The sequence below is a fragment of the Nocardioides sp. S5 genome (assembly GCF_017310035.1).
Taxonomy (GTDB): Bacteria; Actinomycetota; Actinomycetes; order Propionibacteriales; family Nocardioidaceae; genus Nocardioides.
Genome location: NZ_CP022296.1, coordinates 3,963,583 through 4,187,033, shown reverse-complemented (window position 1 = coordinate 4,187,033; position 223,451 = coordinate 3,963,583). Strand labels below are relative to the sequence as shown.

At 71.6% G+C, this 223,451-nt stretch carries 221 protein-coding genes, 2 tRNA genes and 3 pseudogenes (2 of these 226 only partly in view); 126 read left to right on the top strand and 100 right to left on the bottom strand.

The genetic code is table 11. From position 1 onward, the window contains the following. Both CFI00_RS20690 and CFI00_RS20685 read right to left on the bottom strand, forming a co-directional pair. Window positions 1-382 carry the 5' portion of a DUF4012 domain-containing protein gene (locus tag CFI00_RS20690; RefSeq protein WP_207082844.1) on the bottom strand. It extends 1,502 nt beyond the left edge of the window, so the window shows 382 of its 1,884 coding nt (coding positions 1-382); it begins with the start codon at window positions 380-382; its stop codon lies beyond the left edge, outside the window. A 69-nt stretch (window positions 383-451) separates the two neighbouring features. Continuing rightward, window positions 452-2,344 carry a DUF4012 domain-containing protein gene (locus tag CFI00_RS20685; protein ID WP_207082843.1) on the bottom strand — a complete coding sequence of 631 codons (1,893 nt, stop codon included), beginning with the start codon at window positions 2,342-2,344 and terminating at the stop codon, window positions 452-454. A gap of 54 nt (window positions 2,345-2,398) precedes the next feature. On the opposite strand from CFI00_RS20685, the gene rfbA reads away from it, so the two are divergent. Beyond that, window positions 2,399-3,265 (top strand): glucose-1-phosphate thymidylyltransferase RfbA, encoded by an 867-nt coding sequence (rfbA, locus tag CFI00_RS20680; protein WP_207082842.1) that lies wholly within the window; start codon window positions 2,399-2,401, stop codon window positions 3,263-3,265. A 174-nt stretch (window positions 3,266-3,439) separates the two neighbouring features. Here rfbA and CFI00_RS20675 read toward each other — a convergent pair whose 3' ends face one another. Beyond that, the gene (locus CFI00_RS20675; RefSeq protein ID WP_242532536.1) at window positions 3,440-4,375 is read right to left on the bottom strand and encodes a GDP-mannose 4,6-dehydratase; all 936 of its coding nucleotides are present in this window, start codon (window positions 4,373-4,375) and stop codon (window positions 3,440-3,442) included. Beyond that, window positions 4,372-5,352 carry a GDP-mannose 4,6-dehydratase gene (gene gmd, locus CFI00_RS20670; RefSeq protein WP_207082841.1) on the bottom strand — a complete coding sequence of 327 codons (981 nt, stop codon included), beginning with the start codon at window positions 5,350-5,352 and terminating at the stop codon, window positions 4,372-4,374. Before gmd ends, CFI00_RS20675 begins: the two co-directional genes overlap by 4 nt. A gap of 41 nt (window positions 5,353-5,393) precedes the next feature. On the opposite strand from gmd, the gene galE reads away from it, so the two are divergent. Continuing rightward, on the top strand, window positions 5,394-6,407 hold the full coding sequence (galE, locus tag CFI00_RS20665; protein WP_207082840.1) for a UDP-glucose 4-epimerase GalE: 1,014 nt from the start codon (window positions 5,394-5,396) through the stop codon (window positions 6,405-6,407). A 6-nt stretch (window positions 6,408-6,413) separates the two neighbouring features. On the opposite strand, the gene CFI00_RS20660 is transcribed toward galE, so the two are convergent. Beyond that, window positions 6,414-7,316 (bottom strand): dihydropteroate synthase, encoded by a 903-nt coding sequence (locus CFI00_RS20660; protein WP_207082839.1) that lies wholly within the window; start codon window positions 7,314-7,316, stop codon window positions 6,414-6,416. 30 nt (window positions 7,317-7,346) lie between these two features. On the opposite strand from CFI00_RS20660, the gene CFI00_RS20655 reads away from it, so the two are divergent. Beyond that, window positions 7,347-8,024, top strand: coding sequence for a dihydrofolate reductase family protein (locus tag CFI00_RS20655; RefSeq protein WP_242532535.1), 678 nt, complete (start codon window positions 7,347-7,349; stop codon window positions 8,022-8,024). Window positions 8,025-8,031: 7 nt separating this feature from the next. Here CFI00_RS20655 and CFI00_RS20650 read toward each other — a convergent pair whose 3' ends face one another. From CFI00_RS20650 to CFI00_RS20630, 5 genes are all read right to left on the bottom strand, one after another. Beyond that, a complete protein-coding gene (locus CFI00_RS20650; RefSeq protein WP_207082838.1) occupies window positions 8,032-9,954 on the bottom strand; it encodes a glycosyl hydrolase family 28-related protein in 1,923 nt (640 codons plus the stop codon). A gap of 89 nt (window positions 9,955-10,043) precedes the next feature. Next, the gene (locus tag CFI00_RS20645; RefSeq protein ID WP_207082837.1) at window positions 10,044-10,571 is read right to left on the bottom strand and encodes a type 1 glutamine amidotransferase domain-containing protein; all 528 of its coding nucleotides are present in this window, start codon (window positions 10,569-10,571) and stop codon (window positions 10,044-10,046) included. A 167-nt stretch (window positions 10,572-10,738) separates the two neighbouring features. Further along, window positions 10,739-11,689: a type IV toxin-antitoxin system AbiEi family antitoxin domain-containing protein gene (locus CFI00_RS20640; RefSeq protein ID WP_207082836.1), complete on the bottom strand. Its 951-nt coding sequence runs from the start codon at window positions 11,687-11,689 to the stop codon at window positions 10,739-10,741. Window positions 11,690-11,885: 196 nt separating this feature from the next. Continuing rightward, window positions 11,886-13,046, bottom strand: a complete 1,161-nt coding sequence (locus CFI00_RS20635; protein ID WP_207082835.1) for an acyl-CoA dehydrogenase family protein — start codon at window positions 13,044-13,046, stop codon at window positions 11,886-11,888. A 210-nt stretch (window positions 13,047-13,256) separates the two neighbouring features. Then, window positions 13,257-14,339 (bottom strand): hypothetical protein, encoded by a 1,083-nt coding sequence (locus CFI00_RS20630; protein ID WP_207082834.1) that lies wholly within the window; start codon window positions 14,337-14,339, stop codon window positions 13,257-13,259. Between the two features lie 32 nt (window positions 14,340-14,371). On the opposite strand from CFI00_RS20630, the gene CFI00_RS20625 reads away from it, so the two are divergent. Continuing rightward, the gene (locus CFI00_RS20625) at window positions 14,372-14,824 is read left to right on the top strand and encodes a VanZ family protein (protein ID WP_242532917.1); all 453 of its coding nucleotides are present in this window, start codon (window positions 14,372-14,374) and stop codon (window positions 14,822-14,824) included. On the opposite strand, the gene CFI00_RS20620 is transcribed toward CFI00_RS20625, so the two are convergent. Then, on the bottom strand, window positions 14,760-15,050 hold the full coding sequence (locus CFI00_RS20620; protein ID WP_207082832.1) for a PqqD family peptide modification chaperone: 291 nt from the start codon (window positions 15,048-15,050) through the stop codon (window positions 14,760-14,762). The genes CFI00_RS20625 and CFI00_RS20620 overlap by 65 nt on opposite strands. Beyond that, window positions 15,047-15,904: a nucleotidyltransferase family protein gene (locus CFI00_RS20615; RefSeq protein WP_207082831.1), complete on the bottom strand. Its 858-nt coding sequence runs from the start codon at window positions 15,902-15,904 to the stop codon at window positions 15,047-15,049. Before CFI00_RS20615 ends, CFI00_RS20620 begins: the two co-directional genes overlap by 4 nt. Window positions 15,905-15,985: 81 nt before the next feature. Here CFI00_RS20615 and CFI00_RS20610 point away from each other — a divergent pair, with 81 nt between their 5' ends. Beyond that, window positions 15,986-17,524, top strand: coding sequence for a polysaccharide biosynthesis tyrosine autokinase (locus CFI00_RS20610; protein WP_207082830.1), 1,539 nt, complete (start codon window positions 15,986-15,988; stop codon window positions 17,522-17,524). Between the two features lie 18 nt (window positions 17,525-17,542). Here the strand turns inward: CFI00_RS20610 and CFI00_RS20605 are convergent, their stop codons facing one another. From CFI00_RS20605 to CFI00_RS23925, 11 genes are all read right to left on the bottom strand, one after another. Then, the gene (locus CFI00_RS20605; RefSeq protein WP_207082829.1) at window positions 17,543-18,958 is read right to left on the bottom strand and encodes a sugar transferase; all 1,416 of its coding nucleotides are present in this window, start codon (window positions 18,956-18,958) and stop codon (window positions 17,543-17,545) included. A gap of 1 nt (window position 18,959) precedes the next feature. Further along, a complete protein-coding gene (locus CFI00_RS20600) occupies window positions 18,960-20,072 on the bottom strand; it encodes a glycosyltransferase (protein ID WP_207082828.1) in 1,113 nt (370 codons plus the stop codon). Beyond that, window positions 20,069-20,980 (bottom strand): glycosyltransferase family 4 protein, encoded by a 912-nt coding sequence (locus CFI00_RS20595; RefSeq protein ID WP_207082827.1) that lies wholly within the window; start codon window positions 20,978-20,980, stop codon window positions 20,069-20,071. The genes CFI00_RS20600 and CFI00_RS20595 overlap by 4 nt, the downstream gene beginning before the upstream one ends. 103 nt (window positions 20,981-21,083) lie before the next feature. Further along, the gene (locus tag CFI00_RS20590; protein WP_207082826.1) at window positions 21,084-22,235 is read right to left on the bottom strand and encodes a hypothetical protein; all 1,152 of its coding nucleotides are present in this window, start codon (window positions 22,233-22,235) and stop codon (window positions 21,084-21,086) included. Next, complete coding sequence (locus CFI00_RS20585) at window positions 22,232-23,302, bottom strand: glycosyltransferase family 4 protein (RefSeq protein WP_207082825.1); 1,071 nt, start codon at window positions 23,300-23,302, stop codon at window positions 22,232-22,234. Before CFI00_RS20585 ends, CFI00_RS20590 begins: the two co-directional genes overlap by 4 nt. Further along, window positions 23,293-25,566, bottom strand: a complete 2,274-nt coding sequence (locus CFI00_RS20580; RefSeq protein ID WP_207082824.1) for an N-acetylneuraminate synthase family protein — start codon at window positions 25,564-25,566, stop codon at window positions 23,293-23,295. Before CFI00_RS20580 ends, CFI00_RS20585 begins: the two co-directional genes overlap by 10 nt. Before the next feature lie 89 nt (window positions 25,567-25,655). Continuing rightward, the gene (locus CFI00_RS20575; RefSeq protein ID WP_242532915.1) at window positions 25,656-26,399 is read right to left on the bottom strand and encodes a methyltransferase domain-containing protein; all 744 of its coding nucleotides are present in this window, start codon (window positions 26,397-26,399) and stop codon (window positions 25,656-25,658) included. Window positions 26,400-26,439: 40 nt separating this feature from the next. Continuing rightward, complete coding sequence (locus tag CFI00_RS20570; protein ID WP_242532534.1) at window positions 26,440-27,111, bottom strand: acylneuraminate cytidylyltransferase family protein; 672 nt, start codon at window positions 27,109-27,111, stop codon at window positions 26,440-26,442. An 8-nt stretch (window positions 27,112-27,119) separates the two neighbouring features. Then, on the bottom strand, window positions 27,120-28,178 hold the full coding sequence (locus tag CFI00_RS23750) for a hypothetical protein (protein WP_242532533.1): 1,059 nt from the start codon (window positions 28,176-28,178) through the stop codon (window positions 27,120-27,122). After that, window positions 28,163-29,167: a glycosyltransferase gene (locus CFI00_RS20565; RefSeq protein WP_207082821.1), complete on the bottom strand. Its 1,005-nt coding sequence runs from the start codon at window positions 29,165-29,167 to the stop codon at window positions 28,163-28,165. Before CFI00_RS20565 ends, CFI00_RS23750 begins: the two co-directional genes overlap by 16 nt. Window positions 29,168-29,170: 3 nt before the next feature. After that, window positions 29,171-29,776: an acyltransferase gene (locus CFI00_RS23925; protein WP_277988325.1), complete on the bottom strand. Its 606-nt coding sequence runs from the start codon at window positions 29,774-29,776 to the stop codon at window positions 29,171-29,173. A 63-nt stretch (window positions 29,777-29,839) separates the two neighbouring features. Here CFI00_RS23925 and CFI00_RS20555 point away from each other — a divergent pair, with 63 nt between their 5' ends. Further along, window positions 29,840-31,492 carry a rhamnan synthesis F family protein gene (locus CFI00_RS20555; RefSeq protein WP_207082820.1) on the top strand — a complete coding sequence of 551 codons (1,653 nt, stop codon included), beginning with the start codon at window positions 29,840-29,842 and terminating at the stop codon, window positions 31,490-31,492. 28 nt (window positions 31,493-31,520) lie between these two features. Here CFI00_RS20555 and CFI00_RS20550 read toward each other — a convergent pair whose 3' ends face one another. Continuing rightward, window positions 31,521-32,390 (bottom strand): glycosyltransferase, encoded by an 870-nt coding sequence (locus tag CFI00_RS20550; protein WP_207082819.1) that lies wholly within the window; start codon window positions 32,388-32,390, stop codon window positions 31,521-31,523. Between the two features lie 206 nt (window positions 32,391-32,596). On the opposite strand from CFI00_RS20550, the gene CFI00_RS20545 reads away from it, so the two are divergent. After that, window positions 32,597-33,322 (top strand): alpha-1,2-fucosyltransferase, encoded by a 726-nt coding sequence (locus CFI00_RS20545; RefSeq protein WP_207082818.1) that lies wholly within the window; start codon window positions 32,597-32,599, stop codon window positions 33,320-33,322. 24 nt (window positions 33,323-33,346) lie between these two features. Here CFI00_RS20545 and CFI00_RS20540 read toward each other — a convergent pair whose 3' ends face one another. Further along, window positions 33,347-35,182 (bottom strand): ABC transporter ATP-binding protein, encoded by a 1,836-nt coding sequence (locus tag CFI00_RS20540; RefSeq protein ID WP_207082817.1) that lies wholly within the window; start codon window positions 35,180-35,182, stop codon window positions 33,347-33,349. Between the two features lie 82 nt (window positions 35,183-35,264). On the opposite strand from CFI00_RS20540, the gene CFI00_RS20535 reads away from it, so the two are divergent. Then, the gene (locus CFI00_RS20535; RefSeq protein WP_207082816.1) at window positions 35,265-36,347 is read left to right on the top strand and encodes a glycosyltransferase; all 1,083 of its coding nucleotides are present in this window, start codon (window positions 35,265-35,267) and stop codon (window positions 36,345-36,347) included. On the opposite strand, the gene CFI00_RS20530 is transcribed toward CFI00_RS20535, so the two are convergent. Next, window positions 36,331-37,656: a glycosyltransferase family 87 protein gene (locus CFI00_RS20530; RefSeq protein ID WP_207082815.1), complete on the bottom strand. Its 1,326-nt coding sequence runs from the start codon at window positions 37,654-37,656 to the stop codon at window positions 36,331-36,333. The genes CFI00_RS20535 and CFI00_RS20530 overlap by 17 nt on opposite strands. A 58-nt stretch (window positions 37,657-37,714) precedes the next feature. Here CFI00_RS20530 and CFI00_RS20525 point away from each other — a divergent pair, with 58 nt between their 5' ends. Together CFI00_RS20525 and CFI00_RS20520 are read left to right on the top strand one after the other, a co-directional pair. Continuing rightward, a complete protein-coding gene (locus CFI00_RS20525) occupies window positions 37,715-38,665 on the top strand; it encodes a beta-1,6-N-acetylglucosaminyltransferase (protein ID WP_207082814.1) in 951 nt (316 codons plus the stop codon). Further along, window positions 38,662-39,888 (top strand): glycosyltransferase 87 family protein, encoded by a 1,227-nt coding sequence (locus CFI00_RS20520; protein WP_207082813.1) that lies wholly within the window; start codon window positions 38,662-38,664, stop codon window positions 39,886-39,888. Before CFI00_RS20525 ends, CFI00_RS20520 begins: the two co-directional genes overlap by 4 nt. Here CFI00_RS20520 and CFI00_RS20515 read toward each other — a convergent pair. Both CFI00_RS20515 and CFI00_RS20510 read right to left on the bottom strand, forming a co-directional pair. Then, window positions 39,824-40,471, bottom strand: coding sequence for a WbqC family protein (locus tag CFI00_RS20515; RefSeq protein WP_207082812.1), 648 nt, complete (start codon window positions 40,469-40,471; stop codon window positions 39,824-39,826). The genes CFI00_RS20520 and CFI00_RS20515 overlap by 65 nt on opposite strands. Further along, complete coding sequence (locus CFI00_RS20510) at window positions 40,468-41,088, bottom strand: PIG-L deacetylase family protein (protein WP_207082811.1); 621 nt, start codon at window positions 41,086-41,088, stop codon at window positions 40,468-40,470. Before CFI00_RS20510 ends, CFI00_RS20515 begins: the two co-directional genes overlap by 4 nt. 62 nt (window positions 41,089-41,150) lie before the next feature. On the opposite strand from CFI00_RS20510, the gene CFI00_RS20505 reads away from it, so the two are divergent. Next, a complete protein-coding gene (locus tag CFI00_RS20505) occupies window positions 41,151-42,359 on the top strand; it encodes a glycosyltransferase (protein WP_207082810.1) in 1,209 nt (402 codons plus the stop codon). A gap of 3 nt (window positions 42,360-42,362) precedes the next feature. Here CFI00_RS20505 and CFI00_RS20500 read toward each other — a convergent pair whose 3' ends face one another. Genes CFI00_RS20500 through CFI00_RS20490 form a run of 3 tightly spaced genes read right to left on the bottom strand, consistent with a single transcriptional unit; the run spans window position 42,363 to window position 46,291 of the window. Beyond that, complete coding sequence (locus CFI00_RS20500; RefSeq protein ID WP_207082809.1) at window positions 42,363-43,427, bottom strand: glycosyltransferase; 1,065 nt, start codon at window positions 43,425-43,427, stop codon at window positions 42,363-42,365. Next, window positions 43,424-45,271 (bottom strand): glycosyltransferase, encoded by a 1,848-nt coding sequence (locus CFI00_RS20495; protein ID WP_207082808.1) that lies wholly within the window; start codon window positions 45,269-45,271, stop codon window positions 43,424-43,426. Before CFI00_RS20495 ends, CFI00_RS20500 begins: the two co-directional genes overlap by 4 nt. A 27-nt stretch (window positions 45,272-45,298) precedes the next feature. Then, entirely contained in the window at window positions 45,299-46,291 is a 993-nt protein-coding gene (locus CFI00_RS20490; protein ID WP_207082807.1) for a MauE/DoxX family redox-associated membrane protein, read from the bottom strand. 359 nt (window positions 46,292-46,650) lie between these two features. Between CFI00_RS20490 and CFI00_RS20485 the strand changes: the two genes are divergently transcribed. The 3 genes from CFI00_RS20485 to CFI00_RS20475 all read left to right on the top strand — a co-directional run bounded on the left by CFI00_RS20485 (window position 46,651) and on the right by CFI00_RS20475 (window position 51,850). Further along, window positions 46,651-47,142, top strand: coding sequence for a hypothetical protein (locus CFI00_RS20485; RefSeq protein WP_207082806.1), 492 nt, complete (start codon window positions 46,651-46,653; stop codon window positions 47,140-47,142). Window positions 47,143-47,196: 54 nt separating this feature from the next. Continuing rightward, a complete protein-coding gene (locus tag CFI00_RS20480) occupies window positions 47,197-48,555 on the top strand; it encodes an MFS transporter (protein ID WP_207082805.1) in 1,359 nt (452 codons plus the stop codon). Window positions 48,556-48,670: 115 nt separating this feature from the next. Next, window positions 48,671-51,850 carry a reprolysin-like metallopeptidase gene (locus CFI00_RS20475; RefSeq protein WP_242532532.1) on the top strand — a complete coding sequence of 1,060 codons (3,180 nt, stop codon included), beginning with the start codon at window positions 48,671-48,673 and terminating at the stop codon, window positions 51,848-51,850. A gap of 66 nt (window positions 51,851-51,916) precedes the next feature. Here CFI00_RS20475 and CFI00_RS20470 read toward each other — a convergent pair whose 3' ends face one another. Further along, window positions 51,917-52,579, bottom strand: coding sequence for a hypothetical protein (locus tag CFI00_RS20470; protein WP_207082804.1), 663 nt, complete (start codon window positions 52,577-52,579; stop codon window positions 51,917-51,919). Between the two features lie 8 nt (window positions 52,580-52,587). After that, on the bottom strand, window positions 52,588-54,480 hold the full coding sequence (gene typA, locus CFI00_RS20465) for a translational GTPase TypA (RefSeq protein WP_207082803.1): 1,893 nt from the start codon (window positions 54,478-54,480) through the stop codon (window positions 52,588-52,590). 189 nt (window positions 54,481-54,669) lie between these two features. Here typA and CFI00_RS20460 point away from each other — a divergent pair, with 189 nt between their 5' ends. Both CFI00_RS20460 and CFI00_RS20455 read left to right on the top strand, forming a co-directional pair. Further along, entirely contained in the window at window positions 54,670-55,980 is a 1,311-nt protein-coding gene (locus CFI00_RS20460; RefSeq protein ID WP_207082802.1) for a protealysin inhibitor emfourin, read from the top strand. Between the two features lie 70 nt (window positions 55,981-56,050). After that, window positions 56,051-57,046: a DNA topoisomerase IB gene (locus tag CFI00_RS20455; protein WP_207082801.1), complete on the top strand. Its 996-nt coding sequence runs from the start codon at window positions 56,051-56,053 to the stop codon at window positions 57,044-57,046. A 150-nt stretch (window positions 57,047-57,196) separates the two neighbouring features. On the opposite strand, the gene serC is transcribed toward CFI00_RS20455, so the two are convergent. Continuing rightward, window positions 57,197-58,318, bottom strand: a complete 1,122-nt coding sequence (gene serC, locus CFI00_RS20450; protein WP_207082800.1) for a phosphoserine transaminase — start codon at window positions 58,316-58,318, stop codon at window positions 57,197-57,199. A 112-nt stretch (window positions 58,319-58,430) separates the two neighbouring features. Here serC and CFI00_RS20445 point away from each other — a divergent pair, with 112 nt between their 5' ends. Next, window positions 58,431-58,913, top strand: coding sequence for a GNAT family N-acetyltransferase (locus tag CFI00_RS20445; RefSeq protein WP_207082799.1), 483 nt, complete (start codon window positions 58,431-58,433; stop codon window positions 58,911-58,913). 21 nt (window positions 58,914-58,934) lie between these two features. Here CFI00_RS20445 and CFI00_RS20440 read toward each other — a convergent pair whose 3' ends face one another. Continuing rightward, window positions 58,935-59,240, bottom strand: a complete 306-nt coding sequence (locus CFI00_RS20440; RefSeq protein WP_207082798.1) for a transcriptional regulator — start codon at window positions 59,238-59,240, stop codon at window positions 58,935-58,937. Further along, window positions 59,237-59,686 (bottom strand): hypothetical protein, encoded by a 450-nt coding sequence (locus CFI00_RS20435; protein WP_207082797.1) that lies wholly within the window; start codon window positions 59,684-59,686, stop codon window positions 59,237-59,239. Before CFI00_RS20435 ends, CFI00_RS20440 begins: the two co-directional genes overlap by 4 nt. Window positions 59,687-59,859: 173 nt before the next feature. Here CFI00_RS20435 and CFI00_RS20430 point away from each other — a divergent pair, with 173 nt between their 5' ends. Next, a complete protein-coding gene (locus tag CFI00_RS20430) occupies window positions 59,860-60,492 on the top strand; it encodes a hypothetical protein (protein ID WP_207082796.1) in 633 nt (210 codons plus the stop codon). Window positions 60,493-60,905: 413 nt separating this feature from the next. On the opposite strand, the gene CFI00_RS20420 is transcribed toward CFI00_RS20430, so the two are convergent. Next, entirely contained in the window at window positions 60,906-62,012 is a 1,107-nt protein-coding gene (locus CFI00_RS20420; protein WP_207082795.1) for a citrate synthase 2, read from the bottom strand. Between the two features lie 98 nt (window positions 62,013-62,110). Here CFI00_RS20420 and pdxH point away from each other — a divergent pair, with 98 nt between their 5' ends. Beyond that, on the top strand, window positions 62,111-62,758 hold the full coding sequence (gene pdxH / locus CFI00_RS20415) for a pyridoxamine 5'-phosphate oxidase (protein ID WP_207082794.1): 648 nt from the start codon (window positions 62,111-62,113) through the stop codon (window positions 62,756-62,758). 23 nt (window positions 62,759-62,781) lie between these two features. Here pdxH and CFI00_RS20410 read toward each other — a convergent pair whose 3' ends face one another. Further along, window positions 62,782-63,180, bottom strand: coding sequence for a hypothetical protein (locus CFI00_RS20410; RefSeq protein ID WP_207082793.1), 399 nt, complete (start codon window positions 63,178-63,180; stop codon window positions 62,782-62,784). 109 nt (window positions 63,181-63,289) lie between these two features. Here CFI00_RS20410 and CFI00_RS20405 point away from each other — a divergent pair, with 109 nt between their 5' ends. The 5 genes from CFI00_RS20405 to CFI00_RS20385 all read left to right on the top strand — a co-directional run bounded on the left by CFI00_RS20405 (window position 63,290) and on the right by CFI00_RS20385 (window position 70,145). Further along, window positions 63,290-63,868, top strand: a complete 579-nt coding sequence (locus CFI00_RS20405) for a TetR/AcrR family transcriptional regulator (RefSeq protein ID WP_207082792.1) — start codon at window positions 63,290-63,292, stop codon at window positions 63,866-63,868. Next, the gene (locus CFI00_RS20400) at window positions 63,868-65,601 is read left to right on the top strand and encodes an ABC transporter ATP-binding protein (protein ID WP_207082791.1); all 1,734 of its coding nucleotides are present in this window, start codon (window positions 63,868-63,870) and stop codon (window positions 65,599-65,601) included. The genes CFI00_RS20405 and CFI00_RS20400 overlap by 1 nt, the downstream gene beginning before the upstream one ends. Window positions 65,602-65,750: 149 nt before the next feature. Beyond that, entirely contained in the window at window positions 65,751-67,673 is a 1,923-nt protein-coding gene (locus tag CFI00_RS20395; protein ID WP_207085645.1) for an ABC transporter ATP-binding protein, read from the top strand. A 445-nt stretch (window positions 67,674-68,118) separates the two neighbouring features. Further along, entirely contained in the window at window positions 68,119-69,705 is a 1,587-nt protein-coding gene (locus tag CFI00_RS20390) for an MDR family MFS transporter (protein ID WP_347401887.1), read from the top strand. Next, window positions 69,702-70,145, top strand: coding sequence for a MarR family transcriptional regulator (locus CFI00_RS20385; protein WP_207082790.1), 444 nt, complete (start codon window positions 69,702-69,704; stop codon window positions 70,143-70,145). The genes CFI00_RS20390 and CFI00_RS20385 overlap by 4 nt, the downstream gene beginning before the upstream one ends. A gap of 15 nt (window positions 70,146-70,160) precedes the next feature. On the opposite strand, the gene CFI00_RS20380 is transcribed toward CFI00_RS20385, so the two are convergent. Both CFI00_RS20380 and CFI00_RS20375 read right to left on the bottom strand, forming a co-directional pair. Next, the gene (locus CFI00_RS20380) at window positions 70,161-71,759 is read right to left on the bottom strand and encodes a glycoside hydrolase family 13 protein (protein ID WP_207082789.1); all 1,599 of its coding nucleotides are present in this window, start codon (window positions 71,757-71,759) and stop codon (window positions 70,161-70,163) included. Window positions 71,760-71,793: 34 nt separating this feature from the next. Further along, the gene (locus CFI00_RS20375) at window positions 71,794-72,579 is read right to left on the bottom strand and encodes a hypothetical protein (RefSeq protein WP_207082788.1); all 786 of its coding nucleotides are present in this window, start codon (window positions 72,577-72,579) and stop codon (window positions 71,794-71,796) included. A 63-nt stretch (window positions 72,580-72,642) separates the two neighbouring features. Here CFI00_RS20375 and CFI00_RS20370 point away from each other — a divergent pair, with 63 nt between their 5' ends. Beyond that, on the top strand, window positions 72,643-73,323 hold the full coding sequence (locus CFI00_RS20370; protein WP_207082787.1) for a metal-dependent transcriptional regulator: 681 nt from the start codon (window positions 72,643-72,645) through the stop codon (window positions 73,321-73,323). Here the strand turns inward: CFI00_RS20370 and CFI00_RS20365 are convergent. From CFI00_RS20365 to CFI00_RS20355, 3 genes are read right to left on the bottom strand one after another with little or no spacing between them, the layout of a single operon-like run. After that, complete coding sequence (locus CFI00_RS20365; protein WP_207082786.1) at window positions 73,320-74,213, bottom strand: Sir2 family NAD-dependent protein deacetylase; 894 nt, start codon at window positions 74,211-74,213, stop codon at window positions 73,320-73,322. The two genes, CFI00_RS20370 and CFI00_RS20365, sit on opposite strands and share 4 nt — an antisense overlap. Next, window positions 74,210-74,479: a DUF2277 domain-containing protein gene (locus CFI00_RS20360; RefSeq protein ID WP_207082785.1), complete on the bottom strand. Its 270-nt coding sequence runs from the start codon at window positions 74,477-74,479 to the stop codon at window positions 74,210-74,212. The genes CFI00_RS20365 and CFI00_RS20360 overlap by 4 nt, the downstream gene beginning before the upstream one ends. A gap of 30 nt (window positions 74,480-74,509) precedes the next feature. Then, window positions 74,510-76,354, bottom strand: a complete 1,845-nt coding sequence (locus tag CFI00_RS20355) for a beta-propeller domain-containing protein (RefSeq protein ID WP_207082784.1) — start codon at window positions 76,352-76,354, stop codon at window positions 74,510-74,512. A gap of 52 nt (window positions 76,355-76,406) precedes the next feature. On the opposite strand from CFI00_RS20355, the gene CFI00_RS20350 reads away from it, so the two are divergent. Further along, window positions 76,407-77,579: a saccharopine dehydrogenase NADP-binding domain-containing protein gene (locus CFI00_RS20350; RefSeq protein ID WP_207082783.1), complete on the top strand. Its 1,173-nt coding sequence runs from the start codon at window positions 76,407-76,409 to the stop codon at window positions 77,577-77,579. 19 nt (window positions 77,580-77,598) lie between these two features. Here CFI00_RS20350 and CFI00_RS20345 read toward each other — a convergent pair whose 3' ends face one another. Next, window positions 77,599-78,489, bottom strand: coding sequence for an SMP-30/gluconolactonase/LRE family protein (locus CFI00_RS20345; RefSeq protein ID WP_207082782.1), 891 nt, complete (start codon window positions 78,487-78,489; stop codon window positions 77,599-77,601). 176 nt (window positions 78,490-78,665) lie between these two features. Between CFI00_RS20345 and CFI00_RS20340 the strand changes: the two genes are divergently transcribed. From CFI00_RS20340 to CFI00_RS20310, 7 genes are all read left to right on the top strand, one after another. Further along, on the top strand, window positions 78,666-79,949 hold the full coding sequence (locus CFI00_RS20340) for an extracellular solute-binding protein (RefSeq protein ID WP_207082781.1): 1,284 nt from the start codon (window positions 78,666-78,668) through the stop codon (window positions 79,947-79,949). Between the two features lie 8 nt (window positions 79,950-79,957). After that, window positions 79,958-80,956: a sugar ABC transporter permease gene (locus tag CFI00_RS20335; RefSeq protein ID WP_242532531.1), complete on the top strand. Its 999-nt coding sequence runs from the start codon at window positions 79,958-79,960 to the stop codon at window positions 80,954-80,956. Next, window positions 80,953-81,783 (top strand): carbohydrate ABC transporter permease, encoded by an 831-nt coding sequence (locus tag CFI00_RS20330; RefSeq protein ID WP_242532530.1) that lies wholly within the window; start codon window positions 80,953-80,955, stop codon window positions 81,781-81,783. The genes CFI00_RS20335 and CFI00_RS20330 overlap by 4 nt, the downstream gene beginning before the upstream one ends. Next, window positions 81,780-83,222: a GH1 family beta-glucosidase gene (locus tag CFI00_RS20325; protein ID WP_207082779.1), complete on the top strand. Its 1,443-nt coding sequence runs from the start codon at window positions 81,780-81,782 to the stop codon at window positions 83,220-83,222. The genes CFI00_RS20330 and CFI00_RS20325 overlap by 4 nt, the downstream gene beginning before the upstream one ends. A 5-nt stretch (window positions 83,223-83,227) precedes the next feature. Next, complete coding sequence (locus CFI00_RS20320; RefSeq protein ID WP_242532529.1) at window positions 83,228-84,244, top strand: LacI family DNA-binding transcriptional regulator; 1,017 nt, start codon at window positions 83,228-83,230, stop codon at window positions 84,242-84,244. Beyond that, complete coding sequence (locus CFI00_RS20315; protein ID WP_207082778.1) at window positions 84,231-84,983, top strand: SDR family oxidoreductase; 753 nt, start codon at window positions 84,231-84,233, stop codon at window positions 84,981-84,983. Before CFI00_RS20320 ends, CFI00_RS20315 begins: the two co-directional genes overlap by 14 nt. A gap of 191 nt (window positions 84,984-85,174) precedes the next feature. After that, window positions 85,175-85,843, top strand: coding sequence for a hypothetical protein (locus CFI00_RS20310; protein ID WP_207082777.1), 669 nt, complete (start codon window positions 85,175-85,177; stop codon window positions 85,841-85,843). Window positions 85,844-85,953: 110 nt separating this feature from the next. On the opposite strand, the gene CFI00_RS20305 is transcribed toward CFI00_RS20310, so the two are convergent. Next, window positions 85,954-86,029, bottom strand: a tRNA-Arg gene (locus CFI00_RS20305). Between the two features lie 79 nt (window positions 86,030-86,108). After that, entirely contained in the window at window positions 86,109-87,626 is a 1,518-nt protein-coding gene (locus CFI00_RS20300; protein ID WP_242532528.1) for a SulP family inorganic anion transporter, read from the bottom strand. 61 nt (window positions 87,627-87,687) lie between these two features. Here CFI00_RS20300 and CFI00_RS20295 point away from each other — a divergent pair, with 61 nt between their 5' ends. From CFI00_RS20295 to CFI00_RS20285, 3 genes are all read left to right on the top strand, one after another. Next, complete coding sequence (locus tag CFI00_RS20295) at window positions 87,688-88,095, top strand: MerR family transcriptional regulator (protein ID WP_207082776.1); 408 nt, start codon at window positions 87,688-87,690, stop codon at window positions 88,093-88,095. 91 nt (window positions 88,096-88,186) lie between these two features. After that, entirely contained in the window at window positions 88,187-89,449 is a 1,263-nt protein-coding gene (locus tag CFI00_RS20290; protein ID WP_207082775.1) for an LCP family protein, read from the top strand. After that, complete coding sequence (locus CFI00_RS20285) at window positions 89,446-89,637, top strand: hypothetical protein (RefSeq protein WP_242532527.1); 192 nt, start codon at window positions 89,446-89,448, stop codon at window positions 89,635-89,637. Before CFI00_RS20290 ends, CFI00_RS20285 begins: the two co-directional genes overlap by 4 nt. Before the next feature lie 70 nt (window positions 89,638-89,707). Here the strand turns inward: CFI00_RS20285 and CFI00_RS20280 are convergent, their stop codons facing one another. From CFI00_RS20280 to CFI00_RS20270, 3 genes are read right to left on the bottom strand one after another with little or no spacing between them, the layout of a single operon-like run. Next, on the bottom strand, window positions 89,708-90,058 hold the full coding sequence (locus tag CFI00_RS20280; RefSeq protein WP_207082774.1) for an MscL family protein: 351 nt from the start codon (window positions 90,056-90,058) through the stop codon (window positions 89,708-89,710). Between the two features lie 48 nt (window positions 90,059-90,106). Further along, on the bottom strand, window positions 90,107-90,739 hold the full coding sequence (locus CFI00_RS20275) for an SAF domain-containing protein (protein ID WP_207082773.1): 633 nt from the start codon (window positions 90,737-90,739) through the stop codon (window positions 90,107-90,109). Between the two features lie 52 nt (window positions 90,740-90,791). Continuing rightward, the gene (locus tag CFI00_RS20270; RefSeq protein WP_207082772.1) at window positions 90,792-91,100 is read right to left on the bottom strand and encodes an FmdB family zinc ribbon protein; all 309 of its coding nucleotides are present in this window, start codon (window positions 91,098-91,100) and stop codon (window positions 90,792-90,794) included. 119 nt (window positions 91,101-91,219) lie between these two features. Between CFI00_RS20270 and CFI00_RS20265 the strand changes: the two genes are divergently transcribed. Then, on the top strand, window positions 91,220-93,874 hold the full coding sequence (locus CFI00_RS20265) for a penicillin acylase family protein (protein WP_207082771.1): 2,655 nt from the start codon (window positions 91,220-91,222) through the stop codon (window positions 93,872-93,874). A 74-nt stretch (window positions 93,875-93,948) separates the two neighbouring features. Here CFI00_RS20265 and CFI00_RS20260 read toward each other — a convergent pair whose 3' ends face one another. Next, window positions 93,949-94,566, bottom strand: a complete 618-nt coding sequence (locus tag CFI00_RS20260; RefSeq protein WP_242532526.1) for a 5-formyltetrahydrofolate cyclo-ligase — start codon at window positions 94,564-94,566, stop codon at window positions 93,949-93,951. A 22-nt stretch (window positions 94,567-94,588) separates the two neighbouring features. Between CFI00_RS20260 and CFI00_RS20255 the strand changes: the two genes are divergently transcribed. The 9 genes from CFI00_RS20255 to CFI00_RS20215 all read left to right on the top strand — a co-directional run bounded on the left by CFI00_RS20255 (window position 94,589) and on the right by CFI00_RS20215 (window position 101,812). After that, window positions 94,589-95,992 carry a UTP--glucose-1-phosphate uridylyltransferase gene (locus CFI00_RS20255; RefSeq protein WP_207082770.1) on the top strand — a complete coding sequence of 468 codons (1,404 nt, stop codon included), beginning with the start codon at window positions 94,589-94,591 and terminating at the stop codon, window positions 95,990-95,992. Then, a complete protein-coding gene (glp, locus tag CFI00_RS20250) occupies window positions 95,985-97,214 on the top strand; it encodes a gephyrin-like molybdotransferase Glp (protein ID WP_207082769.1) in 1,230 nt (409 codons plus the stop codon). Before CFI00_RS20255 ends, glp begins: the two co-directional genes overlap by 8 nt. Continuing rightward, window positions 97,214-97,696, top strand: coding sequence for a cyclic pyranopterin monophosphate synthase MoaC (gene moaC, locus CFI00_RS20245; RefSeq protein WP_207082768.1), 483 nt, complete (start codon window positions 97,214-97,216; stop codon window positions 97,694-97,696). The genes glp and moaC overlap by 1 nt, the downstream gene beginning before the upstream one ends. Further along, window positions 97,693-98,169 (top strand): MogA/MoaB family molybdenum cofactor biosynthesis protein, encoded by a 477-nt coding sequence (locus tag CFI00_RS20240; protein WP_207082767.1) that lies wholly within the window; start codon window positions 97,693-97,695, stop codon window positions 98,167-98,169. The genes moaC and CFI00_RS20240 overlap by 4 nt, the downstream gene beginning before the upstream one ends. Before the next feature lie 44 nt (window positions 98,170-98,213). Then, a complete protein-coding gene (locus CFI00_RS20235) occupies window positions 98,214-98,774 on the top strand; it encodes a GNAT family protein (protein WP_347401886.1) in 561 nt (186 codons plus the stop codon). Between the two features lie 60 nt (window positions 98,775-98,834). Continuing rightward, window positions 98,835-99,725 (top strand): hypothetical protein, encoded by an 891-nt coding sequence (locus CFI00_RS20230; protein ID WP_207082766.1) that lies wholly within the window; start codon window positions 98,835-98,837, stop codon window positions 99,723-99,725. 81 nt (window positions 99,726-99,806) lie between these two features. Continuing rightward, a tRNA-Ala gene (locus CFI00_RS20225) sits at window positions 99,807-99,882 on the top strand. A gap of 273 nt (window positions 99,883-100,155) precedes the next feature. Next, window positions 100,156-100,899 carry a GAF and ANTAR domain-containing protein gene (locus CFI00_RS20220; RefSeq protein ID WP_207082765.1) on the top strand — a complete coding sequence of 248 codons (744 nt, stop codon included), beginning with the start codon at window positions 100,156-100,158 and terminating at the stop codon, window positions 100,897-100,899. Between the two features lie 301 nt (window positions 100,900-101,200). Further along, window positions 101,201-101,812, top strand: a complete 612-nt coding sequence (locus CFI00_RS20215) for a hypothetical protein (RefSeq protein WP_207082764.1) — start codon at window positions 101,201-101,203, stop codon at window positions 101,810-101,812. A gap of 42 nt (window positions 101,813-101,854) precedes the next feature. Here CFI00_RS20215 and CFI00_RS20210 read toward each other — a convergent pair whose 3' ends face one another. After that, the gene (locus CFI00_RS20210) at window positions 101,855-102,091 is read right to left on the bottom strand and encodes a hypothetical protein (RefSeq protein ID WP_207082763.1); all 237 of its coding nucleotides are present in this window, start codon (window positions 102,089-102,091) and stop codon (window positions 101,855-101,857) included. 167 nt (window positions 102,092-102,258) lie between these two features. After that, window positions 102,259-103,839, bottom strand: coding sequence for a phospholipid carrier-dependent glycosyltransferase (locus tag CFI00_RS20205; protein ID WP_207082762.1), 1,581 nt, complete (start codon window positions 103,837-103,839; stop codon window positions 102,259-102,261). Window positions 103,840-103,927: 88 nt separating this feature from the next. On the opposite strand from CFI00_RS20205, the gene rsmI reads away from it, so the two are divergent. From rsmI to CFI00_RS20165, 8 genes are all read left to right on the top strand, one after another. Further along, on the top strand, window positions 103,928-104,758 hold the full coding sequence (gene rsmI / locus CFI00_RS20200; RefSeq protein WP_242532525.1) for a 16S rRNA (cytidine(1402)-2'-O)-methyltransferase: 831 nt from the start codon (window positions 103,928-103,930) through the stop codon (window positions 104,756-104,758). Next, a complete protein-coding gene (locus tag CFI00_RS20195; protein ID WP_207082760.1) occupies window positions 104,745-105,659 on the top strand; it encodes a TatD family hydrolase in 915 nt (304 codons plus the stop codon). Before rsmI ends, CFI00_RS20195 begins: the two co-directional genes overlap by 14 nt. 279 nt (window positions 105,660-105,938) lie before the next feature. Then, window positions 105,939-107,090: a resuscitation-promoting factor gene (locus CFI00_RS23920; RefSeq protein ID WP_277988324.1), complete on the top strand. Its 1,152-nt coding sequence runs from the start codon at window positions 105,939-105,941 to the stop codon at window positions 107,088-107,090. Between the two features lie 39 nt (window positions 107,091-107,129). Continuing rightward, on the top strand, window positions 107,130-108,029 hold the full coding sequence (gene rsmA, locus CFI00_RS20185) for a 16S rRNA (adenine(1518)-N(6)/adenine(1519)-N(6))-dimethyltransferase RsmA (protein ID WP_207082759.1): 900 nt from the start codon (window positions 107,130-107,132) through the stop codon (window positions 108,027-108,029). Then, on the top strand, window positions 108,026-108,925 hold the full coding sequence (locus CFI00_RS20180) for a 4-(cytidine 5'-diphospho)-2-C-methyl-D-erythritol kinase (RefSeq protein ID WP_207082758.1): 900 nt from the start codon (window positions 108,026-108,028) through the stop codon (window positions 108,923-108,925). Before rsmA ends, CFI00_RS20180 begins: the two co-directional genes overlap by 4 nt. A gap of 65 nt (window positions 108,926-108,990) precedes the next feature. Next, a complete protein-coding gene (locus tag CFI00_RS20175) occupies window positions 108,991-109,530 on the top strand; it encodes a hypothetical protein (protein WP_207082757.1) in 540 nt (179 codons plus the stop codon). A gap of 45 nt (window positions 109,531-109,575) precedes the next feature. After that, entirely contained in the window at window positions 109,576-111,114 is a 1,539-nt protein-coding gene (locus CFI00_RS20170; RefSeq protein ID WP_207082756.1) for a flotillin family protein, read from the top strand. Between the two features lie 196 nt (window positions 111,115-111,310). Beyond that, window positions 111,311-113,128, top strand: a complete 1,818-nt coding sequence (locus CFI00_RS20165) for an ABC-F family ATP-binding cassette domain-containing protein (RefSeq protein ID WP_207082755.1) — start codon at window positions 111,311-111,313, stop codon at window positions 113,126-113,128. Between the two features lie 7 nt (window positions 113,129-113,135). Here CFI00_RS20165 and CFI00_RS20160 read toward each other — a convergent pair whose 3' ends face one another. Further along, window positions 113,136-113,621 carry a MarR family transcriptional regulator gene (locus CFI00_RS20160; RefSeq protein ID WP_207082754.1) on the bottom strand — a complete coding sequence of 162 codons (486 nt, stop codon included), beginning with the start codon at window positions 113,619-113,621 and terminating at the stop codon, window positions 113,136-113,138. Window positions 113,622-113,842: 221 nt separating this feature from the next. On the opposite strand from CFI00_RS20160, the gene CFI00_RS20155 reads away from it, so the two are divergent. From CFI00_RS20155 to CFI00_RS20125, 7 genes are all read left to right on the top strand, one after another. After that, on the top strand, window positions 113,843-114,643 hold the full coding sequence (locus tag CFI00_RS20155; RefSeq protein ID WP_207082753.1) for a trans-aconitate 2-methyltransferase: 801 nt from the start codon (window positions 113,843-113,845) through the stop codon (window positions 114,641-114,643). Further along, window positions 114,643-115,044 carry a VOC family protein gene (locus CFI00_RS20150; RefSeq protein WP_207082752.1) on the top strand — a complete coding sequence of 134 codons (402 nt, stop codon included), beginning with the start codon at window positions 114,643-114,645 and terminating at the stop codon, window positions 115,042-115,044. Before CFI00_RS20155 ends, CFI00_RS20150 begins: the two co-directional genes overlap by 1 nt. 41 nt (window positions 115,045-115,085) lie before the next feature. Then, the gene (locus CFI00_RS20145; RefSeq protein WP_207082751.1) at window positions 115,086-116,381 is read left to right on the top strand and encodes an FAD/NAD(P)-binding oxidoreductase; all 1,296 of its coding nucleotides are present in this window, start codon (window positions 115,086-115,088) and stop codon (window positions 116,379-116,381) included. 2 nt (window positions 116,382-116,383) lie between these two features. Further along, window positions 116,384-116,695: a TusE/DsrC/DsvC family sulfur relay protein gene (locus CFI00_RS20140; protein ID WP_207082750.1), complete on the top strand. Its 312-nt coding sequence runs from the start codon at window positions 116,384-116,386 to the stop codon at window positions 116,693-116,695. Between the two features lies 1 nt (window position 116,696). Then, window positions 116,697-117,251: a DsrE/DsrF/DrsH-like family protein gene (locus CFI00_RS20135; protein ID WP_242532524.1), complete on the top strand. Its 555-nt coding sequence runs from the start codon at window positions 116,697-116,699 to the stop codon at window positions 117,249-117,251. 69 nt (window positions 117,252-117,320) lie between these two features. Continuing rightward, the gene (locus tag CFI00_RS20130; protein WP_207082749.1) at window positions 117,321-117,896 is read left to right on the top strand and encodes an AAA family ATPase; all 576 of its coding nucleotides are present in this window, start codon (window positions 117,321-117,323) and stop codon (window positions 117,894-117,896) included. 9 nt (window positions 117,897-117,905) lie between these two features. Further along, entirely contained in the window at window positions 117,906-118,376 is a 471-nt protein-coding gene (locus tag CFI00_RS20125; protein ID WP_207082748.1) for a hotdog fold domain-containing protein, read from the top strand. Between the two features lie 209 nt (window positions 118,377-118,585). On the opposite strand, the gene CFI00_RS20120 is transcribed toward CFI00_RS20125, so the two are convergent. The 6 genes from CFI00_RS20120 to CFI00_RS20095 all read right to left on the bottom strand — a co-directional run bounded on the left by CFI00_RS20120 (window position 118,586) and on the right by CFI00_RS20095 (window position 123,854). Continuing rightward, a complete protein-coding gene (locus CFI00_RS20120) occupies window positions 118,586-119,452 on the bottom strand; it encodes an amino acid ABC transporter permease (protein ID WP_207082747.1) in 867 nt (288 codons plus the stop codon). Continuing rightward, the gene (locus tag CFI00_RS20115) at window positions 119,452-120,135 is read right to left on the bottom strand and encodes an amino acid ABC transporter permease (protein WP_207082746.1); all 684 of its coding nucleotides are present in this window, start codon (window positions 120,133-120,135) and stop codon (window positions 119,452-119,454) included. The genes CFI00_RS20120 and CFI00_RS20115 overlap by 1 nt, the downstream gene beginning before the upstream one ends. Window positions 120,136-120,233: 98 nt before the next feature. Beyond that, a complete protein-coding gene (locus CFI00_RS20110; protein ID WP_207082745.1) occupies window positions 120,234-121,121 on the bottom strand; it encodes a glutamate ABC transporter substrate-binding protein in 888 nt (295 codons plus the stop codon). Window positions 121,122-121,181: 60 nt separating this feature from the next. Beyond that, the gene (locus tag CFI00_RS20105; protein WP_207082744.1) at window positions 121,182-121,958 is read right to left on the bottom strand and encodes an amino acid ABC transporter ATP-binding protein; all 777 of its coding nucleotides are present in this window, start codon (window positions 121,956-121,958) and stop codon (window positions 121,182-121,184) included. Between the two features lie 59 nt (window positions 121,959-122,017). Next, window positions 122,018-122,515: a 2'-5' RNA ligase family protein gene (locus tag CFI00_RS20100; RefSeq protein WP_207082743.1), complete on the bottom strand. Its 498-nt coding sequence runs from the start codon at window positions 122,513-122,515 to the stop codon at window positions 122,018-122,020. Window positions 122,516-122,546: 31 nt separating this feature from the next. After that, window positions 122,547-123,854: a glycoside hydrolase family 16 protein gene (locus CFI00_RS20095; RefSeq protein WP_207082742.1), complete on the bottom strand. Its 1,308-nt coding sequence runs from the start codon at window positions 123,852-123,854 to the stop codon at window positions 122,547-122,549. A gap of 256 nt (window positions 123,855-124,110) precedes the next feature. Here CFI00_RS20095 and miaB point away from each other — a divergent pair, with 256 nt between their 5' ends. Further along, the gene (gene miaB / locus CFI00_RS20090; protein ID WP_207082741.1) at window positions 124,111-125,610 is read left to right on the top strand and encodes a tRNA (N6-isopentenyl adenosine(37)-C2)-methylthiotransferase MiaB; all 1,500 of its coding nucleotides are present in this window, start codon (window positions 124,111-124,113) and stop codon (window positions 125,608-125,610) included. A 107-nt stretch (window positions 125,611-125,717) separates the two neighbouring features. Here miaB and CFI00_RS20085 read toward each other — a convergent pair whose 3' ends face one another. From CFI00_RS20085 to CFI00_RS20070, 4 genes and pseudogenes are all read right to left on the bottom strand, one after another. Then, window positions 125,718-126,683, bottom strand: a complete 966-nt coding sequence (locus tag CFI00_RS20085) for a type IV toxin-antitoxin system AbiEi family antitoxin domain-containing protein (RefSeq protein WP_207082740.1) — start codon at window positions 126,681-126,683, stop codon at window positions 125,718-125,720. Between the two features lie 193 nt (window positions 126,684-126,876). Further along, the gene (locus CFI00_RS20080; protein WP_207082739.1) at window positions 126,877-127,203 is read right to left on the bottom strand and encodes a hypothetical protein; all 327 of its coding nucleotides are present in this window, start codon (window positions 127,201-127,203) and stop codon (window positions 126,877-126,879) included. A 61-nt stretch (window positions 127,204-127,264) separates the two neighbouring features. Next, window positions 127,265-127,732 carry an NUDIX domain-containing protein gene (locus CFI00_RS20075; RefSeq protein ID WP_207082738.1) on the bottom strand — a complete coding sequence of 156 codons (468 nt, stop codon included), beginning with the start codon at window positions 127,730-127,732 and terminating at the stop codon, window positions 127,265-127,267. An 89-nt stretch (window positions 127,733-127,821) separates the two neighbouring features. Further along, window positions 127,822-127,998 (bottom strand): annotated as a pseudogene (locus tag CFI00_RS20070) (antitoxin); the annotation flags it as partial. Between the two features lie 77 nt (window positions 127,999-128,075). On the opposite strand from CFI00_RS20070, the gene miaA reads away from it, so the two are divergent. Further along, window positions 128,076-128,987, top strand: a complete 912-nt coding sequence (gene miaA / locus CFI00_RS20065; protein WP_207082736.1) for a tRNA (adenosine(37)-N6)-dimethylallyltransferase MiaA — start codon at window positions 128,076-128,078, stop codon at window positions 128,985-128,987. Here the strand turns inward: miaA and CFI00_RS20060 are convergent. Further along, window positions 128,980-129,585, bottom strand: coding sequence for an NAD(P)H-dependent oxidoreductase (locus CFI00_RS20060; protein WP_207082735.1), 606 nt, complete (start codon window positions 129,583-129,585; stop codon window positions 128,980-128,982). The genes miaA and CFI00_RS20060 overlap by 8 nt on opposite strands. 65 nt (window positions 129,586-129,650) lie before the next feature. Here CFI00_RS20060 and CFI00_RS20055 point away from each other — a divergent pair, with 65 nt between their 5' ends. The 3 genes from CFI00_RS20055 to ggt all read left to right on the top strand — a co-directional run bounded on the left by CFI00_RS20055 (window position 129,651) and on the right by ggt (window position 132,738). After that, window positions 129,651-130,238, top strand: a complete 588-nt coding sequence (locus CFI00_RS20055; RefSeq protein WP_207082734.1) for a TetR/AcrR family transcriptional regulator — start codon at window positions 129,651-129,653, stop codon at window positions 130,236-130,238. Between the two features lie 57 nt (window positions 130,239-130,295). Then, on the top strand, window positions 130,296-130,814 hold the full coding sequence (locus CFI00_RS20050; RefSeq protein ID WP_207082733.1) for a dihydrofolate reductase family protein: 519 nt from the start codon (window positions 130,296-130,298) through the stop codon (window positions 130,812-130,814). 73 nt (window positions 130,815-130,887) lie between these two features. Further along, on the top strand, window positions 130,888-132,738 hold the full coding sequence (gene ggt, locus CFI00_RS20045) for a gamma-glutamyltransferase (RefSeq protein ID WP_207082732.1): 1,851 nt from the start codon (window positions 130,888-130,890) through the stop codon (window positions 132,736-132,738). Between the two features lie 21 nt (window positions 132,739-132,759). Here the strand turns inward: ggt and CFI00_RS20040 are convergent, their stop codons facing one another. Continuing rightward, window positions 132,760-133,428, bottom strand: a complete 669-nt coding sequence (locus CFI00_RS20040; protein WP_207082731.1) for a response regulator transcription factor — start codon at window positions 133,426-133,428, stop codon at window positions 132,760-132,762. A gap of 129 nt (window positions 133,429-133,557) precedes the next feature. On the opposite strand from CFI00_RS20040, the gene CFI00_RS20035 reads away from it, so the two are divergent. From CFI00_RS20035 to CFI00_RS19960, 17 genes are all read left to right on the top strand, one after another. Further along, complete coding sequence (locus CFI00_RS20035) at window positions 133,558-133,710, top strand: hypothetical protein (protein WP_207082730.1); 153 nt, start codon at window positions 133,558-133,560, stop codon at window positions 133,708-133,710. Between the two features lie 121 nt (window positions 133,711-133,831). After that, a complete protein-coding gene (locus tag CFI00_RS20030) occupies window positions 133,832-135,766 on the top strand; it encodes a histidine kinase (RefSeq protein ID WP_207082729.1) in 1,935 nt (644 codons plus the stop codon). A gap of 229 nt (window positions 135,767-135,995) precedes the next feature. After that, window positions 135,996-136,268, top strand: a complete 273-nt coding sequence (locus tag CFI00_RS20025; protein WP_207082728.1) for a hypothetical protein — start codon at window positions 135,996-135,998, stop codon at window positions 136,266-136,268. Window positions 136,269-136,314: 46 nt separating this feature from the next. Next, window positions 136,315-137,643 carry a hypothetical protein gene (locus CFI00_RS20020; RefSeq protein ID WP_207082727.1) on the top strand — a complete coding sequence of 443 codons (1,329 nt, stop codon included), beginning with the start codon at window positions 136,315-136,317 and terminating at the stop codon, window positions 137,641-137,643. Further along, on the top strand, window positions 137,640-138,311 hold the full coding sequence (locus CFI00_RS20015) for an ATP-binding cassette domain-containing protein (RefSeq protein WP_207082726.1): 672 nt from the start codon (window positions 137,640-137,642) through the stop codon (window positions 138,309-138,311). The genes CFI00_RS20020 and CFI00_RS20015 overlap by 4 nt, the downstream gene beginning before the upstream one ends. Then, window positions 138,299-138,847, top strand: coding sequence for a stage II sporulation protein M (locus CFI00_RS20010; RefSeq protein ID WP_207082725.1), 549 nt, complete (start codon window positions 138,299-138,301; stop codon window positions 138,845-138,847). Before CFI00_RS20015 ends, CFI00_RS20010 begins: the two co-directional genes overlap by 13 nt. Then, window positions 138,844-139,416 (top strand): hypothetical protein, encoded by a 573-nt coding sequence (locus CFI00_RS20005; RefSeq protein ID WP_207082724.1) that lies wholly within the window; start codon window positions 138,844-138,846, stop codon window positions 139,414-139,416. The genes CFI00_RS20010 and CFI00_RS20005 overlap by 4 nt, the downstream gene beginning before the upstream one ends. A gap of 4 nt (window positions 139,417-139,420) precedes the next feature. Beyond that, window positions 139,421-140,353 (top strand): ABC transporter ATP-binding protein, encoded by a 933-nt coding sequence (locus CFI00_RS20000; RefSeq protein ID WP_207082723.1) that lies wholly within the window; start codon window positions 139,421-139,423, stop codon window positions 140,351-140,353. Further along, window positions 140,350-141,150 (top strand): hypothetical protein, encoded by an 801-nt coding sequence (locus tag CFI00_RS19995; protein ID WP_207082722.1) that lies wholly within the window; start codon window positions 140,350-140,352, stop codon window positions 141,148-141,150. The genes CFI00_RS20000 and CFI00_RS19995 overlap by 4 nt, the downstream gene beginning before the upstream one ends. Before the next feature lie 21 nt (window positions 141,151-141,171). Beyond that, window positions 141,172-141,957, top strand: coding sequence for a diaminopimelate epimerase (gene dapF / locus CFI00_RS19990; protein WP_207082721.1), 786 nt, complete (start codon window positions 141,172-141,174; stop codon window positions 141,955-141,957). A 23-nt stretch (window positions 141,958-141,980) separates the two neighbouring features. Beyond that, the gene (locus tag CFI00_RS19985; RefSeq protein ID WP_207082720.1) at window positions 141,981-142,757 is read left to right on the top strand and encodes an SDR family oxidoreductase; all 777 of its coding nucleotides are present in this window, start codon (window positions 141,981-141,983) and stop codon (window positions 142,755-142,757) included. Between the two features lie 54 nt (window positions 142,758-142,811). After that, a complete protein-coding gene (locus CFI00_RS23725; RefSeq protein WP_242532523.1) occupies window positions 142,812-143,930 on the top strand; it encodes a thrombospondin type 3 repeat-containing protein in 1,119 nt (372 codons plus the stop codon). A 59-nt stretch (window positions 143,931-143,989) separates the two neighbouring features. Beyond that, window positions 143,990-145,120 carry a thrombospondin type 3 repeat-containing protein gene (locus tag CFI00_RS19975; protein WP_207082719.1) on the top strand — a complete coding sequence of 377 codons (1,131 nt, stop codon included), beginning with the start codon at window positions 143,990-143,992 and terminating at the stop codon, window positions 145,118-145,120. Window positions 145,121-145,193: 73 nt separating this feature from the next. Then, window positions 145,194-146,774 (top strand): GTPase HflX, encoded by a 1,581-nt coding sequence (gene hflX, locus CFI00_RS19970; protein ID WP_242532522.1) that lies wholly within the window; start codon window positions 145,194-145,196, stop codon window positions 146,772-146,774. A gap of 95 nt (window positions 146,775-146,869) precedes the next feature. Then, a complete protein-coding gene (gene secD, locus CFI00_RS19965; protein WP_207082718.1) occupies window positions 146,870-149,155 on the top strand; it encodes a protein translocase subunit SecD in 2,286 nt (761 codons plus the stop codon). Window positions 149,156-149,208: 53 nt separating this feature from the next. Further along, window positions 149,209-149,340, top strand: a complete 132-nt coding sequence (locus CFI00_RS23915; protein WP_277988323.1) for a hypothetical protein — start codon at window positions 149,209-149,211, stop codon at window positions 149,338-149,340. A gap of 78 nt (window positions 149,341-149,418) precedes the next feature. Continuing rightward, window positions 149,419-151,428 carry an ATP-dependent DNA helicase gene (locus tag CFI00_RS19960; RefSeq protein WP_242532521.1) on the top strand — a complete coding sequence of 670 codons (2,010 nt, stop codon included), beginning with the start codon at window positions 149,419-149,421 and terminating at the stop codon, window positions 151,426-151,428. Here the strand turns inward: CFI00_RS19960 and CFI00_RS19955 are convergent. From CFI00_RS19955 to lexA, 6 genes are all read right to left on the bottom strand, one after another. Then, on the bottom strand, window positions 151,419-151,835 hold the full coding sequence (locus CFI00_RS19955) for a DivIVA domain-containing protein (protein ID WP_242532520.1): 417 nt from the start codon (window positions 151,833-151,835) through the stop codon (window positions 151,419-151,421). The genes CFI00_RS19960 and CFI00_RS19955 overlap by 10 nt on opposite strands. A 3-nt stretch (window positions 151,836-151,838) precedes the next feature. Then, a complete protein-coding gene (locus tag CFI00_RS19950; protein ID WP_207082717.1) occupies window positions 151,839-152,570 on the bottom strand; it encodes a sulfotransferase family protein in 732 nt (243 codons plus the stop codon). A gap of 127 nt (window positions 152,571-152,697) precedes the next feature. After that, window positions 152,698-153,915, bottom strand: coding sequence for an FAD-dependent oxidoreductase (locus tag CFI00_RS19945; protein WP_207082716.1), 1,218 nt, complete (start codon window positions 153,913-153,915; stop codon window positions 152,698-152,700). A 214-nt stretch (window positions 153,916-154,129) separates the two neighbouring features. Continuing rightward, window positions 154,130-155,497, bottom strand: coding sequence for an IS607 family element RNA-guided endonuclease TnpB (tnpB, locus tag CFI00_RS19940; RefSeq protein ID WP_207082715.1), 1,368 nt, complete (start codon window positions 155,495-155,497; stop codon window positions 154,130-154,132). 80 nt (window positions 155,498-155,577) lie between these two features. Continuing rightward, window positions 155,578-156,198, bottom strand: coding sequence for a hypothetical protein (locus tag CFI00_RS19935; RefSeq protein ID WP_207082714.1), 621 nt, complete (start codon window positions 156,196-156,198; stop codon window positions 155,578-155,580). 201 nt (window positions 156,199-156,399) lie between these two features. Continuing rightward, on the bottom strand, window positions 156,400-157,122 hold the full coding sequence (gene lexA, locus CFI00_RS19930; protein ID WP_207082713.1) for a transcriptional repressor LexA: 723 nt from the start codon (window positions 157,120-157,122) through the stop codon (window positions 156,400-156,402). 127 nt (window positions 157,123-157,249) lie between these two features. Here lexA and CFI00_RS19925 point away from each other — a divergent pair, with 127 nt between their 5' ends. From CFI00_RS19925 to CFI00_RS19910, 4 genes are all read left to right on the top strand, one after another. Next, window positions 157,250-158,032: an SDR family oxidoreductase gene (locus tag CFI00_RS19925; protein WP_207082712.1), complete on the top strand. Its 783-nt coding sequence runs from the start codon at window positions 157,250-157,252 to the stop codon at window positions 158,030-158,032. Between the two features lie 203 nt (window positions 158,033-158,235). Further along, window positions 158,236-158,586 carry a LysM peptidoglycan-binding domain-containing protein gene (locus CFI00_RS19920; protein WP_207082711.1) on the top strand — a complete coding sequence of 117 codons (351 nt, stop codon included), beginning with the start codon at window positions 158,236-158,238 and terminating at the stop codon, window positions 158,584-158,586. A 306-nt stretch (window positions 158,587-158,892) separates the two neighbouring features. Beyond that, the gene (locus CFI00_RS19915; protein WP_207082710.1) at window positions 158,893-159,411 is read left to right on the top strand and encodes a hypothetical protein; all 519 of its coding nucleotides are present in this window, start codon (window positions 158,893-158,895) and stop codon (window positions 159,409-159,411) included. Then, entirely contained in the window at window positions 159,408-160,211 is an 804-nt protein-coding gene (locus CFI00_RS19910) for a hypothetical protein (RefSeq protein WP_207082709.1), read from the top strand. Before CFI00_RS19915 ends, CFI00_RS19910 begins: the two co-directional genes overlap by 4 nt. 46 nt (window positions 160,212-160,257) lie before the next feature. Here CFI00_RS19910 and CFI00_RS19905 read toward each other — a convergent pair whose 3' ends face one another. Continuing rightward, window positions 160,258-160,593, bottom strand: coding sequence for a hypothetical protein (locus CFI00_RS19905; RefSeq protein WP_207082708.1), 336 nt, complete (start codon window positions 160,591-160,593; stop codon window positions 160,258-160,260). 335 nt (window positions 160,594-160,928) lie between these two features. Between CFI00_RS19905 and nrdR the strand changes: the two genes are divergently transcribed. The 5 genes from nrdR (at window position 160,929) to CFI00_RS19880 (ending at window position 165,862) form a co-directional block, all read left to right on the top strand. Beyond that, window positions 160,929-161,405, top strand: coding sequence for a transcriptional regulator NrdR (gene nrdR / locus CFI00_RS19900; protein WP_207082707.1), 477 nt, complete (start codon window positions 160,929-160,931; stop codon window positions 161,403-161,405). A gap of 109 nt (window positions 161,406-161,514) precedes the next feature. Continuing rightward, entirely contained in the window at window positions 161,515-164,430 is a 2,916-nt protein-coding gene (locus tag CFI00_RS19895) for a vitamin B12-dependent ribonucleotide reductase (RefSeq protein ID WP_207082706.1), read from the top strand. 4 nt (window positions 164,431-164,434) lie between these two features. Continuing rightward, window positions 164,435-164,977 carry an ATP-binding domain-containing protein gene (locus CFI00_RS19890; protein WP_207082705.1) on the top strand — a complete coding sequence of 181 codons (543 nt, stop codon included), beginning with the start codon at window positions 164,435-164,437 and terminating at the stop codon, window positions 164,975-164,977. 64 nt (window positions 164,978-165,041) lie between these two features. Next, on the top strand, window positions 165,042-165,581 hold the full coding sequence (locus CFI00_RS19885) for a DUF488 domain-containing protein (protein WP_207082704.1): 540 nt from the start codon (window positions 165,042-165,044) through the stop codon (window positions 165,579-165,581). Next, entirely contained in the window at window positions 165,581-165,862 is a 282-nt protein-coding gene (locus tag CFI00_RS19880) for an MGMT family protein (protein ID WP_207082703.1), read from the top strand. The genes CFI00_RS19885 and CFI00_RS19880 overlap by 1 nt, the downstream gene beginning before the upstream one ends. On the opposite strand, the gene CFI00_RS19875 is transcribed toward CFI00_RS19880, so the two are convergent. The 3 genes and pseudogenes from CFI00_RS19875 to CFI00_RS23985 all read right to left on the bottom strand — a co-directional run. Further along, window positions 165,846-166,235 carry a DUF2237 domain-containing protein gene (locus CFI00_RS19875; RefSeq protein ID WP_207082702.1) on the bottom strand — a complete coding sequence of 130 codons (390 nt, stop codon included), beginning with the start codon at window positions 166,233-166,235 and terminating at the stop codon, window positions 165,846-165,848. The two genes, CFI00_RS19880 and CFI00_RS19875, sit on opposite strands and share 17 nt — an antisense overlap. A gap of 36 nt (window positions 166,236-166,271) precedes the next feature. After that, window positions 166,272-166,532, bottom strand: a pseudogene (locus tag CFI00_RS23990) (DUF2249 domain-containing protein); the annotation flags it as partial. Window positions 166,533-166,649: 117 nt separating this feature from the next. Then, window positions 166,650-167,051, bottom strand: a pseudogene (locus tag CFI00_RS23985) (hemerythrin domain-containing protein); the annotation flags it as partial. Between the two features lie 65 nt (window positions 167,052-167,116). Between CFI00_RS23985 and CFI00_RS19865 the strand changes: the two are divergent. Genes CFI00_RS19865 through CFI00_RS19855 form a run of 3 tightly spaced genes read left to right on the top strand, consistent with a single transcriptional unit; the run spans window position 167,117 to window position 171,482 of the window. Next, window positions 167,117-167,704: a helix-turn-helix domain-containing protein gene (locus CFI00_RS19865; protein WP_207082700.1), complete on the top strand. Its 588-nt coding sequence runs from the start codon at window positions 167,117-167,119 to the stop codon at window positions 167,702-167,704. After that, window positions 167,701-168,822, top strand: a complete 1,122-nt coding sequence (locus CFI00_RS19860) for a hypothetical protein (protein ID WP_207082699.1) — start codon at window positions 167,701-167,703, stop codon at window positions 168,820-168,822. The genes CFI00_RS19865 and CFI00_RS19860 overlap by 4 nt, the downstream gene beginning before the upstream one ends. Then, window positions 168,819-171,482, top strand: coding sequence for a multicopper oxidase domain-containing protein (locus tag CFI00_RS19855; RefSeq protein ID WP_207082698.1), 2,664 nt, complete (start codon window positions 168,819-168,821; stop codon window positions 171,480-171,482). Before CFI00_RS19860 ends, CFI00_RS19855 begins: the two co-directional genes overlap by 4 nt. Window positions 171,483-171,500: 18 nt before the next feature. Here the strand turns inward: CFI00_RS19855 and CFI00_RS19850 are convergent, their stop codons facing one another. Further along, the gene (locus CFI00_RS19850) at window positions 171,501-172,433 is read right to left on the bottom strand and encodes an acyl-ACP desaturase (RefSeq protein WP_207082697.1); all 933 of its coding nucleotides are present in this window, start codon (window positions 172,431-172,433) and stop codon (window positions 171,501-171,503) included. 86 nt (window positions 172,434-172,519) lie between these two features. Beyond that, entirely contained in the window at window positions 172,520-173,530 is a 1,011-nt protein-coding gene (locus CFI00_RS19845) for a zinc-dependent alcohol dehydrogenase (RefSeq protein WP_207082696.1), read from the bottom strand. A gap of 195 nt (window positions 173,531-173,725) precedes the next feature. Here CFI00_RS19845 and CFI00_RS19840 point away from each other — a divergent pair, with 195 nt between their 5' ends. Continuing rightward, window positions 173,726-175,240, top strand: coding sequence for a PQQ-binding-like beta-propeller repeat protein (locus CFI00_RS19840; RefSeq protein WP_207082695.1), 1,515 nt, complete (start codon window positions 173,726-173,728; stop codon window positions 175,238-175,240). Between the two features lie 323 nt (window positions 175,241-175,563). Next, window positions 175,564-176,712: an HNH endonuclease signature motif containing protein gene (locus CFI00_RS19835; protein ID WP_207082694.1), complete on the top strand. Its 1,149-nt coding sequence runs from the start codon at window positions 175,564-175,566 to the stop codon at window positions 176,710-176,712. 20 nt (window positions 176,713-176,732) lie between these two features. Here the strand turns inward: CFI00_RS19835 and CFI00_RS19830 are convergent, their stop codons facing one another. The 6 genes from CFI00_RS19830 to CFI00_RS19805 form a co-directional block, all read right to left on the bottom strand. Next, entirely contained in the window at window positions 176,733-177,398 is a 666-nt protein-coding gene (locus CFI00_RS19830; RefSeq protein WP_207082693.1) for an endonuclease/exonuclease/phosphatase family protein, read from the bottom strand. 30 nt (window positions 177,399-177,428) lie between these two features. Next, window positions 177,429-177,764 carry a hypothetical protein gene (locus CFI00_RS19825; RefSeq protein ID WP_207082692.1) on the bottom strand — a complete coding sequence of 112 codons (336 nt, stop codon included), beginning with the start codon at window positions 177,762-177,764 and terminating at the stop codon, window positions 177,429-177,431. After that, entirely contained in the window at window positions 177,761-179,077 is a 1,317-nt protein-coding gene (locus CFI00_RS19820; protein WP_207082691.1) for a hypothetical protein, read from the bottom strand. Before CFI00_RS19820 ends, CFI00_RS19825 begins: the two co-directional genes overlap by 4 nt. A 152-nt stretch (window positions 179,078-179,229) precedes the next feature. After that, on the bottom strand, window positions 179,230-179,877 hold the full coding sequence (locus CFI00_RS19815; protein ID WP_207082690.1) for a nucleoside/nucleotide kinase family protein: 648 nt from the start codon (window positions 179,875-179,877) through the stop codon (window positions 179,230-179,232). Then, entirely contained in the window at window positions 179,874-180,440 is a 567-nt protein-coding gene (locus CFI00_RS19810; protein ID WP_207082689.1) for a hypothetical protein, read from the bottom strand. The genes CFI00_RS19815 and CFI00_RS19810 overlap by 4 nt, the downstream gene beginning before the upstream one ends. 30 nt (window positions 180,441-180,470) lie before the next feature. Beyond that, window positions 180,471-180,878, bottom strand: a complete 408-nt coding sequence (locus CFI00_RS19805) for a hypothetical protein (protein ID WP_207082688.1) — start codon at window positions 180,876-180,878, stop codon at window positions 180,471-180,473. 120 nt (window positions 180,879-180,998) lie between these two features. Between CFI00_RS19805 and CFI00_RS19800 the strand changes: the two genes are divergently transcribed. From CFI00_RS19800 to CFI00_RS19785, 4 genes are read left to right on the top strand one after another with little or no spacing between them, the layout of a single operon-like run. Next, window positions 180,999-182,165 carry a hypothetical protein gene (locus tag CFI00_RS19800; protein WP_207082687.1) on the top strand — a complete coding sequence of 389 codons (1,167 nt, stop codon included), beginning with the start codon at window positions 180,999-181,001 and terminating at the stop codon, window positions 182,163-182,165. Window positions 182,166-182,205: 40 nt separating this feature from the next. Further along, on the top strand, window positions 182,206-182,451 hold the full coding sequence (locus CFI00_RS19795; protein ID WP_207082686.1) for a type II toxin-antitoxin system prevent-host-death family antitoxin: 246 nt from the start codon (window positions 182,206-182,208) through the stop codon (window positions 182,449-182,451). Beyond that, window positions 182,448-182,837, top strand: a complete 390-nt coding sequence (locus CFI00_RS19790; protein ID WP_277988322.1) for a type II toxin-antitoxin system VapC family toxin — start codon at window positions 182,448-182,450, stop codon at window positions 182,835-182,837. Before CFI00_RS19795 ends, CFI00_RS19790 begins: the two co-directional genes overlap by 4 nt. 22 nt (window positions 182,838-182,859) lie before the next feature. Further along, on the top strand, window positions 182,860-183,984 hold the full coding sequence (locus CFI00_RS19785) for a serine hydrolase domain-containing protein (RefSeq protein ID WP_207082684.1): 1,125 nt from the start codon (window positions 182,860-182,862) through the stop codon (window positions 183,982-183,984). Between the two features lie 36 nt (window positions 183,985-184,020). Here CFI00_RS19785 and CFI00_RS19780 read toward each other — a convergent pair whose 3' ends face one another. After that, window positions 184,021-185,208 carry a zinc-dependent alcohol dehydrogenase gene (locus tag CFI00_RS19780; protein ID WP_207082683.1) on the bottom strand — a complete coding sequence of 396 codons (1,188 nt, stop codon included), beginning with the start codon at window positions 185,206-185,208 and terminating at the stop codon, window positions 184,021-184,023. A gap of 111 nt (window positions 185,209-185,319) precedes the next feature. Next, on the bottom strand, window positions 185,320-185,508 hold the full coding sequence (locus CFI00_RS19775) for a hypothetical protein (protein ID WP_207082682.1): 189 nt from the start codon (window positions 185,506-185,508) through the stop codon (window positions 185,320-185,322). 157 nt (window positions 185,509-185,665) lie between these two features. Here CFI00_RS19775 and CFI00_RS19770 point away from each other — a divergent pair, with 157 nt between their 5' ends. From CFI00_RS19770 to CFI00_RS19740, 7 genes are all read left to right on the top strand, one after another. Further along, the gene (locus CFI00_RS19770; RefSeq protein ID WP_207082681.1) at window positions 185,666-186,607 is read left to right on the top strand and encodes an ABC transporter ATP-binding protein; all 942 of its coding nucleotides are present in this window, start codon (window positions 185,666-185,668) and stop codon (window positions 186,605-186,607) included. A 9-nt stretch (window positions 186,608-186,616) separates the two neighbouring features. Next, the gene (locus CFI00_RS19765; protein ID WP_207082680.1) at window positions 186,617-187,792 is read left to right on the top strand and encodes an ABC transporter permease; all 1,176 of its coding nucleotides are present in this window, start codon (window positions 186,617-186,619) and stop codon (window positions 187,790-187,792) included. After that, window positions 187,789-188,952 (top strand): ABC transporter permease, encoded by a 1,164-nt coding sequence (locus CFI00_RS19760; RefSeq protein WP_207082679.1) that lies wholly within the window; start codon window positions 187,789-187,791, stop codon window positions 188,950-188,952. The genes CFI00_RS19765 and CFI00_RS19760 overlap by 4 nt, the downstream gene beginning before the upstream one ends. A gap of 68 nt (window positions 188,953-189,020) precedes the next feature. Then, complete coding sequence (locus CFI00_RS19755) at window positions 189,021-189,260, top strand: hypothetical protein (RefSeq protein ID WP_207082678.1); 240 nt, start codon at window positions 189,021-189,023, stop codon at window positions 189,258-189,260. 4 nt (window positions 189,261-189,264) lie between these two features. Beyond that, a complete protein-coding gene (locus tag CFI00_RS19750; protein ID WP_207082677.1) occupies window positions 189,265-189,774 on the top strand; it encodes a DinB family protein in 510 nt (169 codons plus the stop codon). Window positions 189,775-189,796: 22 nt separating this feature from the next. After that, window positions 189,797-190,543 carry an MOSC N-terminal beta barrel domain-containing protein gene (locus CFI00_RS19745; RefSeq protein ID WP_207082676.1) on the top strand — a complete coding sequence of 249 codons (747 nt, stop codon included), beginning with the start codon at window positions 189,797-189,799 and terminating at the stop codon, window positions 190,541-190,543. Between the two features lie 79 nt (window positions 190,544-190,622). Continuing rightward, window positions 190,623-190,844: a hypothetical protein gene (locus tag CFI00_RS19740; RefSeq protein ID WP_207082675.1), complete on the top strand. Its 222-nt coding sequence runs from the start codon at window positions 190,623-190,625 to the stop codon at window positions 190,842-190,844. Between the two features lie 33 nt (window positions 190,845-190,877). On the opposite strand, the gene CFI00_RS19735 is transcribed toward CFI00_RS19740, so the two are convergent. The 4 genes from CFI00_RS19735 to CFI00_RS19720 form a co-directional block, all read right to left on the bottom strand. Then, window positions 190,878-191,615, bottom strand: coding sequence for a matrixin family metalloprotease (locus tag CFI00_RS19735; RefSeq protein WP_207082674.1), 738 nt, complete (start codon window positions 191,613-191,615; stop codon window positions 190,878-190,880). A gap of 47 nt (window positions 191,616-191,662) precedes the next feature. Further along, window positions 191,663-191,944, bottom strand: a complete 282-nt coding sequence (locus CFI00_RS19730; protein WP_207082673.1) for a hypothetical protein — start codon at window positions 191,942-191,944, stop codon at window positions 191,663-191,665. 89 nt (window positions 191,945-192,033) lie between these two features. Next, complete coding sequence (locus tag CFI00_RS19725) at window positions 192,034-192,333, bottom strand: WXG100 family type VII secretion target (protein WP_207082672.1); 300 nt, start codon at window positions 192,331-192,333, stop codon at window positions 192,034-192,036. After that, a complete protein-coding gene (locus CFI00_RS19720) occupies window positions 192,330-192,647 on the bottom strand; it encodes a WXG100 family type VII secretion target (RefSeq protein ID WP_207082671.1) in 318 nt (105 codons plus the stop codon). The genes CFI00_RS19725 and CFI00_RS19720 overlap by 4 nt, the downstream gene beginning before the upstream one ends. 143 nt (window positions 192,648-192,790) lie before the next feature. Between CFI00_RS19720 and CFI00_RS19715 the strand changes: the two genes are divergently transcribed. Together CFI00_RS19715 and CFI00_RS19710 are read left to right on the top strand one after the other, a co-directional pair. After that, complete coding sequence (locus CFI00_RS19715; protein ID WP_242532914.1) at window positions 192,791-194,158, top strand: GntP family permease; 1,368 nt, start codon at window positions 192,791-192,793, stop codon at window positions 194,156-194,158. Further along, window positions 194,155-194,691, top strand: coding sequence for a gluconokinase (locus CFI00_RS19710; protein WP_207082669.1), 537 nt, complete (start codon window positions 194,155-194,157; stop codon window positions 194,689-194,691). The genes CFI00_RS19715 and CFI00_RS19710 overlap by 4 nt, the downstream gene beginning before the upstream one ends. A 41-nt stretch (window positions 194,692-194,732) precedes the next feature. Here the strand turns inward: CFI00_RS19710 and CFI00_RS19705 are convergent, their stop codons facing one another. Both CFI00_RS19705 and CFI00_RS19700 read right to left on the bottom strand, forming a co-directional pair. After that, window positions 194,733-195,221 (bottom strand): TspO/MBR family protein, encoded by a 489-nt coding sequence (locus CFI00_RS19705; protein WP_207082668.1) that lies wholly within the window; start codon window positions 195,219-195,221, stop codon window positions 194,733-194,735. A 34-nt stretch (window positions 195,222-195,255) separates the two neighbouring features. Then, a complete protein-coding gene (locus CFI00_RS19700) occupies window positions 195,256-196,830 on the bottom strand; it encodes a bifunctional NAD(P)/FAD-dependent oxidoreductase/class I SAM-dependent methyltransferase (protein WP_207082667.1) in 1,575 nt (524 codons plus the stop codon). Between the two features lie 67 nt (window positions 196,831-196,897). Between CFI00_RS19700 and CFI00_RS19695 the strand changes: the two genes are divergently transcribed. The 4 genes from CFI00_RS19695 (at window position 196,898) to CFI00_RS19680 (ending at window position 199,985) form a co-directional block, all read left to right on the top strand. Further along, window positions 196,898-197,461: an XRE family transcriptional regulator gene (locus tag CFI00_RS19695; protein WP_207082666.1), complete on the top strand. Its 564-nt coding sequence runs from the start codon at window positions 196,898-196,900 to the stop codon at window positions 197,459-197,461. A gap of 53 nt (window positions 197,462-197,514) precedes the next feature. Next, window positions 197,515-197,727 (top strand): DUF2945 domain-containing protein, encoded by a 213-nt coding sequence (locus tag CFI00_RS19690; protein ID WP_207082665.1) that lies wholly within the window; start codon window positions 197,515-197,517, stop codon window positions 197,725-197,727. Between the two features lie 25 nt (window positions 197,728-197,752). Next, a complete protein-coding gene (locus CFI00_RS19685; protein ID WP_207082664.1) occupies window positions 197,753-199,234 on the top strand; it encodes a cryptochrome/photolyase family protein in 1,482 nt (493 codons plus the stop codon). 67 nt (window positions 199,235-199,301) lie between these two features. Continuing rightward, window positions 199,302-199,985 carry an AIM24 family protein gene (locus CFI00_RS19680; RefSeq protein WP_207082663.1) on the top strand — a complete coding sequence of 228 codons (684 nt, stop codon included), beginning with the start codon at window positions 199,302-199,304 and terminating at the stop codon, window positions 199,983-199,985. A 2-nt stretch (window positions 199,986-199,987) separates the two neighbouring features. On the opposite strand, the gene CFI00_RS19675 is transcribed toward CFI00_RS19680, so the two are convergent. Then, on the bottom strand, window positions 199,988-201,190 hold the full coding sequence (locus tag CFI00_RS19675; protein WP_207082662.1) for an endonuclease: 1,203 nt from the start codon (window positions 201,188-201,190) through the stop codon (window positions 199,988-199,990). 332 nt (window positions 201,191-201,522) lie between these two features. On the opposite strand from CFI00_RS19675, the gene CFI00_RS23910 reads away from it, so the two are divergent. Genes CFI00_RS23910 through CFI00_RS19650 form a run of 5 tightly spaced genes read left to right on the top strand, consistent with a single transcriptional unit; the run spans window position 201,523 to window position 207,111 of the window. Then, complete coding sequence (locus CFI00_RS23910; protein ID WP_207082661.1) at window positions 201,523-204,870, top strand: sensor histidine kinase; 3,348 nt, start codon at window positions 201,523-201,525, stop codon at window positions 204,868-204,870. A gap of 29 nt (window positions 204,871-204,899) precedes the next feature. Further along, a complete protein-coding gene (locus CFI00_RS19665) occupies window positions 204,900-205,307 on the top strand; it encodes a roadblock/LC7 domain-containing protein (RefSeq protein ID WP_207085631.1) in 408 nt (135 codons plus the stop codon). A 14-nt stretch (window positions 205,308-205,321) separates the two neighbouring features. Continuing rightward, window positions 205,322-205,693: a DUF742 domain-containing protein gene (locus CFI00_RS19660; protein WP_207082660.1), complete on the top strand. Its 372-nt coding sequence runs from the start codon at window positions 205,322-205,324 to the stop codon at window positions 205,691-205,693. After that, window positions 205,674-206,270 (top strand): ATP/GTP-binding protein, encoded by a 597-nt coding sequence (locus CFI00_RS19655; protein ID WP_056599054.1) that lies wholly within the window; start codon window positions 205,674-205,676, stop codon window positions 206,268-206,270. The genes CFI00_RS19660 and CFI00_RS19655 overlap by 20 nt, the downstream gene beginning before the upstream one ends. Window positions 206,271-206,274: 4 nt before the next feature. Beyond that, window positions 206,275-207,111, top strand: a complete 837-nt coding sequence (locus tag CFI00_RS19650; RefSeq protein ID WP_207082659.1) for an ABC transporter substrate-binding protein — start codon at window positions 206,275-206,277, stop codon at window positions 207,109-207,111. 45 nt (window positions 207,112-207,156) lie between these two features. Here CFI00_RS19650 and CFI00_RS19645 read toward each other — a convergent pair whose 3' ends face one another. Next, a complete protein-coding gene (locus tag CFI00_RS19645; protein WP_207082658.1) occupies window positions 207,157-208,350 on the bottom strand; it encodes an ionic transporter y4hA in 1,194 nt (397 codons plus the stop codon). Window positions 208,351-208,385: 35 nt separating this feature from the next. Beyond that, window positions 208,386-209,372 (bottom strand): (p)ppGpp synthetase, encoded by a 987-nt coding sequence (locus tag CFI00_RS19640; protein ID WP_207082657.1) that lies wholly within the window; start codon window positions 209,370-209,372, stop codon window positions 208,386-208,388. A gap of 118 nt (window positions 209,373-209,490) precedes the next feature. Between CFI00_RS19640 and CFI00_RS19635 the strand changes: the two genes are divergently transcribed. Next, on the top strand, window positions 209,491-210,096 hold the full coding sequence (locus CFI00_RS19635; RefSeq protein ID WP_207082656.1) for a hypothetical protein: 606 nt from the start codon (window positions 209,491-209,493) through the stop codon (window positions 210,094-210,096). A 7-nt stretch (window positions 210,097-210,103) separates the two neighbouring features. On the opposite strand, the gene CFI00_RS19630 is transcribed toward CFI00_RS19635, so the two are convergent. Further along, entirely contained in the window at window positions 210,104-211,549 is a 1,446-nt protein-coding gene (locus CFI00_RS19630) for a phosphodiester glycosidase family protein (RefSeq protein WP_207082655.1), read from the bottom strand. A gap of 91 nt (window positions 211,550-211,640) precedes the next feature. Here CFI00_RS19630 and CFI00_RS19625 point away from each other — a divergent pair, with 91 nt between their 5' ends. After that, window positions 211,641-212,846: a site-specific DNA-methyltransferase gene (locus tag CFI00_RS19625; RefSeq protein WP_242532518.1), complete on the top strand. Its 1,206-nt coding sequence runs from the start codon at window positions 211,641-211,643 to the stop codon at window positions 212,844-212,846. A 10-nt stretch (window positions 212,847-212,856) separates the two neighbouring features. Here the strand turns inward: CFI00_RS19625 and CFI00_RS19620 are convergent, their stop codons facing one another. Together CFI00_RS19620 and CFI00_RS19615 are read right to left on the bottom strand one after the other, a co-directional pair. Continuing rightward, on the bottom strand, window positions 212,857-214,266 hold the full coding sequence (locus tag CFI00_RS19620) for a wax ester/triacylglycerol synthase family O-acyltransferase (protein ID WP_207082654.1): 1,410 nt from the start codon (window positions 214,264-214,266) through the stop codon (window positions 212,857-212,859). Window positions 214,267-214,385: 119 nt separating this feature from the next. Beyond that, a complete protein-coding gene (locus CFI00_RS19615) occupies window positions 214,386-215,519 on the bottom strand; it encodes a glutamate--cysteine ligase (protein WP_207082653.1) in 1,134 nt (377 codons plus the stop codon). Between the two features lie 79 nt (window positions 215,520-215,598). Here CFI00_RS19615 and CFI00_RS19610 point away from each other — a divergent pair, with 79 nt between their 5' ends. Further along, window positions 215,599-217,014 carry a threonine/serine exporter family protein gene (locus tag CFI00_RS19610; RefSeq protein ID WP_242532517.1) on the top strand — a complete coding sequence of 472 codons (1,416 nt, stop codon included), beginning with the start codon at window positions 215,599-215,601 and terminating at the stop codon, window positions 217,012-217,014. Here CFI00_RS19610 and CFI00_RS19605 read toward each other — a convergent pair. From CFI00_RS19605 to CFI00_RS19595, 3 genes are all read right to left on the bottom strand, one after another. Next, window positions 216,992-217,561: a DUF402 domain-containing protein gene (locus CFI00_RS19605; protein ID WP_207082652.1), complete on the bottom strand. Its 570-nt coding sequence runs from the start codon at window positions 217,559-217,561 to the stop codon at window positions 216,992-216,994. The genes CFI00_RS19610 and CFI00_RS19605 overlap by 23 nt on opposite strands. 216 nt (window positions 217,562-217,777) lie before the next feature. Next, window positions 217,778-218,932: a DUF6596 domain-containing protein gene (locus CFI00_RS19600; protein WP_207082651.1), complete on the bottom strand. Its 1,155-nt coding sequence runs from the start codon at window positions 218,930-218,932 to the stop codon at window positions 217,778-217,780. A gap of 12 nt (window positions 218,933-218,944) precedes the next feature. Then, window positions 218,945-219,352 (bottom strand): YciI family protein, encoded by a 408-nt coding sequence (locus CFI00_RS19595; protein ID WP_207082650.1) that lies wholly within the window; start codon window positions 219,350-219,352, stop codon window positions 218,945-218,947. 156 nt (window positions 219,353-219,508) lie between these two features. On the opposite strand from CFI00_RS19595, the gene CFI00_RS19590 reads away from it, so the two are divergent. The 4 genes from CFI00_RS19590 to hrpA form a co-directional block, all read left to right on the top strand. Further along, window positions 219,509-220,015 (top strand): SigE family RNA polymerase sigma factor, encoded by a 507-nt coding sequence (locus CFI00_RS19590; protein WP_207082649.1) that lies wholly within the window; start codon window positions 219,509-219,511, stop codon window positions 220,013-220,015. Then, entirely contained in the window at window positions 220,012-221,145 is a 1,134-nt protein-coding gene (locus tag CFI00_RS19585) for a hypothetical protein (protein ID WP_207082648.1), read from the top strand. The genes CFI00_RS19590 and CFI00_RS19585 overlap by 4 nt, the downstream gene beginning before the upstream one ends. A gap of 68 nt (window positions 221,146-221,213) precedes the next feature. Next, window positions 221,214-221,561: a hypothetical protein gene (locus tag CFI00_RS19580; RefSeq protein ID WP_207082647.1), complete on the top strand. Its 348-nt coding sequence runs from the start codon at window positions 221,214-221,216 to the stop codon at window positions 221,559-221,561. 159 nt (window positions 221,562-221,720) lie between these two features. Then, window positions 221,721-223,451, top strand: the 5' end (the start) of a protein-coding gene (gene hrpA, locus CFI00_RS19575; protein WP_207082646.1) for an ATP-dependent RNA helicase HrpA. 2,169 nt of this gene lie beyond the right edge of the window; only the first 1,731 of its 3,900 coding nucleotides appear in the window; its start codon is at window positions 221,721-221,723; the stop codon falls past the right edge of the window.

The following is a 223,451-nucleotide window of genomic DNA, read 5'->3' as shown; positions in this document are numbered from 1 at the left end:
GCGAAACCAGGCCGACGCCGACCTCCGCCACGGACGTCAGGTCGTCGAGGGCGTTGCCCAGGCGCCGTACGTCGCGCACCGGTCCACCAGCGACCGGGACCCAGCTCCACACGTGGCCGCCCACACCCTGCACGGCGCCCTGCACCTCGTCAGCGTGGGAGCGGGCACTCGTGATCGCCTGCTCAGCACCTTCCACGTCGCCGGCCTCGAGGGCGGCCTTCGCGGTCTGCAGGTCCGCCCGGGCGGCCTCGGCCGCGGCAGGGGCGTGGCGGAACGGGAGGGCCAGCAGCGCGAGCGCGACGACGACGAGCAGCAGCCCCCCGCCGACCAGCAGGAGACGACCCCGCGTCGAGGACGGAGTGGCACGGCGCAACAGACCCATGTGCGCCATGGTCGCAAAGCCCCCCTCATGCTCCCAAAAGCCCGCCCTCGGCCCGGACGCTCGGGTGGACTACTGCGCCCTGACGCCCGTGATGCTGAAGCTGGGCTGGGTGACCAGTTCGGGGGCGTCGTACGTCGCCCGGCCGGGTCCGGAGCGGGTCCAGCCCTCCGGGAGGTCGGAGACGTCGTAGCCCTCGGGCCACTGCACGCTGACCGACAGCGCCTGCGGATTGACCATGCCCTGCGGCGTGGCGTCCAGGCGGTAGGTGAGCGTGCCGTCGTCGCGCGCGACCGCGGCGGCAGGGACGACGTACTCCAGGACGGCCTCGCGGGTCGCGCGCGGCGGGAGCGTGATGCCGAGCAGCTTGTAGGGGCGTCCGTAGTAGTCGAAGACCTTGGTGCCGACCTCGCGACCGGCGACCACGGCGCGGTCGACCTCGACGCCCTCGGGCAGGAAGACGCCCAGGCGCATGCCGTTCCAGCGGGTGCGGGCCGCGCCGCCGCGCGGGTCGCCGTAGAGCTGGTTGGCGTAGGGCGGGGAGTCGTTGAAGACCGAGATGGTGAGCGTCACTGCCGCCGACCCGTCCTCGCGCAGGCGGACGTCGCTCGTCACCGTGCGGCGCTGCCAGTAGTCGGACTTGCTGCGGTTGGTGTTCTGGTTGAAGACGGCGATGTAGTCGTGGTCGGTGGCGGACAGCTCGCCGGAGAGCCCGACGTCGGTCACCGCCGCCTGCACGTCGGGATCGCGCATCCACATCGCGAAGTGGCGCCCGCGGGCGGAGTCGCGCAGGGACTCGATCTTCTCCAGGCCCTGGCCGGCGCCGAGGATCTGGTCGGCGAAGAGCGGGACCAGCGCGAGGTTCAGCTCGTGGCGGGCCTCGTTGTCGGGGAAGGCGTCGTAGTCGCCGACCATCTTCTGGGTGAAGTTGGAGGAGTCGATGCGCCCGTAGATCGGGACGTCGACAGGTCCGGTGACCCGCAGCAGGTCGGCGAGCGCGACCACGTCGACGGCGATCAGGCCGTCGGTCTCCTCGCCCACGATCCGCTCCCAGCCGCGCAGCAGTTCCTCGCCCGAGACAGACCAGTCGGGGGCGTACGTCGAGGTCGACAGGCGCAGCTTGCCGTTGTGGAACAGGTTGTCCTCCACGCGCTCCCAGCGGCCCACGCGGTAGAGCTCCTCGTCGGTGGTGTCACGCGCCTCGCCGATGGTCAACCGGCCGTCGCTGACGGTCATCGGGGCGAGCGTCAGCGGCGCGCCACCGGAGAAGCGCTGCTCGCTCGGGTTGAGCAGGGCCAGCAGGTAGGTGCGGTCGTCGTCGGCGCCGAACAGGTCGGGTAGCGCCGCAGCGAGCGGCTTGGCCTGTCGGGCGCTGGCGGCCAGGGGGGCCACCACGTCGGCGGCCTCGTCGCGGGCCTCGGACAGCCGGGTGCCGACGCCCAGGGCGGAGTCGTTGACCTCGCGCAGCTCGAGCTGGGCGGTGTCGAGGTGGACGCTCGCCTCGTCGACCGCACCCACCAGCGTCCTGAGGGTCGGCACGTCGACGGAGCGGTCGCCGAAGAGCGTCGCCTGCTCGCCGTTGACGGCCGGCCACGCCTCGACCGCGAGCTCCGCGGCGGCGGTGAGGTGGTCGAGCGCGTTGCCGAGGTGGCGTACGTCCGAGACCGGCTCGCCGACCACGGGCACGAGGCTCCAGACGTCGCCACCGATGCCCTGCATCGCGTCCTGCACCTCGTCGGCGTGGCGCCGAGCGCTGTCGATGCTGGCCTCGGCGGACTCCACGTCGCCGTCGGCGAGCGAGGTGCGCGCGGCCTCGAGGTCGGCGCGGGCGCCCTCGGCGTTGCCGGGCGCCTTCAGGAACGGAATCGCCAGCAGCACCAGGACGACGACGAGCAGGAAGAGGCCGCCGATGACGGTGGCGGGCCGCACCAGCCGTCGGGTGGAGGACGAACGCGGGGACGGCACGCTTCACATGGTGCCGTACGGCAGCGAGCGCCGCGGCCACAATAGGGTGGGCGCATGCGTGGAATCATCCTGGCCGGTGGCACCGGCTCGCGACTGCACCCCATCACCCAGGGCATCAGCAAGCAGCTGGTCCCGGTCTACGACAAGCCGATGATCTACTACCCGCTGTCCACGCTGATGCTCGCCGGCATCCGGGACGTGCTGATCATCACGACCCCCCACGAGGCCGACGGCTTCCACCGCCTGCTCGGGGACGGGTCGCAGTTCGGGATCAACCTGACCTTCGCGGTCCAGCCCTCGCCCGACGGGCTGGCGCAGGCGTTCATCATCGGCGCCGACCACATCGGCGACCAGCGCTCCGCGCTCGTCCTGGGCGACAACATCTTCTACGGCTCCGGTCTCGGTCACCAGCTGCTGCGCTTCTCCGAGCTCGACGGCGCCGCCGTCTTCGGCTACCACGTCGCCGACCCCCGTGCGTACGGCGTGGTGGAGTTCGACGACGAGGGCCGTGCGCTGTCGCTGGAGGAGAAGCCCGAGCACCCCAAGAGCGACTTCGCCGTCCCGGGGCTCTACTTCTACGACAACGACGTGGTGCAGTACGCCGCCGAGCTCGAGCCGTCGGCGCGCGGCGAGCTCGAGATCACCGACCTCAACCGCCGCTACCTCGAGGAGGGGCGCCTCCACGTCGAGGTGCTGCCGCGCGGCACCGCCTGGCTCGACACCGGCACCTTCGACTCGCTCAACGACGCCTCCAACTTCGTGCGCACCATCGAGGGCCGCCAGGGCTTCAAGGTCGGCGCGCCCGAGGAGGTCGCCTGGCGGATGGGCTGGCTCTCCGACGACGAGCTCGTCGAGCGGGCGCAGCCGCTGCGCAAGAGCGGCTACGGGGAGTACTTGCTCGGGTTGCTGCAGCACGGGTGAGGGGGCTCGTCGGTCCCGGGGTCGCGTTCCCCGGGGTCGCGTTCCCCGGGTACCCGGGGAAACTGGAGCCTCCACCCCGAAGTTTCGGGGGCGAAGCTCCAGGTTGGGACGTGAACCTCGGACGTGGCAGGTGTCGAGGCTCGTCGCTGGCGCTCCTCGCACCTCGACCAGCGACTACGTGAGGTCGGCGGCGACCATCCGCGCCACGATCTCCTCGAAGCCGACCGTCGGCGCCCAGCCGAGGACCTCGCGGGCCTTCGACGCATCGCCCACCAGCTCGGTCGGGTCGGCGGGTCGGAAGAACGCCTGGTCCTGGCGCACGAGGTGCTCCCACTCCGCGACGCCGGCTGCCGCGAAGGCGGCGGCGACGAACTCGCGCACGGAGTGGGCGCGCCCGGTCGCGACGACGTAGTCGGACGGTTCGTCGGCCCGCGCGGCGCGCACCATCGCGTCGACGTAGTCGGGCGCCCAGCCCCAGTCGCGACGCGCGTCGAGGTTGCCGAGCACCAGCTCGTCGGCGTCGCCGCGGGCGATCGCGGCCACCGTCGAGGTGATCTTGCGCGTCACGAAGCGCTCGTGGCGGCGCGGTGACTCGTGGTTGTAGAGGATCGCGCTCGACACGTGGAGGCCGCGCTGGCGGAAGACGCGGGCGGAGAGGTGCGCGAAGGCCTTCGCGGCGCCGTACGGGTTGAGCGGCGCGACCGGCGTCGACTCGGTCTGCGGCGACTCGGCCGGCTCGCCGAAGATCTCGGCGCTGGAGGCCTGCACGAGGCGTACGTCGCCCACGAGCCGCGCCGACTCCATCAGCGCGACGGCCGCCTGGCCGTTGACGTGGGCGGTGAGGTCCGGCTCGTCCCACGACTGCGCGACCGAGCTGATCGCGGCGAGGTTGTAGACCTCGGTCGGCGCGACGTCGCGCACCAGCTCGCGGGTCGCCACCAGGTCGCCGAGGTCACCGGTGTGGAGGACGACGTCGTCCGGGCAGTGCGCCGGGGGGCCGTCGGCGGACAGCACGAGGGCGTGCACCTCCATGCCCTCGCCGACGAGGCGCTCCGCGAGGTAGGTGCCGTCCTGGCCGCCGATGCCGGTGATGAGCGCCCGAGCGGTCACCAGCCCGCCTTGACCGCCGCGATGTCGCTGTCGACCATCATCGCGACGAGCTCGGGGAACGACACCGTGGGCGTCCAGCCGAGCTTGTCCTTGGCCTTCGAGGCGTCGCCGATGAGCAGCTCGACCTCGGCGGGACGCATGAAGCGCGGGTCCTGCGTGACGTGCTTGGTCCAGTCGTCGATGCCGACGTGGGCGAAGGCGAGGTCGAGGAAGTCGCGGATCGAGTGCGTCTCGCCGGTGGCGATGACGTAGTCGTCGGCCTCGTCCTGCTGGAGCATGCGCCACATCGCCTCGACGTAGTCGCCGGCGTAGCCCCAGTCGCGCTGCGCGTCGAGGTTGCCCAGCGCCATCGAGTCCTGCTGTCCGAGGTGGATCCGCGCGACGGCCTGGCTGATCTTGCGGGTCACGAACTCGGGCCCGCGGCGCGGCGACTCGTGGTTGAACAGGATGCCCGAGGAGGCGTGCATGCCGTAGGACTCGCGGTAGTTGATGGTCATGTAGTGGCCGTAGACCTTGCTCACGCCGTAGGGCGAGCGGGGCCAGAGCAGGGTGCTCTCCGACTGGGGCACCTCCTGCACCTTGCCGAACATCTCCGAGCTCGAGGCCTGGTAGAAGCGGATCGACGACGGGTCGTCGCCGGCGTGGAGGCGTACGGCCTCGAGCATGTTGAGCACGCCCATGCCGGTCACGTCGCTGGTGACGAACGCGTTCTCCCACGAGTAGGCGACGAAGGAGATCGCGCCGAGGTTGTAGACCTCGTCGGGCTGGGAGTCGCGCATCGCGCGCATCAGGCTGGACAGGTCGGTCAGGTCACCGTTGTGGAGCCGGACGTCGGGGACGACCTTCTCGACCAGCTCGCGACGGGGGTTGTTCTGGCCGCGGATCAGGCCGTGGACCTCGTACCCCTTCTCGAGGAGGAGCTCGGCGAGGTAGAGGCCGTCCTGGCCGGTGATTCCGGTGATGAGAGCGCTGGGCATGCGCACAGTCTGTCAAAGCCTGCTGTCGTTAGGGTGAGCGCATGAAGATCCTCGTCAGCGGAGGCGCCGGCTACATCGGCTCGCACACCGTCATCCAGCTCGTCGCCGCCGGTCACGACGTCGTCATCGTCGACAACTTCAGCAACTCGCACCCGGTGGTGCTGGGTCGGATGGAGTCCCTCACCGGCACCAGCCTGCCGACGCACTCCTTCGACCTGTGCGACCACGACAAGACCGAGCACCTCTTCGCCGCCGAGGACTTCGACGCCGTCATCCACTTCGCCGGCTACAAGGCCGTCGGCGAGAGCGTGGAGAAGCCGCTCGACTACTACGAGAACAACCTCGGCTCGACCTTCTCGCTGGTGCGGGCGATGCAGAAGCACGGCGTGCACAAGCTCGTCTTCTCCTCCAGCGCCACCGTCTACGGCACCGACCAGGCCGGCGCGACCGAGGACCAGCCGACCTTCGCGACCAACCCCTACGGCTGGACCAAGGTGATGCAGGAGCAGATCCTGCGCGACGTCGCCGCTGCGGACCCGGACATGCGCGTCGCGCTGCTGCGCTACTTCAACCCCGTCGGCGCGCACGAGTCCGGCACGATCGGCGAGGACCCCACGGGCAAGCCCAACAACCTGATGCCCTTCATCGCGCAGGTCGCGGTGGGCAAGCGCGAGAAGCTGTCGGTCTTCGGCGACGACTACGACACCGTCGACGGCACCGGCGTGCGCGACTACATCCACGTCGAGGACCTCGCGGCCGGCCACGTGGCCGCGCTCGAGGCGCTCACCACCACGACCGAGAGCGTCAACACCTGGAACCTCGGCTCCGGCCACGGCACCAGCGTGCTCGAGCTGCTGCACGCCTTCGAGCGGGCCGTGGGCCGCGAGCTGCCCTACGAGGTCGTGGCCCGTCGTCCCGGTGACGTGGCGACGTCGTACGCCGACCCGTCCAGGGCCAACGCCGAGCTGGGCTGGCGCACGAAGAAGACGATCGACGAGATGGCCGCCGACGCGTGGCGCTGGCAGGAGCAGAACCCGCGCGGGTTCGCCGGGTGAGGCTGGTCAGCGCACCGCGAGCTCGGTGACGCCCCGGAGCACCGAGCGCAGGTGCGGCACCTCGTGCGTGCGCAGCAGGTGCGTCCCGCCGAGCGCGGCGAAGACGCCGTAGAAGCCCTCGGCCTTGCGGAACTCGTCGCCGAAGATGTCGTAGGAGTGCGGCACCGCGTTGCAGACGGGTACGCCGAGGGGGCGCAGGCGGAAGACCTGGGCGAGCACCCGGGCCTGGTGGCGGGCGCGGGTGGGCGGGTCGACGAGGTTGCCGTAGTAGAAGCCCATGCCGGGGTCGACGACGACCTTGTCGACGCCGAGCGAGCGGGCGTGCGCGATCCGCGGCGCGAAGTGGTCGAGCAGCACCGGCATCGGGTCGGCGTCGGGCGGGACGTCGGCGATCTCGCGGACGTTGGCGGTCTCGCCGAAGCACATGACGACAGCGGCGTCGTACTCCGCGGCGAGCGCGAGCATCTCGTCCTCGTGCTGGCGGCCGGTCATGTTGAGGATGCGGGCCCCGGCGTCGAGGCAGGCGCGCACGACCTCGGGCTCGTAGGTCTCGACCGACACGACCGCCTCGTCGGCCAGGCCCTTCACCGCCGGCACCAGGCTGGCGACCTGGTCGTCGGCGGAGACCCGCGCAGCCGTGGCGTTGCTGGACTCGGCGCCAAGGTCGATGACCCCCGCGCCCTGCGCGACCTGGATCCGGCCCATCCGGACCGCGTCGGCCGGGCTGGTGGCCACGCTCTCGCGGTAGGTCGAGTCGCGCGAGAGGTTCACGCAGCCCATCAGGGTCAGCGGACCGTCACCGATGACGACGCGGCCACGCGGACCGTCGAGGACGACCGGTGCCACCGGGAGGTCCCAGGCCGCGCCGTGGTCGTTCTGGAGCGCTGCCAGGTCCGCCAGGGTGATCACGCCTGAAAGGGTAGGGGGCAGGATGAAGCGGTGAGCGAATCCCTCGAGCTGCAGCGGCTGTCCGACCTGTCCGACGACGAGCTGGCGGCGGCGTACACGCCGTCACGGGAGCCGTGGCTCCGGGTCAACTTCGTGAGCACCGTCGACGGTGCCGCGCAGGGCTCGGACGGGGTCAGCAAGAGCATCAACAACGACGCCGACAAGCGGGTCTTCGACGCGCTGCGCAGGCGGGCCGACTGCCTGGTGGTCGGCGCCGGCACGCTGCGCGACGAGGGGTACGACGTCCCGTCGATCCCGCTGGTGGTCGTGAGCCGCTCGGCCGACCTGCCGCCGACGCTGGCCGACGCCCCGCGCGGGCGGATCCTGATGGCGACGGTGGCCTCGGCCGGCGGGCTGGAGAAGGTCCGCGAGGAGCTGGGGGAGGAGCACGTGCTCGTGCTGGGCGAGGACGAGATCGACCTGCCCCTGCTGAAGGCCACGCTCGCCGAGCGGGGCTGGACCGAGCAGCTGTGCGAGGGCGGGCCGTCGTTGTTCGCCGACCTGCTCGCCGCCGAGGTCGTCGACGAGCTGTGCTGGACGATCGTGCCCGCCCTCACCGGCGGCGACGCCGTACGCATCGCCACCGGCGCGGAGGTGGAGGTCGCGCTGCGTCCCGCCCTGTTGCTGGAGCAGGACGGGACGCTGCTGGGACGCTGGCTGGTGGAGTGATCCCTGCTCAGGGAGCGGGGAAGTCCACGACGTAGCTCGGCGAGCTCGTGTTGGTGCTGTCCACCTGCGTCCCGGTGTCGTTGACGACGTGCCTGACGATGCCCGGCCCGCTCAGGTTGACCGTGAGGAGGTGGTGCAGTCGCACCCCGGCCCGCTCGGGCACCTCGAACCCGCTCTCGGTGATGATGTCCTCGTTGTTGCGGTTGAAGGCGTAGACCCCGCCGCCGAACAGCTGGTGGCGCTGCACGTCGTCGCCGACCTTGAAGCCCGCCCAGCCGAGCGTGCCGTCGGGTCGGGTCCAGTCGGCCTGCGTGGGCGGGTCGTAGGGGAGCTCGTTCTGGTAGAGCACGACGTGGCCGTCCTCGCCGTTCCAGATGGTGTTGTGCTCCTGGTAGTGCTCGACGAAGAGCCCGGTGGCGCTCACGCGGTCACCGTCCACGACGACCCCGACGCGACCGATGTTGGTGTTCCAGCGGTCGGTGTCACCGCTCTCGCCGGCCGTGAAGCCCTCGATGCCGTGGTCGGCGCGCCACACCCACGCGTGGTCGATGAGCACGTCGTCGGCGTCGACGCGCAGCGACACGTCGGCCTTGCCGACGTAAGGGCCGCCGACCCGGATGTAGACGTCGTTGAGCGTGGTGCTGGGAGTGGCGCTCGCGGTGTCGGTCGACGAGCCGTCGCCCTGGATGTGGACGAGGCTGTCGGAGAGCTGGGAGCCCGCGTCGACGGTGATGCCCGCGAGCACGACGCCCTCCACTCCCGGGCGTACGACGACCGGGGTGGAGCCACCGACCGCCTTCAGGGTCGCCTGGCCCATGCCGAGGACCACCGCGTCGTCGTGGTCGACGACCAGGCTGCGGTCGATTGCGTAGACCCCTGGGGTGAGCAGCAGGTTGCGGCCGCGCTCGAGGGCGCGCGCCAGGACGTGCGCCGGCTGGTTGGGGTTGGCGATGTGGAAGGAGGACAGCGGGAGGTTGCGGCCCGCGGTCGCGCCGTCGGCCCACGAGATGCCGCGGGAGTCGGTGCGTGCGTCCGGCACTCGCACCTGCCAGGCGCCGTCGTCACCGATGTGGAGGAAGGGCTTCTCACGGCTGAGCGGGGTGCGGTCGAGCGTGGTGTAGGGCGGAGTCGGGAACCCGGCTTCGGACGGGGCGCCGATCGTGCCGGCGAAGACCTGATTCCAGACGGCGTTCGACCACTCGCCGACCTCGCTGTTGCGGGTGAGCCACTGCTGCTGGGAGCCGTTGACGACGGTGCCCGCTCGGGAGTCCGCGAGGTAGCCGCCGCTGGCGTACTGCGGGCCCTGGCCGCAGTAGTCCATCAGCGACAGGGTGCCGCCGCGGACGTCGACGCGGCGCAGGGAGGAGGCCTGCGAGGTCCCCCAGAAGTTCGCCGTCGCGCGGCAGCCGTCCTGGCCCCTGCCGTTGACGTCGATCGTCAGGTTGGACAGCGAGCGCCAGAAGTTGTTGAGCGCCACGCAGTAGGGCTGGAACGGGCCGTCGGTGAGACAGCGGTTGTAGACCTCGACCTTGCCGTTGATGACCACGTCGGACGGGCTCGCGCCGAGACCGGCGACCTCGGTGTAGTAGCCGACCTTGATCTGCAGCGGCTCGGTCGCGGTGCCATAGGTGCCGGGCTTGAACAGCAAGCTCCAGCGCTGGCCGGACATCTCGGCGTCGACCTGCTGCTGCCAGATCGCGTCGGCCCGCTTGCGGATCTGCGCGACCGGCATCGACGGGTCGAAGACCAGGACGCGCTTGCCGAGGTCAGGCTCGGTGTCGTCGGAAGCGGCCGGCGCGGGTGCCGGCGCGGCCGTGCTCGGGGCGATGGTCGGGGCCGTCAGCCCGACCACGGTCAGGGCGAGGGCCGTCAGGGCCGCGCGCAGCGGCGTACGACGAGGTCGGCGGGGGTGCGGAAGCGGATGGGACATGGGGGGACCTTCCGGGTGTGAGAGCGCTTCCATTCAGGATGCACAATCGCTGTGACCGCCGCCACACCCGGGGTCCGCCCTGAGACGGATCAGCCGTCGAGCGCGTCCAGCAGGGCCTTCGAAAAGGCCGGGATGTCGTCGGGGTTGCGGCTGGTGATGAGGTTGCCGTCGACGACGACCTCCTCGTCCACCCACTCGCCGCCACCGTTGCGGATGTCGGTCTGCAGGCTCGGCCAGCTCGCGACCCGCTTGCCCTGCACGCGGTCGGCCTCGACGAGGGTCCAGGCCGCGTGGCAGATCGCCGCGACCGGCTTGCCCGAGTCGACGAAGTCACGGATGAAGGCCACGGCCTCCTCGTCCATGCGCAGGGCGTCGGGGTTGGCGACGCCGCCGGGCAGGACGAGCGCGTCGTAGTCGGCGACGGCCACGTCGGCCACGCGCCGGTCGACGCGCTGGGTGCTCGACTTGTCGAGGTGCTGGAAGAGCTGGACCTCGTCCTCGTCGAGCGAGAGGAGCTCGGCGGTGTGGCCGGCGTCGACGGCGGCCTGCCACGGCTTCGTGAGCTCGACCTCCTCGACGCCCTCGGATGCGGTCAGGAATGCGATTCGCTTGGACATGGCTCCACGCTTGCTCGCCGGGTGGAGGGCGACAACCGCCTTCGGGGTGGGGGCTTGCGTCGCGTTCGCGTCGCGTTCCCCGGGTACCCGGGGAAACTGGAGGTTCGCCTCCGAAACTTCGGGGTGGAGGCTCCAGTTTGGGGCAATGAGCCCGTACGCGCGAGCGCTCAGGCGGCCCTGCTCCGTGACTCGAGGATCTTGCGGATCCGCGCCCCGAGCTGTTGGGGCGCCCCGAGCTGGGCCCACGTGATGCGGATGCAGACCCAGCCGGTGAGCTGGCAGATGCGCTCCTCGCGTTCTTTCTCCCGCAGCAGGAACTCCTCGAGCGTCTCGCCGGGCCGCCGATGGAGCTCGTACTTGATCCTGCCGTCGAACTCCAGGAACACCCCGAGCTCGACCCACGCGAAGTCCACCCGCGCGAACCGCGCGCCGCGCTCGTCGAGAATCCAGACCTGTGGCTCGGGCCTGAGCAGCCCCTGGCTGTAGAAGAAGTACGCCGTACGCGACTCACCCGCCGACTCCCGCCGCCCGTCCGCCAGGCGCAGCACGACGTTGGTGCGCAGGCTGTTGGGCCACCATCGGGTGCGGTGGGCGAACTGGCGTACGCCGCTCGTCGTCGTCAGCCCGGCATGGAGCAGGCCGTCGACGGTGATCAGCGCAGACTCCACGGTGGAGACGGTCGTCATCTCAACGGCGCAACGCGTGGCGAGGGAGACAGGCACACCGTTGATCACCTTGACGTGGTACTTCGGCATCGAGCCGGCGTGCTGCACCCGGTCGCACTCCTTGCGCCCGGCGCGGCCATCGGTGCGGGTGGTGTGGACCTTCGTGAGGTCGTGACCCCACACCGGTGCCCCCTGCTCGATCGCCGACGACACGTGGGTGAGCACGGTGGTGGGATGGGCTCGTGCGAGGACGGCACGCGCGAGGACGCGGTGACGGTCGGCGGGGCCGAGGGAGTCCCACAGCGTCGCGTCGCAGTAGCTGCCGTGCCGCACTCGGTGCAGCTCGCCGCTCTTGACCATCGTGCGGATCTGGCGGTCCGTGTAGCCGGAGTCGAGGAGCTCGCGCCGGAGCACGACGACGCCAGTGAGGTCGATGAGGTCGGAGGTGGACATGTACGCCAACTGCCCGGCGGCCAGGGTCCCGAACCCCGCGATCTGGCGCCTGTGGACAAACGGGTGGCGTGGGGGCGGCTCGACGACGCCCTGTGGCCGAGCTTCTGGGCCCAAACTGGAGCCTTGCCCGCGAAGTTTCGAGGTGGAGGCTCCAGTTTCCCCGGGTACCCGGGGATCGCGACCCCCCAGCCCCGCCTCAGCCGATGGCGCCGGCGTTGTCCTTCGCCAGCGAGCGGGAGATGACCATCCGCTGGATCTGGTTGGTCCCCTCGAAGATCTGCATCACCTTCGCCTCGCGCATGTAGCGCTCGACGGGGAAGTCGCGGGTGTAGCCGTAGCCCCCGAGGACCTGCACGGCGTCGGTGGTGACCTTCATGGCGTTGTCGGTGGCGACGAGCTTGGCGACCGACGCCTCGCGGGAGAAGGGCAGCCCTGCGTCCTTGAGGCGCGCGGTGTGCAGCATCGTCGCGCGGGCGGAGACGATCGCGGCCTCCATGTCCGCGAGCACGAAGGCCAGGCCCTGGTGGTCGATGATCCGAGAGCCGAACGTCTCGCGCTCCCGGGCGTACGCCACCGCGGAGTCGAGGGCGCCCTGGGCGAGCCCGACGGCCACGGCGGCGATGCCGAGGCGGCCGGAGTCGAGACCGGCGAGCGCGATCCGCAGGCCGTCACCCTCGTTGCCGAGGAGGCGGTCGGCGTCGATGCGTACGTCGTCGAAGCGCATGGTCGCGGTGGCCGAGCCGGTCAGGCCCATCTTCCGCTCCGGCGGGTCGGCGGACAGACCCTCGGCGTCGGCCGGCACCAGGAAGCAGGAGATGCCGTTGCGGTCGTCGGAGGTCCGCGCCATCACCTTGTAGAAGTCGGCGTGGCCGCCGTGGGTCGTCCAGGCCTTCGCGCCGTTCAGGACGTAGGAGTCGCCGTCGCGACGTGCGGTCGTACGCATCGCCGCGGGGTCGGAGCCCGCGTGCGGCTCGGAGAGACAGTAGGCGCCGAGCAGGTCGCCGCCGAGCATGTCGGGCAGCCACCGCGCCTTCTGCTCCTCGGTGCCGAACTCGGCGAGGCCGAAGCACGAGAGCGCGTGGACGGACACGCCGACGCCGACCGAGGACCACACGGATCCGATCTCCTCGAGCACCTGGAGGTAGACCTCGTAGGGCTGGTCGCCGCCACCGACCTCCTCGGGGTAGGGCAGTGACAGCAGGCCGGCCTGGCCGAGCATGCGGAAGACCTCGCGCGGGAACGTCTCGGTGGCCTCCGCCTCCGCGGACCGCGGCGCGAGCTCCTTGGTCGCGATCTCGCGCGTGAGGGCGAGCAGGTCGCGGGCCTCGTCGGTGGGCAGCTGGCGGCGTGCGGTCATGTGACGCACGTTACCGGCGGCGCCCGCGGGCCCGAAGTCGGCGACCTGCGCCCAAGGTTCCGGTGCCAAGCTGGAGCCTCACCCCCGAAGTTTCGGGGTGGAGGCTCCACTTTCCCCGGGTACCCGGGGATCGCGACCCGACCAGGGAGCCCGGGGATCGCGACCCGACCCAGGGAGCCCGGGGAACGCGACGGCCAAGGACCCCCGACCTCACACCACCGGCCACGAGAGCGGCGGGGCGATCATCCCCTCCTCGGTCATGAGAGCGAGCGCGTCGGAGACCAGCCCGGGGGCGTCGGGGTGCTCGCCCCAGAGCTCCCGGGCGCGGGCGACGAGCTCGCCGGCCGAGCAGGGCACCTCGAGCGCCAGCCAGATCAGCACCCCGAGCCCGGCGAGCACGTGGACCCGGTCGTCGACCATCAGCACCAGCTCGTCGTCGTACTCCACCGCGTCGCGCCACGGGGCGCGGGTCCAGCTGTCGCCCGGCGGGGCGGGTACGTCGGCGACGCCGGGGTGGTGCAGCCGCGGGGCGGGCGGCTGGCCCTCGACGTCGAGCAGGTGGACGAGGTCGTCGATCCAGTCGGCGAACTCGCGGTAGTGCAGCGCCCAGGCGCCGCCGCAGGCGTCGAGCGTGTCGGCCAGGCGCAGGATCGGGTGCTCGAGGAGGGCCAGCGAGGAGCTCTGGGTCACCATCTCGGCGATGGCGTGGGCGGGCGCGAGCGGCACCAGGCCGTCGTCGTCCTCACCGCGGTGCAGCAGCACGATGCGGTGCAGCCGGGCCTGCGCGGGCGGCTGCACGAGGCCGAGCTCGTCGGGCGACAGCGACTGCTTGAGGTGCGGCGAGCCGCCGTCGGGGATGACGGACAGCGGCTTGGGGTGGGAGTGCACGGCCAGGGTGTCGTCGACGGAGGTGGTCTCGTCGGTGAGGTAGCCCAGGCGCCCGGCCAGCTGGCGTACGGCGGTGGTCTTGCCGGTCCCCGACGCCCCGACCAGCGCGAGGGCGCGGCCCTCGGGGTCGGCGACGGCGCCGGCGTGGAGGTTGATGCGTCGCCCGGCGGTGGCCTCGAGCGCGGCCATCGTGACGCGCGAGGTGATGGCGTAGTCGTGGGCGACGTCGTCGGTCCCGTTGTCGGTCAGGTCCGTGAGGTCGACCACCGTCACGGGCGCGGCGTCGGTGAGCGCGCGGCTCCACTGCCCGCGGAGGCGATCGGCGGCGGCGCCGGTGACGGGGATCCCGATCGGCACACCGAGGGCCGCCACCACCACGGCCGGCGGACCTGCCTGTGTGCTCACGGCGCCCACTCTAGGGTGGCGGCGTGGGCTGGATGCGCGATCACCGGATGCTGGTGGTCGCGTCGGTGGCGTACGCCGTCGGGCTCGGGGTGCTGGTGGCGGGGCCCTGGGGCGAGGACCTCAACGACCTGACCGTGCGGTGCTACACGTTCTTCCGCTACGACTGGCCGATCGCGCCGGGATGGGCGCTGCCGCACCACTACGGCGTGCTGCTCAACATGGTGCTCTTCGTGCCGGTGGGCGCGCTGCTGGTGACGCTGCTGCGGTGGAAGTGGTGGGCCGCGGTGCTGGTGGCGGGGCTGTGCTCGGCGGCCATCGAGGTCGTGCAGGCGCAGTGGCTGCTCGAGCGGATCGGCAGTGTGGACGACGTCGTCGCCAACACCGTCGGCGCGGCGCTCGGCGCGTTCGGCGCCCTCGCGCTCACTCTTCGCAGACGACACCGATCACGACGAGCTGGTCGACCAGGGTGGCCACGTCCTCGCTGATCTCCTCCGGCGCGGCCTCGGTCATCGAAGCGGCGGCGGCGGTGATCTCGGCCAGCGTGCCGCCCTCGGCGAGCGCCAGCCACACGACGCACCCCGATCCCTCGAGCAGGATCGGCGGGCCCTTGGGCAGGCGGGTGAGGTAGGCCGTCGGCACCTCGCCCCCGTCGAGGTCCTCCTCGCTCACCCACGCGATGTCGTCGGCGATGCGGTAGTGGTGCTCGCTCACGTGCGCCTCATCCGGCTCGACAGCTCGGTGACCGCGCGCCGCACCCTCAGCCGCTGCCGGGCGCGGACCTCCGTGCGCGTCGGGGCGCGACCGAGCTCCATGCGCAGGTGGTCGCGATTGACCCGCATCGCCGCGGTCAGCAGCTCGGCCTTGGCCCGCACCGTGGTCGCCGCGGCCAGGCGGGCGCGCCACTCGTCGAGCCGGCTCCCGCCCTGCGTGACGTGGCGCCAGAGCAGGTAGGTCGGGTCGTCGCGGTGCAGCTCCAGCTCGCCGATGCCGGCGGCGAGCGCGACCTCGGCGTGCAGCTCGGCGGCGAGGGCGCGTACGGCGTCCTGCTCGTGGGGCTCCGCGCCGCTCCACGCGTGGTCGAGGTCGGCGGTGCCGCCCGAGCGGGCGGAGTGCAGCACGAGGATCAGCCGCTGTGCGGTGCGGTCAGGCACGTGGCAGTCGCGGTGGGCGATGGGGCGTACGACGCGGTCGCGGGCGAGGACGTCGAAAGCCTGCTCGGCGTCGACGGTGACCCCGGGCCAGCTCACGTGCACGTCCACCCAGCCCCAGTCGTCGTGCCACCAGTTGGCGGCGTGGGCGAAGACGGACCCGGTGGCGAAGCCGGTGCGCTGCTCGAAGCCGACCGACTCCACCGCGGCGACCAGCCTGGAGAGGTGGCTGGGGCGCACCAGGACGTCGACGTCGCTGGAGTGGCGTCCCTCGGCGCGCAGTCCCGGCAGGACGGCCGGTCCCTTGAGGTGGAGCAGGTCGATGCCGGCGTCGTCGGCGAGCTTCTGCACGACGGCGTGCGCGAGGTGGACGCGAGCGGCGATAGGCGCGGCCCGCACGTCCGACTCCTCGCTCATGCGGCCATCGTGCCAGCCCCGGCGCGGCGAGTGTCGCTGAATCGACCGGGCGGCGACGGCCCGCGGCCTACACTCGCGAGCATGACGTTCGGGGACTTCGTTCGGCTGAGCCGCGCCTACGTGTGGGTGCTGGTCGGCTGCACGATCCTCGGCGCCCTCCTGATGATCGGCAAGACGACGCGGGACCCGGTGCTCTACTCCGCCACGTCGTCCGGCCTGGTGCGTGTCGGCCAGGCCACCACGGCCGGTGAGGAGCAGGGCAACGCCCAGCTCGCCGAGGACAAGGCGAACCTCTACGCCTTCCTCGTCTCCAAGACCCCGGTGGCCGAGCAGGTCGTGGAGGACCTCGACCTGGCCATCCCGCCCAGCGCGATCGCGGGCCGCTTCTCGGCCTCGGTCGACGCCGACGTCAACTCCCTCACCGTCTCGGCCATCGGCAGCACGCCCGAGGAGGCGCGCGACCTCGCCAACGCCGTCGTCGACGCGGTCGTCGTGGTCGCGCAGCAGATCGAGACCGGCGAGGAGAACCCCCGTGAGCCCCCGCTCACGCGGATCATCCCGCTCGAGGAGGCGCAGCTGCCGGGCGCGCCGTTCACCCCCGACTACCGCGGCGCCGCGATGAAGGGCGCCATCGGCGGCCTCGCGCTCGCCTACGCCTTCCTCGTCGGTCGCCGCCTGATCGACCGCCGCGTCCGCTCGGCCAAGCACGTCGAGGACGCCACCGGCGCCTCCGTGCTGGGGGTCATCCCGAAGGATGACGCGTTGGGCCGCGTCCACCGCGGGGTGCGCGGCGACCTGGGCCGGGCGGCCGAGGCGTTCCGCCAGCTGCGCACCAACCTGCGCTTCGTCGACGTCGACAACGAGCCCCGGCGCATCGTGGTCACCTCCGCGCTGGCCGGCGAGGGCAAGTCGACGGTCTCCTCCAACATCGCCCGCCTGGTCGCCCAGGCCGGCACCCCGGTGCTGCTGATCGACGCCGACCTGCGTCGCCCGATGATCGCGACCACCTTCGAGGTCGACGGTGCCGTCGGCCTGACCCAGGCGCTGGCCGGCGACGTCGACGTGCGCGACGTCATCGTCGAGTCCGGCATGGCCAACCTGAGCCTGCTGCCGGCCGGCCGCATCCCGCCCAACCCGAGCGAGCTGCTCGGCTCGCTGCGGATGAAGCAGTTCGTCGACGAGCTCTCCGTCGACTACCTCGTGATCCTCGACGCCCCGCCGCTGCTGCCGGTCACCGACGCGGGCCTGCTGTCGGCCTTCTGCGACGGCGCCCTGCTGGTGCAGGCGGCCGGCAAGACGCAGATCGAGCAGAGCCAGCAGTGCCGCCGCATCCTGGACCAGGTCGGCAGCCGCCTGCTCGGCGTCGTGCTCAACAAGGCGCCGGTCAAGGGTGCCGCGGCGATCGCCTACGGCGGTGGCTATGGCAGCTACGGGGGCTACGGCGGCTACAAGGCGGAGTACGCCTCCCGCGAGGCCTACTCCACCGCTGGCAAGGGCCGACGGCGCAAGCAGGCCAAGGCCGAGGCGAAGGCCGAGTCGAAGGCCGAGTCGAAGGCGGAGGCGAAGGCAGAGTCGAAGACCGCGAAGGCGGCCGCGCAGGAGAAGGCCGCGAAGTCCTGATCTCCACCGGGGACAGGGTCAGTACGCCCCGCGGCTGGCCAGCACGGCGGTGACGGTGCGCGCCAGGATCAGCAGGTCCTGGACCATCGACCAGTTGTCGACGTAGTAGAGGTCGAGGCGCACGGTGTCCTCCCACGAGAGGTCCGAGCGCCCGGAGACCTGCCAGAGGCCGGTCATGCCCGGGAGCACGTTGAGCCGGCGCAGCATGTCGTCCTCGTACCTCTCCACCTCCGAGGGCAGCGGCGGGCGCGGGCCGACGAGGCTCATCTCGCCGCGTACGACGTTCCAGAGCTGGGGCAGCTCGTCGAGCGAGAAGCGGCGGATGAAGCGCCCGGGCCGCGTGACGCGCGGGTCGGTGGTCGACTTGAAGAGGACGTGGTCGGCGCGCGGGTCGAGGTCGGCGAGGCGCTGCTCGGCGTCGATGGACATGGAGCGCAGCTTGAGGCAGGTGAACTCCGCTCCCTCGCGCCCGACGCGGGTCTGGCGGAAGAGCGCCGGGCCGCCGTCGTGGCGCTTCACCCAGATCATCAGGAAGGCCAGCAGCGGCCAGACGAGGGCGAGGATGACGATCGCTCCCACGACGTCGAAGGCCCGCTTGGCGTCGTTGGTGGCCAGCTGCGAGCGCGAGCGGCCCAGGTGCATGAGCGGCAAGCCGGCCACCGGTCGGATCCGGACCCGTTCGCTGGAGACGTCGGTGACGTTGGGAGCGACGATGATCTGCACATTGGCGTGGTCCTCGAGGTCCCAGGCCAGGCGGCGCAGGGCGGTGGAGCTGCTGACCGCGCCGGCGGTGAAGAAGACGATGTCGGGCGACAGCTCGTCGACGACCGCCCGCACGTCCTCGCTGTGACCGAGGACGGGGATGCCGCTCGAGGTGCGCTCGAGCCCGGCGTAGTCGCTGGGCACGAGGCAGCCCATGACCCGGTAGCCGAGCCACGACTCGCGGGTGAGGACGGTGTTGATCTCGCCGATGTAGCCCGGCGTGCCGACGAGCAGGACCGTCTCGTTGAAGTGCCCGGCGCTGCGCAGGCGCTGGATGATCCGTCGCGAGATGAGGCGCCCGACGAGCAGCAGCAGCACGCCGATCGGGAAGAGGAGGACGAAGAACCCGCGGGAGAGGGGGTACTGCATGAGGAAGGCCATCGTCGCGACCAGCGCCGCGGTGAAGAAGGAGGCGTTGACGACGAGCTTGAACTCCTCGGTGCCTGCGCCGAAGACGTGGCGCTCGTAGGTCCCGAAGATCGACAGCATCACCAGCCAGGTGGCGACGAAGAACCCGCTCGCCAGGACCGTGTTCTCCAGGACGTCACCGGCGGTGTCGAAGATGGGCAGCGTCAGTCGGAACCGGATCGCCATGGCCGTGGCCGTGGTGATCATCACCAGGTCGATGGCGCCGATCAGCCAGGGGAGCAGGCGGATGCCTTCGGGGCGCACGTCACTTCCCCCTGTCCTGCCGCAGTGCGATCGAGCGGATCCGGTCGATGAAGCGGGCCTCGCCGAACTCCTCGGCCCGCTTCGTGAGTCTGTCAGGGTCCCAGCCGTGGTGCTCGGACTTCTCGAGCGCGGCAGTGATGAGCTCGGGCTCGGGGCTGTCGAAGAAGAGCCCCGTCTCGCCCTCGACGACGGTCTCCAGGAAGCCGCCGCCACGCAGCGCGACCGACGGGACGCCGAAGGCCGCCGCCTCGAGCGGCGTCAGGCCGAAGTCCTCGTGGCTGGCCGCGACGAGCACGTCCGCGTCGGCGTACACCGCACGGAGCTGGGCGTCGCTGAGCCCGCCGAGCAGGCGCACGTTCGCCGGCAGCGTGGCACGCAGCCGTGCCTCCTCGGGGCCGCGCCCGACGACGACGAGGCGCCGGCCGGTGCCGCGTACGGCCTCGATCACCGCGTCGACGTTCTTGTAGGGCAGCAGCCGCGAGACCACGAGCGCGTAGCCGGGGTCCCAGCCCGCGAGCTCGGGCACCGGCTCGCGGGACGCGGAGGCGTCCATGCCGTGGGGCGGCGGCAGCAGCTCGGCGTCGCGACCGTACGTCATCGCGATCCGCTGCTGCACCACGCGGCTGTTGGCGAGGTAGACGTCCACCTGCGCGGCCCGGTCGCGGTCCCAGCGCTTGAGGATCGGCCGCATCGCGAGCAGGGGCGGGCCGAGCGGGGAGCGCCACGCGGTGCCGCCGAGGTACTCGTCGGTCTGGTAGAGCCAGCGGGCCGGGTTGTGGCAGTAGACGACCGTCCGTCCGGGGGCGTCGAAGCCGTGCGCCCAACCGCTGCTGGAGGCGACGACGACGTCGGCGTCGACCCGCATCCGGGAGGCCGCAGGGGCGAGGAGCGGCAGCGCGAGGCGGTGGTCGCGCCGGAAGGCGCCGATGCGGTTGAGGGGCGAGGTGCGGATGTCGGCGCCGGCGAAGTCGGGGTAGGTGCCGTCGGGGTCGTAGAGGGTGGTGTGCACCGGTGCCTCGGGGAAGGCGCGCATCAGGCTCAGCACCACGCGCTCGGCTCCGCCGCGTTGGGTGAGGTAGTCGTGGGCGATCGCCACGTGCGCGCGCGTGCTCATCCGACCCCCAGGTCCGTCAGCAACCGCTCCACCCGCATCCGGCCGGCCCGGGGGGAGAACTCGTCCTCCCACCGCTGCCGCGCCCGGTCGGTCACGAGGCGCACCTCCTCCGGGGTGGCGGCGAGCGCGCGCGTGACGACGGCGGCGAGGTCGTCAACGTCACCGGCCCGGGCGACCCAAGGGTGCTCGGGGCCCGCGACCTCGGGCAGCGCGCCCGCGTCGGAGACGACGTAGGGGACGCCGGCGGCCATCGCCTCGGCGGCGACGAGGCCGAACGGCTCTGGCCAGACGCTGGGAAACACGACGACGCCGACCTGGGCGAAGAGATCAGCCGGCGTGACGTGTCCGAGCCGAACCACTCGAGGACCGAGACGTGTGAGGTCTTCCTCGACGGCGCGTAGGTCTTCGTCGCTGACGTAGCGCGAGTCGCCGCCGAGGACCAGGCGAGCTGTCGGTTCCAGGTGCTTCATGGCGCGGGCGAGGACATCGACGCCCTTGTCCGTGGAGATCCGGCCGAGGTAGCCCACATCCTGGGATCGAGCGCCGTCGCCGACCAGCACGGGAAGCTCCGCGGTCCAGTTGGCGTGGCTGCGGCTGCCTCGGATCCGCCTCGACATGTCGGACGAAGGAACGAGGGTGGCAAGTGCCCCTCGCCGGGCGACGGCTGCTGCGAGGCGCTGGGCTCGGCCGCGCGGATCCTGGTGGAGGTGCACGATCCGGTCGGGATGGCCGGACGTGGCCAACGACGGCACCAGCCCGTGGCACCAGAGGATCCCGCGACGGGCATCCCGGTCCCATGCTCGCAATGCGCGGAGGTAGTCGCGGCGACCGTCGGACCGGATCGCCACGGCGTCGGCACCAGCGGCCGCCGCAGAGTCGAGGACCTCGCTGGGTTGGTCGGCAGACACCACAGTCACTCGATGGCCCAGGTCCACCAACACCTCTGCATGTCTGAGGAGCATGAGCTCACCACCGCCGAGGTCCGGATTGTTGGCAGCAAGGACGACATGTTCAGCCATCTACTGGTACCTCGGACTGCGACTTCAGCTGATGGCCCAAGGCAAGTGCGACAGCAATGGCCATGGGTGTGTCGAGGAGCACCTCTCCCAGGGTGATCGCCATCACAACGACACCGATGATCGATCCCTGGATTCCCGCCGCCACGAGATCCCCCTCTCGTGACTGACGCGAGAGCTGGAGGAACGCGAAGGCGAGGAGCGCCAGCACGAGGAGGAGCGCCCCCCAGCCGCCCTCCTGCCGTGTCGCGAGGTAGCTGTTGTGGAAGAAGAACTCGAGGTCGCGGACCTTGACCGTTGCGGTGCCGGGGCCGTTGCCAAACCACGGAGCCGCCGCCAGCTCGACCTGCTCCTGGTTGATGATCCGCTGGCGCAGCTTGTCGCTGCCGGAGCGGTCGGAGAAGGGCCCGACGGTGGTGAGGCTTTCCGGGATGTTGTCGACCACCCAGACCAGGCCGGCGGCCATGGCGGCTCCGCCGAAGGTGCCGAGCCGCCGACCGAGCAGCAGCCAGACCGCGACGAAGGCGCCCGCCAGGAGCCCTGTGCGCGAGAAGCACAGGGCCAGGCCGACCATGATCGGCACAGCCACGGCCATGCGCACCTTCGCCCGATCGTCGCACAAGAAGATGGCCAGTGTGCCGAGGACAGCGATGAAGAAGGCGCCGGCGTTGGGGTCGCCGAGGTACCCGGTGAGCCGGCCGGCATAGGTGTTGCCGCCGACACCGACGATCGCCAGGGCGATCACTGCGATGAGTCCGGTGGCCAGCCCGGCGCCCACCGACCGCAGGGACAGCCGTCCCGTGCCCCCCGCCCAGATGAGGCCGGCGAGGATCCCGACGTGACCGATGCGACGGGTCCACTCCACCTGGTTGGTCACGCCGGAGAAGAGCAGCAGGGCGAGAAGCGCTCCGAGGACGATCACCACGAGCGCCGGCAGCCGCGCCCCGCCGCGGGCGGGCCTGAAGAGGCACAGACCGACCAGACCGGCCATCGCGAACTCGTTGATCGGGTAGCCCGAGACCTCGAGCGTGCGGAGCGGCAGCAGCGCCATGAGCGTGAAGTCCGACATCCGGATCTCGCGGTCGGCCTGCTCGGCCTTCGCGAGGGTGCGGTCGGGGAGCTCCCACGGGGAGTCGGTGCGACTCATCGCCCGCCCCCGGCGTCGGCGTACGTCGTCGCGATCTGCGCACACATGTCGTCCACGCCCGGCCAGCCGTCGAGGCCGGGCCTCGTCGTCAGGTCGAGGCCCTGGCGCTCGAGGGCAGCGGCCACCGCGACGGCGTCGTCGGCACTGACCAGCGAGGTGGGCGGGAGGATCTCGGGGTTGCCGCCGACGTCGCTGGCCACGACGCCCATGCCGCGCGCGGCGGCGTCGAGCAGGGCGTAGGAGCAGTTCTCCCAGACCGACAGCATGGCGAGCACGTCGTGCTCGGCCATCGCGGCCTCCGGGTCGACGAAGCCGGGCATCGCGACGACGTCGCCCAGCCCGAGCCGCGCCACCTGCGCGGCGAGCGCGTCCTGCTCGGGACCGGTCCCGGCCAGCGTGAGCCGGGCCCCGGGACGTGACCGGTGCAGCTCGGCGAAGCCGTCGACCAGCGCGGGCAGCCGCTTCTCGGGCGACAGCCGGGCCAGCGACAGGATGCGCAGCCCCGGCGCCCTCGATGGTCGAGGTGCCACGGCGTCCACCCCGTTGGGGACCACCGTGACCGGCACCCGCGGGTGCCACTTCGCGCGCATCGCGTCGGCGGTGGCGCGGCTGACCGCGATCGCCGACGCGAAGCGCCGCAGCCGCAAGGTGTGGACCCCCGCCATCGCCCGCGCCTTGGCCCCGGAGCGGTGGTAGACCACGTCGTCACGGGCGATGCCGTGCTCGGTGGTGACGAGTCGCGGCCCCCGACCAGCGGCGAGGGCGACGACGATGTCGGCGTAGGACAGGTGGCTGTGCACGACGGCGGGCCGCTCGCGGCGTACGACCTCGCGCAGCGAGACCACGGACGCACGCAGCCCGTGGTCGGGGCCGAAGGGCGCCTCGACGACCGTCGCGCCGAGGTCACGCAGTCGTTCGGGCAGCGCCCCCGGCGGGGCGAGCACGACGAGACGCCAGCCCGGGATGCCCGCGCGGGCCACGTCGAGGACGTGGCGGGCCACCCCGGCCAGGTCGCTGACCGGGACCACCCAGAGCGCCGTCGGCGCGGGGGTTGCCCTCAGAACCATTGCTCCAACCGCTCCAGGGCGATCCAGAAGCCCTCGCCGTCGTTGACGTGGCCCTGCCAGATCTCGGGGATGAAGCTCACCCCGGGCGCCATCTCGTCGAGCTGCTGGGCCAGCACGGCCCAGTCGACCTCGCCGTCGCCGACCTGCACGCCCTCGCCGTCGACGCCCGTGGCGTCGACGAGGTGGAGGTGCTCGGTGTGGGGCGCGAGCAGGTCGGTGGCCTCCGCGAACGACATGCCGAGGTAGTTGGCCGACAGCTTGGAGTGCGACACGTCGAAGCACAGCCGGCGGTCGTGCTCCTCGGCGAAGGCAGCAGTGTCACGGGGGTCCACGAAGAGGTTGCAGTAGAGCTGGCCACCCATGTACCACGGGTAGGGCGGCAGCGTCTGCGCGCAGAGGCGTACGCCGGAGTCGTCGACGCGGGCGAGGCCCGCAGCCACCCGGGCGTACATCTGCGCGCGCTCCGCCGGCGCGACGAAGGCGTCGGTCGTGAACCCGCCGAGGCTGGCCACGATGACCGGTCCGGCGCTGTCGGCCCTCGCGTCGGCGCCCCTGGTGAAGTGCTGCTGCATCTCTCGGGTGGTGTCGACGACGCGCTGGAGCTCGCGGATCGAGCGCTCCCAGTGGGCGTCGTCCTCGGAAGCGAGGTTGAGCAGGAAGTCGCCGGCGAAGAGGTCGGGGGAGTGGGTGGTGAAGCCCATCGGCAGCCCGCCGGCGTACGTCGAGAACACGTCGGCGACGGGGAGGTCGAGGTCCTTGTAGGAGAAGTGGAACTCGAGGAAGTCGGGGGTGGTGTCCTTCGTCATCGCGTCGATGTCGTGGTAGCGCACGGCCAGTCCCCACGGGCGGCGGAAGGAGTAGTCGCGCCCGCGCGGGGCGGCGTCTCCGAGGTCGGTGGCGTAGAAGAAGTCACCCGGGTCGAGGGTGCGGGCGGTGGTGCGGCCCACCAGCTTGTCGTAGGCGTTGGGCTGGAGGCCGCGGCCGGGGCTCTTGATGTCGATGTCGGCCGGCGCGAGCGTCTCGCCGACCTCGATCCGGCGCGTCGCGACGAGCGACTTGGCGAGATTGACACGGTTCATCATCTCGCCGGTTGAGACCGCACGGGGAGCGTTGGTGCCCAGCGCCTCCTCGACCTCGCGGACCCGCTGCACCATCTCCTTGAACTCGTCCGGCAGCAGGCTGACCTTGTGGTCGTTGCCCTCGAGCCCGCGGTCGACGGTGAAGTGCTTCTCGATGATGCGCGCGCCGAGTGCCACGGCTGCGACCGGCACGTGGAAGCCGCGCTCGTGCCCGGAGTAGCCGACCGGCGCCTGGGTGAGCTCGGCGAGTCGCGTCAGGTAGGCGAGGTTGATGTCCTTGAAGGGCGCCGGGTAGGTCGACTGGCAGTGCAGGAAGGCGTGGGCGACCCCGGTGCTGCGGACGACGTCGACGGTCTCGCGGATCTCGCCCTCGGTGGACATGCCGGTGGAGATCACCATCGGCGTGCCGCTGGCGGCCATGTGGCGCAGCAGCGCGTGGTTGGTCATGTCGGCCGAGGCGACCTTGAGCGAGGGGATGCCGTAGTCGACGAGGCGGTCCACGCTGACCGGGTCCCAGGCGGTGCACATGACGTCGATGCCGACCTCGCGGCAGTGGTCGAAGACCTCGAAGAGGCCGTCGGCGCCGAGGTCGTACTTCGCGAGGAGGTCGAGGGTGTACTGCGGACCGAGGTCCTCCCCGCCCGAGCCGGACGTGCCCTGGCGGTAGACCGACTCCATGTCGCGCAGCTGGAACTTCACGATGTCGGCACCCGCCCCGACCGACAGGTCGACGAGCTGCTTGGCCAGCGACACGTCGCCCTGGTGGTTGATGCCGATCTCGGAGATCAGCAGTGCCGGGGCATCGGGGGCGACGACGTGGCGCCCGATGCGCAGCTCGTCGGCGCGGTTGATCGCGATCGCGACCAGGTGGCCGCGGTCGTCGACGAGCGCGACGTGGTCGATGCCGGAACCGAAGGCGTGGCTGATCTCGGCGGGGGTGCTGCCGATCGGCAGGCTGCGCGGCGAGGTGTTGGCTGCCTCGAGCGCCGGGACGTCGACCGTCAGGCTCGCGGCACCGCTGACCCACCGGCGGAAGTCGCCGTCGGACAGCACGCCGTCGAGGTGGCCGTGGGAGTCGACGAGGAAGATCACCCGTGCCTTGTTGGCGGTGATCTTCTCCAGGGCCCGCAGCACCGGGTCGCCTGAGTAGACGACGTAGGGCGTGAGGTCACGCTCGATGATCACGCGGGGGCCTTCCGTCGGACTGCGGGTCCCACAACCGTAGCCAGCGTGCGTGTTTCGCGGGGGCGCATTCGCGAACCGCGGAGCTGGCCTCAGGCACGAACTTCGACGTAGACCGTCTCGGCCCAGCGCTCAGGCATGTCGGGGACAGACTCGAGGAGCAGCGAGGTCCCCGGCTCGGTGACCTCTGCGCCAGGGAATCCGCCTGCCTCGAGGACGAGGATGAGCGTCTCCGCGTCGTACGCCGCGACGTGTGCGTGCTCCTGGAACACCTCCCGCAGCGCGAACATGGCGGTAGGGCGGCCCCAGCGTGTCGTGCGCAGGCTGTCGGGATCAGTGGCGTACCACTTTGCGTACATGCCTGCGTCCGGCACCCCGACTCGCAGGACGCCGCCGGGTTTCAGTGTGGTCCTGAGGTGCCCGAGAACGGTGAGCGTCTCCGAGTAACGCATGTGCTCGAAGACGTGCTCGAGGAAGATCACGTCGACGCTTCTCGGCGCGAACGGCAGAGGCCGGCGCAGGTCCCAGACCAGATCAGTCTTGCCCCCGACGAGGTCGACGTTGATCCAGTCGGCGAGCTTGTTCCAGCCACATCCGAGATGGAGGCGCACCTGATCCAGTCCATGCACCATCTCAGACGCCCGTCGACGCATGAGTCGAGCCTGGGCGTTGGTGGCGACCTGCTTGGCCCGGAGTCGCGCAGCTGGCGACATCACCCTGCGGATCTGGTCAGCGCCCGGAAGGGTGGACTGACCGTAGCTGCTCTCGTACTTGTTGATGTACCAGTGCAAGTCGTCGATGGCGCTGCGCTCGGTGGACGTTTCCTCGACGGTCATGCGCACACTGTAGGAGCCGTCGGGTGACGCCGCTGGCATATCATCGCGAGGAAGCGATCGCAATCAACTGCTGCGCTGCGAGTGCCACGTCGAGCTCGGTGTCGATGTCGATGCCTTCATCCTCGGCCATCACGAAGAGGCCGATGCGGCCGCCGAGGCGGTTGTCGTGGTGCTCGTAGACCTCGGTGCGCGTGACGTAGAGCGAGCCGGTCTCGCGGTAGCGCCGGGTCTCGTCCGTCAGGTCCTGCCGACGCGGCCGGGCCGCGACGTCGTACGCCGCAGTGGGCGGGTCACCGGCCTGCCAGACGAAAGGCGGCTGCTCGACGACGCCGACCATCGAGTCCACCCCGGTGGCGGCGAACTCGGCCAGCGCCCGGGCGAGAGTGTCGTCGTGACGGACCGGGGACGTCGCCTGGAGCAGCATCACCGCGTCCGGACGACCGCGCTCAGCAGTGACCTGGTCGATGGCGTGGCGCACGACCGGTTCCGTCGGGGTGGTGTCCTGCGCGAGGTCGGCGGGGCGCAGCCACGGCACGCGCGCCCCGGCGGCGCGGGAGACCTCGGCGATCTCCTCGTCGTCGGTGGAGACCAGCACGTCGAGGTCCGGCACGTCGAGGGCCTGCTCGATCGTCCAGACGATGAGCGGCTTGCCGCCGACGTCGAGGAGGTTCTTGCGCGGCACGCCCTTGGAGCCGCCGCGGGCGGGGATCACGCAGAGCCTCACGACGCCGCCCCGGTCACGATCTCCGCGATCCGCGCAGCCGGCTCCTGGTCCGGGAGGTGTGGGGCGGGCGTCGGGGAGGAGCCGAGGCGGTGCATGGCGTAACGCTCCCAGAACTCGCCCAGCCAGGCGGGCGGACGCGGAAACTCGACCCAGGCCTCCCATCCGCGGGCGGCCGCTTCGAGCACCCCGGTGGAGAAGACGCTGACGATCGGCGCCTCGAGGTCGACGAGCGGCACCCCGCTGGTGTCGACGGTGATCCCGGCGCGGCGGTAGCCCGCCAGGACGGCGCGCGAGGTGACGTCGCGCTCCGAGGGGTGCGGCCGGTAGGTCGCGCCGTGCGCGCGACAGGTGCTCAGGGCAGCCTGGGCGAGCCTGGCCCGCGAGATCTCAGCGGCGTGCCCCTGGCCGAGGTAGGTCAGCGGGGCAGCATCTCCACCGGTGGTCGAGGAGGGCGCCCTGGCGCCCGTCACGAGACCCGCGGCCGCCCACAGCAGCTGGCTGCCGACGACCTCGACCTCGACGTCGCGTCGACCGGTCGTCCAGAAGGCGCCGTCGGCCTCGCTCCAGGCGAGGAGCCGGGCCGCGTGCGGCAGCGGAGGCGCGTAGGGAGTGAGCGCGCCGTGCTGGGAGACGAAGAACGTCGCACCGAGCGCTTCAGCGAGCGCGTAGGCGGTCGACCCGATCTCGGACCGGTGCCCGGCCGCCAGCACCGCCCGCACCGCTGGGAGGGTGAGGTCGCCGAGCGGGACGGTGCGTCGCGCGTGTCCGGAGTAGGCGGCTGGCGGTTGCCAGCCGACGGGGGCGACCACAGTCGTCCGGGCAGCGTCGAGGTGCCCCAGGGGGACGACCACGGCGCGGTCGACACTGGCGTGCATCGCCTCGACAGCGACGAGCAGGTCCGCACCCTCATCGGCGACGAGCAGATCGACCCGAGTCTCGACCGGAGGACTCAGGCGCGCTCGGGCGGTTCGGACCACGTGGCGCACGGGATGGCGCGACTCCTGCCAGCGTCGCCAGGCGACGAGGTCGGCGGGGTGCCTCAGGCCGTGTCCCATGAGTCCTCCAGGACTGCGATCCGGTGGTCGAAGGTGTGCTCGGCGAGGGTGCGCCGTCGGGCTGCCACTCTGATCGCGCTGGACCAGGCGGAGTCGCTGGCGGCCCGGTGGCACAGGCCGGCGAGCTCGTCGTGGGTCGTCCAGGGCAGCACCTCGACGCCCGGCTCGTAGAGGCCGGCGACGTCGTCGCGGTCGATCAGCTCAACAGCGCCGACGCCGGCGGCCTCGAAGGTGCGCATGGTGAAGCCGTCCTGGTCGCCGTGGAGGTTGAGCGTCGCGACCGACGCGGCCATGACGTCGTAGGCGGCGGCGCGCGACAGGTCGCGGCCGGCGGCCACGGCAGGCGTGGAGACGCGCCAGGTCCGGAGGCGGTCCACCGGGTGCCCGGACCAGTCGCGGCCATGGGCGCGCACGCCCACGCCACGCTCCTGCAACGCGAGCAGCACCTGCTCGCGTGCGGGGTAGCGCGCGCCCACGAAGGTGACGTCGGCGATGCGTCGTGCTCTCGGCGACGGCACCAGCCGGTGGTCGTAGGCGAGCGGGAGGTGGCGCGAGTCGATTCCCGCGGCACCGAACGCCACGTCGTCGTGCGACGAGTACGTCGCGATCGGGCCGACCGTCGACAGGTGGCCGAGCGACCACCGCGTACGGCGCACCTCGTCGTAGAGCCAGGTGACCCGGGGGAGTCCGGCGATGCTGTTCCAGAAGTCAGCGCCCAGCGTGTCGCCCTTGATCACGACCACGGCCTCCGGACGCGCCTGTCGGACCGCTGCGACGGCGGCGAGCGACTCCTCGCGCGCCAGTCGGCGCAGGTCCCCGGCGCCGAGGCGGCGCGGAAGCTGGTGGCGCAGCTGGTGCCAGGTGCGGCCGACGAGGCCGCCGTGGTCGTCGTAGACCACCGCCGAGACGGCGTGCCCGCGTGCGGCGAACGCCGCGGCGATGGCCGAATGGTAGCCGTGGAAGCCCGGGCTCACCAGCAGGACGCGCACGCCTCAGCTTCCGAGAGGTCGCGCGGGGATGCCGACCACGGTCTGGCCGGGAGCGACGTCGCGGGTCACGATGGCGTGCGCGCCCACCGTGGCGCCGTCACCGATGGTCACTCCTCCCATGACGATGGCGCCCTGACCGATGAAGACCGAGCTCCCGATGGTGATCGGGCCCGTGGGACGCGTCAGGCGTCGGTCCACGCGCTGGTGATCACCGGACGTGATCAGGGATCCGAACCCGATGACACAGTCGTCCCCGAGCGTGATCGGATCGATCGAGGCGATCTCGACACAGCGGCTGATGGTGACGCGGTCGCCGATCGTGATGCGGCTGTGATCGCGCTCGCACTGGAGCCACACGTCTTCACGGATCGCACCACCGGCCCCGATGAACATCTGACCGGGTCGACGGATGATGTGCGGCCTGACGATCACGGTGCCGTGCCCAAGTGCGCCGAAGGCGCGGGTATAGAGCAACCGCGACGCGAGGCCGCCGCGGTGCCAGCGAAGCGAGGGGGGAGCCTCGACCACGCGCTGCAAGAAGGTCACAGCGGTCACTCTAGTGAGCGGTCGTTGGATGATGGGTCGCACAGCCTTAATGCGCAGGGACACGCGGGCATCGCACCCGCCACTAGGGTCGGGGCCTCAAGCGGTTACGAAGGGGTGACGAGGGTCATGGTCGATCTCGAGCAGCAAGGCGTGTACCTCGATGATCCTCGTGAGGAGTTCGCGGACTTCATCCCGCACGGTGCGCGCCGAGTGGCAGACGTGGGCTGTGGCAAGGGCGGTTTCGGTCGGACGTTGCGCGCGCGATTGGGGGCCGGCGCTTGGATCGTCGGGATCGAGTCGGTCGCGGAACAAGCCGCCGTTGCTCGCGAATCCCACGGCTTCGACAAGGTCGAGCAGGGGTTCTTCCCCGACGCCATGCCCGAGGGGTGGACCGGTCTCGACCTGATCTGCTTCATGGATGTGCTCGAGCACCTCTACGACCCGTGGAAGGTTCTCTACGAGTCTCACCGGTTCCTCAGAGACGACGGTCGGGTGCTCGCCTCGATTCCGAACGTCCAGTACGTGCCGGTCATGGCCGATCTGGTCCGTGGCCGCTGGGACTACCAGGACACCGGACCCCTGGACCGCACCCACGTCCGCTTCTTCACGCGCCGATCCATCATCGAGATGTTCCACCGCGCGGGATACGAGGTCGAGCGGATCGAAGGGGTGAACGACGCCCTGATGCAGTTCCGTTACAGGTGGCTGCGCCCAGCCGGCCGGATTCTCGGCGACGCCCGCTACATGCACATGGCGGTCGTGGCGAGGCGGGTGGAGCAGCCGTCCTCGCCCGTGACCTTGCTGGATCCGCCCGCCGTCGATCGTGGCGTGATGGAAGGGGTGGATGCGCTGTCGGAGACGACAGCAGCCGCGCAGCAGCGCAGGGACGATCCGCTCGCGGCCCTGCGGAGGAGGGGAAGGCACTTGGCGGCCATCGAGGCCAAGTTCCGGCTCGGGCTGCCCACCGACCTGGCCTGCGACTACGGAACATGGCGTCGCCGTCCCCACCCGACGGTGCCGACCGTCTCTGGGTGGCGTCCTGGTGACGTGTCTCGTGGCCCACTGGCGGTGGTGATGCACGTCTTCTACCCGGAGCTTCTTCCTCAGTTGCTGGAGCAACTCCGGGTGATCGACGTGCCGTTCGACCTCATCGTCACCAACGCGTCGGGGACGGCACTCGACCTGTCCGGGTCGACTGCCCGGTCGACGCGAGTGCTGGATGTCGAGAACCGCGGTCGTGACATCTGGCCCTTCCTGCAGGTGGTCCAATCGGGGCTCCTGGACGGGTACGACGCGGTCGTGAAGCTGCACACCAAGAAGAGCCCTCAGGGGGTGGCCACGTCTCTCGGAGCGTCGACGGGACACGAGTGGCGCGACCAGCTCGTCGGGAGCCTCCTCGGATCGGCGCAGGCTTTCCGGCACGCGTACGACACGGTGACCAGGGGGGCTGGAGGTCTGGCGTGCCACGACGCGAGCGTGGCCGGACCTGAGGCGTGGAGCACGGACCGGCGAGCGGTGCGGCACCTCGCGCGGCGCATCGGCGTTCGGTGCCCCGCCGGGGCGTTGCGGTTTCCTGCCGGGTCGATCTACATCATGCGGGGGGCCCTTGTCCCGGTCCTCAAGGGGTTACGCATGAGCGCGGACGACTTCGAAGGCGAGCACATCGCCGCCTACACCACCACGGCGCATGCGGTGGAGCGCCTCATGGGCTACGTCGCGAGGAGCGAAGGCCTCGATGTCGTCGGACTCCCCGGGCACGCAGCCGGAGCTCAGCAGTAGAGATCTGCGAGCTGGTGGGCAGTCACTTCTAGGGAGCTGGGGACCCGAGGCGGCGCGCCTCGATCAGCTTGCCGGCTTCGAAGGCCATCAGGGCAAGCCACGAGCGCCGCGCGTCCTGACCGCCACGCCACGGGAACTGCGTGACGAGGAGCAGTTCGTGGCGCAGCCGTCGCACGGCAGTCTTCGGCTCGACCTCCCGCGGGCGGAACTTCCCGTAGAGGGTGCTGGTGCCTCGCCCTGAGTTGTACTGCTGTCGAAGCACTCCTCGTAGGTCGGTGCGAATGCGGTAGTGCAGGAGAGCCTCTTCGACGTAGCCGAATCGGTAGCCCAGCTCCCCGGCGCGCCAGGCGAAGTCGATCTCTTCTGCTCCGGCCGGGTAGGACTCGTCGAAACCCCCGACCTGCTCCCACACCTCGCGACGAAGTCCAAGATTGCAGCCGATCCCGTAGGTCCGACCGCCCCAGGTCTCGAAGAGCGCACTCGTGCGTCGGTCGATGGGGACCCAGTCTGCCGAACGCCCCGACAGGAGCCTCGTCTCCACCGGACCGCTCACCAACGGATGATCCGAGAGGCCTGTTGCGATCGCGGCGACCCATCCGGCGGAAACGCGGTCGTCCGCGTCGCACACGAGGATGCGATCGGTGTGCGCGAGCGAGATTCCGACGTTGCGTGCGACCGACACGCCCCGGCCGCGCGACGCGTCCACCAGGCGGAGCCCGGGAAGACGGTCCCGCCAGGACAGGACCTCGCTCTCCAGACGGTCGGTCGAGCCGTTGTCGGCGACGACCACTTCGAATGCCGGCGCGCCCACCTGGGCGGCGAGGGCTCCGAGCTGACCGCCGATGAGATGAGCGGCGTTGAAGGCCGGGATCACTACGGAGCAGGTAGGTCTCGACACGTGGCCAGCCTACGGGCGCAGCGCGGACCTGGTGGTGCCTGCTGACTTCCTAGACTGATGCGAAGGCTGGTCGGCGGGCACGCTGCTCGAGCACGACCCGATGACGAGGCAGGGGAGGACAGATGCGAAGACGGCCGCTCGACTCGATCCGTCCGGTGCTGGCCAGGCAGCTGCGCCGAGGCTCGCGAACCGTTCTCCTCACACCGATGACGGCGCGGGTGGGGAACCTTCTCTACTTCTGGTTGCGCGCCCACCGCGAACGAGGACACGGGCGCGACCTGAAGGTCCGTGAGAGCGAGCACTTCGGCGAATGGCCCGCGGTCTGGCCCAGCGTGACGACTCTGAGCGTTCCGAGGTTGGACATCGGCCGTACCAACCGCCTGCTGCCCGTTCCTCCGATGCACTTCCAGCGCTTTGGCACCGACTTCACCCAGTCGGAGCTCGAGCGCTTCATCCTGGACTGCCTGCTGTCCGACGCCTTCGCCGCTGGGATGCGGGAGCGGGATCCCACGACCTTGACGATCAATGTCCGGCGGGGGGACTACTACTCCGATCCCCACCTGCGCTCGGTCTACGGCATCAACGTCGATGCCTACCTGCGACGTGCCGTGGACGTGCTGGGATCGCGGGACCTGCGTCGGGTGGTGGTGGTGTCCGACGATCCGGGCTGGTGCGCGGAGCACCTCGACTGGCTACGGGACGTTGGTCCGGTGGAGGTGGCCCCAGCTGGCCCGCTGCACCACCTCGCGACGCTTGCGTCGGCGAGCAACCTGGTCTTGAGCAACTCGACCTTCTCGTACTGGGGCGGGTACCTGGCCAGCACGCTGGACGACGGGTGCCAGGTGGTCGCGCCCCGGTTCCACGTGCGGGACATCGACGAGGGAAGGCCATGGCAGCACCATCCGTCGTGGAGCACCGCTGATCCCTGGTGACCCGTCGGCGGTTCCGTCCAGCGCCTACACGGGGCTGGACAGCGAACCGAGCTCCACGAGGTGGGCGAACTCCTTGTTGCGCGAAGCCACCTCTTCGAAGGTGCCAGTCGTCGCTGCACGACCTTGCGACATGAAGATCAGCTGGTCGCAGTGCCGGACCGTCGAGAGGCGGTGCGCCACGATGACGATCGTCATTGTGCCCTTGAGGCCTTCGATGGTCTCGGTGAGGCGGCGCTCCGTCTCGTTGTCGAGCGCCGAGGTCGCTTCGTCGAGGACGAGCAGGCTCGGTCGGCGATAGAGAGCGCGGGCGATGCCGATGCGCTGACGCTGACCGCCGGAGAGGCGCACTCCGCGTTCGCCGATCTCGGTGTCCAGACCCTCCGGGAGTGCTCGGACTAGATCGGCGAGCTGTGCCCGCTCGACCGCTTCGGCCATGCGACCGGCGTCCACGTCTTCGTCGAAGGCGATGTTGGCCCGGAGCGTCTCGTCGAGCAGCGTGACGTCCTGCGGCACAACGGCAAGCTGGCGCTGCCAGGCCGGGAGGTTGTCGAAGATGGTGACGCCACCGGCTGTCACCGTTCCGCTCTTGGGGCGGTGGAGGCCGAGGAGAATGTCTACGAAGGTCGACTTGCCGGCACCGCTGGAGCCCACCATCGCCACGGTGGTGCCTGCTCGGATGTCGAGGTCGACCCCGCGCAGCACCAGCTCGTCGGGCTGATCGTCGTAGGCGAAGGCGAGGTCCCTGACGTGGACGTTGCCTCGGGGGACCTCGTCCGTCACCCGCGCTGCGAGGTCTGCCCTGCGCGCGCTCTCCTGCATCCGGTTCTCGCTGACGAGATGCTCCAACGTGGCGCGGGCGAAGCGAATGCCGGCGATCGCGTTGATGAGGCGCACTGCGGCGGGCAGGATGCGCGTGCCCGCGGCGGCAAAGATGCCGAGGAGGAGGAGACTCTCCTGCGAGGTGTTGCCGGCTGCCGCTCCGACGGCCAGCAGTCCGACCCCGGTGATGAACACGATCTCGAGGAAGTACTTCGGGATCTCCGCGAGAAGCGCTGCCGTCACGCCGGCGCGCGCGCCCTCGACGCTGGCGGAGGTGAAGGTGTCGACGAAGGGCTGCTCGGCGTGGCGCAGCTTGATCTCCTTGACGGCGGTCAGTGACTGCAGGGAGGCCTTGGACACTGCTTGGGAAGACTCGAGGCTGCGTTGGCTGGCTCGGAGGATGCGAGGCCGGATCACCCTTTGCACGATCAGGCCGGCGACCCCGAAGTAGGCGATCGCGGCGATGGTCGTCGCGGGGGATATGAAGAGCAGGGAGACGAAGATGAAGGTGATCGTCAACGTCTCGGTGATCACCGACAGCACGGACGACAGCCCGCCGGTGTAGCCCATCCCGACGGCACCCTGCACCGTCCAGAGCTTGTCGGAGGTGTTCTTCGCAAGGTGCCAGGCGTAGGGGCCCACCAGGTAGCCCTCCAGGATGCGCGCCTGGATCTCCACCTGGTTCCTGGCCATGAAGTTGAGCTGCCATCGGCGGAAGAGGATCGAGCCGACGTTCTTCAGGACGAACGCGCCCACGATCATCACCGCGAGCGACACGACGAGCACGTCCTCGCTCGGCTGACCGAGGATGCGGTTGACCATCCCGAGGGCGCCGACGTCGGGGTCCTGCGCGGTGATGTACTGCATCATCGGAAGCATCGCGAGGACACCGAGCATGTCGAGCACTGACAGCACGACGGACCCGCAGACCGAGAGCAGCAGCCTGCGCCGAGTGCTGTCGTTGACGAGCTCGCCGGTCCCAGGTGGCACGCCGAGGAGGTTGGCGGCTCGGCCGACGATCCCGCCCTGGAGGCTCAGCACTGGGCCCGATTCCCGTCGCACGACATGCGGTCATCCTGTCATCCGGGGGGTGGCGGCCGAGGCATCCTGCTTGAATCGACGCGTGATCCGCTTCATGGCGCCCGACCTCTCGACCCCGAGCGGTGGCATCAAGGTGATCTACCGCTACGTCGAGCACCTTCGCGCCCTCGGCCACGACGCGCGCGTCTGGCACGGCACCCCTGGGTTCGCCTACGACTCGTGGGGATCGACCGCTCCGGTGGACACCGGACACCACCTCGAGTTCGCTGCCGGCGACGTGCTCGTCATGCCCGAGACGGGTGGTTCGAAGTGGAGCTTCCTCTCCGAGTGCCAGCCGGTGGTGATGCTGTGCCAGGGCATGGACTTCGTCTTCGCCGGCTCCGACTTCCTCACCGACGAGCCCGGCGCCTATCCCGGGTGGCCGCAGGCGACGGCAGTCATCGCGGTGTCGGACGCGATCCACACCTTCCTCGACCGCGCCTGCACGCCGGGGTTCCCGATCCACAACGTGCCGGTGCAGATCGAGGACTGGTTCCAGCCGGCCGAGAAGGAACGCCGCATCGCACTGATGCCGAGGCGCCGTCGCGAGGACCTGCTCGGCGCCGTCCAGCTCGTACGCCGCTCCGGCCGGCTCGACGGCTGGGAGATCGTGCTGATCGACGGCATGACGCAGCAGCAGGTGGCCGAGGAGCTGGGCCGGGCAGCGATCTTCCTGTTCGGTGCCGAGCGCGAGGGCGTGGGACTGCCGGGCGCTGAGGCGATGGCGTCGGGTTGTTACGTCGTCGGCTTCACGGGCGACGGCGCCAAGGAGTACATGCTCCCCGAACACTCCTCCGTCATCGCCGACTCGGACGTCGTCGACATGTGCGACCGCACGCTCGAGGCGATGGGGTGGTTCGACCGGGATCGGGCGACGTACGAGGCCCGCGCCGCTGCCGGCCGCGAGTGGGTGCGTTCGCGCCACAGCGGCGATCTCGTGCGGGAGCGGCTCGGAGCAGCCTTCGATCAAATCACCGCGCCCGGGTCGTCGTCGCTGCTGCCTGCGGCCGCGACGCTCGCGCACTACCAGTCGCACGCACCGGCGACGGACCCGTGGAACCGGGCCCGGATCGCGGCACGACGTACGGGCCGCCGTGTGGTCGGCGAGGTCAGGGCACGGCTGTGACTGTGCCGGGTGCGGGATTCTCGGCGTGGACTGCGCGGCGCCGCGCACGCCCCAGCACGGTGAGCACCAGCAGCAGCTCGGCGGCCAGCCTGAGCACCACCGAGAACCAGTAGGTCCTGTCGACGCCCACGTCCGGCGTGGTGAAGCCGCGGATGTAGAGCCAGGTCGCGACGTAGTGGAACGTCTCCGCCGCAGCGGCGACCGCGACCAGCCAACGCGAGCGGGTGACGAGCAGCAGGCCGAGGACGACCCACAGCGAGTACTGGGGCGAGTACACCTTGCCGAGGGCGAAGAACACGACCAGGAAGACCAACGACAGCTCGGCGAGCGTGGGGTCGAGGCGTCCGGTCCAGGTCGCCGCGGCGCAGACGAGCCACGCGACCAGCATCCCGACCGCGAGCACCAGGCTCAGCTGGTCGGCGCTCGTGGGCAGCCCGACCATCCGCGCAGCCATCCAGGCCGACCCGAACGACGCCGGGCGCTCGGTGTTCGTGGTCCAGAACTCGCCCCACGCGTCGGCGTCGGAGAGGTAGAGCGGGGCGTTGGCCGCGAGCACGACGACGGCGAAGGACGTCGTCATCGCCACGACCGCCCGGCTGGACCGCGTCCTGATCGCCAGGATCAGCCCCGCTGCCACCAGCACGAGCGGGAACAGCTTGGCAGCCGTCCCTAGCGCCACGAACGCCCCGAACCACACCATCCGATGTCGCTGCCACGCGGCGAGCGCCGCCGCAGCGGCCAGCAGCGCGAGCGCGTCCCAGTTGAGGGTGAAGGTCAGCACCACGATGGGTGCGACGACCAGCCAGGAGATCCGGTCGCCCAGCACCCAGCCGGCGCGCCAGGCGACCCAGACCGCAGCCAACGACGCGACGAGCAGACCCACGCACGACACGAGGAAGAAGACCAGCTCCTCGGTCGCCATGCCGGGCAGGTCGTAGATCTGTGCCTCGTCCAGCTGGGCTCGACGCGCGAGCTCGTCTGGCGGCGTGCCGAGCACGACGTGCGTCAGCTTCGCGCTCGCCTCGATGAAGAGGTTGATCAGGGGTGGGTACTCCAGGTCGCGGAAGCCCGGCGGCAGACCGCCGAGCCAACCGATGTCCGCGGCGAGTCCACGTCCGACGTAGAAGAGCGGGATGTCGCTGTAGCACTGGGCGGTGGCCAGGGCGTCGGTGTCGGCGCCTCCGCGCAGGCACGGCAGCTTCTGGATCGCGGACACCCCTGCGAGGACGACCGTGACCAGCGCCCAGACGTACGGGACGCCCGTCCGGCGCGCGGCGCGTGACGAATTTCGGTCAACCTCGGGCCGCATGCCCCGACAGTAGTGAAGGATGTTGGCGAACGAGCAGCGTTCGGGGGTGGAGGTCCGCGTGAGGAAGCACTACCTGCTGCTCGCCCACGACCAGCCCCAGCACGTCGGTCGGCTCGTCGAGCGCCTCGACGACGGGGAGTCCTCCTTCTGGCTGCACCTCGACCGGCGGGCCAAAGACGAGGCGTGGCGGTCGGTGCTCGCGCGCCCCTGCGTGGTGTCCGTCGAGCCCCGTGTCGCCTGCTTGTGGGGGACGTGGTCGATGGTCGAGGCAACTCTCGCGATGCTCCGAACGTGCCTCGACTCAGGCACGCCCGGACACCTGGTCATGCTGAGCGGGCAGAGCTATCCGGTGAAGAGCAACCAGCACATCGACGCCTACCTCGCCGCCCATGCCGACCTCGTCCACATGGACCTCTGGGCGCTGGAGGAGCGCTGGCCGGACAACTACCGCGGCCGGCTGGACTACTTCTGCCTGCCGAGGTCGCAGGCGAAGGGCGACCTGCGGCTGCTGCGTCGTCGTCAGGAGATGAACCTGCGTGAGCTGACGGGCTGGACCCGCCGCCTGGTGCGGGAGTCTGGCCCGCGAGAGGCACTCGACGTGCTCCGCACGATCGGGCAGGAGCGCCCGGACGTCGCGCACCTCGTCGTCGGAGGTTCCCAGTGGTGGGCGGTGCCGTCCGACGTGGCCCAGCAGATGCTGGAGTTCCACGAGCGGAACCCGTCCTACGCCGACTTCATGCGTTGGAGCCAGTTCCCCGACGAGTCGTTCTTCCAGACGCTGCTCGTCAACATGGACCCCTCGATCCGCGACCGCATCGCGCCCAGCCTGACCTTCGTCGACTGGACCGAAGGCGACTGGGACCTGCCGCGGGCCTTCGGTGTCGACGACCTGCCATCGCTCCTCGCACTGCCGGACCACGTGCTGCTCGCCCGCAAGTTCCTCCACCCAGCCGCCACCGAGGTGCTGGACGCCCTCGACGCGACGGCAGACCATGAAGGCGCGCGATGAGCCACGACGACCGCCGGACGACGGCCACCCCGTTCTGGATGTGGGGCGTGCTGCTCGTGGCGGGTCTCTTCGCCCTGCGACAGGCGATCAGCGGATGGCGCCTGGCCGCGAGCGGCGACCTCGGTCCCGACGGCGACATCTCCGTCTACATCGGGGCGATCAACTTCCTGAAGGACGGCGGAGCGCTCTACGACTACCCGCTCGAGGGTGGCTACGGATTCACCTACCCGCCCTTCGCCGCGATCGTGCTGCGCCCGCTGACGTGGCTGGACCCCCGGACCACCGGCCTGACCTGGCTCACTCTCTGCATCCTCGTCGCCTTCGTGGTCGTCGCGCTGGTCGTCGCCACGCGTCGCTGGCCCGTGTCGGTGGTCGCGCGCGTGGCGGCGTACGGTCTGGCCGCAGGGGCGTTCCTCGGCTCAGCGAAGGTGCAGAGCGACCTGATCACCGGTCAGGTCAACCTCGTCCTGGCCCTGCTCGTGATCCTGGACGTGGGCCGCTTCGTGCCCGATCGCTTTCGCGGCGTGCTGGTCGGCCTCGCAGCGGCGATCAAGCTGACGCCGATGATCATCTGGGGCTGGTTCCTGCTGACCCGCCAGTGGCGCGCGCTGGCGAAATCGGTGGGCGTGTTCGCCGCTGCCGTCGCTCTTGCCTGGGTCGTGCTGCCGAGTGACTCGGTGCGCTACTGGACCGACGCCCTGCTCGACACCGGTCGCGTCGGCGACGTCGAGCTGCGCTTCAACACATCGGTGATGGGCGTGCTAGCGCGTGCCGGTGTCGACGGCTCGGCCCGGACGATCCTGTGGCTGTTGCTGGGCGGGGTCCTCGTGCTGGCGGCCTACTGGAACGCGCACCGCGCCCGGGCGGCCGGTGACCACGTCGCCGCGGCGATCCTGCTCGGCTGCGCCGCGGTCATCGCGACGCCCATCGCGTGGCCGCACCACCAGATCTGGCTTCCACTGGCCGGCATTGTCCTCGCGCTGCGGCAGGACTGGGTGCCGCGTGTCGCAGGCCTCGCCATCCTCGCCTTCGCCTACCTGCGCGTCCCGATCACCAGGTGGTCGGACGCGCGCAACCTCGGCTGGTTCTTCGACAACGTCGACTTCGCGATGTTCGTCGGCGTGTGCGTGCTGGGCCTGGCTTTCAGGACGCACACGGCTAGTGCGGAGCCGCAGCCTTCGCCACGATCTCCAGCGGCTCGTCATAGTCCATCAGCACGGTGACGATCGAGTCGCCGGTCGTCTTGTGGTGGTCGGAGAACTCCAGCCCGATGCCGAGCTCGCGGAACTTCGCCTGCGCCTCCTCGCCGAGGTAGTCCTTCGCGCCCGTGCCCGACAGGTACGACGTCGCTCCGACCATTTGGAGCTGCTCGAGCACCCGGTCGGCCCCCTTGGCCTTTGGCGGGTCGGTCACCACGACCTCGGTCGTGATGCCGAGGTAGTCGCGCATCGCGAGGATCAGCTGGTGGTTGATGTCGGCGAGGTTGTGGGAGTCGACGGCGTGGACCATGTCGAAGACGTCACCGCTGCGGTCCTTCCAGTGGCGGGCACCTCGGTAGCGACCGGTGATCGAGCTCTCCAGGTGGTCCTGCCAGCCGGGTTTCACGATCGTCTCGTTGATGGGGATCAGGTGCGGCTTGGTCTCCAGCGGCAGGGTCACCCACGAGTCGCGCATCGTGACGCGACGCTGCACCCAGTGCTTCTGGAGCTGGTCGTGCACGGCCAGCACGAAGCGATCGCTGTTCAGCATCTTGAACCAGAAACCGGGCCACGGCAGCAGGTCGGGCTGGTGGATGGCAACCCTCACCGGCGGACCGTCCGCACCAGCGCGAACTGCTCGGCGTACGGCACGAGTCGCACCTGCCCGAGCGCGCCGGCGATCTGGCGCACGCTATTGATCGGGTGGACCTCGGTCGGGATCTCGGACTGGTAGGCCTGGCAGGCCGCCTCCTTGGCGGTGATCTGCTCCTCGGTCAGCGCCTCGAAGACGTTCCACCGCAGGTCGGTGGGGTAGAGGTTCACGTCGTAGACCGCGATGTCGTAGACGTAGACGCTCGGCGGGAACCAGTGGTCGAGCGACATCGACACCCGGCACGACCGCATGCCGGCCTCGTAGACCGCGATGTGGTCCTGGTGCAGCGAGGGGTAGGGGAGGTAGAGCTCATCAGGCTTGAGCTCGGCCATGATCGCGTCGATCGCGCCGACCATCTCGGTCATGTGCTGCGGGGTCTGGCCGTCGGGGAAGCCGAGCTGGCGCGACCCATCGACGCCGAGGATCTTCATCGCTTCCGCGTGCTCCCGAGCCCGCGTCTCGCCGCTGTCGGTCATGACCACGACGACGCACTCGTCGGGGTGCTTGGCCATCAAGCCACCGCACCCCATGGCCTCGTCGTCCATGTGGGGGGCCAGGATCAGCCGCTTCATCGCACTCCTTCGTCGTCGACGGTCGTGAGTCTAGGTGCGCGCAGGTCTGGGAGGATGCGAACGTGACCCGACCTCGCACGGTGCTGATCAGCATGTACGTCGGACACGAGGGTGTACCTCACGCAGGCGGGCGCTACCTGCTGGAGCTCCAGCGCCTGCTGGAGGCCGACTCGGAGCTCACGATGCTGACCGTGGGCAACCGCCTCAACCACGCGGCAGCGACGAAGCCGGGCGTGCCGGAACGCCTGCTGCTCCTCGGCCACGAACCCGACCGGCGGCTGTTCGGCAGGGCACTCAACCGCGCCATGCTGCTGACCGACTCACGCTGGCGTCGCCGGGACCCGGGGGCGCCCTCCCTTCCCTTCGTGCTGGGGCTCATGCGGTCGGTTGAAGCGCGGCGAGCAGTCCGGGCAGCCGACGTGATCGACCTTCAGTACAGCGAGTCCATCCGGCTGGTGCGCCTGCTGCGCAGGATGAACCGCGGCGCGCGGATCACGGGGACCTTCCACGACGTGATGAGCCAGTCCTTCTCCCGCGAGCCGCAGGACGAGCCGAGGGCCCGCCGCTACTGGCAGGCAGTCGCGCGGCGTTCACGACGACACGAGCGGCGGATGGTGGGTGCCCTCGACGAGGTGTTGGTCTTCAGTGCCAAGGACGCGCTCCTGCTGGGAGATCCTCCGCACACCGTGGTCCATCCACCGTTGTCGGCAGGCGTCGAACCTCCCCACCGTCCCGCGGGTGGGCAGGTCGTGATCGTCGTGTCCTACCTCGCCCGAGACGAGAACAACAAGGCCGCGCTCTGGACGATCGAGCACGTGTGGCCCCTCGTTCGAGCCGAACGCCCCGATGCCGTGCTGAGGCTCGTCGGGGGCGGCGCCAGTGATGAGCTGCGAGAACGCGTGGCAGGTCTGCCGGCGGGCTCGGGTGTGGAGCTGGCGGGCTTCGTCGACAACCTCGACGAGGAGTACGCGGCTGCGACGGTGGCCCTCGTGCCGGTGCTCCAGGGGGCTGGCGTGAAGTTCAAGACCGTCGAGGCGCTCTGCCACGGGGTGCCGGTCGTGACGACGACGGTCGGTGCCGAGGGGATCGACGGCAGCGATCTCTATGCGTGTCTGGACGACGACCCGGCAGGACTGGCGCGTGGGCTCTGCGCCGTGCTCGGCGATCACGGTGCCTGGCAGTCGCGATCGGATCGCGCCCAGAAGTGGGCGCAGGAGACCTATGGGCGCGACCACTTCAGGGCGACGGTGCGGAGCACCTGGGGCGCGTGACTGTCAGACGAGCCCTCGGTCCCTGATGGCGCCGGCGAGCTCGATCCACATGTGCCGGGCGTTGAACCGCGCTTCCACGCTCGCTCTCGCTGCTGCTCCGAGGCGCGCCCGTTGAGCCGGGTCGTCGCGCAGCTCCGTGAGCACCGCACGCCAACCCTCCACGTCACCCTCGTTGACCAGCCGTGCGTCTTCGTCGTCGGTGAAGTAGTCGCGCATCGCGCGCGTACCGGTCACCGCGACGCAGGCACCTGAGGACGCGGACTCCAGCGCCACGCTCGAGCCCGTCGGGTAGGCGAGGTCGCGAGTGGGCACGACGACGACCTGGGCGCGTTGAAGCAACCTGCGGTACACCGGCAACGGCACCACGCCATGGACCCGCACGTTGTCAGGGACGTCGAGGTCGGCGAGGTTCTCGGGCTTGCACACCACGTCGAGGCGGAGGTTGGTCCCTCGCACGGCGTCGAAGAGAATGCGGTAGTCGCGACCCCGATCCTGGCCGACAGCGAGCAGCTCGATGTCCCGGTTGCTGTCGCCCGGGGTGTAGTAGTCGTGGCTCACGCCGTAGGTCACGGGGAAGAGTCGGTCCTCGCTGATCCCGACATCGGTGAAGATCTCCGTCTCGTGACGCGACAGGTGCGTTATCAGGTCGGCGCCGTCGAAGCGCCGCGTGATCCGACGCCGATGCTCTGGAGTGGCGGAGCGGATGTCGTCGGCGAGCCAGCAGGACCACACGACCAGCGGGGTCGAGCGGAAGGGCGGGACGTTGGCGCGACGCAACGTGGAGGCAGCGGCGCCCTGCCTCTCCAGAAGGGCGAGCACCACGTCGCTGCGGCGGACCTCGTTCACGCCGCGGAGGGTCTGCTCGACCGGGAAACCGGCGCGATGCTCGACGAGGTCCCGCCAACGCCCCCAATGCGGATCGGCGGCCCGGCGGGAGCCCGACAAGCTCCAGCCGATCTCAGCCAGGGCATCGACGCCGTAGGGCAGCCGGGCGGGAACGTCGCCGGCTTCGTAGCGGCGGACCCACGAGTCGAGGGGGTGCTCGGACAGCACCAGTGCGTTCGTCATCGTGGGCCTCGGATCATCAGCAGCTCGTGGCGCGCCGTCTCGAGCGGTCGTACGTCGCTGCCCGCCGCGCGTCGCACCGCGTTGACCACCAGGTTGACGCCGGTCGTGGCACCGAGGGCGGCCTGCAGCGCGCGCCGCGAGCCCCACTTGTCGGCGTAGAGCAGCTGACCCTCGACCAGCCAGCGCCGCCGCGACTCCGACGGCGACGACCCGCCCCCGGCGTGCACGACCGTCGGCGAGCGCAGAGCAACGACGGAGAGGCCGCGCTCGCGCAGCCGCCGCTGGAGGTCGACCTCCTCGGAGTTCATGAAGAAGCGCTCGTCGAAGCCGCCGACGGCGCGGAAGTCCTCGACCGGGATCCACATCGCGGCACCCACGACCCAGTCGACCTCGCCCTCGGCGCGGTGAGCGCGTACGTCGTGGCCGACCGCCCGGTGCCAGGCCGTCGTCCCGCGGAAGCGTGCCAGCGGCGTCAGCCACGCGGCGACCTGGTGCCGCACGCGCGGGAAGTCGCGGCCCACCCACGCCTCGGTGCCGTGCTCGTCGACCATGCGCGGCGCCAGCACCGCGCGCGGATGGGTGCGGGCCGCGGCGACCATGTCGGCGACGAAGGTCGGCTCGAGGTCGAGGTCGCTGTTGAGCACCAGCATCGCCTCGTCGGTGACGGCGGCGGCGCCGGCGTTGACGTTGGCGCCGAAGCCGCCGTTGGTGTCGCGACGGACGACCTCGACGCCATCGAGGTCCGGGAAGGGCACGGGCGAGGCGTCGTCGGCGACGACGACCTGCACGGCGTGGGTCTGCGCGAGCAGCTGCTCGACCAGCGCGAGGGTGGGTGCGGGGTCGCCGTGGTGCGGCACCACGACGCTCACCGTGTCGAGCACTGCGTCCGAGGCCTCGCGGACCCACGCGGTGTCACCCACCCGCCGACCCGCGACGGCGGCCGCCTCGACGGCCCAGGCGATCGCCTTGCCGCGCGCTGCCGCGGGGAGGCGGGGGAGGACATGGTCGACGTGGCGGCCCAGCGCGGCGGCACGCTCGCGCGACCCGATCCGGGCCGCCGCTGCGGCGACCGCGCGGCTCCAGGCGTCACGGGGCGCCTCGCCGTCGGCGGCGTGCGTGCCGGGGTGCCGCTCGTCGAAGGCGACGGTCGACGCACCGGAGGTGAAGGCGCGCGCGGCGCGGGTCGCGGTGTCGGGGGCGGGAGCGCGGTGCTCGACCTCCAGGTCGGGGTCGATGACGATCTCCACACCTGACTGCGCGAGCCGCAGGCCGAGCTCGGAGTCCTCGCGGTAGCCCAGCGTCGGGTCGAAGCCGCCGACCGCCTCGTAGGCCGCGCGCGGCACGGAGTTGCACGCCGCCCAGTGCTGCCAGCGCTCATCGACCGGGCGGGCGTAGGCCTGCGCCAGCAGGCGCTGGTTGGCCGGTCGGCCGTACGCCGTTGCGTACGCCGTGTCGTCGAAGACGTCGCGCGTCATCGAGACGACGCCCAGCGGGGCCGCTCCTTCCGGGCGGGTGCGGTGCCGCGCGAGGTGGGCGGCGAGGAAGCCGGGCCGGGGGGTCAGGTCGTCGTCGCAGCGCAGGACGATCTCGCCGCGGGCCGCCTCGTAGCCCGCGGCCAGCGCCGCGCCGACGCCGGTCCCTCCGGTGTGCTCGACGATGCGCAGCGGGACGCGGTCGGCGTACGACTCGAGGAGCGTGCGGCTGCCGTCGACGTCACCGTCGAGGACGACCACGACCTCCCAGGGCTCGTCGAGCGACTGGGCGGCGAGGGCGTCGAGCAGCACGGGGAGCCGGCGTGCGCCGCCCCGGGTGGGGACGACGACGGACAGGGCAGGCTCGGGCACGCGACGATCCTAGGGAGCCGCGGCCGGCTACTCGGCCGGACTGGGCTGGTCGGCCAGGACGGACAGCACGTCCTCGACGAACTCCGCCACCACGTCCTCACCTGCGACGGGTCCGCCGGCGAGGTAGCCGTCGGCACCGAGCAGCACCGCGGACGGGGTGCTGCTGATCGAGAAGACGCGCCGGAGGTTGAGGTCGGGCTCCGAGGCCGCGAGCTGGGGCGCGTGCTGCGGGGCCGCCGCGGCGGAGGCGACGTCGGGGTAGACCGCCAGCACCCCGACCGCAGGTGCGAGGCGCGCGGCCCAGTCGTCGAGGCGCTCGGCGGTCCGGACGCAGGGGCCGCAGGCGGGGCTGAGCACGACGAGCAGGCGTGCCTGCGTCGAGGCCAGCTCGACCAGCGACGACGTGCGGCCGTCGGGCAGGGCAAGCACGCCGTAGGGGATGGCCTGGCGCTCGTAGTCGAGCAGCTCGCCGTCCGGCCCGTCGCCGGAGGTGGACGGGGTGCCGACCACCAGCACGGCGACCGCTGCGGCGGCTGCGGCGGCGACCAGCGCCCACCAGCCGTCGGCGTCGAGGTCCGCCACGGCTGCGGGGACCGAGCCGCTCGCGAGGGCGAACCAGACGAGGCCTGCGGCAAGGACGGTCAGCAGCAGGTTGCGGGAGAGGGTCGTGCGATCCACGTCGTGACGACCGATGCTGCCGAAGCACGAGCACGTGACCGGCTCGTCGAATCCGAGCGCGCGGGCGATGAGGGCGGTGTAGGCCAGCATCAGGACGAGCACGGCGACCGCGACCGGCGTGAGCAGGGGAGCGGGAGTCACGAGCAGCAGCGCGGCGAGGGCGAGCTCCACCCACGGGAGCGACGCGGCCGCGGCATCCTTGGGTACGACGTCCGGCACCCGCAGCGCGTCGAAGGCGTCGCGCGTGGCGACCCGGTCACGCAGCTTCGCGACGCCGCTCGTCGCCAGCACCGCCGCGAGGGTCAGCGCGACCAGGACCGCGGCGACCGGAGCAGACGACATGGGCGTGATCGTAGGTGGTGCCGCCCACCGGCGCGGGCGAACCGGCTCGGGAGGGCGAGGTCGGGCGCTCGACAACCGTGTGCGGCACAGATCTGAGCAGGAGCAGTCGTGCACGAGCCCATACCAGAAGGTGTAGGCGACTTTTGTCAAGGTTCACCGCAGATGTGACTCAGGTCGCATTCGATGAAACCAGATTGTTACTGTCCCGTAGGCGGTCCATCCCTACCGTAGTTGACGAAGTGACCACCTGGGGGGTCGCTCGTGATGACGGGGAACGACCGATGGAGCTCGGGACTGAAGCACAAGGTTTGCGCGCGTCGCGGCGCAACGTGGTCAGGGGCGCTGCGTGGAGCGTGCCCGTGATCGCGGTTGCGACGGCAGCGCCGGCCTACGCTGCCTCGGGCGCCACCAGCACGTTGACGGGCGGGCAGCCCGTCAAGTGGAGCAACGGCAACGAGAAGCACGTCTCGTGGGACCTGATCCTGACCAACGGTCCCGTCCCGATCGAGAGCATCTCCCTCACCTTCTCCTACGCGCCGACGAGCGCCGGTCCGTTCACCTCGTTCGAGATCTACGGCTACTCCTCGACGACCGGTCCGCGCGACCTGACGTGGACGCCCCAGCGCTTCACGCCGCCGACCTCCACCGTCACGGCGACGCACTCCACGATCCCCGCGAGCACCACCACCAACATCCACACCGACTTCGCGGGCGGTGACAACGCCGCGGGCACGGTCCGGGTGTCGGCCACGATCACCTACGGTGGGACCGGTGGGACCGGTGGCTCGGTGGTGCAGACGATCGGACCCGTGTCGTGGAGCTCGGGCAGCGTCCACGTCCACCCTGCCTGACCGGGAGCCGAGCACCGGGAACAACCCGCCCCCCCGTGCGGTTGTCACCCCTCGATGACCTCCCCCGTCCCGACCGACCCCGCGACCCACCAGCCTGACGACTCCCGACGGGTGTCGCTGCTGCTGGGCCTGCTCTTCGGGCTGGCCGGGATGGGTTCCTCGAGCGCGGCCGTGACGCTGTCGCTGATGGGCGACGACCTCGGCGTCGGCCCCGGCCTCGCCGCCTGGACGATCAGCCTCTACGTCCTGATGCTGGCGGTCACCACCGCCCTCTACGGCCGGATCTCCGACCTGGTCGGCGTGCGTGGGCCGCTGCTGGCCGGCCTGGTCCTGATGTCGGTCGGGGCCCTCGTGGCCGCGCTCGCCCCGACCTTCCCCGTCCTCCTGGGCGCCCGCATGGTGCAGGGCGCGGGCGCTGCCGCCGTACCGACGCTGGGCGTCGCCATGCTGTCGGCGCGCTACAGCGGGGAGGTCCGCGGGCTCGCCCTCGGCCGTCTCGCCGGCGTGGCCGCCGCCGTCAGCTGCCTCGGCCCGCTCATCGGCGGAGTCGTGGAGGCCGCCTTCGGCTGGCGTGCGGTGATGGCCCTGCCGATCCTCGGCGCCCTCGTCGTCCCGTCGCTCTGGCGCGCGCTCTCGACCGACGGCAGCGGTGCCCGCCTCGACGTGGTCGGCGCGATCCTCGTCGCGCTCACCGCCGCCGGCATGGTGCTGCTCGTGCAGTCGCCGTCGGCGGGGCTGCTGGTCGCGGCCATCGGCGCCGGACTGCTCATCCTGGGCGTGCCGGCCGTGCGCGCGACCGTACGTCGACGCCCTGACGGTTTCCTCCCGGTCGAGGTGATCCGCAACTCCACCGTCGTGCGCAGCGCGGTCGCGGCGTCGTCGGTGCCGGCGACGTGGTTCGCCATGCTGATCGCGCTGCCCGCGGTGCTGCTGTCGGCCGGGTGGGAGGCATGGGAGGTCGGCCTGGCGATGGTGCCGAGCGCCGTCGTCGCGCTCGTCGTCCCGCAGGTCACCGGCCCGATGCTCAACCGGGTCGGCCCGGCCCGGGCGCTGGCCGTCTCGGCGGTCGTCGCCTCGGCCGCCCTCCTCGTCGCGACGGCGGGCGCCCACTGGACCAGCGCGCCGATCCTCGTGGTCGCCATCATCCTGGTGACCTTCGCCTTCGGGCTGGGGCAACCGGCGCTGAGCGCCGTGGTGGGCGACGCGGTGCAGCAGGAGGTGCGAGGGGTGGCCCTCGGCGTCTCGACGCTGCTCTTCCTCATCGGCGGCAGCGTCGGCTCGGCCGTCGTCGCCGGGATCAGCGGCCTGCTCGGGATGCCGGCGGCGCTGCTGGTGCTGGCCGTCCTGCCGCTGCTGGGGCTCCTCGTCCTCGCGCCGACGTTGCGCGCGGACCGGGTCGCCACGGCTGCCTGAGGCGAGCTCGCAGAACTGACGGAACCGCCGCACCACCTACCCCCCTACCAAGGAGGTGTGGTGCAGACCACCACGTCGACCTTAGGCTGCGACCTCCACCTTCGAAGGAGCATGTGTGTCAGCTCGGTTCCGCACCCTGTCCGTCAGTCTCGCCCTCGTCATGGGAGCAGGTGCGCTGAGCTCGATCGCTCCCGCCACCGCCGCACCCGACGACACGGCGTTCGCCCCGCTCCGCGGATTCTCGCTCTCGGGCGACAAGATCCGTGTGGAGCCCAAGGAGTACGCCGCCACGCGCGTCGACCTCGCCACCCTCCGCGCTGACCTCCCGAGCGGCGACGCCACCGCAGTCGTCGAGATCCCGGGACCGGACGGCTCGCTGGAGTCCTTCCGCGTCCAGCGGTCCCAGACCATGGAGTCGGAGCTCGCCGCGGCGCACCCCGAGATCCAGACCTGGTCCGGCGTCGGCGTCGACGACCCGAAGTCCTCGATCGCGCTCGACATCACGCCGATGGGCTTCCACGCCTTCGTGCGCGAGCCCGGCGCCCAGGCCGACTGGTACGTCGACCCGGCGTTCAACCGCCGTGGCACCACCACCCACCTCAGCTACCGCTCGTCCGCCCTCCCCGAGCCGGCCCAGCGCCGTGCCGAGGGTGAGGTCGAGGCGCTGCGCGAGACGGTCACCGAGGCCGGGACCGCCGACCGTGTCGCCGACGCGGCGGTGAACCGGCGCTACTACCGCCTCGCCCTGACCTCCGACCCGTCCTACGCCGCCTACTTCGGCACCGAGAACGTGCTGGCCGAGAAGGTCACGCTGATCAACCGGGTCAACGAGATCTACAACGACGACCTCGCCGTCGAGCTGCGCCTGGTCAACGACACCGACAAGCTCAACCTCGACACCGACGCCGAGGCGACCGGCCCCGACGGCCCGTGCGGCAGCGCGCCCTGCTTCGCGCCGTACGACGACAACGGGACGCCCGACGACGGCGACGACACCTTCGGTGACCTCGACTTCTGCAGCGGCAACACCCTCGGCAAGAACCGCACCGTGCTCGGCCAGCTGGTCGGCGCCTCCAACTACGACGTCGGCCACATCGCCCTCGGTGTGAACGGCGGCGGCGTCGCCTACCTCGGCGTCATCGGCGGCGACTACAAGGGCGGCGGCTGCACCGGCCTCCCCGAGCCCAAGGGCGACTTCTTCGCAGTCGACTACGTCGCACACGAGATCGGCCACCAGTTCGGCGGCAACCACACCTTCAACGGCGCCCTCGGCGCCTGTGGCGGCAACATCTCCGACGCCTCGGTCGAGCCCGGCTCGGGCTCCTCGGTGATGGCGTACGCCGGCATCTGCGGCCAGGACGACCTCCAGCCGCACACCGACCCCTACTTCTCGTTCCTCACCGTGGACGAGGCCTACGCGACGATGGACCAGGACCCGTACGGCAACGTCGAGGTCCAGACGGTCTCCCTGCGCGGCTTCGGCGACGCGGGTGACTCGTTCACGCTCGAGATCGGTGGCGCGACCACCGACCCGATCGTGCTCGGCACCAACTACACCGCGGCCGGCATCAAGGCGGCCATCGAGGAGATCGTCGACCAGCCGGTGTCCATCGCCCAGTGGGGCTTCGACGAGTTCAGCCTTCCGCTGACCCCGGTCGACGAGACCGGCTTCCAGGTGATCTTCAACTCCACCCCGAGCATCCTGGCCGCCGGCTACGCCGTCGAGGACCAGCTGGCCGTCACCAACGGTTCGACCGGTGTCAGCGGCTTCGTGGGCGAGACCGCCCGCGGCGGCCCGTCGCAGGCGCAGGGCTTCCCGCTGGAGGGCGACAACACCAACCCGTCGGTCTCCGCCGGTGAGGACAAGGTCGTCCCGATCCGTACGCCGTTCGCGCTGAGCGGTTCGGGCAGCGACGACGACGGTGACGCCCTGGTCTACCTCTGGGAGCAGACCAACTTCGGCGAGGGCACCCGGCTCTCCGCCAACACCAAGGTCTACGGCCCGCTCTTCCGCGTCTTCGGTGACGACGCCGTCGTCTCCGACGAGGACACCCTCAAGAGCCCCTCACCGGGCATCAACCTCGCCGACGGGAGCCCGAACCGGGTCTTCCCCGACATGGCGCAGGTGCTCGCCGGCAACACCAACGCGACCACGGGTGACTGCCCGGCAGCTGTCGATGCTGCTGGTGCGCCGCTGCCCAACAACCGGCAGCTCCCGGACACGCTGCTCGACTGCTACTCCGAGTACCTGCCCGACGTCGACTACCTCGGCAGCCTGGACGCGGACGACCGGAAGATGAACTTCCGGCTCACCGCCCGCGACCTCGCCGTCCGCGGTGGCGGCCTCGCCGTCGACGACGTCACCCTGACCGTCGACCCGTCGGCCGGTCCGTTCCTGGTCACCTCGCAGTCCGCTCCCGGCGCCACCGTGGCCGGCGGCTCGTCCGTCCCGGTCACCTGGGCGGTCAACGGCACGCGGAAGCTGGCCGAGAACGTGCGGATCACCGTGTCGACCGACGGCGGGGCCACCTTCGGCACCGTGCTCGCCGCGTCGACGCCGAACGACGGGTCGGAGACCTTCGCGATGCCCAACGTCACCGCAGGCGACGTACGCATCCGGATCGAGGCAGTGGGCAACTACTTCTTCGACGTCAACGACGCGTCCTTCGCGCTGAAGGCGACGCCCGCGCCGGAGACGACACTCACCTCGGGGCCGGCCAACGGCGCGATCGTGCTCGAGCGCAGGCAGACGTTCACCTACGCCTCGTCGATCTCCCCGGCGACCTTCGTGTGCATCGTCGACGCGGAGGCCGTGCCGTGTGACGCCGCAGGGCTCACCGATCGGTTCCGTGCCGGCACCCACGTGGTCAGCGTCGCTGCGGTCAACGCCGCCGGTGTCGCCGACCCGACGCCTGCCACGGTGACGTTCACCGTGCCGCGTGATGAGAGCACCTTCGCGAGGAAGGGCTCGTGGAACCGCAAGAAGGACAAGCGGGCGATGTTCGGCGACTACATCACCTCGCGCCGCAAGGGCTCCGAGCTGGTCACCCGCGTGCCGGCCACCGAGCGCATCGTGCTCGTCATCGGCAAGTCGAAGAACGGCGGCAAGGCACGCGTGTTCCTCGGCAAGCGCAAGCTCGGCGTGGTGAAGTTCGCCGGCAAGCGGTCCTTCAGCTCGCTGCGCACCTTCGACCTCCCGAAGGCACGCAAGGGCAAGCTGCGGATCGTCGTGGCGAAGAACAAGCCGATCCGGATCGAGGGCGTCGCCGTCGTGACCGAGACGCCGACCGACTGATCGCACGACCGTACGACGACCGAGGGCCGTCCCGCCACGTGCGGGGCGGCCCTCGTCGCGTCCGGGTCAGCCGCGTGTCGAGCGTGCGCGCTCGGCCAGCGCGACCGCGGCGTGCTGCACGACCGGCAGCTCCTCGGGATCGCGGGCGGCCTCGTGCGGCACCGCACCGCCGAGCAGTGCGGCGGGACTGGTGAGCCAGATCCAGGTGCGCCACGGGTCGGACCCGGAGGCGAGCAGCGGCTCGAGCACGGCCAGCAGCTCGCTGCGGACCTCACCGGCGCCGTCGAGCTGGAAGGACGGCACCAGCGTCCTGCCCTCGTACTGCACCAGCAGCACCGCGCGGCGCTCGGCCGCCTTGTGCAGGGCGAAGCGGGCTGCGTTCTCCGAGGTGCCACGCAGGCGCGCCACACCGGCGTAGTCGAGCCAGCCGCCGTCGAGCAGCGCAGCCCGCAGCCGCGTCTCGCGCCGGAGCCGGACCAGCCCCACCGGCACTGCGTGGGCGGGGTCGTCGCCCTGCGCGCGCAGCACCCGGTCGAGCTCGACCAGCCGCTCGTGCGTCAGCGGCTCACCGGTCGCGGGCTCGCGCCAGTGGGCTTTGCCGTCGGCACCGCGCACGTAGGACGGAAGGGCCGCAGCCTCCAGCTGCTCGGCCAGGCCGAGGCCCTCCAGCCACGACGCGAGGTCCTCGGCGAGCTGGTCGTCGTGGGGCGCGGTGGGGCTGCATGGCATCGCGGGACCTACTTGTTGGCCTTGCGCGCCCGGCTCGCGGTCTTGGCGCGCGCGTTGGCGTCGAGCACGACCTTGCGGATCCGGACCTGCTCCGGGGTGACCTCGACGCACTCGTCCTCGCGGCAGAACTCCAGGCACTGCTCGAGGGAGAGGCGCTTCGGCGGGATCAGCTTCTCGAAGTTGTCCGAGGTGGCGGACCGGATGTTGGTCTGCTGCTTCTCCTTGGTGATGTTGACGTCCATGTCGTCGGCGCGCGAGTTCTCGCCGACGATCATCCCCTCGTAGACCTCGGTGGTCGGCTCCACGAAGAGCACGCCGCGCTCCTGGAGCGACGTCATGGCGTACGCCGTCGCCGCACCGCTGCGGTCGGCCACCAGCGAGCCGTTGTTGCGCGAGCGGATCTCGCCGGCCCAGGGGTGGTAGCCCTCGGAGATGTGGTGGGCGATGCCGGTGCCGCGGGTCTCGGTGAGGAACTCGGTGCGGAAGCCGATCAGGCCGCGCGAGGGGACGACGAAGTCCATCCGCACCCAGCCGGTGCCGTGGTTGGTCATGCCCTCCATGCGGCCCTTGCGGCTCGCGAGGAGCTCGGTGATCGTGCCGAGGTACTCCTCCGGGGCGTCGATCGTGAGGCGCTCGAAGGGCTCGTGGATCTTGCCGTCGACCTCGCGGGTGACCACCTGCGGCTTGCCGACGGTGAGCTCGAAGCCCTCGCGGCGCATCTGCTCCACGAGGATCGCCAGCGCCAGCTCGCCGCGGCCCTGGACCTCCCACGCGTCGGGGCGCTCGGTCGGCAGGACCCGCAGCGACACGTTGCCGATGAGCTCGGCGTCGAGGCGGTCCTTGACCAGGCGGGCGGTGACCTTCGCTCCCTTGACCTTGCCGACCATCGGCGAGGTGTTGGTGCCGATGGTCATCGAGATGGCCGGCTCGTCGACGTGGATGAGCGGCAGCGCGACCGGGTTCTCGGCGTCGGCGAGGGTCTCGCCGATCGTGATGTCGGGGATGCCGGCGATGGCGACGATGTCACCGGGGCCCGCGGACTCGCCGGGGACGCGCTCGAGGCCCTCGGTGACGAGGAGCTCGGTGATCCGGACGTTCTTCACCGCGCCGTCGCGCTTGATCCACGCGACGGTCTGGCCCTTCTTGAGGTGGCCCTGGTGGATGCGCAGCAGCGCGAGGCGACCGAGGAACGGCGAGGAGTCGAGGTTGGTGACGTGGGCCTGGAGCGGCGCGCCCTCGTCGTACTGCGGGGCGGGGATGGTCTCGAGGATCGTCTTGAAGAGCGGCTCGAGGTCGGTGCCCTCGGGCATCGTGCCGTCCTCGGGCTTCTCCAGCGACGCGATGCCGGCCTTGCCGGATGCGTAGACGACCGGGAAGTCGAGGGCGTCCTGGCTGTGGGTGTCGTCGAGGAGGTCCATGAAGAGCTCGTAGCTCTCGTCGACGACCTCGCTGATCCGCGCATCGCTGCGGTCGGTCTTGTTGACGACCAGGATGACCGGCATGTCGGCGTTGAGCGCCTTGCGCAGCACGAAGCGGGTCTGGGGGAGCGGGCCCTCGGAGGCGTCGACGAGGAGCACGATGCCGTCGACCATCGACAGGCCGCGCTCGACCTCGCCACCGAAGTCGGCGTGGCCGGGGGTGTCGATGATGTTGATGACCATCGGCTGGCCGCCACCGGCGGGGCCGGCGTAGTGGACGGCGGTGTTCTTCGCGAGGATCGTGATGCCCTTCTCGCGCTCGAGGTCGCCGGAGTCCATGACGCGGTCGGCGACGCTCTCGGCCTGGTGCGCGGTGAAGGCGCCTGCCTGGCGGAGCATCGCGTCGACCAGCGTGGTCTTGCCGTGGTCGACGTGGGCGACGATCGCGACGTTGCGCAGGTCGGAGCGGGACTGGGTGGACATGCAGGAGCCTTCCGGGGCGGAAACGAGCGAGTGGCCGTGCGGCCGGGCGCGGCCGACACGGCCGCAGCGTGGAAAGTCTAGTGCGGGGGACGCGATTTCGAGACTTCGCGACGCCTCGCGCAGCGCGGGGGACCCGGTCCCGCACGCGGGGGCCTACCGGGTGTCGGAGCCGCGGGGTAGAGATGTCCCATGACCTCTCGGGACACCCACCTCGCCCACGACCGCTGCACGTTCATCCCGCCCTGGCTCGCCGAGCGCGTCGACGGCCCCGAGCGGGCGGCCTACGACGACGAGCTCAGGCTGCGCCGCGGCGCCATCGCCCGTGGTCCGGCCGCGGCCGTGGCGGAGGAGGCGGCCTGGACGGTGCACGACGCCGGCTCGCGCACGTCCCTGCCCGGCACGCCGGCCCGGCGCGCGGGCGAGCCGGCCACGGACGACGTGGCGGTCGACGAGGCCGCGGACGGGATCGCGGCCACGCTCGCGATGTTCGCCGAGGAGCTCGGTCGCGACTCCCACGACGCCGCCGGCGCTCCCGTGAGCCTCACCGTCCACTACGGCACCGACTACAACAACGCCTTCTGGGACGGCACCCAGCTGGTCTTCGGCGATGGGGACGGCCGGATCTTCGAGCGCTTCACCAAGCCGGTGGACGTGCTGGCCCACGAGTTCGCGCACGCCGTCATCGAGCACACCGCCGACCTGACCTACCGCGGCCAGTCCGGCGCGCTCAACGAGTCCGTCGCCGACGTGTTCGCCTCCTGCCTCAAGCAGCGCCTGCTCGGGCAGGACGCCGGCGAGGGAGACTGGCTGATCGGCGAGGGCATCTTCATGCCGACCGTGCAGGCCCGCGCGCTGCGCGACATGGCCGCGCCCGGCACCGCCTACGACGACCCCGAGGTGGGCGCGGACCCGCAGGTCGGGCACATGGACGACTACGTCGTCACCGCGGCCGACAACGGCGGTGTCCACCTCAACTCCGGCATCCCCAACAAGGCCTTCCAGCTCGCGGCGGTGGCGATGGGCGGTCGTGCGGTCGAGGGGGCCGGCCGGATCTGGTACGCCGCCCTCGCCGGCGGTGACGTCCCGCCCGGGGCGGACTTCGCAACCTTCGCCGCAGCGACGGTCGCGGCGGCCGGCGAGCACGGCGACGTCGTGCGCGAGGCGTGGGGCCAGGTCGGGGTGGAGCCGGGCGGGACCGGGGCCGCGACGCCGGTGGCCGCTGCGGCTGGCAGGCTCCGGGTGGAGCGCAGCGGAGGCTTCGTCGGACGGACCCAGGCGGCCGAGGTCGACCTGGACGACCCCACCGAGCCCGACCTGCCGGCGCTGGTGGCCGACGCGCTGTCCCACCCCGTCGTCAAGGCCTCCCCGCCCCGCCCCGACATGTACCTCTACACGTTCACCGTCGCCGGCAACGACCCCGTGAGCATCCCCGAGGACCTGCTGAGCGACGCCCAGCGAGAGCTGGCGCGACGCCTGCTCGAGGGCGGCCACGACGTCTGAGGGGTCTCCGGCCGGACTGACCTCCCTCGGGGTGTCCGCACGTCGGGGTCGCGGTGAGTAGGTTCACCGCATGCCCCGACTGCGGCGTACGTTCCCCGACCAGCCGGGCTGGACCCGACGCCGTTCCGGCAAGGGCTTCACCTACCTCGACCAGGACGGCAACAAGCTCGACGCCGAGCAGGTCCAGCGGTGCAAGGACCTCGTCATCCCGCCGGCCTGGAAGGACGTCTGGATCACCCCCTACGCCAACGGCCACCTCCAGGCCGTCGGCACCGACGACGCCGGTCGCCGCCAGTACCTCTACCACCCGCAGTGGCGCACCAGCCGTGACGCGGCGAAGTTCGACCGCATCCTCGGCTTCGGCAAGGCGCTGTCGAGGGCCCGCGAGCGCGTGCTCACCGACATGGGCTCCGAGGGCATGTCGCTCGAGCGTGCGTGCGCGGTCGCCGTACGCCTGCTGGACCTGGGCTACTTCCGCATCGGCAACGACGTCTACACCGACACCAACGGCTCGTTTGGGCTCACCACCCTGCGCAAGGAGCACGTCTCGCGGCACGCCGGCGGCCTGCGCTTCTGCTTCGTCGGCAAGTCCGGGGTCGAGCACTGCATCGACATCGACGACGAACCGGCCATCGAGTCGATCGACGTGATGCGGCGCCGTCGCGGCGGCGGCGACGAGCTGCTGGCCTGGAAGGACGGTCGCACCTGGCGCGGGCTGAGCTCGGCCGAGGTCAACGACTACATCCGCACCTGCATGGGGATCGACGCCTCCGCCAAGGACTTCCGCACCTGGCACGCGACCGTCATCGCCGCCGCCGCGCTCGCCGAGACCGACGAGCCGGGGAAGACCAAGACCTCGCGCAAGCGTGCGGTATCGAGCGCGATGAAGGAGGTCTCGGACTTCCTCGGCAACACCCCGACGCTGGCCCGCTCGTCCTACGTCGACCCGCGGGTCGTCGAGGCCTACGAGCGCGGCCGCACGATCAAGGTGCGTGGCCGCTACGACACCGACGACGCCCGTCAGGCCGCCCTCGAGCGCGCGGTGCTCAAGCTCCTCGCAGACTGACCGGGCACTGACCGGGCGCTTCCTCGCGCTGAAATGCACCGACCGGGCACTTCCTTGCGCTGGAACGCGCCGACCGGGCACTTCCTTCGAAAGGAAGTGCCCGGTCGGCGTGGTCTGCCGCGAGGAAGCGCCCGCTCGGCAGGAGGAGCCTCAGCTGTGGGCGACGACGTGGTCGATCGCGGCGGTGAGCTTCTCGACGTCGGAGGGGTCGATCGCGGGGTACATCGCGATCCGCAGCTGGTTGCGCCCGAGCTTGCGGTAGGGCTCGGTGTCGACGATGCCGTTGGCGCGCAGGGTCGCGGCGATCGAGGCGGCGTCGATGGAGTCGTCGAAGTCGATCGTGCCGATCACCAGCGAGCGGTCGGCGGCCTCGGTGACGTACGGCGTGGTGTAGGCGGTGCGCTCGGCCCATCCGTAGAGCGCGTCCGAGGACGCCGTGGTGCGGTCGACCATCGCCGACAGCCCACCTTGGGCGTTCATCCAGTCGAGCTGCTCGGCCATCAGGAAGAGCGTGGCGACCGACGGGGTGTTGTAGGTCTGGTTCTTCGACGAGTTGTCGATCGCGGTCGGCAGGTCGAAGAAGGGCGGGACGTAGCGGTCGCTGGCAGCGATCTCCTCGGCGCGGGCCAGGGCGCGCGGTGACATCAGTGCGATCCACAGGCCGCCGTCGGAGGCGAAGCACTTCTGCGGCGCGAAGTAGTAGGTGTCGACCTGGTGCAGGTCGACCGGCAGGCCGCCGGCGCCGGAGGTCGCGTCGACCAGCACCAGCGCGTCGTCGGCCACGTCCGCCGGGCGGCGTACGGGCGCCATGACCGCGGTGGACGTCTCGTTGTGCGCCCAGGCGTAGGCGTCGACGCCCTCCTCCGCGACCGCGTCGGGCCGCGAGCCGGGCTCGCTGGCGATGACGCTCGGGTCGGCGAGCCACGGCGCCTTCCTGGCCGACGTGGCGAACTTCGAGGAGAACTCGCCGAACGACAGGTGCTGGCTCTTCTCACGGATCAGGCCGAAGCAGGCGATGTCCCAGAAGGCGGTGGCGCCGCCGTTGCCGAGCACCACCTCGTAGGCCTCGGGCAGGTCGAACAGCGCGGCCAGCCCCTCGCGCACGCGGCCGACGGTCTTCTTGACCGGCGCCTGCCGGTGCGAGGTGCCCATCAACGTGTCGCCGGTGGCGGCGAGGGCGTCGAGGTGGCTGGTCTGGATCTTGGACGGACCCGCGCCGAAGCGGCCATCGGCCGGGAGGAGCTCGGCGGGGATCTTCAGGGCGTCGGTCATGGAGGAACCTCACGTGGGATCACGGTGGAACACGGAACGGCGGTCCTGACGACGCTGTCAGCGCCACCTATTGTGGCACCCGCTCACACAGGATCACGACAGGGGACCACGGATGGAGACCGACCTGCAGGTGGTGCGGGTCCCGATCACCCACCCCGACGCGCAGGCCCTCATCGAGGCGGTGCAGGCGGAGTACGTCGCGCGCTACGGCGGCCAGGACGAGTCGCCGATCGACCCGGCCGACTTCGAGGACCCGCAGGGCAGGTTCTACGTCGCCTACGTCGAGGGCACCCCCGTCGCGACCGGTGCCTGGCGTCGCAGCTCGGTGCGCGCGCTCGGGGCGGAGGTCACCGCCGAGGTGAAGCGGATGTACGTCGTCCCGGCCGCCCAGCGTCGGGGCGTCGCGCGCCGGATGCTCGCCCACCTCGAGGCCACGGCCGCGGAGGCCGGCATCGAGGCGATGGTGCTCGAGACGGGGATGAAGCAGCCCGAGGCCATCGCGCTCTACACGTCCTCGGGCTACGAGCCGATCCCCGGTTTCGGCCACTACTGCGGCTCCGAGCTCAGCCGCTGCTTCGGCAGGCGGATCGCGTAGGAACTGAGGGACAGGTCGGCGTCAGCCCAGCATGGCGCGGAGCGCGTCCCGGTGTCGGCGGTAGGCCGCCGTGCCGGCGGCCGTCGCCTGGTAGGAGGTCAGCCCGCCTCGGCCTCGGCCGGACTTGCGGATGGTGAGATAGCCGGCCGCTTCCAGGGTGGCGGCCTGCTTGGACAGGTCCGAGTCGCTGACCGCGAGGTGATCGCGCAGGAAGCCGAACTCTGCGAACTGCGAGCCTTCGAGGACGGCCATGATCGCCAACCGCTTCGGGGCGTTGAGGATCGGGTCGAGCCCGTCGAGGGCGGAGCCGGTGGCCGCGCGGCTCATGCGAGCCGCCGGCGGACCCGCTCCGCGTCTGCGGCGTAGACGCAGCCGTACAGCTCCACCGCCCCCGCTGTGGCGATCCCTGCGGCGAGTGCGGCGGCCCATGCGCCGGCTGCGAAGTAGACGGAGGACGACAGGATTGCGACGGCGATCGAGAGGGCCACGAGCGCCCAGGTGGAACGTCGCAGCTCAGGAGGCATCGGACCGCTGGGGTAGACCGCGCGACGCTGCCGGTCCCACGCGACGTAGCCCCACGGCGCCGCGATGAGCGCAAGGGTCGCCAGGCTGCGCGAAGACCCGTCGAGCAGTCCGAGCGACAGCACGAAGGCGCCGGCCCAGATACCGAAGCCCAGGGGCTGCCACCTGTCGTGAACGGCGAAGTGCAACCAGCTCGCGGCCTCGCCGCGCTCGATCTCGCGCAGCTGTCTCCTGGCTTCATCGCTTTCCATTCTGGAAACCATACTGGTCACTTTCCATTGCTGCAAGTGATCGGTCAGGCGCGGATCGGAACCCACGTGACGCCCCGGGAACTACACGAGTGATCTTCTGGCGATCGCCTGACGGTGATCGAGGGGGCGCCTACCTTCGCGTGAAAGATGCGATCTCGAGGGAAAGGTGGGGCGTGACGATGCGAGCGTTCGTGCGCGTGGCAGCGTGCCTGCTGCTGGTCGTGACGGGCGTCGCGGCCGGCATGGTCGGTGCCGCCGCCGCGGACGGGACGACCGCCTCCGCCCGCGGCACCGTCACGTCATCGGCGCCGTACCTCATGCCGATCGAGCCCTACGCCGGCTACCAGCCGCAGACCAGGTGCCTGCAGACGCCGAGGCCCGGCGTGCTGATGCTCGCCGACTGGCTCGTCGCCCGTGGTGGTGGCTACGGCCCGATCAGCCGCGCGTGCTCCCGCTCGAGCACCAGCGAGCACCAGGAGTCACGCGCCTTCGACTGGCTGCTCGACGCCGAGGACCCGGTCGACCTGGCGCTGGCGCAGGCACTGCTCGACGAGGTCCTCGCCCCCGACGACCTCGGTGAGCCGCACGCGCTCGCCCGCCGCATGGGCATCATGTACATCATCTGGAACGACAGGATGTACGCCTCCTACGACGACTTCGAGCCGAAGCGCTACCTCAGCTCGAGCTGCCGTACGAAACGGTCCTGCTCGCCGACGCTGCGGCACCGCGACCACCTGCACGTCTCGCTCACGCGCAAGGGCGCGCGGGGCAGGACGTCCTGGTACTACGCCCAGCAGACCGACTGAACCGAGGACCTACGTCGTAGGCTCGCAGAATGGAGCGCGGACTGATGCTCAACGACGGTGACTGTGGCTTCTGCATGCGCACCGCCGCCCTGGTCCCGCGGCTCGGGGTCGACATCGACGCCTCGACCATCCAGGAGGTCGACCTCGCACGGCTGGGGGTGGACGCTGACCGAGCGGTCGTCGAGATGCCGTACGTCCACTCCGACGGTCGCGTCGACTACGGGCACCGGGCGTTCGCCGCCATCCTGGCCACCGGACCGCTGCCGTGGCGCGTCGTCTCCCGCGTCATGACGAGCCGTCCGGTCGACCCGGTCGCCCGCCGTGCCTACCACTGGATCGCGGCCAACCGGTCCCGCCTGCCCGGCGGGACCCCGTCGTGCTCGCTGGAGGACCGCCCCGCCGGGGGAGCCTGCTCAGGCTCCCCAGGCCTCGTCCCAGCCCTGAACCTCGCTGGCCGGCCGCGTGCTCGGGCCGGCGTAGACCGCGGACGGGCGGATCAGCCGACCGGTGGTCTTCTGCTCGAGGATGTGCGCCGACCAGCCGCCGGTGCGCGCGCAGGTGAACATCGAGGTGAACATGTGCGACGGCACCTCGGCGAAGTCGAGGACGATGGCTGCCCAGAACTCGACGTTGGTCTCCAGCACGCGGTCCGGACGCCGCTCGCGCAGCTCGGCGAGGGCCGCCTTCTCCAGTGCCTCCGCCACCTCGTAGCGGGGGGCGTCGAGCTCCTTGGCGGTGCGGCGCAGCACCCGGGCGCGGGGGTCCTCGGCGCGGTAGACGCGGTGGCCGAAGCCCATCAGGCGCTCGCCGTTGTCGAGCAGCTCCTTGACGTAGGACGCGGCGTCGCCGTCGCGCTTCTCGACCTCCTCGATCATGCCGAGGACGCGCGAGGGAGCGCCACCGTGGAGCGGGCCGCTCATCGCGCCGATGGCGCCCGAGAAGGCCGCCGCGACGTCGGCGCCGGTCGAGGTGATCACGCGCGCGGTGAAGGTCGAGGCGTTCATGCCGTGCTCGGCCGCCGACGACCAGTAGGCATCGATGGCGTGGGCGTGCTTCGGGTCGGCCTCGCCGTGCCAGCGGATGAGGAACTTCTCCGCGAGCGTCGTGCCCTGGTCGACCTCGGCCTGCGGGACGATCGGCTTGCCGAGGCCGCGCGCGGACTGGGCGGCGTACGACAGCACCATCACCGCGACGCGGGAGAGGTCGAGGCGGGCCTGCTCGTCGGAGATGTCGTAGGTCTGGCCCATGCCGAGCATCGGGGCGAGCATGGCGACGCTGGCCTGCACGTCGGCCCGCACGTCGCCGGTGTGGATGGCGATGTTGTAGGGCTCGGCCGGCGGGAGGCCGGGGGTGTAGGAGCCGTCGACCAGGAGGCCCCAGACGTTCTCGAAGGGCACGCGGCCGACGAGGTCCTCGATGTCCACGCCGCGGTAGCGCAGCGCCGAGCCCTCCTTGTCGGGCTCCGCGATCTGGGTCTCGAACGCGACCACGCCTTCGAGGCCGTGCTGGATCTCGGTCATGGGTGCTCCTTCAGGATGCGGGAGTCCCGGGAGGACCGCACGGGACGGCTCATTGTGCACCCCGGCGCTCGTTCCTCGCTCCCGGCTAGGGTCGGGACATGGACCTCTCCGGACTGCGCGAGGAGTACGGCCGCGGGGGTCTCGACCTCCCCGACCTGGCCGGCGACCCGGTCGAGATGTTCGAGAGGTGGCTCGAGCAGGCGGTCGCGGCCGGGGTGCACGAGCCCAACGCGATGGTGATCGCCACTGCCGACGCCGACGGCCGGCCCTCGAGCCGGATGGTGCTGCTCAAGGGCGTGGGGGCGGACGGGTTCGTGTTCTTCACCAATCACTCCTCGCGCAAGGGCGGCGAGCTCGCGGCCAACCCGCACTGCGCGCTCCTCTTCCCCTGGCACCCGCTCGAGCGCCAGGTGCGCGTCGAGGGCGTCGCGACACGGCTCTCGGACGAGGACGTGGAGGCCTACTTCCACTCCCGCCCGCGCGGTGCGCAGCTCGGGGCCTGGGCCTCGGACCAGTCGCGCCCGGTCGCCTCGCGCGCCGAGCTCGCAGCGGCGTACGCCCGGGTGCAGGAGCGCTTCGGCGCCGACGAGTCCGCCGGCGAGGTACCGGTGCCGCCGGAGTGGGGCGGCTACCGCGTCGCGCCGGACGTGGTGGAGTTCTGGCAGGGACGACCGGGGCGGATGCACGACAGGCTGGTGTACCGCCGCGACGGCGAGCGCTGGGACGTCGTACGCCTGGCGCCGTAGGCGCACCCCACATCGGACGGCCGTCAGACGGCGGTCCTGATCTGCTCGGCGAGCTTCTGCGCTGCCTTCTTGTTCTTCTTGCCGTCGAGCAGTGCCTTGGGGCGCCCAGGCATGTTCTGCATGAAGACCGAGACGTGCGAGCCCTGTGACGTCGGGGTGATCTCGATCCCGGTGGCGAGCTCCCAGCTGAGCATCGTCTTCTTGGTGATGACGGCCAGCTCGAGCTGGTCCTCGCTCGCCCCGACCACGGTGTGGCCCTGGTCGGTGACGAGCTTCTGGATCGCGGTGCTCACCGCCGCCGGCGCACCCGGCACGTCGATCTCCGCGCCGGCGCTGGTGTCAAGGAAGTCGAAGGACGGCGCCATGGCGGCGCTGTACTTGTCGACGAAGGCGGAGTTCAGGATCTTGTCGATGGCAGTCATGCCCCGACGGATACCCATCGGTGCGCGTCCCAACCCTCGTCCTCGGTCCGCGGTGAAGTGACCGATGGCGCCCATTGTGAGTGAGTGCTCACTCATCTAGCCTCTGGGGGTGACTCCCCGCGCCAGGCCGATGACTCCTGACGACCGGCGCGAGGCGCTGGTCGAGGCCACCCTCCCGCTGCTGCTCGCGCACGGACGCGCGGTGACGACCAAGCAGATCGCCGATGCCGCCGGGGTCGCCGAGGGCACGATCTTCCGGGTCTTCGACTCCAAGGACGACCTCGTCATGGCAGCGGTCGAGAAGGCCCTCGACATGAAGCCCTTCCTCGCCGACCTGGCGTCGGTCGACGTCGAGCAGCCGTTCCGTGAGCGGCTCACCGCGCTCTGCGCGCTGCTCCAGGAGCGCTTCCGCGACATCTTCGCGCTGATGACCGCGATGGGGATGGTCGGCCCGCCGAAGGACCACCGGCACGTGGAGGAGGGTCGTCGCCGGGCCGAGAAGGTCATGGTCGCGGTCGTCGATCCCGACGCGGACCGCCTCACCTGCACGTCGGCGCAGCTGGTGCACATGTTGCGGATGCTGACCTTCTCCGCTACCCACCCCCACATCAGCGACGGGCACCTGCTCACCCCCGACCAGATCGTCGGCACCCTGCTCGACGGCGTGCTGAGGACGAAGGACGCCTGATGCTGCTGCGCCTGGTCCGCACCTACCTCCGGCCGTACGCCGCACCGCTGGGGGCCGTCGTGGCGCTCCAGTTCGTCGGCACGATGGCCGCGCTCTACCTGCCGAGCCTCAACGCCGACATCATCGACCGCGGTGTCGTCACCGGTGACACCGCCTACATCGTGAGCCACGGCGGGCTGATGCTCGCGGTGTCGCTCGTGCAGGTCGTCTGCTCGATCGCCGCGGTGTGGTTCTCCGCCCGCAACGCGATGGGCTTCGGCCGCGACCTGCGTGCCGCGATCTTCCGCCGGGTCGGGTCCTTCTCCGCGCGCGAGGTGCAGCACTTCGGTGCCCCGTCGCTCATCACCCGCGAGACCAACGACGTGCAGCAGGTGCAGATGCTCGTCCTCATGGGCGGCACCCTGATGGTCGCGGCGCCGATCATGATGGTGGGCGGCATCATCATGGCCGCCCGCGAGGACATCGGCCTGTCGTGGCTGGTGCTGGCGGTGGTGCCGGTGCTCGGGGTCTCGATCGGCCTGATCGTGCGGCAGATGGTGCCGAGCTTCCGGCTCATGCAGGAGCGCATCGACGAGGTGAACCGGCTGCTGCGCGAGCAGATCACCGGCGTACGCGTGGTGCGGGCGTTCGTGCGCGAGGAGCACGAGACCGCCCGGTTCGCCGACGCCAACGCCGAGCTGACCGACGTGGCGGTCCGTGCCGGCCGGTGGCAGGCGGCGATGTTCCCGACGGTCATGATCGTGGCCAACCTCGCGACCGTCGGCGTGCTGTGGTTCGGCGGCCACCGGGTCGAGGACGGACAGATGCAGGTCGGCGCCCTGACGGCCTACATCTCCTACCTGATGCAGATCGTCATGTCGGTGATGATGGCGATGTTCATGCTGATGATGGTGCCGCGCGCTGCCGTCTGTGCCGAGCGCATCACCGAGGTGCTCGACACCGAGTCGTCGGTCGTGCCGCCCGTCGACCCCGTCACCGACCTGCCCGACAGGCTGGCCCTCGAGCTCGACGCGGTGACCTTCGCCTACCCCGGCGCGGACGAGCCGGTGCTGCGCGGAGTGTCGCTGCGCGCCTCGCCCGGCGAGACCGTGGCGATCGTCGGCTCGACCGGTGCAGGGAAGTCGACCCTCGTGAACCTCGTCCCGCGCCTGTTCGACGCGACCGGGGGAGCGGTGCGCCTCGGCGGCGTCGACGTACGCCACCTGGAGATGGAGACGCTCTGGTCACGGCTGGGGCTGGTGCCCCAGAAGGCCTTCCTCTTCCGCGGGACCATCGCGGACAACCTGCGCTACGGCAAGCCCGACGCCACCGAGGACGAGATGTGGGAGGCCCTCGAGATCGCCCAGGCCCGCGAGTTCGTCGAGGCGATGCCCGAGCGGCTCGACGCCGAGGTGGCCCAGGGCGGGTCGAGCCTCAGCGGCGGCCAGCGCCAGCGGATGGCGATCGCCCGCGCGGTGATCCGCCGGCCCGACATCTACCTCTTCGACGACTCCTTCTCCGCCCTCGACCTCACCACCGACGCCCGGCTGCGGGCCGCGCTGCGACCGGTGACCCGTGACGCGACGGTCGTGATCGTGGCGCAGCGGGTCGCGACCATCCGGCACGCCGACCGGATCGTGGTGATGGAGGACGGCGCCGTCGTCGGCACCGGCACCCACGACGAGCTCCTCGAGACGTGCGCGACCTACCGCGAGATCGTCGAGTCGCAGCTCACGGCCGAGGAGGTCGCGTGAATCTCACCCCACGACGTTCTTCTCCTCCGCTTCGCTCCTCCGAACAACGCCGCGGGGACCCCGAGACCGTGGAGGAGCCTGTCCTTCACGGCCAGATGAAGGAGACCGAGCGGGTCCAGGCCGGACCCGGCGGTCCCGGCCGCGGTCCGATGGGCGGGGGGATGATCGGGCAGAAGGCCGACACGTTCTGGCCCTCGCTGAAGCGGCTGCTCGCCCGGCTGCACCCGGAGCGCCGCAAGGCGTACGCCGTGCTCGTGCTGACGGTCGTCAGCGTCGTCGCCACGGCCGTCGGGCCGTGGATCCTGGGCCGCGCCACCGACCTGATCTTCGCCGGACTGCTCGGCAGGGACGTGCTGAGCGGTGACACCACCCAGGAGCAGGCGGTCGAGGCGCTGCGGGAGCAGGGCGAGGACGACCGGGCCGACATGCTCGCGTCGATGACGCTCACCGACGGCGTCGACTTCTCGGCCGTGGCCGACGTGCTGCTGCTCGTCGTCGCGGTCTACGTCGCCGCCTCCCTGCTGGCCTGGCTGGGCGGCTACCTCCTCAACGACGTCGTGCAGGGCACCGTGCTGCGGATGCGCTCGGAGGTCGAGGACAAGGTCCACCGGCTGCCGCTGGGCTACTTCGACAAGCAGCCGCGCGGTGAGCTGCTGAGCCGCGTCACCAACGACATCGACAACATCAGCCAGACGCTGCAGCAGACGCTGAGCCAGATGCTCACCTCGCTGCTCACCGTGGTCGCGGTGCTCGGGATGATGTTCTGGATCTCGCCGCTGCTGGCGACGGTCGCGCTGGTGTCGGTGCCGATCTCGATGTGGGTCACCGGTGCGGTGATGAAGCGCTCGCAGGGAATGTTCATCCAGCAGTGGCGCCGCACGGGCACGCTCAACGCGCACATCGAGGAGACCTTCTCCGGCCACGCGATCGTCAAGGTCTTCGGGCGCCAGGGCGAGGCCGAGCGGGTCTTCGCGGAGCAGAACGACGAGCTCTACCAGGCCTCCTACGGCGCCCAGTTCGTCAGCGGGCTGATCATGCCGATCATGATGTTCGTCGGGAACCTCAACTACGTCGTCATCGCGGTCCTCGGCGGGCTGCGCGTCGCGAGCGGCACCATGTCGCTCGGCGACGTGCAGGCCTTCATCCAGTACTCCCGCCAGTTCACCCAGCCGCTGACGCAGGTCGCCTCCATGCTCAACCTGCTGCAGTCCGGCGTCGCATCGGCCGAGCGGGTCTTCGAGCTGCTCGACGCACCCGAGGAGTCCGTCGAGGAGCAGGGTCGTCCGGCGCTCGCCGCCGACGCGCACGGCGAGGTCCGCTTCGAGGACGTGTCGTTCTCCTACGACCCCCACCGGCCGCTCATCGAGGGCCTGTCGCTCGTGGCCCGGCCCGGCAGCACCGTCGCGATCGTCGGTCCCACCGGCGCCGGCAAGACGACCATGGTCAACCTGGTCATGCGCTTCTACGACCCGCAGTCGGGGCGGATCCTCATCGACGGCGTGGACATCGCATCGGTGCCGCGGGGGGTCCTCCGAGGGAGGATCGGCATGGTGCTGCAGGACACCTGGCTCTTCGCCGGCACCATCCGCGACAACATCGCCTACGGCCGCCCCGACGCCAGCGAGGAGCAGGTCCTCGAGGCCGCGCGCGCGACCTTCGTCGACCGCTTCGTGCACTCGCTGCCCGACGGCTACGACACGGTCATCGACGAGGACGGCTCCAACCTGTCGGCCGGTGAGCGCCAGCTGGTCACCATCGCGCGGGCCTTCCTCTCCGACCCGGCGCTGCTGATCCTCGACGAGGCCACCTCCTCGGTCGACACCCGCACCGAGCTGCTGCTGCAGCACGCGATGGCGGCGCTGCGCTCGGACCGTACGTCCTTCGTGATCGCGCACCGGCTCTCCACGATCCGCGACGCCGACCTGATCCTGGTGATGGAGGCCGGCTCGATCGTCGAGCAGGGCTCGCACGAGGAGCTGCTCGCGGCCGGCGGAGCCTACGCCCGCCTCTACCGCTCGCAGTTCGAGGCACCGGCCGAGGAGTCGGTGCAGGACCCCGGCTTAACCCGTTGAGCGACCCCGCGCGCCGACGTACGCTCGAGTCACACAGAAGGGAGGTGGTCCGAGGAATGAGTTCTTTTCGGATGAGTGAGGTGGCTGCCCGCTAAGGCAGCCCGGTCCGCCGACAGCTGCCGGCGAATCCACTGCAGCCACCCGACCCGCAGGCTCCCGGTGTCATCCGCCGGGGCTCCTCACGGAGCAGCAGGCCTGCGGGTCGCTGCACTTCCGGGGGCCCCTCGCCCGCCGTTGCGATCCCCGGGTACCCGGGGAATCTCGAGCCTCCACCCCGAAGCTTCGCGGGTGAGGCTCCAGCTTCGATATGGAGGCTTGCGTCCGCAGCGGTACGACGACGGTGTGGCCCACGTCTCGGCCCGCCCGGGTTGGCGACGTACGCCTCCGCGCATACGGTTGTGGTCAACAACTATTGCGATCGGCAACCACGAATCGAAGGCGTGCAGTGACCCAGGCTCCCACCGTCCCCGCCGAGCAGAGCGGGGAGATGACGCACCGGCAGGTGCTCGAGGCCCTGAGCGGGCTCCTCCTCGCGATGTTCGTCGCGATGCTCTCCAGCACGATCGTCAGCAACGCGCTGCCGACCATCGTCGACGACCTGCAGGGCAGCCAGACCGGCTACACCTGGGTGGTCGTGGCGACCATGCTCGCGATGACCGCCACGACGCCGATCTGGGGCAAGTTCGCCGACCTGTTCGACAAGAAGCTGCTGGTGCAGTCGGCGCTGGTGATCTTCTCGATCGGCTCGCTGATCGCCGGCTTCGCGCCGTCGATGGAGGTGCTGATCGGTGCCCGCGTGGTGCAGGGCCTCGGCGTCGGCGGCCTCACCGCGCTCGTGCAGGTCGTCATCGCAACGATGGTCTCGCCGCGCGAGCGTGGTCGCTACAGCGGCTACATCGGTGCGGTCTTCGCCCTTGCCACGGTCTCCGGCCCGCTAGTCGGTGGCGTCTTGGTCGACACCGTCGGCTGGCGCTGGTGCTTCTTCGCCGGCCTACCGGTCGCGGCGCTCGCCTTCGTCGTGCTGCAGAAGACGCTGCGCCTCCCGGTGGTCAAGCGCGAGGTGTCCATCGACTACCTGGGCGCCTTCCTGCTGGTCGGCGGCGTCTCGGTCCTGCTCGTCTGGGTCTCCCTCGGCGGCCAGAACTTCGACTGGGTGTCGTGGACCAGCGGAGTCCTGGTGGTCGGCTCCGTCGCCGTCATCGCCGCGGCCATCCACGTCGAGGCCAACGTCGCCAAGGACCCGGTCATCCCGCTGCGGCTCTTCCAGGACCGTACGCTCACGCTGGCCACGATCGCGTCGGTGCTGATCGGCCTCGCCATGTTCGGCTCGACGGTCTACCTCAGCCTCTACTTCCAGCGCGCCAAGGACATGAGCCCGACCGGAGCCGGCTTGATGTCGATCTGCATGGTCGGCGGGCTGCTGGTCTCGAGCATCCTCAGCGGACGCATCATCACCGCCACCGGCCTGTGGAAGCGCTGGCTGGTCGGCGGCATGGTCGCCGTGATCGCCGGCATCGGCCTGCTCGCCACCATCGACGCCGGCACCCCGCTGTGGCAGACGGGCGTCTACATGGCCGTCCTCGGCCTCGGCCTGGGCGCCACCATGCAGAACCTCGTCCTCGCGGTGCAGAACACCATCGCGCTCTCCGACATGGGCGCCGGCTCCTCGGTCGTCGCGTTCTTCCGCTCCCTCGGCGGCTCGGTCGGCATCGCCGCGCTCGGCGCGGTCCTCGCCCACCAGGTGGCCGACGCGGTGGAGGCCGGCCTCGCCGCGCTCGTCGCCGACCGCCCCGAGCTCGCCTCGCAGGTCGGCCACGACACCGGCGGCATCCCCGACGTGTCGGACCTGCCCGCGCCGGTCCAAGCGATCTTCGAGAGCGCCTTCGGCGACGCGACCGGACACATCTTCCTCGTCGCGCTGCCCTTCGCGGTCGGCGCGCTGTTCGCGGTGCTCTTCATCCGCGAAGTCCCCCTGCGCACCTCGGTGAAGCGCGAGGATGAGCTCGTGGCCGACGCATCGCTCGACGCATGAGCACCCGCAACGACGACCTCCGCAGCATCGAGGCCGAGGTCGGCACGCTGATCCGCCGCGTGAAGCGGGTGATGGGGGAGCGCGCCCGTGAGGTGCACCCCGAGCTCCACCCGATGACCTACTTCATGCTCACCCACCTCGCGACCCACGGGCCGCTGCGGGGCGCGGACCTCGCCGACGCCTTCGGCATGGACAAGGGCGGCGTCAGCCGCCAGGTGCAGTCGCTGGTCGACCTCGGGCTCGTCGAGCGCAAGCCGGCGCCCGAGGACCGCCGGGCGATCCTGCTCGACGCCACCGACGACGGCCGCGAGCGGCTCGACGCGATGAGCCGGAGCCGCCGCGACCGCTTCGACGGGCGCCTGGCCGAGTGGACCGACGAGGAGCTGTCGTCCTTCGCGGCCCAGCTCTCGGCGTACAACCAGTCCCTGTCCGACGACTGACGCGGGCCCGGGCGGTCAGCGCAACCAGGCAGCCGTGTCCGGCGGCAGCTTGTCGTCGACCGGACCGCTGGCCAGCAGCACCTCGCCCTCGGGGAGCTCGACTGCGGTGTCGCCACAGTTGAGCACCACCGTCAGCGGGCCGCGGCGGAACGCCAGCACCTCGGCGCCGAGGTCGACCAGCTCGACGTCGTCGCCGGCCGTCCAGGCGAACTCGCGGCGCGCCCGGAGCGCGTCGCGGTAGAACGCCAGAGTCGAGTCGGGGTCGGAGGCCTGGGCCTCGACGGTGAGCTCCGCCCACTCCGCCGGCTGCGGGATCCACGGCTGCGCGGAGCCCGGGCCGAAGGCGTACGGCGCCTCGGTGCCGCCCCACGGGATCGGCACCCGGCAGCCGTCGCGACCGACCTCGCCGGTGCGCAGGTAGGACGGGTCCTGCCGGTGCTCGGGGGCGACGTCGACCTGCTCGAGGCCGAGCTCCTCGCCCTGGTAGAGGTAGCTGGAGCCGGGCAGCGCGAGCATCGTCATCGTGGCCGCGCGACCGCGGGCCAGCCCCTGCTCGCCACCGCCGTAGCGGGTGACGTGGCGTACGACGTCGTGGTTGCTGAGCACCCACGTCGGCGAGGCGCCGACCGGCTCGACCGCCGCGAGCGTGCTGGTGATGACCTCGGCGAAGCCCTCCGCCGACCAGTCCGCCAGCAGCCACGCGAAGTTGAAGGCCTGGTCGAGCTCGTCAGGGCGCACGAAGGCCGCCATGGACTCCGGCGTCTGGGTCCAGGCCTCGGCGACGGCCATCCGGTCCGGGCCGGCCTCGTCGAGCACCCGGTGCCAGGCGCGGTAGACGTCGTGGACCTCGGGCTGGTCCCACATCGGCTCGTCCTTGAGCTCGCGCGAGACCATCGAGTGGTCGGTGTTGACCTGGCCGGAGCTCGCCCTGCCGCCCTCGCCGACGACCTGGTCGCGCAGGCTGGCCTCCTTGAAGAGGCCGTGGGCGACGTCCACGCGGAAGCCGTCGACACCGCGGTCGAGCCAGAACCGCAGCACGTCCTCGAACATCGCGGGGACCTCGGGGTTGCGCCAGTCGAGGTCGGGCTGGGTGGAGTCGAAGAGGTGGAGGTACCACTGGCCGTCGTCGACCTGGGTCCATGCCGGGCCGCCGAAGACGGACTGCCAGTTGTTGGGCGGGCCGTCGGGACTGTCGCGGAACATGTAGCGGGCGCGCCCCGGGCTGCCGGGCCCGGCGGCGAGTGCCGCCCGGAACCACTCGTGCTCGTCTGAGGTGTGGTTGGGCACGAGGTCGACCACGACCCGCAGGCCGAGCTCGTGGGCGCGCGCGATCAGGGCGTCGGCGTCGGAGAGCTGGCCGAACAGCGGGTCGACGTCGCGGTAGTCGGCGACGTCGTAGCCGTGGTCGTGCTGCGGGGAGGTGTAGAACGGCGTGATCCAGAGGGCGTCCACGCCCAGCTCGGCCAGGTGCGGCAGGCGCGAGGTGATGCCGGGCAGGTCGCCGACGCCATCGCCGTCGCTGTCGGCGAAGCTGCGCACGTAGACCTGGTAGATGACGGCGTGACGCCACCAGTCATCGCGCCCGGCGGGGATTGGATCGTTCAAAGCGGCCATGCGCACCATCCTCTCAGCACGGGGGGAGGGCCGGTCAAGCCGGCGTGCGGCCGCCGAACATCGCCGGGTCGACCGCGATCCACGTGTGCTCGGCGCTCGCCACCACCCGGCCGTCGGCGTCGTACAGGGTCGCGGCGGTGAAGGTCTTGCGACCGTCCTGCCCCCGTCCCTCGCCGACCACCACGTGCGCCTCGCCGATCACCGGCAGCGCGTCGACCCGTGCGGTCATCCGCCCGAGCACCATCAGCCGCTCGGTGAGGTCGCCGGCCCAGCCGCCGATGCAGTCGAGCGCGGCCCACGTGGCGGCGACCGAGGCGCGCGGCACCTCGTCGGCGTACGCGTGCCAATCCTCGTGGAGGCTCGGGTGCGGGGTCCACGTCGCGGCGGTCAGGTCGCCGTCGGGGCCCGCTCCGACGCGGCCGGGGAAGATCCGCAGGCCGTCGCCCTCCTCGCGGGCGGTGCCGCACACGAAACAGGTGGGGAAAGGGTGGAAGGCCAGCCCGGGGTACGTCGACTCCGCGGCCGCGGCGACGTCCGGCGCGACCGGCCCGACCTCGGTGAGCGCGCGGTCCACGCGGCTCGCCGTGGCGACCGGGGCTCCGTCGACCGACGCGGTGGTCACGGCACCCTCGACCGCGACGTGCAGCGGGGTGTCGAGGGGCGGCGGGCGCCGCAGGGACACCTCGATCACCGGCCAGGGCCCGGCGTGGTCGTCGGGTGCGTCGGTGTCGTCCAGCGCGGCCAGTGCGCCGGCGGTCCAGCCACCGTTGCCGGAGTCGGGCGGGCCGCAGAAGCGTCGCGGCACGATCAGTTCGCTCACCGGCCTCACTGTGCCACGACCGGGTGGGACGTGGGAGTTGCCGGATGGGACACAATGACCTGCGTGAGTGACCTGATCGACACCACCGAGATGTACCTCCGCACGATCTACGAGCTCGTGGAGGAGGACATCGTGCCGCTGCGCGCGCGCATCGCCGAGCGGCTGCACCAGTCCGGGCCGACGGTGTCGCAGACGGTGGCGCGGATGGAGCGCGACGGCCTGCTCACCGTGCAGGGCGACCGCCACCTCGAGCTCACCGAGGAGGGTCAGCTCCTCGCGACCCGCGTGATGCGCAAGCACCGGCTCGCCGAGCGCCTGCTCACCGACGTCATCGGCCTCGACTGGGAGCTGGTGCACGCCGAGGCGTGCCGCTGGGAGCACGTGATGTCGGAGACCGTCGAGCGGCGCCTGCTCGAGCTGCTCGACCACCCGACCGAGTCGCCCTACGGCAACCCGATCCCCGGCCTCGACGAGCTGGGCGACGTCAGCGGCGAGCACTTCATGGACAACGTCGAGCCGCTCTCGGCCGCCGCGCTGCCGGAGGACCAGATGGTCCACGTCAAGCGGATCTCCGAGGAGATGCAGAAGGACGAGGAGCTGATGGGGCTGCTGCGCCGCGTCGGCGCCCTGCCCGGCAAGACCGTCACCATCGCCCGCACCGAGGAGGGCATCCTCATCGGGTCAGGCGGCGAGACCGCCGAGCTGGTGGTCGAGGCGGCCGAGCACATCTTCGTGCGCCGCTAGGGTCTGGCCGAGGTTTCGGGATCCCCGGTCGGCCGGGGATCCCCCAGGTTGTCGGCCTCTGCAAGGCCTGACAACCTCTGGGAGCGCCTGACAAGCTCGGTCAGGAACTCGCTGCACCCCACCTCGAGCTTGTACGTCGCCAGCTCGTCGCCGCGGGTCAGTCCGCGGTTGACGATCACGATCGGCGTACCCCCGGCAGCCGCGCGCTTGACGAACCGCAGGCCGCTCATCACCGTCAGGGACGAGCCCGCGACCAGGAGCGCCCCGTCGGTGCCGAGCGACTCGACGGCGGCGTAGCAGCGGGCCACCCGCTCGGCCGGGACGTTCTCGCCGAAGAACACCACGTGCGGCTTGAGCGGGCCGCCGCACGCGCACGCCGGCACCACGAAGTCGTCGGTGTCGTCGAGGTCGACGTCGCCGTCGGGGCGCGACTCGACCCAGCCGTGCCGCTCGAGCCAGCCGGGGTTGAGCTCGTCGAGGCGCTGCGCCATCTCTGCGCGCGACGACGTCGTACGGCAGTCGAGGCACACGACGTCGGCGACGCGGCCGTGCAGCGCCACCACCTGTCGGGTGCCGGCGGCCTCGTGCAGGCCGTCGACGTTCTGGGTGATGAGGAGTGAAGGATCGAGAGCAGCGACCGCGAGGTGGCCGTCGTTGGGCAGCGCGCGTCCCATCCGCTGCCAGCCGAGGTGGCTGCGCGCCCAGTAGCGCTGCCGCGCCTCGGGCGCGGCCACGAACTCCTGGTAGGTCATCGGTGCCCGCGCCGTCGAGCCGGGACCGCGGTAGTCGGGGATGCCTGAGTCGGTGGACAGTCCGGCGCCGGTGAGCACGACCAGCGGTCGGGTCGCGAGCAGGTCGAGCGCGGACTGCTCGGTGGCCACCAGGCTCACGCGCCGTACCTCACCCGGGCCCGGGCGCGGGCCTTCTCGGCCTCGGCCTCGCGGTTCTTCGGCGGCGCGGTGGTGACCAGGTCGTCGAGCAGGTGCTCGGTGATGTGCGCGATCTCCTTCACCGCGGCGTAGAACGCCTCCTCGTTGGCCTGCGACGGCTTCGTCGTGCCGGCCACCTTGCGGACGTACTGCAGCGCGGCGGCGGTGACCTCGTCGCGCGTGGCGGGCGGCTCGAAGTTGTTGAGGGGGCGGATGTTGCGGCACATGCGACCGAGCGTACGTCGCCGACTGCGGTCTCAGACCTCGAAGAAGCTCACGTCCTCGCCCGTCACCAGCACCACCCGGCCCGACTCCAGCGGCACCAGGCGTACGTCGGCCACGTCGCTGCCGTGCTCGACCTCGACCATCCGGTTGCTCATCGACCCGCCGTCGAGCGACAGCACCGAGACCCAGCCGGTGGTGCCGGTCCAGCCCTGCGAGACGACGGTCAGCGCGATGCGCTGCTCGGGCAGCCAGGTGAACTGGCGCGGGTCGAGGCCGGCACCGGCCTGGCTCTGCTTCGGGTAGCGGACCACGTCGAGCTGGCGCGGCGCGGTCAGGTCGGTGACGTCGAAGAGCGCCGCCTGCGCGCCGCGGGTCACGCCGTCGAGCGAGGCGTCCTGCCCGACGCCGATGAGCCGCTGCTCGCCGAGCGGGTGGAGGTACTCGCTGAAGCCGGGGATCTTCAGCTCGCCGAGCAGCCGCGGTGCGGTCGGGTCGCTGAGGTCGATGGCGTAGAGCGGGTCGGTCTGGCGGAAGGTCACCACGATCGCGAGGTCGTCGAACCACCGCACCGACTTGATCTCCTCGTCGATGCCGAGGCCGTCGACGCGGCCCTCCTCGACGAGGTCTGAGCCGTCCTCGCGCAGCGTGATGACGGAGCTGAAGTTGCCGGTCTCGCTGCTCGCGCCGACCGCGACCCGCAGCGACCCGCCCACGGCGTCCATCGACCAGCGGTCCGCGATGGTGCCCTCGACCTCTCCGGAGGCGACGTACGTCGTGTCCGCCCCGTCGAGCGCGAAGGCGTAGATCGGCGTGGTGCCGTCGGACCCCGGACCCGGGCGGCAGTCGAAGCAGTCGCCCCAGCCCCACGCCGGCGAGCCGGCGGCGAGGTAGAAGCGGTCGGTGGAGAAGTAGGAGGTGTCGGAGTCCGTGGCGACCGCCGTCGACGCGCGGTCGGTCGGGGAGGCGGGGTCGAGGGCGATGACGGTCGTGGTGCCGAGCGGCACGTCGTCGTCGGGGACCGCGACGTCCTCGCAGGCGACGACGGGCTCGCCGTCGACCGTCGGCAGCCAGTCGGCGAGCGTCGTGTCGCGGACCAGCGCCCGGTTGCGCAGCCGTGCGCGGATCTGGCCGAAGGTGCCGTCGGGGGAGGAGAAGTCGAGCTCGGGCAGGCCGTTGACCAGCACGACGCGCACCACGTCGCCGTGCAGCCGGACCGCGGACACCCGGCCGCGGACCGTGGTGGCGTCGACGACCGAGGGGGAGGTCGGATCGGCGAGATCCACCGTGGTGATCGTCGTCTCGAAGCCGTCGGGCGAGGAGCCCAGCACGACGGCGCGGCCGTCGACCAGGAGGAGCTCCCCGCCGGGGCCTCCGGGCCAGTCGGTGCCGCGCGCGTCGTCCAGCGCGGTGGTGGACAGCAGGGTCGGCTCGTCGCCGGAGACGTCGTAGGCCAGCAGCTCCCCGTCGCGCAGGCGCAGGAGCAGGGACCCGGCGACCTTCACGACGTCGGACTCGTCGACGCCGACCTCCTGGACGTTGGTGCCCGACTCGTTGCTCGTGCTGCGCGACGTGCTCACGCCGGCCGCCCGCTCGATGCCCGCGGACTCGCTGCCTGTGCTCGCGTCGGACCCGCCGAGGGAGTCGAAGGCGATGATGCCGGACCCCCAGCCGTAGGGGCCGACCTGCTCGAGAGCGCGCTCGACGTAGGAGTCGAGCAGCTCCTCGCAGCTCCCGGCCGCGGTCAGGTCGGCGTTGGCGAGCGCGATCGGCGGGGCGGTGGTGGGCGCGGGGGCGTCGCCGACGACGTAGCCCACGCCGGCCGCGACGCCGAGGCAGGTGACGGCGGCGATGCTGGTGGTGATCCGGCGCAGGCTCATGGTCGTGGGACGGGCCCGCGGGGGCCACGGTTCCGCGTGGCACGATGGCGCGATGAGCGACCGCCACCTCGACCGGCCCTTCGACATCGTGCTCTTCGGGGCCACCGGCTTCACCGGCGGGCTCACCGCCGACTACCTCGCCGCGCACGCCCCGGCCGGACTGCGCTGGGCGATCGCCGGGCGCAACGCCGAGAAGCTCGAGGCCGTACGCCAGCGGCTCAGCGGGCCGGGGGCGGCAGACGTGCAGGTGCTGGTCGCCGACTCGAACGACCCCGCCGCGCTGGCCGACGTCGCCCGCCGGGCCCGCGTCGTCGCGACCACCATCGGCCCCTACCTCCAGCACGGCGGTCCGCTCGTCGCGGCGTGCGCCGAGGCCGGCACCGACTACCTCGACCTCACCGGCGAGCCCGAGTTCGTCGACCAGTCCTTCCTCGCCCACCACCAGACCGCGGTGCGCACCGGCGCCCGGCTGGTGCACGCGTGCGGCTTCGACTCGATCCCGCACGACCTCGGTGCCTACTACACCGTGCAGCAGCTGCCGTCCGACCAGCCGATCACGCTGCGCGGCGTGGTCCGCTCGGCGGGCACCTTCTCCGGCGGCACCTTCCACTCCGCGCTCGACCAGTTCGCCCGGGCCGCCCAGATGAAGAAGACGTACGCCGCCCGCCGCCGCGCCGAGGTCCGTCCCGAGGGCCGGTCGTCACGGTCGGTCAGCGGCAAGCCGCACCGCGACCCGGTGCTCGGCTACTGGCTGCTCCCGCTGCCGACCATCGACCCGATCGTCGTCGCGCGCAGCGGCGCCGCGCTGGCGGCGTACGGTCCGAAGTTCCGCTACTCCCACTGGGCCGGCACGAAGACGCTGCGCTACGCCGCCGGCGGCGCGGCCGGCGTCGGGCTGCTCACGGTGGCCGCGCAGCTGAAGCCGGTGCGCGACTTCCTCAAGGGCAAGGTGCCGCAGGGCTCCGGCCCCGACGCCTCGAAGCGCGAGAAGTCGTGGTTCACCGTCGACTTCGTCGGCGAGGCCGGTGGGCAGACCGTCCGCACCCGCGTCTCCGGCGGCGACCCGGGCTACACCGAGACGGCCAAGATGCTGTCCGAGGCGGCGCTGTGCCTGGCCCTCGACGACAATCCCGAGACCTCGGGCCAGGTGACGCCGGCACAGGCGATGGGCGACGCACTGCTCGCGCGGCTGCAGGCGGCCGGGATCCGGTTCGAGACCGTCTGACGCGCGCTGCGACGTCTGCTCACGCGCCGTACGTCGCGACCGGCGCTCCCTCCACGTCCACGTCGACGCAGAAGACCGCACCGGCCGTGGGGTCCTCGGAGTCGCCGAGGCCCTGTCGGGACGTCGTGATGTAGAGGTGGGTGTCGCCCGGGCCGCCGAAGGCGCAGGACGACACCTGGGCCGCGCCCACCTCGACCACGGCCGTGAGGTGGCCGTCTAGGGAGTAGCGGTGCACGGCGGAGCCGCCCCACATCGCGACCCAGAGACCCTCGTGAGCATCCAGCGCCATCCCGTCGGGGTGTCCACCGGACACCCGCGCCACCGGACTCCGGTGCGCCAGCCTGCCTGTTTCGCCGTCGTGCTCCAGCACGTCGACCGTGCCCCGCGGCGTGTCCACGTGGAAGGCCCGGGTCCCGTCCTCGGACCAGACGAGCCCGTTGGGGATCGTCAGGTCCGTCATCGCCGGGGAGACCGTGCGGTCCGGGTCCAGGCGCCAGAGGGTTCCCTGACCGGGGAGGGCGTCCACGCTCATCGACCCGCAGTAGAACCGGCCCTGCCGGTCGCACCCGCCGTCGTTCATCCGGCGACCCGGCCCGAAGAGCGAGGGCGAGGTCCACTCGACCGCGCCCGCACGGTCGAGCAGGACGAACCGGTCGTCCGTCGCGACCACCACGCCTCCCGCGTCGCGGGGACGCCAGGCGCCGACGACGGCACCCACGTCGAGGCGTGAGGCGAGGCGGTCGCCGTCGAGGGTGAGCAGGTCGCCCTCGAAGACGTCGACGAGGCGGAGCCGGGACATGTCGGGGTCCCAGCAGATGCCTTCCCCGTGGTGCGTGACGACGTCGGTCAGCTGCTGGGCTCGGATGGCTTTCCTCCGGGACTGGGATGGACGGGTGGGGCCCGCGGGCATGGAGCGATGGTAGGCGGAGACGTGGATTAATGGAACCGTTTGCACCGCATTCTGGGCGCGGTGGCGATCGAATTCACGGACACCGCTTGACGTATCCTGTGACGCCGGTCATAGTTCCGGGACAGAAGCGGTGGAATCGATTCCACCATCGGTTCGATCGCGAGGAGCACCAGACCATGCGCCACTCCACCACTCGACGAAAGGCCGCCGTCGGTGCCGCCCTGGCACTCGTGGCCGGCACGACCGCCGCCTGCGGCGGCGACTCCGAGGCCAGCCAGGCCTCGCTCGGCAAGGACGACGTCCTCACCATCACCACGTTCAGCGACTTCGGCTACGACGCGCTGATCGAGGAGTGGAACGCCGACCCCGACCGGCCCTTCTCGGTCGAGATGACCAAGATCGCCGACTGGGACCCGTGGAAGCAGACGCTGACCCAGAAGCTGCAGGCCGGTGACGGCCTCACCGACATCGTCGCCGTCGAGGGCGACGCGATGCCGCAGTTCCTCTCCGAGGGCGCCTCCGACCAGTTCGCCGACATCTCGGACCCCTCGCTCGACGACCGCTGGGTCGAGTACGCCTACCAGGCCGGACAGACCGCGGACGGCAAGCAGGTCGGCTATCCGACCGACGCCGGCCCGGAGGCCTTCTGCTACCGCGCCGACCTGTTCGAGAAGGCCGGGCTGCCCTCGGACCGCGAGGAGGTCGAGGCGATCTTCGAGACGTGGGACTCCTACTTCGCCGCCGGCGAGGAGCTCACTGCAGCGCTGCCCGAGACCAAGTGGTACGACTCCAGCGGCTCGATCGCCCAGGCGATGTTGAACCAGGCCGAGTTCCCGTTCCAGACGGCCGACAACACGATCGACGTGGAGAACGCCGAGCTCGAGCTGGTCTGGGACACCGTCACCGGCTACTCCACGACGCTCTCGCCGCGGGTCGTGCAGTGGAAGGAGGACTGGACCGCCAACTTCACCAACGACGGCTTCGCCACGATGCCGTGCCCGGGCTGGATGTTCTCCAACATCAAGTCCAACGCGCCCGAGGTGAAGGGTTGGGACATCGCCAACGCGTTCCCGGGCGGCGGCGGCAACTGGGGAGGCTCCTACCTCGCCGTGCCTGCCATGTCGGAGCACCAGGAGGAGGCCCAGGAGTTCGCCAGCTGGCTCACCGACGCCGACCAGGAGCTCGCGGCCTTCGAGGCCGCCGGCAACTACCCCGCCAACGTCGAGGCGCAGGAGAGCCTCGCCGCCGAGAACGCCACCGACCCCTACTTCAACGACGCTCCGACCGCGGTGATCCTCGCCGACCGCGCCGCCGCGGTGGAGCCGGGCCGTCCCTACAAGGGCGACATGTACTCCGACATCCTCGGCCTCTTCCAGACCGCGATCCAGCGCGTCGACGAGGGCGCCTCGCCGGACGAGTCCTGGGAGACCTTCACCCAGGCCGTCGACGGCCTGTCCTGACCATGTCCGTGACCCGCACCGACGCCCCCGCCGGGGAGGTCCTCGAGACCTCCCCGGCGACGGGCTCGCCGGTCCCACCTCCCGGGCTGACGTGGCGGCAGAAGCTCTCCCACTGGGACTTCCGCTTCTCGCCCTACCTCTACGTCGTGCCGTTCTTCGCGCTCTTCCTCGTCATCGGCGTCTACCCGATGGTCTACTCGGGCTACCTCTCCTTCTTCTCCTGGCCCCGCTACGGGCTGACCCACGGCGAGGGCGTCGGGTTCGCCAACTACGGCCACGTGCTGGCCGACCCGGTGTTCCACAAGGCCTTCTGGAACACCATCGGCATCTTCGTGCTCTCCGCGGTGCCGCAGGTGGTCGTCGCCACGGTCGTGGCCGCCATGCTCGACACCCCGTTGCGCGGGCGCACCTGGTGGCGGATGAGCGTGCTGCTCCCGTTCGTCGTCGCGCCGGCCGCGGCCGCGCTCATCTTCGGCAGCATCTTCGCCGACAAGACCGGCCTGGCCAACGAGGTGCTGCGCGCCGTCGGACTGTCGGGCGTGGCCTGGCACTCCGACCGGTTCGCCAGCTGGACGGCCATCGCGACGATGGTCAACTACCGCTGGACCGGCTACAACACCCTGATCATCCTCGCCGCGCTCCAGGCGATCCCGCGCCAGCTCTACGAGGCAGCGGCGATCGACGGCGCCGGTCGCGTGCAGCAGTTCTTCCACGTCACCCTGCCGTCGATCCGGCCGACGATGCTCTTCGTCATCATCACCGCCACCATCGGGGGGATGCAGATCTTCACCGAGCCGCGGCTCTTCGACACCAACCTGCAGTTCCAGGGCGGGGCGAACTACCAGTACCAGACGCTGACGATGTACGTCTTCAACACCTCCAACAGCGGCACGGATCCCTACCCGCGCGCGGCTGCGGCGACCTGGATCATCGTCCTCATCATCATCGGCATCGCGCTGCTCAACTACGCCATCACCCGTCAGGTGCAGAGGAGGGGGGAGCGGTGAGCCGACGTCCCGGGTTCCTCGTCTACGGCCTGCTGTCGGCCTTCGTGCTGGGCTCGACGTTCCCGCTCTACTGGTCCTTCGTCATCGGCTCGGTGACCAAGGAGCGCGCGATCCAGAGCCCGTTGCCGCTCTACCCCGGCGGCTACTTCCTCGACAACGCCCGTCGCGTCTTCGACCAGATCGACTTCTGGTCGGCGCTCGCGAACTCGGTGCTGATCTCGGGGATCTCGGCGGCGTCCGTCGTGTTCTTCTCCACGCTCGCGGGCTACTCCTTCGCCAAGCTCCGGTTCCGCGGGAGCAACCTGGCCATGGCGTTCGTCGTCGCCACGATGGCGGTGCCCACCCAGCTGGCGTTCGTGCCCCTGCTCAAGACCTTCAGCAACCTCGAGCTCACGGGGACCCGCACCGCCGTGGTCCTGCCCTTCCTCGTCACGGCGTTCGGGGTCTTCTTCATGCGCCAGTACCTCCTCGACGCGATCCCCGACGAGCTCATCGAGGCGGCCCGCGTCGACGGCTGCTCGCAGCTGCGCACGTTCTGGACGGTCGCGGTGCCCGCTGCGCGACCGGCCATGGCGATCCTCGCGCTGTTCACCTTCATGCAGACCTGGACCGAGTTCATGTGGCCGCTGCTGATCCTGCAGGGCTCCGACGTCCAGACCCTCCAGACCGCGCTCGACCAGCTCAAGATCGCGCCAGCGGGCGGCATCGCCGACATCGCGCTGCTGCAGGCCGGCACCCTGCTCGCGACGATCCCGCTGCTACTTCTGTTCATCGCGACCGGCCGCCAGCTCGTGGCCGGCATCATGCAAGGAGCCGTCAAGGGATGACGACCATCCGATCCTTTCCGTCCGACTTCCTCTGGGGGGCCGCTGCGGCGAGCTACCAGATCGAGGGTGCGGTGACGGTTGACGGGCGTGCGCCGTCCATCTGGGACACCTTCTCGCGGGTGCCCGGCGCGATCCTCGGTGGCGACACCGGCGACGTCGCGTGCGAGCACTACGACCGGATGCCGCAGGACGTCGCCATGATGAAGGAGCTCGGCCTCGGCTCGTACCGCTTCTCCGTCGCCTGGCCGCGCGTGTGCCCTGACGGTGGGCCGGTGAACGCCGCCGGGCTGGACTTCTACAGCAGGCTCACCGACGAGCTGCTCGAGGCCGGCATCACGCCGTGGCTGACCCTCTACCACTGGGACCTCCCACAAGCGCTGGAGGACGAGGGCGGCTGGACCAACCGCGACACCGCCCACCGGTTCCTCGACTACGCGATGGCCGTGCACGACGTGCTCGGCGACCGTGTCGACAGCTGGACGACCCACAACGAGCCGTGGTGCTCGGCGTTCATGGGCTACACCAGCGGGGGCCACGCCCCCGGACGCAGCGAGGGCGTCGCCGGGGTCGTCGCTGCTCATCACCTGCTCCTCGGCCACGGACTGTTCGTCGACGAGTTCCGTCGTCGCGGTGGCACCCCCGAGAACGGGAAGGCCGTGGGCATCACGCTCAACCCGACCGTGGCCGACCCCTTCGACCCGACCCGCGAGGACGACGTCGAGGCGGCGCGGCGGCTCGACGGCTTCCACAACCGGGTTTTCCTCGACCCGCTGTTCCTCGGGAAGTACGCCGACGACCTGTCCCGCGACACCGTGGGCATGCTCTTCGAGGGCAAGCGCTGGGAGGACTTCGTCCTCGACGGCGACCTCGAGCTGATCAGTGCGCCGACCGACTTCCTCGGCGTGAACTTCTACCACCCCGACCTCCCCGCGGCGCTGCCGTACGACGCCGAGCCGGGCGAGCTCCTCGGGAGCCGGATCCAGCACTCAACGCGCCCGCGCGAGTCGCCGTACCCCGGGGGTGGCTTCGTGTTCCCGCGGACCGGCCGGCCGACCACCGACCGCGACTGGGAGATCGACGCGGACGCACTGACGCGCCTGCTCGTCCGGCTCAGGGACGCCTACGGCGCGCCGCCGATCTACATCACCGAGAACGGCGCGATGGCCGACGACGTGGTGGAGGACGGCGCGATCCACGACACCGGCCGCCAGCAGTTCATCGAGCAGCACCTGCACGCGGTGCGGGACGCGATGGACGCCGGCGTCGACGTGCGCGGCTACTTCGTGTGGTCGCTGATGGACAACTTCGAGTGGAGCTACGGCTACGCCCACCGCTTCGGCATCGTCCACGTCGACTACGACACCCAGGTGCGCACGCCCAAGGACAGCGCGCGGTGGTTTGCGGAGGTGGCCGTGGCGAACGGCCTGCCAGTAGCGTGACCCAGGTGGTGGTGAACGGGCACGCGTCCACGCTGGACGAGGTGGCCAGGCTGGCAGGGGTCAGCAAGGCGACGGCGTCGCGTGCGCTCAACGGCAGGTCCAAGGTGAGCGCCAAGGCGCAGGCCGCGGTCGTCGACGCCGCACGAGAGCTCGGCTACACGCCGAACGGTGCCGCCCGCTCCCTCGTCATGCAGCGGACCGGCTCCGTCGCGGTGATCCTGCCCGAGTCGGACGAGCGCGTCTTCTCCGACCCGTTCTTCGCGCGGATGCTGCACGCCGTGGCCCGTTCGCTGCGCGAGCGCGACCTGCAGCTCGTGCTCCTGCTCGCCCAGCCGGGCGACGAGGACCGCATGCTGCTCTACCTGCGCGGGCGCTACGTCGACGGCGCCATCGTCGCCTCGCACCACCGCGACGACCGCCTCGCCGAGCACCTCTCCGACCTCGGGCTGCCGTGCGTGTTCATCGGCGCCCCGTGGATCGGCGCCGAGCGGGTCCCCGTCGTCGACAGCGACAACGCCGGTGCCGCGGCCCAGGCCGTGAGGGTCCTGGTCGAGAGCGGTCGGCGCAGGATCGCCACGATCGCCGGACCGCGCGACATGCGCGCCGGTCACGACCGGCTCGTGGGCTGGCGCCAGGAGCTGGAGGCGGCGGGGCTGGACAGCAGCCTGGTCGCCCACGGCGACTTCACCGAGCACAGCGGGACCAGGGCCTGCGCCGAGCTGCTCGACGCCGACGGCGACATCGACGGGATCTTCGCCGCGTCCGACCTGATGGCACTCGGTGCGATGCGCGAGCTCGGGGCTCGCGGCATCCGGGTCCCCGACGACGTCGCGATCGTCGGCTACGACGACCTCGGCGTCGCCGAGCGCACCGAGCCGCCCCTCACCACGCTGCGCAACCCGATCGGCCAGATGGTCACCGAGGCGGTCCGGCTCCTGGTCGAGGCGATCGACCAGGGCGGACGTGGCGCCCCGCGTCGCGTCGTCTTCGTGCCGGAGCTGGTGCGTCGTGACACCGTCTGAGCCGGGTGCCGCCGCGGGGGTCGCGGTCGTCACCGGCGCGTCGCGCGGGCTCGGCGCGGCCATCGCCGTCCGGCTCGCGGCCGCCGGTCGGCCCGTCGCGGTCAACTACCTGCGCGGCCGCGATGGTGCCGAGGCCGTCGTCGAGCGGATCAGGAGTGCCGGCGGCGTCGCCGAGGCGTTCGGGGCCGACGTCGTCGACGAGGACGGGGTCGCCGACCTCTTCGCCCAGGTCTCCACGACTCTCGGCCCGGTGACCGCGGTCGTCGCCAACGCCACCGGTCCCCAGCCGGAGGTCGGCGTGGACGAGCTGTCCTGGCGCGCGCACCTCGACCAGCTGGAGTTCTTCGTCAAGAGCCCCACCCTGCTCGTGCAGGCCGCGCTGCCGACCATGCGGTCGGCCGGCGGCGGGCGGGTCGTCCTGATCGGCTCCGACATGGCGGACCGGGCCACGCCCGGCATGTCGGCGTACGTCGCTGCCAAGAACGCCCAGGTCGGGCTCACCCGGGTGTGGGCGAAGGAGCTGGGGCCTGAGGGCGTCACCGTCAACCTCGTCCAGCCCGGGTGGATCCCGGTCGAGCGCCACGCCGGCATCAGCACGGACTCCTACGTCGCCGACGTGCCGCTGCGGCGGATGGGCACGCCCGACGACGTCGCCGCGACGGTGGCCCACCTGGCCTCCGACGCGGGCGGCTTCATCACCGGGCAGCGCATCTCGGTCAACGGCGGCCACACGATCTAGTCCGGACCGTCGTCAACCGGCGCAGGACCCGTTCGCCTCAACCAGTGCTGGAGGGGCTACTGAACAGGGTGGGACCCATGCGGCGCCCATGGACGAGCGACCAGCTGTGCGAGATCATCGCGCAGCGAGCCGACGCCGTCGTCGCCTCACGGGGCGGAAGGGCAACTGATGGGTCTGAAGAGAGCGGCTGCGTGGGGCTCGATCGCGGCGCTGCTGGCGGGCTCTCTCGGCGCGCCGCCTGCCGCGATACCCGGAGCGACCCGGACGCCGACACGGTCGAAGTGCTGGAAGGGGATGTGTCGGCGGCGCCAGCCCACCGCGAAGCAGACATCCACCGCGTGGTCGTTCGGCACACGAATCGCGTGCTGATGATCCGGACGTGGGTTCGAGAGCTCACGCTACCGAGTCACGACAGCTCGGTTGCCGTAGGTGGGTACATCAAGGTGGACCGGTCATCTCGACCCGGGAAGGGTGCAGGCTGGTACTGGAACGCCAGCCCACTGCAACGGAGGGATGGTTCACCGACCGTGGCAGGCAAGGTCCACGTCTACGAAGCCGTCCACGGACGCATAGGCGGCTGCTCCTCAAATGAGGACGAGCGGGCGAAAGTGCGCTTCGACTACGCCCGCGACCGTGTCACCGTCATCCTTCCGAGAGACTGTCTGAGCAGCGCAAGCATGGATGCCCGGCCCCGGTGGGTGCGGGTTTCGGTCTTCACCAGGCACAGCCTCGTGCCGTACGTCCTCGACGGTGCGTACGACCCGTCCCGGCCCGACTACTACGACAGCGCATGGGGCCCACACAGCGGGCACATGGACATGGAAAGCGCGCACTTCACCCCTCGACTCCACCCAGGCTGAGGCCGGTGGCGACGTCGTCGCTCCATGCGACCCTGCGTCCAGGCGCGTAGCGGCGCGCGACGTTGTCTTCCCTGCGCCGCCGCGTCGAGGGTGGGACCAAGGCGGTGTGGTGGTGCCCCAGGCGCGAGTCGAACGCGCGACCTTTCGCTTAGGAGGCGGCTGCTCTATCCACTGAGCTACTGGGGCGTTGCCACGGTTCCCGGAGGTTCCGCAGCGGGCAGCATCCTGCCACGACGGAGTACGACGTCGCTCACCCGAGGGCGGGTCAGTGCGACGGCAGCGACCCGCTGAGCCGCTCGTGGCGCTCGGCGCTCGCGGGGTTGAGCCCGATGATCTCCACGGTCTTGCCCTTGCGCGCGTACTTGGTGGTGATGGCGTCGAGCGAGGCGACGGTCGAGGCGTCCCAGACGTGGGAGTCGGTGAGGTCGATGACCACGGCGTCGGGGTCCTCGGCGTAGTCGAACTGGGTGTAGAGGTCGTTGCTCGAGGCGAAGAACAGCTGGCCGGTGACCCGGTAGACCGCCGTCGGCACGCCGTCGCGGTCCTCGACGACCTCGCGCTGCACCTCGGTGAGGTGGGCGACGCGACGGGCGAAGAGCGTCATCGCGACGAGCACACCGACCACGACGCCGATGGCGAGGTTGTGCGTGGCGACGGTGACCGCGACGGTCGCGACCATGACGGTGGTCTCCGACTTCGGCATCCGGCGCAGGGTGGCCGGCTGGATCGAGTGCCAGTCGAAGGTGCCGACCGACACCAGGATCATCACCGCCACCAGCGCGGCCATCGGGATGATGGCGACGACGTCGCCGAGGCCGACGACGAGGATCAGCAGGAAGACGCCCGCCAGGAACGTCGAGATCCGGGTGCGGGCGCGGGAGACGTTCACGTTGATGAGGGTCTGGCCGATCATCGCGCAGCCGCCCATGCCGCCGAAGAAGCCGGTGATGACGTTGGCGGCGCCCTGGCCCCACGACTCCCGGGTCTTGCTGGAGCGCGTGTCGGTGATGTCGTCGACGAGCTTGGCGGTCAGCAGCGACTCGAGCAGGCCGACGACCGCCATGGCCATCGCGTAGGGAGCGATGATCTTGAGCGTCTCGAGCGTCCACGGGACGTCGGGGAAGAACAGCTCCGGCAGGCTGTCGGGCAGCTCACCCTCGTCGCCGACGTCGGGCACCGAGAGCGAGGCCAGCACGGTGAAGCCGGTGAGGGCGACGATCGCGACGAGGGGCGCGGGCACGACGGTCGTGACGCGCGGCAGCGCGACCATGATCGCCAGGCCCACGGCGATCATCGGGTAGACCAGCCACGGCACGTCGACCAGGTAGGGGACCTGCGCCAGGAAGATGAGGATCGCGAGGGCGTTGACGAACCCGACCATCACCGAGCGGGGGATGAAGCGCATCAGCCTGCCGAATCCGCCGAGGCCGAGAGCGATCTGGATCAGGCCGCCGAGCAGCACCGTGGCGACGAGGTAGTCGTAGCCGTGGTCACGCATCACCGGGGCGATGACCAGCGCGATCGCGCCGGTCGCGGCCGAGATCATCGCCGGCCGTCCGCCGAGGAAGGCGATGGAGACAGCCATGGTGAAGGAGGCGAACAGGCCGATGCGGGGGTCGACGCCGGCGATGATCGAGAACGAGATCGCCTCGGGGATCAGCGCGAGCGCGACGACGAGGCCGGCCAGCACCTCGGTGCGCAGCATCGTCGGCGAGCGCAGGGCCGCGCGCACGCTGGGTTCGACGGTGGCGGGAGGGGCCATAGGCTCGGTGGCAGCAGACACGAGGGGAAAACCTACCCTTACGTGAGGGTAGGGTTCGAATCTCGAGCGACAGGAGACCGCGATGGCCCAGGGGGCAGGCGAGACGACGGACGTCGTCATGCACATCGGCGAGGTCGCGGCCCGCACCGAGCTGTCGCTGCGCAGCCTGCGCCACTGGGAGGAGGTCGGCCTGCTCCAGCCGTCGGGTCGCACCGACGGCGGCTTCCGCCTCTACACCGAGTCCGACGTCGACAAGATCCTCGTCATCCGGCGCATGAAGCCGCTCGGCTTCAGCCTCGACGAGATGAAGGCCGTGATGTCCGACCTGGAGGTCCTCGGCGACCCGGAGGCCGACGAGAGCGACCGGGCTGCGGCGCAGCAGCGGATCGCCGACGTGCGCACGGACGCCACCGAGCGTCGTGCGCGCCTGGTCCGCCAGCTCGAGATGGCCGACGAGTTCATCGGCCTGCTCGGTGCGCGCCACGGCTGACGCCGCTCGCTCGCGGGAGCGGGAAATCTTGCCGGGGTGAAGTAGGTTCAGACCCGGTCAGTCCATCTTCTCGAACCACAAGGGGAGCCCCGTGTCGGATGAGTCACGTCCGGAGGCTCCTGTCGGCGCGCCCAAGCGCAAGGGCAAGGTCGCGCGCAAGCACACCGTCGGACGAGTGATCCTCGTCAGTGCCCTGGTCCTGGCGCTCATCACCGGGCTCGGCACGATCTACTTCGTTCGACACCTCAACGGCAACATCGAGGGCGTCTCACTGGACGCGCTCGGTGGGGATCGCCCCGAGAAGGTCTACCGGGGCAACGGCGAGCCGCTCAACATCCTGGTGATGGGCGACGACACCCGCGAGGGCGCCGGCAACGCCATCGACGGTGAGGGCGGCGGCGGCTCCGACACGACCATCCTCGTGCACCTGTCTGCCGACCGCGAGCGCGCCTACGCCGTCTCCATCCCGCGCGACTCCATCGTCGACCGCCCCGAGTGCAACGACGGCGAGTCCGCTGCGGCGACCGAGGTGATGTGGAACGCCGCCTATGGCATCGGCGGTCCGGTGTGCACCGTCGACCAGCTCGAGACCGAGACCGACGTCTTCGTCGACCACTTCGTGGTCGTCGACTTCAACGGGTTCGGCGACATGGTCGACGCCGTCGGCGGAGTGCCGGTCTGTGTGCCCGAGGACCTCGTTGACCGCAAGCACGGGATCTTCGTCCCGGCGGGCGACCCGTCGGTGCTGACCGGGGACGAGGCGCTCGACTACGTCCGGGCCCGTTCGGTCGGCGAGCTGGCTCAACGCAACGACATCTCCCGCATCAGGCGCCAGCAGACCTTCATCGCCGCACTGGTGCGCAAGGTGAAGTCGGCCGGCACCCTCACGCGTCTCGACAAGGTCGTCGGATTCCTCGACGCTGCCACCAAGTCGCTGACGACCGACACCGAGCTCGACTCGGTGACCCGGATCGGCAAGATCGCCATGCAGCTGCAGAGCATCGGCCTCGACAAGGTGCAGTTCGTGACGCTGCCGACGGAGTACTACCCCACGGACTCCGAATTCAGTGGGCGGGTCTTCTGGACCGAGCAGGCCACCGAGATCTGGGAGCTCATCAACGAGGACAAGGAGATCCCGGCGCGCCTGCTGTCCGGGAACGCTGTCACCGCTGAGCCGCCCAGCACGTCCTCGGAGACGCCAGCCGGCACCGCGGCGCCCACGGAGAGCGGGACCGAGACGCCTTCCGCCACGCCGACCTACACCCCGACGGAGACGGCGTCGCCCAGCGAGACCGCGACCCCTTCGGCCCCGGCGACCACGGAGCCGGAGCCCGTCCCGGGAGTCTGCGCGTGAGGGATTCCGACGGCACCGACCGCCCCGCTCCCGAGCAGGAGCCGGACTGGCAGCGTCGCCGCCGCCTGGCTGCGGTCTTCGGCGACGGCGTACCCGAACAGACCAGCGACGACCGCGACGCCCGCGAGGACACTGCAGGCAAGGGTGACGACTGGTACCGCAGCCAGGTGCCGCCGCACCACGGCTGAGCATCCGACCACGACGAACGGCCCGCCCCCATTGGGGACGGGCCGTTCGGCCGTACGCGGGTGGTGCGGGTCAGACGTTGCCGCCGCGGGCCTTGAGCAGGTCGCGGATCTCCTCGAGCACCGCGACGTCGGCGGGGGTGCCGGGCTCCTCGCTCGGGAAGAAGCGCTCCTTCGCCCTGGTGTAGGGCACCACCACGAAGAAGTAGACGACCGCTGCGAGGATCAGGAAGGCGATGACGGCGTTCAGGAACGCACCGAAGGAGCCGACCTCGCCGCTGAAGATGTCATCGGACACCGGCAGCAGGCCGGTGAGCCACTCGGTGAACGTGGTCGTCACCGCTGCGAACGACAGGGCCATGATGAGACCGACGGCGATCTCGATCAGGTTGCCCTTGAGGATGAAAGCCTTGAAACCACTCATGTGTGTCTCCCTCGTAGATGGCCCCGAGAGGCCGGGACGCGGGTCACGCTAGCGGGTCCAGGAGACCGTCACGAAATGCGACAGCGCCGCGCTGCTGATGTCGATCGCCTCGGTCGCGGACGTGCCGACCACCACGAGCGCGCCGCCTGCGCCGCCCGCAGGTCCGTCGGGCACGCCGCGGGGCGTGGCGAGGACGGTCACCTCCCGCGCCACGATGCTCGAGGCGCCGGTGCCGGGGTCCGTGGCCACCAGGTCGACCTCGTCACCCGGCTGGAGCAGGGTCGCCATCCCCGCGTCGGGCAACCGCACCGGCAGGATCGTCTGCCCCGGCTCGGCCAGCGCGAGCCCCGGCCCGACGACGCGGGCGTCCGTGAGCACCTCACCCCGGCCGAGCGGCGCGGCCAGCACGCGGCCCAGCGCGCTCGTCGCGGCGTCGGGCGGCGCGAGGTCCTGCGGCCAGTCGTGCGCGACGAGGTCACCGTCGTCGAGCCGGGTGCCCGAGGGCAGGTCGCGCGCGGCCACCAGCACCTCGAGGGTGTCGGGCTCGGGCGGCGCGAGCGCGCGCAGCACGCCGAGGACCGCGACGGCGGTCAGCGCGGCGGCGAGCAGCCGGCGGCGACGCCTCAGCTGATGGCGTACCGCGCGCAGCCGACGCCTGGTCGGCGGGAGTCCCGGGAGCATCCCCCGACGCTAGGCCGGAGCGGGCGGTGCCCGCTCGGCCTCTCCACAGGGGTCAGTCCGAGGACGACGAGCTGGAGGACGACGACGAGGTGGACGAGGTCGACGACGAGCTGCTCGAGGTGGACGAGGAGTCCGAGGCCGACGACGAGGAGGTCGTCGACGCCGGCGTCGACGACGCGGAGGTGCTGCGGCTGTCGGTGCGGTAGAACCCGGAGCCCTTGAAGACCACGCCGACGGCGTTGAAGAGCTTGCGCAGCTTGCCGTCGCACTCGGGGCAGACGGTCAGCGCGTCCTCGCTGAAGCTCTGGAACTGCTCGAAGGAGTGCCCGCACTCGGTGCAGGCGTACTGATAGGTGGGCATGTGGCAATCCTCTAGGGAATCTGGCCTCGTGGAGCTGGAACGGCGATCGGTCGGGGCCGCGCGACGCGCTGGCACTCTGACTCTTCGACTGCCAATGGTACGGCACAATGGGCAGCGCGATGAGCGACCCGTCACCCACCCCTGCGCCCCAGTCCGCCAACCAGTCCGCCGACCAGTCCGCCGACCGGCCCCGGTCCCACCGGTGGCAGGCGTTCCGGCGCGCGCCGCGGGCGGTCCGCTGGACGGCCTGGACCGCGGTCGGCCTGGTCCTGGTGCTGCTCGTGCTGGCCGCGGCGGTCGTCGGGGTCGTACGCCGTCCGCTGCCGCAGACCGAGGGCGAGCTCGAGGTCCCCGGGCTGTCGGCGTCGGTCGAGGTCGTGCGCGACGCGCACGGCATCGCGCAGGTCTATGCCGACACCGACGACGACCTGATGCGCGCGCAGGGCTTCGTCCACGCGCAGGAGCGCTTCTTCGAGATGGACTTCCGCCGCCACGTCACGGCCGGCCGGCTCTCGGAGATCTTCGGCGAGGACAGCCTCGAGACCGACCGCTTCATCCGCACCATGGGCTGGCGCCGGGTCGCGGAGCAGGAGTGGCCGTTGCTGGAACCCGCGACGCGCGCCGCGCTGACGGCGTACGCCGAGGGGGTGAACGCCTACATCGAGGACCGCTCGCCCTCCGAGCTCGCGGCGGAGTACAGCATCCTGGGCCTGACCGGCCTCGACTACACGCCCGAGGAGTGGCAGCCGGTCGACTCGCTGGCCTGGCTCAAGGCGATGGCGTGGGACCTGCGCGGCAACATGGAGGCCGAGGTCGACCGGGTGCTGCTGTCCCTCGACCACAGCGAGGCGGAGGTCGCCCAGCTGTGGCCGGCCTACGACGCCGAGGCGCACCCGCCGATCGTCTCCGGAGGCGGTGTCGTCGACGGCGTCTTCGAGCAGAACGCCACCGCCAACGCGACCCGCAACCCCCGCCGCCCGGCGTACCCCCGTGGTGTGGTCGAGGCACTCGAGCGCGTGCAGGACCGGGTGGCCGCGATGCCCGAGCTGGTCGGCAAGGGTCGCGGCATCGGCAGCAACTCGTGGGTCGTCGACGGCGAGCACAGCGCCACCGGCCAGCCACTGCTCGCCAACGACCCGCACCTGGGCATCAGCCAGCCCGGCATCTGGATGCAGATGGGCCTGCACTGCCGCGAGGCCTCGCCCGACTGCACCCTCGACACCTCGGGCTTCACCTTCTCCGGCGTGCCCGGCGTGATCATCGGTCACAACGCCGACATCGCGTGGGGCTTCACCAACCTCGGGCCCGACGTCACCGACCTGTTCCTCGAGCAGACCGAGGGCGACGACCTCTACGTCCGCGACGGCGCCACCGAGCCGCTGCGGGTGCGCACCGAGACCATCGAGGTCCGCGGCGCCGACGACGTCGAGCTGCGGGTGCGCGAGACCGTCCACGGCCCGCTCATCAGCGACGTGTCCACGGAGTTCGCCACCGTCGGCGCCAACGCCCCGACCGACGAGCCGGGCGAGCGCGGCAGCGGGTACGCCGTCGCGCTCGCGTGGACCGCGCTCGACCCCGCACCCACCGCCGACGCGATCCTCGCGCTCAACCGTGCGTCGGACTGGGACGAGTTCCGCGCGGCGGCCGCCGACTTCGCGGTGCCCGCGCAGAACCTCGTCTACGCCGACCGCGAGGGCCACATCGGCTACCAGGCGCCCGGCCGGATCCCGATCCGTCGCGGCGGCAACGACGGCACGATGCCGGTCGAGGGGTGGATCAGCGCCAACGACTGGACCGGCGACTACATCCCCTTCGACGGCCTGCCGAGCGTGCTGGACCCCGAGGAGGGCTTCATCGTCACCGCCAACCAGGCGGTCGTCGACGAGGACTACCCCTACCTGCTGACCCGCGACTGGGACTACGGCTACCGCTCGACCCGCATCCGCGAGGTGCTCGAGGACGAGGGCGAGCTGTCGGTGGAGGAGATGGTGGACCTCCAGCTCGACACGGCCAACCCGATGGCCGAGACGCTGGTGCCCTACCTGCTCGACATCCAGGACCTGCCGAACCCCTACTACCGCAACGCCCAGCGGCTGCTGCGCGACTGGGACGGCTCGTCGCCGGCCGACAGCGCGCCGGCGGCGTACTTCAACGTCGTGTGGGCCAACCTGCTCGAGCTCACCTTCCACGACGAGCTGCGCGTGCGGACCTGGCCCGACGGCGGCGACCGGTGGTTCACCGTGGTCGGCCGGATGCTGACCGAGCCCGCCGGACCGTGGTGGGACGACGCCGGCACCGATGACGAGGTGGAGACGCGCGACGACATCCTCCGCGCCGCGATGATCGCTGCCCGCGACGAGATGACGCGGCGCCAGGCGCGCGACCCGCGGCTGTGGACGTGGGGCCGGCTGCACCGCATGAACCTGCGCCACGCGACCCTCGGCGAGTCCGGCATCGCGCCGGTCGAGCGCCTCTTCAACCGCGACGGCTGGCAGGTCGGCGGCGGCTCCTCGATCGTCGACGCCACGTCGTGGAACGCCGCCGAGGGCTACGAGGTGACCGCCGCGCCGTCGATGCGCATGGTGGTCTCGCTCGCGGACTTCGACGACTCGCGCTGGATCAACCTCACCGGCGTCTCCGGACACCCGGCGTCGTCGCACTACACCGACCAGACCGAGCTCTACGTCGACGGCGAGACCCTGCCCTGGGCCTACAGCCGCGAGGCCGTAGACGAGGCGGCCGAGGACCGGTTGGTGCTGACGCCGGCGGGCTGACCGCTTGAGGGATCCCCGGCTACCCGGGGAATCTCGAGGTTCCGGTGCGAAGTTTCGGGGGTGAGGCTCCAGTTTCACCGGGTGGCCGGGGATCCCGAACCCAGGACCACGACCCCCGCCCCCGTCAGCGCGAACCCCACCGCCACGTCGTGGGGGTCGGTCGGGACGGAGAGCCCGACCTCGTCGTCGTGGAGCACGACGGCCACCGGCGTCCCGGCGGGCACCCGCGCCAGCGCCCGGTCGTACGACCCGCCGCCGCGCCCGAGCCGGTCGCCGGCGGGGGAGACGGCCAGGCCGGGCACGAGGACGACGTCGGCGGTGCGGACCGCATCGACGCCGAGCCGCGGTCCCGAGGGCTCGAGGAGCCCGCGCGTCGCCGCGGCGAGCGACCCCGGTCCGGCGTACGCCGCCCAGTCGAGGTCGTTGTCGGGCAGGAGCACCGGGACGATCACCCGCTTGCCGGCGCCCACGAGCGCGTCGAGCAGGAGGCCGGTGCCGGGCTCGCTGCCGACCGAGACGTACGCCGCCACCGTGGCCGCCGAACGCACCGCGTCCCAGCCCAGCGCGACCTGCGCGAGGGCGGCCGCGTGCTCCGCGCCGGCGTCGAGCGGGCGGCGTCGCCGGGCCGCCAGCACCTGGTCGCGCAGCGCGCCCTTGGCGATCGTCGCGTCGCCCCAGTCGTGCCCGTCCACGTGAGCAGCCTACGATCGAAGCATGGCAAGCAAGGGCAACGGCCGCGGCCTCGACCTGGCGCGCGAGAAGATGCGCAACGCAGGCGTCGACGAGGTCGCGATCGACACGTTCGCGCACTACTACCGTCTCCTCGAGCACGGCGAGACCGGCATGATCGCCGAGGACTCGATCGAGCCGCTCGACATGGAGGCGCTCGACGACGTCGAGGTCGCCGACGACGTGGCTGCGGAGGCGATCCGCAAGACGGCCGTCATCAAGCTCAACGGCGGGCTCGGCACGTCGATGGGCATGGACCGCGCCAAGTCGCTGCTGTGCGTGAGGCGCGGCCTGAGCTTCCTCGACATCATCGCCCGCCAGGTGCTGCACCTGCGCCAGCAGTACGACGCGACGCTGCCGCTGATGTTCATGAACTCCTTCCGCACCTCGGACGACACGATGGCCGCGCTCGCTCGCTACGACGGGCTCCCGGTCGAAGGCCTGCCCCTGGAGTTCCTGCAGAACAAGGAGCCCAAGCTCCTCGAGGCCGACCTGATGCCGGCCGCCTATCCCAAGGCGCCCGACCTCGAGTGGTGCCCGCCGGGCCACGGCGACATCTACACCGCGCTGCGCGGCACCGGCCTGCTCGCGCAGCTGCTCGACGCCGGCTACCGCTACGCCTTCGTCTCCAACTCCGACAACCTCGGTGCGGTGCCGGACGCGCGCGTCGCCGGCTGGTTCGCCGAGAGCGGCGCGCCGTTCGCGATCGAAGCGGTGCGGCGTACGCCCTCGGACCGCAAGGGCGGCCACTTCGCCCGCCGCAAGGAGGACGGTCGCATCGTGCTGCGCGAGTCGGCGCAGACGCTGGACGCCGACAAGGAGGCGCTGGCCGACCTTGGGCGCCACCGCTTCTCCTCCACCAACAACCTGTGGTTCGACCTCCGGGCGATGACCGAGGCGCTCGACGCGCGCGGCGGGATCCTGGGCCTGCCGCTGATCCGCAACGTGAAGAACCTCGACCCGGCCGACCCCACCACCCCGAAGGTGATCCAGGTCGAGACGGCGATGGGTGCCGCGATCGAGGTCTTCGAGGGGGCCCGCACCATCGAGGTGGGACGCGACCGCTTCGTGCCGGTGAAGACGACCGACGACCTGCTGGTGCTGCGCTCGGACGTCTACGAACTCGGCAAGGACTTCGTGCTGGCCCAGGGAGGAGACGAGGTGCCCTACGTCGCGCTCGACGGCGACTTCTACAAGCTCGTCGGCGACTTCGACAAGCGGTTCCCCGAGGGAGCCCCGTCGTTGCGCGAGGCCGACTCGTTCACCGTCGAGGGCGACTGGACCTTCGGCCGCGGCGTGAAGGTCGTGGGCGAGGTGGCGCTCAACGCGACGTCGGCCAAGCGTGTCGAGGGCGGCACCGTCCTCGACGAGCAGGAGCAGCATGGCTGACCTGCTGCCCGTGGCGGACTACGTCGAGCGCATCCTCGCCACGGTCTCCCCGCTGCAGGCGTTCCCGCAGCCGCTGATGGAGGCGCTCGGCCTCGCGCTGGCCGAGGACGTCGTCGCCCCGATCTCGCTGCCGAGCTTCGACAACTCCGCGATGGACGGCTACGCCGTGGTCGCAGACGACGTCGCCGGCGCGAGCGAGGACGCCCCCGTCACGCTGCCCGTCGTCGGCGAGATCGGCGCCGGGCAGTCCTCGATCCTCGCGATGTCGCCGGGCACCGCGGTCAAGATCATGACCGGCGCCCCGGTCCCGGCCGGCGCGACCACGGTCGTGCCCTACGAGTGGACCGACCGCGGCGTCGCGAGCGTCCGCATCAGCCAGGCCGCCCGGCCCGGCCAGCACATCCGTCCCACCGGCGACGACATCTCCGAGGGCGACATGCTGCTCGAGGAGGGCACGGTCCTCGGCCCGCGCCACCTCGGCATGCTCGCTGCCGTCGGTCGCGCCACCGTGCGCACCCGCCCGCGCCCGCGGGTCGTGGTGATCTCCACCGGCTCCGAGCTGCGCGACCCCGGCACGCCGCTGGGACACGACTCGATCTACGACGGCAACTCCTACCTCCTCGCCGCCGCCGCCCGCGCGGCCGGCGCGATCGCCTACCGCGTCGGCATCGTCCCCGACGAGTCGCACGCCTTCACCGAGGCGCTCAGCGACCAGCTGGTGCGCGCCGACATCGTGGTGACCAGCGGTGGTGTCAGCGAGGGTGACTTCGACGTCGTCAAGGAGTCGCTGTCCCAGCACGGCACGATGTGGTTCGGCGGTGTCGGCATGCAGCCCGGCAAGCCGCAGGGCTTCGGCACGATCGGCGAGGACGACACCCCGGTCTTCACCCTGCCGGGCAACCCGGTCTCGTCCTACGTCTCCTTCGAGATGTTCGTGCTGCCCGCGATCCGGCGGATGATGGGAAAGCTGCCCTACGTCCGACCGACCGCCCGCGCGCGCCTGACGCACGGCCTGTCCTCCCCGGACGGCAAGGTGCAGCTGGTCCGCGGCCTCTACGAGACCGACCGCGGCGGCAGCTTCGTCTCCCCGGTCGGAGGCCACGGCTCGCACCTGCTCGGCGACCTCGCCACCGCCAACTGCCTCATCGAGGTCCCGGCCGACGTCACGTCGGTCACGGCCGGCGAGATGGTGGCCATCCGCAAGCTCGACGAGGAGTTCTGATGGCAGCCCCCGGCAACGACCGGCTCACCCACGTCGACGAGACGGGTGCCGCGCGGATGGTCGACGTGGGCGACAAGCCCGTCACGGCGCGTACGGCGTCCGCGACCGGCCGTGTCCTGGTCAGCGCGACGGTCGTCGACCTGCTCCGCGGCGAGGGCGTGCCGAAGGGCGACGCGCTCGCTGTGGCCCGCATCGCCGGGATCATGGGTGCGAAGAAGGCGCCCGAGCTGATCCCGCTGTGCCACCCGCTGGCGATCTCCGGGGTCACCGTCGACCTGGCGGTCGGCGACGACTCGGTGGACATCACCGCGACCGTCCGCACCACCGACCGCACCGGCGTCGAGATGGAGGCGCTGACGGCCGTGTCGGTCGCGGCCCTCACCGTCGTCGACATGGTGAAGGCGGTCGACAAGGCCGCGGTCATCACCGACATCCGCGTCGAGACCAAGTCCGGCGGCCGGTCCGGGGACTGGTCGCGATGAGCCTGCGCGCGGGCGTCGTCGTGGCGTCGAACCGGGCAGCGGCCGGCGTCTACGCCGACGAGACCGGGCCCCTGATCGCCGACTGGCTGCGCGCGCAGGGCTTCGACTGCGCCGACCCCGCCGTGGTCCCCGACGGCGAGCCGGTGCGTGAGGCGATCTCCGCCGCCGTCGCGGCCGGCGCCCGCGTCGTGCTCACCACCGGCGGCACCGGGCTGACGCCCACCGACCGCACCCCGGAGGCGACCGCGCCGCTGCTCGAGCGCGAGGTTCCCGGCATCGCCGAGGCGATCCGCGCCGCCGGCGTCGCGAAAGGAGTGCCGACCGCGATGCTCTCGCGCGGCCTTGCCGGGATCGTCGGCGACTGCCTGGTCATCAACCTGCCCGGGTCGCGCGGGGGAGTGAAGGACGGCCTCGGCGTCCTCGAGCCCGTCCTGCGCCACGCGGTCGAGCAAGTAGTCGGGAGCGACCACTGACCACCTCACCAGGCTGGCCCGCCCGGCTCGAGTCCGCGGGGGTCGTGGTCCGCTCGCTGCGTCGCTCGGACGCCGACGAGTGGCAGGCCGTGCGCGCCCGCAACCACGACTGGTTGCGCCCGTGGGACGCGACGGTCCCGCCCGGAGCGGCGCCGCGCCCGTCGTCGTACAAGCTCGTCACCCGCTCGCTGCTGCGCCAGGCCAAGGACGGGCTGTGCCTGCCCTTCGTCGTGGAGGTGGACGGCCGCTTCGTCGGGCAGGTCACCGTGAGCAACGTGGCGCGCGGGTCGGCCCAGTGGGGCTCGATCGGCTACTGGGTCGCTGCCGACGTCGCCGGTCGCGGCGTCGCGCCCCGCGCGGTGGCGATGGTGATCGACCACTGCCTCGGCCCGGTGGGCCTGCACCGCCTCGAGATCTGCGTGCGTCCGGAGAACACCAACTCGCTGCGGGTGGTCGAGAAGCTCGGCCTCGAGCAGGTCGGCTACGCGCCCCGCTTCCTCCACATCGACGGCGCCTGGCGCGACCACCGGATCTTCGCGATCACCGCGGAGGAGACGCCGGAGGGCGTCGTGGCGCGGCTTTCGGCACACCAGTCACATCAGTAGTTCTGCGACACACCACTTGACATCCGCCCCGCTCGGGTCCCGCGCTCCTACGCTCGGGCCGTGGACCTGAGCGCTCTTATCTTCGTCGCCCTTGCCGTGGCGTGGGCCGTCTACCTGATCCCCAAGGCCCTCAAGCACCACGACGAGGTCGTGCGCAGCAGGTCGGTCGAGAAGTTCTCCCACACGATGCGCGTCCTCGCGCGCCGCGAGCCGGTCGACCGACGCAACGCACGCCTCGTGGTCTCACCGATCCGGGCCGCCCTGCGTCCCCCCGTCGAGACCAAGGCCCGGGTGTCGTCACCCACGGTTCCGCCCCCGGGCGCACCTCCGGCAGCCTCCACCGCCCGGCGTACGCCGCCGCAGGCCGAGCGCGCCTCCGCGCGTCGCGCCGCTCGCCGTCGCCGCAACGTCCTGGCGCTCCTCGTGCTCGCCAACGCCGTCGTCATCGGCCTCGGTGCCACGTCGGTCATCACGTGGTGGTGGGTCGCCGCCCCGGTCACCCTGCTCCTCGCCTGGCTGGTAGCCTGCCGCGTCTCGGTGCGCGCCGAGCGCCGCCAGCGCACCCCCCGCTCGGCCATCGAGATCGGCCTGCCGCCGCAGGTCGACGACGACGACCTCGACCTCACCGGCGAGATGCCGATGACGCCACCGCTGCCCCGCACGCCCGCCGCCCCCTCGCGCGTCGACGAGACCCCGGCCCACGAGGTCCCCGCCGTGGTCACCGAGCCCGCGTCGGTCCTCGGCGGGTGGGACATGGTGCCCACCACGCTCCCGACCTACGTCGGCAAGCCGGCCGCCCAGCGGCGTACGGTCTCCACGATCGACCTCGACTCCACCGGCGTGTGGTCGAGCGGCCACTCCGACTCCGACTCGGCCATCGCGCGCTCCGCAGAGGAGTCAGCCCGGACCGCGCGCGAGGCCGACGAGGCCCGCCGCGCCAGCGGCGCCTGAGCCCGGATCCGCGGCACGCGCGGGGCGATTCGGTCGGCCCCGCAGCGCTCGTGTATCTTTGCGACGCGCCGTGAGGCGCATGGGGCTGTGGCGCAGTTGGTAGCGCGTCTCGTTCGCAATGAGAAGGTCAGGGGTTCGAATCCCCTCAGCTCCACCACCAACAGAACGCCCCTCACCTGCCACAACAGGTGAGGGGCGTTCTTCGTTCTCCGGGCCGAGCGGCGAGGGTGCGCACGTGCCCACGCATCCGGCGCGAACGGGTGCGCTGACTGCTCGCCGATGGCCACGTCGTCATCAAGACGCCCCAAGTGCCCAGAGGCTTCGCTCCGACGCCGGAGGATCCGCCGCGGGCGCTGAGGACGTCCACTACAGTCCTCGCCAACCGGGCCTAGACCTGTGCCCGGGATCATCCACTGCATCTGGAGGTCGGATGCAAGGCCCCCACGCGAGCCATCTCATCCACGAGTTCGCTCAGCTCTCCCGCACCCTGGCCGAAGCACCCGATGAGGACACCCGGTTGCAGATAGCCGTCAGCAGCGCTGTGTCCCTCATGGACGGCTGCGACCACGCCGGGTTCACCGTCAATCTCCGGAGCGGGCTCATCACCCGGGCCGCCAGCCCCGGGAACGTGGTCTCCCGAGCCAACGAGCTGCAGCAGGAGCTGGGCGAAGGTCCCTGCCTCGACGCGCTGCGGGATGAGGAGACCATCATCAGCCGCGACCTCTCGGTCGAGCCTCGCTGGCCACGCTGGGCGTCGCTCGTGCACCGCGAGCTCGGCGTGGGATCGATGATGTCCCTGCTCGTCTACACCGAGAAGCAGCGCTCGTTCGGAGCCCTGAGCCTCTACGCGGAGCAGGGGCACCGGTTCGAGGCCGACGACTGGGCCATCGGGCAGGCGCTGGCCGGGCACATCTCGGTCATCCTCACCGCCGAGCGTGAGATCGACCAGCTCGGCATCGCCGTGCACACCCGCACCAGCATCGGCCAGGCCCAGGGCATCTTGATGGAGCGGCTGCAGCTCAATGCCGACCAGGCCTTCGACTTCCTGCGACGCGTGTCCTCCATCCGCAACCGCAAGCTCGCGGACGTCGCCGAGGAGATCGCACGGACACGCGAGGTCCCCGACCTCCAGCAGCAGCCCGACGAGCACCCGCCTGAGCCACCGGACCGGTGACGGCACGCGGTGACCCGCGGCGGACACCGGACACGGTCTAGACCGCCGGAAACTTTTCTCCGCGGATGCGTAACACCCGGGGTTGTCCCAACGCTGTACATCGTGAAGCGGCCGCGTTCCGCGGGGCCGCCCGTCGCAACCCGTGCTCCGAGCTCCCGCTGGTGCACGGTTCCCCCCAGGAAGCGACGGGTGGCCCCAAACGCACCTGCAGCGGCGCGACCCTCCCCCCGTGGGCCGCGCCGCTGCTCTGCTTCCCGGGCCTGTCGCCCAGCGGCAGCAGCCACGGCGCTACGGTCGGGGCGTGAGCGAGCTCCAGCGCATCTTCACGGTGAGCGTGCAGGCGGCGACGACGGACGTCGAGCGGCTGCGCGCCCGGCTGGGCTCGTCGGTCCGCGTCCTCACTGCGCCGACCGCGGAGGCCAGGCGCATCGTCGAGGCGCTGGGGCGTGAGCCGGTCCCGGAGGTGCTGCTGGCGCCGGTGCGCTTTCCCGACGTCGACCGCGGTCACCGCCTCGACGAGCTCGTACGCCGCCACGCCGTGGAGGACCGCTACCGCGACCTCGTGGTCGTGGCGGACCCCGCGACGCTCACCCTGCTGCTGCGCGTCCTGGCCCCCGACCAGCTCCCCGAGGCCGGTCCGGTGACCGAGGTCGGGCTGCCGCGCGCGCCGCGCCCCGTGCCGCTCGGGAAGGCCGCTGCCGGAGGAGTCGGGCTCGCCGTCGTGGCCGGCGTGCTGTCGCCGGTCCTCGCGCCGTGGGTGCTGCCGGCGCTCGTCGCGCTCGCCGGGCTGGTGCTCCTCGTCGTGCCGGGCCGGCGCCACGCCGGCCAGGCGCTGCTGATCGCGACGGCCGTGTCCGTCGTGGTCACGCTGATGGCCATCGCGGGCTCCGCGCGGTTCCCCGGCGCCTGGTGACGGCAGGGCTCACCGGCGCGTACGCCGTGGTGCCGGGCGGGCTCAGCCCTTGCGCGGGCCGAACAACAGCCCGCGGCGCACCTTCTGCTCCTGGCGCGGTTGCGGCACGACCGGCATCGGCCACCACTCGACGCTGGGGTAGCCGGCGCGGTTGAAGCCCTCGCGGTAGACGAACGTGTCGCCGCAGGAGCACACCCAGCGCTCACCGACCGCGTGCCCGCCGTCGTTGGAGGGAGCACCCTGTGTCTGGAGACAGATGTGGATCACGGTGGAATCCATCGAGCACCCTCCCTGCCGTCGGCCCGAACCGATCGGGTGTGTGTGCCCATCGTCCTCCGCGGCTGCGGCGAACGCCATGGGAGCCCGCAGAACTTCGAGCCATCTTGAGCGAACCTCGGTGGTTCCTGCGGAGTAGGCCGGTGGGCGGTCCTGGCGCGCGGGGGGTGTCAGATCCAGCGCTGGAACCAGATCCGGGCGTCCCACTCGGACTTGGTCAGCAGGGCGTCGGTCCAGATCGGCCAGAACCACGCGAAGGCGACCAACGCCAGGACGGTGTAGCTCCCGGCCACGACCACCCCGAACGTCCGCCGTGGGGTCGGCACGTCCGAGGTCCCGATCAGGTGCCCCATCGCCAGCGCCAGTGACAGCACGAGGAAGGGCAGGCACGTGATGGCGTAGAAGAAGAAGATCGGACGGTCGTCGTAGAGGAACCACGGCAGCCAGGTGCTCGCCAGGCCGACGACGGCGACGCCGTGGCGCCAGTCGCGGGCCCCGACCCACAGCAGGAGCGAGGCGACCATCGCCAGGCACCCGCCCCACCAGATGACCGGGTTGCCGATCAGCAGCACCTGCCGGATGCACGACGAGTCGGACGGCGCCTCGCACCCCTGCGTGCCGGGCTGGATGTCGGTCTGCGCGTCGACCCCCACCGGCCGGCCCATCACCAGCCACGTCGAGGGCTGGGAGGCGTAGACGTGGGTGGAGTCGTTCAGGAAGTGGCTGTGGAAGGTGTAGACGTCCTGGTGGTAGCTCCACAGCGACCGCAGGGACTGACGCACCTCGCCCAGGCCCGCGGCGTCCGGCTCGCCCGCGGTCGGCCACTGCTCCCCGCCGCCGTACGAGGTGTACTGCGTGTTGCTGAACGCCTGCTCATAGGCCTCCGCGTTCATGAGCCAGCCCGTCCAGGAAGCGACGTACGTCGCCAGCGCGACGCCGACCAGCGCCGCGAAGGCCGGCAGTCCGTCGAGCAGCACCGAGCGCAGCAGGGGTCGTCGCTGGCCGAAGGCGCGGCGTGCTCCGGCGCTCCAGAGCCAGGCCAGCAGCCCGAAGGCGGCCAGCGTGTAGGCGGCCGACCACTTCGTGCCGCACGCGAGGCCGAAGGCGACGCCGCCGAGCAGCAGCCACGGACGCCACAGGCCCAGCGCCCACGAGTGCCGTCCCGAGGCCAGGCGCTCGCGCAACCACTGTCGGTCGGCCACCACGCAGTGCACGCCGCACAGCAGGAAGAAGGCGAGGAAGATGTCGAGCAGCGCCAGGCGGGAGAGCACGAGCTGGAGCCCGTCGATCGACAGCAGCAGGCCGGCGACGAGGCCGAGCACCGTCGAGCCGGTCACGCGCCGCACGAACCGGCACATCACCAGCACCATCAGCGCGCCGACCAGCGCCGAGGCGAAGCGCCAGCCCGACGGCTCCATCCCGAAGAGCTCGATCCCGCCCGCGATCAGCCACTTGCCGACCTCGGGGTGGACGATCATCGACGGACCGTCCTGCCACAGCCCGGTGACGTCGCCGTTGAGGATCGTCTTGTCCGCGTCCTCGACGTAGCCGCGCACGTAGCCGTGGTTGAGCAGCGACCACGCGTCCTTGGCGTAGTAGGTCTCGTCGAAGGAGAAGGCATGGGGAGTGCCGAGGTGCCAGCGCCGCAGGAAGAAGGCCAGGCCCGCGAGGCAGACCGCCCCGACCCAGCCGAGGAGCGGGTCCTCGGAGCGCCAGCGCGGACGGTTCCGCTCGGCGGCGCTCAGGGTCACGCCGGAACTCTAACCAGAGGTGCGGAGATGAGCGGGCGACCGCGTGCTGCTCGACCGGCGATGGCGAGCACCTGCGATGATCGGGCGCATGTCTGGCGTCCTGGTCCTCGCGGGCACTCCGATCGGCCAGGCGGGTGACGCGCCCCCGCGGCTGGCGGCCGAGCTCGCCGGCGCCGACGTCGTCGCCGCGGAGGACACGCGGCGCCTCAAGCGTCTGTGCGCCGACCTCGACATCACGCTGTCGGGTCGGGTCGTGTCCTACTTCGAGGGCAACGAGCAGGCCCGCACCCCCGTCCTGCTGGAGGCCCTGCTCGCCGGCGAGCGCGTGGTGCTGGTGACCGACGCCGGCATGCCGAGCGTCTCCGACCCGGGCTACCGGCTGGTGGCCGCGGCGGTCGAGCACGACGTACGCGTCACCGCTGTTCCCGGCCCCAGCGCGGTGCTCACCGCGCTGGCCGTCAGCGGCCTGCCGGTCGACCGCTTCTGCTTCGAGGGCTTCCTGCCGCGCAGGGCCGGCGAGCGTGGCCGACGCCTCGCGGCGCTGGCCGCCGAGGAGCGCACGATGGTCTTCTTCGAGGCACCGCACCGCACCGAGGCCGCGCTCGTCGCGATGGCCGAGGCGCTCGGCGACGACCGGCCCGCCGCGGTGTGCCGCGAGCTCACCAAGACCTACGAGGAAGTGCGCCGCGGCCCGCTCGCCGAGCTCGCCGCCTGGGCCGCCGACGGCATCCGCGGCGAGGTCACCATCGTGGTCGAGGGCTCCAGCGGCGCCCCCGCCGTGGGCACCGACCCCGGCTCGCTGCGTACGGCCGTGGCCGAGCTCGAGACGAGCGGCTCCACGCGCAAGGAGGCGATCGCCGAGGTGGCCAAGCGCGCCGGGCTGCCGAAGCGGGAGGTGTACGACGTTGTCCACCGCTGACCACGGACCGACCCGCAGCCGCGCCGCCACGGAGGAGACGTCCGGCGCACGGCGCGACCGCGAGCGCCCGCCCGCACCCGAGCCGCTGCCGCACCCGGTCGTCGACAACCACTGCCACCTCGACATCGCCGACGGCGACTGGATCTCCACCGAGCAGGCCATCGCCGCGGCCGCGGCCGTCGGGGTGCCGCGGATCGTGCAGATCGGGTGCGACCTGCCGGGTGCGCGCTGGGCGGTGGCAGCGGCCGCCGAGCACGACGCGCTCGTTGCCGGCGTCGCGCTGCACCCCAACGAGGCGCCGCGCCTGGCCGTAGCCGGCGAGCTCGACGCCGCGATCGAGGAGATCGAGCGGCTCGCCACCGCGCACGACAAGGTCCGCGCGATCGGCGAGACCGGGCTCGACCGGTTCCGCCACGCGCAGAGCGGATCGGGCGAGGCGGGGTGGGCCGCCCAGGAGGAGAGCTTCCGGCGTCACGTCGACCTGGCCAAGCGCCTCGACAAGACGCTCGTCATCCACGACCGCGAGGCGCACGACGACGTGCTGCGCGTCCTCGACGAGGAGGGCGCCCCCGAGCGCTGGGTGATGCACTGCTTCTCCGGCGACGACGCCTTCGCGCGGCGCTGCCTCGACCGCGGCGCACACCTCAGCTTCGCCGGGACGGTCACCTTCAAGAACGCCGCCCCGCTGCGCAACGCGCTCGCGGTGACCCCGCGCGACCGGGTGCTCGTGGAGACCGACGCGCCCTACCTGACGCCCACGCCGCACCGCGGCCGGCCCAACGCGTCCTACCTCGTGCCGCTCACCGTGCGGACGATGGCCGACGTCCTCGGTGCCGACCTCGAGGAGCTCTGCCGGGCCATCGACGCCAACACCGAGACCGCCTTCGGGGGCCCCTGGTAGGTCGCGCCGAGCGCCCTGCCGGACGGTCCGTGGTGACCGGAGTCTCGTGCGAATTTCGGCGTTCGAGTTTGCGTCCGGGCCGCTCGTCGTTATCGTCTTGTGATTGTTGGCCGGGATCGGGAGTGATTTCGGCGGCACGCGAAGGACCGGGTCGGGCCGGTCCTGCGAGACCCCCGCTCGCACGTCGTACGGCTCCACAGCCCCACCGTGGTCGCCGTGCAGCCGCAGGTGGGGGAGTGCTGCCACCCGAGGCCCGGGGAGTACGACGTTCGGAGAATCGTGCGCTCTCGTCTCGCGCAGCTCAGCAGGTCCAGGCTCAACTCACGCGCAGTGCTGGCGACCCTCGTGGCGGTCGTCGTGGCAGCCGTCGCAGGCTCCACGGTCGGCTACGCCGCCCTCAGCAAGGACGTGACCCTCACCCTCGACGGGGAGACCCGTCAGGTCAGCGCCATCGGCGACACCGTCGCCGACGTGCTCGCGGCCGAGGGCATCGAGGTCACCGACAAGGACCTGGTCGCCCCCGGCGCCGACGAGCCGGTCTCCGACGGGACGGCCATCGCCGTCCAGTTCGGCCGCCCGCTCGAGCTCGCCGTCGACGGCGAGACCTACACCTACTGGGTGAACTCCACCGACGTCGCGAGCGCGCTCGGCGAGATCGGCCGCCGCTTCGACGGCGCCGACCTGTCCGCCAGCCGCAGCTCCTCGATCGGTCGCAGCGGCCTCACGCTCGAGGTCGTCACGCCCAAGGTCGTGCACCTCAAGCTCGGCGCCAAGGACCTGCGCAAGCGCACGGTCACCGCGCTGACCGTCGCCGACGTGCTGGAGTCCATGGACTTCAAGGTCGACCGGCACGACAAGGTGACGCCCCCGCTGCGCACCGAGATCAACGACGGCGACAAGGTCGTCGTCACCGACATCCGCATCGCGACCCGGAAGGTCGAGCGCGAGGTCGTCGACGCCCCCGTCGTGGAGCGCGAGGACTCCTCCATGCTCGAGGGCGAGGAGGAGGTCGTGCAGGCCGGCCGTGACGGCGTGCGCGCGGTGACCTACCGGCTGCGCTACGTCGACGGGAAGCTCGTCGCGCGCAAGGTCGTCAGGGCTGACGTGCGCCGCAAGGTCGTGCCCCGGATCGTCGCGGTCGGCACCAAGGAGAAGCCCGAGGAGCCCACCAGCAACTTCGCCGACGGCGGCACGGTGTGGGACTCCCTCGCCCAGTGCGAGTCCGGCGGCAACTGGGCCATCAACACCGGCAACGGCTACTACGGCGGCCTGCAGTTCAGCCTCAGCACCTGGCGCGCCTACGGCGGCCCGGGCTATCCGCACCAGCAGTCACGCGAGACGCAGATCGCCATCGCCGAGAAGCTCCGCGCCGCGACCGGCGGCTACGGCTCCTGGCCCGGCTGCGCCGCGAAGCTCGGCCTGCCCCGCTGACCATCGGCGTATCGAGACCCACCACTAGGCTTGCCGACCATGACCACGAACCCGGCCGGCCCGAGGCTCCTCGGGCCGGTCGAGGTGCGTCAGCTCGCCGCCGAGCTCGACCTGCGCCCCACCAAGCAGCGGGGGCAGAATTTCGTCATCGACGCCAACACGGTGCGCCGGATCGTCCGTGAGTCCGGCATCAGCGGCGACGACGTCGTGGTCGAGGTCGGCCCGGGCCTCGGCTCCCTGACGCTGGCCCTGCTCGAGGTCGCCCGGCGCGTGATCGCCATCGAGCTCGACCCGCTGCTCGCCGAGCGGCTGCCGGCCACGATCGCGGCGTACGCCCCTGCGCAGGCTGACCGCTTCGAGGTCGTGATGGGCGACGCGATGCGCGTCGAGGAGCTGCCGGGTCCCGCCCCGACCGCGCTCGTCGCCAACCTCCCCTACAACGTGTCGGTCCCGGTGCTCATCCACCTGCTGACCCTGCTGCCCTCGCTGGAGCGCGGGCTGGTGATGGTGCAGGCCGAGGTCGCCGACCGCCTCGCCGCCGGCCCCGGCTCGAAGACCTACGGCGTGCCGAGCGTGAAGGCGGCCTGGTTCGCCGACGTACGCCGTGCGGGGGCAATCGGGCGCAACGTCTTCTGGCCGGCCCCCAACGTCGACTCCGGGCTGGTCGCCTGGACCCGACGCGAGCCGCCGCGGACCACCGCGACCCGCGAGGAGGTCTTCGCCGTCGTCGACGCCGCCTTCGCCCAGCGCCGCAAGCAGGTCCGGGCCGCGCTGCGCGGTGTCGCCGGGTCGGCCGAGGTCGCGACCGCCGCCCTCGAGTCCGCCGGCGTGGACCCGACGGCCCGCGGCGAGGTGCTGACCGTCGGGGACTTCGCCCGGATCGCCGAGGGGCTCGCCGCCCAGGGTGTGCACCCCTCACGACCCTCCGGGCCCGCATGAGCATCACGGTCCGTGCGGCGGCCAAGATCAACCTCCACCTCGGGGTCGCCCGCGCGCGCGAGGACGGGTTCCACCCCCTCGACACCGTCTACCAGGCGATCGGGATCCACGACGACCTCACGCTGTCGGCCGCCGACGGGCTGTCCCTCACCACCCACGTCGCCGACCACATCGACCCCGCCGCCGTACCTCCCGGGCCGGACAACATCGTGCTCCGCGCCGCCCGGCTGCTCGCCGAGCACGCCGGCCGCGAGGCAACCGGGACCTTCGACGTGCGCAAGGACATCCCGGTCGCCGGGGGCATGGCCGGCGGGTCCGCCGACGCCGCTGCCGCGCTGGTCGCCTGCGACCGGTCGTGGGACCTGCGCACCTCCGACGACGACCTGCTCGCCCTGGCCGCCCGGCTCGGCAGCGACATCCCGTTCTCCCTCGTGGGGGGTACGGCGCGGGGCGTGGGCCGCGGTGAGGTGGTCGCGCCCGTCGACGATCCCGCCTCCTGGTGGTGGGTCGCGGTCCCGTCGACCGAGGGCCTGTCGACGCCGGCGGTCTACCGCCACTTCGACTTCCTGCGCCCCGACGCCCCCGAGGTGCCGGCGTCGGCCGAGCCGCTGCTCGCGGCACTGGCGACGGGGGAGCCGCTGCGGCTGGCCCGCGCGCTGCACAACGACCTCCAGGAGCCGGCGATCGACCTGCGCCCTGAGCTCGGCGACCTCATCGCGCGCGGTGAGGCCGAGGGCGCGCTGCGCGGGCTGGTCAGCGGGTCCGGACCGACGGTCGTCTTCCTCTGCGACTCCGCCGACGGTGCCCGCGAGACCGCGGCCGGGCTCGCCGGCGCCGGCCACGACGTCGTGCTCACCGCCACCGGACCGGTCGCCGGAGCGCACGTCCTGGCCTGACCCGTACGCCGGACAGCGACCGTTGACATGTTCCCACCCCGAGGGGGGAAGGCTGCGGCTAGGGTGTGCGCGACATCGACGTCGCGCTGGTGACCGGGGGAGGCATCGTGACCGTGTTCCTGGTGCTCGGCGCGCTCGGCGTCCTGCTCCTGCTCGTCGCGCTCGTCCTCGGTGACGTGCTCGACGGCGCGCTGGAGGGGCTGAGCGCCGGCTTCTTCTCCACCGAGGCGCTGGCCGGCTTCCTCGGCGCGCTCGGCTTCGGTGGGGCGATCGCGCTCGACGCGACGGGCTCGACGTCGCTCGCCGTCGTCATCGGGCTCGTGCTGGGGGTGCTGCTCGGCGCGGTCGCCGCCAGGGCGTCGCGGTTCCTCCACGGCACCGGTGAGACCGACACCGTCCGCACCTCCGACATGGTCGAGAAGATCGGCCAGGTGGTCGACGCGATCCCTGAGGGCGGCTTCGGCGTCGTCTCGATCAGCGTCGCCGGTCACCGCACCCGTCTCAACGCACGCTCCAGCGTCGCGGTGCCCGCCGGCACGCAGGTCAGCGTCACCCAGGTCATCTCGCCGACGGCCGTCCAGGTCGAGCCGCTGTTCCTCCCCTGAGCCCCCAAAGCCCGCCTTCCACCTCTCCATCCGCAAGGAGCCCGCATGTTCGGTCTGTCCCCGGTCGTCACTGCTGTGATCGGCCTCGTCGTCCTGGTGGTGCTGCTCGCGCTGCTCGTCACCACGCGCTACAAGGTGGCGGGACCCAACGAGTCGTTCATCGTCACCGGACGCAAGGGCAAGGGCGAGGTGCGCAACCCGGAGACCGGTGAGATCTCGACCGACCTCTCGGGCCAGAAGGTCGTGATGGGTGGCGGCGTGTTCGTCATCCCGTTCGTCCAGCGGCTCGCGACCCTCGACCTGTCCTCGCGCCGCATCTCGGTGCAGATCCGCGGCGCGGTCTCCGGTCAGGGCATCAAGCTCAACCTCGACGGGGTCGCGCTGGTCAAGGTCGGTGGCAACGAGGACTCCATCCGCGCGGCCGGACAGCGCTTCCTGAGCCAGCAGTCCGAGATCGAGACCTTCACCCAGGAGGTCCTCGCCGGTGCGCTGCGCTCGATCGTCGGCTCGATGTCGGTGGAGCAGATCATCCGCGACCGCGCGGCGTTCGCCCAACGGGTGGCCGAGGAGTCGGAGTCCTCGCTGACCGGCCAGGGCCTCGTGCTCGACACGTTCCAGATCCAGGACATCACCGACGACGGCTCCTACCTCGCCGACCTCGGTCGCCCCGAGGCCGCCAAGCTCAACCAGCTCGCATCCATCGCGGAGGCCAACGCCCGCCAGGCCGCCGAGCAGGCGCGGATCGCCGCCGAGCAGGAGATCGCGATCACCCAGCGCGCCCTGGCCCTGAAGAGCGCCGAGATCAAGGCCGAGACCGACGCCGCCAACGCGCAGGCCGCGGCCGCCGGCCCGCTCGCCCAGGCCGACCGCGACCAGGCCGTCCTGCTCGAGCAGGAGAAGGTCGCCGTGCGGCAGGCCGCCCTCAAGGAGCGCGAGCTCGACACCGAGGTCCGCAAGCCCGCCGACGCCGAGCGCTACCGCGTCGAGACCGAGGCCCAGGGCCGCCGCAGCTCGGAGATCCTCGAGGCCGAGGCCCGCAAGGCGTCCTCCATCGCCAACGCCGAGGCGGAGGCCGAGAAGGCCCGCCTGACCGGTGAGGGCGAGAAGTCGCGGCGTTCGGCGCTCGCCGAGGCCGAGGCCATCGAGGGCGCCAAGCGGGGTGAGGCCGAGAAGGCCCGTCGTGTGGCCGAGGCCGACGCGCTCCGCGCCGAGGGTGAGGCCCAGGCAGCCGCGATCCTCGCCGCCGGGCAGGCCGAGGCGGAGGCGATGGACAAGAAGGCCGCCGCCTTCGCGGGCTACAACGAGGCGGCGGTGCTGCAGATGCTGATCGAGGTGATGCCGAAGGTGGCCGCCGAGCTGGCTCGCCCGATGGCCGGCATCGACAAGCTGACCGTGATCTCCGCCGACGGTGCCGGCGAGCTGCCCAAGCAGGTGACCAACAACTTCGTGCAGACCATGGAGCTGCTCCGGACGACCACCGGCCTCGACGTCGAGCAGCTGATCCAGAAGTACGCCCGCACCGGCGGGGACACCTCTCCCACCCCGGGCGCAGCCGCGCCGGCGGACGGTACGCCGCTCAGCTGACGTCGTCGTGAGCGGTGAGTGAGACATCTTCTGCCGTACCAGAACATGTCTCACTCACCGCCTTGCTGATGGTCCGTGGCCGGGCGGTGCGTGACGCAGGTCCCGGCGCCCCGGAACATGTCTCACCCACCGCCGACCCCGGCCGGCGTACGCCGAAGCACGCCCGCGAGGTCATCCCTGAGAGGATCGGCCCGTCATGGCGAACCTCATCAACCTCGAGCGGGTCTCGAAGTCCTACGGCGTACGGCCGCTCCTCGACGACGTCTCCCTCGGCATCTCCGTCGGCGAGCGCGTCGGCATCGTCGGTCGCAACGGCGACGGCAAGACCACGCTGCTGGAGGTGATGACCGGCATCGAGCAGCCCGACTCCGGCCGCGTCTCCAAGACCCGCGGCGTCGAGATCGGCTACCTCCACCAGGGCGACGAGCTCGTCGACTCGCACTCCGTGCGCGAGGCGGTGCTCGGCGGTCGTGAGGACCACGAGTGGGCCGCCGACGCCACGACCCGCCAGGTGGTGGAGGAGCTGCTCGCCGGCGTCACCCTCGACCGCGCGGTCGTCGGCCTGTCGGGTGGCGAGCGCCGGCGCTGCGCCCTCGCGGCGTTGCTGCTCTCGCGCCACGACCTGATCATCCTCGACGAGCCCACCAACCACCTCGACGTCGAGGCGGTCGCCTGGCTCGCCGACCACCTCGTGAGCCTGCCGAGCGCGCTGATGGTCGTCACCCACGACCGGTGGTTCCTCGACGCGGTCTGCCAGACCACGTGGGAGGTCCACGACGGCGCGGTCGACACCTACGAGGGCGGCTACGCGGCGTACGTCCTGGCCAAGGCCGAGCGCTCGCGCCAGGCCGCCGCGTCGGAGAGCCGCCGGCTCAACCTCGCGCGCAAGGAGCTCGCCTGGCTGCGGCGCGGCGCCCCGGCGCGTACGTCGAAGCCGAAGTTCCGCATCGACGCGGCCAACGCCCTGATCGAGGACGTGCCGCCGCCGCGCGACCGGATGGAGCTCCAGCGCTTCGCCAGCCAGCGGCTCGGCAAGGACGTCATCGACATCGAGGACGTCGACCTGGCCCGCGGCGACAAGGTGCTGCTGGAGCACGCGACGTGGCGCATCGGGCCCGGCGACCGGATCGGCATCGTCGGCGTCAACGGTGCCGGGAAGACCTCGCTGCTGTCGCTGATCTCCGGTGCGCTCCCGCCGAGCGTCGGTCGCGTCAAGCAGGGACGTACGGTCGCGCTCCAGCACCTCACCCAGGCCCTCGACGAGATCGAACCCGAGGCCCGGGTGCTGCCGACGGTGGAGTCGATCCGCCGGGTGACCAGGACCCTGGACGGCCAGGAGGTCACCGCGACGTCGCTGCTGGAGCGCTTCGGCTTCACAGGGGACCGGCTCACCGCACGCCTCGGCGACCTGTCGGGCGGCGAGCGCCGCCGCTTCCAGCTGCTCAAGCTGCTGCTCACCGAGCCCAACGTGCTGCTCCTCGACGAGCCCACCAACGATCTCGACATCGACACCCTCAACGTCCTCGAGGACTTCCTCGACAGCTGGCCCGGGACGCTGGTCGTGGTGTCCCACGACCGCTACTTCCTCGAGCGCGTCACCGACTCGACCTGGGCCCTGCTCGGCGACGGGCAGGTCTCGATGCTGCCGCGTGGGGTGGACGAGTACCTCGAGCGCCGGGCTGCCTCTGCGTCGTCGGCCACGCTCGGCGCTGGTGACGCGTCCGCCCCTGCGTCATACGACCCCGCACCCATGGGTGCGGCTCCGCATGACACAGCCCCGGCCAGGGCACGCGCCGGCAGCGCCGAGGACCGCGCTGCCCGCAAGGTGCTGGCCAAGGTGGAGAAGCAGCTCGAGCGGATCGCCGCGCGCGAGGCCGAGCTGCACGCCGAGATGGAGGCCAACCTCACCGACTACGCGCTGCTCGCGCGGGTGGGCGACCAGCTCGGCGAGCTCGCGGCCGAGAAGGAGGAGCTCGAGCTGGAGTGGCTCGAGGCCTCCGAGCTGGTGGAGTAGCCGCGCCTCAGCTGAAGGGCGCGAGCAGCGAGCGCAGCAGGCCCGCGAGCTGCGTACGCTCTGCGTCCGGCAGGTCGGCCAGGAGGTCGGCCTCGGCGGCGAGCAGGGCCTCGAAGGCCCCGTCGACGCTCGCCTTGCCGTCGGACGTGAGCCGCACCAGCACGCCGCGGCGGTCGCGCGGGTCGGGGAGCCGCTCGACGAGCCCGCGAGCGGCGAGTCGGTCGACGCGGTTGGTCATGGTGCCGCTGGTCACGAGCGTCTCGCGCAGCAGGCGTCCGGGGGAGAGCTCGTAGGGCTCGCCGGCACGCCGCAGCGCGGCCAGGACGTCGAACTCCCACGACTCGATGCCGTGCGCGGTGAAGGCGTCGCGGCGGGCGAGGTCGAGGTGGCGGGCCAGCCGGCTGATGCGCGAGAACACCTCGACGGGAGCGAGGTCGAGGTCGCCGCGTTCGCGTCCCCAGGCCTCGACCAGGTCGTCCACCTCGTCGCGCATGCCGTCATCCTGCCAGACGACGGGCTTGGTCGAGAATCTTGACATCGAGAGAGTTGTGGCGGAGGGTGATGTCTCGACATCAAGACACTTGCCGAGCCCCTTGCTTCCCGTATCTGGGGACGTTCTGGTGGGTGGATCTGCCGATTGACCTACCCGAACGTCCTCAGATATCCCTCGGGAAGGGGGACGCCCACGACCCTGACACCTGTGGAGGAGCCGACATGAGCCACACCTGGGACCCCGACCGCTACCTCGCGTACGCCGACGAGCGGGGGAGGCCGTTCGTCGACCTGCTGGCGCGGGTGCACGCCGAGACGCCGCGGGTCGTCGTCGACCTGGGCTGCGGCCCCGGCAACCTCACCGCGCTGCTCGCCGACCGCTGGCCGAGGGCGTCGGTGACCGGCATCGACAGCAGTCCGCAGATGATCGCGGCGGCCCGGGAGGTCCTCGGCGTCACGTGGGAGGTCGCCGACCTGCGCGACTGGGCGCGGCCGGACCCGCTCGCGCTGCGTGCCCCGGTCGACGTGCTCGTCTCCAACGCCACTCTGCAGTGGCTGCCCGACCACCTCGCGCTGCTGCCGGACCTCGTCGACCGCGTGAGTCCCGGGGGTTGGTTCGCCTTCCAGGTGCCGGGAAACTTCGACGAGCCCAGCCACACCATCCGCGCCGACATCGCCGAGCGCGCGCCGTACGCCGAGCACGTGCGCGGCGTCGCGGTGCCGGCGAGCCACGAGCCGGCCGACTACGCCCGCCTCCTGCTGGACCTCGGGTGCGAGGTCGACGCCTGGGAGACGACGTACCTCCACGTGCTCACCGGCGACGACCCGGTCTTCGACTGGGTCTCTGGCACGGGCGCGCGCCCCACGATCCAGGCGCTGCCGGACGGGTTGCGCGGCGACTTCGAGGACGAGTTCCGCGCGCTGCTGCGCGAGGCCTACCCGGCCGACGCCGACGGGCGCGTGGTGATGCCGTTCCGCCGGATCTTCGTGGTCGCGCACAAGCCGGCCGGGGTGCGCGTGTGATGCGGCTGCACCACGTCCAGGTCGCCTGCCCGCCCGGCGGGGAGGACGGCGCACGTCGCTTCTACGCCGACGGGCTCGGGCTCACCGAGGTCGACAAGCCGGCCGACCTCGCGGCCCGCGGCGGCTGCTGGTTCCGGGCGTACGACGACGCGGGTGCGGTCGCAGCCGAGCTGCACGTCGGCGTCGAGGACCCGTTCGTGCCCGCCCGCAAGGCGCACCCGGCCTTCGTCGTCGACGACCTCGAGGCGGTCGCCGGTCGCCTGAGCGGACTGGGTTTCGAGGTCGACGAGAGCCAGCGCACCTCCTTCCCCGGCCACGTGCGCCTCCACGCCTTCGATGTCCACGGCAACCGGGTGGAGGTGCTTGCAGAGACCTCTGGTCCCGGTGGTGAGGGGACCTAGGCCCCTGTCCCGAGACAAACCCCCGGGGGTATATCTGGAGCATGACCAATTCATCCCCCAGGCTCCTCGTGCTCGGCGGCGGCACTGCCGGCACGATGGTCGCCAACAAGGTCCACAAGGTGCTGCCCGACTGGGACGTGACCCTCGTCGATCGCGACGACGTGCACGACTACCAGCCCGGCTACCTCTTCATGCCGTTCGGGATGAACACCCCCGAGCAGGTCCGCCGGTCGACGCGTCGCTTCATCGACCCCGCGACCCGGATCGTGACCGGCGAGGTCGACCGGGTCGACGCGGACGCCCGTCAGGTGGTGCTCGAGGGCGGCGAGGTCCTCGACTACGACCACCTCGTCATCGCGTCCGGCACCACGCCGCGCCCGGACCAGACCCCCGGCATGCTGGGCGAGGGCTGGCACAGGAGCGTCAACGAGTTCTACACCTTCGAGGGCTCCCTCGCGCTGCGTGACAACCTCGCCGCCTTCGAGGGCGGGCGCCTGGTCGTGCACATCACCGAGCTGCCCTTCAAGTGCCCCGTCGCGCCCTTGGAGTTCACCTTCCTCGCCGACGACTGGCTGCGCCAGCACGGCCTGCGCGATCGCACCGAGCTCGTCTTCGTGACCCCGCTGGACGGCGCGTTCACCAAGCCGGTCGCGAGCCGGGAGCTGGGCCACGCGCTCGAGGAGCGCGACGTGATCGTCGAGACCGACTTCATGGTCGAGTCGGTGGACCAGGACGCCAAGGTGCTGCGGTCCTACGACGAGCGCGAGGTGCCCTACGACCTGCTCGTGACGGTGCCGCTCAACATGGGCGCCGACTTCGTGGAGCGGTCCGGGCTGGGCGACGAGCTCAACTACGTCACCGTCGACAAGCACACCATGCAGTACCTCCCCCAGGGCGACCGTCCCGCGCACCCGGAGATCTTCGCCCTCGGCGACGCCGCCAACCTGCCGACCTCCAAGGCCGGCTCGGTGGCCCACTTCTCGGTCGAGGTCTTCATCGACAACCTGGTCCAGCTCGCCCACGGGCGCCCCATGACGCACTCCTTCGACGGTCACGCCAACTGCTTCGTGGAGTCCGGGCACGGCAAGGCCCTGCTGCTCGACTTCAACTACGAGACCGAGCCGCTCACCGGCACCTTCCCGGTCCCGGGCGTCGGTCCGCTGCGGCTGCTCAAGGAGAGCCGCTTCAACCATCTGTCCAAGCTGGCCTTCCGGCACATCTACTGGAACGCCCTGCTTCCCGGTCGGCCCCTGGGCCTGAAGCCCCAGATGTCCATGGCCGGCAAGCACCCCGAAGGCCCACCTGTCGCCGTGTCGGCGTCAATGAGAGAGGAATGAGCATGCCCACCACCATCGCCGGACGCTCGCTCGAGGTGAACGAGGAAGGTTTCCTCACCCACCCCGACGAGTGGACCGAGGACCTGGGACTCGAGCTGGCCCGGTTGATCGGCATCGAGATGACCGATGCCCACTGGGCGCCCATCCGGTTCCTGCGCACCGACTTCGCGGCCATGGGTGAGACCCCGACACTGCGTCGGGTCAGCACCCAGACCGGCATCGACGTGAAGAGCCTGTTCGGGCTCTTCCCCAAGAAACCCGCCAAGAAGATGGCCTACGTGGCCGGGCTGCCCAAGCCGAAGGGATGTGTGTGAGATGACCACCGACGTGACCACCCCCATGGTCGAGGAGGCCCCCTTCGTCCCGTCGTTCGACGACGAGGCGGAGTCCGGCCGCAAGCTGGCCATCATCTGCTCCAAGGGCAATCTCGACATGGCCTACCCGGCTCTGATCCTGGGCAACGCAGCCCTCGGTGAGGGCATCGAGGTGCACCTGTTCTTCACCTTCTGGGGCTTCGACATGATCAACAGGAAGACCCAGGGCGACCTGCAGTTCTCCTACCTCGGCAACACCGCCATGCACCCTCCTGGGATGTTCGGCGTGCACATGCCGCAGGGGATGGCCAGCCTGCCCGGCATGACGGCTGCGACGACCAAGATGATGAAGAAGCAGATCGCTGACCTCGACGTCCCCGAGGTGCCGGAGTTCCTGGAGATGATCCACGCCTCCGGTGGCCACCTGTGGGCGTGCCGGATGAGCGCCGACATGATGAAGCTGCACGAGGAGGACCTCATCGACGAGGTGGAGGGCATCATCTCGGCGAGCGACTTCATGGAGATCACCGACGGCGCCCAGCTGCTCTTCATCTGACCGGCCGTCCACCTGCGCGCGCCGCAAACCCGGGTGCGCGCCGGTGGCCGGATGGGGCACGATCCCCGGGTGCGCCTGCTGCTCATCACCGGTCCGCCCGCCGTCGGCAAGATGACGGTCGGCCGCGCCGTCGCGGACCGGTCCGCCTTCCGGCTGTTCCACAACCACCACACGATCGAGATGCTGCTCGACGTCTTCGACTACGGCACGCCTGCGTTCACCACCCTCAACGCCGAGTTCCGGCGCAGGGTGGTCGAGGAGGCGGCGCTGTCGGGGACCGACCTCGTCTTCACCTACGTCTGGGGGATGGACGCGGCGTCGGAGGCCGACTACCTGGAGCGCCTCGTCGCGCCGTACGACGGTCGCATCGCCGTCGTCGAGCTGGTCGCCGACCTGGACACCCGACTGGCGCGCAACCGCACCGAGCACCGTCTGGCCGAGAAGAAGTCCAAACGCGACGTCGACTGGTCCGACGCCAATGTCCTCGAGCTCGAGTCCGGCCACCGGATGACGTCGTCGCCCGGACTGGACGCGCCGGCGGAACGGTTGCTCGCGAGGTGGCCGCACCTGGTGCTCGACAACACCGACCTGCCCGCGGACGAGGCGGCCGACCGCATTCTGGCGTGGCTGGTTACTCAGCAGTAATATCGCGGCATGCCTGCCGTCCTGGACCTCTGGAAGAAGACCTCCGCCCTGCCCCTGGGCGACCGGGTCTTCTCGATCGCCTTCGCCCGCAAGGCGCCGTACTTCGCGAGCATCCGCCCGCGCTTCACCGTCATCGAGCCCCACCGCGCCGAGCTGGTCATCCGCGACCGTCGTCGCGTGCACAACCACATCGGCACCGTGCACGCGATCGCGCTGTGCAACGGGCTCGAGGCGGCGATGGGGGCGCTGGCCGAGGCGACCATCCCGCGCGGCCAGCGCTGGATCCCGCAGGGCATGGAGGTGACCTACACCGCCAAGGCGAGCGCCGACATCACCTGCATCGCCGAGACCGACCCCGAGCAGTGGCTCGCCGACGCCGGTGAGGGCTACCACCTGCCGGTGCGGGTGCGGGGCGTACGCACCGACGGCACCGTCGTGGTCGAGGGCGAGATCCGGCTCTGGGTGACCGCGAAGCGCTAGTTGCCGACCGGGCACTTCCTCGCGCTCCACCGCGGTGACCGGGCACTTCGTCGCGCTCCGCAGCGGTGACCGGGCACTTCCTCGCGCTCCACCGCCGTGACCGGGCACTTCGTCGCGCTCCGCGGCGACGGAAGTGCCCGCTCGGCATCCTTCAGCGGAAGGAAGTGCCCGCTCGGCGGCTCCCAGCGCGAGGAAGTGCCCGCTCGGCGTCAGACGCGCCCGGGCGTGAAGCCCGCGTCGTCGACGCCGGCGACGTTCGAAACCTGCAGGACCTTCTTCTCGCCGACGAAGCGCTTCTGCACCTTGTTGGCGACCATCGTCAGCGCGACGTTGGCCGCGATGTAGAGCGCAGCGAGCACGAACACCGTCGGCACCTGGTTGCCGAACTGCTGGTAGATCGCCTGGCCGACCTTGGTCAGGCCGGGAGCGGCCACCGCGTAGCCGAGGCTGGTGTCCTTGAGGGCCACCACGCACTGGCTGATGATCGCGGGGATCATGATCTTCACCGCCTGCGGGAGCAGGACGATGTTGGTCACCTGGGTCTTGCGCATGCCGATGGCGTACGCCGCCTCGGCCTGGCCCCTCGGCACCGCGAGGATGCCTGCGCGGAAGACCTCGGCGAGCACCGCGCCGTTGTAGAGCACCAGCGCGATCACCACGCTCCAGTAGGCGCCGCTGTCGCCGCGGTCGATGCCGTAGGCGTAGAAGATGAAGATCATCAGCAGGAGCACGGGAACGGCGCGGAAGAACTCCACGATCGCCCAGCTCGGCCAGCGGATGAGGGCGTGGTCCGACAGCTTGCCGACACCCAGGACGACACCCAGGACCACGGCGCCGATGACGGCGGAGAACGCCATCTGCAGCGTGGTGAGCAGTCCGTCGACCAGCAGTGCGGTGATGTAGCGGGGGGTCAGGAACGGCTCCCACTTGTCGAACTCGAACTGTCCGCGCTCGTAGAGGCGCCACAGCGCCAGGGCGATGAACACCGCCAGCACGACGCTGCCGAGGATGGAGTAAAGGCGGTGCCGCGCGATCGTGCGCGGTCCGGGGGCGTCGAAGAGGACTCCAGCGGACATCAGGCAATCCTCCAGCGGCGCTCGAGCCGGTTGGCGATGAACGACAGGACCTCGACCAGCACCACGAACACGAAGGCGAAGACCAGGAAGATCTCGATGCGCTGGGTGGCGTAGTCGTTGTTGAGCGACCGCATCCGGGCGAAGGCCTCGAACACGCCGAGTGCGCCGGCGACGGTGGTGTTCTTGAGCAGCGCGATCTGCACGCTCGCGAGCGGCGGCACGGAGGCGCGGAACGCCTGGGGGAGCACGACCTCGCGCATCACCCCGGCGAAGGGGAGACCGATGGCACGCGCTGCCTCGGCCTGTCCGAGCTGCACGGCGTTGATGCCGGAGCGGATCGCCTCGCAGACGAAGGCCGCGGTGTAGACGGTGAGGCCGACGACGCAGGCGGTGAAGAGGTTGTTGAGCCGGATGTCACCGAACTGCACGTCGACGAAGTTGAAGTTGAGCCCGATCTTCGGGGCGGCGATGCGGAAGAAGATCAGCACGATCAGCAACGGCGTGTTGCGCACGATCGTGACGTAGGTGGCGGCGGCGAGCCGGAGCACCGAGATCGGACCGACGCGCAGGGCGGCGAGGAGGGTGCCGAGCACGAGCGACAGCACGCCGGAGATGACGAACAGCAGGAGCGTGTAGGTGAAGGCGCGCACCACCGCGTCGAGATTGTCGAGAACTGCGTCCACGGGTGCTCGCGCCTCCGGTCTTCCTCGGTCTTCGTGGTCGTGGGTCGGGCAGTGCGACCACGGGGTGGCCCGCAGGCCACCCCGTGGTCAGGGGTCGATCAGGCGCACTCGTCGAGCGTCGGGGGCTCCGGCGTCTCGACGTCGTCGCCACCGAGGGTGGCCTCGAAGGCGGCGGCCCAGTCGCCGTTCTCGAAGGACTCCTCGAGGACGCCGTTGATCCACTCGCACATCTCGGGGTACTCGAGGGAGTAGCCGACGCCGATGTTCTCCTCGGAGAACTCCTCGCCGACGACCTTGAGCTCGCCCTCGTTCTGCGCGGCGAGGCCGAGCAGGATCGAGCCGTCGGTCGACATGGCCTCGACCGAGCCGTTGAGGACGTCCTCGGCGCACTGCGAGTAGGTGTCGGCAGGGGCGCCGATCGCGCCGGCGGCCTCGACGTTCTCGAGGGAGGTCGAGCCGCTGGCCGAGCAGACCTCTTCGCCCTTGAGGTCCTCGATGCCGGTGATGTCGCTGTCGGCGGAGACCAGGACCTGCTGGCCGGTCACGAGGTAGGGGCCGGTCTGGCCGACGATCTGGCGGCGCTCGTCGGTGATCGAGTAGCTCGCGAGGACCAGGTCGACGCGACCGGCCTCGAGGTAGGGCTCGCGGTTGTCGGAGATGGTCTCCTCCCACGTGACCGCGTCCGAGCTCGGGTCGATGCCGAGGTCGGCGACGAGCAGCTTGGCGATCTCCACGTCGAAGCCGCTCGGGACGTCGGCGGAGGCGTCCTTGAAGCCCAGGCCGGGCTGGTCGTACTTCACGCCGATGGTGATCTCGCCGGCCTCGGCGAGCTCGGCCATGCGGCTGCCCTCCTCGAACTTGCCCTCCTCGACCTCCTCGGCCTGGACGTCGACGCCCTCGCTGTCCTCGCCGGCGTCACCGCACGCGGCCAGCGACAGGGCGAGCCCCGCCGCGGCGACGAGCGCCTTGGTCCTGGTGAATCGCATTGCTTCTCCTTCTGTCCCGAGCCGGAACGAGTCCGGCCTCCGTGGTTGTGGATCAGTGAGTCAGTGCTTGAGGATCTTGCCGAGGAAGTCCTTGGCGCGGTCCGAGCTGGGGTTGGTGAAGAACTCCTCGGGGGTGTTCTCCTCGACGATGGCGCCGTCGGCCATGAAGACCACGCGGTCCGCGGCGGTGCGCGCGAAGCCCATCTCGTGGGTCACCACGACCATCGTCATGCCCTGCTCCGCGAGGTCGACCATGACGTCGAGGACCTCCTTGATCATCTCCGGGTCGAGCGCGGAGGTCGGCTCGTCGAAGAGCATCACCTTCGGCTCCATGGCCAGGGCGCGGGCGATCGCCACGCGCTGCTGCTGGCCGCCGGAGAGCTGGGCGGGGTACTTCTCGGACTGGTGGCCGACGCCGACGCGGTCGAGGAGCTCACGGGCCTTCTTCTCCGCAGCCTCCTTCTTCATCCCGCGCACCTTGATGGGGCCGAGGGTGACGTTCTCGAGGATCGTCTTGTGGGCGAAGAGGTTGAAGCTCTGGAAGACCATGCCGACCTCGGCGCGCAGCGCCGCGAGCTCCTTGCCCTCCTGGGGCAGCGGCTGCCCGTCGAGGGTGATGGTGCCCTCGTCGATGGTCTCGAGGCGGTTGATCGTGCGGCACAGGGTCGACTTGCCCGAGCCCGACGGCCCGATCACCACGACGACCTCGCCGCGGGTGACGGTGAGGTCGATGTCCTTGAGGGCGTGGAGCGCGCCGAAGTGCTTCTGGACGTCGCTCAGCACGACGAGGGGCTCGCCCCGCCCGGCGCTGGCGGGTGCGGATTCCTGCGCGGTCATAGCGGCAACCTATCCGCACGTAGCCCCGGCGGGCTATCGATCACCGCCCACCCGGGCCATCACAAAGTGGTGACGATTCCCGCGTCCGGGTCCCACCGGCGCAGCGAGGCGAGGGTGATGACGGCGTCTGCGTGACCCACGGCCTCCAGCGCCGCCGGCACGTCGGCACGGTCCAGGCGTCGTGCCAGCGTGACGTGCGGCAGCCACCCCGCGTGCTGCACGTCCGGCACCGCAGCGCGCAGGTCGAGCACCGCGCGCACCAGTGCGTCGGGCACGTCGACGAGGCGTACGAGCGAGACGCGGGCGCCGCCGAGCAGCGCCACGCCGGCCGGTCGCACCTGCACCGGGAGCAGCGCCGCGACCAGGTCGACGGCCCGCGCCTCGTCCTCGGCACGCAGGACCGGCGCCGCCACCACGGTCACGTGCGGGCTGTTGGTCGCGCCGCGGTGGTCGAGCTGTGACGGCAGCCCGGCGTCGCGCAGCGCCTGCCAGTCACGGCGTACGACGTCGCAGCCGGCGTCGTCGGGCAGCAGCTCGAGCGCGTGCATCCGGGGCATGCCCGCGAGCCTAGGCGTCGGGCGACCTCGCTCAGGCGGACTTCCTCGCGACCTTGCGTCCGCGGGTGACGCGCACCGACTCCTGCGACGAGGCGTCGAAGACGCGGACCCAGTCGACCTGCGCGGTGTCGGAGAACTCGTCGGCGGTCAGCTCGTGGAGCTCCCAGTCGGAGGTCAGGTTCGACAGCACGAGGTACTGGTCGGCCTGCGAGACCGCGCCGGTCTCGCGGTAGTACTCACGCCCGTCGACGCGGAAGATGTACTCCGTAGGGGTCCACTCGACCGAGAACACGTGGAACTCGTCCCACCACGAGCGGTTCTTGCCCAGCACCTGGCGGGCGTCCTTGAAGGTGTCGCCGAGGCTGATCTTGTCCCAGCCGGCCTCGTAGTAGTGGATGTGCGAGCCGATCGTCTCGTTGTCGCGGCCGTTCTCGCCGAAGAACTCCATGACGTCGATCTCCGCGCCGGCGGCGGGCACGCCGTCGGTGTACTTCGTGCCGCTGGGCAGCAGCCAGAGGCCGGAGTGCATGCCCTTGGCGCGCTGCGGCTTGATGCGCGCGGCGACGATGCCGTGGCGGAAGAAGCGGGTGTGCTCCGTGGCGACCTGGCTGTTGAGCAGGTAGGGGCTGGTGCCCGAGGTGCGGGTCGAGGTGTAGTCGCACGGCAGGCCGGCGCGTGCCGGGTCGAGCGCGACGCCGAGGTGCAGTACGCCCTCGCCGACGCGGCGTGCCGACGGGTCGACGCGGGCGCAGGTGCGGGGGGCGTACACGCTCTCGTGCTCGCGCTTCTGGTCGTTCCACACGGTCGTGTCCAGGGCGGTGCCGGAGAAGGTGTCCTCGAACTGCGGCGACCAGCGGGTGCTGGTCACGCTGCCGGTCACCCAGGTGCGCCCGCCAGTGGTGGTGCGGGCGCGGTAGGTGCCTGCGGCCGGGGAGAAGGCGGCCGAGCCCCAGCTGTCCTCGGTGCTGGTGGTGACGGCCTTCCAGCCACGCGCGGTCCGGCGCTCGAGGGTGACCTTGCGGCCCGGGTCGGCCGGCGTGAAGGTGGCGACGAGCGAGCCGTTGTCCGACGGGGCCGCGGGGGAGAGGCCGGGCTGGACGATCGGCGGCAGCGAGGCGAGCGTGCCGCGCACCGACACCTTGCGCGCCTTCGTGCCCGTGCCGCCCTTGCCCCCGTGCTTGCTGCCCTGCTTGGCACCCTGCTTGCTGGACTGCGCTCCCTCGGCGTGGGCAACGACCTGGAGCGATGAAAGCAACAGGACGGTGACAACGAGTCCGAACGATCCCATCCGCGTGAAACGGGCGGCGGCGGTGCGGACGAGGGCGCTGCTGAGGCTCACGAGACTCTCCTGATCAGCGGGGCGGCGGCGCCCGGACCGCCAGCGTTCGGGGGATGGGTTGTTACCGCTTTGTGGATGACTTGACCTGATCTTGATGAGACACGGGACAAAACTAGTCATTACTGAGGAGTAATGACCCATATGTGCACGGAAATAGTCTGGACGGGTGGCGTGGCGGTGTGCCCGGCCGTCGGGACTGGGCGGCACGTCGCGGGATTCCCGCGGCCCCGGGCGCTCGCCGTACGCTGGACGGGTCATGAACGCACCCCACGCACCCGCGCGCACCTACGAGGTCAAGACCCACGGCTGCCAGATGAACGTCCACGACTCCGAGCGGCTCAGCGGCCTGCTGGAGGACGCGGGCTACGTCCGGGCCGGGCGCGAGGAGCAGGCCGACGTCGTCGTCTTCAACACCTGCGCGGTGCGCGAGAACGCCGACAACAAGCTCTACGGCAACCTCGGCCAGCTCGCCTCGGTCAAGGCGGTGACTCCCGGCATGCAGATCGCCGTCGGCGGCTGCCTGGCCCAGAAGGACCGCGAGACGATCACGACGAAGGCCCCGTGGGTCGACGTCGTCTTCGGCACCCACAACATCGGCTCGCTGCCGGTGCTGCTGGAGCGGGCGCGGGTGGCCGAGGAGGCCCAGGTCGAGATCCTGGAGTCCTTGTCGGTGTTCCCCTCGACGCTGCCGACGCGGCGCGAGTCGGCGTACGCCGCCTGGGTGTCGATCTCGGTCGGGTGCAACAACACGTGCACCTTCTGCATCGTCCCGTCGCTGCGCGGCAAGGAGAAGGACCGCCGCCCCGGCGAGATCCTCGCCGAGGTCGAGGCGCTCGTCGCCGAGGGCGTCACCGAGATCACCCTGCTGGGCCAGAACGTCAACGCCTACGGCGTGGAGTTCGGCGACCGGCAGGCCTTCTCCAAGCTGCTGCGCGCCTGCGGGCAGGTCCAGGGCCTGGAGCGGGTGCGCTTCACCTCACCGCACCCGGCGGAGTTCACTGACGACGTGATCGAGGCGATGGCCGAGACGCCCAACGTGATGCCGTCGCTGCACATGCCGCTGCAGTCCGGCTCCGACAAGGTGCTGCGCGACATGCGCCGGTCCTACCGGTCCTCGAAGTTCCTCGGCATCATCGAGCGGGTCCGCGCGGCCATCCCGGACGCGGCGATCACCACCGACATCATCGTCGGCTTCCCCGGTGAGACCGAGGAGGACTTCCAGGCCACGCTCGACGTGGTCCGCGCCGCGCGCTTCTCCTCCGCCTTCACCTTCCAGTACTCCAAGCGCCCCGGCACGCCCGCCGCGACGCTCGACGACCAGGTCGCGCCGGAGGTCGTCAAGGACCGCTACCTGCGCCTGGCCGCCGTCGTCGACGAGGTCGCCTGGGCCGAGGGCAAGCAGCTCGTCGGGCGCACCGTCGAGCTGATGGTGTCCGAGGGCGAGGGCCGCAAGGACCTCGCGACCCGTCGCCTGTCCGGGCGGGCGCCCGACAACCGCCTGGTGCACTTCGAGGCCGACTTCTCCGCGGTGCCCGAGTCCTCCGTGCGCCCGGGCGACATGGTCTCCGTGTCGGTCACCTACGCGGCTCCGCACCACCTCGTCGCCGACGGCCCGATCCGGTCCGTACGCCGCACGCGCGCCGGCGACGCGTGGGAGCGGCGTACGTCCGCGCCCGTCGCGCCGACGGGGGTCGGGCTCGGGATGCCGAGCGTCGGGGTGCCTGCGCCCCTGCCTCCCGCGCCTGCTTGCGGTTGAGGGTCCTGGGCCGGCCGGGCTCTGTCGCGTTCCCCGGCTACCCGGTGATCGCAACCGTTGCGCGGTCACCGTGGTGCGGAATCCGCACCACAGCGACCGCACAAGCCTCACCCCGCCAGGTCCAGCGAGCCCGGGCAGTCGGGGCAGCGGGTCGGCCGGCCCCACCAGCCGCGGGCCGCGAACAGCCGCCCGAGGCGTACGGCGGTCTCGCACGGACGCCCGAACACCTGCCCCCATCCCAGGCGTACGGTCGTGAGACGGTCCGCCGCGGCGTCGAGGTCGCGATCGAGGTCGGCGTCGTGCTGGGCGGCGGACGAGTGCCAGAGCCGCCCGTCGAGCTCGACGGCCTGGTCGAGCCCGGGGTAGACGACGTCGCGGTAGAGCGGACCGTGCCGCGAGTCGCGCACCTGCCGCTGGCCGTCGGGCAGGCCGTGAGCGCGCTCGACCCGCGTGAGGTAGCCGTGCTCGAGCACCGAGCAGGTGCCGCGGTCGAGGTCGCTGAGCACCGCGCGCAGGAAGTCGCGCCGGCCCACGCGAGGTCGCAGGTCGAGGGTGTCGCGGATGCGGATCGGCAGGGTGCGGCGCGCCTGCACGGCGTCGGCGAGCACCGCGACCGCTCCGAAGTCGTCCGGCTTCGCGACCGCCACGTCGATCAGGGCCTCCTCGATCGCGACGCGTGGGGGGCTGGTGTTCCACATGACGCGGTCGGCGAAGCCGGCCATCCGGTGCAGCCGGTATCCCGTCGGCACCCGCACGTGCTGGTCGCGGTCGACGGCGAGGTGGATCACGGAGTCGTCGCGTCCGGCACGGCCCGGTCCGTCAGCGGCCCGCAGGGCGCTGTCGTGCGAGAGCGCTGCGGGCCAGGCGAGGTGTACGCCGACCCACGCGCGCTGCAGCCAGGTGAGGTCGCCGGTGTGGTCGACGAACACCCCGTCGTGGACGCGTACGAGGTCGCGCCGGCGTACGAGCCGCTGCAGGTCGTGCGGCTTCAGCCGGGCGTCGGCGACGAGCTGGCGCCGTGACACGACCCCGGACTGCAGGGCGAGCAGGTCGGCGTACGCAGCGAGGTCCATCGCCCCATCGTCGGCAGCCGTGCGCCACCTCCGCCACCACCGGCGCTCGGTCTGTGGACAACCGTTGTGCGGTCACTGTGGTGCAGGATCCGCACCACGGAGACCGCGCTGTCGTCGCGATCACCGGGTAGCCGGGGATCGCGACAGACGGCGGGCGGGCGGACGCCGCCGACAAGCGTGACGGGGGAGACCATCAGGCAGGAGGCTCCGGCGACCCGTCCTCGGCCTCCTGGCCCGCCTCGGGCGAGCCGGACGAGCCGGACGAGCCGGACGCACCCGCCTCCTCGTCGGAGGCAGCCTCGCCCTCAGGGGCCTGCGACTTGTCGTCGGCCTCGGAGATCTCCTCGGGCAGCACGTCGTCGACGGCGGGGTTGTCGTCGGGGTCGAGGTCGCGGGCCAGGCCGTTGTCGGCCGGGTCGTCGTGGAGTGCGTCCACGCCGCCGGGGACCAGCTGCGGCTCCTCGGCGTAGGGCTCGGGCATCGGGCTCAGCTCGTCGTTGCTCATCGGGTTCCCTCCCATGGGTCGATCCTGCATCTTGACCACCTGCATGATGTCGTGGCCACCCCCGAGGGGCGGGGCCTCACCCTGCCGGGCGGTCCCAGCCGAAGGTCAGGTAGCCCGTGCCGGACGACAGGTGGGCCAGGGCGTGCGCCTCGTGCGGCACCATCGGCGAGGGGAGGGAGTCGAGGGGGAACCACCCGATCCCGGCGCACTTCTCCGGCTCCACGACGCGCGGCTCGCCCACCCACGAGCGCGCGGTGAAGAACCAGTCGACCCGCTCCTCGATCGCCGCGGCGTGCTGGGTGCGCTGCATCGTGAAGGCGAACTCCAGCGCGACGTCGGTGACGCCGAGCTCCTCGAGCGCCTCGCGGCGCGCAGCGTCGTACGCCGTCTCGCCGCGCTCCACGTGCCCGGCCGCGGCGGCTGCCCAGTGGCCCGGCATGTAGGGCACGGGGCCGCGCTGCTGGAGCAGCACCTCGGTGCCGCCGACGCCGTCGCGCAGGAGGTAGACGTAGGAGGCGGGGACGAGGGCGAAGCGGTCGGTCACGCGTCCTTGTCGGGATCGGCGCGGTGGGGATCGACCGGGTCGCCGTGGGACTTGGCTGATCCGGGGCCGATGTCGTCGTTCTTGCCGTCGAGCTGGTCGAGCGCGTCGCGCGCCTTGCCGGTGGCCTTGTCGATCTTGTCGGCGTGCTTGCCGCCGGTCTTCTCGTTGACGACCGCACCGGCCTTGTCGATGCCCTGGGCGATCTTGTCGCCGTGGTCGTCGACGGCCTGCGTGAGCTTCGCCTTCGCCTTGTCCAGGAAACTCATGAGCGTCCCTCGCTTCGTCCGCCCACCCCGGCGGGTGGGTCCTGCTGCGAGCGTAGCCGTGCTGGGACAATGGACCCATGCCCCAGCCGATCGTCGCCCTCGTCGGCGCGACGGCGTCCGGCAAGACCGGGCTGAGCCTCGACCTCGCCGAGCGCCTGGGCGGCGAGGTGGTCAACACCGACGCCATGCAGGTCTACCGCGGCATGGACGTCGGCACGGCCAAGCTCCCGGAGGCCGAGCGCCGTGGCATCGCCCACCACCTCCTCGACGTCCTCGACGTCACCGAGCCCGCGACCGTCGCGCTCTTCCAGGAGTGGGCGCGCGACGCCGTCGCCGACATCCGCGGTCGCGGCGCCACCCCGGTGCTGGTCGGCGGCTCCGCCCTCTACACCCGCGCCATCGTCGACCGCTTCGACTTCCCCGGCACCGACGAGTCGCTGCGCCGCGAGCTCGAGGCCGAGCTCGAGCGGCTCGGCGGCCCCGCACTGCACGCGCGGCTGGCAGGCGTCGACCCCGAGGCCGCAGCGCGGATCGAGCCCGACAACGGGCGTCGCGTCGTACGCGCCCTGGAGGTCATCGCGCTGACGGGCCGCCCGTACAGCGCCAGCCTCCCCCGCTTGGAGTACGCCGACCCGCTGACCGTGCAGGTCGGTGTCGACATCGACCGGCCGACCCTCGATGAGCGGATCGCGCGCCGGGTCGAGGAGATGTTCGCGACCGGCTTCGTCGAGGAGGTCGAGGCGCTGCTGGCGCGCGGGCTCGCGGAGGGGCGTACGGCGTCGCGGGCGATCGGCTACCGCGAGGTGATGGGCCACCTCGCCGGCGACCGCACGCTCGCCGAGGCGGTCGAGCAGACCACCACCGCCACCCGCCGCTTCGCCCGGCGCCAGGACTCGTGGTTCCGCAAGGACCCGCGCATCGTGTGGGTCGCCCACGACGACCCCGACCGGGTGGAGAAGGCGGTCGGGGCGGTCGAGCGGCTCAGCTGACGCGCACCGGCTCGCGCCGTACGCCGGCGGGGCGCGCGGCGTCGGACGCGCCGAGGTCGGCGGCCTCCCGGATCCAGGCGGCGAGCTGCTCCTCGCTGCGCCCGCGGACGTCGGCGTAGCGGGTCACCTTCGTGGGCTTGATGCCGCAGAACTCCATCGTGCGTCCGCGCACCTGCTTGACGGTGCTGTCGCCGACGAGCGGGAGGTACCACCGCGGCGAGTCGGAGGAGACCGCGAGCCGCCCGGTGCGACCGGCGAGGAGGCCCTCGGGCATGCCGTTCTCCTTGTAGCGGAAGGCCCAGCCGCGCTCGAGGGTGCGGTCGAAGAAGCCCTTGAGCAGCGCCGGCACGGACCCCCACCACAGCGGGGTGAAGACCGCGACGTGGTCGGCCCACGCGAGCAGCTCCTGGGCGCGGACCAGGTCGGGCTCGAGTGCCTGCGGGGCGCGGTAGCCAGTGCGGAGGGAGAGGTCGAAGTCGAGGTCGCGCAGCACGAGCGGGACCGCCGCCTCGCCCGCGCCCTCCGCGTACGACTCGGCGAGGCGGGAGGTGAGCGACTGCGGGTCGGGGTGGGAGTCGATGACGAGGACGTGACGCATGACGGGCTCCATCTGGACAGTGACAAGAATCTGGACACCGCCCACATTGAAGTAGGATGTTGCTCATGTCAAGATCCCTGCCGAAGAACGCCGGCGGCTACCACCACGGGAACCTCCAGGCAGCGCTCGAGGACGCAGCGCTCGACCTCCTGGAGACGACCTCCGCGGCGAAGATCAGCCTCCGTGAGGTGGCTCGCCGCGCCGGGGTCAGCCACAACGCGCCCTACCATCACTTCGGCGACCGGGCGGCGCTGCTCCGCGCGCTCGGCGTACGCGGCATGGCCGCTCTGCTCGCCGCGCAGGAGGAGGCGGTCGCGACCGCCGACGGCACTGTGGCGAAGGTGCGCGCCCTCGGGCTCGCCTACGTCCGCTACGCAGCGACGCACCCGCAGGCGTTCGCGCTGGTCTTCGACCCCGACTACTGCGCCGCCGGCACGCCCAGCGCCGAGATGGCGCCGCTGATCGCCCGCAACGAGGAGCTCCTCGGCGACCTCGTCGGCGAGCTGGTGGAGGAGCCCGGCTACGAGGGCCGCGACCCCACCGCGCTGTCGGCCGCCCTCTGGTCGACCGTGCACGGCATGGCCCAGCTCATCACCCTCGGCCACCTGCCGCCGGAGGCTGCCGAACCTGCGCTCGACGCGCTCGTCCGCTGACCCAGGGCGGCAATTCCGGTCGGGTGCACCACCGCCCGCCGGTGGCACGCTGGACCGATGGCGACGATCTACTACACCGGCTGCACCCTCGACGGCTTCATCGCGACCGACGACCACTCGCTCGACTGGCTGATGTCGCGCGACATCGACCCCGACGGGCCGATGGGCTACCCCGGCTTCCGCGAGCGCCTCGGTGCCTGCGTCATGGGCGCCACGACCTGGCAGTGGATCCTCGACCACGACGACGACCCGTGGGGGCCGCTGCCGACGTGGGTGATGACGCACCGCACCTTCCCGGAGGCTCCGGACAGCGTGCGCTTCGCCCGCGACGACGTACGCCGTGTGCACGCCGCGATGACCGAGGCGGCCGACGGCAAGGACCTGTGGGTCGTGGGCGGGGGAGACCTCGTCGGCCAGCTCCACGACGCCGGGCTCCTCGACGAGGTGTGGCTGCAGTACGCCCCGGTGACCGTGGGCAGCGGCGCGCCCGTCCTGCCGCGCCACGTCGAGCTGCGGCTCGAGGAGGTCGCGCGCAACCGGGACTTCATGTGCGGGCGCTACGAGGTGGTGCGCTGACCCCTCCCGGCGGACGTGGACAGAGCCTGCCGCGGCAGGCAGGGTGGTCGCAACGACTCTCGGGAGGAACCCCATGCCCCACCTCGCCCGCCGCGTGAGCGCCACCGTCTCGGCCAGCGGACTCGCCGTCGCTGCCGTCCTCGTCGGGTCGCCGGCACCGGCCGAGCCCGCGGCCCAGCAGTCCGCCGTCTCGGAGCGCCCCACCGTCAAGGACCCGTTCGCGGTCGGCACGGGAGGCGCGATCAGCACCGTCGACCCCGAGGCCAGCGCTGCGGGGCTCAAGGTGCTCAAGGCCGGCGGCAACGCGGTCGACGCCGCCGTCGCGGCCGCCGCGACCCTCGGCGTCACCGAGCCCTACAGCGCGGGCATCGGCGGTGGCGGCTACTTCGTCTACTACAACGCGAAGTCCGGCAAGGTCCGCACCCTCGACGGCCGCGAGACCGCCCCGATGCGGATGCCCGACGACGCCTTCATCGACCCGGCGACGGGCAAGCCCTACAACTTCACCCCCGAGCTGGTCACCAGCGGCGCGAGCGTCGGCACGCCCGGCACGCTCGCCACGTGGGACAAGGCGCTGGCCAACTGGGGCACGCTCTCCCTGGCCGACGCCCTGGCCCCGGCCACGAAGGTCGCGCGCCGCGGTTTCCGGGTCGACGAGACCTTCCGCCAGCAGACCCTCGACAACGAGGTGCGGTTCGCAGCGTTCAAGGACACCAAGAAGCTGTTCCTGCCGAAGGGCGACGCCCCGGCGGTCGGGACGGTCTTCCGCAACCCCGACCTCGCCGAGACCTACGACCTGATCGCCAGGCGCGGCACCAAGGCGTTCTACCGCGGCAAGCTCGCCCGCATCATGTCCGACGTGGTGCGCAAGCCGCGCACCACGAGGAACACCGACCTCCCGGTGCCGCCCGGCTGGCTGACCCCCCGCGACCTGCGCGACTACCGCGTCCGCTCGCAGCGGGCCACCCGCACGACCTACCGCGGCCACGACGTCTACGGCATGGCGCCGTCGTCGTCGGGAGGCACCACCGTCGGCGAGGCCCTCAACATCCTCGAGCGCTACGACCTCTCCGCCATGACGCCCCAGCAGGCGCTGCACCACTACCTCGAGGCCAGCGCGCTGGCGTTCGCCGACCGCGGGAAGTACCTCGGCGACCCGGCCTTCGTCGACGTGCCGGTCAAGCGCCTGCTCGACGACACCTACGCCGCCGAGCGCGCCTGTGCCCTCGACCCGGCCAGGGCGGCCACCAAGCCGGTCGCGGCGGGCGACGTGACGGCGTACGACGGGGTGTGCGGACCGGCGACCACGAAGGGCACCACCGACGCCGACACCGAGAACATCTCCACCACCAACCTCACCGTCGCCGACCGGTGGGGCAACGTCGTGGAGTACACCCTCACCATCGAGCAGACCGGCGGCTCCGGCATGGTCGTGCCCGGTCACGGCTTCCTGCTCAACAACGAGCTGACCGACTTCTCGACCGTGTACGCCGCCGGCGACCCGAACCGGATCCAGCCGGGCAAGCGCCCGCGCAGCTCCATGTCGCCGACGATCGTGCTCAAGGACGGCAAGCCCTTCCTGGCGCTCGGCTCGCCCGGCGGATCGACGATCATCACCACGGTCCTGCAGGTGCTCGTGAACCGGATCGACCTCGGCATGACGATCGAGGAGGCGATCGCGGCTCCGCGCGCTGCGCAGCGCAACACCGCGAGCGTGACCGCCGAGCCGGCGTTCATCGCGGCCTACGGTCCGGCGCTCACCGCCCTCGGGCACACGCTGGTCCCGGCGGGCGACGCGTTCACCAGTGCGGCGGAGATCGGTGCGGCCACGGCGATCGAGCTCGGTCCCCGCAAGCGGATGACCGCAGTGGCCGAGCCCAGCCGTCGCGGCAAGGGGTCCGCCAAGGTGGTCGACCCCCGCTGAGCCCGCAGGTCGACCCGGCCGTCAGCCGCCCGCGGCGTCCGGGTCGACCAGGCGGAGACGTACGGCGGTGATGAGGATCTGGGTCCGCGACCGGGCCCCGAGCTTCGCGCCGACGTTGGACATGTACTGCTTGACCGAGCCCGCGGAGAGGTACATCCGCTCGGCGATCTGCTGGTTGGTGAGGCCGTGGGCCAGCCACTGGAGCAGCTCGAGCTCGCGCGGGGTCAGGTCGGGCACGCTGCGCGCGAGAGGTGGCGCTCCCTCGGCGACCATCGACGCCACCAGCTCGCGCCGGACGGGCCCGGACAGCGGCATCTCACCGTCGAGGGCCTGCCGCATCCCGGTGCGCAGCAGGTCGCTGGTCGCGTCCTTGAGCAGGTAGCCCGAAGCACCTGCGCGCAGGGCGGCGACCACGTGGTCGGCGGTGCCGAAGGTCGTGATGACCACGATGCAGGCCCCGGGCCACCGCCGACAGATCTCCGCGGTGGCCTCGATGCCCGACATCCGGGGCATCTGGATGTCCATGAGGACCAGGTCGGGACGGAGCTCGCCGTAGCGCTCCACGCCCGCGAGCCCCGTCGCTGCCTCGCCGCAGACCTCGAAGCCGTCGAGGTGGTCGATGATCGAGCGGTAGGAGCTCCGCACCACGTCGTCGTCGTCGACGACGAGCACCTGCGCTGCGACCCCCACGCCGCCACCCTAACCGGCGCGGGGAGCGGGCCGGTCGCACAGTCTGGCCGAAAGTGAATGCCGCGGCACCCTCGACGGACTCGATACTCCGGAGGTCAGAACGACCCACCACCCGAGAACGGACCACCCATGATCCGCACCGCCACCCGCCTGTTCACCACTGCCGCCGTCGCCCTCGTCCTCGCCGCCGGGGTCCAGCCGGCGCACGCGGTCGTCGGCCCCGTCGTGGACGAGGGGACCAACGGCTTCCTCTGCACGATCCTCAAGTTCCGCTGCCCGTGATCATCGACCCCTCCCGGCACGTCGCGGCCGGGAGGGGCGGGCCGCGTGCCGTGCTCCTCGCGAGGTAGGGCTCGTGCCAGACTGGGCTCCGACATGAGTGGCGCTCGGGGGAGCAGTGCGGATGGCAGCGAGGACGTCGGTCGACGCGGTGGCTCCCGCACCCACTGACCACCGGCTGATCGCCCGGCTGGTGCTGGCCACGTTCATGCTGCTCGACGCCGCCGACTTCCCCTACCGCCTGGTCATCGGTGAGGGCCCCGAGGAGCCGTGGGCACCGGGTCTGCACCGTCTCGCCGGCCTCGTCGCCTGCCTGTCCCTGCTCTGGGGGTGGCACCGCGTCCTGGTGGTCTCGACCATGGTGACGGCGGGCTTCGTCGTCGTCCGACAGGAGATCACCGGGTTCGAGCTCTGGTGGCTGCCCATCGCGGTGGCCCTGGCGTCGGCCCGTCGCTCGGCGCCGCTCCTCGTCGCGGTCGCCGCGATCTGCGGCGTGTTCTCGGTGTGGACCTACGAGACCCAAGGGCACACGGCCGTGGTGGGGATCCTCACCCTCTGCGCGCTGGGGGTCCTCGCCGGGCTGGCGGTCGGCTTCGTCACGACCCAGCGCTCCGCCGCGGACGCCCGCGTCGAGGCCCTGCGCGCGGAGAACGCGCGCCTGAGGCGGGACGAGAGGCGCCTGCTCGCCGCCGACCTCCGCACGGCGACCGAGGGGCTCTTCAGCCACGCCCGCCGAGAGAGCGCCAGGAGCCTCGCCAGCACGGAGCCGGCGGACCTGCACCGAGCGCTCCACGCGGTGCGCGACGACGCCAGTGCCGCGCTCGCGAGCCTGCGCCGGCTGCTGGAGGTCCTGCGGGCCACGGAGGTCGAGGCCGGCACCGAGCGGGCCTCGCTCGAGCGGCAGGCAGCGACGAGGCTCCGGAGCGTGCGGTTGGCCGCCGCCGTCAGCCTCGCGGGTCTCGCCGCGGCGGGAGCACTGCGGGCCGCGCCCGGGCTCGCCCCCCATGAGTGGACGCTGGTCGTGGCGCTCCTCGTGGCGGCACTCACCTGTGTGCGCCCCGCGTGGGGTGCGCCCGCCGGGCTGCTCGTGCTGGCTTCGACGTTGTTCGTCGACGCGACGGCGTGGGTCGTCGCGGTGTCCGTCACCGCCGTGGTGGCCGCGGTCGCCCTTGCGCCGTGGCGTACGCCGTGGCGGCTCGGCGCGCTGGGCGGGGTCCTGGCCTACACCCTGCAGCGGCTCCTCCTCGGAGGAGCGGACACGCTCCACGACCTGGCCGCCGTCGCCGCCGGAGCGCTCGGAGCCACCCTCATGGCGCTGGCCGTGCGCGACTACCTCCACACGATGCGCCGCTGGACCTCCGACGAGGAGCGGCTCGCCTCCGAGCGCGCCGACATCGGGCCGGGGGAGCGCACGTCGCTGGCCCGGGACCTGCACGACCAGCTGGGGCACCAGCTGTCGCTCGTCGCGCTGCAGGTCAATGCCGTCGACCACGTCCGCGACCCGGACCGCCTGCGTGAGGTGCTGGGCCGGATCGACGCCACCCTCGCGGCTGCGTCCGGCGAGCTGGAGGTGCTCCTCTCGGTGATGTCGGCCGCCCCCGCGAGCGCGGGTGCGTCGGGTCCGCTGGTGACTCCGTCGGTCGTCTCCCGCGTGATGGGCGACAAGCTCGCGGAGCACGGCCACGACGCCGAGATCGTCGTGGACCCCGCTGTCGACGAGGTCGACCCGACGACCCGGCTCACCGTCGTCCGCGTGCTGCAGGAGGCCACGACCAACGTGCTGCGTCACGGCGCCCCGGGGGGCGAGGTCCGCGGACACATCGGCGTCGGCGACGACACGGTGCGGCTGACGATCAGCAACTCGGTGCCCTCCGGAGCGGCCGGGGGGCAGCTGGCGCACCTGTCCAGCGGCTACGGGCTCCGCGGCATCCGCGAGCGCGTGGCGGTCTCCGGCGGCACCTTCTCTGCGGGGACCGTCGGGCCGCGGTGGTGCGTCGCGGTGACGCTGCCGGTCGCTCCCGTGGTCGCGGTCGCGCGCGGCCGACACGCGAGCGGCTGACCCGGCCCACGAGTGGCCAAAGGTTAATGGTCGCGGTCATCGGCGACGACTAGAACTGAGGTGGGCCCCACGGGGCCACAGGCGGACGGGGTCAGGTGCCTCGGCCGCCGGCTCGGTGGATGGGGCGTGAGCGACACGCAATGACGATCACGCCCCGTGACCGAGCGGTCACACACCCTCCGGCAGCCGGGACTGAACCCCGGCGGCTCCTCAGAAAAGGAACGAAGAGATGACCAACCGTAACACCGCCGCCCTGTCGGCACCCGCGCCCACGAAGATGGCCGTCGGGGCCCTGCTGGCGATCGCCCTGGTCTTCAGCGCGACCACCACCCTGAAGCTCAGCGCGGCCGCCGCCGGTGCCCTCTACTGGGCCCTCAACGCGCTGTCGTGGGCGGCCCTCGCCGCGTCCGTCGTCGCGTCCTTCGGCATCGCCACCGCCCTCGCGGGCCTGATCTACGGCTACGCGAAGAAGTGGGCCCTCAAGACCTTCGTGGCCTGGTGACCTGCTCGTACTGAGCTGGCTGAAGAGATCCGGGACGGGAGTGGACGTGGACACGGTGCACACCGCCGATCGGCGCGTCCGCTCCCGCCCCGGAGCCGCCACCGCGGCGCGACTGGTCGGCGGAGCGTTCACCGGGATGCGCGCCGGCGCCCGGCACGAGCACCGTCAGCAGGTCCACCGGGTGGCGTCGGTCCTCTCCGTCCTCGGCCTCCGGGAGGGCATCGCCTCGCGGCTGGTGCTGGTGGCGTGGGCGGCGCTCGCGGTCGCCACCGTGCTGGGGGCACAGGCGCCGCCGCTGCGTACGGCGGTCCCGTCGGCGTACCGGTGGCTGGTGCCCGCGGCGCTCCTGGCGGTGCTGTGCCTGCTCGGCCTGGGGTTCGCCCGGCACCTCGTCCGGGTCGAGCGCAACCACCGCACCCTGCTGCTGGCCCTGCCGGCACGGACCGGGCGCGGCCTCGTGGTCGGGCTCAGCCTCTCCTACGTCCCGGCGGTCGTGGTCTCGGCGGGCCAGGTGGCCCGCGGCGGCCTCACCGACCTCCCGGCCTCCCTGGGCTCGGTCGTCGAGACGGTCCTCGGTGCCGCCCTGGGGGAGACGTCCGCGCCGCGCACCCTGCTGTGGGCGGGCGCTGCTGCGGTGGTGGTCGCGACGGGACTGGCCACCTCCCGCGCCTCGCGGTGGATCGGCGACCACGGACTGGGACCGCGTGTGCCGGCGGCCCACCGGTCGGCCGGTCGTACGGTCGTGCTCCTGCTCGCCCTCGGGTGGGTCGCTGCGACCGCCCTCGGGTCTGCCGGGCGCTTCGCCGCGCTCGGCCAGCACGTGCTGCTCGCCGCAGCGCTGGTCGCCACGCTCCTCCTCCGCGCCCGCCACGTCCGCTTCGTCTCCCCGGAGACCTTCGGCTACGGGATGTGCCTCGCGGAGCGGGCCGGTGCCGATCCGCGGCGGCTCGCCGCGCTCTCGCGGCGCAACGCCGTCCTGCTGCTGGTGCCCGCACCCGTCGGTGCCGGCCTCCTGCTGGTGCTGCACGGCAGCGGGTTCGCCGTCGTGCTGCTGGCGGCGCTGGTGCTGTTCGAGCTCGCGCTGGCGGAGTTCGTCGTCCAGCGGTCCACCGTGGTCCTGCCGGCCTCGCGGCTCGCCGAGCTGACCGTCGAGTCCAGGGCGGGCCTCGCGGCGGCGGTGTGCCTCGGCGTCGTCTTCACCACCACCGGCTCCGGCGGGCTCTTCGCCATCCTCGACCTCGACGCCCACCGCACGACGGTCGTGGCCGCCTCGCTCCTGCTCACCGCCTCGGCGGTGACGATCGCCTGGCTCGTCCGCATCGACACCCCGCGCTGGCTCACCGGCCTGCGCGCCACCTCCAGGAGCCTGCCGTGATCTCCGTGCGCCACCTCACCTTCGGCTTCGTCGACCGACCGATCTTCGACGACCTCTCCCTCGACCTGCCCGAGTGCGGTCTCGTCGCCGTCACCGGCGCCAACGGAGTCGGCAAGACCACCCTCCTGCGCGTCCTCGGCGGGATCTACCGGTCGGGCACCGAGGTGAGCACGACGTCGGGCCTGCCGGCCCGGGCGGTCTACCTCGACGACGAGTTCCTGACCCTCGACACGCTGACCGTCGGCGAGGTGCTCGCGCTCCTCGCCGCCGAGCTGCCCGGCCTCGCCGCCGACCGGCTGGTCGACCACCCCCTCGTCACCGACACCATGCGCGGCAGCGCGGTCGGCACCCTGTCCCTGGGGCAGCGGCAGCGGTGCGTCGTGGCCGTGGCGTCCTCCCTGACCGGCGCAGACGCCGTGCTGCTCGACGAGCCCTTCAACGCGCTGGACGCCGACGGGGTCTCCCTGGCCCGCCACGAGCTCGCCGACCTGGCGCGGTCGCGACCCGTGCTCTTCGCGACGCACATGAGCGCCGACATCGACGACTTCGCCCACCACGTGCTGCGCATCGGCGGACCCGCCGGCCCGGAGCTGGTCCCCACGGGCCGTCGCGCGCTGGCAGCGGTCGAGGCGGCCGTCAAGGGGGGAGTGGCGACGTGGCAGTCCTGACCTACGCCCGGGCCCAGACCCGGACGCGCCGGTTCGCGTCGTGGTGGAGGCGACCCGCGCTCCTCGTCGTGGCCGCGCTCGCCGCGGGCATGGCCGCCAGCCTGCTCTTCGTGTGGCCCGACGGAGGCGCCGGCGCTGAACCGACCTTCGCCGACATCTTCTTCCACAACGCGTTCCTGGGCCTGGTCCTGGTGGTCGCGTCCCCCTACGTCGCCTGGCCGGCCGTCCTCTTCAACAGCTTCTTCCTCGGGTTCGTGCTCCAGGCCAGCGTCACGACGCACGGCTGGGAGGAGACGGCGCGGCTGACGGCCGTGCACGTCCCGCTGGAGGTGCTGGCCTGGGTGGTCACCCTGTGGTGCTCGGTGCTGCTGGCGGACCTCGCCGGTCGCGCCTGGCGCACCCGGGAGCGCCCTGCCCGCCACGAGGTGGTCCAGCTCGTCCGCGCGGGCGTGGTCGCCACCGTGTTCTACCTCGTCGCCGCCGGCGCCGAGTGGTTCGAGCTCTGGCTCGTCGTCCAAGGAGGAAACCCCGCATGATCGCTCAGACGGAGATCGACGACCGACACCACGCGGAGGACGTCCCGGAGGGGAGTCGCTGGGCCGACCGGGCCAACGTCGCGTTCTGGGGCCTGCTCTTCGGCACCGTGGTGATGATCGCCGCCGACGAGTCCCTGCGCGCCCGGGTGGCCGAGGTGGCGGGGGACAACCCGTTCTCCTCCGACGCGGCGCTCCTGACGGTGCTGCGGGTCGCGACCTTCGGCTTCGCCCTCCTGTTCGCCCTGTTGCAGGCCTGGATCTACGGCCTGCTCCTCGGAGCCGTCACCGCGACGCGTCGCCCGCGCCTCCTCACCGGCTGGGGCTACGTGCTGGTCGCCCAGGCGCCCCTCGTCCTCCTGGTCGGTGGCGCCTACCTCCTCGGCGGGACCGACGCGGTCGCCGACGTCCAGTCCCTGGCGGTCCGGCTGCTCCTGGGTGTCGTCTCGGTGGCCGTCTACGCCTACCTCGCCGCTCGGCGCAGGCAGGTGGAGCTGTCCCGACTGCTCGCCTTCGGGGTGCTGGCCGCGGGCGTGAACACCGCGCTGCTGCTGCTCTCCGCCCAGCGGTGACGTCGTGATCGAGCTGCGCGACCTGTGCAAGGTGCGCGGGACGACCCGCGCCGTGGACGGGATCACGTTCTCGACGCGACCGGGGCGGATCACCGCCTTCCTGGGCCCCAACGGGTCCGGCAAGACGAGCACGTTCAGGTTGGTGGCGGGTCTCGACCTGCCCACCAGCGGCGAGGCCCTGGTGGCCGGGCAGCGACCGTCCGAGTGGCGCCACCCCGCCCGCACCCTGGGCTCGGTGGTGGACGGGCCCGCGCTCCACCCCACGTGGCGCGTCGTGGACCACCTGCGCATCGTGGCCGCCACCCAGGGCATCGGGCGTACGAGGGTCGCTCAGGTCGTCGAGGACTACGGACTCGCGACCTACTCCCACCGACGCGCCCGCGAGCTGTCGCTGGGCATGCGCCAACGGGTGGCGCTGGCCATCGCGATGCTGGGGGAGCCGGGCACGCTGCTGCTCGACGAGCCGGCCAACGGGCTCGACCCGGAGGCGATGCGCTGGCTGCGGGGCATCCTGCGCACGCACGCCGACGCCGGACGCCACGTCCTGCTCTCCACCCACCTGATGCACGAGGTCGCGGAGCTCGCGGACGACATCGTCATCATCGGCCGCGGGCGCCTGCTCTGGAGCTCGTCGGTCGACGACTTCGTCGCCGCCCACGGCGCGCCCCGCACCCTGGTCGGCAGCCCGGACCTGTCCCGCCTCCTCGCCGCCCTCGCGCCGTACGACGTCGAGGTGGCGCCCGCGCCCCGCGGAGCACTCGTCAGCAGGATGACGCCGCGCGAGGTCGGCCGCATCGCGTTCGAGACCCGGTGCGAGATCGACCTGCTGCAGGCCCTCACGCCGAGCCTCGAGGAGCTCTACCTCGACTTCGTCCGGGCACACGACCCGGCGCACCCGTCCGCGACGCTCGCCGAGCGACAGGAGGTCGGGGCATGAGTGCGCGGATCGTCGAGACCTCCCGGGCGCGCGAGCACCGCTTCCCCGGCCTGGTCGTCGCCGAGCTGCTCAAGCTGCGGTGCCAGCGCACGCTGGCCTGGATCGTCGTGCTGACGGTCGCTGCCTCCGCCGGCCTCGCGGCCGTGATGGGGCGCCAGGACCCGGCTGCGACGGGTGGTGAGGCGGCTGTCGCGTCCCTCGCGCTGTTCGCGGGCTACTCGGTGCTGCCCTACGTGTCGGCCTTCCTCGCCTCGTCCTCGGTCGCCGCTGAGTTCGGGTCGGGTGTCGCCCGGGCGGTCTACGCCGCCGTGCCCTCGCGGGCCCCGGTCATCGCTGCCAAGGCACTGGTGGCCGTCGGGGTGGGGTCGATGCTGGCGGTGCTGAGCCTGGTGTCCGCCGCGACGGTGCTGGCCCTCGCGACCCCGGTTCCGACCGATGCGTGGCTCTCGCGGCCCGCGACGTGGGCCGCGTTCGCCGGAGCGGTGGCGAGCTGCTCGGCCCTCGCCCTCGTCGGGACCGCAGTCGGGACGTCGAGCCGGCGGGTCCAGGGCGGGGTGGTGGGCCTCGTCGCGCTGCTGCTCCTCGCGCCTCCGCTGGTGGGAGCGCTCGGCACGGGCGTGCCCCTCGTCGGCGACCTGGGCCAGCTGCTTCCCATGGCGGCGGCCAACGCCCTGGTGGACGACGCGTCGCTCGGGGGTGGAGAGGTGGACCGCCCGGCCGCCGCGGCCGTCCTGGCCCTCTGGTCGGTCGCGTCGATGGTGGTCGCGTCGTGGACGGTGCGGCGCGCGGACCTCTAGGTCCCTGCCACACTGGCAGGCGTGAGCTACCCCTTCCTCAAGGGCCACGGCACGGAGAACGACTTCGTCGTGCTGCCCGACCCGGACGGCTCGGTGCACGGCGACCTGCCTGCCGAGCGGGTGCGCGCGCTGTGCGACCGCCGCGCGGGCATCGGCGGCGACGGGGTGCTGCGGGCCGTGCGCCGTGACGGCGGGTGGTTCATGGACTACCGCAACGCCGACGGCTCGGTCAGCGAGATGTGCGGCAACGGCATCCGGGTCTTCGCCCGCTACCTCCACGAGCGCGAGGGCGAGCCGTTCCCCATGCGCATCCAGACGCGCGACGGCGTGAAGACGCTGGACAGCGCGGGCGACGAGCTCACCGCCGACATGGGCGCCCCCGAGGTCTTCGGGGACACGACGATCTCGGTCGGTGGCCGCTCCTGGTCCGCGCGCCACGTCTCGATGGGCAACCCCCACGCCGTCGCCTTCGTCGACAACCTGGCCGAGGCGGGTCCGCTCCTCGAGGAGCCCGAGCACGACGACGGTGTCTTCCCCGAGGGGGTCAACGTCGAGTTCGTCGTACGCCGCGGCGAGCACCACGTCGCGATGCGGGTCCACGAGCGCGGGTCCGGCGAGACCCGCTCGTGCGGGACCGGTGCCTGTGCCGTGGCCGTCGTGGCCGCGCTCGCCGACGACGCCCCTCGCGGCACGGCGTACCGCGTGGACGTCCCCGGCGGCACCCTCCACGTCGTGTGGACCGAGGACGACCGGATCCTGATGACCGGGCCGGCCGTGCTGGTCGCCGAGGGCGTCACGGACCTGTGAGTGGGACGTCCTAGGCTTCGGCCATGGACATCAACGGATCCTCCGCCATCGTCACCGGCGGCGCCAGCGGCATCGGTGCCGCGGTCGCCCGCGCCCTCGCAGCGAAGGGCGCGATCGTCGTCGTCGCCGACCTGAACGTCGAGAAGGGCGAGGCCCTGGCCGCCGAGATCGGCGGCGTCTTCGCCGCCGTGGACGTGACGCGGACCGAGCAGGTCGCCGCCGCCGTCGAGGCCGCGGCGGAGATCGCCCCGCTGCGTGCCTGCGTGAACTCCGCCGGCATCGGCTGGGCCCAGCGCACCATCGGCCGCGACGGGATGCTGGAGTCCGCCCACGACCTCGACGCCTTCCGCAAGGTCGTCGAGATCAACCTCATCGGCACCTTCGACATGACCCGCCAGGCCGCGACCGTCATGAGCCGCAACGAGCCCGACGCCGACGGCCAGCGGGGCGCGATCGTGAACCTCGCCTCGGTCGCCGCCTTCGACGGCCAGATCGGCCAGGCGTCCTACTCCGCGTCCAAGGGCGGTGTGGTCGGGATGACCCTTCCGGTCGCGCGTGACCTCTCCGCCGCCGGGATCCGGCTCAACACCGTGGCGCCCGGTCTGATCGACACCCCGATCTACGACGCCTTCCCCGACCCCGACGAGTTCAAGGCCAACCTCGGCCAGAACGTCCTGTTCCCCAAGCGCCTCGGCCACGCCGAGGAGCTCGCCAGCATGGTCGTGGAGTGCCTGACGAATTCCTACATGAACGGCGAGACGATCCGCGTCGACGGCGGCATCCGGATGCCCCCCAAGTGACATCGGTCCTCCCGCAGAGGATTGGACGCGCCACAACGGGGTAGGGGCGCGGGCATGGGGATGCTGATGCGTGCAGGAACAGTGCTCGCGACCGTGCTGGCGAGCACGGTCGTGGTGGGGGCGACGACCACGCCGGCGGCGGCGGCCGGGGATCTCCCGCCCGCCTGCACGGTGGTGGCGGGCTTCGGGCCGACCGTCGAGATCGCGCAGTACCCGGCCGCCCGGATCGCCGATCTCGATGTCCGCGTGCCCTGGAGCTACGAGATGTCGAGGAGCACGCTCGTGCTCGTCAACGGGCAGCCGGGGCCGTACCAGTGGCGGAGCTGGGTCCTCAGCGACTCCGGCATTCGACTCGACGGCTCCTACGGCGCGGTCGTCTTCGACAACGAGGCCGCGCTGGGGCAGGGCGAGCCCGGCCCGTCCGGTGGCGAGGTGCGCGTGAGGCCCCAGCAGCCGCTGCCCCGCGACTACGTGTCCGACGAGCCGACCTGGTACGTCGAGATGAACGGCGAGCCGTTCCCGAGCAGGCCGTTCGACGTGGTCGTCACCTACTCCGACTGCGACGAGGACCGTGACGGGGCCGGCGACAGGAGCCGTGACAACTGCGTCGGCACCTACAACCCCGACCAGCGCGACCTCGACGGTGACCGTGCCGGTGACGCCTGCGACGCCGACGACGACGGCGACGGTGTCGCCGACGCGAGCGACAACTGTCCCTGGGCCGTCAACGCGGACCAGATCGACTGGGACGGTGACCGGGTCGGCAACGCCTGCGACAGCACGCCCGGTGCCGCGCCGGTGACCCCGACCCCGACCCCGACCCCGACACCGACACCGACTCCCACCACCGACCCGGTCCCGCCCACGACCGGCTGCACCGACAGCTGCGCCTACGTGCGCACGGTGGAGCTGCGCCACCGCGCGAAGCGCCACCGGTTCCGGGGCACCGTCGCCTCGGTCGCCGACGGCTGCCGGAGCTCGGTCCCGGTGACGATCTGGCGCAAGCGCTCCGGTGCCGACCGCGAGCTCGTCGTGGTGACGACGCGCGCCTCCGGCGCCTTCCGGACCCGTGCCCCGCGGGCGGCCGGCCGCTACTACGCCACCGTGGGCTCGGCCGCCGAGCCCCTGTGCGGCGCCGACCGCTCGCGCGTCGTACGCGTCCGGCGCCGGTGACCCCGACGTCGTCGCACCGACCGGTTGGCGCTCGCGCGGACCGCGCCTAGCCTGTGGCGATGCGTCAGACCCGCTCCGCCCTCTCGGGCCTCGTCGCCGGCCTCCTCGCCGTCGTGGTGGCTCCGGTCGCCACCACTCCCGGGGCGGCAGCCGCAGAGGCGGTGCCGTGCGTCCGCACCGTCGACGGGCCCGGCGGCGCCATCGCCGCGGGCACGGCGGGAGCCGGCGAGTTCAGCACGACCGCGATCGAGCTCGACGCACCCGCGGCACCGGGCCTGGTCGAGGACGTCGACGTGACCTTCGCGATCGTCCACTCCGATGCTTCCGACCTGCGGGTCCGGCTCGTCCACGCACGCACGGAGTCGATCGTGCAGCGCCGCCTCGCCGGCAGTGGCTCGCAGGTCCGTCCGTTGTCGTGGGACGACGAGGCGGCTGCGGTCTACGGGACGGCCTCCGAGGCCGGCACCTACCTGCCGTACGAGCCCCTGAGCGTCCACGACGGCTCGGTCTCGGGAGGCAGGTGGCGTCTCCTGGTGGACAACTGGAACCCGAACATCGCCGACGGGCGCGTGGTCTCGTGGTCGGTGCGGATCAGCTACACCTCGTGCGACGGCGACGCCGACGGCGTCGAGGACCACGTCGACAACTGCACCGGTGCGGCCAACCCCGACCAGGCCGACGCCGACCGCGACGGCACGGGCGACGCCTGCGACGGCGACCCCGACGGGGACGGCGTGGTCGGGTCGGGCGACAACTGCCCGTCGGTGACCAACCCCGGACAGGAGCAGACCGACGCCGACGCCCTCGGCGACGCGTGCGACCTCGACGATGACGACGACGGCCGTGCTGACGCCTCCGACGGCTGTCCGCTCGTCTCGGCCGGTACGTCGACCGGGTGCCCGTCCGCGGCGACCAGGGTGCGTCTCGGCAGGTCCCGCAGCCGCCTCGTCGGCCGGGTCTTCTCCGACGTCCGCGACTGCCGTGCCGGGGTCGAGGTCACGGTGAAGCGCAAGAAGGCCGGCCGTGACCGCAAGCTGGTCGTGCTGACCACCCGCCAGGACGGCCGCTTCCGCACCCGCGTGCCGCGTCGTGGTGCCACCTACTACGCCGTCGTCCGCACGCAGTACGCCGCAGGCGCCGCCGAGTGCGGCTCCAGCAGGTCCCGCAAGGTCCGCGTCAGGCGTCGCTGAGCGGGGCCCTGCCGGCGAGGCCCGGGCAAAGTGGTTCGCGCACCGGGGCGCGCCGACCTAGGCTGGACGGCATATGACGAACGCACCTGCCCAACCGAATGGCCCGGCCACCGACTTCACCCTCCGTGACGCGCTCGACGCGACCCGCGGCTGGGACGACGAGGCGATCGAGCTCGACGGCACGCTCGACGCCGACCTTGCCACCACGGACGACACCGACGACGACTTCGAGTCCGGCTACGCCGACGACGAGCCGTACGACGAGTGGGACGACACCGACCCCGAGGAGCTCACCGTCGGCGCCCAGGAGCTGGCCGAGCGCCACGCCCTGCGCCGGGTCGCGAGCCTGCGCACCGAGCTCGAGGACATCACCGAGGTCGAGTACCGCCAGCTCCGCCTGGAGAAGGTCGTGCTCGTCGGCGTGTGGACCGGCGGCACCGTCACCGACGCCGAGAACTCGATGGCCGAGCTCGCGCTGCTCGCCGAGACGGCCGGCTCCGAGGTCCTCGAGGCGGTCTTCCAGCGCCGCCAGTCGCCCGACCCGGCGACCTTCATCGGTCGCGGCAAGGTCGAGGCGATCCGCGAGATCGTGCAGGCCACCGGCGCCGACACCGTCATCTGCGACGGCGAGCTCGCCCCCAGCCAGCTGCGCAACCTCGAGGACAAGATCAAGGTCAAGGTGGTCGACCGGACGGCACTGATCCTCGACATCTTCGCCCAGCACGCGAAGAGCAAGGAGGGCCAGGCGCAGGTCGAGCTGGCCCAGCTGCAGTACATGAAGCAGCGCCTGCGCGGCTGGGGCGGCAACCTGTCGCGCCAGGCCGGTGGTCGCGCCGCCGGTGGTGACGGCATCGGTGGCCGTGGCCCGGGTGAGACCAAGATCGAGACCGACCGCCGCCGGATCAACACCAAGATCGCCAAGCTGCGGCGCGAGCTCAAGGAGATGCGCGGCACCCGCGACGTCAAGCGCCAGTCGCGCCGCCGCAACCACATCCCGAGCGTCGCGATCGCGGGCTACACCAACGCCGGCAAGTCCTCGCTGCTCAACCGGCTGACCGACGCCGGGGTGCTGGTGGAGGACGCGCTCTTCGCGACCCTCGATCCCACCACCCGGCGTACGACGACCAGCGACGGCCGCATCTACACGATGTCCGACACGGTCGGCTTCGTCCGTCACCTGCCCCACGGCCTGGTCGAGGCGTTCCGCTCGACGCTGGAGGAGGTCGCCGACTCCGACCTGCTGCTGCACGTGGTCGACGGCTCCCACCCCGACCCTGAGGGCCAGATCGCCGCGGTGCGCGAGGTGCTGGCCGAGATCGGCGCGACGAAGGTCCCCGAGATCATCGTGATCAACAAGGCCGACGCCGCTGACCCGCTGGTGATCAGCCGGCTGCGGGCGCGTGAGCCGCACAGCGTGGTGGTCAGCGCGAAGACCGGTGAGGGCATCGAGGCCGCGCTCGCGACCATCGAGTCCGAGCTGCCGCGGCCGCAGGTGGAGTTCGACGTGCTGCTGCCCTACGAGCGCGGCGACCTGGTCAACCGGATCCACCAGGAGGCCGAGATCGGCTCCCTGGAGCACACCGGCGACGGCACGCTGGTCGTCGGTCGGGCCAACGCGGACCTGGCCGGCGAGCTGGAGGCGTACGCCCGCTGACGCGCCGACGGCCCGGAACCAACCGCGGTGGTCAGCCGTTGGGCAGTCCGTGCCCGGATTCGGGCGTTCGAAGTCGGTAGGGGAGTATGTCGCGCATGTCACGTGGTGTCTGGGTCCGCTTCATCCTCGTCCTCGGCCTCCTGGCCGGGTGCGCGGCGCTCGCCCTCAACGTCAAGCCCAACCTGGGCCTGGACCTCCGGGGCGGCGCGCAGTTCGTCTTCGAGGCGGAGGGCACCGAGCAGACCCCGGCCACGGCCGAGAACGTCGACAAGACCCTCGAGGTGCTGCGCGGCCGCGTCGACGCCCTCGGTGTCGCGGAGTCGACCCTCGTCCGCCAGGGCGAGAACCGGATCCTCGTCGAGCTGCCCGGCGTCACCAACGACGAGGAGGCACAGGAGGCAGAGGAGCGCATCGGCACCACTGCGAAGCTCACCATCCACGAGGTCCTCGCCACCGCGCAGCCGGACGCCGAGCCGTCGAAGAAGGCCAACCAGGTCCTCCCGTCCGACCAGGGCGACACGCTCGAGATCGGTCCCACGGTCATCCAGGGCGAGCAGATCAGCGGCGCGAGCGCGGTCCAGCGCGACCAGAGCGTCGAGTGGGTCGTGGCCATCGACTTCAACGGTGAGGCAGGCAGCACCTGGGCCGACATCACCGGCGCCGCCGCCTGCAACGCCCTCGGCGACCCGAAGCGCCGCATCGCGATCGTGCTCGACAACGAGATCATCTCCTCGCCCGAGGTCACCGAGGGCATCGGCTGCAACGTCGGCATCCGTGGCGGCGCCACCGACATCACCGGCGACTACACCGCCGAGGAGGCCAAGGACCTCGCCGCGCTCATCGAGGGCGGCGCCCTCCCGCTGGAGCTCAAGGCCATCTCCGACCGCCTCGTCGGCCCCTCGCTGGGTGCCGCGGCGATCGACGCCTCGATCGAGGCCGGCATCATCGGCCTGATCCTCACCGGCCTGTTCATCGTCGTGGTCTACCGCCTCGTCGGCGCGATGGCGACCGTCGCGCTGGCGTCGTACGCCCTGCTCGCCTACGCGATGCTCGTCGGGCTCGGCTCGACGCTGACCCTGCCGGGACTCGCCGGCTTCGTGCTGGCCATCGGCATGGCGATCGACGCCAACGTGCTCGTCTTCGAACGGGCCCGGGAGGAGTACGCCGCCTACCCGTCCGCGGGCCTGCGCCGCGCGCTCCAGGTCGGCTTCAACAAGGCCTGGACCGCGATCATCGACTCCAACGTCACCACGCTGCTCGCGGCCGCACTGCTGTTCTTCCTCGGCTCCGGCCCGATCAAGGGCTTCGGTGTCACCCTCTCCATCGGTGTCATCGCCTCGATGATCTCGGCGCTGATCATCGCCCGCGTGCTGTGCGACCTCGCGGTCTCCAACAAGGGCGTCACCCGCAAGCCGGCGATCAGCGGGCTCGGCAACGTCGGCAAGGTCCGCACCTGGCTGGACCGCAAGGACCCCGACATCATGAAGCACCGCGGCCGCTGGCTGGCCGTGTCGGGTGCGGTGACGGTCTTCGCCATTGCCGGCATCGCCCAGGGGCTCAACCTCGGCGTCGAGTTCACCGGCGGCCGCCAGCTCGACTACTCGGTGAGCCAGGACGTCACCGTCGAGGAGGCCCGGGCCGCCGTGTCCGACGCCGGCTTCTCCGAGGCCGTCGTCCAGACCGCCGACGACCCCGCCGACTTCACCGTCCGCACCGGCGAGATCACCAACGACGAGGAGCAGCGGATCGAGGACGAGCTGTCCGCGATCGGTGGCGACGTGGAGAAGATCGACGACCAGCAGATCGGCGCCGCGCTGGGAGACGAGCTGCGCAACAACGCCCTCATCGCCTTCGGCGTCGCCTTCCTCGCCCAGCTGCTCTACCTCGCCATCCGGTTCAAGTGGACCTTCGGTGTGGCGGCCGTCATCGCGATGGCGCACGACGTGCTGATCGTCGTCGGCGTCTTCGCGTGGCTGGACAAGCCGATCGACGGCATCTTCCTGGCCGCTGCGATGACCATCATCGGACTCTCGGTCAACGACACCGTCGTCGTCTTCGACCGCGTCCGCGAGCGCTGGCACGGCTCGAAGCCCGAGGACGACTTCACGACGCTGGCCAACAAGGCCGCCGTCGAGACGGTGCCGCGCACCGTGAACACCGGTCTCGGCACGATGTTCATCCTCGCTGCGCTGGCGATCCTCGGCGGCGACTCGCTGCGCGACTTCTCGATCGCGCTGCTCATCGGTCTGGTCGTCGGCACCTACTCCTCGATCTTCACCGCCACCCCGCTCGTGACCTATTTCCACGAGAAGTGGCCGATGAGCCGGGTGAAGAAGGAGAAGGTCGAGCGGACGCCCGAGGACTCCGGCGCGGTCGTCTGAGGCGAGCTCGCTCTTCTCCTGCCCGGTGACCGGGCGCGGCGTAGGCTCGTCGCATGTTCTGGTTCCTGCTGATCGTCGTGCTCGGTGTCGTGGCCTACCGTTACCGGGTGAAGATCCTGGCGAAGGTCCTCGGCCAGCCCGAGCGCCGCATCGAGCGCCAGATGGGGCGCAAGAAGCTGCACTGACGCACCCCGCCGCGCGTCCCGCGGCGCGTTGTGGATGGCGTACGCCGTGGTGTCGGCGAGGCCGCGTAGGGTTCTCTGGTGCCTGAGACCGCGACTGCCGCCAGCCCCGTCGGCACCCCTGTGACGGACGTGCTCGCGCAGGCCGTCAGCGCCCTCGGCGGACAGCAGCGCGACGGCCAGGTGCAGATGGCGAGCGAGGTCGCCGAGGCCATGTCCGAGGGCCGCCACCTGCTCGTCCAGGCCGGCACCGGCACCGGCAAGTCGCTGGGCTACCTCGTCCCCGCGATGCTCCACGACAAGCGCGTCGTCGTCGCCACCGCCACCCTCGCGCTGCAGCACCAGCTCGTCGAGCGCGACCTGCCGCGCCTGGTCGAGGCGGTCAAGCACGTGCGCGGGGTCGACACGTCGTACGCCGTGCTGAAGGGCCGCTCCAACTACGCCTGCCTGCACCGCATCCGCGCCGGCGTGCCCGACGACCAGGGCACCCTCGTCGACGTCCCGACCGGCTCGATGGCCGAGAAGGTCCTCGAGCTGCGCGCGTGGGCGGAGGAGGAGACCGAGGCCGGCGGCAGCGGCGAGCGTGACAACGCCCCGCGCCACACCGACCGCGAGTGGCGCCAGGTCTCGGTCAACCACCGCGAGTGCCTCGGCGCCGCGAAGTGCCCGTTCGGCGCGGAGTGCTTCGCCGAGCTGGCCAAGGAGAGGGCCCAGCGCAGCCACCTGATCGTCACCAACCACTCCCTCCTCGCGATCGACGCGATCGAGGAGGTGCCGATGATCCCCGACTACGACACCGTCGTGATCGACGAGGCCCACGAGCTCGTCCAGCGCGTCACCCAGGCCGCGACAGACGAGCTCGGCGCGTCCGACATCGAGCGGGCGGCGCGCCGCGCCGGCCGCTGGACCGACGGTGACGGCGACCCGGCCGGCGACCTCGAGGACGCGGCGGCTCAGCTCGCTGAGGCCTTCGAGGCCACGCCGCCGGGACGCATCGACCCGATGTCGACGCAGCTCGCGGACGCGCTCGTGCTGGTGCGCGACGCTGCCCGTGCGTGCGTCTCGGCGTTCCCCCGCGAGTCCGGTGGTGAGGCCGAGGGCGACGCGGGACGCACCCAGGCCAAGGGCATGGTGCAGGAGGTCTTCGTCAACGCCGAGCGGATGGCTGCCGGCTCCGACCGCGACGTGCTGTGGCTCGGCGAGGCGCGTGACCGTTTCCCCGCCCGGCTCCACGTCGCCCCGCTCCAGGTGTGGGGCCCGATGCGCGACAAGCTCCTCACCGAGAAGACCGTGGTCTTCACCAGCGCCACGCTGATGCTCGGCGGCGAGTTCGGCGCCGTCGCCACCTCGCTCGGCCTCAAGCCCACCGAGCGCATCGGCTCGCAGATCGCGACCGCCAAGGACGACGACGAGACGGCGCTGCCGTGGAAGGGCCTCGACGTGGGCTCGCCCTTCGACTACGGCCAGCAGTCCATCCTCTACGTCGCCCGCCACCTGCCGCAGCCCGGCCGCGACGGCCTCGGCCAGGCCCAGCTCGACGAGATCTGCGACCTCGTCGACTCCCTCGACGGGCGAACGCTGGGCCTCTTCTCGTCGCGTCGTGCCGCCGAGACCGCCGCCGAGGCCGTACGCACCCGGCTGCCGCACCTGACCACCCTCGCGCAGGGCGACGCCCAGCTCCCCGAGCTCGCCAAGCAGTTCGTCGAGGACCCGCACACCTGCCTGTTCGGCACGCTGTCGCTCTGGCAGGGCCTCGACGTCCCCGGCGACACCTGCCAGCTGGTGATCATCGACCGGATCCCCTTCCCGCGCCCCGACGACCCGCTGATGTCGGCGCGCGCGAAGGCTGCCGACGACCGGGGCGGCAACGGCTTCATGGAGGTCTCGGCGACGCACGCGGCGCTCCTGTTGGCCCAGGGCGCCGGCCGGCTGATCCGCACCACCTCCGACCGCGGCATCGTCGCCGTGCTCGACCCGCGCCTGGAGACCGCTCGCTACGGCCGCTTCCTCAAGGCGTCGCTGCCGCCGATGTGGTCGACGACCGACCCCGCGCTCGTCCGCCAGGCGCTGAAGCGCCTGGGTCAGGCGTAGAAGGCGTAGGCCACGATCGCGAGCAGCACGACGAGCGCCAGGACGACGAGGATGCGCGGTGAGCTCGACCTCACCTCGGTGACGGCGTCCGACCGCGTGCCGCTCGTGGTCTCGTACGCCGCCGACGCGGGCGTCTCGCGGGCCGCCGGAGTCGCCGGTGCCGCTCCTCCGGAGGTCCGGCCGAGCTCCGCCGCGGCCTGGTCGAGCCAGCTGTCGACCTCGCCCATGTCGTAACCCTCGGCCAGCCGCACCGGGTTGAACCTCAGGCTGCTGACGTCCGAGGCCGTCATCGACGTCGCCCCGTCGGCGAGTGCGACGAAGACACGGTCCACCGCTGTGTCGACGTCCGCGACGTCGTAGCCCTCGCGGAGCCTGGTCGTGCTGAAGCGTGGTCGTTCGAGCGCCATCTGTCAGTCCTCCTGGACGGGAGCGTCGGGTGGGTAGCCGAAGACCTGGTAGTCGCGGCGGTACATCTGCGCCACCAGCGCCCGCAGCTCGTCGGAGACCTGCCGGTCGCGGCCGCCGGGTGCGGTCTGGTTCTTGGGCGCCGTCGGCACGGCCGGGGCGCCGATGCGCTCGCACACCTCGGCGAAGTCCCGGTCGAACGTCTCCAGACGGCCGACGAAGTCGACCCGGTTGAGGTCGATCATCCGGCTCTGCAGCGTGAGGTGCTGGTCGGTGCCGGGCACGGCCGACAGGTCGTGCGCCGCGGTCCAGCGGGCGAACTCCTCCACCGTCTGCATCCGCTCGTGGGTGGCGGGGTCGAAGTCGTAGTAGTTGTGGTCCACGACCTTGTCGTGCCACGCCGACACGAAGCGGTCGAGCGGGTCGCGCACGAACGCGAAGGTGAAGTAGTCGGCGTACGACGCGAGCGGGTAGCGCACCCGCATCGCGTGGTCGACGTCGAGCGCGACGCCGTTGGTCTCGCAGTGGTGGCGGATCGTGCGGGTCGCCACCTTCGCCACGCGGTACCAGACGAAGCGGTGGCTGTGGCTGACGGTGAGGTTGTACGCCAGCGGGCTGAGCCACGCCGACTCCTCGGCCGCGACGGTGAGCCGGTCGAGCTCGGCCTCGCCGTCGGGCGTCAGCCGCCGTCGGTTGCCCGGGCGGGTGCGGAAGAGCGCGGGGTCTGGGCTGGACATCGCCGCGAGGCTACCGCGTGGGCGCCGGTGTGGTTTCGAGGCTCGCTCCGCTCGCACCTCAACCACCGAACGATCGCTGGTTGAGGTGCGAGGAGCGCCAGCGACGAGCCTCGAAAACCGGTGACCCCTACCCGAACGCGATCCGCCCGCGCAGCGACTCCAGGTCTGACACCGGCTCCTTGCCGGTCGACGCGATGAGCTCGCGCGCCTGGTCGACGCTGTCCCACACGTTCCACAGCAGCACGCCACGGACCTGGCCCGAGCCGACGTAGTAGACGACGCCGGTGCCGATCTCGCCGTGCTTCCAGTCCTCGACCATGTCGAGCTCGCTCGACGTCTCGCCGACCGCCTCGTAGCCCGCGTCGAGGATGTCGGACCAGAAGAAGGGGGTGTAGTCGTAGGCCGCGTCGGCGCCGGCCATCACCTTGCCGGCGTGCGCGCCGGACTTCTCCGCGTGGTCGACGTGCTCGACGCGACGGCGCCCGAGCAGCGCGTCGGGGTAGGACGCGACGTCGCCCGCGGCGTACACGTCAGCGGCGCTGGTGCGCAGGCGGTCGTCGACGACGATGCCGTCGTCGACCTCGAGGCCGGCGGCCTCCGCCAGGGACGTGCGCGGGAGCACGCCGACGCCGATGACCGCTGCGTCGGCCGCGATGTCGGTGCCGTCGTCGAGCCGGATCCGTACGCCGTCGCCGGTGTCCTCGCCGCGCTCGACCGAGCCGTGCACGATCGTCACGCCGCGGTCGTCGAAGGCCTTGGTCAGGCTGGCGGCGAGCGCGCGCGGGAACATCTGCTCCTGCACGTCCTCCCGGTTGAGCACGAGCGTGACGGCGACGTCGTTCTGCACGAGCGCGGAGGCGATCTCCGAGCCGATGTAGCCACCGCCGACGACGGCGACGTGGCTGCCCTTCCCGGCGATCGCGCGCAGGCGCTCGTAGTCGGCGGCGGTGCGGTAGTAGACGACCCGCGGTCCGGGGTCGAGGGCGAGCACGCGCGGCTCGGCACCGGTGGCCAGCAGGAGCTTGCCGTAGCCGACGCTGCTGCCGTCGGCGAGGCGTACGGCGTGGGCGTCGGGGTCGATCGCCGTCACGGTCGTGTCGGTGACGAGGTCGACGTGGTCGTCGTCCTCCAGGTCACCGGCGAGCGAGTTGCCCTCGAGCGTGGCGCCGTCCTTGAGCCACAGGTCCTTCGACAGGGCGGGGCGGTAGACGGGCTTGGCGGGCTCGGAGCCGATGACGGCGATGCTGCCGCCCTCGTCCTCCGACCGGATGCCGGAGACCGCACTGGCGGCCGCGACACCCCCACCGACGATGACGTAGTCGTAGGAATCCTGGAGTTGGCTCATGCAGCCATCGTGCACCCGCGCTGGTTGTCACTGGGTGTGTCCCTATTCGGGACGACACCGGCTCCCCTTCACCCCTACCTGACGGACGTGTGGTTTGGTCGCCGTCCGAGCGCCACGGGGGTGGTCTTACCTCGGTTCCGACCCAGTGCCCCAGTGCTGCAGGGTGGCGGTCGGCTCTTCCCCGGCCCATCCGGGTGCAGACGCGGTGCGGGCGTCAGGCGGCCACATGTTGTGGCGGTGAGCTGCTCGGTGGTGGTTCGGTGTAGCGGGCGAGGTTGATCGCGGCGTTGACGTCGCGGTCGATGGCCAGACCGCAGGAGTCGCATCGGTAGGTGCGGTCGGTCAAGGTCAGGTCGGCCTTGATGCTCCCGCAGCCGGAGCAGGTCTTGGACGACGGGAACCAGCGGTCAGCGATGATGAGCTCGGTGCCGTACCAACTGCTCTTGTACTCGAGTTGCCGGCGCAGCTCTGCGAACGCAGCGTCGGAGACCACCCGTGCCAGCCGCCGGTTGGCGAGCATGCCGGCGGTGTTCAGGTCCTCGACCACGAGGCAGGCGTAGCCCTTGGCGAGGTCGGCGGTGATCTGGTGCAACAGCGCCTTCCGTACCGCAGCGACGCGGGCGTGGAGCTTGCCGAGGCGTCGTGCTGCCTTCTTGCGGCCGTTGGAGTCCCTCTTGGTTCTCGAGTACCTCTGGTTGGCCAGCTTCAGGCGTGCCTGGGCTGTGTGGAGTGCTTTCACCCCCTCCCAGATTTCTCGGAGGTTGCCGTGTTCGTCGGCGGCGACCGCGAGGGTCTTCACGCCGAGGTCGACCCCGACCCGGGCCCGGTGGCGGCCGGTGGTGGTGCGGCGAGCCGGGTGGAACGGTGCGGCGACGCCGGTGATCGAGACGACCCAGCGGCCGCGCTCGTACCGGAACGCGGCAGCGTAGGCGTGGAAGCGGCCCTGCTGAAGCAGCCGCCGTAGCCGGCGGGTGGACTCGCGGACCCGGAGCCCACCGAGCTTGGGGAACCGCATCGCCTTCGGTCCGGTCGGACGGACCGGCGGCGCGGCACCCTCGGGGTACTTGGCGCGGAGCCGGAAAGCCGGCGTCGTCTTGTGCCGGGACTTGAACCGCGGGAACCCGACCGACCTGCCGGCCCGTGCGCCGTTTCGGGAGGCCGCCCAGTTCGCCAGCGCCTGGGCGGCGTGCACGGACGCGGTCTCGAACACATCGGTCGACACCTCGCCTCGCCACGGCAGACCCCGGCTGCCGTCGTGGTTGACCGGCGCGTCGACCGCGCGGCCGTCCTTCCAGGCGTTCATGTGGTTGATGAAGGAGACCTTGCTCCACGACAACGACGGCGTCAGGTCCGCCTCCGGCACACCGTAGGTGCGTTCGGCGGCACGCTGGTCGAGGTTCACCTTCACCCGGGCCAGGTGATGGTTGAACGCCAGCCGGGACGCCCCGGCGTGCGCCAACAGCCGTTGGTGCTGCTCGCTGGTGACGTCGAGGGTGAACCGGAACGTAGTGGCCCGGGTCAACGCCACACCGGTATGCGAGACCAGCACGGCATCGGCGGTCTTTCCAGCGGCTACGGGCATGCCCCTGATGGTGCCGGTCGGCACCGACAGAAATCGCGAACCCGCGGTGCCGCTGACCGGCAGGTGTGGAGGGCTCTGCTTCAGACGGCTCGGGAGAGTGCGTTCACGAGCTCGTCGTGCAGATCGGCGGCCTGGCGAAAAGCGTCCGCCAGCTGCGTGCCGTCTTCGCGGACCGCCGCGTACTGAGCCCGCCCGAGTGCACGGGCTTGGGCGTCCAGGACGTCGGCGACCTCCGGCCACGCCGCGAGCTCCGTGGCGGCGTCGGCGCGTCGGCGTGCCCCCAGACGGAGGGAGAAGTCCTGCAACACGGGCACCGCCGGGTTGCCGAGTCCGGCTTCGGCCCGCTCCGCGAGGTCGCGCAACGCCATCCCGGTTCCGCCTGACGAACCGTGGTCGCCGCGAGCCCACCGGTAGGCCAGCGGCAGCAGGTCGCGCACCGCGTCGTGCTCGGTGCGGTCCGCCACCCGCCGAAGGTTGGTCCGCAGGGGGAACCGGCCGGTGCCGTACCCGATCGTGTCGCTGCCCCAGGCGGCCAGGAACGCAGCGCGCGGCAACCAGGCGTAGGGATGTCCCTGGGGGTCGTGCATGGTGACTCCGTCCGGGCCGGCGTCGAGGACCGCGACGAAGTGGTCGGCGCCGATCGGCCGATCCGAACCGGGCTGGTGAAGCAGCAGCCCCATCTCCAGCGGCCCGACGAACACCGGCCCGCTCTTGCACAGGGCGGCGAGCCGTGTGGGGGTCTACCACGGTGCGGAGGTCATCACCATGCCTGCGGCCGCGCTTGCCCGGCGCGTTGAACACCGGATCCAGCAACGCCCACTGCTCATCGGTCAGATCACTTGGGTACGACATGCCCCGCACGGTGACCGTGCTCGTCGTCAGTGCAATAGGGACACACCCAGTCAGAGGCTGCGCAGCACTGCCGTCACGACGCCGAGGATGGTGGCGTTGTCGCCCGGGATCGGGTCGTAGGCGGCGTTGTGCGGCAGCAGCCAGACGTGGCCGTCCTTGCGCTGGAAGGTCTTCACGGTCGCCTCGCCGTCGATCAGCGCCGCGACGATCTGGCCGTTGGTCGCGGTCTGCTCCTGGCGGATCACGACGTAGTCGCCGTTGCAGATGGCGGCCTCGACCATCGAGTCGCCGGAGACCTCGAGGAGGAAGAGGGTGCCGTCGCCGACGAGCTGCTTGGGCAGCGGGAAGACGTCGGTGACCTGCTCCTCGGCGAGGATCGGCCCGCCGGCCGCGATGCGGCCCACGACGGGGATGTTGACCGCGGTCGGGACGACGTCGCCGATGCCGGTCTCGTCGACGCTCGACTCCTCGCCGCTGGACATCGAGCGGCGCGCGGCCATCACCTCGGGCAGGAACACCTCGAGGGCGCGCGGGCGGTTGGGGTCGCGCTTGAGGAAGCCCTTGCCCTCGAGCACGCGCAGCTGGTGCGCGACGCTCGAGGAGGACGTGAGGCCGACGGCCTGGCCGATCTCGCGCATGCTGGGCGGGTAGCCCTTGGTCTCGATCGAGTCCTTGATGGTGGCCAGCACGCGCTGCTGGCGCGGGGTCAGGCCGGTGGCGTCCGGGGGACCGTCGGGCATCTCGATGACGTTCTTGTCCTCTGACTTGGCCATCTCGTGGAACCTCTCGACGCGGGTGGCCACCTCGTGGGCGATGGGGTGGCTGGTGCGATCACCGTAGTCCTCCCGGGGCCCGAGGATCAAACACCTGTTCGAAGCCGCGTGTCGCTAGCCTGCGGACATGACGACGTCGTGCGTGGTGACGGGCGGGGCCCGCGGGATCGGCCGCGGGATCGCGGAGCTGATGGTGGCCCGTGGGCACCGGGTCGTGGTCGGTGACCTCAACGCCGTGGCGGCCGCTGCGACGGCCGCGGAGATCGGTGCCGCCGCGGGCGTCGCGATGGACGTACGCGACCCGGACGCGCACCGCGCCGTCGCCGCCGAGGCGTCTGCGCACGGGCCGCTCGTGGCGTGGTTCAACAACGCCGGCGTCGGTGACGACGGCACGCTCGCCTCGCTCTCAGACGACAAGGTCCGCCGGCTCGTCGAGGTCAACCTCCTCGGCGCGATGTGGGGCTGCCGCGCCGCGCTCGCTGCCTTCGGCCCGGGTGGTGGCGACGTCGTCAACGTCGCCTCGCTCGCCGGGCTCGGCCCGGTGCCCGGCTACAGCGCGTACGCCGCCACGAAGGCCGCGGTCGTCTCGCTGTCGGCGTCGGTCAACGCGGAGTCGCCGCGCGGGGTGCGGGTGCACGCGCTGTGCCCCGACGGCGTCGACACCGCGATGCTGGCCGGCCAGGACCCCGACGGCATGGGCTCGCAGCTGACGTACTCGGGAGGGCGGATCCTCGGCGTGGCCGAGGTGGCCGAGGCCGCTGTCGCCCTCGTGGGCTCGCGACGGGTGGTCCGGACGATGCCCGGTTGGCGCGCGGGCGTGATGCGCGGCGCCATGCTCACCCCGGGCACCGCGCAGCACGCCGCGGTGCTGTTCGCCGCGCAGGGCCGGCGCGCGATGAGGAAGCGCTGACCGCCGTCTCGTCGCGCTGTCCGTCGCATCGAACAATTGTTCGTGCGGGTGCTTGACCTGTTCGAACAGGTGCTCTACCGTCGTACACATGTTCGATCGAACGTCTGATCGACGTCGAGGCGGCTGCGAAGCCGTTGTCGGTGGGTCCCACTAGACATTCGCTCGACAACGTACCCGGCTGATCTTCCCCAGGAGGCCACACCATGAGCACCCTCAGCCTTGCCCCCAGCTTCACCACTCCCGCCCCCGTCCGTTCGACGGTGCGCCTGACCCGTCGCGGTCGCCTCGTGGTCTTCGTGACCGCGCTGTTCCTCGTCCTGGCCGTCGCGTTCATGCTGGCGGGCGGTGCCGTCGGCACCGGCTCGGCCGGTGAGCGCGCGCCCACCGAGATCGTCCAGGTCGCCCCCGGCGACACCCTGTGGGGGATCGCCAGCGAGGTCGCCACCGACGGCGACGTCCGGTCGATGATGACCGAGATCGAGCGCCTCAACGCGCTCGAGTCCGCCAGCCTCGCGGCTGGCCAGAAGCTCCGCGTCCCGGTCGTCTCCGACTGACGCGTGAGGCCTCCATCAGCCGCTTCGACCCCGGCTGGTGGAACAAGGGGAAGACCGAGGGGCGGGCCTGGTGGCCCGCCCCTCGGCGTCATTTCGTGGTCTTCCTTGGTGTCTGTGTTGTCGGGATCCCCGGTCAACCGGTGACTCCGACCGTTGTGCGGTAGCTGTGATGCGGGATCCGCACCACGGTGACCGCACAAGCCGGGCCGGGCGGGTTGTCCACAGATCTGCGGCCGGGGGTGGTTCGAGGAGAGCTGAACTGGGTAGTTTCCCGAGTGCTGACGTAGTTCTCGGGAAGGCTCCTTCATGCACGTACGCCGCGCTCTCGCGCTCACCGCCGTCGTACCCCTCCTCCTGGCGGGCTGCTCGGACGACCCCGAGCCCCGGCCCAAGATGCCGGACCCGCCGCCGTCGTCGTCCCCGTTGCCCACTGCGTCGGAGACGGTTGAGGCGGAGAGTGCTGAGGAGTTCATCCGGCGGTGGGCAGCCGCCGAGGCTGAGATGGAAAACACCGGGAAGACGGACGTCTATCGGGAACTCTCTGTTGGCTGCAAGGCATGCACGGATCTCGCCGATCTTGTCGAGGAGTGGTACTCGGCTGGAGGGTTCATCGAGTGGGGCGGCTGGAAGATCCAAAGCGTCAGATCGAGAGGTGAGAGCGGCAGCGAATATGTCGTACGGGTCAACTCGAGCCCTACGAGGTACAAGGAGTCTGCTCGCGGGCCGGTCCAGACTTTCGATGGTGGTCCGGGGGCGCATCTCCTCGTCCTGAAGCCGAACGGAGAGTCGTGGGTCGTCACCCGAAAGGCGGAGGTTCCACGGTGACAGTCGCGGCGCGAGGTGCCGTGCTGGCCCTGCTAGGCGGCTTCGTAGTTCTTCTCCCTACGCCCGCCTCAGCTCAATGCGGGGTGCAGAGCGAGGTGGGAGAGGTCGTCGAAACCTGTGACTACTCCTCGGGCGGAATTGAGGAGGAGAAGATCAAGTACCCGACCTCGAAGTGGTCGGTCCGTCAGATCTGCAAGGACGGCAAACGAAACCCGGAGGGTATCTGCTTCAACCCAGAAGACTGCACGACAGACGCCGGCAATCCCGGCACCCGGTACACCCTCTTCCGCGACGGCGAGAACGTCGGCACTGCGTGCCTGAGCGCGGGCGAAGAGGACCTCGTCGACGACCCGCCGCCGATACGGGCGCTCGTGATCGAGGCGTTCGAACGTCTCAGCTGGCCGGCCTCGAAGCTCGAGGTGCAGCCCCCCGGCGGCAAGACGCTTGTCAACCTGGAGTCGAACTTTTACACAACCAACTCCGCTGCCACCTCCATCTCTGTGAACCTCGTCGAGTCGAACGTCGTGGTCAGCGCCCGGCCCATCGCCTACCGCTGGAACTTCGGCGACGGCACGTCCGAGGTCACCGAGACTCCCGGCGCGCCGTACCCGTCCCTCGACGTCTCGCATGTCTACGACCAGACCGCCAAGGTCGCGGTCAGTGTGGACACTCAGTACGGCGATGCGAGCTTCACGGTCAACGGCGGTCCGCCCGAGGCCATCCCGTCGACCATCTGGGTCACCGGCGCCGCTCAGGACCTCGAGGTCGTCGAGGCCGTCCCCCAGCTCGTCCTCCGATAGTGCGGTCCCTGTGGTGCGGATTCCGCACCACAGTCACCGCACAAGCTCAGCGCGCCGCGCGCTTCCCGCCGACCGGCCGGGGAGGCGCGTCGTCGGTCGGGGGAGGGTCGGTGATCCCGAGTGCCCGCATCAACCGCGCGACCAAGAGCAGGCCGGCGAACAGGCAGGCCATCGCGCCGAGGCAGGCCAGGCCCATGAAGGCCCAGGCTGACGAGCCGGAGCCCCCGCGCGCCGCCGTACCGAAGTCGATGGCGGCGTAGACGAGGTATCCCCAGGCCACGACGCAGAGGGTGATCGCGGCTCCGATGAGGAGCGCCGGCTTGTTCAGGGTGCGGGGTTGGGGAGCCCCCTTGCGCGACCCGACCCGCTTCCCCGTAGACACGAGGGCCATTGTGTCCGATGCGGCCTCACGATGTGACCGGAACACCCTGCAGACGCGCCGGTCCGGAGAGCCGAAGGCACCCAAAACCGCAGGTCAGGGCGGTGCGCAGAAATTGATCCGCGGACTTCACGAGTTCACTTGCCAGCGTGGTGGGCGGGGCGTACGGTTACCACTACATCTAGTAGTTACACCGCTGTAGTTATCCACATCTGGTGCACAGGCCAGGGGGAGATCCTCACAGCCTCAGGCTAGTTGTCCACAGGAACATCCCCAGGCGACACCCTGTTATGAGGGTGTACGAGCCGCGCGCTGACGTACCCGAGAGGAGGGCCGCCATGCACTGTCCCTACTGCAAGAACGAGGACACCAAGGTCCTCGACTCCCGGGTCGCCGACGACGGCGGTTCCATCCGTCGGCGCCGCAGCTGCGCCGCGTGCGACCGCCGCTTCACGACGGTCGAGAAGATGCAGCTCACGGTGCTCAAGCGCTCCGGCGCGACCGAGCCGTTCAACCGCGACAAGGCCATCGCCGGCGTCCGCAAGGCCTGCAAGGGCCGTCCGGTCACCGACGCCCAGCTCGCCTGCCTCGGCCAGGAGGTCGAGGACGCACTGCGCCTGAGCGGGCAGGCCGAGTTCGACGCCAACGACGTCGGCCTCGCGATCCTCAGCCCGCTGCGGGCGCTCGACGAGGTGGCCTACCTCCGGTTCGCCTCCGTCTATCGCGCGTTCGAGTCCGCCGAGGACTTCGACGCCGAGATCAAGATGCTCCGGCTCGAACGAGCCGCAGCCGATCAGCCCGCCACGACGGGTTGACCACATTCGGCCCGGCAGGTCGTGGGGAAGCGGCCTGCCGGGCTTACCAAGCAACCGCGACACATCCATCGCGAGCACCACAACCACCACCAGGGATAGAGGAAGTCGTATGACCGAGACGGTGAGCACCCGCGCCAAGGGAGCCAAGGGCAAGGGCCTGACCATGGAGCGCGTCTTCAGCACCGAGGGCACGCACCCCTACGACGCGATCACCTGGGAGCGCCGCGACGTCGTCCAGCAGAACTGGAAGACCGGCGAGACCGTCTTCGAGCAGCGCGGTGTCGAGTACCCCGACTTCTGGTCGGTCAACGCCTCCACCATCGTCACGACGAAGTACTTCCGCGGCGCGGTCGGCACGGACGCCCGCGAGTGGAGCCTCAAGCAGCTCATCGACCGGATCGTGAAGACGTACACGAAGGCCGGCATCGACCACGGCTACTTCGCCACCGAGGCCGACGCCGAGATCTTCGAGCACGAGCTCACCTGGCTGCTGGTCAACCAGTACTTCTCCTTCAACTCGCCCGTCTGGTTCAACGTCGGCACCGCGTCCCCGCAGCAGGTCAGCGCCTGCTTCATCCTCTCGGTCGACGACTCGATGGACTCGATCCTGAACTGGTACAAGGAGGAGGGCTTCATCTTCAAGGGCGGCTCCGGCGCCGGCCTCAACCTGTCCCGCATCCGCTCCTCCAAGGAGCTCCTCTCCTCCGGTGGCACGGCGAGCGGCCCGGTCTCCTTCATGCGCGGTGCGGACGCCTCCGCGGGCACCATCAAGTCGGGCGGCGCGACGCGTCGTGCGGCCAAGATGGTCGTCCTCGACGTCGACCACCCGGACATCGAGGAGTTCGTGATGACGAAGGCGAAGGAGGAGGACAAGATCCGCGCCCTCCGCGACGCCGGGTTCGACATGGACCTCGGTGGCGCCGACATCACCTCCGTCCAGTACCAGAACGCCAACAACTCGGTCCGCGTCAACGACGAGTTCATGCGCGCCGTCGAGGACGGCGCCGGGTTCGGCCTGCGCGCCCGCGGCACCGGCGAGGTCATCGAGACCGTCGACGCCCGCGAGCTGTTCCGCAAGATCAGCGAGGCCGCCTGGGCCTGCGCCGACCCGGGTCTGCAGTACGACGACACGATCAACGACTGGCACACCAACCCGGAGACCGGCCGCATCACCGCGTCCAACCCGTGCTCCGAATACATGTCGCTCGACAACTCCTCGTGCAACCTGGCGTCGCTCAACCTGCTGAAGTTCCTCAAGGACGACGACACCTTCGACGCCGCGCTCTTCGCCAAGGCCGTCGAGTTCATCATCACCGCGATGGACATCTCGATCTGCTTCGCCGACTTCCCGACCGAGCCGATCGGCGACACCACCCGCGACTACCGCCAGCTCGGCATCGGCTACGCCAACCTCGGCGCGCTGCTGATGGCGATGGGCCTGGGCTACGACTCCGAGGGTGGCCGCTCGATGGCTGCTGCGATCACCTCGCTCATGACCGGTACGTCGTACAAGCGCAGCGCCGAGCTCGCCGGCATCGTCGGCCCGTACGCCGGCTACGCCCGCAACGCCGACGCCCACAAGCGCGTGATGCGCAAGCACCAGGCGGCCAACGACGTCGTACGCGTGCTGCACACCGAGGACGGCCGCACGCACAAGCTGGCCACCAAGGCGTGGGCCGACGTGATCAAGCTGGGCGAGAAGTTCGGCTTCCGCAACGCGCAGGCCTCCGTGCTCGCGCCCACCGGCACCATCGGCTTCATGATGGACTGCGACACCACCGGCATCGAGCCCGACTTCTCCCTGGTGAAGTTCAAGAAGCTCGTCGGCGGCGGCTCCATGCAGATCGTCAACCAGACGATCCCGCGGGCGCTGAAGAAGCTCGGCTACCAGCCCGAGCAGGTCGAGGCGATCGTCGCCTACATCGGCGAGCACGGCCACGTCATCGACGCCCCGGGCCTGAAGACCGAGCACTACGAGATCTTCGACACCGCCATGGGCGCCCGCGCGCTCAAGCCGATGGGCCACGTGCGGATGATGGCGGCGGCCCAGCCGTTCCTCTCCGGCGCGATCTCCAAGACGGTCAACCTGCCCGAGAGCGCCACGGTCGAGGAGATCGAGGACGTCTACATGCAGTCCTGGAAGCTCGGGCTCAAGGCGACCGCGATCTACCGCGACAACTGCAAGGTCGGCCAGCCGCTGTCCGACGGTGGCGGCAAGGCCAAGAAGGACGCCGCCGACAAGGCCGCGGCCGACAGTGCATCGTCGGGTGGGGCCGTCGAGACCAAGGTCGTGGAGAAGGTCGTCTACGCCCCGGTCCGCAAGCGCCTGCCGAAGTCGCGAGTCTCGCGCACCACGTCGTTCACCGTCGGCGGTGCCGAGGGCTACATGACCTCCGGCGCCCACGACGACGGCCAGCTCGGCGAGGTCTTCCTCAAGCTCGGCAAGCAGGGGTCGACCCTGGCCGGCGTGATGGACGCCTTCTCGATCGCGGTGTCGATCGGCCTGCAGTACGGCGTGCCGCTGGAGACCTACGTCTCGAAGTTCACCAATCTGCGCTTCGAGCCCGCCGGCCTCACCGACGACCCGGACGTCCGCATGGCGCAGTCGCTGATGGACTACGTCTGGCGCCGCCTTGCCCTGGACTACCTCACCTTCGAGGAGCGCTCGGCCCTGGGCATCTACTCCGCCGAGGAGCGCCAGCGCCACCTCGAGACCGGCTCCTACGAGCCGCTCGTGGAGGAGACCGGCAGTGCAGCCGAGCTCGTCGAGGCGGACTCCTCTGTCGCTGGTCGAGTAGAGCCGAGGGACGAGGCTCGTATCGAGACCCAGGTCGTCGAGGCCGACATCGTGGAGGCCAGCGCCAAGCCGGCCCCCGCCGAGGCCAAGACCACCGCCGAGCTCTTCGAGAAGCTCACCGGCACCGCCGTCGACTCCCCGCTCTGCATGACCTGCGGGACGAAGATGCGCCCGGCCGGCTCGTGCTACGTGTGCGAGGGCTGCGGGAGCACCAGCGGCTGCAGCTGATCTGATGAGTACGTCGAGGGCGGGCCGCGTCATGCGGCCCGCCCTCGTCCACGACACGCCGAACCTCCGCAACACCAAGCAGATCCACGAGTCGTTCGGCCCGCTGGCGCCGAGCCGGATGTACTCCCGCGGCGGCGACGGCCCGACCGTGCGCTTCGTCGCCACCACGCAGGACGACGCGCTCGAGGCGGCGGACGACGCAGTCGATGCCCTGCTCGAGTCGGGCTGGGAGCCGCGCAACGTGGCGCTCCTGACCACCGGCCACCGCCACCCCGTGCAGGTCGAGCGCACCGACTTCCACGACCAGGAGGGTTACTGGCGCACCTACTGGGACGACGACGTCTTCTACGGACACGTCCTCGGCTGCAAGGGACTCGAGCGCCGCGCGGTCGTGCTCTGCCTCAACGAGGACGGCTCGCGTGACCGCGCCCGTGAGCGGCTCTACGTCGGCATGTCCCGCGCCACCGACGAGCTCGTCGTGGTGGGGGACCCCGAGACCGTACGCCGGGTGGCAGGCGACGACGTGGCCCGGCGGCTCGGGGTGTGAAGATGGCTCCCGGGTGCGCACCGAGGCAGGCGAGGTGCCACGACGACTGCCGAGGAGGAGCCGAATGGGGCGACTGCTCACGGTGGGGCACGGCACCCTGAACCGCGACGCCCTGGCGCGGCTCCTGGCCGACACCGGCGTCGAGCTGCTCATCGACGTACGCCGCTTCCCGGGCAGCCGGCACAACCCGGACGTCAGCAGCGACGCGCTGGCGCAGTGGGTGCCCGAGGCCGGCATCGACTACCGCTGGGAGGAACGGCTGGGCGGTCGCCGCCGACGCGACAAGCAAGCCGATCCCGACGCCGACGGCTGGTGGCGTGTCGAGGCGTTCCGGGCGTACGCCGCCCACACCCGGACGCCGGAGTTCCTCTCGGCCCTCGACGACCTGGTCGCCGACGTCGACGAGCACGACACCACTGCGGTCATGTGCAGCGAGAGCGTGTGGTGGCGCTGCCACCGCCGGATCGTCGCCGACGCCGCGCTCCTGCTGAGGAAGGTCGAGGTCGCCCATCTCTCCCACGACGGGAAGACCACGCCGCACGAGCCGTCGGCCGGCGCGCGCGTCGTCGACGGCCTCCTCCGCTACGACGCCGCGGACACGTGATGGACGAGGACTACGTGGAGGCCGTGCTCGCGCTGGTCGAGCAGGTGCCGCCGGGCCGGGTGACGACGTACGGCGCGATCGCCCGCCTCGTCGGCACGGCCGGTCCGCGCCAGGTCGGACAGGTGATGGCGCTGCACGGTGACGCGGTGCCGTGGTGGCGCGTCGTCCACGCGGACGGACGACCGGCGACATGCCACGACGGGACGGCGTTGAAGCACCTCCGCGCCGAGGGCGTGCCCCTCACCGCCAGCGGCCGCGTGGACGTCACTCCAGCCCGCTGAGGTCCGGAGGCACGTCGACCGAGTGCGCCCGCAGCACCTCGAGGGGTACGACGTCGAGCGCCCGCTCCGACGTCGCGGACAGCACCACGGGTGCGGCCACTCCGGCGTCGTACGCCTGCAGCCAGCGGAGCGCCACCACGCACCACCGGTCTCCTGGCACGAGGCCGGGGAAGTGCCACTCCGGCCGTGGGGTGGAGAGGTCGTTGCCGACCGCAGCCTGGTGGGCCAGGAACTCCTCCGTCATCACCGCGCAGACGGCGTGCAGCCCGACGTCCTGCGGGCCGACCGTGCACGTGCCGTCGCGGTGGAACCCGGTGACCGGGTCGGTGCCGCACGGGTCCAGCTCGCCGCCGAGGACGTTGCGCTCCGTCATGGGGAGATCATCGCGCAACGCCGCGGCGCCGGGTGCTCAGCCCTTGCGGATCAGCTCCAGGCGCCAGGCCTCGGGACCGGACTCGCGGTAGGCCACGTCGAACGCGCCCGGAGCGCGCTGCTCGAGCTGGGCCAGGAGCGGCAGCGGGTCGTGGTCGGCGACCAGCTGCAGGCCGGTGCCGGGACGCAGGCCGTCCAGCGCGCCGAAGATCGTGGCGTGGCGGATGGCGTGCGGGATGGTGCGCACGTCGAGCTCGGGCAGCCCCGCCTCGTCGTGACCCCCGCACGCGCACTGGTGCCCGCCAGCAGCGGGAGAGGCAGCGGCGGCGGGAGCCTCGTGGCCGCCGAGGAGCTCGTGCATGCCGTCGAGCATCTCGGCCACCGAGTAGTCCGGGGAGGCGACGAGGGTCGGGATGAGCTGGTCGTTCTCCTTGGCGAGGTGGCTGCCGAAGAGCGTCTCGAGGGCGCGCGCGACGGCGGCGGCCTCGATCGGGTCGGTCGCGGCCTCGAGGTCGCCCACCAGCCGGTGGATGAGGACGTGCTCTGCCAGCATCGCCTCGACGAGGAGGCGCGCCTCCGCGATCTCGGCGGCGGCCGGGTAGAGCGTCTGCTCCTCCGCGGTCGCGTGCGGCACGAGGTCGTCGCGCAGCCAGGACAGCAGCTCCTGCCGCGCGGCCTGGGCCCGGTCGGTGCGCGCCGCGCGCACGACGTCGAAGGTGAGCAGGGCGAGCCGGCCGGCCATCTCGGCGTGGTGCTGCTCGACCTTCTCAGCCGCCTCGGCGTCGGCGTGGTTGTTGGCGATGGTGACGGTGGACATGGGGTGCCTCCTCGGTTGGTTGCTAATAATCTACAATGAACCCCGTGGAAATAAATGAGCAGGGTGTGACCGCCGCCCAGGCCCGCGTGCTGGCCGCGATGCGCGAGGCGGGTCGCGCCGTGACGCTGACCGAGCTGCAGGACCTCACCGGACTGCACGCCAACACCCTGCGCGGACATCTCGACGTGCTCGTGGCGGGCGGGAACGCCAGCCGCATCGCCAGCCGGAGCGGCGGCCGCGGACGTCCGGCGTGGAGCTATCTCGCCCGCGAGCCGGAGTACGCCGCCCTCGCCATGGCGCTCGCCTCCGGCCTCGACCAGGGACCAGACCCGGACACGGGAACGCGCCACACCCTCGACCCCGCGGCCGTGCGCGGGGGCCGGGCCTGGGGCGAGCGGATCCGCTCGCAGCTCGGCGCGGTGGAGGACGGACGAGAGCGCGTGATGCTCGCCCTCACGCACACCGGCTTCGCCCCCGAGGCCGACGGTGACCACGTGACGCTGCACGCGTGCCCGCTGCTCGACGCGGCGCGTGCGCACCCGGGAGTCGTGTGTGCGGTGCACCTGGGGCTCGTCGAGGGTGTGCTCGGTCGACGCGGCGCGACGCTCCACCCGCGCCCCGACACGCTGGGCTGCGGGGTCGGCCTCCCGTGAGCGGGCGGCGTACGCCGGCGCCACGCGCGCTGCTGGCGGTCCCGGCAGGCATCGCGATGGTCGTCGGCACCGACGCGGGCCTCACGCTCCTGGGTGTGTGGGCGCCGGTGTCGACGGGCCGGGTGGGCGAGGCCCACGGGCTGTTGATGGTGCTCGGCTTCGTGGGCACGCTCATCGCCCTGGAGCGCGCGGTCGCGCTCGGCGCGGCCTGGGCCTACGCCGCTCCGACCTCCCTGGGCTCCGGCGCCCTCCTGCTGCTCGTGCCGGGAGCGGACCGGCTCGGCCACCTGCTGCTGGTCGCCGGCACCGCGACGCTGTGCGCGGTCTACGTCCCGCTGTGGCGCCGCCAGCGCGACGACGCCGTCCTGGTCTCCGCGCTCGGCGCGGTCCTCGCCCTCGGCAGCACCGTGCTCGCCCTCGGTGGTGCCGACGTGCCGCTCGCGCTGCCGTGGCTGGCCGGCTTCGTCGTGCTGACCATCGCCGGTGAGCGGCTCGAGCTGGCCCGGCTGGCGATGCCCGCGGGCGCGGGGACCTCGCTGGTGCTGCTCGGCCTCGCTGTCACCGTGAGCGTCCCGGCCGCGACGATGTGGCCGGTCGTCGGGGGCAGCGTCCTCGGAGTGGTGCTCCTCCTGCTCGTCGCCTGGCTGGTGTCGTACGACGTCGCGAGGCGGACGCTGCGCGGCTCCGGGCTGCCGCGGTTCGCCGCCGCCTGCATGCTCGCCGGCCAGGCCTGGCTGGCCGTGGCCGGAGGCGTCCTGCTGGTCGCCGGGCAGCCGGCCGACGGAGCGGCGTACGACGCCCTGGTGCACGCGGTCTTCCTCGGCTTCACGATCTCGATGATCATGGCGCACGCTCCCTCGATCCTTCCTGCGGTGACGCGGGTGCCGCTGCCGTACCGAACGGCCATGTGGGCACCGTGGGCCCTGCTCCAGGCCTCGCTCGTCCTGCGCCTGTGGGGCGGCGACGCCCTCGGGAGCGACCTGGCGCGCGAGGTCGGCGGCGCCGGCAACGCACTCGCGCTGCTGCTCTTCTTCGCCGTCGCAGGGACGAGCACCGTCATCGGCCCCCCGCCCCGCGCCGTCCGTCCCGCCGAACGCACCCCGGAGGTCGCGCGATGACCACCCTCCAGTCGCCGTCCTCGTCCCCTTCCGCGGACCGCTCGGACGCACCGGCCGCCGGCACCCGCGGCTTCTGGCCGATCCGGGACCTGCCGGTCGTGGGCTGGCTGCTGGCTGCCGTGGTCGTGGCGCTCGTGCACCAGTGGGTGCCGGAGCCGCGCTGGCTGCTGCTCCACCTGCTGCTGCTCGGTGCCGCCGGCCACGCGATCCTCGTGTGGAGCCGCTACTTCGCGGACACCCTGCTGCGCGGACCCGCGACGCCGCGGCGCGAGCAGTCGATCCGTCTGGCGACCTTCGACCTTGGCGCCGTCGCGGTCACGATCGGGGTGGCCCTCGACAGGTGGCTCCTCGTCCTGGCCGGCGCGGTGGCCGTGGCGCTGGCCGTCACGTGGCACGTGGCGTCCCTGGCGCAGGGCCTGCGCGGCAGGTTCCGTTCGCGCTTCGCGCCGACGGTGCACTACTACCTGGCCGCGGGTGCCCTGCTCCCGGTCGGCGCCACGCTGGGCGTGTGGCTCGCCCGCGGGCTGACCGATCCCCTCGACGCGCGCGTGCGCATCGCCCACGCCGGCATCAACGTGCTCGGCTGGGTGGGCCTCACCGTGCTGGGCACCCTCGTCACGCTGTGGCCGACGATGCTGCGTACGCGCCTGGCCGAGGGTGCGGAGAAGGCGTCGCGCGCCGCGCTGCCCGTGCTGGTCGCGGGGATCGCCCTGGTCGCGGCCGCCGCGTGGGCGGACCAGCCCCGCGTGGTCGCGGCCGGCCTGGTGACCTACCTCGCCGGTGTCCTGGTCCTGGCCCGCCCGATGGTGGACGCGGCGCGGGTGAAGCCGCCGGGCAGCTTTCCCACCTGGTCGGTCGGCGCGGGCGTGCTGTGGCTGGCGGCGATGCTCGCCTGGGTGTCGGTGCGGGTCGCGTTCGGTGGCACGTGGGGCGACGTGTCCGCGGCTCTGCACGACGCAGCGCCCTTCCTGGCCGCCGGGTTCGTCGCCCAGGTGCTGCTCGGCGCCCTCTCCTACCTCGTGCCGGTCGTGCTCGGCGGGGGCCCGGCGTCCGTACGCGCCGCCAACCGGGCGCTCGACTCGGCCGGGGCGCTGCGGGTGGCCCTCGCCAACGTGGGCCTGCTCTGGTGTCTCCTGCCCGTCCCGAGCGTCGTACGCGTCGTGGCGTCGGTGCTCGTCCTCGGAGCCCTCGCGAGCTTCGTCCCGCTGCTGCTGCTCGCCGTTGGGAGTCGGCACCGCGGCACGGCGACCCCGGCGTCCGCCGGACGACCGCGCGGGCAGAACACCGGGCTGGCCGCCGTCGGGGTGGCGCTCGCCGTGGTGGCCGTGGCCGTCGGCGGTGCCGTCGACCCGGACGCACTGGGCCGGACCGGCTCCGCGGACGCCGGTGTCGCGCCCACCGGCCGGACCGTCGAGGTCGAGGTGGTGGCCGGCGAGATGCGGTTCACCCCCGACCGCGTCGAGGTGGCCGCCGGTGACCGGCTGGTGATCACCCTGCGCAACGAGAGTGCGGGCGACGTCCACGACCTGGTGCTGGAGACCGGCGCCGACACCGGCCGCATCGCGCCGGGGGAGGAGGCCGTGCTGGACGTCGGCGTCGTCGGTCGCGACCTCGACGGCTGGTGCTCGGTCGTGGGGCACCGGCAGATGGGCATGACGTTCGCCGTCGACGTGACGGGTGGCGGGTCGCAGGACGCGGCAGCCGCCGCGGACGGCGCCGTCGACGGTGCCACTGAACCGGCCGGGCACGAGGACCACGGCCACGACGCGTCCGGGGCGCCGATCAGCTCGGCGGGCGAGCCGGGGCCGGACTTCGCGGCGTACGACCCGGTCCTGCCGCCGCTGGTCCCGGAGCGCGTGCACCGCCACACGTTCCGGATCACCGAGCAGCAGGCGGAGGTGGCGCCGGGGGTGACCCAGGAGGTGTGGACGTTCAACGGCACCGCGCCGGGCCCGGTGCTGCGCGGCCGCGTCGGCGACCGGTTCGTCATCACGCTGGTGAACGACGGGACGATGGGCCACTCGATCGACTTCCACGCCGGAGTGCGCGCCCCGGACGAGGTGATGCGCACGATCCCGCCCGGGGAGTCGCTGACCTATCGCTTCACCGCGACCCGGGCCGGGGTGTGGATGTATCACTGCTCCACGATGCCGATGACCGCGCACATCGCCAACGGACTCTTCGGCGCCGTCGTGATCGAGCCGCCCGGCCTGCCTCCCGTCGACCGGGAGTACGTCCTGGTGCAGTCCGAGCAGTACCACGGGGCCGACGGCGCGGTCGCCGACCTCGACAAGGTCGCTGCCGAGGAGCCCGACGCCGTGGTGTTCAACGGCTACCCCGACCAGTACGCCCGCGAGCCGCTGCGCGCCCGCACCGGCGAGCGGGTCCGGATCTGGGTGCTCGACGCGGGACCGAGCCGCGCCTCGTCCTTCCACGTCGTCGGCGGGCAGTTCGACACCGTGTTCAACGAAGGCGCGTGGCAGCTCGGCAGCCGCTCGGGTCCGGCACGCGACGGTGGCGCGCAGGTGCTGCCGCTGCTGCCGGCCCAGGGCGGTTTCGTCGAGCTGGTGCTGGACGAGCCGGGCGACTACCCGTTCGTCAGCCACGTCATGGTCGACGCCGAGCGCGGGGCCCGAGGTGTGCTGCAGGTCCGCCGCTGACCGACGGCGAGGCGTCGCTCAGGCCTGACGCGCGGCCTTCTTCGCCGCCGCCTCGTCCCGCCGCTCGACGAAGCGCGTCGCCTCGCCGTCGAGCGTGGCGACCGCGGCCGCGAGCTCGTCGCGAGCCGCCTCGCCGTCGGCGTCGAGCCCCTCCAGCTCCCACACGCCCCACTGCCGGAGCAGCGGCGCGACGATGTCGTCGTGGTGGATGCGGAGGTCGTAGATCCCGGCCTTGGCCATCTGCACCGCCTTGCGCGAGAAGCCGGGGATGACGCTGCCGGGCATCTCGAAGCCGACGACCTCCTCGGTGATCGCGCGCATCGTCTGGCTGGGGGTGAGCTCGAGGGCCGCGGTGACGATGTTGCGGTAGAAGATCATGTGGAGGTTCTCGTCCTTGGCGACGCGGGCGAGCAGCTTGTCGGCGATCGGCTCCTCGGTGTAGCGGCCGGTGTTGCGGTGCGAGACCCGGGTGGCGAGCTCCTGGAACGACACGTAGGCGCAGACGTTGAGCAGCGACTTGTCCATCGCCTCGTAGCCGGTCTCCATGGTCTCCATCCGCGCGCGCTCGAGCTCGACGGGGTCGACGCCGCGGGTGACGAGGAGGTAGTCGCGGATGCAGAAGGCGTGGCGGCCCTCCTCGGCGGTCCACCGGTTCACCCAGGTGCCCCACGCGCTGTCGCGGCCGAAGGCACGGTCGATCTCGCGGTGGTAGCTCGGCAGGTTGTCCTCGGTCAGCAGGTTGACCTCGAGCGCCGTGCGCGCGATGGGGGACAGCTGGGACTGCGCGACCTCCCACGGGTCGCCGCCGAGGTCGGCGAAGTCGCGGCCCAGGCTCCACGGGACGTACTCGTGCGGCATCCACTCGTCGGCCATCGCCATGTGCCGGTTGAGGTTGTCCTCCACCACCGGCTCGAGCTCGGTCAGCAGCTGGGTGCTCTCGAGTGCGGCCACGGCAACTCCTCGTCCGGTGGAGCGAGGGGGATGCCTCGCCCTCCTTGCCTACACCTCCGGACGTGCCCGTGGATAGGCCTCGAGCGTCACCGCATGTCGAAGACCAGTCGCGCCGGAACCTCCCCGGCCAGCACCTCCTCGAAGCACGCGTTGACGTCGTCGAGCGTGCGGCTCTCGGTCACGACGCGGGTCAGGCCGCGAGCGTGGAGGTCGAAGCAGGCGGCGAGGTCGTTGCGCGTCCCGACCAGCGACCCGATGATCGAGATGCCCTTGAGCACGGTCTCGAAGACCGGGAGCTCGAGGCGGTTGTCGGCCGGCAGGCCGACGATCACGAGCCGACCGTTGGGGTTGAGGGCGGCGTGCGCGGCCTGCATGGCGGCCGGCGACGGCACCGTCACCAGCGCGATGTCGACCCCGCCGAGCTCGGCGAGCTGGGCCGCCTGGTCGCCGCGCGCGTCGATGACATGGTCGGCGCCCAGGTCCTTCGCCAGCTGCAGCTTGTCGTCGTGCACGTCGACGGCGACGGTGCGGGTGCCGAAGATCCGGGCGTACTGCAGACCCAGGTGCCCGAGGCCACCGATGCCGACGACCATGCAGGTCTCGTTCGGCTTGGGGTCCGCGACCTTGATGGCCTTGTACGTCGTCACGCCGGCGCAGGTCAGCGGCGCGGCGTCCATCGGGTCGACGCCGTCCGGGACGGGCACGACGTGGCTGGCCCACGCGACGGCGTACTCCGCGTAGCTGCCGTCCATCGTGTAGCCCATGTAGGCCGGGCTGGTGCAGTAGGTCTCCCAGCCGTCGACGCAGTAGCGGCAGTGGCCGCAGGCCTGCCCGAGCCACGGGAGCGCGACACGTTGGCCGACCGCCACGGGCAGGTCGCCCTCACCGACGGCCTCGACGATGCCGACGCCCTCATGGCCGGGGATGAGCTGGTCCTTGGGCTTCACGGGCCACTCGCCGCGGGCCGCGTGGATGTCGGTGTGGCAGAGCCCGCAGGTCTCGATCCGCACGAGCACCTGGCCGGGGCCGGGCTCGGGGACGGGGACGTCGCGGATCTCCAGCGGTGCGCCGAGGGTGGGGACGACGGCAGCCTTCATGGCGTGCTCCTCAAGATGGGGGCGCGGCGCGACCTGCGCCGGGGGAGCGTTCGCTCCACCTCGAGGGTCGTCGGGATCGGCGCCCGCCGGCAGGGGCGATGGGACCGTGGGTGCGGGGCGAAGGTCCTGCGCGCGTTCTCCACAGATCGTCCCGGCGGCCCCTGCGGCGGGCTCCGTCTCACTAGCGTCGATCGCGTGAGAGCTCTCGGGATGGTGATGGTTTTCCTGCTGCTCGCCGGCTGCACGGACAGTCGGGGTGGAGGGCGCGGTGACGGTCCGGCGCCTGGGCGAAGCCCGGCGCCGCCGGCCACGGTCGTCGACGAGCTGCCGACCAGCGCAACGCCTGCGTGGTCGACGCCGGTCAAGGCGCTCCAGGATCCGGTGCCGGCGGGCGACGTGCTGGTCACGGTCGTGGCGGCCCGCGGTGACGAGCTGGACGTGGTCGCCCTGGACCGCCGCGACGGTGCCGTGCGGTGGCGGCGTCCGCTGATGGTGGTGAACAGCGACGTCGGCGCCTTCCTCGGCGATCTCGTCCACACCTCGGCCGACGGCGAGACGTACGTCGTCATGCAGGAAGCGCGGACGGGACCGGCGCTGCGCGCGGGCGCTCGGCTGCCCTACCTCGCGCTCGACCCGGCCTCGGGCGAGGTCGTCGCCCGCACCCGTCCGGTCGTGGCGCAGTTCGGCGCACCGACCTGCGACGACGGACTCGACGTGTGCCTGCGGATCTCACCGGACGACCGGTTCGAGGAGACGCGGTGGGTCCTCGGAACCTGGGAGCTACTGCCCGAGAAGGACCGGCTCCCCGCCGGCACCAACAGTCTCGTCCGGGGCTCCGACGTCTACACCGTCTACGGCCCCGTCGGGCAGTACGCCGTTGCCAAGGCGGTCGGTCGTGCGGGCCCGCGACCGTGGCGGCTGCCGCACACCCGGGTGACCGGCGGCGATCAGTGGTTGCTGGACGACTCCCACGGGATGGTGGACGAGGAGGCCGGTGTCGCGGTGCTGCAGCTGCTCGCGACCACCCGGGAGCGCGACCTCGACCGCTACGAGCGCGGACAGAGCGTCCGCCTCGACCTGGCGCAACGGCGGACCGTCGGGCTGGACGTGGAGACGGGCGACGTGCTGTGGCGCCACCGCGGCGCCGACATCCGCTGCCTGGAGCTCACCCGGACCGAGGTGCCGGTGCGGTGTGCTTTCTCCGGCGAGCGCGTCTACCGGGAGGGCACGGAGCCCCGGCTCGTGTCCGGCCGCGGATTCCTCGAGGGCTTCGACCCCCGGACGGGGGAGACCACCTGGCGCCAGGAGCTGGGTCGCGCCGCGGTGCGGACGTTGACGCTCGACATCCTCGAGCTGGACGCCGAGGTCGACCGGATCATCGACGCTGACGAGCTCGTCGTCGTGCCGACCCCGAGCGGTCCGCGCCTGGTGTCGCTGGTCGACGGGACGTCGCGTCCGGTTGCTCCTGGCGAGGCGCTCCTGTGCCGGGACTCTGTTCCCTATGGGCACCGTTTCGACACCGAGGACTCCGGTGTCGTGGGCTTCGGCGACACGCGGGCGCGGCAGGTCGCGTCACCGTGCACCCCGGATGGGAAATCGACGGACGAGCGTCCCGGCGCGACGGCGCTGCTGACGGGCGGAGTGGATGCGGGCAAAGGCGTGCACGTGGTGGTCCGGCGCGGTGCGGTGGAGGGGTACTCATTGTCCTGAGCTCGCCTCTTGTGCCTGTATTCGAACAGGTGTACGATGGTTCGAGCACGCCGGTCCGGAACGGATCCCTCGTCTGAGGTGACAGGGATCCCGGGATCGGGACAGTCACCCATAGAACCCGTCGTGGTGCTGGCGGGATGCCCTCAAGGCTCTCGGGTAACGACCTGGCAACGGTGCCACCAGTCATGCCTCTCCGCTCCGCCCGGCCCTGGGCGGTGATCCGTGAGTGCGTGCGAGGAGGTGGCCGAGTGCATCCGTTGCTTGAGTGTGGGGCCGACCTCCGTGCCGTGTTGAAGGACGTCTCGTCGGTCGAGCCGGCGTTCATGACGACTGCGGACAAGCAGGCAGCGTTGGTGGCGCTGACCGAGGTCCGATCCCAGCTCGATGCCGTGACGGCGCGGCTCCTCGCCGCCTCCGATGACGTGGCCGAGGCGCACGGGTTGCGTGATGCCGCGGCGTGGCTGGCAGTGCAGACCCGCATGACCCGGGCGGAGGCCCGACGGGTCCTGGCTCTGGGGCGGGGGTGCGAGCAGCACCCCGCTGTGGGGGCTGCGCTGTCGGGTGGCGGGCTGCGTGCCGAGCAGGCGCGGGTGGTCGTGGAGGCGGTCGACGCGCTCCCGGGGCGGGTCGAGCGCGAGACGCGCGAGAGGGCGGAGACGGTGCTTCTCGATCTGGCCGCCCAGCACGACGCCCGCGAGCTGAAGCAGATCGGCAAGCGGATCCTCGACGTGGTCGCGCCCGAGGTGGGCGAGTCGCACGAGGAGGCGGTGCTGCGGGCTGAGGAGGACCGCGCCACCGCCGGTGTGGAGCTCAGTCTGGTCGATGACGGGGAAGGGCGCTGTCACGGCCGGTTCGTGGTGCCGTCTCATGTGGGTGCGATGTTGAAGCGGCACCTGCTGGCGCTGGCGAACCCGGCCCGCCACACCGAGGACGAGCTCCGCGACGAGACAGGCGAGTGGAAGCCGCTGCGCCGCCGCCTCGGGGAGGCGTTGGTCGAGTACGTCGAGCGCTATCCGGTCGACGCGACGCCGCAGACCGCGGGGGTGAACGCCACGGTGGTGGTGACCATGACGATCGAGCAGCTGCTCGCCGATCACGCGACCGCGCTGCTCGATGATGGCTCGCGGATGTCCGCGGGCCAGGCGCGGCGGCTGGCGTGCGAGGCCGGGATCATCCCGGTCGTGCTGGGCTCGACGTCGGTGCCGCTGGACATGGGGCGTGCGGCGCGACTGTTCACCAAGGCACAACGCATCGCGCTCGGCTTGCGCGACGGCGGCTGCACCGCTCGCGGATGCGAGACCTCGGCGTCGGGTTGCCACGCCCACCACGACGACCCCTGGTCCAGGGGCGGACTCACCGATCTCGCCAACGGCCGGCTCCTGTGCCCACGACACCACCGCCTGGCCCACGACTCCCGCTACGCGGTGACCGTCCACGCCGACAACTCCGTCACCTTCACCAGACGGACGTAGGCCGACGGGAGTGCTCGTCGCTACTCGACCACCGAGGTGGTGAAGACCTCGACCACGTAGGCGTCGTGGTCGGAGAGTCGCTTGCCGTCGTGTTCGGCCAGGATCCGCGATGCCGTGGTCGCGGTGCCGCGCGGGACGGCGACGTGGTCGATGCTGAGCAAGTCTTCTATCGGGTGGGGCAGGTCGGCGGTGGGAACGGCGAGACCGAGCTGGTCGACAGCGTCGAGGACGACCGTCCTGCCGCCCAGCGATCCGGCGTACTCCTTGCCGCTGATCGCGTGGTTCCAGTCGCCGCCCCAGACGAGTACGTCCGCCGCGCGGAGGTGGAGCAGCAGGTCGTCGACCGCGTGGGCGGTCTTGTCGGCGTGCTTGGTGCCGGTCCACGGCGCGCGGGACTGGCAGCCCTTCCACGGAAGGATCGAGCTGACGTACGTCGTCGCGCCGACCTGGGCGGCCGCGCTCGCCGGGTGTGGGTCGGGGAGTGAAGCCATCGGCAGGCGGCTGGCGATCCCGGCCCATCGCCGACGCGCTGCCATCCGTGACTGCGTGAGGTGCAGCGCGTACCCGGGCAGGCTCGACCGCTCGTTGACCTCGGTCAGCAGCCAGACGTCGCAGTCGGCTTCGAGCAGGAGGGCGAGGTGGGCGTCCGACCAGCGGCCGGCGAGGTTCCAGGTCCCGATGCGCACGGACGCATCCTGCCGGACACGACGGCGGCTTCAGGTGGTGAGGAGGTCTGGTGCCACCAATGCCAGGAGTGGTGTGTCGGTGGGGGCTTCGGGATCAGCGTCAAGCTCGATCGAGGTCCCGGCCTCAGCAACCCGCGCCGTTCCCGTGTCGATGGGCCACTTGACCCATACGAGCACAAGCTCGGGATGCCGCTCTACGAAGGTGGTGTACGCGCTCCGGCAGATCTTCGTGAAGGCAGGGTCCGACCGATCAACGCCCAAGCCGGCAAGCGACCAGGCGAACATGTAGAGGGGGAGCACGTGGTCGAAGTCGTACTCCTCTTGCACCTCGCCGAGGAGACGGTCCACGAGCGACAGGTCGGTCATGCGTTCGGGTTCCCTTCGAGCGGGATCTTCACCTTGGTGCCGTTCTGCGAGACAACGACATAGGGGCCACTGGTCAGCGCATCGGGTCGACTGTCGCCGTAGCCCTCCATGATGCGGATCTGGCGATCGTAGTGGTCGGGATCCTTGAATCGGACGCCATCGCCGCGTGCGCTGCTCGAGGACGGCCAGTCGCGCAGGAGTCGGCGCACCTCTTCGGCTGGCATCCCGTGCAGGTCTTGCGGGTCGAAGAGCTTCGGGTCCGTGATCGTCGCAGCGATCCTTGCCAGCCGTGCTTCACGCGCCCCGCGCCATCCCAACGGGTTCAGCATCTCCCCTCGCTCGTCCCGGACCGACGCACGGGCGAACCGACTGAAGCCCTCGCGCGAACGCACCAGCTGGTCCTCGGCGGTCCGCAGCCGCGACGCGGCAGACGCGACGACCGCGCGCAGGGCGGTCAGGAGTGCGTGGAAGCGTGGCGCCTGGGCGCGGATGCGGGCGAGGGCGGCACCTGCCTTGACGCCTCCGCCGAGACCACCGGTGATGCCGGCGACGATCGCGGTGAGGGCGACCTCCTCGACGATCATCTGGCCGATCTCGGCGAGGAGGGAACGGGTACGGGTACGCGTGTCCTCCACCGCCGCGGCGTAGTCGTCGCACGCGTCGGCGAGCGCGAGGAGCTGGTCCGCGGTGTCCTCCACGAGCGATCGCAGCTCGGAGATCGCCGACAGGGCGAGTGGGATCTCCGGGGACAGCTGGCGGTCCAGCAGGCGGGTGACGGCATCGAGATGGCCGGTGAGGTCGGCGACCGACGCACCCGTACGCCGCCAGCAGCCGGCCGCGTCGCGGAGTCTGTCGACATCGGCGCCCGGCCAGACGAATCCCTCGACCTGGTCGAGGATCCATGCGTGGACGTCGCCGAGTCCCGTGGCGACCGAGCCGCCCAGGCTGGAGGGCGGAAGGTCGGGTGAGACACGGAGGAACGCGTCCGCGTCGAGGCCGCTGCCGGTGTAGGCGTTCGTCCTTGTCCCGGCAGCGGCGGCCTCGGCGCGCGCGTGGGCCTGACCACTGAGGTCGACGAGCCGCCCGAGCCCGATCAGGGCATGGGTGAGGTCGGCGAGGGCGCCCACGGCCTCGCGCGCGGCTGGGTCGTAGGCGGCGGCGAAGTCGCTGCTGGTGGCGTCGTCGCCCGCCATGGCGGCGTACCCGCCCAGCTTGCCGGCCAGCGACTCGGTGAGGAGCGCGGCGACGTGGTTGGCGGTCCGGCACACGCCAGCCGCCTCGGCGTAGCCCCCGCACTCGACGCTGATCCGCACCACTCCACCCTTGTGGAGTCGGCCCGGGTGGCGGCACCCCTCGGGACGGATCTGTGGACAAGGAGTGGGGTCTCGATACGCCGCTCGTTCCTCGCAGCTACTCGACCACCGAGAGAGGAGAGGATGGTTTCGAGGCTCGCTGCGCTCGCACCTCAACCGGCGAAGGAAGTGGCTTCCACGACGACGTCGGCCGCACCGCGCGTCGACGAGACGAGGCGGGCGTTGGGCTCGTCGACCCGGTCCACCCAGGCCCGTGCGGCGTCGGGCGACTTCCCGAACTCCTCGTGCCGCCGGACCAGCCGCTCACGGCGTACGCCGTCGTCGACCCCGGCGAACCACACCTCGGCCAGCAGGGGGCGTACGTGCTCCCACCCGCCGTCGGGCAGCAGGAGGTAGTTGCCCTCGGTGACCACCAGCCGCGCCGCCGGCGGGATCGCAACGGCAGCGGCGATCGGCTGCTCGAGGTCGCGCTCGAAGCCGGGGACGTAGAGGACGGAGTCCGGAGCGGCGTGCAGGCGGGCCAGCGTCGCGACGTAGCCGTCGACGTCGAAGGTCTCCGGCGCGCCCTTGCGGTCACGCAGCCCGAGTCGGTCGAGCTGGACGTCGGCGAGGTGGAAGCCGTCCATCGGCAGGTGCGCGACGGCATCGGCGCCGAGCCGCAAGCCCAGGGCAGACAGCAGCGCCGAGGTGAGCGTGGACTTCCCCGACCCGGGCGGGCCGGTGATCCCGAGCACTGCACGAGTCGACCGGTCGAGGAGGGACCCGGCGCGGTCGACCAGCGCGAGCGGGAACGGGGTCATGTCGCTCGCCGCAGGTCCAGCGTGATGCGTGCGAGCTCGTCGTAGTGGTCCGGGGGAAGGTCGAGCGCCTGCCGCACCCGCCACCGGCCGATGAGGGCGTACTCCTCCTCGGCCGTGGGTAGGTCGTTCTGCGGGTCGAGGTCCCGGAGCCCGATGGTGAACCAGCGCATCGCCTCGCGCAGGCGTCCAGCTCCCTCGAGGGTGTCGGCGACTCGCTCGAGCGCCTCGGAAGGCAGGCTGGGGCCACGCTGCCGGAGGTCGAGGAGCAACGGTTCGGCTTCCTGGCCGCGGCCTGCCTCGACGAGGAACGAGACGCGCATGGCGCGAATGACGTCGGCATCCTCGGCAGAGGTGGGGCCGGCTTGATCGAGGGTCGCGAGCGCCGCTTCGACATCTCCGCGCATCGCCTGGTGGTCTGCGATCACCTGCAACACGTCGAGACGCCCGGGATCCTCGGGGGCCATCGTCGTCAACAGCTCGGTCGCCGGTCCTAGCGTGTCGACGCGAGGGTTGAACTCCCACGAGTCGATCAAGTCGTGGACCTCGTCCAAGGAGAGCGGCATGGATCCATCCTTCCGCACGCCGCCCATGGTCTAGCGGATGCCGATGACGTCCGCGGGGATCGGGCGGATCGCCCCGCGGGTGGCGAGGTGCACCACCTCGCAGGGCACGCCGGCGCGTCGCGCGGACGCGTACAGGCTCCGCGCCCAGGCGCGGTCGCTGTCGGTGACGACGTCCTTGCCGGGGCGGGACCGCAGGAAGGCGACGCGGGCTCCCGGCGCCACCTCGTTGTCGAGCATCAGCAGGAGGTCCGCGAGGCCGTCCGCCTCGGACGTGTCGGGCGGATCCTCGGCCTCTGCGATCTCGGTGAGGTGCGGCAGTGGTCGGTCGTCGACGACGAGCATCATCCAGACGCTGTGGCCGCTGAAGCTCCACGGCCCCATCAGCTCGCGCCACGCATCTTCCATCTGGGTCTGGGTGGTGAGGACTGGTTCGAACATGGCGCCGAGCCTGCCTGCGGAGAGGGCGGTTGGCGAACGGGTCTCCACAGGCGCGACGGCTGTCCACAGATCCGCACGAGCTGCTTGTGGCGTGGGACTGCCCGGGCTTTGGCTGGAGGCATGTCTCGGAATCCCACTCCCGGCTTTCGCCGGCACCCGCGCGTCGCGGACCGGATGTCAGCGGCCGACCACGACCTCGTCACGCAGTCCCTCGCTGCTGAACGGGCCGGCGACGCCGCCCGCGCGCTGGAGCTGCACGCCTCGGTCCCGGCGCTCAACCTGAGGAGCCGGCACAACATCCTGCTGGCACAAATCGCCGCACTCGGCACCGAGCTCCCCGACTGGGTGTGGGCGCGGTGGATCGCCTACCAGGCCGTCCGGTGCGAGGACCCGGACTCGGAGACGGGGAAGATGCAGCGGGTTGCGCTGAAGTACGCCATCGAGACCTTCCACGAGGACCAGCTCGCCGACTGCCACGCCAACGGTGGCGACCCGGTCAAGGTGGTCTCGTGGGTGGGTGCCGAGTCATGGCTGTTCCACCAGGTGCTCCTCCACGAGATGGGCGGGCTCGAGCGATTCGTCGACGAGCAGGTGACGGGGCGGCTGGCCGAGCACGCCGCCCTGGCACGCTCCTGGGTCGGAGCCCCGCTGGGCGGTTACCTGATCGGACCGAGCCTGCCCGGCGGGCGGCTCAGGATCGAGGACCTGACCGGCGGCTCGTGGACGGAGGTGCTCGACCTCGGCGCCCGTGACAGCGCAAGCGCCGGGTGGGTCCTCGGGCGGCTGGTGCCCAGCGGCATCGGCGACCTCCTCATGTTCGACACCGCACCGATCGCCGTCCCGGAGCGGGTGGCTCGTGCCGTCGCGGCTGCGCCGAAACCGTGGCTACGGGTGAAGGAGGCTCTCGACGAGGGCAGGCTGGTCGAGCGTGCCTTCATGCGCACCGACTACGAGCTGGTGACCGACGTGCCCAGCATCGAGCTGCTCAGGATCGGCACCCCGCCCGCCGACCTCGACCGAGTCACCGCGCAGCTGCGCGCAGGGCGGGACGAGATCCCGCGCGCGGCCTTCCGCATCCTGCGACGAGCAGCCGACGGAGTCGCGGATCGGACCGAGGCCCCTCGCATCGCGGCGGCGGTCCTCCAGCCCGCCGCCCTGGCGGACGCCCGACGGATGCTCGTCCGGGAGGGCCAGTACGACGTGTGGGCGGGATGGGCCGCGCTGGTGCACGAGCCGGCGCGCGGACTGCTCCTCGACCTCGCGCACGCGAGCCGGGCAGCCGGATGAGCTCATCCCTCTAGGTGCTACGAAGTGCTACGTTGGGCCCGTGAGGACGATCAGCCAGCGCGAGCTCCGCAACGACAACGCGGCGATCATCCGCGCCGTCGAGGAGGGGGAGTCCTTCACGGTGACCAGACGCGGGGTTCCCATCGCGCGACTGACGCCCGTCCCGGAATCGGACCTCCGGCGGGTCCGAGCTGCCGCTCCCGAGAACGACGTCACCGCGCTGCCGCGCGTGGCGGCCCTGCGGCCGATAGCCGACCACCTCGACGACCTCCGGGGAGACCGTTGAGACGGTGCTACCTCGACACGTCGGCTGCAGTGAAGCTGCTGGTGGCCGAAGCAGAGTCGGACGCGCTGGTGGTCGAGCTCCGTAGCGAACAATCCACCTTGGTGGCATGCCTGCTGCTGGAGACGGAGCTGCGTCGCGTCGTGGCACGCGAGCCTGCCCTGTCCCAGCAGGTCGTCACCCAGCTGCTGCGCGGCGTGGACCTCTACGACCTGCCGCCGCCCCTCTTCGCCCAGGCCGGCCTGCTTCCGGGGACTGACCTCCGATCGCTGGACGCCCTCCACCTGGCCGCCGCGATCCGGCTCGAGGTCGAGGCGGTCATCACCTACGACGCGCGCATGGCCGAGGCGGCGACGTTGCTGGGTCTCGACGTCCTCGCCCCGTCCTGATCCTCGGACTACGGTCGAACCCATGGCCGACCTCGCCGCCTCGCTCCGCCCGTACATCGACTCCGGCGCGGTCCCCGGCCTGGTCGCGCTGGTCTCACGCGGCGACGACGTCGAGGTCGCGGTCCTCGGACGCCAGGGCTCGGACGGTGCGCCGATGCGGCGCGACTCGATCTTCCGCGGCGCCTCGATCACCAAGCCGCTGACCGCCGCGCTCGCCATGCTGCTCGTCGAGGACGGGCTGCTCGACCTCGACGCCTCCGTCGGCGTGCTGCTGCCCGAGCTCGCCGAGCCGCGCGTGCTGCGTACGCCGACCAGCGCGCTCGACGACACGGTCGCGTGCGCGCGACCGATCACCGCGCGCCACCTCCTCGTGTCCACCGCCGGCCACGGGTTCGCGACCGTCGAGTCGCCAGTGGTGCCGCTGCTGGTGGAGCGGCTCGGCCAGACGTCGACGGACGTCGGCGCGGTGCCGGCGCCGGACGAGTGGATGCGGCGCCTCGCCGACATCCCGCTGATCCACCAGCCGGGGGAGGGATGGACCTACAACGCGTCGTACGACGTCCTCGGCGTGCTGCTCGCGAGGGCCGGCGCCCAGGAACTCGCGGACCTGATGGCCGAGCGGCTGCTCGGACCGCTGGCCATGGTCGACAGCGGCTTCCACGTGCCGGCCGCGCAGCGCGACCGCTTCACGACCTTGTACGGGCACCGGGACGGCGAGCTCGTCGTCACCGACGAACCCGACGGTGCCTTCGCGCAGCCGCCCGCCTTCGCCTCCGGCGCGGGCGGGATCGTCACCACCGCCGACGACATGCTCGCCTTCGGCCGGATGCTGCTCGCCGAGGGAGACGGACTGCTCCAGCCGCTGTCGGTGCGTCGGATGATGACCGACCACACCACCGCGCAGCAGCGCGAGATGGGCGGCTTCTTCCTCGACGGGCAGGGCTGGGGCTTCGGCGGCGGCGTGGACACCTCGGTCCGGCAGCCGTGGAACGTCGTCGGTCGCTACGGCTGGGTCGGTGGCACCGGCACCGCGGCGTACGTCGACCCGCAGCACGCCACGGTCAGCGTCCTCCTCACCCAGGTCGAGCTCGGGGGACCGGAGTCGGCGGGAGTGCTGGAGGCGTTCTGGACGGCCGCCGCCCCGTGAGAAGGCGAGGCGTCCCGACGCGCCAGCAGCTGAGGATCAGGGCTGGAAGACCACCTTCACCATGCCCTCCTCCTTCTTCTGGAAGTGCTCGTAGGCACGGGGTGCCTCGCTCAGCGGGAGGTGGTGGGTGGCGAAGGCGTCGACGCCGAACGGGTCGTCCTCGACCAGCATGGCGAGCAGCTCGTCGGTCCAGCGACGCACGTTGGCCTGGCCCATCCGGATCTGCACCTGCTTGTCGAAGAGCTGCATCATCGGCATCGGGTCGGCCATGCCGCCGTAGACGCCCGAGATCGAGATGGTGCCGCCGCGGCGTACGGCGTCGATGGCGGTGTGCAGCGCGGCGAGCCGGTCGAGGCCGGCCTTCTTCATCATCGGCTCGGCCACGGCGTCCGGCAGCAGGCCGGTCATCTTCTGCACCACCTGCGCACCACCGGAGCCGTGGGCCTCCATGCCGACGGCGTCGATGACGGCGTGCGGTCCGCGGCCGTCGGTGGCCTCGCGGATGATGTCGCCGACGCTGCCGACCTCGTTGGCGTCGTCGAGGTTGAGCGGCTCGGCGCCGAAGGCCTCGACGCGGGCCAGCCGCTCCGGCACGCGGTCGACGGAGAAGACCCGGTGGCCGGCGCGCACGCCCATGCGGGCAGCCATGTCACCGATCGGACCGGCGCCGAGGACGAGGAGGGTCCCGCCGTCGGGGACGTCGGCGTACTGCAGGGCCTGCCACGCGGTGGGCAGGACGTCGGAGAGGAACAGGAAGCGGTCGTCGGCGTGCTCGTGGGGCACCTTGACCGGCAGGAAGTCGGCGAAGGGCACGCGCAGGTACTCGGCCTGGCCGCCCGGCACCTGGCCGTAGAGCTTGCTGTAGCCGAAGAAGCTCGCACCGGTCCCGTGCTCGTGGTTCTGCGTGGTCTCGCACTGGCTGTAGAGCTGCTGGTCGCACATGAAGCAGGAGCCGCACGAGACGTTGAAGGGGACCACGACGCGGTCGCCGACCTTCAGGTTGCTGACGCCGGAGCCGGCCTCCTCGACGATGCCCATCGGCTCGTGGCCGACGACGTCGCCCGCCTCCATGAACGGCGCGAGCGTCTCGTAGAGGTGGAGGTCGGAGCCGCACAGGCCGGTCGACGTGATCTTGATGATCGCGTCAGTGGGCTCCTCGATGCGCGGGTCGGGGACCTCGGTGACCTGCATGTCGTGGACGCCTTGCCAGGTGACTGCCTTCATCGGGTGAACCGCCTTCGGGTCGGGGTGTCGAAGGCGTTCGGTACCCGGGTCGCTGGCGGGCATGCGGGGCGCGCTCCAGCAACCCCCGTGGCGACGACGGCCAACGAACGATCAGGCACCCAGGGCGTCGAGGCCGTGGTAGACCGCGAAGGCCGGCCAGACGATCCCCTCGAGGATCGCCAGGACGTGCTGCCAGAAGCCGTCGGCCTGGATCCAGAAGTAGACCCACGCACCGAACATGCCGATGCCGTAGATCGCGTTGCCCGCCTGTCCCGCGGTGCTGCCGCTGCGCTCACCCATGGTGGCCTCCCTCGTCAACGACGCTAGGCGGTCGCGCGGCCCGTCGACAGGGTTGTTCGGCCTCCCGTGCGGAAGATCCTCATGGGTGACATTCGGCCCTCCCGTGTCCCGCGCGCCGTCCCTAGCGTGGGGGCACGGCTCGACGGGAGGGGGACGCGTGGTCGACGACGTGCTGGTGGTGGACTCGCTGGTCCGCCGCTTCGGTGACCTGACGGCGGTGGACGAGGTGTCCTTCCGCATCGCGCCGGGCGAGACGTACGGACTGCTGGGGCCCAACGGGGCCGGGAAGACGACGACCATCTCGATGGTCGCCGGCCTGATTGCGGCGCACGCGGGCACGGTGACGGTCGCCGGACAGGCGATGACGACGCGGACCACCGAGCCCAAGAAGCACCTCGGCCTGGTGCCGCAGGAGCTCGCGATCTATCCCGACCTGACCGGCCGGGAGAACCTCGCCCTCTTCGGCAGGCTCCACGGTCTGCGGGGCGCCGAGCTGAAGGCGCGCGTCGACGAGGTGCTCGCGCTGATCGGTCTCGTCGACCGCGCCAAGGACCGCAGCAAGGAGTACAGCGGCGGCATGAAGCGCCGCCTCAACATCGGCATCGGCCTGCTCAACCGACCGACCCTGCTGATCCTCGACGAACCGACCGTCGGCGTCGACCCGCAGTCGCGCAACGCGATCCTCGAGTCCGTCGAGGCGCTGTCGGGCGAGGGGATGGCCGTGCTCTACACGACGCACTACATGGAGGAGGCCGAGCGGCTCTGCGACCGCATCGGCATCATCGACTCGGGCCGGCTCCAGGCCGAGGGCACCCGCGACGAGCTCATCCGCCTGACCGGCGGCGTCGACACGATCCGGCTCGGCGGCACGGGGGACCTGGCCGGTGCAGCCGACGAGCTGCGCCGGATCCCGGGGGTCGAGCGGGTCGAGACCGAGCGGCGGTCTGCTGTCCTCACCGTTCGCGACGCACCGTCGCTGGTCGCGCAGGTGGTGGGCGCGGCAGCCGCGCGCGGCGTGACGCTCGCGGACGTCGAGATCTCGCGGCCCGACCTCGAGTCGGTCTTCCTGCACCTCACCGGCAAGGGCCTGAGGGACTAGGCCGCGACGATGCGACAGCTCCTCGCCCTCACCGGGTCCGACCTGCTGCAGCGGATGCGCGACAAGTCGGTCCTCCTCTTCGCCCTCGTGGTGCCGCTGGCGCTCATGTCGGTCTTCAACCTCGTCTTCGGCCAGGCCGACGACATCGAGATCAAGCCCCTCACCGTCGCCGTCAGCGTCGCGGCCGGTGACGACCTCGCCCAGGTGCTCGTCGGCGTCGTGCGGTCGCTCGACGACGCAGGCGGGCTCGACGTCACCGTCACCGAGGTCGACGAGGCGGGCGCCCGGCAGCACGTCGAGGACGGCGACGCGGCCATCGCCCTGCTCGTGCCCGACGGCTTCGCGCAGGCGGCCCGGGCGGGCGAGCCGGTGACCGTCGAGGCCGTACGCGGCGACGAGGCCGGGATCGAGGCCGACATCGTCCTCTCCGTCGTCGACGGCGTGCTCGACCAGATCGCGTCCGGCGCGGTGACCGCGCAGGCCGCGCTGGCCGAGGGGGTGGCGGCGGCTGACCTCGACGCCCTCGTCGAGCAGGCCACCGGCGGCGGTCCGGCGTACGACCTCACGAGCGGCGAGGCCTCCGACGAGCAGCTGGGCGCGGGTGCCGCGCTCGTGGCCGGACAGGCGGGGCTGTTCCTGCTGTTCACCGTGAGCTTCGGCGTCACGGGCCTGCTCGTCGACCGCGAGTCCGGCACGCTGGCCCGGCTGAGGTCGATGCCGATCCCCGCCTGGGTCGTGGTCGCGTCCAAGGCGCTGGTGAGCTTCCTGCTCGGCGTGGTCTCGACGGGGATCCTGCTGGGGGTGGGCGCCTACCTCTTCGACGCCGACTTCGGCTCCGTCCCGGCCGTCGTGGCCCTCGTGCTCTGCGCGGCGGCCGCCGGCACGTCGGTGATGTTCCTGATCGTGCGGGTGGCCCGCACCAGCGAGCAGGCCGGCATCGCGACCTCCATCGTCGCGCTGGTGCTCGGGATCGGGGGAGGGGCGTTCTTCCCGGTCAGCGCGACGGGTCCGCTGTCGCGGGTGCTCGACCTCAACCCGGTCGCGGCCCTGCTGCGCGGGCTCGGCACCACCTCGGGAGGCGGCGGTCTCGGCGACGTCGGAGTGCCGGTCGCGATCATGCTGGGCTTCGTCGCGGTGATGCTCGTCGTCTCGCGGCTGGTCCCCGACCGGGGGGTGATGTCATGAGGAACGCGCTCACCGTCGCCGGCACCGAGCTGCGGCTCTTCCTGCGCGACCGCTCCAACCTCTTCTTCGTCTTCGTCTTCCCGCTGCTGCTCGTGCTGATGATCGGCCTGCAGTTCGGCGAGGGCGCCAGCACGGGCCGGGTCGCCGTCAGCGGCACCGCCTCGGACCTGCGGTCCGGGCTGGTCGAGCGCCTCGAGGGTGACGACGTCGTGGTCAGCGACCCCGCCTGGGAGGACGCGCTGGCGCTGCTGGCCCGCGGTCGGCTGGACGCCGCCGTACGAGTCGACGACGCGGCAGCATCGGCGTACGACGCGGGGCGGGGGCTCACGCTCGAGGTCGTGCGGGGCTCGTCGGGCAACGCCCAGGTCGTCGAGCAGCAGGTGCGGGTCGCGGTCGACGCGCTCCGTTCCGACCGCGGCAGGCTCCTCGCGCTGGAGGGCGCGGGTGTGCCGCCCGACCGCGCCGCCGCAGCGGTCGAGGCCGCCGAGGGCCAGGTCGTCGCACCACGGCTCGAGGTCACGAGCGTGGACCGGTTGAGCCAGGAGTTCGAGGGCATGGGCCAGTTCGAGTTCGGCGCCTCGGGGCAGCTGCTGCTCTTCACCTTCCTCGCCTGCCTGGGCGGCTCGGCGACGCTCATCCAGGCCCGGCGGCTGGGCGTCGTCTCCCGGATGCTCGCGGGACCGATGACCGCGCGCGAGCTGGTCGCCGGCCAGATCCTGGGCCGCTGGGCGATCGCGCTCTTCCAGGGCGGCTACCTGATGCTCGCCACCAGCCTGGTCTTCGGCGTCGACTGGGGCAGCCTGCCGCTCGCGCTGCTCGTGCTGCTCCTCTTCAGCCTGGTCGCCGCCGGAGCGGCGATCCTCCTCGGCACCCTGCTGGAGAACGAGGGTGCCGCGGGCGGCGCGGGCGTCGGGTTCGGCCTGGTGCTCGCGGCGCTCGGCGGGTCGATGTTCCCCCTCGAGCTGTTCCCCGACACGATGCGGGCGATCTCGCGGATCACACCGCACGCGTGGGCCTACGAGGCGCTGGCCGACATCCAGCGCCGCGGCGCCGGTCTGGTCGACATCCTGCCCCAGCTCGGTGTGCTCGCCGTGATGGCGCTCCTGCTCGCGACCGTCGGCGGCTGGTCGCTGCGGCGCAGCCTGGCGCGCGCGATGTGAGGGTGTGCCCTCAGGTGCCCACCCCGACGGGCGTTGTGTGGCGCGGGGCCGTCGTCGACGGTGGAGGCATGACTGACGAAGCGCAGCAGGCAGCGGTCGAGGCAGCCCAGCGGGTGGTCGACGAGGTGAGCTCCTACCAGTACAGCGCCGAGGACAGCACGATCGCGCAGCAGCTCGACGAGGGCCTCAGCAAGGCCCGGGTGTCGCTGGACGACGACGAGCGCACGCGCATCCTCGCCGAGATCGACGACATGAAGGACGAGCAGTCGAGCGCGCCGCAGGTCAGGTCCGCGACGCCGGCGGAGTGATCCGGTGGACGTCCGCGGACTGCTGACCGAGGGCTTCGGCCGCATCACCGAGCTGTACGACGGTGTGGCCGACGGCCTGGACGAGCGCACGTTGCACGAGCGCCCCGGCGGCACCGGCAACCCGGTCGGGTGGCTGCTGTGGCACCTCGCGCGGGTGCAGGACGACCACGTCGCCGACCTCGCCGGACAGCCGCAGGTCTGGGAGGACTTCCAGGACCGCTTCGGCCTGCCCAACGGCACCGACGACATCGGCTTCGGCCACACCAGCGAGCAGGTCGACGCGATCCGCATCCAGGACCCCCGGCTGCTCGTCGACTACCACCACGAGGTGACGCTCGCGACCGCGCGCTACCTGCTCACCGTCGACGAGGCGGAGCTCGAGCGCGAGGTCGACCAGGACTGGGACCCGCCCGTCACGGCGGGCCAGCGCCTCGTCAGCATCCAGGGCGACTGCCTGCAGCACCTCGGGCAGGCGGCGTACGTCGTCGGGCTGCTGCAAGCGACCGACGTCTGACACGGGCTGGGACGATGGGTGCATGCCCGTCGATCTCGTCGTCCGCAGCGCCGGCTTCGCGCCGGTCAAGGGGATGCGGCACCGCCCGGTGGCGCGGCTGGAGCTCGACGAGCGGGGCGCGGTGGGCGACCGCGCGTGGTGTCTCGTCGACGTCGGGGCGCGGCGGGTGCTGCGCACCGTCCAGCACCCGTCGCTGATGGGCGTCGTCGCGTCCGTCGACGACAGCAGCCTCGCGCTGACCCTGCCCGACGGGTCGTCCGTCGACGCGGTGCCGGAGGCGTCGGGGGAGACGGTGACGTGCGACTACTGGGGTCGCCCGGTCGGGCTCACGCTGACCGAGGGTCCGCACGCGTCTCTGGCGTCGCGCTTCCTCGGGACGGACGTGCGCCTGGCTGCCGCGCCGCGCGGCGGGGTGGTCTTCGGCGACCCGGTCACCCTCGTCGGCACCGCGACCCTGGAGGACCTGGCCGAGCGCCTCGGCCGCCCCGTCGAGACCGGCCGGTTCCGCGCCACGCTCGTCGTGGAGACCGACGAGCCCTACGTCGAGGACACCTGGCTGGGCACCAAGGTCGGGGTGGGCGGCGCGCGCCTGCGGGTCGGCGTACCGGTGCCGCGGTGCGCGGTCGTCGACCACGATCCCGACAGCGGCGCGAAGGACCTCCGCCTGCTGAAGGCGTTGGTCGGCTCGCGCCCGACGAACGCCGCGGGGGAGCCGGTGCTGGGGGTGTACGCCGCCTGCGTGCGGCCGGGCGTGGTCGCGCCCACCTGAGGTGAGCCTGAGGTGAGCCTGAGGTGAGCCCGCGGTGAGATGGAGCAGAATCACCCGGACGGGTGCATACTTGGATCAAATGACCTCCTCGAGCGGCTCACGGCCGAAGCACCTGAAGAGCAGTCCGTTCAAGCCTGCGGCGGAGGCGGAGATCAAGGTCTTCGACGTGGACGACCGGGTCAGCCACGACATGTACGGCCTCGGCAAGGTCGTCAAGGTCGACAGCCACGCGGTGACGGTCGACTTCGGCTCGCAGGCCTACCGGATCACCCCGCCCTTCGCGAAGCTGCACCACCTCTGAGCCTCCTGGCCCCCCTGCGCAGCTGACCCCGGGTCAGCCGCAGGGCACCGACCCGAGCCGTGCCAGACCCTCACGGTCACCCGGCCCCAGCTCCACCTGACCGGTGTTGTCGGCGTACATCAGCTCCATCGGCTCCGCCACGTGGTCGAGGCCGACCACGTGGGCGAGCTCGTGCACCACGATCGCCTCCACCATCCGCGGCTGCTGGGCCACCGCCGCGTCGGTGAAGGCCTCGACGTCGAGCACGATCCCCCCGGTGACGTAGTAGCGCCGGCCTTGCGCGCCGTCCTCGGCGGCCGCGCCGCCGAGGCCCGCGACGGGACCGGCCAGACCCGGGAACTCCGCGTCGTCGCCCCAGCCGATCACCACCGGTCGGCCGCCGCCGAGCCGCACGAGCGGGCCCGTGAAGGGGCGACGGTCGGTGTCGCCGGCGTCCTCGAAGGCCAGCCCGGTCGCGGCGGAGATCCGGTCGACCGCCCGCTCGACGAGGGGGCGCATCCCCTGGGGCATCCCGGCGGGGTTCACGGCGTACTCCACCTCGGTGCACGGATCCCACCCGACCGGCGCCGTGGAGCCGGGCTGTGTGGCGGAGAAGGCGTACGCCCCACCGAGCGACTCGATCGGCGGCGCGGTCAGCACGCGCTCCGCCCCGAGGCCGACGAGGCGCCGCACGCCCTGCATCTGTGACGACGGGTGGAGCAGCACGATCGCTGCCAGCAGCGCCACGGTGAGGACGACCGAGACGGACGTCGAGCGGTGGCGGCGGGGCACCCGACGAGTATCGCCGGGGAGTGGTCAGCGCGTGCGGAGTCCGCGGATCACGAGTGCGTGCGTTGACTGATCAGCGGAGGCCCGTGGGCGAGGTCGACCGTCGCCAGGAGCGAGGACAGTGCGTCGATCGCCTCCATCGCCGTGCTGTCCCAGAGGTAGGCCGACGCCGTGCCGGCCAGGTCGTCGGCCTGCCACTGCTCGAGCAGCCGCTCGATGGCCACTTCGGCTTCCCGCCTCGATGCCTCGACCTCGCTCATCCGTGCAGCGCGGCGGGCCGTCATCGCGGCGTGCGCGACACGGTCGTGGTCGAAGCCTCCTACGGGGATCACACTCTTCACCTGCCCAGCCGCGGGTGGACCATGCACCGATTGACGAGGTCTGGAGGAAACCCAGAGGAGGTCTTGCGGGTAGGCCGTCGTCAGGCGGAGACCTGGCGCCAGAGTGCGACGGTCGACTCGACGGCGCGGGAGTAGTGCCCGTCCGCCGCCTCGGCGATGGCGCGCAGCGCCGCGAGGGCGGTGACCATGTCCGCGCAGCCGCGGCGCCAGCCGTCGTACGCCGCCGCCCCGGCGCTGCTCGCGACGCCGGTCCAGCCGGCGCCGAGCTGCTCCTGCGCCGCGTCGACCTCCCCGGCGAGGGCCAGCAGCCCGCGCTGGCAGGCCGCCAGCTCGAGGACCGCAGCGCGCAGCTCGTCGAGGTCGACGTCGTAGGCCCTCACCCGAGCCGCCCGGAGAGCTGGTCGCCGCGCGCCGCGCTGCCGGTGTCGGTGGCCTCGAGGTCGCGCCGCGCGAGGTCGATCGCGCCGAGCAGGGCCGACAGCGCGTCGACGACGTCGGTGGCGGCACCGTCCCACTCCTGCCAGCGCGAGGAGAAGTGCGTCGCGGCGTCGCCGCGCCAGGAGGCGAGCAGCGCGTCGACCGTGGCAGCTGCGGCGCGACGGCGCTGGTCGAGCTCGGCGAGGCGCGCGGACATCGAGGACGAGGCCGCGTCGTGGGCGGCGCGGTCGAGGCTGAGGTTTCCCGAGAGGATCATGGCTCCGATGGTGGCGATCGGGTCGCCTGCGGCGACACCCCCGCGCGGCGATCTGTGGACAGTGCCCCGACGGAGGTGCCGCGCGTCGGAGGTGACGCCTAGGGTGAGGCCAACCCACCTCGGAGGTAGTACTCGTGGACACCATGACCCCTGTCTACGGCTCGGGCACCCTGCTGCTCATCGCCGCGCTCGCCGTCGCAGTCCTGCTCGTCCTCATCATCGTGCTGCGCATGCACGCCTTCGTGGCGCTCGTGCTCGTCAGCATGGGCACGGCCGTGGCAGCGGGGGTGCCGCTCGCGGACGTCCCGTCGGTCGCGATAGCGGCCTTCGGCAGCACGCTCGGCGCCGTGGCGCTGCTCGTCGGCCTCGGCGTGATGATCGGCCGGTTGCTGGAGGTGACCGGCGGTGCGCAGGTGCTGGCCGACACGCTGATCAGCCGCTTCGGGGAGAAGCGCGCACCCCTCGCGCTCGGCATCGCGGCGCTGCTCTTCGGCCTGCCGATCTTCTTCGACGCCGGCCTCGTGGTCTTCCTGCCGATCATCTTCTCGGTCGCCAAGCGCTTCGGCGGCTCGGTCCTGATGTACGCCCTGCCCGCGGCCGGCGCGTTCGCCGCGATGCACGCGATCGTCCCGCCCCACCCGGGTCCGGTCACCGCCGCCACCGAGATCGGCGCGAGCATCGGCCTCACGCTGCTGGTGGGCGTCGTGGCTGCCGTGGTCGCGTGGTTCGTCGGCGTGTACGCCGTCACGATCGGCTGGCTCGGCAAGGTGCACGTCCCGGTCGACGACTCGGTGCTCACCGGCGGCCGCGAGGTCGACGAGGGCACCCGGCCCGGCTTCGCCCACGTGCTCGGGATCCTGCTGCTCCCGGTCCTGCTGATCGCGGGCAACACGATCCTCACCACCCTGCGCACGAACGGGACGATCGCGGAGGATGGCGGCGTCGCGGACTTCTTCATCTTCATCGGCCAGACCCCGATCGCGCTTCTCATCGCGCTGCTGGTGGCGACCTACACCCTCGCGATCCGGCGCCACTCGCGCGCCGAGGTCGAGGGCCTGCTCAACGACGCGCTCGGCCCGATCTGCGCGATCATCCTCATCACCGGCGCGGGCGGCATGTTCGGCGGCGTGCTCCGCTACAGCGGCATCGGCGAGGCGCTGTCGGACTCCCTCGCGGACCTCGGGCTGCCGCTGATCGTCTCGGCCTTCGTCATCGCCACGATCCTGCGCGTCGCCCAGGGCTCCGCGACGGTCGCGCTGACCACCACGGCGGGCCTGCTGTCCGCGGCGGTGGCCGAGGCCGACCCGTCCTCGCTGCAGCTCGTCGCACTGGTCCTGGCCATCGCCGCCGGCGCGACCGTGCTCTCGCACGTGAACGACTCGGGCTTCTGGCTGGTCGGCCGGTTCTTCGGGATGGACGTCAAGACCACCCTCAAGACCTGGACGGTCCTGGAGACCACCCTCGGCCTCACGATCTTCGTGATCGCGCTGGGTGTGTGGGCGGTCGGATGACGTCGCAGCAGGAAGCGCCGCTCCACCTCGTCTTCATGGGCATCTCGGGGTCGGGCAAGTCCACGGTGGCCGAGGCCGTCCGCGAGCGGTTGGGCTGGGAGTTCGCCGAGGGTGACGACTTCCATCCCGAGGCCAACGTCGCCAAGATGCGCGAGGGCATCCCGCTCACCGACGCCGACCGGTGGGGCTGGCTGGAGTCGCTGGCCGCCTGGACCGCGGAGCGCGACGACAGGGGAGAGCCCACGATCATCACGTGCAGCGCCCTGCGCAGGGCCTACCGCGACGTGCTGCGGCGCGGTGGTGACGGGACGTTCTTCGTCCACGCCACCGGCGACAAGCACATGATCCTCGAGCGGATGAACGCCCGCGACCACTTCATGCCGCCGAGCCTGCTGGAGTCCCAGCTCGACACCCTCGAGCCGCTGCACCCGGACGAGCACGGGATGGACGTCGACCCGGCAGTGCCGGTGGACCGGATCGCGGCGCTGGTGCTGGCGCGCCTGGGGCTCGAGCCGGGCGACGCCCGCGGCTGAATTGACGTCAATTCAACCCAGCCCACCCGTCTCGGCGCGCCTCAGTTGAGGACGACGATGCCGGCGTTGAGCGCCGTCGCGAAGCAGGTCCACGCGAGGTAGGGCACGAGCAGCCACGCGGCGACCCGCGAGGTGCGCCACGCACGTGCGATCAACGCGGCCACGGCGACGTCGAGCAGGGCGATGTCGACCAGTGCCAGGACGTAGCGATCGGCGGAGAAGAACAGCGGTGTCCACGCGAGGTTGAGGACCAGCTGGCCGGCCCACAGCCACAGCACGCCGTCCCAGCCGCGGGCTCGCCAGAGCAGCCACCCGACGACCGCGATGAAGAGGTAGAGCACCGACCACACCGGGCCGAAGAGCCACGCCGGAGGAGCGAAGGGTGGCAGCTCGAGCGCGCGGTAGGTCGCCTGCGCCGACGCGGCCGCCAGCCCGCCGACGCCCGCCACGACCGTGACAGCGACGAGGAAGGGGATGACCGTCCACCACTGGCGGGCGGGCGGCACGAGGGGCATGTCCCGAGAGGTCATGTCCCCATCATGCCGACCGTCCGTGCGGCAGGCCTCAGCCGTCGAGGCGGGACCGCAGGACCGCGTCGGCGATCGCGATCTCCTCGCCGGTCTCGGGGTGCGGCTGGGTCCGCGGCCGCGATTCGCACACCTCGACCGTCCACTCCTCGCCCAGCGCTGGCAGCAGCTGGTCGGCGGTGTGCATGAAGGACTCGTGGCCTCGACGGAGCCCGGAGTGGACGTCGCTCGGCGCGTGGCCGACGACGAGCAGCGTCCCGCCCGGGGCGACGGCGGAGGCGAGCCGGCGTACGACATCGACCATGCCGCCGTCGGGCAGGTGCACGAAGTGCGCGGTGACGAAGTCCCAGGTCTCGCCGTCGGGCTCGAACGTGCGCACGTCGAGCAACCGGGTCTCGACGCGGTCGCCCACGCCGGCGTCCGCGGCGTGCTGCGTCACCCGGGCCAGGGCCGCCTCGGCGAAGTCCGACGCCGTGACCTGCCAGCCCCGCTCGGCCAGCCACAGGGCGTCGCCGCCCTCCCCGCAGCCGACGTCGAGCGCGCGCCCCGGCGCGAGGTCGGCCGCCTCTGCCGCGAGCTGGACGTTGACCCGCCCGCTCCAGACCTTGTCGCCGGAGTAGCGCTCCTCCCACGCGGGCCGCTCGAAGATGCTGTCCCGCCGCTCCGCGACTGCGGCCGCCGCCTCCTCGCCCGCGAGCTCGGCGTTGATCCACGCGCCGACGCGGACGCCGTGCGCCGCGGACGCGATGAGGACCATCGAGATGTCGGTGACGTTGCCGGCGGCGAAGATGCCCGGCACCGAGGTGGCACCGGTCGGCTCAACCGGGACGACCGAGCCGTAGGCGACGCCGTTCATCTCGAACGGCGCCGGCTCGATGCCGAGCGGGCCGAGGTAGTCGACGCGCACGTGCGGCATCGAGGCCACCACGATCGCGTCGCGCTCGAGCATCGTGCCGTCGGCGAGGCGGAGCCCGACGAGCGCGTCGCCGTCGTCCGTGGCCACGACCTCCTGCGGTGTGCCGTGCACGACCCGCACGCCGATGGCGGTCATCTTCTCCAGTTCCTCGACGGGCAGCTGGACGTCGTCGAAGACGACGAGGGTCACGTCGTCGGAGAGCTGGCGGAAGAGCAGGCCCTGGTGACCTGCCATCGGGGTGGTGCCCAGGACGGCGATCCGCTGGTCGCGGACCTCCCAGCCGTGGCAGTAGGGGCAGTGCAGCACGTCCTTGCCCCACCGCTCGGCGAGCCCGGGCACGTCGGGCAGCTCGTCGCTCACGCCACCCGCGACCAGGATGCGGCGTGCGGTGACGCGGCGGCCGCCCTCGGTCGTGACGAGGAAGGAGCCCGCCTCCCCGGACAGGCCCACCACGCGGTCGGCGAGCACCTCGACGCCGTACGCCGCCACCTCGGCGCGGCCGATCTCGAGCAGGTCGAGTGGAGGGACGCCCTCGCGCCCGAGGTAGTTGTGCGCGTGGTCGGCAGGGGCGTTGCGGGGCTCGCCGGCATCGATCACCAGCACGGAACGCCGCGACCGGCCGAGGGCCATCGCACCGCTCAGGCCGGCCACGCCGCCGCCGACCGCCACCACGTCGAAAGTCATGTCATCGCTCATGCAGACGATGATGCACAGGCCTTCGCAGTATTGACAAACATCATTGCCGTAATGGCAAACTAGCCGCATGAATGACGAGGGAGTGCTGCGCAACGTCGGACCCCGGCTGCGCCAGCTGCGGCTGGAGCGGGAGGCGACGCTGACCGACCTCGCCGAGGAGACCGGGATCTCGGTGAGCACGCTCTCCCGGCTGGAGTCGGGGCAGCGCAAGCCCACCCTCGAGCTGCTGCTCCCGCTGGCTCGCGCCCACCGGGTCGCCCTCGACGAGCTCGTCGACGCCCCCGAGACCGGCGACCCCCGGATCCGCTCGAAGCCGGTGGTGCGGCACGGGCGCACCTTCATCTCGCTCACCCGGCGCCCGGGCGGGCTGCAGTCGTTCAAGATGGTCATGCCGGTCGACCGGGGGGACCCGTCGCCCACGCTGCAGACCCACGAGGGCTACGAGTGGCTCTACGTCCTCAGCGGGCGTGTCCGGCTGGTCCTCGGCACGCGTGACCTGAAGCTCGAGCCCGGCGAGGTCGTCGAGTTCGACACCCGTACGCCGCACTGGATCGGCAATCCGGGCCCCACGCCCGCCGAGGTGCTGGCGATCTTCGGGCCGCAGGGGGAGCGGATGCACGTGCGCTCCTGAGAGGCATGCCCCGGGGTGAGGCCGGTGTCGGTGCCCGGTGGCACCGTGGGCGCATGGCGATCCGCACCGGCACGACAGTGAAGTGGAAGTGGGGCTCCTCGTGGGCCGAGGGCACCGTGAAGGAGGTCCACCACGACGACGTCTCCCGCACGACGAAGGGCAACGAGGTCACGCGCCACGGCAGCGACGACGACCCGGCCTACGTCATCGAGCAGGAGGACGGCACCACCGTGCTCAAGCTCGAGAGCGAGGTCGAGCGCGCCTGAGGGGCACGCTCCTAGGCTGGCGGGCATGACGACCCGCTGGCTCTTCGGCGACCAGCTCGGCCCGCACTTCGTCGACGACCACCGCGGTCGGCTGCTGATCGTGGAGTCGACCGGCGTCTTCCGCCGCCGGCGCTTCCACCGCGCCAAGGCGCACCTCGTGCTCAGCGCGATGCGGCACCGCGCCGCCGACCTCGGCGACCGGCTGACCTACGTGCAGTCCGGGACCTACGCCGAGGTCGTGCGCGAGGTGCAGGAGCGCGACGAGGTCGAGGTCCTGCACCCGACGTCGTACGCCGCGCTCGGGCTGGTCGAGCGGCTCGGTGCGACCGTCCTGTCACCGCGCGGGTTCGCCACCGCCCGGGAGGACTTCGAGCGCTGGGCCGAGGGACGGGGTGGCAAGCGGCTGCTGATGGAGGACTTCTACCGCCGCGCCCGGCTCGCCCACGGTGTGCTGGTCGACGGCGCGGAGCCGGCCGGCGGGAGGTGGAACTTCGACCACGACAACCGCGAGCCCGCGCCCAAGGGGGCGACGACCCTCGGCGTCACCGAGCCGTGGTGGCCGACCGAGGACGACATCGACGCCGAGGTCCGCGAGGACCTCGACCGGTGGGAGCGCGACCTCGGCATCGAGACCATCGGGCGCGACGGCCCACGCCGGTTCGCCGCCACGCGCCGCGAGGCGCTCGCCGCCCTCGACCACTTCGTCGAGCACCGTCTCCCCGAGTTCGGCGCCCACGAGGACGCGATCCTCGAGGGCGACGACTGGATGGCCCACAGCCTCGTCAGCGCCCCGATGAACCTCGGCCTGCTCGAGCCGCTCGAGGTCGTCGAGCGCGCCGAGGCGGCCTACCGCAGCGGTGCGGCGCCGATCGCCAGCGTCGAGGGCTTCGTGCGCCAGGTGATCGGTTGGCGCGACTACGTGTGGCACCTCTACTGGCACCAGGGCGACGACTACCGCCGGGAGAACGCGCTGCGGGCCACCGAGCGCATGCCGCAGTGGTTCGCCGAGCTCGACGGCGCCGCGACCGACGCCCGCTGCCTCTCCCACACCCTCGACAAGGTCGCCGAGCACGGCTGGGTGCACCACATCCCGCGGCTCATGGTGCTGGGTTCGTACGCCCTCCAGCGCGGGTGGGCGCCGACGCAGGTCACCGACTGGTTCCACCGGGCCTTCGTCGACGGCTATGACTGGGTGATGGTGCCCAACGTGGTGGGCATGTCCCAGCACGCCGACGGCGGGGTGATGGCGACCAAGCCCTACACGTCCGGCGGCGCCTACATCAACACCATGTCCGACCACTGCGGCTCGTGCCGCTTCAATCCCAAGGTGCGGGTGGGCGAGGACGCCTGCCCGTTCACCGCGGGCTACTGGTGGTTCCTCGACCGGCACCGCGAGACCTTCGCCGGCAACCACCGGATGGCCCGTGCGGTCAACGGGCTCGACCGGCTCAAGGACCTCGACGGGCTCCTCGCCCAGGAGGACGCGCGCGGCAACCGCGCACCCTGAGCCGAATCGCTAGGCTCGCGCCGACGCGGCCGATCGGGCCGCCGCCGACACGACCACTGGGGGACACATGCGCAGCGAGCTCTTCGACCGGGCCAACCAGGAGAACGCGACCGCCGAGCGGTTCAGCCTCCACCACCGCAAGACGCTGCGCGTGGTGCTCGGCGAGCCGGTGCTCGCGGCCAAGGGATCGATGATCGCCTACCAGGGCCAGGTGAGCTTCGAGCACAAGTCGGCCGGCTCCATCGGCAAGATGATGCGCCGGCTGGTGACCTCGGAGGACACCCCGCTGATGACCGTCGCCGGTCAGGGCGAGGTCTTCTTCGCCGACGCCGCGAAGGACGTCTTCCTCGTCGGCCTCGAGGGCGACGGGCTCTCGGTCAACGGCAGCGCGCTGCTGGCGATGGACGCCTCGCTCGAGTACGACGTGCACCGGGTCAAGGGCGCGGGGATGATGAGCGGCGGCATGTTCAACACCCTCGTCCAGGGCCACGGCACCGTGGCGCTCACCAGCGACGGCCAGCCGCTGATCCTCGACTGCTCGCAGACGCCGACCTTCGTCGACATCAACGCTGCGGTCTGCTGGTCGGCCGGCCTGGTGCCGCAGGTGGTCAACTCGATGAACATGAAGTCGATGCTGCGCGGCGGCACCGGTGAGGCCTTCCAGTACGCCTTCCAGGGTCCCGGCTTCGTCGTGGTGCAGCCCTCCGAGGGGCCGGTCGTGCCGCCCCACAGCCACGGCTCGGGCGGCTGACCTCAGTTCCAGATGGCCGCGGCCCACTCCGGGTGGTCGATGAAGGGGTTGCGGTTGCCCTGCCACTGGGCGTGGATGCGGTCGTTGCGCCGCATCTCGAAGGTGTTGACCGGGTCGGCGGAGTGCCAGGCGAGCAGCGTCTCGAGGTCGCCGATCAGCGTGGAGGACGAGCCGACCGTCGAGCTCATCTCGAGGTTGTTGAAGCCGTCGCCGCCCTCGTAGCGGATCGCCATGTAGAGCAGCATCCGCGCCACGTCGCCCTTGACCGCGTCGCGCGGCTCGAAGGAGTTGGAGTCGGTCCAGCAGTCGTTGCAGCCGGAGACGGCGGAGCCGCCGTTGTCGAAGTCCTTGTTGCCGCGGATGCTGTTGACGGTGACGTCCTCGGGCCGGATGTGGTGCAGGTCGGTGCCCGGCCCGGCGCTGGTGGTGAAGCCGCCGCGCGACTGCGCCCACACGTGCTCACGGTTCCAGTTGCCGGTGCTGCCGCCGTTGCTGGACTTCGAGATCGAGCGCCCGGTGTAGAGCTCGATGACGTTGGCGGTGTTGTCGGGGTCCTGGTCGGTGTCCTTCAGTGCGGTCCACACCGCGTCGTACGACAGCTTCGTGTGGTTGTCGATGATGTCGTGCAGCGCGGTGCGCAGCGCGGTGGCGGACTTGCCGACGGCCGGGGCGTAGTAGGTGGAGTCCCACGGGCTGGTGCCACCGGCGGGCGGCGGCTCGGTGGTCCCGCCACCGGCGAGCGCGAAGGCGGACGTGCTCGTCACGCCCGGGTGGGAGAAGTACGCCGACAGCGCGCCGGTGACGTCGATCTGCTTGCCCATCAGCGAGGGGTTGGTGCGCAGGCCCCACTGCGAGCGGAAGGTCGAGGGGATCTGCACGTAGAGCATCGACGACGTGCTCGTCGTCGAGGGGGAGTCGGCGATCGCCAGCGCGTAGTCGTTGGGGAAGCCGGAGCGTACGACGGTGTTCGTGGCGGTCGGCTGCCCGACGACGTAGCCACGGACGGTCTGCCTGGCGCCGGTCTGCTGTCCGATGGCCTGGCTGACGGTGAGCGGCGTGGCGGCGGTGGCCGGGGCGGTGGCCGACGGCACCAGCACCGGCACCGCGAGCGACAGGGCCAGCGAGAGGGAGAGGGACAGGGCGAGGGCGAGAGAGGTGACAAGGGCGCTCGTGCGGGAGCGGCCCTTCCCGAGAAGGAGGGTCATGGCGGTGATCGTGCCGCACCGCGGAGGCGGAGGGAAGAGGTCCGAGATGTCAGGGAAGTGTCCAGAAATCGTCAGCGCGGATCGCAGGGGAGGCGCAGGACGGGTGACCCACCTGTCACTTCCCACGCTCTGGACACAGCAGTGGTGGTGCCAGTGGTGTCGGTGGGACGCTCCGCACGCTCAGATGCACTGCGCTAGACCCCCTTACACCCTGAACACCACAGTTCTGCCAAAACGCCACGGAATGTCGCGGGACTCTTTAGGTTGAGTCTGCTCCGGTCCCCCCGGGGCACGTTTCATCGTCGAAGTCGCTCACCAATCGCGAGGCACACATGACTCAAGATGCAGCCCAGCCCCGCCGGGGCGCGGGTCTCTCGGTCGCAGGATGGCCGCTGCGCCGCAAGATGGCCCTCGCGCTCGCCATCCCGCTGCTGCTCGCCGCCGTGCTCGGCGGGCTGCGCGTCACCAGCGACTACAGCGACTCCCGCCAGGCCGCGAGCAGTGCCCAACAGGTCACCGTCATCCAGCCGGCGATCGACTACCTGACCGCCGCGGAGGCCGCGATGGTCGCCGCGCAGACCGACAGCGCGGCCAGCCAGGGCGACCTCATCGACTCCATCAGCGACATCGCCAGCTCGGCGGAGACGCTCGTCCAGGCGCGTGACTCCGCCGACCTCGACGAGCGCCAGACCGCCCACGTCGACGCGCTGCTCGACCTCAGCCAGGCGATGCGCGGCGTCGGCGCCGAGAACCTCGGTCCCGCCACGTGGATCGCCCTCGTGCGCCAGCTCGAGTCGAGCGTCTCGCAGCTCATCACGAGCGTGAACGCCGCCCAGGAGACCCCCGAGCCCCGCCTCGAGCAGATCTCGCAGGCCATGAGCGGCCGGCTGTCGCTGGCCCTCCAGCAGGGCCTCATCGCCACCTCGCTGTCGCAGTCGAGCTCGCAGGAGCTCTTCTCGGAGATCGGCGTGGAGGCCGCGGCCATCGACCGTCTCGCCGGCTCCGTCGAGGGCGCGGACGACCAGACCGCCCTGCTGCGTACGCAGAACACCCGCCACGCGGGCCAGATCCGCGACGACTCCGCCACGAACCTCGACGGTCGCGACGCCTACGTGCCCTACGACGAGATCACCCAGACGCTGGTCACCGGCGTGACCGAGACCCTCGACCAGGCCGCCTCCGACGCCCAGCGCAACGCCCTCGTCGGCGCGGTCCTCACGCTGCTGGCCCTCGCCGCCGCGGTCTTCCTGGCGCTCTTCGTGGCCCGCAGCCTCCTCGAGCCGATCGGCAAGGTCCGTGAGGGCGCGCTCGCCGTGGCCCGCCACCGCCTGCCCGACGCCGTCGCCCGGATCCGTGCCGGCCAGGAGCCCGAGCCGATCAGGACGATCGACGTCACCACCAACGAGGAGATCGGCCAGGTCGCGCGGGCGGTCGACGACCTCCACCGCCAGGCCATCCACCTCGCCTCGGGTGAGGCCCAGCTGCGCCAGACGGTCAACGCGATGTTCGTGACGCTGTCGCGCCGCTCGACCTCGCTGGTCAACCAGCAGCTCGCGCAGATCGAGCGCCTCGAGCACGACGAGGAAGACCCCAAGCGCCTCGAGTCGCTCTTCCGCCTCGACCACCTCGCCTCGCGCATGCGGCGTACGGCCGACTCGCTGCTGATCCTGGCCGACGCGCCGAACCGTGCGGCCGGGCAGTTCAGCCTCACCGTCGGCGAGGCCCTCCAGGCCGCGACCTCCGGTGTGCAGGACTACCAGCGCGTGCAGATCCTGTCGCACCTCAGCACCCGCGTGGGTGACGAGGCCGCGCCCGACGTCGTCCACCTGCTCACCGAGCTCGTCGACAACGCGCTCAGCTTCTCGCCGCCCGCCGAGCCGGTGCGCCTGGCGGCCAAGCTCGGCGACGACGGCGTCACCATCACCATCACCGACTCCGGCCTGGGCGTGCCCCCGGCCGAGCTGGAGCAGCTCAACAGCGACCTGCGCCACGGTGCCGAGGCGACGCCCGACACCGCCCGACGCATGGGCCTGTTCGTGGTCTCGCGCCTCGCCGAGCGTCACGGCATCACCGCCAGCCTGGCGCGCAACCCCGGTGGCGGCATGACGGCCTCCGTCGTGCTCCCGCCGTCGGTGCTGCCCGACCTGCCGCAGACCAACGCACCTGCCGCTGCCCCGGCCGTCGCCGCTGCCACGAGCGCTGCGCCGGTGGCCGAGACCCTCGACACCTCCGCCGTCGCCGCGAGGACCGAGTCCAAGCGCGAGGCCCGCAACCGGGCCCGCGTGGAGAAGGCGCAGGCCAAGGCTGCCGGGAAGGCCGCTGACACGTCTGCCGCGAAGGTCGCCGAGGAGCCCGCTCGGCCGGCTGCCGCCTCGCCCGTGGCCGCCCCGACCGCACCCGCCACCCCGGAGCCCGCCGCCGCGCCCGTCGCCGCACCTGCCGCCGCTGCGTCCGCCCCGACCCCGGACCGGCCCTCGCTCGAGAGCCTGCTGCCCCGTCGCGAACCCGGCGCCAACATCCCGCGCACCGGCGCCGACGCCTTCCTGCCGCCGGAGACCTCCGGCGCCACGGGCCCGCTGTTCGGCAAGCGCGCCGAGCCGGCCGCGGACGCCTCGCCGGTGCCCGCCACCGCGTCGGACACCGGGGCCGGAACGGCCGAGAAGGTCGCCTCCGTCGTCCCGATCACCGCGTTGGCCTCGCGCCAGCGGGCACAGGCCGTCGAGGACGCCCGCACCGAGGCGCGGACCGCGGAGCCCACGCCGGCTCCCGAGCCTGCTGCCCCGCCCGCCGCACAGCCCGAGGTTCAGCCCGCCGTCAGCACCGAGGAGCCGGTCGAGGAGCCCGCCCGGGCCGCCGACCCGCTCTCGGACCCCCTCTCGGACCCGCTGTCGGACCCGCTGCCCGACGACGCCTACGCCCCGCAGCAGCCCGCCGCGGAGGCGGAGCCTGAGCCCGAGGTCGAGCCCGAGGTCAAGGTCGAGCCTGAGCAGACGGCCGTCGCCGCGACCCGGCGTCCCGACGTCGAGGTCGACGTCGACGACCCGCTGGGCCTCGGCAGCTCACGGCCCGAGACCGTGCCCGCGCCGGCCGCCGTCGAGCCCGAGCCCGTCGTGGCCCAGGTCGAGCCCGAGCCCGAGCCCGAGCCCGAGCCCGAGCCCGAGCCCGTGCCGGTCGCCGAGGAGGCGCCCGCGCCGGTGCGCGAGCCCGCTGCGGCGGCGTACGGCGCCGACGTCCTCGGCAGTGCGTACGCCCCCGCGCCGCTGGCCACCACCAGCCTCGCGACCAACGGGAACGGCAGCAACGGTCACGCGGCCAACGGCACCGGCAACGGCGCCACGGTGCGTGCCGGCAGCGACTCGCCCATCTTCAAGTCGATGCGCTCGGGCTGGCTCGCCAGCGAGGGCGAGGGCGAGTTCCACCACACCGAGATCGACCGCGGTTGGGAGATCGCGGAGAAGGCCGCGGAGGAGGTGCCGGTGGCCGAGTCCACCGTCACCGGACTGCCGCGACGTGCTCCCGGGGAGCGCCTGGTCCCCGGTAGCGTGACCCCGCCCACGGCGGCCAAGACGCGTGACCCCGAGGCGATCCGCCGCCGCCTCCAGGCCCACACCGCGGGTGTCTCCCGCGGTCGCCGAGCAGCCCAAAGTCCCCCTCAGCACACGGAAGCAGGCCCCGCATGACGCACGAATCCGCCGCCCCCGCCGTCGGCATGAACAACGCCGGTGACGACCGCGACCTCGACTGGGTGATGTCGCGCTTCGTCGAGGAGGTTCCCGACGCCGCGCACGCCATCCTCGTCTCCGCCGACGGCCTCCTCATGGCCTCGAGCACCAGCATCCCCGGTGAGCGGGCCGAGCAGGTCGCCGCCGTCTCCTCCGGCCTCGCCAGCCTCGCGGTCGGCGCCGCCCGCCTCTTCGAGGGCGGCTCGGTGATGCAGACCATCGTCGAGATGGAGATGGGCTTCCTGATGCTGATGAGCGTCGGTGACGGGTCGAACCTCACCGTCCTCACCACCGAGGAGGCCGACATCGGCCAGGTGGGCTACGAGATGGCCCTGCTGGTGGACCGCGTGGGACGTACCGTCGAGGCCCAGGCCCGCGTCGGTACGGGCGGCTGAGTCCGCACACCGCCATGACGCCGCCACACGAACCGGAGGACGAGGGCGCCTACCGCCCCCGACTGATCCGGTCCTACACCATCACCGCAGGTCGGACGGCCACCAGTGTCGACCTGGCCATGGAGGCCACGCTGCGCCTCCAGGCTGGTGCGGAGGCGCCCGTCCTCTCCCCTTCTGCCGCGCAGGTTCTCGAGGTCTGCGACCGCCGATCCGTGGCCGAGGTCTCGGCCCTCACCAAGATGCCGATCGGCGTCACCCGGGTGCTGCTGGGCGACCTCATCGAGCAGGGACTCATCCGGATCCAGGCCACCATCACCGACAAGTCGTCGACAGATGAGCGTCTCGAGCTCATCGAAAGGACCCTCCGTGGACTTCGAAACTACTAAGGCACAGCGAGCTGCTGCGTCGACGAAGATCGTCATCGCTGGCGGCTTCGGCGTCGGCAAGTCGACGCTCGTCGGCGCCGTGTCGGAGATCGACCCGCTGCGCACCGAGGCACTCGTCACCAACGAGTCCGAGGGCGTCGACGATCTCGCCGCCGTGCCCACGAAGGCCACGACCACCGTGGCCATGGACTTCGGTCGACTGACGCTGGCGGAGGACCTGGTCCTCTACCTCTTCGGCACGCCCGGCCAGCGGCGCTTCTGGTTCATGTGGGACGACCTGTGCCGCGGCGCCATCGGCGCCATCGTGCTGGTGGACGTGGCGCGCCTCGACGAGTCGTTCTCGCCCCTGGACTACTTCGAGTCCAAGGGCATCCCCTTCATCGTCGCCGTCAACGAGTTCGACGGCGTCCCGCGCTACCCCGCCGAGGAGATCGCCGCCGCGCTGGCCCTGCCTGCCGACGTACCGATCATCAGCCTCGACGCCCGCGACCGCGAGCAGGCCAAGGGCGCGCTCGTGAAGATCACCGAATACTCGCTCATGCGGCTTCGTGAGTCGCTCACCGTGAATGCGAACTGAACCCATGACCGTCCGTCGCTCTCCCGTCCTCCGTGGGCCCGTCCTCCGCCGGCCCGCCCGCACCGCCGCGGCGGTCCTGTCCTCCGTGGCGCTGATGGCCACGCTGGGTGCCTGCGGTGGTGCTGCCAGCGGGGAGTCGGCCGACTCCCTGACCGAGGTCTCCCTGGTCTTCGAGGGCGCGCTGACGGTGTGCACCGACATGCCCTACGCGCCCTTCGAGTACGAGGAGAAGGGCAAGCCCACCGGCTTCGACATCGACCTCATCCGCACGGTGGCCGACTCGCTCGAGGCCGACCTCGACGTGATCGACGTGTCCTTCGACGACATCACCTCGGGCGACTCGCTCAACAACGACGTCTGCGACGTGGCCATCTCCGCGATGACCATCACCGGCGAGCGGGCGCGCGTGCTCGACTTCTCCAGCCCCTACTTCGACGCCAAGCAGGCGCTCATCACGCCCCGCGGCTCGGGCCTCGACGCGGTCGAGGAGCTCGCCGGCAAGCGCGTCGGCGTGCAGAAGGACACCACCGGCGAGACCTACCTGAGCGACTTCGCCCCCGCCAGCACCCAGGTGACGGCGTACGACGACGCGGCCGGCCTGCAGGCGGCGCTCGCCGCCGGCGAGCTCGACGCTGCGATGCTCGACAACACGGTGTCGGGACAGTTCGTCTCCGACAACCCGCGGCTGAAGCTGGCCCGCGAGTTCGACACCGGCGAGCAGTACGGCATGGCGGTGAAGAAGGACGGCAACATCCCGCTCCTGCGCCAGATCAACAGCGTGCTCGCCGACCTGCGCCAAGACGGCACCTACGACAAGATCTACGGCCGGTACTTCGGCTGAGCCTCCTCCGGGAGCCCGCCACGAGCGGTGCCCCGGCCACCTCCCTCAGGGCGCGATCGTCAGGAACAGGAACGAGACGAAGAGGACCAGGTGCACGCCGCCCTGCAGCGGCTTGGCGCGCCCCGGCACGACGGTGAGGATCGAGACTGCGGCGGTCAGCAGCAGGAGCACCGTCTGGAGCTGGTCGAGCCCGAGCTCGAGCGGCCCGTCGAGCCAGATGCTCGCGACCGCGATGGCCGGGATGGTCAGCCCGATGGAAGCCATCGCAGAGCCGAGGGCGAGGTTCAGGCTCACCTGCACCCGCTCACGGGCCGCCGCGCGGACCGCGGCGATCGACTCGGGGGCGAGCACGAGCAGGGCGATCACGACACCGACGACCGCCTGCGGGAAGCCGAGCGCCGCGACGCCGGACTCGATGGCCGGGGACTCGACCTTGGCCAGGCCGACGACCGCGACCAGCGAGACGACGAGCAGGCCCAGGCTGGCCAGCGCGGCACGGTCGCTGGGCGGGTCGGCGTGACCGTCCTCGTCGAGGTCCACGGGTTCGTGCTCGAAGCCGTCGGCGGCCGCCTCGCGCCCGGACTGCCGTTCGGCGGCGCGGTCCGACGCGGCGAGGGCAGCCTCGGCCCTGGTGGCCACCATCGGGACGTACTGCCCCGGAGCGACCGGGAGGAAGAAGTCGCGGTGCCGGATGGTCTGGGTGAAGACGAACATGCCGTAGAGCACCAGCGACGCGATGGCGGCGAAGGCCAGCTGGGCTCCGGTGAACTCCGGGCCCGGCTCGGACGTGGTCACCGACGGCACCACCAGGCAGAGCACGGCCAGCGCGATCACGGTCGCCAGCGCGGCGCCGGTGCCCTCGGGGTTGAAGACCGCGAGGTGGTGCTTGAGCGCGCCCACCAGCAGCGAGATGCCGACGATGCCGTTGAGGGTGATCATCACCGCGGCGAAGACGGTGTCGCGGGCCAGGCCGGCGGTGTCCTTGTCGGTGGTGACCATCAGGGTGACGATCAGCCCCACCTCGATGATGGTGACCGCGACCGCGAGCACCAACGAGCCGTACGGCTCGCCGACGCGGTGCGCGACGACCTCCGCGTGGTGCACCGCGGCGAGCACGGCGGCCACCAGCAGCACCGCGAGCGCACCGAGCACGATCCCCTCGGGATGGGCGAACCAGGCCGGCACGAGGGCGACGATGGCCACGATCGGGGCAAGGGTCGTCCAGGAAGGGCGGCTCATGGCGCAACCCTAGGGCGCGCACCTGAGCGCGCCTCTCAGGTCTCGGGTGTCGTCAGCTTCTCCAGCCGCGCGCGCAGCAGCGGCACCCGGTGGCTGTTGCCGGCGAGGGTGACGTACTGCTCTCCGAAGATCGCGAGCAGGGCGTCGTCGAGGCGGCGTACGGCTCCGGCGGGGTAGCGGTAGCCCATCCGGCGGATCACCGCGTCGGCGTCGACGGAGGTGAGGAGGTCGGCGAGGTCGTCGATGCTGTCGATGCCGAGCTGGGTGAGGAGGTCGGCGATCCAGTCGTAGTGGTCGGTGTGCGACCAGCCGGCGTCGCTGTAGTGGCCGGCGAGGAAGGTCGCGAGGTCCTGGCCGACGATGCGGTCGGCCTCGGGCTCGGTGGTGCTGCCGGGCGCGGCGGCCTGGATGCGCTCGCGGATCGTGGCGAACTCGCGGTCGGCGAGCTCGATGAGCCCGGCGGCGAGGGTGAAGCGGCGGTCGAGGTCGGCGGCGGCGTCCTCGGGGACGTTGCCCTTGTAGCGGATGTCGTGCTCGAACTCCGCCCACGCGTGCTGGAGCACGGTGCGCACCTGGACGCTCGCCCGGTGCCCCTCGAGGACCGGCAGCTCGGCGCCGGGCCGGGTCTCGACCAGCAGGTGCCGGCTGGCGTAGCCGAAGCGACCGGACCGGGCCGTCTCCTCGCCCAGGTCGCGGTCGTCGAGCATCACCAGCTCGTCGTCGAGGACCTCGGCGACCGCCGCGACGTCGCTGTGGACGTAGGTGATCACGCGGACGCCGATCTGGTCGGTGATCTGGTCGAGCGGGTCGGGGTAGAGGGGGCGCCCGCCATCGGTGCGGTTGGCCTTCGCCGCGAACGACGCGACGCTCTTCGTGCGGCCGGTGACGCTGAGGTAGTCGATGCCGGCGTCGTCGAGCAGGACCTGGATGAGGGCGACGTAGGCCTGGGTGGCCGACGCGAGCTGCGGTTGCAGGGCCGCATAGGCGCGTACGGCCTCGCGCACCGGCTCCTGCTCGCTCATGCGGGGTCCTCCATGGCGCCCAGCCTGCCAGTCGGGGTGTCGCGGCGTCGACGGCACGCCCGGCGAACCGCCCCGCCTCACCCGGGATCCGGCCGGTCGTGGCTAACGTCTGACCACCATGACTACTCGGACGCGTACCCGCCAGCCCGCCCCCGCCGTACGCCGTCGCGCCGCCGCTGGCGCGGTCGTCGCCCTCGGTCTCGCGACCGGGCTGGCCGCCTGCGGTGACGACGCGGCCGAGGACACCGCCACCGACCCGGCTCCCTCGTCCGACGTCGGCTCCTCCAGCACGCCGAGCCCCTCGGAGCCCGAGCCGACCGAGGATCCGACGAGCGGGTCGTCGGACCCGAACATCCAGACGGTGGAGGCGACCGGTTCGGCCGGGGTCGCCGAGGCGACGGTGGTCGCCGCGACCGAGGGTGGCGGCTCGGTCTCCACGCTCGCCTTCGCGCTCGACACCGAGCAGGCCGTCGCGGACTTCGCCGTCGAGCTGCGCTCCGGGCTGGGGGAGAGCGTCTCCGCCGCCGTGGCGGACCTCGCTGCGGAGTCGCCCGACGCCACGCCCTACGGCGCCGTCGCGCACATCGGCTGCGAGGCCCCGACGAGCGTGGCGATCGAGGCCGGCGAGGCCGGGTTCGAGGTCGTCCCGGCGCTGCCGAAGAGCACCGTGCAGTGCCTGGCGCCGGTGACGTACGTCGTGCTCTTCGCCGCGCCGAACGCCTGAGCGTCCGTCAGGGAGTCGGCGTCGGCGTGGGTGTGACGGTGGGCGTGGGCGTGGGCGTGGGGGGCACCGTCGGCGGCAGGATCGGCACCACCGGCGGCAGCGGTGCGTGGTAGACCACACCGAACGCGTTGGGCACCAGGCGCTCACCGCCGTCGGAGGGCTCGTTGACGATGCCCATCGCACCCGTGCCGGTGCGGGTGTACATCGCCGACGACCCGCCGCCGTCGAGGTTGAGGGCGTTCTCCGCACCGAGCGCCGTCATCAGGTCGGCGAGCTCGACCATCGTGTAGCCGCGGCTGGAGGCGGACCGGCCGTCGACGACGAGGATCAGCAGCCGGCGGCCGTCGGCGTCGATGCCGACCGCCGTGCGGGGGTGGGCGATGGTGTTGTTGATGACGCTCCGGAGGCCGTTGACCAGCAGGGGCCGGTCGCCGCTGATGGCCACCGTCGGCCGGCCTCCCTCGATCCGCTTGGACAGGGTGATCTTCTTGCCGGGCTTGAGCTGCGCGAGCTTGGCCGCGGCCGGGCCCACGCCGACCAGGACCCGGTTGTTCTTGCGGATCTTGCGCCCGTCGGAGAGCTTGGGTCGGTTGGAAACGACCCGGTTCTTCCAGAGCACGACCTCGCGCGCCCGCTTCTTGTCGGCGGGGAGCACGTCGTTGCCCGACGTGCGGTTCCAGTCGTGGGTGAAGACGCCGATCTGGCCGCTCGGCACCTCGGGGTGGTTGAGGCCGCTGACGGTCCAGGCGCGGCGCTGACGGATCGTGTACTGGACGGTCAGCGGGCTGACGTGCGGACCGGTGGTGTCGAACCACAACGACGAGTTCACCCCCGGGATCCAGCCCTCGCGGGCGGCGTTGAGGATGCCGCGCTCGTGGTGGATCGCGACGCCGAGCGGCGCCCCGGTCTCGCTGATGTCGAAGAAGTCGCCGTTGACCGCGCCGAGGACGCCGTTCCAGCGGCCGAGCTGGCTGACCGTGTTGCGCTTCGTGACGTACTTCGGTGACAGCTCCTCGAACGAGATGTTCGGTGCGTCGAGGTCGACGGTGACGAGGTTCATCCGCACCTGACCGATCGGCTGGCGGCCGTCGACCTGGTCCCACTCGCGCAGCACGACGCCGGGGGCGATCTGGTAGCTGACGTCGTTCTTGACCTGCACCGAGCGTCCGCGGAGGCTCGGCGGGGGACCGACGACCGTGCCGGGCTTGCCGTCGGAGGTCTGGTTGCGTCCCCGGTAGCCGCCCTGCGCCCCGGACAGGCTGCCGCGGGCCGAGGCGGTGTCGCTGGTGCCGCCATTCTCGTCGGCGACCGACGGCCCGACGCCCAGTCCCGCCACGAGCACGCCGGCCGTGGCGATGGTGAGGAGCCGGGTGCGGGTCAGCGGCGAGGTCGGCCGGGAGGTCGACGGTGAGGTCGACGGGGAGGCAGCAGGGCGGCGCGAGAAGACGGACACGCGTTCCAGAGTAAAGGACGTTGTGGGACTCGTGGGATTGTTGGGACGAACTGCCGCTGAGCGGCGTACGCCTGCGCCTAGGCTGCGGCTCGTGCCCGTCGAGCCCGAACCCGCCGTGTGGAACACCCTCCACGCCGCCGACAACCTCGACGTGCTGCCGCGGCTCGAGCCCGGGTCGGTCGACGTCGTCTACACCGACCCGCCCTACAACACCGGCAACGACTTCGCCTACGCCGACCGCTTCCGCGACGGTTCGCACGCCGACCCCTTCGCCGGGCGCCACGCCGCGTGGACCGCGATGATGCGCCCGCGCCTCGAGGCCGTGCGCGCGGTCCTTGCCCCGCACGGTGCGGTCTTCGTCAGCATCGACGACAACGAGGCCGCGCACCTGCGACTGCTGATGGACGAGGTCTTCGGCGAGGCCAACTTCCTGGCGCAGATCGTGGTCAACCTCAACCCCAAGGGCCGCCAGCTCGGCCGGGGCTTCGCGACCAGCCACGAGTACGTCCTGGCGTACGCCCGACACCTGCCCGCGTGCGCCGTCGACGGCAGCACCACCGACTCGGTCGACGAGTCGGACTTCCCGCTCAGCACCCCGGACGGGCGCCGCTTCCGCTACCTGCCGCTGCGCAACACCAACAAGAAGTTCAACCCGCTCACCGCCCCGACCCTGCACTTCGCGCTGTACGGCGACCCGGAGACCGGCCGCGTGGCCACCACCGAGTTCCCCGGCAGCAGGGCGCTCACCCCCGTCTTCGGCGACGGCCGGCCGGCGGTGTGGCGGTGGTCGCGGCCGCGGGTCGACGAGCGCCCCGACGACCTCGAGTGCCGGGTCATCCGCGGGCGCACCGGTGAGCGGGCCGACATCTTCCAGCGCGACTGGCTGCACCGCGAGGGCGGACGGCGCAAGAAGCTGCGCACCATCTGGCTGGCCGAGGAGATCGGCTCCACCGACACCGCCGTCGCCGAGCTCAAGGCGCTGGTCGGCCACGTCTTCGAGTCGCCGAAGCCCACCGGGCTCGTGCGCCGGATCCTCGCCACCCTGCCCAGCGACGCCGTCGTGCTCGACCCCTTCGCCGGCAGCGGGACCACCGGCCACGCCGTCGCGCTCGCCAACGCCGCCGACGGCGGCACCCGCCGGTGCATCAGCATCAACTCCACCGAACCCACCCGCCCGGGCTCCAACGCCCAGCTCGCCGGCCTGGCCACCGTCGCCGACATCACCCGGGCCCGCCTCGCCGCGGTCGCCGAGCAGGTCGGCGGCGGCCTTGCGGTGGTCCCCTCGGTGGTTGAGTAGAGGGGGCCTCTCAGCGGACGCCGGCCGCGCGCTCGAGGGCCTTCAGCTCGTCGTCGAGGTGGGTCAGCAGGACCTGCAGGCTCGGGACGGTGCGGCGGCAGCCGGTCAGGCCGAAGCACATCTTGCCGTCGTAGGAGGTGCAGGTGATGTTGAGCGCCATGCCGTTGATCGGGATGGACAGGGGGTAGGTGCCGGTGAGCTTCGCGCCGTTCCAGTAGTGGGTGGTGCGGGGGCCGGGGACGTTGCTGACGATGAGGTTGTAGGGCGGGCGCACGATGCCCTGCATCCGGAAGACCGGGCCGAGGATCGCCGGCGCCTGGCCGAGCGCGCTCATCGCGAGGATCTGGGTCGGCGTCATCGCCGAGAGCCCGTCCTTGCCGTCCTTCATCGACTTGTTGATCGCCGTCAACCGGTCGGCCGGGTCGGCGAGATGGGTGCCGAGCTGCACCATCACCGCGCCCACGGCGTTGCCGCCGTCGGAGGACGCGAGCTGCGACTGCTTGGCGTTGAGGCCGACGGGGACCATCGAGACCAGCGTCGTCTCGGGCAGCGCGTCCATGTCGAGCAGGTAGGTGCGCATCGCGCCGCTCACCATCGCGAGCACGACGTCGTTGATCGTGGTGCCGGTGGCCTTGCCGACCGCCCGCAGCCGCTCGACCGGCCAGTCCTGGGCGGCGAAGCGGCGCGAGCCGGTGATGTTCTGGTTGATCATCGTGCGGGGGGCGTAGAGCGACAGCGCGGAGGTCTCGTTGCGCACGCTCTTGTTGAGGGTGCGCACCAGTGCGCCGGGCATCCCGGCCGCCTCGGACGCGATCGCGAGCGCCGTACGCACGGTGGCGGCCGAGACGTCGGCGAGCGAGGCACCGCCGTCGTCGCTCGGCTCCTGCTGGCGCGGCGCGCGCGGCCGCATCGCCCACGGGGCGGGCATGTTGCGCTCGTCGGCGTCGGTCGAGAGCACGCTGGCGAGCAGGCGCATCGCAGAGACGCCGTCGACGAGCGCGTGGTGGGTCTTGGTGTACATCGCGACCCGGCCGTCGCGCAGGCCCTCGATCACCGTGGCCTCCCACAGCGGCCGCTCCCACGCCAGGCGGGTGCTGTGCAGGCGCGAGCACAGCTCGAGCAGCTCGCGGATCCGGCCGGGCTTGGGCAGCGCGCTGTGACGCACGTGGTGCTCGATGTCGAACTGCTCGTCGGGCTGCCACACCAGCTGGCCCGCCGTACGCACGGAGCGGTGCGGGTGCTTGAGGAAGAGGGGAGCGACCTGCTCGACGTCGCGCATCTGCTCGTACATCTCGCGGACGTAGCCGCGGCCCGCGCCCTCGGGCTTCTCGAAGAGCTGGAGCCCGCCGACGTGCATCGGCATGTTGCGGTTCTCCGCGAGCAGGAAGCCGGTCGCTGTCGGGTCGATCGGGTCCACCACTGGGTTCTCCTCCGCGTGCGCCTCGTCCCCCGGGTCGAGGTCGTCGGGGCATCCTCTCGTCCGGTGACGACAGCCACAAGGGCGCCGTCCAGCGACGGCTCGGTGCAGGGAGCTGCGGGTCAGGCCTCGAGCGAGTGGGCGAGCTCGGCGACCAGGGCGTCGACGACGGCGACCAGGTCGCCGCCGGACTCGTGCGCGACGGCCCGCTGACGCTGGTAGGACGCCCCGCGCCGCGGGATGTCGGCGACGGTGCGCAGCTCTGCCTCGCAGTCCAGGCGCTTCGCCACGGGTGTGAGCCGCTCGAGCAGGTCGTCGAGGTCGTCGGTGACCAGGCGCTCGCGGTTGGTGTCGTCGAGGATCACGATCGCGTCGAGGCCGTAGCGCGCGGCGCGCCACTTGTTCTCCTGGACCTGCCACGGCGGCAGCGTCGGGAGGGTCTCGCCGGCAGCGAGGCGGGTGTCGAGGTCGACGACGAGGCAGTGCATCAGGGCGGTGAGGGCGGCGACCTCGCCGAGGTCCGACATGCCGTCGCAGATGCGGTTCTCCAGCGTGCCGAGGTGCGGCGCGGGCCGCAGGTCCCAGCGCACGTCGGACATCGAGTCGATGATCCCGGTCGTGGTCTGGTCGGCGATGCAGGCCTCGAACTCGGCCCACGTGTCGAAGGTGAACGGCAGCCCGGCGGTCGGCAGCTGCTGGAACATCAGCGCCCGGTTGGAGGCGTAGCCGGTGTCCTGCCCGGCCCAGATCGGCGAGCTCGCCGACAGCGCGAGGAGATGCGGGTACGTCGTCAGGAGCGAGGCGAGCACGGGCATCACCCGGTCGCGCTCGGGCATCCCGACGTGCACGTGCACGCCCCAGATGAGCATCTGGCGGCCCCACCACTGGGTGCGGTTGATGAGCTCGGCGTAGCGGTGGCCCTCGGTGAGCTGCTGGTGCGACCAGTCGGCGAAGGGGTGCGAGCCGGCCCCGAGCAGGTCGACGCCGAGCTCCTGGGCGGCCGGCACGACGACCGAGAGGGTGTCGCGGAGGTCGACGACGGCCTCACCGACGGTGTCGCAGATGCCGGTCACGACCTCGACGGTGTTGCGCAGCAGCTCCTTGTGGAGCCGGGTCGGGTCGTCGAGACGGCCGCCGGCCAGCTCGTGGACCTCGGAGGCGACGCTGACCAGGTCGCGGGTGACCCGGTCGACGAGGGAGAGCTCCCACTCGACGCCGAGCGTGGGCCGCTGCGACGCGTGGAAGTCGATACGCATGCAACCACTCTAGGGAGCGGTCCCCGGGCGGGGCTCACCCCTGTGACCGTGGGCCGGACGGCGGTGCGAGCATGGCCCGGTGGACCAGCACGACAGCTTCTCCGGAGACAGCGAACCGACCGAGGAGGCCGAGGCCGCCGCGCGCGCCGAGGCCGCTCGCGAGGTGCACCTGACGATGGACCTGTGCCTGCGGATCGGGGAGATGCTGCTCTCCTCGGGAGCGGGTGCCGCCGACGTCACGGCCACGATGCGCTCGGTCGCCGACCACCTCGGGCTGCGCCAGGCCGAGATCGACGTGACCTTCACGGCGCTGTCGATGAGCTTCCAGCGCTCGCCCGACGACGTACCGATGCTGATGATGCGCCACGTGCAGCAGCGCGACATCGACTACGAGGACCTCACCGCCGTCGACCACCTCGTGCGCGACATCCTCACCGACCGGGCCGACCTCTACCTCGCGCGCTCCCGGATGGCCACCATCGTCTCGCTCGGCCACGCCTTCCCGCGCTGGGCGGTGACCGTCGCGTGGGCGGTGATGGCCGCGGCGGTCGGCGTCTTCCTCGGTGGCGGCCTGGTGGTGTCGGTGGTGGCGGCCGTCTCGGCCACGCTGATCGACCGGGTGCAGATCGTGCTGGCCCGTCGGCGGCTGCCGTTCTTCTACCTCCAGGTCGCCGGCGGCGCGATCGCCACGCTGCTCGCCGCGGGGGTGGCCGCCACCCCGATCGAGGTCGATCCGTCGCTCGCGGTGACCGCCAACATCATCATGCTGCTCGCCGGCATCGGCCTGATGGGTGCGGTGCAGGACGCGCTCACCGGCTTCTACCTCACCTCGAGCGCGCGCCTCATCGAGGCGATGATGTCGACCGCAGGCATCATCGCCGGCGTCGCGCTGGGCATCTCGGTCGCCGACACCCTCGGCTTCGAGCTCGGCCGGCTGGTGCCCGGCAAGCTCGGCAGCATCTCCGAGCTCCCGTTCGTGCTGGCCGGGGCTGCCGTCTCGGCGGCGGCCTTCAGCGTCGCCTGCTACGCCCCGCGCCGCGCCGTGCTGCCGATCGCCGTGACCACGGCGACGGCCGCGCTCGTCTCCCAGGCCGTCGAGCTCAACGGCTTCGGCCGGGTGGCGGGCGCCGGGATGGCGGCGTTCTTCATCGGTCTCGTCGCCTACGCCGTCGCCGGCCGGGTGCGGGTGCCCCCGCTGGTCGTCGCGGTCCCCGCGATCGTGCCGTTCCTGCCCGGTCTGTCGATCTACCGCGGCCTGACGTTCCTCGCCGACGGCGGCTACTTCGTCTCCCAGGGGATCCTGGCGCTGATGACCGCGATCTCGGTCGCCATCGCGCTGGCCTCCGGAGTGATCCTGGGGGAGTACGTCGCCCAGCCGCTGAAGCGCGAGGCCCGCAGGCTCGAGAGCCGGCTCGCCGGCCCGCGCCTGGTCGGACCGTTCCGCGCGATGACCCGCGCCGAGCGGCGGGCGGTCAGGAAGCAGTCAGACGGCTGAGCTCGGTGAGCCAGCGCTCGTGCGTCCCGTCGTACGGCGCCTCGCCGGCGCGCACGGCCGCGAGGACCTCGTCGCAGCCGGCCTGCGCGGCCTCGACGACGTCGGCGGGATAGCCGAAGGCGACCTGGTGCTCGGCGAACTCGTCCTCGTCGTCGACGAACACCTCGCCCGCCACCCGGCCCGCCTTCTCGGCCTCGGCGTAGACCGACGCCGGGAGCGGGTCGGACATGCGGATCACGTCGAGGTCGAGGTCCACCGCCCGTAGCACCGTGCCGTCCCAGCGCCCGGGCGTGGCGATGTCGACGTAGAGGTCGCACCAGATGCCCGGAGCGTGGAAGGTGGCGGCGTACCACCCGTCGGACGGCACCAACGTCACGCAGTCGACCTCGGAGTGGAACTCGTAGCCGGGACGCCGGTTGTGGGTGCCCGCCGGGAAGCCGAGCCACTCGCCGTGCTCGTCGGTGCCGAGGAAGATCCCCGCGAACTGCCAGTGCGGCCGCTCGCCCCACTTCGTCATCTCGCAGCGGATCTGGGTCCCGGGCTCCATGCCCGACAACCTAGCGACCGGGCACTTCGTCGCGCTGAGAGTTGGTGACCGGGCGCTTCCTCGCGCTGAAGGCGACCCACCGGGCGCTTCCTCGCAGTGGAGCTCAGGGACCCACGCGACGAAGCGCCCGCTCGGCATGTTCCAGCGCGACGAAGTGCCCGCTCGGCGTGTTCCAGCGCGAGGAACCGCCCGGTCACGGGGGAGGGTGACTGTCGACTACCCGAGCGAGGAGTGGCGCAGCCGTGCCGCCTGCCTGGTCAGGTGGGTCTTCTCCGCGACGTCGGTCGCGAGGGAGGCTGCCTCGGCGTAGAGCCGCGCGGCGAGGTCGTGCGCGCCGTCCTTCTCGTGGAGGTACGCCGCCACCGCCCGGTGGCGCGGCAGGGCGGGGTCGACCTCGGCGAGCGCCGCGAGGCCCGCGCGGGCGCCGTCGGCCTCGCCGACGGCGACGGCCCGGTTGAGGCGTACGACCGGGCTGCCCGTCAGCGCCAGCAGCTCGTCGTACCACTGCACGACCTGCACCCAGTCGGTCTCCCCGGCGGTCGCGGCGTCGGCGTGGAGGGCCGCGATCGCGGCCTGGAGCTGGAGCTCGCCTCGGCGCTCCTGTGCCAGCGCGGGCTGCAGGATCCTCACGCCCTCGGCGACCAGGTCGCGGTCCCACAGGCTCCGGTCCTGCTCGGCGAGCGGGACCAGGGTGCCGTCGGCACGGAGCCGCGCCGGCCGTCGCGCATGGTGCAGCAGCATGAGGGCCAGCAGGCCGTCGCTCTCCGGATCGTCCACGAGTGCGGCCAGCTGCCGGGCCAGCCGGATCGCCTCGGCGGCGAGGTCGACGTCTCCGGAGTAGCCCTCGTTGAAGACGAGGTAGAGCACCCGGCGGACGGTGGCGAGGTCACCCGGGCGGTCGAAGGACGCCTGCGCGCCCGTGCGCTTCGCGCGGCTGATGCGCTGCGCCATCGTGGCCTCGGGGACGAGGTAAGCGTCGGCCACCTGCCGCGTCGTCAGGCCCGCGACCGCTCGCAGCGTCAGGGCCACCGCCGAGGCCGGCGTGAGCGCGGGGTGGGCGCACAGGAAGAAGACCTCCAGCGTGTCGTCGGCGTCGCGTGCCGGGCCGGCCGCGGGCTCGACCTCGACAGCGACCTCGCGCCGCCCGCGCGCGGCCTCGGAGCGTACGACGTCGAGGTAGCGTCGCCACGCGACCGTCACCAGCCACCCCTTCGGGTCGCGGGGCGGGTCGGTTGGCCAGGTCCGCAGCGCCTCCACCAGCGCCTCCTGCACCGCGTCCTCGGCCGCCGCGAAGCCTGCTCCGCGGCGGGCGAGGACGCCGATGACCGCCGGGACCAGCTCCCGCAACGGCACCTCGTCGAACGGGTCCATCAGGTGCGCGCGTCAGTCCTCGGTGGCGGACGGGGCGCCGTAGAAGGGCCGCACCTCGAGCCACTCGTGGATCGGGCGGCCGCCGGCGCCGGGCGCCAGCGACAGCTCGCCGGCCAGCTCGACGGCGCGGTCCCACCCCTCGACGTCGACGACGTACCACCCGGCGATGAGGTCCTTGGTCTCGGCGAAGGGGCCGTCGGTGATCGGCCCGCGCCCCTGGTCGTCGGCACGCACGAAGGCGCCCTCGGGGGAGAGGGCCTGCGCGTCGACGAGCTCGCCGTTGGCCTCGAGGCGCTCGCCGAAGGCCTCCATGAAGGCCATGTGCGCGTCGACCTCCTCGGGGGTCCAGCGGTCCATCGGGACGTCGTTCACCGTCGCGGGGGTGCCGCGGTAGTGCTTGAGGATCAGGTACTTCGGCATCTCGTTCTCCTGGGTCAGGTGCAGCCCATCATGGCCGCGTCCACCCCGGGGTCGGAGCCGCCGGCGTGTTCTCGACATCGTTCCTGCACAAAGGTCCCAACCGATCGGCTCCGCTCCCCGTTAATGGGGTGAGACTGTCCGACGAGGGGGACGCACATGGTTGATCGCGACGCCGAGTTCACGGCGTACGTCGTGCAGCGGCGCCCACAGCTCTACCGGCTCGCCTTCCTGCTGTGCAGCGACGCCCACCGCGCGGAGGACATCGTGCAGACCGCGCTCGCCAAGCTCTACACGGCCTGGGACAGGGCGTCGCGGCTCGACGGGATCGACGCCTACGTGCGCCGGATCGTGGTCAACAGCCACCTCGACGACACCCGCCGACCGTGGCGGCGCGAGCGGGTCCGCGAGACCGAGCACCTCGACGGCCCCGCCGTCACACCGCTCGGCGTCGAGGAGACCGATGCGCTGTGGTCTGCGCTGCGCGCGCTGCCCGAGGGCCAGCGCAGGGTCGTGGTGCTGCGTCACTACTGGGGCCTGTCGGTCGAGGAGACCGCGCGTGACCTCGGCATCAGCACCGGCACCGTCAAGAGCCAGAGCTCGCTCGCCGTCCACCAGCTCCGTCGGGTCCTGGACCCGGCCCCCAGCACGGGATACCGCCGATGACCGACCTCGATGACCGACTGCACGCACTCGCCCACGGGATCGACGTGCCGACCACGCCGGCCCACGACGACCTCGTCCGTGGCCGCCGTCGCCGGCGCCGACACCAGTGGGCCTTCACCGGCGGCGCCGCCCTCGCCGCGGCCTCGATCGTCGGGGCCCTGGCGTGGGGAGGTGGCGGCACGCGCGCGGAGCCGGTGGGGCCGGCCGACCGGTCGTCGAGCACGGAGTCCCCGACCGACCGGACGCAGGACCCCGAGATCGGCGCCCTCTCGTCCGACAAGCAGCTGCACGACCTGCTCGTCGACCGGCTCGGGCTCGAGTCCACCTATCCCCACCGGGTCTCCTTCCAGCCGAGCTATGACCGGCGGGGGCGTGTCGACATGCTCGTGCCGACGGTGGTCGTCCGCGACGACCGCACCGGCGAGGTGGGGGAGGTCTCGGCGCGCGTGTCGCGCAGCTGGGGGGCCACGGAGTGGCGCGAGTTCTCCTGCCATCCCGACTGCGCGACGTACGAGCTCGACGGCCGTGTCGTCGAGGTGGGCCTGTACGCCAACCAGTGGGGCTGGGCCACGCAGCGGGCGGACGGGACCGTGGTCGTGCTTCTCCTGCCGCAGTCCGCCACCGCGATGGGGATCGAGCAGGCGCAGGTGGACGCCGTGCTGCGCGAGGCCTCGTTGTCGGACACCGTGGACGAGGCAGCCGCGTGGTACGCCACGATGCTCGAGCGCGGCCTGTGGCACTTCATGGTGGGCCAGGACTCCGTGGTGACTGGAGACCTCGCCGACGCGACGGGGCCGACCGTCGTCGCGTCGTCATCGATCGCCGGCATGGTCGCCGGCGAGGTGCGATGGGAGGGGGAGCTGCTCGTGACCGCCCCGACCGGCTGCCCGGCGGGATTCCGGTGCGAGGTCCGCGACATCGAGGGCCTGGACTTCACCTTCAAGTGGATCGAGGGAGGTGAGCACGACGGCTGGATGTGGGTCGAGCACGACGGGCCCCGCGTCCGCTCACGTGTCCTGCTCGAGCCGTGGGGCGACGGCGTGTCCGTTCCCCTCGAGCGGGTGGCGGGCCTCCTCGCCGACCCGTTCTGGCAGGACCTCGCGGCCTCGCAGAGCGTCACCACCGGCTGACCGGGTCTGGGCGAACCTCAGGGCTGGCACACAGGTCCCGCACAGCCGGCTCGCGCACGCTGGGGGACATGAGCGGCGACAAGACCCACGACGTCCGATCCCGGGGCGGCCCAGCCAACGGCCCGGCGCGGCTTCCGCGACCGGTTCCGCACGCTGCGCAGCTCCGACGGCAGCCGTACGTCCGGGCTGGCCGCGCTGATCGCCTCGGCGCTGGCCGGCGTGACGTGGGCGGGCTCGGCCTGGCCCCCGTGCACGCGGTGACCGACGACCGGGGTCGCGACCACGACCGCGGCGCGTGGGTGGAGCGACGTGGTGACGACGGCCCCGGCGACCGGGGCATGCACCGCGGCCCGCGCGGCGTACCCGGCCAGCTGCCCCCGACCACCGCGCCCGACGACGACAGCTCCAGCTCCTGAACGGATGTGGGCTTTGACCGTGCTCATGGTCGAGGGTTGTCAGGGTCTCCCGGAGGTTGTCAGGCCGTGCAACCCCTGACAACGTGAGGGATCCCCGGCCGACCGGGGATCCCGAGTCGGACCCGGTCGCCCGCAAACCCCTTGCCGCCGTGGGCGAGAATGTCGCCCGTTGTGAAGATCACCTATCCGCCGGAGCTCCCGGTCTCCGCGCGCCGCGACGACATCGCCGCGGCCATCCGCGACCACCAGGTCGTGATCGTGGCCGGCGAGACCGGCTCCGGCAAGACCACCCAGCTGCCGAAGATCTGCCTCGAGCTCGGCCGCGGCAAGGGCCGCGCCGAGGGCGGCGGGCTCATCGGCCACACCCAGCCGCGCCGCATCGCGGCCCGCTCGGTGGCCGAGCGGATCGCCGAGGAGCTCGGGACCGAGCTCGGTGACGTGATCGGCTACCAGGTGCGCTTCACCGACCGGACGAGCAAGGCCAGCCGGGTCAAGCTGATGACCGACGGCATCCTGCTGGCCGAGCTCCAGCGCGACCGCGACCTGCGCAGGTACGACACGATCATCATCGACGAGGCGCACGAGCGCAGCCTCAACATCGACTTCCTCCTCGGCTACCTCAAGCGCCTGCTCCCGCGCCGGCCCGACCTCAAGGTGATCATCACCAGCGCCACCATCGACGTGGACCGCTTCGCCGAGCACTTCGGTGATGGCCAGAGCCGCGCGCCCGTGGTCGAGGTGTCGGGGCGTACGTATCCCGTCGAGGTCCGCTACCGCCCCCTGCTCGAGCTGCCGGAGGACGACGAGGAGGGCGAGCCGGTCCAGCGCGACCAGACCGAGGCGATCCTCGACGCCGTGCGCGAGCTGTCGGCCGAGGGTCCCGGCGACGTGCTCGTCTTCCTGCCCGGCGAGCGCGAGATCCGCGACACCGCCGACGCGCTCGACGCCCTCAAGAGCGACCGGCTCGAGGTCGTGCCGCTCTACTCCCGCCTCAGCGCGGCCGACCAGCACAAGGTGTTCTCCAGCCACCCGTCCACCGTGCGTCGGGTCGTGCTCGCCACCAACGTCGCCGAGACGTCGCTGACCGTGCCCGGCATCCGCTACGTCGTCGACACCGGCGTCGCACGCATCAGCCGCTACTCCGTGCGCACCAAGGTGCAGCGCCTGCCGATCGAGCCGATCAGCCAGGCCTCGGCCAACCAGCGCTCGGGTCGCTGCGGCCGCGTCGCGGAGGGCATCGCGATCCGCCTCTACTCCGAAGAGGACTTCGAGGCCCGCCCCGAGTTCACCGACCCGGAGATCCTGCGCACCAACCTCGCCAGCGTCATCCTCCAGATGGCCTCGCTGCGCCTGGGCGACATCGCGCGCTTCCCCTTCGTCGAGCCGCCGGACCGTCGCAACATCAAGGCCGGCACCGACCTGCTCGAGGAGCTGGGTGCGATCTCTACCGCTCCGCTGGTCGAGGAAGGGCGAAGCCCTGTCACGAGACCCGGGTCTCGTGACGGGCGCCGGGGCGCCCTCCTCGACCAACGAGGGAAAGGCGTACGCCTAACGCAGGTCGGCAAGCGGCTCTCCCGCCTGCCGATCGACCCTCGTCTGGGCCGGATGATCCTCGAGGCCGAGCGGCTCGGCTGCGTGCGCGACGTGCTGGTGATCGCCGCCGCGCTGTCCATCCAGGACCCGCGCGAGCGCCCGGAGGAGCAGCGCGCCCAGGCCGACCAGCTCCACGCCCGCTTCACCCACGAGTCCAGCGACTTCCTCACCTGGCTCAACCTCTGGCGCCACGTCAAGCAGCAGCAGAAGGAGCTGTCCTCGAGCGCCTTCCGGCGCATGTGCAAGCGCGAGCACCTCAACTACATGCGCATGCGGGAGTGGCAGGAGTACGAGTCC

Coding starts and splice junctions, on each gene's coding strand:
- rfbA (WP_207082842.1), top strand. CDS start 2,399: ATGCGTGGAATCATCCTGGCCGGTGGCACCGGCTCGCGACTGCACCCC.
- gmd (WP_207082841.1), bottom strand. CDS start 5,352: ATGCCCAGCGCTCTCATCACCGGAATCACCGGCCAGGACGGCCTCTAC.
- galE (WP_207082840.1), top strand. CDS start 5,394: ATGAAGATCCTCGTCAGCGGAGGCGCCGGCTACATCGGCTCGCACACC.
- CFI00_RS20650 (WP_207082838.1), bottom strand. CDS start 9,954: ATGTCCCATCCGCTTCCGCACCCCCGCCGACCTCGTCGTACGCCGCTG.
- CFI00_RS20645 (WP_207082837.1), bottom strand. CDS start 10,571: ATGTCCAAGCGAATCGCATTCCTGACCGCATCCGAGGGCGTCGAGGAG.
- CFI00_RS20640 (WP_207082836.1), bottom strand. CDS start 11,689: ATGTCCACCTCCGACCTCATCGACCTCACTGGCGTCGTCGTGCTCCGG.
- CFI00_RS20635 (WP_207082835.1), bottom strand. CDS start 13,046: ATGACCGCACGCCGCCAGCTGCCCACCGACGAGGCCCGCGACCTGCTC.
- CFI00_RS20625 (WP_242532917.1), top strand. CDS start 14,372: ATGCGCGATCACCGGATGCTGGTGGTCGCGTCGGTGGCGTACGCCGTC.
- CFI00_RS20615 (WP_207082831.1), bottom strand. CDS start 15,904: ATGAGCGAGGAGTCGGACGTGCGGGCCGCGCCTATCGCCGCTCGCGTC.
- CFI00_RS20610 (WP_207082830.1), top strand. CDS start 15,986: ATGACGTTCGGGGACTTCGTTCGGCTGAGCCGCGCCTACGTGTGGGTG.
- CFI00_RS20600 (WP_207082828.1), bottom strand. CDS start 20,072: ATGAGCACGCGCGCGCACGTGGCGATCGCCCACGACTACCTCACCCAA.
- CFI00_RS20590 (WP_207082826.1), bottom strand. CDS start 22,235: ATGAGTCGCACCGACTCCCCGTGGGAGCTCCCCGACCGCACCCTCGCG.
- CFI00_RS20585 (WP_207082825.1), bottom strand. CDS start 23,302: ATGGTTCTGAGGGCAACCCCCGCGCCGACGGCGCTCTGGGTGGTCCCG.
- CFI00_RS20575 (WP_242532915.1), bottom strand. CDS start 26,399: ATGACCGTCGAGGAAACGTCCACCGAGCGCAGCGCCATCGACGACTTG.
- CFI00_RS23750 (WP_242532533.1), bottom strand. CDS start 28,178: ATGGGACACGGCCTGAGGCACCCCGCCGACCTCGTCGCCTGGCGACGC.
- CFI00_RS20555 (WP_207082820.1), top strand. CDS start 29,840: ATGGTCGATCTCGAGCAGCAAGGCGTGTACCTCGATGATCCTCGTGAG.
- CFI00_RS20545 (WP_207082818.1), top strand. CDS start 32,597: ATGACGGCGCGGGTGGGGAACCTTCTCTACTTCTGGTTGCGCGCCCAC.
- CFI00_RS20530 (WP_207082815.1), bottom strand. CDS start 37,656: ATGCGGCCCGAGGTTGACCGAAATTCGTCACGCGCCGCGCGCCGGACG.
- CFI00_RS20520 (WP_207082813.1), top strand. CDS start 38,662: ATGAGCCACGACGACCGCCGGACGACGGCCACCCCGTTCTGGATGTGG.
- CFI00_RS20510 (WP_207082811.1), bottom strand. CDS start 41,088: ATGAAGCGGCTGATCCTGGCCCCCCACATGGACGACGAGGCCATGGGG.
- CFI00_RS20500 (WP_207082809.1), bottom strand. CDS start 43,427: ATGACGAACGCACTGGTGCTGTCCGAGCACCCCCTCGACTCGTGGGTC.
- CFI00_RS20490 (WP_207082807.1), bottom strand. CDS start 46,291: ATGTCGTCTGCTCCGGTCGCCGCGGTCCTGGTCGCGCTGACCCTCGCG.
- CFI00_RS20480 (WP_207082805.1), top strand. CDS start 47,197: ATGACCTCCCCCGTCCCGACCGACCCCGCGACCCACCAGCCTGACGAC.
- CFI00_RS20470 (WP_207082804.1), bottom strand. CDS start 52,579: ATGCCATGCAGCCCCACCGCGCCCCACGACGACCAGCTCGCCGAGGAC.
- typA (WP_207082803.1), bottom strand. CDS start 54,480: ATGTCCACCCAGTCCCGCTCCGACCTGCGCAACGTCGCGATCGTCGCC.
- CFI00_RS20460 (WP_207082802.1), top strand. CDS start 54,670: ATGACCTCTCGGGACACCCACCTCGCCCACGACCGCTGCACGTTCATC.
- CFI00_RS20455 (WP_207082801.1), top strand. CDS start 56,051: ATGCCCCGACTGCGGCGTACGTTCCCCGACCAGCCGGGCTGGACCCGA.
- serC (WP_207082800.1), bottom strand. CDS start 58,318: ATGACCGACGCCCTGAAGATCCCCGCCGAGCTCCTCCCGGCCGATGGC.
- CFI00_RS20445 (WP_207082799.1), top strand. CDS start 58,431: ATGGAGACCGACCTGCAGGTGGTGCGGGTCCCGATCACCCACCCCGAC.
- CFI00_RS20440 (WP_207082798.1), bottom strand. CDS start 59,240: ATGAGCCGCGCGGCCACCGGCTCCGCCCTCGACGGGCTCGACCCGATC.
- CFI00_RS20435 (WP_207082797.1), bottom strand. CDS start 59,686: ATGGAAAGCGATGAAGCCAGGAGACAGCTGCGCGAGATCGAGCGCGGC.
- CFI00_RS20420 (WP_207082795.1), bottom strand. CDS start 62,012: ATGACCGAGATCCAGCACGGCCTCGAAGGCGTGGTCGCGTTCGAGACC.
- pdxH (WP_207082794.1), top strand. CDS start 62,111: ATGGACCTCTCCGGACTGCGCGAGGAGTACGGCCGCGGGGGTCTCGAC.
- CFI00_RS20410 (WP_207082793.1), bottom strand. CDS start 63,180: ATGACTGCCATCGACAAGATCCTGAACTCCGCCTTCGTCGACAAGTAC.
- CFI00_RS20400 (WP_207082791.1), top strand. CDS start 63,868: ATGCTGCTGCGCCTGGTCCGCACCTACCTCCGGCCGTACGCCGCACCG.
- CFI00_RS20395 (WP_207085645.1), top strand. CDS start 65,751: ATGGGCGGGGGGATGATCGGGCAGAAGGCCGACACGTTCTGGCCCTCG.
- CFI00_RS20385 (WP_207082790.1), top strand. CDS start 69,702: ATGAGCACCCGCAACGACGACCTCCGCAGCATCGAGGCCGAGGTCGGC.
- CFI00_RS20380 (WP_207082789.1), bottom strand. CDS start 71,759: ATGGCCGCTTTGAACGATCCAATCCCCGCCGGGCGCGATGACTGGTGG.
- CFI00_RS20360 (WP_207082785.1), bottom strand. CDS start 74,479: ATGTGCCGCAACATCCGCCCCCTCAACAACTTCGAGCCGCCCGCCACG.
- CFI00_RS20355 (WP_207082784.1), bottom strand. CDS start 76,354: ATGAGCCTGCGCCGGATCACCACCAGCATCGCCGCCGTCACCTGCCTC.
- CFI00_RS20350 (WP_207082783.1), top strand. CDS start 76,407: ATGAGCGACCGCCACCTCGACCGGCCCTTCGACATCGTGCTCTTCGGG.
- CFI00_RS20345 (WP_207082782.1), bottom strand. CDS start 78,489: ATGCCCGCGGGCCCCACCCGTCCATCCCAGTCCCGGAGGAAAGCCATC.
- CFI00_RS20340 (WP_207082781.1), top strand. CDS start 78,666: ATGCGCCACTCCACCACTCGACGAAAGGCCGCCGTCGGTGCCGCCCTG.
- CFI00_RS20325 (WP_207082779.1), top strand. CDS start 81,780: ATGACGACCATCCGATCCTTTCCGTCCGACTTCCTCTGGGGGGCCGCT.
- CFI00_RS20295 (WP_207082776.1), top strand. CDS start 87,688: ATGGCCCAGGGGGCAGGCGAGACGACGGACGTCGTCATGCACATCGGC.
- CFI00_RS20280 (WP_207082774.1), bottom strand. CDS start 90,058: ATGAGTGGTTTCAAGGCTTTCATCCTCAAGGGCAACCTGATCGAGATC.
- CFI00_RS20275 (WP_207082773.1), bottom strand. CDS start 90,739: ATGCTCCCGGGACTCCCGCCGACCAGGCGTCGGCTGCGCGCGGTACGC.
- CFI00_RS20270 (WP_207082772.1), bottom strand. CDS start 91,100: ATGCCCACCTATCAGTACGCCTGCACCGAGTGCGGGCACTCCTTCGAG.
- CFI00_RS20265 (WP_207082771.1), top strand. CDS start 91,220: ATGAGCGACCCGTCACCCACCCCTGCGCCCCAGTCCGCCAACCAGTCC.
- CFI00_RS20255 (WP_207082770.1), top strand. CDS start 94,589: ATGGCAAGCAAGGGCAACGGCCGCGGCCTCGACCTGGCGCGCGAGAAG.
- glp (WP_207082769.1), top strand. CDS start 95,985: ATGGCTGACCTGCTGCCCGTGGCGGACTACGTCGAGCGCATCCTCGCC.
- moaC (WP_207082768.1), top strand. CDS start 97,214: ATGGCAGCCCCCGGCAACGACCGGCTCACCCACGTCGACGAGACGGGT.
- CFI00_RS20240 (WP_207082767.1), top strand. CDS start 97,693: ATGAGCCTGCGCGCGGGCGTCGTCGTGGCGTCGAACCGGGCAGCGGCC.
- CFI00_RS20220 (WP_207082765.1), top strand. CDS start 100,156: ATGCAAGGCCCCCACGCGAGCCATCTCATCCACGAGTTCGCTCAGCTC.
- CFI00_RS20210 (WP_207082763.1), bottom strand. CDS start 102,091: ATGGATTCCACCGTGATCCACATCTGTCTCCAGACACAGGGTGCTCCC.
- rsmI (WP_242532525.1), top strand. CDS start 103,928: ATGTCTGGCGTCCTGGTCCTCGCGGGCACTCCGATCGGCCAGGCGGGT.
- rsmA (WP_207082759.1), top strand. CDS start 107,130: ATGACCACGAACCCGGCCGGCCCGAGGCTCCTCGGGCCGGTCGAGGTG.
- CFI00_RS20180 (WP_207082758.1), top strand. CDS start 108,026: ATGAGCATCACGGTCCGTGCGGCGGCCAAGATCAACCTCCACCTCGGG.
- CFI00_RS20170 (WP_207082756.1), top strand. CDS start 109,576: ATGTTCGGTCTGTCCCCGGTCGTCACTGCTGTGATCGGCCTCGTCGTC.
- CFI00_RS20165 (WP_207082755.1), top strand. CDS start 111,311: ATGGCGAACCTCATCAACCTCGAGCGGGTCTCGAAGTCCTACGGCGTA.
- CFI00_RS20160 (WP_207082754.1), bottom strand. CDS start 113,621: ATGCGCGACGAGGTGGACGACCTGGTCGAGGCCTGGGGACGCGAACGC.
- CFI00_RS20155 (WP_207082753.1), top strand. CDS start 113,843: ATGAGCCACACCTGGGACCCCGACCGCTACCTCGCGTACGCCGACGAG.
- CFI00_RS20150 (WP_207082752.1), top strand. CDS start 114,643: ATGCGGCTGCACCACGTCCAGGTCGCCTGCCCGCCCGGCGGGGAGGAC.
- CFI00_RS20145 (WP_207082751.1), top strand. CDS start 115,086: ATGACCAATTCATCCCCCAGGCTCCTCGTGCTCGGCGGCGGCACTGCC.
- CFI00_RS20140 (WP_207082750.1), top strand. CDS start 116,384: ATGCCCACCACCATCGCCGGACGCTCGCTCGAGGTGAACGAGGAAGGT.
- CFI00_RS20135 (WP_242532524.1), top strand. CDS start 116,697: ATGACCACCGACGTGACCACCCCCATGGTCGAGGAGGCCCCCTTCGTC.
- CFI00_RS20125 (WP_207082748.1), top strand. CDS start 117,906: ATGCCTGCCGTCCTGGACCTCTGGAAGAAGACCTCCGCCCTGCCCCTG.
- CFI00_RS20120 (WP_207082747.1), bottom strand. CDS start 119,452: ATGTCCGCTGGAGTCCTCTTCGACGCCCCCGGACCGCGCACGATCGCG.
- CFI00_RS20110 (WP_207082745.1), bottom strand. CDS start 121,121: ATGCGATTCACCAGGACCAAGGCGCTCGTCGCCGCGGCGGGGCTCGCC.
- CFI00_RS20105 (WP_207082744.1), bottom strand. CDS start 121,958: ATGACCGCGCAGGAATCCGCACCCGCCAGCGCCGGGCGGGGCGAGCCC.
- CFI00_RS20100 (WP_207082743.1), bottom strand. CDS start 122,515: ATGCCCCGGATGCACGCGCTCGAGCTGCTGCCCGACGACGCCGGCTGC.
- miaB (WP_207082741.1), top strand. CDS start 124,111: ATGAACGCACCCCACGCACCCGCGCGCACCTACGAGGTCAAGACCCAC.
- CFI00_RS20085 (WP_207082740.1), bottom strand. CDS start 126,683: ATGGACCTCGCTGCGTACGCCGACCTGCTCGCCCTGCAGTCCGGGGTC.
- CFI00_RS20080 (WP_207082739.1), bottom strand. CDS start 127,203: ATGGGAGGGAACCCGATGAGCAACGACGAGCTGAGCCCGATGCCCGAG.
- miaA (WP_207082736.1), top strand. CDS start 128,076: ATGCCCCAGCCGATCGTCGCCCTCGTCGGCGCGACGGCGTCCGGCAAG.
- CFI00_RS20060 (WP_207082735.1), bottom strand. CDS start 129,585: ATGCGTCACGTCCTCGTCATCGACTCCCACCCCGACCCGCAGTCGCTC.
- CFI00_RS20055 (WP_207082734.1), top strand. CDS start 129,651: ATGTCAAGATCCCTGCCGAAGAACGCCGGCGGCTACCACCACGGGAAC.
- CFI00_RS20050 (WP_207082733.1), top strand. CDS start 130,296: ATGGCGACGATCTACTACACCGGCTGCACCCTCGACGGCTTCATCGCG.
- ggt (WP_207082732.1), top strand. CDS start 130,888: ATGCCCCACCTCGCCCGCCGCGTGAGCGCCACCGTCTCGGCCAGCGGA.
- CFI00_RS20035 (WP_207082730.1), top strand. CDS start 133,558: ATGATCCGCACCGCCACCCGCCTGTTCACCACTGCCGCCGTCGCCCTC.
- CFI00_RS20030 (WP_207082729.1), top strand. CDS start 133,832: ATGGCAGCGAGGACGTCGGTCGACGCGGTGGCTCCCGCACCCACTGAC.
- CFI00_RS20025 (WP_207082728.1), top strand. CDS start 135,996: ATGACCAACCGTAACACCGCCGCCCTGTCGGCACCCGCGCCCACGAAG.
- CFI00_RS20005 (WP_207082724.1), top strand. CDS start 138,844: ATGATCGCTCAGACGGAGATCGACGACCGACACCACGCGGAGGACGTC.
- CFI00_RS19995 (WP_207082722.1), top strand. CDS start 140,350: ATGAGTGCGCGGATCGTCGAGACCTCCCGGGCGCGCGAGCACCGCTTC.
- CFI00_RS19985 (WP_207082720.1), top strand. CDS start 141,981: ATGGACATCAACGGATCCTCCGCCATCGTCACCGGCGGCGCCAGCGGC.
- CFI00_RS23725 (WP_242532523.1), top strand. CDS start 142,812: ATGGGGATGCTGATGCGTGCAGGAACAGTGCTCGCGACCGTGCTGGCG.
- CFI00_RS19975 (WP_207082719.1), top strand. CDS start 143,990: ATGCGTCAGACCCGCTCCGCCCTCTCGGGCCTCGTCGCCGGCCTCCTC.
- hflX (WP_242532522.1), top strand. CDS start 145,194: ATGACGAACGCACCTGCCCAACCGAATGGCCCGGCCACCGACTTCACC.
- secD (WP_207082718.1), top strand. CDS start 146,870: ATGTCACGTGGTGTCTGGGTCCGCTTCATCCTCGTCCTCGGCCTCCTG.
- CFI00_RS23915 (WP_277988323.1), top strand. CDS start 149,209: ATGTTCTGGTTCCTGCTGATCGTCGTGCTCGGTGTCGTGGCCTACCGT.
- CFI00_RS19955 (WP_242532520.1), bottom strand. CDS start 151,835: ATGGCGCTCGAACGACCACGCTTCAGCACGACCAGGCTCCGCGAGGGC.
- CFI00_RS19950 (WP_207082717.1), bottom strand. CDS start 152,570: ATGTCCAGCCCAGACCCCGCGCTCTTCCGCACCCGCCCGGGCAACCGA.
- CFI00_RS19945 (WP_207082716.1), bottom strand. CDS start 153,915: ATGAGCCAACTCCAGGATTCCTACGACTACGTCATCGTCGGTGGGGGT.
- tnpB (WP_207082715.1), bottom strand. CDS start 155,497: ATGCCCGTAGCCGCTGGAAAGACCGCCGATGCCGTGCTGGTCTCGCAT.
- lexA (WP_207082713.1), bottom strand. CDS start 157,122: ATGGCCAAGTCAGAGGACAAGAACGTCATCGAGATGCCCGACGGTCCC.
- CFI00_RS19925 (WP_207082712.1), top strand. CDS start 157,250: ATGACGACGTCGTGCGTGGTGACGGGCGGGGCCCGCGGGATCGGCCGC.
- CFI00_RS19920 (WP_207082711.1), top strand. CDS start 158,236: ATGAGCACCCTCAGCCTTGCCCCCAGCTTCACCACTCCCGCCCCCGTC.
- CFI00_RS19915 (WP_207082710.1), top strand. CDS start 158,893: ATGCACGTACGCCGCGCTCTCGCGCTCACCGCCGTCGTACCCCTCCTC.
- nrdR (WP_207082707.1), top strand. CDS start 160,929: ATGCACTGTCCCTACTGCAAGAACGAGGACACCAAGGTCCTCGACTCC.
- CFI00_RS19895 (WP_207082706.1), top strand. CDS start 161,515: ATGACCGAGACGGTGAGCACCCGCGCCAAGGGAGCCAAGGGCAAGGGC.
- CFI00_RS19890 (WP_207082705.1), top strand. CDS start 164,435: ATGAGTACGTCGAGGGCGGGCCGCGTCATGCGGCCCGCCCTCGTCCAC.
- CFI00_RS19885 (WP_207082704.1), top strand. CDS start 165,042: ATGGGGCGACTGCTCACGGTGGGGCACGGCACCCTGAACCGCGACGCC.
- CFI00_RS19880 (WP_207082703.1), top strand. CDS start 165,581: ATGGACGAGGACTACGTGGAGGCCGTGCTCGCGCTGGTCGAGCAGGTG.
- CFI00_RS19875 (WP_207082702.1), bottom strand. CDS start 166,235: ATGACGGAGCGCAACGTCCTCGGCGGCGAGCTGGACCCGTGCGGCACC.
- CFI00_RS19855 (WP_207082698.1), top strand. CDS start 168,819: ATGACCACCCTCCAGTCGCCGTCCTCGTCCCCTTCCGCGGACCGCTCG.
- CFI00_RS19845 (WP_207082696.1), bottom strand. CDS start 173,530: ATGAAGGCTGCCGTCGTCCCCACCCTCGGCGCACCGCTGGAGATCCGC.
- CFI00_RS19835 (WP_207082694.1), top strand. CDS start 175,564: ATGACGACTGCGGACAAGCAGGCAGCGTTGGTGGCGCTGACCGAGGTC.
- CFI00_RS19825 (WP_207082692.1), bottom strand. CDS start 177,764: ATGACCGACCTGTCGCTCGTGGACCGTCTCCTCGGCGAGGTGCAAGAG.
- CFI00_RS19815 (WP_207082690.1), bottom strand. CDS start 179,877: ATGACCCCGTTCCCGCTCGCGCTGGTCGACCGCGCCGGGTCCCTCCTC.
- CFI00_RS19810 (WP_207082689.1), bottom strand. CDS start 180,440: ATGCCGCTCTCCTTGGACGAGGTCCACGACTTGATCGACTCGTGGGAG.
- CFI00_RS19805 (WP_207082688.1), bottom strand. CDS start 180,878: ATGTTCGAACCAGTCCTCACCACCCAGACCCAGATGGAAGATGCGTGG.
- CFI00_RS19800 (WP_207082687.1), top strand. CDS start 180,999: ATGTCTCGGAATCCCACTCCCGGCTTTCGCCGGCACCCGCGCGTCGCG.
- CFI00_RS19785 (WP_207082684.1), top strand. CDS start 182,860: ATGGCCGACCTCGCCGCCTCGCTCCGCCCGTACATCGACTCCGGCGCG.
- CFI00_RS19780 (WP_207082683.1), bottom strand. CDS start 185,208: ATGAAGGCAGTCACCTGGCAAGGCGTCCACGACATGCAGGTCACCGAG.
- CFI00_RS19775 (WP_207082682.1), bottom strand. CDS start 185,508: ATGGGTGAGCGCAGCGGCAGCACCGCGGGACAGGCGGGCAACGCGATC.
- CFI00_RS19765 (WP_207082680.1), top strand. CDS start 186,617: ATGCGACAGCTCCTCGCCCTCACCGGGTCCGACCTGCTGCAGCGGATG.
- CFI00_RS19760 (WP_207082679.1), top strand. CDS start 187,789: ATGAGGAACGCGCTCACCGTCGCCGGCACCGAGCTGCGGCTCTTCCTG.
- CFI00_RS19755 (WP_207082678.1), top strand. CDS start 189,021: ATGACTGACGAAGCGCAGCAGGCAGCGGTCGAGGCAGCCCAGCGGGTG.
- CFI00_RS19745 (WP_207082676.1), top strand. CDS start 189,797: ATGCCCGTCGATCTCGTCGTCCGCAGCGCCGGCTTCGCGCCGGTCAAG.
- CFI00_RS19740 (WP_207082675.1), top strand. CDS start 190,623: ATGACCTCCTCGAGCGGCTCACGGCCGAAGCACCTGAAGAGCAGTCCG.
- CFI00_RS19720 (WP_207082671.1), bottom strand. CDS start 192,647: ATGATCCTCTCGGGAAACCTCAGCCTCGACCGCGCCGCCCACGACGCG.
- CFI00_RS19715 (WP_242532914.1), top strand. CDS start 192,791: ATGACCCCTGTCTACGGCTCGGGCACCCTGCTGCTCATCGCCGCGCTC.
- CFI00_RS19710 (WP_207082669.1), top strand. CDS start 194,155: ATGACGTCGCAGCAGGAAGCGCCGCTCCACCTCGTCTTCATGGGCATC.
- CFI00_RS19705 (WP_207082668.1), bottom strand. CDS start 195,221: ATGACCTCTCGGGACATGCCCCTCGTGCCGCCCGCCCGCCAGTGGTGG.
- CFI00_RS19700 (WP_207082667.1), bottom strand. CDS start 196,830: ATGAGCGATGACATGACTTTCGACGTGGTGGCGGTCGGCGGCGGCGTG.
- CFI00_RS19695 (WP_207082666.1), top strand. CDS start 196,898: ATGAATGACGAGGGAGTGCTGCGCAACGTCGGACCCCGGCTGCGCCAG.
- CFI00_RS19690 (WP_207082665.1), top strand. CDS start 197,515: ATGGCGATCCGCACCGGCACGACAGTGAAGTGGAAGTGGGGCTCCTCG.
- CFI00_RS19685 (WP_207082664.1), top strand. CDS start 197,753: ATGACGACCCGCTGGCTCTTCGGCGACCAGCTCGGCCCGCACTTCGTC.
- CFI00_RS19680 (WP_207082663.1), top strand. CDS start 199,302: ATGCGCAGCGAGCTCTTCGACCGGGCCAACCAGGAGAACGCGACCGCC.
- CFI00_RS19675 (WP_207082662.1), bottom strand. CDS start 201,190: ATGACCCTCCTTCTCGGGAAGGGCCGCTCCCGCACGAGCGCCCTTGTC.
- CFI00_RS23910 (WP_207082661.1), top strand. CDS start 201,523: ATGACTCAAGATGCAGCCCAGCCCCGCCGGGGCGCGGGTCTCTCGGTC.
- CFI00_RS19665 (WP_207085631.1), top strand. CDS start 204,900: ATGAACAACGCCGGTGACGACCGCGACCTCGACTGGGTGATGTCGCGC.
- CFI00_RS19660 (WP_207082660.1), top strand. CDS start 205,322: ATGACGCCGCCACACGAACCGGAGGACGAGGGCGCCTACCGCCCCCGA.
- CFI00_RS19650 (WP_207082659.1), top strand. CDS start 206,275: ATGACCGTCCGTCGCTCTCCCGTCCTCCGTGGGCCCGTCCTCCGCCGG.
- CFI00_RS19645 (WP_207082658.1), bottom strand. CDS start 208,350: ATGAGCCGCCCTTCCTGGACGACCCTTGCCCCGATCGTGGCCATCGTC.
- CFI00_RS19640 (WP_207082657.1), bottom strand. CDS start 209,372: ATGAGCGAGCAGGAGCCGGTGCGCGAGGCCGTACGCGCCTATGCGGCC.
- CFI00_RS19635 (WP_207082656.1), top strand. CDS start 209,491: ATGACTACTCGGACGCGTACCCGCCAGCCCGCCCCCGCCGTACGCCGT.
- CFI00_RS19615 (WP_207082653.1), bottom strand. CDS start 215,519: ATGCGTATCGACTTCCACGCGTCGCAGCGGCCCACGCTCGGCGTCGAG.
- CFI00_RS19605 (WP_207082652.1), bottom strand. CDS start 217,561: ATGGAGCCCGGGACCCAGATCCGCTGCGAGATGACGAAGTGGGGCGAG.
- CFI00_RS19600 (WP_207082651.1), bottom strand. CDS start 218,932: ATGGACCCGTTCGACGAGGTGCCGTTGCGGGAGCTGGTCCCGGCGGTC.
- CFI00_RS19595 (WP_207082650.1), bottom strand. CDS start 219,352: ATGCCGAAGTACCTGATCCTCAAGCACTACCGCGGCACCCCCGCGACG.
- CFI00_RS19590 (WP_207082649.1), top strand. CDS start 219,509: ATGGTTGATCGCGACGCCGAGTTCACGGCGTACGTCGTGCAGCGGCGC.
- CFI00_RS19585 (WP_207082648.1), top strand. CDS start 220,012: ATGACCGACCTCGATGACCGACTGCACGCACTCGCCCACGGGATCGAC.
- CFI00_RS19580 (WP_207082647.1), top strand. CDS start 221,214: ATGAGCGGCGACAAGACCCACGACGTCCGATCCCGGGGCGGCCCAGCC.